The sequence below is a fragment of the Leucobacter luti genome (assembly GCF_004217175.1).
Taxonomy (GTDB): domain Bacteria; phylum Actinomycetota; class Actinomycetes; order Actinomycetales; family Microbacteriaceae; genus Leucobacter; species Leucobacter luti.
The window spans coordinates 114997-343007 of record NZ_SHKI01000004.1 but is presented as its reverse complement, the minus strand read 5'-3'; the positions used below and the strand labels follow the sequence as shown (position 1 = coordinate 343007).

The following is a 228011-nucleotide window of genomic DNA, read 5'->3' as shown; positions in this document are numbered from 1 at the left end:
TGAGGTCGAGTGCGGCCGCCTCCTCGGCGAGGTAGAGCGGGTTTTCGTAGCGCATGTCGATCACACCGGTGCCCACCTCGATGCGCTTGGTGCGCGCCGCCATCGCGGTGAGGAGCGGGATCGGCGAGGCCGCCTGCCGGGCGAAGTGGTGCACGCGGACGTAGGCGCCGTTGACACCGATTTCGTCGGCGCCCTCGGCGAGCTCGATCGTCTGGCGCAGCATGTCGCCGGCGGTGCGCACGCGCGAGCCGGGGACGGGGCCGTAGTGGCCGAATGACAGGAATCCGAATGCTCTCATGTGGAGTGAAACACGCGCCGCAGATTTATATTCCTGCGCATCTAGTTTGATCCCGATGCCGCCACTGACCTGGGCCGGAGTCTCGGCCAGCCGGGTTCGGCGCCGCTCGCTGGCGGGCACACGCTCCCCGGTGAGCCCGGGGTGCCGACCGCACACGGCACCGGGGGACGACCCTGATCATACCCAGGGCGGATCCGCCTCCGGCCGCGCGCTCGTAGCGTCGAAGCATGGACATTCAATCGAGCGACATGGGTCTGGTTGCGCGCGTCGCCAACCTCAGCAAGCACTACGGGCGCGGGGACCACCGGGTTACCGCCCTCGACGACATCTCGATCGGGATCCGGCGTGGCCAGTTCACGGCGATCATGGGGCCGTCCGGATCCGGGAAGTCGACCCTCATGCACGTGATGGCCGGGCTCGACACCGCCACCGAGGGCCGCGTCTGGCTCGGCGACGACGAGATCACTCACCTCGGCGACGCCGAGCTCACCCGGCTGCGCCGACGCCGGATCGGCTTCGTGTTCCAGTCGTTCAACCTCGTCCCCACGCTCGACGTGATGGGCAACCTGCGCCTGCCGTTCGAACTCGACGGGCGCGGCGTCTCCGCCGTCGACCGCGAGCGCATCGGCGCGCTCGTCCACGCGCTCGGCCTTTCAGGCCGCACGAGCCACCGTCCGCACGAGCTCTCGGGCGGACAGCAGCAGCGCGTGGCGATCGCGCGCGCACTCGCCACGCAACCCGACGTGATCTTCGCCGACGAGCCCACCGGGGCGCTCGACTCGCGCACGGGCCGCGAGGTGCTCGGGCTGCTGCGCGCGGCGGTAGTGCAGCAGGGGCAGAGCATCGCGATGGTCACGCACGACCCGGTCGCGGCGAGCCACGCGGACCGGATCCTGTTCCTCGCCGACGGCCGCATCGTCGCGGACCGGGGTCCGATGACCCCCGAGCAGATCTCCTCCGCGATGCTCGGCCTCGAAGCGGTGGCGGTATGAAGACCGGCGCCGGAATCAGGGAGCACGGGGCGACCGTCATCGTCGCCGCGCTCAGCACGCTCTTCGCCGCCACCCTGATCCTGTTCACCGGGATCATGACCGCGGCGCTCGACCCAGACCTGCTCGAGGCATCCGGCACCTTCCGGGCCGTGCTGCTCATGGTGTCTGGGGTGTTCATCGTGATCGCCCTGTACGTGGGCGCGATCGTCACCGCAAACACCTTCGCCACGATCATCGCCGGCCGCACGCGCACGATCGCACTCCTGCGGCTCGTCGGTGCGACCTCGCGGCGCGTGCGCTCGCGCGTCGCCGCCGAGGGGCTCGCGATGGGCGCCATCGGCGCGGCGATCGGGTGGCTGCTCGCGCTCGCGCTCGCGTTCGCCGCGGTGACCTGGGGCCCACAGCTCGGCTGGCTCCCCGAGGGCCGCGATTACCCGCTGTTTGACCCGCTGACGATCGGCGCAATCGGCGTCGTGGTGCTCACCACCTGGGTGGCCGCCTGGGCCGGATCCCGCCGTGTCGGATCCGTGTCGCCGATCGCGGCGACGGGCGCCGCCGTCGAGCTGCGCCCGGACGCCGCGCGCGGCCGCACCGCCCGCACCGTGTGGGCAATGATCCTCATCATCCTCGGTGCCGTACTGCTGGCCCTCGGCTTGCTGCTCGGCCTGCTCACCCCGCTCGCACTGCTCGTCGCCTTCTTCGGCGGGCTGCTCTCGTTCACCGGGATTGCGCTCGGCGCGCACGTCATCATGCCGCCGATCCTGCGCCTCACGGGGAAGGTGCTCGGGCAGGGGCCCACCGCGCGCCTCGCCGCCGCCAACGCCACACGCTTCCCCGAGCGCAGCGCCAGGGCGACGATCGGCCTCGTGATCGGGGTCACCCTCGTCACGATGTTCGCGGTCGCGCTCGACACCTACGGCAGCATGACGCTCATGGCGTTCGACAACGATCCGGCGCTCGCCGCCGCATTCGACGAGTCGCTCGCGATCACCACCGCCGTCTTCACCGGCCTCGTGGGGTTCTCCGCAATCATCGCCGCCGTTGGCATGGTGAACACGCTCTCGCTGAGCGTGCTCCAGCGCACCCGCGAGCTCGGCCTGCTGCGAGCGCTCGGCTTCACGGGCGGGCAGGTGCGCCGCATGGTGATCGCCGAGAGTGCGCAGATGACGCTCGCGGCGCTCGGTTTCGGGCTCGTGCTTGGGATCTTCTACGGCTGGGCGGCGGCGCAGTCGCTGCTCGGCTCGCAGGCAGGGCTCGCGTGGCCCACGATCCCCTGGCCCGTGATCGCCGGCATCGTGGTCTTCGGCCTCGCGCTCGCGGTCACGGCCGCGGTGGCCCCGGCGCGGCGCGCGATCCGCGTCTCCCCGGTTGTCGCGCTCGCGATCGACTGACCCGGGGGAGCGGGCTGGCGGTTAGTCGGCCCGCGCTGCCGCACTGCCGCCCGCCGTGTGTGCTGGAGCGCCGGGCCGGCGTCCGCCGCCCGGCGCCCGGCCCGGTGGGCGCAGGCGCGCCGGTCCCTTCGGCCCGGCGGGCGCAGGCGCGCCGGACCGCCGCCCCGCGCTCGAGACGCGCGGGCCCGCGCCCCAGGCGCGGTTGAGCCAGCAGGGCTAGGCTGGCTCCATGAGCGTTGTGATTGATCCCAGTTTCGATCCCGTCCCTTCTCTGACCCGCGCGGTCGACGTTCGCGTCGCCGACGCGGCCGCTGTTGCGGCCGCCCCCGCGCGCGCCTGCTTCGTGCCGGCCGAGGGAGACCTGCCAGACTGTGAGTGCCTCACGGGGGTCACCCGGGACGCGCTCGCCGCGGCCGGGTTCACCGGGGCGAAGAACCAGACCATCGTGCTGCCGGGCGCCCAGCTCTGCGTACTCGTCGGCACCGGTGCCGGCCTTGAGACGAGCGCCGGGCTGCGCGACGCGGTCGCCGCGTTCACCCGCGCCGCCCACGAATCCCCGAGCCTCGCGCTCGACCTGAGCGACGCGCTCCTCGCGGGAATCGCCGCCGACGAGGCCGCGCTCGCCGCAACCGAGGGCGCGCTCCTCGCGCGCTACCGCTTCGATGCGCTCAAGAGCGACCCGAAGACGGTCGAGCTCACCGAGCTCGTGCTCGCGGTGCCCGGCGATGCGCAGAGCGCCGCGCAGGCCGGTGTCGCACGCGGCCTCGTGCTTGCTCGCACCGCCGCGATCGCCCGTGACCTCGCGAACACGCCGCCGCGCCACCTCAGTGCGGTGAAGTTCGCCGAGGTGATCGAGCGTCTTGCCCCAGACTTCGGCCTCGAGGTCGAGGTCTTCGATCGCGCCGCCCTCATCGAGCTCGGCACGGGCGGGCTGCTCGGGGTCAACGCCGGCAGCATTGAAGAGCCGCGCATGATTAAGGTGAGCTACCGGCCGGCCGACGCCGACGGGCACCTCGCCCTGATCGGCAAGGGCATCATGTACGACTCGGGCGGGATCAGCCTGAAGCCGTCGAACGCGATGCACGCCGCCATGAAGTTCGACATGATGGGCGCCGGCTCGGTGTTCGCGAGCATGACGGCGCTGCGCGAGCTCGGCGTCTCGACCGCCGTGACTGGCTGGCTGATGTGCACCGACAACATGCCCTCGGGCAGCGCGACAAAGCTGGGCGACGTGCTCACCATGCGCGGCGGCAAGACCGTCGAGGTGAAGAACACCGACGCCGAGGGCCGGCTCGTGATGGCCGACGGCCTCGTGCTCGCCACGGAGGACGCCAGCGTCGCGGATCGCCGCCCCGACGCGATCGTCGACATCGCGACCCTCACCGGGGCCGTCATGGCGGCGCTCGGCACGCGCACCGCCGGCATGCTCGCGAACAACGACCAGGTCGCGGAGCAGCTGCAGGCCGCTGCCGACCTCACCGACGAGAACATCTGGCGCTTCCCCCTCGACCGCCGCTACCGCGAGCAGCTGAAGTCGAACGTCGCGGACCTGTCGAACATCGGCGGCCAGTACGCCGGCGTGATCCTCGCGGCGCTGTTCCTCGACGAGTTCGTCGACGGCACACCGTGGGGTCACCTCGACATCGCGGGCACCATGCAGGCCGAGAGCGACGACCTGTGGCGTTCGGTGGGGTCCACCGGCTTCGGCGCGCGCCTGCTCGTGCAGTTCGCCGACGACTTCGTCGCCCCCGCGGGAGCGTAACCGTGACCGGCCTGCTGCGCGATCTCGACGCCTACATCAGCACCTTCGCCGCCTTCGTGACGGCGGCACCCACCTCGTACCACGCTGCGCACGAGGTGTCGGCGCAGCTGACGGCGGCGGGATTCGCGTCGCACGCCGAGGACGCACCGTGGGAGCCGCTCGCGGCCGGCGGGAGCGGCTTCGTGGTGCGCGACGGCGCCGTGATCGCGTGGCGAGCCGGATCCCGCGTGTCCGCGACGAGTCCCGTGCGGGTGCTCGGCGTGCACACCGACTCACCCGGCTTCGTGCTGAAGCCGCACCCCGACTTCCGCGCAGACGGCTGGGCGCAGGCCGGCGTTGAGGTCTACGGCGGGCCGCTGCTGAACTCCTGGCTCGATCGGGATCTGGGCATCGCCGGCCGAGTCGTCACCCGCAACGGGGTCGAGTGCCTGGTGCAGACGGGAGCCGTGGCGCGGATCCCGCAGCTCGCGATCCACCTCGACCGCGAGGCAAACTCCGGGCTCACGCTCAACAAGCAGCGCCACGTGCAGCCGGTGCTGGCGGTCGGGGACAGCGCCGAGGGCGTTTCGGTCGCCGGCCTGCTGAGCGAAGCGGGCTGTGCGGGCGGATCCGGGTTCGCGCCCGACGAGATTGCGGGGGCGGACGTGCGCCTCTTCGACACGCAGCCGCCGCAGCGGATCGGCGCGACGAGGGAGTTCTTCGCCTCCCCGCGCCTCGACAACCTGAGCTCCACCTACGCGGGGCTCGTTGCCCTGCTCGAGACCGAGCCGGCGCCCGGCACCATTGCGGTGCTCGCCGCGTTCGACCACGAGGAGCTCGGCTCCGAGACGCGCTCCGGGGCGGCGGGCCCGTTCCTCGCTGATGTGCTCGGGCGGCTGCGCGCCGGGCTCGGCGCGACCCGCGACGAGGAAGCGCAGGCGCTCGCCGCGTCCTGGTGCGTGTCTGCCGATGCCGGGCACTCGGTGCACCCGAACTACCCGGAGAAGCACGACCCCAACGTGCGCCCGCTCGCCGGCCGCGGCCCGATGCTCAAGGTCAACGCGAACCAGCGCTATGCGAGCGACGCGCACGGTGCAGCGCTCTGGACACGAGCGTGCGCCGACGCCGAGGTGCCCACGCAGGAGTTCGTCTCGAACAACACCGTGCCCTGCGGGTCGACGATCGGCCCGATCACGGCGACGCGGCTCGGGATCCGCACGGTTGATGTGGGGGTTCCCCTGCTCTCGATGCACTCAGCGCGCGAGCTCGCGCACGTCGCAGACCTCCACGGCCTCGCGCGCGTGACCGGCGCGTTCTTCGCGGGGGCCTGAGCGCGGGGCTGCACTGAGCGCCCGGGGTGTGCGTCCGCGCATCCCGGGCGCTTTTGCGTGTGCGCGGCAGCGCTGCGCCCCGCTGCAGCTGCCGCAGCCCCACCGAACTATACTCCGAGCCCCTCCCTGAGGCCGACCCCGCCGAGTGTAGGCAAAAGGGCCCTTCGCGAATCGCGAAGGGCCCTTTTGCCTACACTCGAGCCTGGTGAGGTGGGCGCAGCGCGGCGGGGTGCAGTGCCGCGCGGCGGGGTGCAGCGCGGCGGGGTGCAGTGCAGACTACTGAGGGTAAGGGGAACCTCACGCCCAATCCGACGCACCCTTCCACGCAGGGGCTGCGGGTGGGCACGCAAGGGAGGAGCGGATCAGCACGGACATTGCCCGGCCCGCAGCCACGGATCCGGAGGCCCCGCGAGAATTGAAGCGTAGACACCGATCCCCACCCGAAGGATGTATGCGCCTCACACGCCCCAGCTCTCGTTCAGCCCACCTTCTCGCCAGCGCAGCGTTGCTCGTCCCACTTGCCGGATGCAGCTCCGCAGCCGCGGCAGATCTTCCCGCGGGGTTTCCGAGCACGGTTCCCGTGCCGGCCGCGGCGGAACTGATCGAGTCTGAGCACGATTTCTGGGCGCTGCGAGCTCCGGCGGAGGACGCCACGGCCCTCGCGGACGCGCTGCAGGAGTTGCGCGACGCCGGGTTCGTGGAGATCGGCAGTACCGGCGGGGGCGTAGGCCGGTCAGTCTCACTCGCGAACGGCTCTCACGCGGTCCGGCTCGGATTCGAGCGCCACGGTGACGATGCGTTCGTGACCTACGGCGTCGCCAAGCGCTAGCCGCGCTCGCCCCGTACTCCGGCGTCCCGGATCCGCACACCGCGGCTCCGGGCGCTGCTTCGCCCTGCACCGCTGCGGCTACAGCCCCGCACCGGTGGCGCACTGATCCGTGCGCGCACCCCATCATGCTCCGACCCAGAAAGCACTGAAATGTCCAAGAACTCTCTCTCACGATTCGCCTCGGGCGTCAGGATCGTTGGATCGATCGCCACGGGCGCGCTTGTCGCGGGCGGCCTCGCTGCCGTCGCCGTGCCGGCGCACGCGCAGGAGCAGGCGCTCTTTACGAGCACGTACGCCGACGCACCGAAGGCCGGCATGTCCCCGAGCGGTGCCGCTGGAACCGCCGTCTATGCCAAGACCTACTGGACCAACACGAGCGGCGAAAACTACAACGGCGCCTTCACGATTGCCGCGGAGGCGGTTCCCGGAGCGCAGTACCACGAGTCCAGCTCGGTCACCGCATCGTCGTACTTCTCAAATGTGTGGACACCGCAGACCGCGGGCGTGCAGCTCCTGAAAGACTATTGCACGGTTTCGGCGGCGGCCAGTCATATCGAGTGCACCTTCACCGCGACCAACTGGGGGCCAGGACACATCATGGAGGTCATGCTCCCAATGTTCCTCCCCGTGGGCGCGCCGCTCGACACGTTTCAGAACGCCGCGGCCACGCTCACGGTCGACGGCGCTGCGTACCCCGGGCTGATCTGGACACGCGCCACCTCCGTCACTGATATCCAGAATGCCGTGACCGCGGGTCAAGACGGATCCGACCTCGCCGGAACCGCACCGTCCGGCACTGTGGTGTCGATCGCAGACTCGCGAGGCGTGAAGGTCGGCTCGGCGCGGGCCGCTGGGAAGCTTGGCGCCTGGTCGATCCCCCACCCCGGGTATTCGGACATCCTGACCCCCACGTACACCGCGGTTGACGGTGCCGTCTCAACAGGTGAGCCATTCATGTACTGGGCCACGCAGCTGAGCTACCTCACGCCGGCCGAGGGCACCGCGATCAGTGATACCGATGCGTTCACCGGCACTGGGGAGCCAGGCTCCACTGTCGCGCTGAGCGACGATACCGGCGTCGAACTCGGCGCCGCGTACACGAACCCGGGCGGGCAGTGGACCGTAGTGCCCGACGCGGCAGCCCCCGCAGGTGCCCGCACGTTTACGGCCCGGGAGATCACCGACCGCGGCCACACCCGGTCGGCGACGCTCGACGCAACCGTGCTGGGGAACGTCTCGCCCGAGGAATCCACACTTGCAGCACACGCGGCTCAGCTGGTGGTCGACGCTGAGGGCGGATTTCAGATTATTGTCACCACCCGTGACAGTGACGGCAACGCGCTGTACCGGCCGGACACCACGATCGAGCTCGATACCAGCTTCGGCACGCTGACGGACATGACTGACCGCGGCGACGGCACCTATGCCTTTGCGCTGAGTTCTGAGCGTGTCGGCGGGTCCACGGTGTCGGTGCGAATCAACGGGGTTGAGGGGGCCGAGATGCTGCATCTCGCGTTCGTCGCTGGCGACGCCACTCTCGAAAACTCGACGCTCACGGTCGACCGCGACGCGATTCGCGCAGACGGCATTACCGCGAGTACGGTCACTGTGCAGCTGCGGGATCGCTTCGACAACCCGCGCACGAGCGGCGGCGAATCCGTCAGGATTCACTCGTCGCTCGGGACCGTGAGCGCCACGACGGATCACGGTGACGGCAGCTACTCCGCCACCGTCTCCGGGACCACGCCAGGCGCCGCAACGGTCGTCTTCACGCTTGGCGGGGCACCGGCGGCCGCGCAGGCGACCATTGAACTGCGCGAACTCGTTGTGCTCGCACCCCCGACGGGGATCCTGTCGAGCGCAACCGTTGCCACCGGCAAGGGGACCCCCGGCGCCACCATCGTGATTACCTACCAAAACCTTGACGACCAGGTCGTGGGGACCGCGGTGGTCGGCGCCGACGGCGACTGGCGGATCGAGTACGCCTCGCCGCAGCCCACCGGATTCCTGGCCACCTACGCGACCGACGGATCCGGCGATCGCTCGGACATCCAACCGTTCAGGGTGGACGCGACGCCACCGACCGCACCGATCCTGCACCCCTCGAACGGCACGAGCGTCTCGGGTTCCGGCGAGCCAGGCGCCGCGCTCTCGCTGCGCGACGCAGCCGGCACCGAGATCACGCGCATCGTGATCCCCGCCGATGGCGCCTTCACGATCGTGCTCGATCCCGCTGTCGTACACGGCACGGTGCTCCACGCCACCGTAACCGACCGCGTCGGCAATGAGGGCCCCGGGACCGCCGTGCGGGTGGACGGGGAAGCCCCGAACGCCCCCGTCGTCGCTCCATCCGCCGGCGCGGTCGTCGTGGGGACCGGCGAACCGGGCACCGCGGTCACCGTCACGAATGCCCTCGGTGAAACCGTCGCAACCGGAAGCGTGGACTCAGAGGGCCGCTTCTCGGTCGAGCTCACAGCCCCCGCGCTCGACGGCGACGAGCTCCGCGTGGTGCTCACCGACGTTGCGGGCAACGCGTCGGACGTCACCGTGGTGGTCGTTGACGCTGTCGCGCCGGATGCTCCCGACGCCGCGCCGACCAGTGGCGCCACGGTGACGGGGACGGCCGAGCCCGGGGCAACCGTTGTGATCGCGGATCCGGACGGGACCGTGCGTGCAACCGGGGTCGCGAACGAGCGCGGCGAGTTCTCCATCGAGATCGCACCGAGTGCCGAGCACGGCGCTGAGCTCGCGGTGTCGGCGCGTGACGCCGCCGGAAACACCTCCGCGCCCGTCACGATTGTGGTCGACGCCGCGGCGCCAAACGCTCCAGCTGTGGCGCCCACCCAGGGCACGATCGTGACCGGCCACGGCGAGCCCGGGGCGACCGTCGTGGTGCGTGATACGGCCGGCACACTGATCGGCACCGGGACCGTGGCCGACCAGGGAACCTTCAGCGTCACCCTCGATCCCGCCGCTCCGCACGGAACTGAGTTGCTCGTGGAGCTTCGGGACGCCGCGGGAAATACCTCCGAGGTGTCGCCACTCACCGTGGACTCCGAGAGCCCCGATACCCCAGTCGTCGACGGGCTCGTCGATGCGGTGCTTCGCGGCACCGGTGAGCCGGGCGCGACTGTTGCGGTGCGCGGCGAGGACGGCACAGTTCTCGGCGAGGTCATGGTCGGGAGCGACGGGGCGTTCGTGATCGAGTTGTCCGTGGCCCCCGCCCCGGGCGCCATCCTCACCATTACCGCGACCGACCCCAGCGGCAACGTGTCTGCGGATCTGACCCACGTGGTCCCGGAGGAGATCGTGCCTGAGGAGACCGAGGAAACTGCACCCGAGGAGACCGAGGAGACCGAGGAGACCGAGGGGACCGAGGGGACCGAGGAGACTGCTCCCGAGGGGACCGAGGAGACCGAGGCTGATGACACCGCGCCGGGCGATGCTGGGGAGACCGTGCCGGGGGACGCTGGGTCGGTAGAGGGCCCCGGGGGCGATAGTTCCGGGAATGCCGGGTCCGGCGCGGCCGCTGGTCTCGGCGGCGCACCGACCGGTGGTGGTCCCGTCGCCGGGACCGTGGCCGAGCACGGCGAGGGCCTCGCAACGACGGGGGCTGCGCGGGGCGGGCTCGCGCTCGGGGCCGCGGCCGCGCTGATGGCGCTGGGCGGGCTGGTGCTGCTGGCGCTGCGCCGCCGCGCCGCGTAGCTCGCCCCGCACCCAGCACTGCCCCGGATCCGACCTGATCCCTCACATCCGACCCGGTTCTCAGACGCACGGATCCCGCGAACCGGGTCGGAGGCGCGCTACCGGGTCGGATATGCGGGGCGTCGGCGCGGAGACCAGCGGTGCAGGGCTCGATGGGGGCGCAGAGACTTCGTATTCCGGATAGCGTTTCTCCAGCGCACCGGGCATCCTTGTCACACACCTTCAACCAGCGTCGCGGGAAAGGGACAAAGATGCGTGACGATTTCAAGGCAGCCATGCGCGAGTGGCGCACCGGCATGTGTCTGGTCACGAGCCTGGACGCGGAGGGCAGGCCGATCGGGCTGATCTGCAACTCGTTCGCCTCGCTCTCGCTCGCTCCGCCCCTGATCAGCTGGGCCGTTGACCATGGCTCATCATCGATCGCGGGCTGGCGCGCGGCCGGATCCTACGCGCTCCACGTGCTGCCGCCGATCCCCGAGCCCCTCAACCACCCGCTCGTCGCGGCGTTCGCGCGGCGCGGTGGCGACAAGTTCGCCGGCCTTCGGTTTGCGCACAACGCGAACGGTGATCCGGTGTTCCCCGAGCTCCCTACCCGCTTTGACTGCGTGCTTCACCAGCGGATCGAGATCGGCGACCACGACCTCATGGTCGGGCGGCCGACGGCGATCACCCACCCCGCACAGAAACGAGAATCATGAACCGCGACATCCTCAATGGCGAAGATTTCAAGCTCGGCCTTTTCTCCCCGAATTGCTCCGGCGGCCTCGCCGTTACCACTATCCCTGAACGCTGGAGCGCCAGTTGGGAAGACAACCTGGCGCTCGCGCAAGCCGCGGAGACCGCCGGCATCGACTTCCTGCTGCCGATTGCCCGCTTCATCGGATACAAAGGGGAGACGAATTTCCACGGCTCAGTGCTCGATCCGATCGTGTGGGCCGCGGGTCTCCTCGCGAGCACGAAACGTATCAACGTGTTTTCGACCGTGCACACGGCGTTCAATAACCCAATGGTGGTCGCCAAGCAGATCGCTACCCTCGATCAGATCGGCGGGGGCGGCCGCGCGGGCCTGAACGTGGTTGCTGGCTGGAACCTGCCTGAGTACGAGGCGCTCGGTGCGCCAATGCCCGAGGCGCACGACGATCGCTACGGTTTCGCCGCGGAGTGGCTCGACGTGATTGAACGCGCTTGGGCGGCCGAGGGGAAATTTCAGTACGACGGCAAGTTCTACCAGCTCAAGGACAGCGAGACCGAACCGAAGCCGCGCGGCGGGCGGGTGCCGATCCTGAACGCCGGGTCCTCGACGCAGGGGCGCGACTTCGCCGCACATTTCTCTGACTTCGCGTTCACGATCATCCCCGACGCTGAGACGGGCGCCGGCATCGTGCGCACTATGAAGGAGCAGGCGCGCGCAAGCTATCAGCGCGAGGTCGGCGTGCTCACCCTTGGGCACGTGGTGTGCCGGGAGACTCGCGCGGAGGCTGAGGACTACCTCGCCTACTACGCCGACGAGCACGCTGACTGGGGCGCGGTCGACTACCTGATGGGCCTGCAGGGAATGCACGCGCAGTCGTTCACCCCTGAGATGCTGCAGACCATGCGCTCGCGCTTCGCCTCCGGACACGGTTCGTTGCCGGTCGTGGGTACCCCGGAGGAAGTTGCCGAGCAGATCCGGGCGGTGAGCGACGCCGGGTTTGACGGGATGACGCTCGCGTTCGTCGACTACACGCGCGAGGTCACGCAGTTTGGACGCGAGGTGATGCCGATCCTCGAACGGATGGGTGTGCGCCTCCCGCGAGAGTAATGCCGCTCCCGCTGCTGACCGACTACCCGCTGGCGCGCGCTGCAAGCCCGGGGCGGCTGCGCGACGCCGTTGGCTCGCTCACCGGGTACGGGCACGCGGTGCACGGAGAGGAGCCGGGGCGGCCGCACGGCGTGGTGAACGGGTTGCGGGCGGCGGAGCTGTCTCTGGTCTACGTCGCGTACGCGACGCGAGTGTGCGTGGTTGCGCCGCCAACGGGGCACCACGTGGTGTTGGTTGTGCCGCTTGGCCCGATGCGCGTCGAGACCACCGGCACCGCTGCGGAGCTCACGGCGCCGTTTGCCCTCTCGGCCTCGGCAGAGACGAGGATGGTGCCGGATCCAGACGCCGGCGCCCTCGTCGGCGCGGTGGCGCTCGAAGATCTGACCGCGGCGTTGCGCGTGGGGTACGGGGACGAGCGCGACATCACGATTGACCTCGCACAGCCCCGGCCGCTCCCGGTGCAGGGCGGGCCAGCGCTGCGGCGCGCGTGGGCGGACTACGCGCGCGGCCCAGCCGGCGATCCGGCATTGCTTGTAGATCGGGTGATGATCGGCCTCGCGCCCTACACGAGCTCCGGGACCTCCGCGGGATCGAGCTCGCCTCCCGCATACCTCGCTCACGCGGTCCGGCACCTGCGCCGGCATCTCGCTGAGCCGGTCTCCCTCGCGGAGCTGGGTACCGCGGTGGGGATCGGGGCCAGGCAATTGCAGCTCGCATTCCAGGCTCACCTCGGCTGCACCGCGCAGGAGTATCTGCGCCAGGCCCGGCTTGACCGGGCGTGGGCGCTGTTGCGCGACGGGCGGGGACGCTTGGCGCCAAGCATCGCTGCGGTCGCGGCGGAGGTGGGGATCCCGCACTGCGGAAGGTTCTCACACTACTTCGCGGCTCGTTTCGGTGTGCGGCCCTCCGAGCTGCGCGAGTAGCGCTCGCGCCCGCGCTTCTGCCCGCCCGCGCTCGCGTGCGCGTCCCGCCCGGTCCCGCGCTCGCTGAGTGTCGCCAAACGCCCCTTTCGGATCCCCTGACAGGGAGTTTTGCCTCCACTCGGCCCCAGCCGCGCCACGTCGCGCCACGCCCCACCATCCAGTCCGACCCCGCGCACCCGCTGCTCATCTGAGCGCCCGCGAGATCAGCTCTTGCTCATGTGAGCGGCGGGGTGCTCAAAAGTTGCTCGGCTCAGATCGCGCCCCATACGCTTCCTCAGGGACATCAGTTACTGATCAAGGAGGCTCAGATGAAACTACGGAAAACAGGGCTGCTCATCGCGGGGATTGCGGCGGCTTCACTCATGCTGACGGGCTGCTCGGTGTCGACGACGCCCGGAGGCGGGAGCGGCTCGGACGGCGGCGCAGGATCCGGCGAGATCTCGATCGGCTTCAGCCAGGCGACTCAGCAGTCGCCCTTCTACGTTGAGCTCGGCGAGGGCGTCAAGAACGCCGCGGAAGAGTCGGGCGCCTCGCTCGAGTACGTTGACGCCAACGGCGACGTCACCAAGCAGAACAACGACATCGAGGATCTCATCACGCGCGGCGTCGACGTGCTGCTGGTGAACCCGGTTGATCCGCAGGGCATCGCGCCGAGCATTGCCTCCGCGAAGGCGGCGGGCATTCCGGTCGTTACAGTGGACCGCTCGGCGGAGGGCACGATCGCCCATGTCGGTCGCGACAACGTCGCTATGGGGAAGCTCGTCGGCGAAGCTGTGCGCGAGACGCTCGGCGACGCGGGCGGCAAGATCATCGAGATTCAGGGTGACGCGGGCGGCACCGTGGCGATGGACCGCTCGGAGGGCTTCCACCAGGCGTTTGAGGGCGACGACTCGGTGAACATAGTGATGGGCCCGTACGCGGAGTACATCCGCGCGAACGCGGTCACTGCAATGCAGGATCTGTTGCAGTCGAACCCCGACGTCAAGGTGGTCTACGCACACAACGACGACATGGCGCTCGGCGCGCTGCAGGTGTTGCGCGAGAGCGGTCGAGACGACGTGCTCGTCGCGGGAGTCGATGGTCTCATGGAAGCGGTCGACGCGATCGCTTCAGGGAAGCAGTACATCGCCACTTCGCTGAACGACCCGATCTCCCTCGGCAGCACAGCGGCGGGGGTCGCTCTCGCGGCCGCGGCCGGCGAAGACGTTGATGCCGAGACCGACGCCGGCACCGAGCTTGTGACCGCTGACAACGCCGCGGACTACGTCGGCGACACCCTGTTCGCCGAATCGAAGTAACCGCGTGAGCGCGGCGGTCGCGGCGGGCAGGCCGCGACCGCCGCATGAACCCCAACTCGCTGCCCTGAAGGAAAAGAACATGACGCGATTGATGACCGCTGCCGTGATGCACGAGCCCGGCGATATCCGAGTGGAGCAGGTGCCCGTCCCCGAGATCACTGCCGGCGATGTGCTGGTGCGGGTCGAGGCGTGCGGCGTGTGCGGATCGGACATTCCCCGCATGAACTTCGCCGGCGCTTACTACACGCCGATCATCTGCGGCCACGAGTTCTCCGGCACGATCCTTGAGCTCGGGGCCGAGGTCACCGGGCTTGAGATCGGGCAGCTCGTCACGGTGCCCCCGCTGATCCCGTGCTACGAGTGCGACAGCTGCAAGGACGGACAGTTCAGCCTGTGCGAGGACTACGGCTACTTCGGGAGCCGGCAGGAGGGTGCGTACGCACAGTTCGTCGCGGTGAACGCGAAGAACGCGTTCCCGATGCCCGAGGGCGTCGACCCGCGCGCGGCAGCAATGATGGATCCGTCTGCGATCGCGCTGCACGCGATCTACCGCACGAAGCTGGGGCCCGGAAGCCGGGTCGCGGTCACCGGCGCCGGCCCGATCGGGCTCTTTGCAATCCAGTGGGCTCGGCTGCTCGGGGCCACCGAGGTGCTCGCGGTTGACCTGAGCCCGGAGAAGGCGGCAATGGCCCGTGAGGCCGGCGCAACGATGACCGCGAACAACTCCGAGGAGGCGCTGGCGCAGGCGGGCCGCGGCTTCGACGTGATCATCGAGTCCGCAGGCGCAGCCCAGACCGTGGCGCTCGCCACTCAGCTGACCGCCCGCCACGGTGAGGCGGTGTTTATCGGGATCCCGCACACACCGGTCGAGCTCGAAAAGGGCACGTTCAGCCACTTCCTTCGCCGCGAGGCCTCGCTGCACGGCAGCTGGAACTCGTTCTCCGCGCCGTTCCCCGGCCGGGAATGGGTGGAGTCTGCCCGCGCATTCGCTGACGGCTCGCTGAAGTGGGAATTCATGATCACGCACGAGCTCGGGCTCGACGCGCTGCCGGAGACCATGCGGCAGCTGGGAGAGCGCTCGATCTTCAGCTCGAAGGTGCTCTTCATGCCGAATCAAGACTGACACCGCGAAGGAAGAATGGGAGCATGTTCTCACTCGCAATCGATATCGGCACCGAGGGGGCCCGGGCTGGCGTGTTCGACGCCTCCGGGGCACGGCTTGCCGACGCCTCAGCCACCTACCTGACCAGCTACCCGGCGCCCGGCTGGGCCGAGCAGCATCCCACCGACTGGTGGCGCGCCGCGGTGCAAGCCTCACGGACCGCGCTGAGCGAGGCGGGCGTTGACCGCGTCGCGGCCGTCAGCGTCGCGACGACGGCGTCGTCCGTCGTGGTGGTCGACGCTGCCGGGGAACCGCTTCGCCCGGCGCTGCTCTGGATGGACGGGCGGGCCGCGCAGGAGGCGGCGGAGACCGCTCGACTCGACCACCCGGCGCTCCGGTTTTCAGGTGGTTCGGACAGCGCCGAGTGGCTGGTGCCGAAGGCGATGTGGCTCGCGCGCAACGAGCCGGAGACCTACGCGGCGGCGCACCGCATCGCCGAGTCGGTCGATTACCTCACGTTCAAGCTGAGCGGCGCGTGGGTGGGATCGCGGATGAACGCGACGTGCAAGTGGAACTACGACTACCGCAAAGGCGGGCTGCCGGAGGAGCTCTACCGCGAGCTCGGCGTGCCGGGACTGTCGGAGAAGCTGCCACAGGAGATTCTGCCGGTGGGCGCGATCGCGGGCGAGCTGACTGCCGCCGCGGCTGCACAGCTGGGTGTCGCGCCCGGCGCCGCCGTGGTCACCGGCGGGATCGACGCGCACCTCACGCTCGTGGCGCTCTGGGGGCAGAGCGCCAACCCCGTCGCGATCGTCGCGGGGACCTCGAACGCATTTATCGCGGAGCTCACGGATCCGGTGTTCGCCCCGACGATCTGGGGTCCGTACCCCGGAGCGCTCCGCGAGGACCGCTGGCTGATCGAGGGCGGCCAAATCTCGGCCGGTGCCGCGCTGTCTTGGCTCTCAGAGCGCGTGCTCGGCGTCACGCGCAACCGCATCGGTGACCTGGTCGAGCGTGCGCTTGAGGTGCCGGCCGCCGGGCACGGCCTGATTGTGCTCGATCACTTCATGGGCAACCGGACGCCGCTGCGCGACCCGAAGCTGCGCGGCGCTGTGCTGGGCCTCACGCTCGGCACCACGCCGGAGCACCTGTACCGCGCGACCGTCGAGTCGGTGGCGTACGGAACGCGGCAGGTGCTCGAGTCCTTCGAAGCAGTGGGGGTTGACACCACCGACACGTTCGTCTCAGGGGGGATCCGTCACAACCCGCTCTGGCTGCAGACGACCGCCGACGTGCTCGGCCGGCCGGTGCAGCTTGTTGCGGGGGAGAACCTCACTACGCGCGCGCTCGCTGCGCTCGGCGTGGCCGCGACCAGCGGGGAGCCGCTGGCGGAGGTCGCCGCGCGCTTCACACCCGAGTGTCGGGTGGTCGAGCCGGATCCGGTCGCCGCTGCGGCGCTCGACGCTGGCTACGAGACGTACCGCGAGACGACTGCGGTGCTCACGGACACACACCATCGTCTGGCCGCGGCCACCGCGGCCACCGAGCGTCGAGCGGCGGTCCCGGCATGAAGCAGGACGACGATACGCTCTCGGTACGTGCCGCGGAGCTGTACTACCAGGATGACAAGAACCAGGCGGAAATCGCCTCGATTCTCGGGATCAACCGATGGAAGGTGGGACGGCTCCTCAGCTACGCGAAGGATCGCGGCTACGTGCAGATCGAGGTGATTCACCCGCGCGCCAGGCGGCTGCCGCTTGAGCGTGAACTGCGCAACGTGTTCGGGCTGCGCGACGCAATCGTTGTGCCACAGGCCGCGAGCGAGCGCGAGTCATTTCAGCGCACCACGGTCGCCGCGGCGGAGTATCTCGCGACGCTGCGCCCGGTACCGCGCAGCCTCGGCATTAGCTGGGGACGTACCCTGCAGCAGATCGCCGCCGACCTGCCCGATGGCTGGACCAGCGGGATCGAAGTGATTCAGATCAACGGCGGTGTGACCGTGAACCGTCGTGCGGGCATGGCCTCGTCCACCGCGACCGCAATCGCGCAGAAGGGCGGCGGCACGGTAACGCTGCTGCCGAGCCCGGCGATCCTTGAGCAAGCCAGCACCCGCGAAGCGATCGAGGGCGATCGCGCGGTCGCATCGATTCTCGAGGCCGCGCGCGAGGCCTCGGCCTACGTGTTCAGTGCCGGCGCGGTCGGCGGAGACTCCGTGCTCGTGAGTAGCGGGTACCTCGACCCCGCCGACATCACCCGACTGTCCGAGCTCGGCGCCGTTGGCGACGTGCTGGGCCGGTACATCGACGCGGACGGCAACATCGTCGACCCGTCACTCAACGAGCGCACCCTTGGCCTCACCATCGCCGATTTGCGGGCCGCCGACACGGCGATCGCGGTGATCTCCGGCCGCGCAAAGTGGCCCGTCTGTCGCGCCGTGGTGCGCAGCGGCACCTGCTCGGTGCTCGTCACCGACGAGGACTGCGCGAAGAATCTGTTGAAGGAGCACACCCCGTGACCAACTCACTCACGACCGACGCCGTCGCAGGAGACGACGCGGTCCCGCTGTTGCGCATGCGCGGCATCCGCAAGGGGTTCCCCGGAACCATTGCGCTCAAGTCGGTCGACCTCGACGTGCACGGCGGGGAGGTCCACTGTCTCCTTGGCGAGAATGGCGCGGGGAAGTCGACACTGATGAAGATCCTCGCCGGCTCCTACGTGCCCGATGAGGGAACGATCGAGATCGCTGGCGAGCCGGTGGTGCTGCAGCGACCCCTCGACGGAATCGCTGCTGGTATCTCGGTGATCTACCAGGAGCTCGACCTATTCCCCGACCTCACGGTCGCGCAGAACCTCTTCCTCGGGCACACCCCCGCGCGGGGCGGGATCGTCAAGCGCGGCGAGCGGCGCCGACTCGCGCAGGACGCGCTCGACCGAGTTGGGGCGATGTTCTCGCCGGACGCCCGCGTCGGCGACCTCGCAATCGCCGATCAGCAGCTGACCGCGATCGCGCGTGCGCTCACGACCGACGCGCGCATCATCGTGATGGACGAGCCGACGGCGACGCTCGGTGAGGCCGACGTTGAGAACGTGTTCGGCGTGATCCGGCGCCTTACGAGCGAGGGGCGGGCGGTGATCTACATCTCGCACCGACTCGACGAGATCCGTGCGATCGGGACGCGGATCACGGTGCTGCGCGACGGTGTTGGTGCGGCGCGCTACCCCGTTGCGAGCACTGACGCCGACCGGTGGATCTCCGACATGATCGGCGACAAGAAGGCCGAACTGACCGAGCACCGCGCCCGGCGCGAGTTCTCCGACGAGGTGGCGCTCTGCATCGACGAGGTGTCGATTCCCGGCCTGATCGACATTCGAGACCTTTCGGTGCGCGCCGGGGAGATTGTCGGCCTCGCGGGGCTGGGCGGCGCCGGGCGCACCACGCTGCTCTCCGCACTGTTTGGGGCCCGTCCAGCGACGCGTCGCGTGCGCGTGTTCGGCGAGGCTGCGTCGATCCGCTCCGTGAAGGACGCGATCCGCTACCACTTCGGGCTGGTGCCGGAGAGTCGCAAGACCGAGGGACTCCTGCTCGGACTCTCCGTCGCGCGCAACGCCGGTCTCGCAGCGCTGCGCGGCTCCAGCTGGCTGCGACCGCGCGAGCGCTCTACCGCGCTGACCGCACCGATCCTGCGCGATCTCGCCGTGAAATACTCCGACGGCGCGCAGGCGGTCGGGCTGCTGTCCGGCGGCAACCAGCAAAAGGTGGTGCTCGCGAAGTGGCTGGCGCGTGACACCAGGGTGTTGCTGCTCGACGAGCCAACGCGCGGCCTCGATATCGGGGCGAAGGCGGATCTCTACCGGCAAGTGCGTGCTCTCGCCGACCGGGGCGCCGCGGTGCTCGTGGCGTCGAGCGAGCTGGGCGAGCTCATGGCGAACGCGGACCGCATCGCCGTGCTGCACGAGGGCCGCAACATCGGGGAATTTGACCCGCTCGTCGACAGCGAAGAAACGATTAGTCACGCGATTATCAGCGGAAAGGCATCATGAACGCATTGCAGACCGCACCGAAGCCGGTGCAGACGGACGCTGAGGCCCGTCGGACCTGGAAGCAGCGGAGCTCCGGGTGGCTGATCAAGGGGAACCTGCTCATCGTCTTCGTGGTGATCTGCGCGATTGCCGCGCTGCTCAGCCCCGACTTCTTGACGGTGCGGAACATCTCGAATCTGCTGCAGCAGTCGAGCCTCACCGGCATCATTGCTATCGGGATGACGCTCGTGATCCTCACCAGCGGGATCGACCTCGCGGTCGGCTCGACGGCGGCGCTCAGCGGCATGCTCGTCGCGATCTTGCTCGACGGAAAGCTCCCGATCGCGCTCGCGATCTTCATTTCGCTTGCCGCGGGAATCGGTATCGGCCTGCTGATGGGGGCGGTCTCGGCGTGGATCCGCCTGCCGGCGTTCATAGTCACGCTCGCCGGCCTTACCGCGGTGCGGGGGTGGGCGTATACGCTCACCGACGGCCGTCCGGCCGGGTCCGGGCTCCCCGACGCCTTCACCATCATCGGCGGTGGTTACCTGGGGGTGCTTCCGCTCACGGGGCTCGTCTTCATCGCGGTGACGATCGGCACGGCGCTGATCCTGCGCTATACGACCTTCGGTGAGTACATCTACGCGGTCGGTAGTAACGAGGAGGCCGCGCGCCTGTCAGGTGTCCCCGTGAACTGGGTGAAGACAGCCGTGTTCGGGTTCTCGGGCCTCACGGCTGCGCTCGCCGGTGTACTCCTCACGAGCCGCCTCACCATCGGCCAGCCCACGGCATTCCAGGGGGCGGAGCTCGACGCGATCGCGGCCGTGGTGCTCGGCGGCACGAGTCTGTTCGGGGGCCGCGGCAGTGTTGGCGGCACCTTCGTCGCCGTACTACTGCTCTCAGTGCTGAAGAACCTCTTCAACCTCATGGGGATCGGATCGTTCGTGCAGATGATCGCGACCGGCCTGATCCTGGTGCTCGCACTGATTTTGAACAAGGTCTTGGACGCGCGCGCCCAGGCCGCCGCTCGCTGACCCACCACCACAAGGAGAAGAACCGATGACTGTTGAACTCACCGATCTTGCTCGCGCGATCGACCACACATTCCTGAAGCCCGAGGGGCGGCGCGCTGACATCGAGCAGACGGTCGCCGAGGCGGCCGCGCTCGGCACCTACAGCGTGTGCGTGTCGCCGTCGGCGCTGCCGCTTGCGCTGCCCGAGGGGAGCACGCTCAAGGTGACCGTCGTGTGCGGGTTCCCGAGCGGCAAGCACCACTCAGATGTCAAAGCTGCCGAGGCAGCGCTCGCGGTGTCGCAGGGCGCAGACGAGATCGACATGGTGATCGATATCGGTGCGGCGCTCGACGGCCGCTTCGACGCGGTCGAGGCCGACATCAGTGCGGTGCGTGCAGCTGTGCCGGCGCCGACCGTGCTGAAGGTGATTATCGAATCGGCGGCGCTCGATGACGACACGATCACCGCGGTGTGCCGCGCCGCTGAGTCGGCCGGCGCGGACTTCGTGAAGACGTCGACCGGGTTCCACCCGGCCGGAGGCGCGAGTGTGCACGCCGTCGAGGTAATGAAGCGCGCAGTCGGCGACCGCGTGGCGATCAAGGCCTCGGGCGGGATCCGTGACCGCGCCGGTGCCGAGGCGATGCTGCGCGCCGGCGCGAGCCGGCTTGGAATCTCGTCGAGCCGCACGGTGCTGAGCGGCGGGACCTCGCAGGACACCTACTGAGGCTGAGGGGCTCGCGTGCTCGGCACTCGCGCCGCGTGGCTCGCGCTGCGCCGCCGCGCTGCATAGCCCGCGCTGCGTAGCCCGCGCCTGGCTGCCCCGAGTGTCGCTAAAAGCGCCCTTCGCGAATCGCGAAGGGCGCTTTTGGCTCCACTCGGGACCGTGTTCGTCCGGGGCACGAGCGCGCGGGCAACCCCGGGCGCGGGCAGACCCGGGCGCGCGTGCCCCGCGCGAGCGCGCGAGGCACGCGCGCCCGCGCCCTCACCTGCACACCGCTAGGCGACGGTGAGCTGCATCGAGCGGAGCTCGCGCCCGAGCGCCGCCCCGTCCTCGTCGGCGAGCGCCGCCTTGCTGAGGCGGGCGAGCGCCTTCGCCGCGTCCTCCCGCGGCGCGAGCTCGGGAACCGCCGCCATGAGCCGCGTAAAGCTCTCGGAGCCGTGCGCGTGCGTCTGCCCGTAGCCCTTGAGCACGCGCGCACTCTTCGCGATCTCGCAGGCGAGGTCGTAGTCGGTGGCCGCGGTCTCGACGATGAGGTCGAGCCACGCATCGATCGCGATCTGCTCCCTGCCGTAGCGCAGCGAGCGCGGGCGCATGGGGCGCAGAGAGACGAGGAATCGAAGCATGCTCGACCCCACCACCGACGTGGTGTTGACGATCATGCCGTCCCTGGTGATCTTGCCGACCACCTTCTCGAACAGCTTCGAGCGCGACAGCGCCCGGCCGAGCCCCGTGGGGAGCGTGTCGGTGATCTCGTCGACCTGCGGGTGCAGAAACTCGCGGATCTGGGTGAGCTGCCCGCTCTCGGCCTTCGCCTCGACACGCACCCCCTCCATGCGACGCTTGCGTAGCTTCTGCATCGCCACGTGGATCGTGTCTTGATAGGCCATCCAGAGCGCTGTGTGGCGCGCCACCTCGAGGCTGAGCACAGCCGGGTCGTCGGCCCCGCGCTCCGCGTCGAACGGGATCACCCGTGCTGTCCGGTTGAGAAACAGGTCGGTGTAGTCGGCACTCTGGTAGAGCGCCGTGCGTACACAGCCGTGCACCACCATCGACCGCGCTGGCTCGGCGAAATCGGCGACCCGATCCATGCGGTCGGCGATCCTCGGCCCCACGAGCGCGCGCGGGTCGCTCGTGGCAAGCTCGGCGTGCCGCCGCTCGGCGGCCTCGGATGCCTCCTCCTCCGGGTCACGCGGCCGGCGCCGGCCGATCGTGACGCGCACCGGCCCCAGACCGGTGGGCTGCGGCGTCGGGGCTGCAGCAGCCTCTGCGGCAGCGAGGGCCTCCGCCGCAGCCTGCTCGGCCGCCTCGAAACCGAGGCCGAACGCCTTGAGTGAGCGCTCGACCGCCTTGCCCGAGCGTTTGAGTGACTCCTCGAAGCGTTCACGGGGGATCGGCAGCGCGCCGGAGCCGGCGAGCGCACCGAACAGGGAGGAGGAGATCACGCTGCCGGCCTGCGCAGCGAGCGCGCTGAAGTCCGTGGCGATGAGCCGCTTCGAGCCGAGCCGGGCCGACTCGATGAGGCTCTCGTCGTCGACGCGGCCATCGCCGAGCGCGATCTTCTCGGTAATGGCGAAGACGCGGTTCGTAGACGCGATGAGCGTGGTGCGGTCCGGCGTGCAGAAACCGCGCTGCAGTGCACGGCCGGCCTCCATGAGCTCGGACGCGATCACCACGTCGACCTCCCCGGGGGTGGGGAAGAGGCTGAGCACCGGTTCGGTGCGTGCGCTGCCGGTCTTGGCGGCGTCGCTGCGCGGGAAGAGCTCAACGTAGTAGACCGTTGCGCCCGTGCGCTGCGCGACGCCCGCGACCGAGGTGCTCTGCGTGATGAAGCCGGAGTCTTCTCCCAGCGACACGATCCAGTCGGCGAGCACGCCGCCGCCCTCGCCGCCCATTGCGAGAATCGCGATGGTGATGGGACGGCGGCCGGTGGTCCATGTGTTCACGCGGCCACCTCGTACTGGCTGGCGCGGCGCTCGACGGGGTTCGACAGCAGTGAGATCCACGCGGAGCGAACCCGGCCGAGGGCGCGGTCGCGCCAGCTGGGGTTGATCACCACGTCGGTGCGGTAGAACGACGGGCACAGGGCTGCCGCGTGCGCGTTCGCGCCGCAGACGCCGCAGCCGACGCACGTGTCGGTGACGGTGGCGACCGGGTCGGTGCGCATAGGGTCGGGGTTCTCCTTCAGCGTGAGCGAGGGGCAGCCCGAGATGCGGATGCACGCGTGGTCGCCAGTGCAGGTCTCGGCGTCGACACCGAAGCGCTGCCGCACCACGCGCTTGCCGGCCGCGATGTCCTGTTGCGCCTGCGGCTTGACCCGGCGCTGCCGGTTGAGCTGGCACTCGCTCTGGGCCACGATCACCTTGGGGCCTTCGGTCTTCGTGGTGAACGCCTCGACGAAGATCTTCTTGAGCTTGGCCACGTCGTAGGTGTGGGTCATGGTCTTTGCCCACTTCACCCCGACGCCCCGCACGGCACGCTCGATCGGGTTGCGCGAGGAGCGCGACCCGGTCTCGGCCTGCCCGTACGACGAGAGCAGGTCCTGGCCGCCCGTCGCCGCGGCGTACGAGTTGTCGACTACGACCACGACCTGGTCGTTCTTATTGAAGACGGCGTTGCCGATGCCGCTCGTGAGGCCGTTGTGCCAGAACCCGCCGTCGCCCATCACGCCGATCGTGGACCGGTCGGCATCGCGCGAGTTGAGGGCGGCGGCGCCGGCGGATCCGAGGCCGTACCCCATGGTGGTGCCGCCGAGGTTGAACGGCTCGTTGATGCCGAACAGGTGGCAGCCGATATCCATGCTGATGTGGTGCTCCTGGCCGGTCTCTTTCTCGGCGAGTTTCATCGCCGAGAAGATGGGGCGCTCGGGGCAGCCGGTGCACAGCCCGGGTGGGCGGGCCTGCACCTGCTTCGCATCGACGCGCGGCGCAAACGGGCTCGCCGGGTTGTCCGGCGGCAGCAGCAGCGCTGGCCGAGTCTCCAGGAGCTCAGGTGCGTGCTGCTCAAGGAACTTCGTGAGGCCCTGCGTGACCACCTGAGTGGTGTACTCGCCGCCCATGGGGAGCAAGTCTTTGCCGTGCAGCTTCGTCTCGACGCCCGCCTTGCGCAGGATCGAGTGCAGGTTCTGCTCGATGTAGTCGGGCTGCCCTTCCTCGAACAGCAGTACCGCGTCCTTGTCCCGGCAGAACTCGAGCACTTCCTCGTCGATGACGGGGTAGGTGACGTTCATCACGTACATGGGAATGCGGGTGTTGCCAAAGACGTCCGAGTTGCCGAGCAGCTCGAGTGCGCGGTTGACCGTGTTGTAGAGGCCGCCCTGCACGATGATGCCGATGTTCTCGGTGTCGCCGTCGAAGAACTCGTTGAGGCCGTGCTCGCGGATGTACTCGACGGCTGCCGGCCAGCGCGCGTGCACTTTCTCGTGCTCGTGCAAAAAGCTCGCCGGGGGCAGCACGATGCGGCTGAGGTCTCGCTGCGGGTGTTCGACGGCGTCGGTGATCGTCATCGGCGGACGCACGTTGTCCTCCGCCACGAACGAGCCCTGGAGGTGGCAGGAGCGCAGCCGCAGGTCGAGCATCACGGGGGTGTTGCTCGCTTCGGAGAGGGCGAAGCCGTGCTTGACGGTGTTGACGATCGCGGTGATGTTTGGGCGCGGATCGAGGAGCCACATCTGCGACTTCATCGCAAACGCGTGCGAGCGCTCCTGCATGATGCTGGATCCCTCGCCGTAGTCCTCACCGAGGATTACGAGCGCGCCGCCCTGCACGCCGCCGCTGGCAAGGTTTGCGAGCGCGTCGGAGGCCACGTTGAGGCCGACCGTTGATTTGAACGTCACCGCCCCGCGCAGTGGGTAGTGCACCGACGCGGCCAGCATCGCGGCCGCGGTTGCCTCGGACGCGGAGTTTTCGAAGTAGACGTCGAGCTCTTCCAGGATGTCGTGCGCGTCTCCGAGCACGTCCATGAGGTGGGAGATCGGGGCGCCCTGATAGCCGCCGACGTAGGCGACCCCTGATTCGAGAAGTGCCTTCGTGACCGCCAGAATCCCCTCGACGTGCAGCTCACTGCCAGCACCCGAGCGGAGAAGTTTCACCTCGTTGACGAACGACCGTTCAGCCATGATTTCTGCCCTTTCGTGTCACCATTGACGCACGGCTCCCCATTGACCGTTCCGATAAATATATCAAACAAAATGCGATCGTCACACAAATGAAATGAACTATTTGCAGTGTGGAGCGGCCCGAGAGGGACACTACTCGCTCATCGCCGGCGGCGCGATCCTCGGCCGGAACGGCCACATCGCCTCGCGCCCGCCGGTGATTCCCGCGGGCCTGAAAATCAGGATGATGACCATGATTGCCCCGAGCGTGATGAGCCGGCTTCCCGACGGGAGCGACACGATCACTCCGCCGAGCTGCACGCCCTGCTCAAGCAGGCCAAGCACGTGGCTGAGTGCCGAGATCGCGAGCGTGCCAACCACGGCGCCCCACAGCGAGCGCATCCCGCCGATCACGAGCATCGCGATGGTGGTGAACGTGAAATCGAGCGAGAACTGGGAGGCCTGCGCCACGCCGTTCAGCTGCACCCAGACTGCCCCACCGACCGCGGCGAGTGCGCCGGAGACGGTGAACGAGATGAGGCGGTGCAGGGTGACCCGGACTCCGGAAGCGGGGGCGGCCTGCACGCTGTCGCGCGAGGCCCGCAGCATTCTGGCGCTGCGGCTCTGGCCGTAGAGCCACGCGAGTGCGATCACCGCGAGCGCGATCACGAGCACCGTTTGTAGATCGAAGCTCCGCGGGAGCCCCGTCATCGACTGCCCGGCCTTCGGCCCGATCTGCTGCCAGTACGTGAGGATCTGCACCACGAGCATGAGGAGCGCGAACGTCGCGATACCGGCCTCGAGTCCGTTGAGTCGCATGAACGCGAGTCCGCTGAGCAGCGCGAGCACGCCGCCCACCAGCGCAGCGGCGAGCAGCGCGACGAACGGGCCCGCCTGCGCGTCGCGGAGGAACGGGAACAGCTCGGGCATGATCGACGACTTGATCGCCGGGGGAATCGTGAGCAGCGACAGCGTCCAGGCTCCCACCGCGACGAACGCGATGTGTCCGAACGAGAGTACGCCGCTGTTGCCGATAAACGTCCACATTGCGACCACGATGATGAGGTTCGCGAGCGCGTACCCGAGATCGATCGCGGCGGTTTGCGACAGCGCACTCGCCCCGAACGAAAACAGCCACACGACCACGAGCGGCACGGCGAGTGTCCAGACCTTCGCGAGGGGCTCGGGGATCGCGATCCCGGGGAAGCGCCGCGGTACGGCGTTCGGCGCGGTGTTCGACGAGGTCATGTGCGCTCCTTCGAGGTGCGGCTGGCGAAGATGCCGTTGGGGGCGATCACGAGCACGATCGCCACGAGCAAGTAGACGAACGCGATACGGAAGTCGTTGATCCAGGCGGGCAGGAACGTGGTGAAGAGCGAGACCGCGAATCCGACGAGGAACCCGCCGGCGACGCTGCCGCCGAGCCTGCCGAGGCCCCCGATGGTAGACCCGATCAGGGCGAACAGGGTGACCTGCACCCCGAAGGTGGGACCGACCGACCCGGACTGCGCGGTGAGCACGAACGCGATCGCCGCGGCGAGGATCCCGCTGATGGCGAACGTGAGTGCGATCACGCTCCCCGCGCGGATCCCGAGCACCCGCGCGGCGCGGAAGTCCTCGGACGCGGCCTGGACCTGCAGCCCCATGCGCGTGCGTGTGAGGAAGACGCGCACCGCCACCAGGAGCACCCCCGCGAGCACGATCGAGACGATCGTGATGAGGTTGATGCGAAGCTCGCCGATCCGAATCGAGGTGGCGAGACCCGGGGCGACCGCCGCGGAGAGCACGTTCGTGCCGAAGACGCCATCGTAGACGCGCTGCAGCAGGATACTCACCCCGAAGCTCGCGATGAGGAGCGTGGCGGGCGGCTGCGAGCGGATCCAGCGGAAGACCGCCGCGTCCATTGCGAGGGCGAGCGCGACGGCGACCGCGATGGACGCGACGATCGCGAGCGGCCACGAGACTGGCCAGAGGATGATGAGCGCGTAGCCCGCGGCGGTGATGAGCTCGCCGTTCGCGAAGTTCGCGAGCCGCATGACCCCGAACACGAGGCCGATGCCGAGCGCCGCGAGCGCGTACACGGCGCCGGTCGATACCGCGTCGAAGAGTGCCTGAATGATGTTCACGAGCCGAGATACGCTTTCATGAGGAGGGCTGAGTCGTTCGCGTGTTCCGGGCCGAGGGTCATGGTGATGCGGCCCTCGCTGAGTACGTGCGTGCGGTCCGCGGCTGCGACCGCCTGCTGCGCGCGCTGCTCGACCAGCAGCACGGCGGTGCCGCGCTCCCGGATCGCCGCGATCGACGCGAACACGGTGTCGACCGCGGTGGGGGAGAGGCCGAGTGATGGCTCGTCGAGAGCGAGCAGCCGCGGCGCGGCGAGCAGCGCCCGACCGATCGCGAGCTGCTGCTGCTGCCCACCGGAGAGCAGGCCTGCCTGGCGGTCGGCGAACTCGTCGAGGATCGGAAACAGCGAGAGGACCCAGCGCAGATCTTCGGCCAGGCCGTCCGAGCTGGCGCGAGCGGTTGACCCGAGGCGCAGGTTCTCTCGGACGGTGAGCCGACCGAAGACGTTGTGCCCCTCCTGGACGAGCGCGATGCCGCGACGGGCGATCCGCTCGGTCGGCTGTCCGGCGAGCCCGCGCCCAGCGAACTCGAGTGTGGTCGCGCTCGCGCGGACCGCGCCGACGATTGCGTGCATCGTCGAGGACTTGCCGGCGCCGTTCGGCCCGATGATGCCGACGAGCTCGCCGGCGTCGACGTGGAAGTCGACGTCGGTCACCGCGGCGATGCCGCGGTAGGAGACGCGGAGGCCGGCGACGGTGAGGAGGCGCTCCGGCGCGGACGGCGCCCTCATGCGAGCGCCCCGTCCGCGATCTGCTGCGCTGCGCTGCCCAGGTAGCTGCTGGCCAGGCGCTCGTCGTGGCGCACCGCGTCTGGGGTGCCGTCGAGTACGTTCTTGCCCGCGCCGAGGACGTAAATGTAGTCGCAGCTCGAGAACACGAGCGGCATGTTGTGGTCGATGAGCAGCACGCCGACGTCGCGGGCTGCGACCGCCCGCATCGTGCCGCGCAGGTGCGCTGCCTCGCCGTCGTTGAGTCCGGCCGCGGGCTCGTCGAGCAGCACATAGTTGGGTTGAGTGGCGAGCGCTCGGGCGACGCCGAGGCGCCGCTCGACCCCGTGCGGCAGCCGGTCAGCGTCGTGCAGCATCCACTCGCCAAGCTGCAGCTCGCCGAGGAGCTCGCGGGCGAGTGTCCGGGCCGCGCGGCGCCCAGCGCCGCAGGCGAGGGCGGTGACCTCGACGTTTTCGAGCACCGTGCACCGGCTGAACAGGTGACCGTGCTGGAACGTGCGCGCGACGCCGCGGCGCGCGCGACGCTCAGCGCGGACGCCGGTGAGGTCGTCGCCGTCTGCGGTTACCCGGCCGGTGTCCGGGCGGTCGTAGCCGGTGAGGATGTTCACGAGGGTCGATTTGCCCGCGCCGTTCGCGCCGATGAGGCCGGTGACCCGGCCGCGCGGGATGTCGAGTGTGACGTCACTGAGTGCTTGCACACCGGCGTAGGCGCGTGAGAGGGATTCCCCCCGCAGGCCTGCGGTGCCTGCGGGGGGAGCTGCGGTGCTGTGCATCATTGCTGGATCCGACTAGCGGATGACCTTCTCGGGCGCGCGCGTCTCAAGGTGCGTGAGCGCACCGTCGGCGACCTGGAGCACCCGCTGGGGGCGGTCCACGTTGACGTGCAGCTCCTCCGAGAACGAGGTGGGCCCCACGAGCAGCGGCACGTCGGTAAACCCGGTGAACGCCGCCGCGAGCTTGTCACCGTCCCAGGAGCCTGCCTCGTCAAACGCGATTTGCACGGCCTCGATCGCCGCGTTGCCGGTCGTCATGCTGCCGTTTTCGGGGCGTGCGCCGTAGACCTCTTCGTAGGTTGCAGACGCCTCATTGACCTTCGGATCGCTGTCGTCGCCCCACACGGACGGGTAGGTGACGATGTAGTAATCGGTCAGCCCGGGGATTGCGCCCAGCCAGAACGTGCCGTCCATGCCGAACCCCGAGACGATGGGGGTGTCAATGCCGCCGTCGCGGAGTTCCTTCGCGGCCTTGCCGCCACCCTCACCGTAGCTGCAGTTAAAGACCACGTCTGGCGCCTCGCCGCCGGAGATCTTCGACACCGTCTCCTTGATCGAGTCGCCCTGCTTGAAGGTGTAGGTCGCGATCTCGGTGCCGCCGAGCTCGGTGAAGCGCTTCGCCGCGGTCTCACACTGGTTCTGCGTGTACTTGATCGAGTCATCCTTGACGAACACGGCGCTCTTCCAGCCCTGGTCGGCGGCAAACTCGGCCATCACGCTTGCCTCGCCGGGGACGGCGTTGCCGAGCGAGAAGCCGATCTCGAGTCCACCCTCGGGGCCATAGATCGTGTCGCCCACGCAGGGTGCGATGTTGAGAATGTTGTTCTGCTCGGCGACCTGGGACGCGGGCACCGCGGTGTCGTAGTCGCAGGTGACCATCAGCACCTTCGCGCCGTCGTCGATGAGGCTCTGCGCCGCTGGCGCGTACTTTTCGAAGTCTGAGCCAGTATCGATCACGGAGAGTTCGACGGGGGAGCCGTCGATGCCGCCGGCATCGTTCAGCTCGTCAACGGCGATTTTCATGGCGTTGAGCGCCGGGGTGTCGAACGGCGACATGAAGCCGGTCTCGGCCATCACCGCGCCGATGAGAATGGTGTCGCCGCTCGCGGCGGTCTCGCCCCCGGAGTTTGAGCCGGGATCGGGGGCTGCTGCCACGCATCCGGAGAGTGCGAGCGCGCCCACGGCGGCAACCGTGAGTGAGATGAGGGCGGGTTTCCGCATGGTCTCGGGCCTTCCTGTGACGACGGGGCGGCTCGACTCTGAGGCGCCTCGTCTGGGTGTGGTCGGACTCGTCGGCGCCGGTGCTGGGCGAGAACGACGTGGCGTTTCGGATGTCTTCCGAAACGCCGGACCCCCAGGTGTCGACAGCGACAGCACAATATCTATCCCAGATACGTAACGTTCGTCAATAGAATGTTTGAAATGTAATGCTGCCGTGAACGCGCGGTTACGGGCGCCCGGGAACGCCGGCGCCCGCGGGGTGCCGGCGCGAGGTGCGGCAGCCCGGGGGCGCTGAGGGCTGGTGTGAAGCGGTTATCCGGCGATCGTATCCGTCACGAACGCGAACGCCGCGTCGTCGAGGCGCGTCACGATCTCCTCGATCAGGCGCGTTGCCGGGTCCCCCGCCCAGTCGCTGCGTAGGAGCTCTCGGGGGAGGCCTGGATCCCGCATGGGGAGGATGCGCCAGTCGTCGAGCGCGCGCAGGTAGTGGACGAAGAAATCGCGCGGGGCGAGCTCTTCGGGTGCGCGGCGCAGGAGCGCCTGGAGTCCGGGCTGGTGGCGCGCGATGAACTCGCGGTAGCCGGCGTCGATGCCGTCGAGGTCCCAGCTCTCGCGGGCCATGCGCGTGAGATCCTGACCCCCGCCGTGTCGACCGACGAAGAGGTTGGTGTTGTTGGTGAGTTCGAGGTGATCAATGAGTTCGAGGGCGTCGGCCGCCATGCGCGCCGGCGCGATCCAGACCCCCTGCCCCACGTTGCCGAAGCCGAGCGAGGCGAGCCGTGAGCGCAGCAGGTGGCGCTTCGCGCGATGCTGCTCCGGGATTGAAAACGTGGCGATGCACCAGCCGTCGGAGAGTGTCGCGGGCTGGCGCGAGTGCCAGATGTACTCGTCGCCGGATGCGAGCATGCCCTGAGCGAGGGCGGTGAGGTGGTAACCACTGCGACCGTCCCGCTTTTCTGGGACGAGCCAGCCGCGCTTCTTGAGGCGGGAGACTCCGGTGCGGGTGCTCGACTCGTCGATCCCGAGCTCCTCCAGGAGTGCAACGATCCCCTTAATGGGCATCCAGTTGCCGGTGCGGCGGGCGAACGCGCCCAGGAGGGTGACCAGCAGTGTGCGGGAGGTGTGTGAACTCATGTGTTGGGACCTGTCTGCTCTGCGAGGGTGAGGTCCTCGACATTTCTGTTGCGATCATCACAGAATCGTGACAGTTTTGTGAGGAGCCCGACGGAGTGTGCTCAGATTGAAGGAGCGTTCATGAACATCAGTCCCACGTTCTCCCACGTCGGTATTACGGTACCGAATCTTGGCGATGCCGTCGATTGGTACCGCGAGGTGCTCGGGTATTATCTTCTGGCCGGGCCGATCGCGGTCCACGAGGATGACAGCCCGCTCGGGGTGGCCGCCACCGGCATCTACGGGGTGGGGTTCACCCGGTTTCAGTTCGCGCACATGGCATCGCCGGACGGGGCGGGGTTCGAGGTGTTTCAGTTCGACGCCCCGGCGTACGAGCGGCCGGCGGACGCGTTCGAGTTCTGGCGCAGCGGCGTGAACCACTTCGCGGTGACGGCGCGCGATGTGGCGGCGCTCGCCGAGCAGGTGGTCGCCGCGGGCGGAGTGCAGCGCTCGGAGGTGGTGGCCATCGACCCGGACCGCGGCTTCGAGATCGTGTACTGCGAAGACCCGTGGGGCAACGTGTTCGAGGCGTGCTCGCACCCGTACACGTACATGTGGAGCGGGTAGCGGCTGGGAATGCAACACGGGGCCACGCGCGATCGCGCGTGGCCCAGTGTTGCTGCCGTGACTCGGCTATGCGTCCCGGAGCACCGTGGTGACGCGGGCGGTTGACACGCGGCGCCCCTCGTCGTCGTCGATCTCGATGGCGTAGACCGCGACGGACTTGCCGAGGCGAATAGCCGTGCAGTTCGCCGTGACGCGTCCGGCGGCCGCGCGCCCGGTGTGTGTCGCGCTGATGTCGAGACTTACGGCGGTGCGGCCGTCCCCCGCGTGCTCGCAGGCGGCGAGCGCGGCGAGCGTCTCTGCGAGTGTGCAGTACGCGCCACCGTGCAGTGAACCGGTAATCTGGCGGTTGCCTGCGACGGGCATGGTCGCGACGGCGCGCTCTGCGCTGACGTGGACGAATTCGATTCCGAGGCGCTCGTCGAGCTCCCCGAGGATGGTCTGGACTGGGCCTGTGGCGGGGGTCATTGTGCTGCTCCTTTGCATCACTGGTGCGCTACTGGTGCATCGCTGCGGGGTGTTACTGGGGGTCGTCGCCGATGTAGGCCACGCCCTGAATCTCGATGAGCGCCTCTGGCTGCCACAGCTGCGTGACGCCGAGGCCGGCCATCGCCGGGTACTCGGTACCGGCCATTTCGCGCCAGATCTTGCCGATCTCTCGGCCGTTGCGCTGGTAATCGTCGACGTCGGTGAGGTAGATCGTGACGTCGATCAGGTCGGACGGCTTGCCGCCGGCGTGCTCGAGCGTCGCGAGGACATTGCTGAATGCCTGTGTGAACTGTTCGATGATGCCGCCGGGCACGATCTTGTAGTCGCTGTCGAGTGCGGTCTGCCCGCCGAGGTAGACGAACGGCCCGGCCTTCACGCCGTGGGCGAAGCCCTTCGGGGTGACGAGCTGCGGGGGGTTAATGATTTCTGCTGACATCGTCGTCTCTTTCTGGGCCCGTGGCCCATCGGTGGGGGAGGTCACGAGTGCGCGATGTATCTCGTACTTGTGACGTTCGTGAATATTCTGACATACTTATGAAGCGTTCGGTGAACGGACTTCGAACGGCAGCGGGGCGCACCGCCCCAACCTACCTACGGGAGCAACGATGCACTTGGGGACGATTCGCACTGGTGTCGGAGCGACGCGCGCCGCCGTGCGCGAGGACGACGACTGGCTGCTGCTCGACGCGGCAGACGTCGGGGCACTCATCGCGGAGTCCGGCTGGCGCGAGCGCGTCGCCGCGGCACGCTCTGCGGGCGAACGGGTTCCGAGCGCCGCCGCGGAACTCGCTGCCCCGATCCTGCGCCCGGCGAAGATCGTGTGCTGCGGCCTGAACTATCACGATCACATCGTCGAGACCGGGCGCGAGATCCCCGAGTACCCCACCCTGTTCGCGAAGTTCGCTGACACGCTCACCGACCCGACCGCCGATATTGTGATCGCGGGTTCCGACCGCGTCGACTGGGAAGCCGAGCTCGCCGTGGTCATCGGGTCGCGCCTCCGGTACGGGGACCGCGCCGCTGCGGAAGAGGCGATCCTCGGGTACACGGTGGCGAACGACGTCTCCTGCCGTGACTGGCAGTCGCGCACCCTGCAGTGGTTTCAGGGGAAAGCCTGGGATCGCACCACCCCGCTCGGCCCCGTGGTCGTCACCGCGGACGCAGTCTCCCCGCGTGACGGCCTCGACATTCGCTGCGACATCGATGGCCAGACCGTGCAACGCAGCAGCACGAGCGAGCTTGTCTTCGACGCCGCCGATCTCGTCGCGTACGTCTCGCAGTTCACTGAGCTTGGCCCGGGCGACATCATTCTCACCGGGACACCCGGCGGCGTCGGCCTCGGCGCTTCGCCGCCGCGCTGGCTCCGGGACGGCGAGACACTGACCACCACGATCGCGGGGATTGGCAGCCTGAGCAACACCATGCGGCTCTCCGCGCACGCACCACAGCAGACACGGGAGGACACAGCATGACGACCGCGCAACCCGCACAGAACTCGGCGGATACCCGGCGCTTTCTCGCAGCGATTGAGCTCACCGAGCGCGACGCCGAAGTGTTTGACCGCGCATTCGAGGTGGTGCCGCAGTACGTGCCGTGGCCGAAAGCATACGGGGGTGACTCCGTAGCGCAGGCCGCGGCCGCCGCGCTCGCCACCGTCGGCGACGATCGTGAGCTGCACGCGCTCCACAGCTCATTCCTTCGGCCGGTATCGATCGGTGAGCCGGTGCGCTACGAGGTTGAACTGCTGCGCGACGGCCGCGGATACTCAACCAGGCACGTTCGCGGCTACCAGGGCGGCAAGCCGGTCTTTCTCACCACCGCCTCGTTCCAGGTTCCCGAAACCGGAGAGACGCGCGCCCCAGCCATGCCAGAGGTGCCGCAGCCCGAGACCCTCCCGAGCGCCGCCGAGTACCTCGCGGCGCGTGACGGGGGACACTCCGCGGCGACTGACTACTGGTCGCACGGGCGCGGGTTCGACATGCGGCACATCGCCGGCCCGCTCTACCTCGAGGTTGACGGGGTTCCCGGCCAGCACCAGGGCGTGTGGCTGCGTGCGTTCGACGAGCTTCCCGCCGACCAGCGCACGCAGCAGCTCGCACTCGCATACGCCTGCGACTACACGATCCTTGAGCCGACTTTGCGCGAGCTCGGGCTGCACTGGTCGTCGCCCGGCCTCGTCACCGCGAGCCTCGACCACAGCATGTGGTTCCACACCCCGGCCCGCGCCGACGACTGGATCCTCTACGCCCAGGAGAGCGCCGGTGTGCAGAGTGGTCGCGGCCTGAACATCGGCCGCTTCTTTACCCGCACGGGCACGCTCATCGCCACCGTTGCGCAAGAGGGAATGATTCGCCGCGGTTCATAGCGGCGGGGACACGACCCCACCAGACCCCACACCTCACACCCGGCCTCCCAACGGTGGGCGGCCGGCCCTGACGCACACTGAGAAAGGACCCGCGCATGGGTAAAAGAATTGCAGTCATCGGAGGCGGCCCGGCCGGGCTCTACTTCTCCGTATTGACGAAGCGGCTCGATCCGAGCCACGAGATCACCATCTGGGAGCGCAACGCCCGCGACGACACGTTCGGGTTCGGCGTGGTGTTCAGCGATGAGACGCTCAGCGGGATCGAGAACTCGGACTCCGAGGTGTTCGCTGCGATGCAGGAGCACTCGGCGCGGTGGAGTGACATCGACGTGCATTTCAAGGGCGAGCGGATCACCGTTGGCGGGCAGGGGTTCGCGGCGACCAGCCGCAAGCAGCTGCTGTTGCTGCTCCAGGAGCGCGCGCTCGCACTCGGGGTGACCATCAACTTCCGCACCGAGGCCCCCGACGTCGACGAACTCTCGCGTGACTACGACCTGGTGATCGCGTGCGACGGGATCAACTCGCGCATCCGCCCGCACTACGCCGAGTCGTTCAAGCCGACGCTCGATCCCCGGCAGTCAAAGTTCATTTGGCTGGGCCTCGACCGAGCGATCGAAGCGTTCACCTTCCACGTGAAGCACACGCCCTGGGGCATCATCCAGGTGCACGCATACCCGTACTCGGCCTCCGAGAGTACGTTCCTGGTTGAGATGCACGAGGACGTGTGGCGCGCAGCCGGCTTCGACGCGAGCGAGAGCCAGAGCTTCCCGCCCGGCGTGAGCGACACCGACTCAGTGACGAAGCTCGCAGAGATCTTCGCCGATGAGCTTGCCGGTGGCACACTGCTCACCAACAACTCAAAGTGGATCACCTTCAACACGGTGCGCAATGAGCGGTGGAGCCACGGCAACGTCGTGCTGCTCGGGGACGCGGCACACACCGCGCACTTCTCGATCGGATCCGGGACGAAACTCGCTCTTGAGGACGCGCTCGCGCTCGCCGCCAACCTGCACGAGCACCCCGACGACCTCGCGGCCGCGCTCGCCGCCTACGAGGATGAGCGCCGGCCGGTCGTGCTGTCGCTGCAGCGTGCGGCCCAGGCCTCGCTCGAGTGGTTCGAGAACATTGGCCAGTACGCCGACCAGGAACCGCTGCAGTTCGCGTTCAACCTGCTCACGCGCTCGCGGCGCATTACCTTCGAGAACCTGGGGCTGCGCGACGCCGAGTTCGCCGAGATGATGCAGCGCGATTTTGCCGACCGCGTCGCGGGCGAGGACGTCCCCGCGATGTTCCAGCCGGCGAAGCTCGGCACTCTCGAATTGAAGAACCGGATCATGGTCTCGGCGATGAACCAGTATTCGGCGGAGGACGGCGTTGTCAGCGACTACCATCTTGTGCACCTCGGCAGCCGCGCGATCGGCGGGGCCGGGCTCGTGATGAGCGAAATGATTGCGCCCTCGGAGGACGGCAGGATCTCGCCCGCCGACCCGGGGCTGTACACCGACGAGCAACGGGACGCCTGGGCCAGGATCGTCGAGTTTGTGCACGCGAACACGACCGCGAAGATTGGCGCCCAGATCGGGCACTCCGGGCGGAAAGGCTCGACCAAGCGGATGTGGGAGGGCGTCGACGACCCGGTGGAAACCGGCGGGTGGGAGGTTCTCGGCCCGTCGGCGATCCCCTACGGTCCCGGCAGCAACGTGCCGCGTGCCGCCACCCGCGCCGACCTCGACCGCATCCGCGATGACTACGTGAGCGCGGCCAAGCGCGCTGACGAGGCAGGCTTTGACCTGCTTGAGATGCACGCGGCGCACGGGTACCTGCTGTCGTCGTTCATCTCGCCGATCTCGAACCAGCGCGACGACGAGTACGGCGGCTCGTTCGAAAACCGGCTCCGCTACCCGCTCGAGGTGTTCGACGCGATGCGCGCGGTGTGGCCGGCCGATAAGCCCTTCCTCGTGCGCATCTCGGCGCACGACTGGGTGCCGGGGGGCAACACCGACGACGACGCCGTGGCGATCGCCGAGGCGTTTATCGAGCACGGTGCCGACGCGATCGATGTGTCGTCGGGTCAGGTGGCCAAGGCCGAGCAGCCGCGCTTCGGCAGGAGCTACCAAACGCCGTTTGCCGACAAGATTCGCAACCGCGTGGCGGAGAAGGCCGGGGTCCCCGTGATCGCGGTCGGTGCGATCTCCTCGTACGACGACGTCAACTCACTGCTTCTCGCTGGCCGCTGCGACATTGTGGCGATCGGCCGCAGCCACCTCTACGATCCGCACTGGACGCTGCACGCCGCCGCGGATCAGGAGTACCGCGGCGACGCCGCGGCGTGGATCGACCCGTATCGCGCCGGGCGGCGCAAGCCACCCACCGCACGCACCGATGCGGTTCGACCGCGGCTCGAACTGCTGCACGAGGGCGCCGACACCGACGACACCCACACGAGGTGGATTGGAGGGCGCACGGTCGCAGCTGTCTAGACCCGGTATACCCCAGCACTAGGATCACATCTCGGGACCAGACCGGGGGAGCGCACCGTCGATGTGCTCCCGGCCGCCCAGGTCATCACATCTCAACGAGGAGAACCGCATCATGACCACCACCGATATCACCACGGCGCTCGCGAGCGGCGCCCTCCGCATCGTCGACCTCACCAACACGCTGTCGGCGCAGACCCCCACGCTGCAGCTGCCAGATCCGTTCGCGAACCTCATCGACTTCAGCCTCGAAGAGGTGAGCCGGTACAACGAGCCCGGCCCGTTCTGGATGCACCAGAACATCCACACCGGTGAGCACATCGGCACGCACCTTGACGCGCCGGTGCACTGGATCAGCGGCCGCGACGGCTACGACGTCGCGAGCATTCCGCCTGAGCGTCTCATCGGCCCGGCAGTGGTGCTCGATTTCACTGCCCAGGTGGCCGAGAATCCAGATCACCTCGTCACCGTCGCCGACATTCAGGCGTGGGAGGCCGAGCACGGCGCACTGCCCGACAACGCGTGGGTCCTCTTCCGCACCGGCTGGGACCAGTTCTCAGACGATCAGGTTGCGTTCCTGAATGCCGACGACACCGGCTCGCACACACCGGGAATGACGGCCGAGGCCGCGAAGTGGCTGGCCGAGGAGACAAATATCTCGGGCGTCGGCGTGGAGACCGTGGGCATCGACGCCGGTCGCGGCGCCGAGCTCGACCCGCCGTTCCCCGCGCACTTTCACCTGCTCGGTAACGATAAATACGGGATCACCTCGCTGCAGAACCTCGCGCAGCTGCCGCCGACCGGCGCCGTGATCGTCGTCGCCCCGCTCCCGATCGTGGGCGGCGGCGGCAGCCCTTCCCGGATCTACGCGCTGATCAACGGCTGAGCCAGATGAGTCAGACACGCACGCTACTCAGCCCGCCCGAGTTGCACCCGTCGCCCGGCTTCAGCCACGTCGCGATCGCGCCGCCCGGCACGACGGTGCACCTCGCGGGCCAGCTCGCGCTCGGCCCAGACTTCGGGCTGATCGGCGGGGACGATCTCGGCGCGCAAACCCGCGCCGCGATGCAGAACGTCGGCATGGCGCTCGCCGCGGCAGGCGCGAGCTGGGAGCACGTAGTGCGGCGCACGATCTACACGGTGCACCCCACCGAGTTCGCCGTCATCACCGCGATGATCGAGGAGGTGCAGGGGAGCGACCAGCACCCCGCGCAGACGATCGTCGGCATTTCTGGGCTCGCGATCCCCGGCACCCTCATCGAGATCGAGGTCACCGCGGTCATCCCCGACTAGCCCGGAACACGACAGGGGCCCGCGAGCGTGTGCTCGCGGGCCCCTGTCGTGTGGCCTCCCTGGTGTGGCCTACCTGGTGCGGCCGGTGATCAGCCGCTGGGCCACGATGTGGCCGGAGCCGGCGCCCAGCCCGGGGCCGGGGTGCGTTGCCGCGCCGATGTGCCAGACCCCGGCGACGGGCGTGCGGTGCTCCGCCCCGCCGGGGAACGGGCGCCAGCGCAGGTTCTGGTCGAGCTCAGCCGAGCCCGCGTACGGATCGCCCGCGATCGCGTTCGGGTTCGCGGCGAGCAGATCGGTCGGGGCGATCAGGTGGGTGCCCAGCACCGAAGCGGTGGTGCCCGGCGCAAACTCCTCCAGGCGGTCGAGTACGCGCTGCACGTAGCCCTCGCGGAGACCGGCGTCGTCCCAGCCCCCGCGCACGTCGAGGCGCTCGGCCGCGTCGCCAACGGGGGCAAATGGCACCTCCTGCAGCTGCAACCACAGCGTGGCCTTGCCCTCGGGTGCGCGGCTCGGATCGACAACGCTCTGCTGGCCCACCACGACGGTCGGCAGCGACGGGAGCAACCCGGCCTCGGCCTGCGCGCACGCGATCCCGGTGCTGCCTGAACCATCGCTCAGATGCACGAGCGGGACCTCGCGGAGCGCCGGATCCTCCCACTGCACAGGCCTGTCGAGCGCCAGGTGCAGCTGCATGGCCGCGCGCCCCGGGCGGTAGCTCGCCGCGCTCTCGCGCTGGGCGGCCACCCCGGGGACGTCGCGGAGCAGCGTGCCGTAGAGCGCGCCCGGCGAGACGCTGGCGAGCACCGTGTCCGCCGCGATCGTGCCGGACGAGGTGCGAACACCCGTCACTTTGCCGCCCGAGACGATGATCTCCTCGGCCTCCTCACCTGTGCGGATCTCGACGCCGGCGTCGCGCAGCAGCTGTTCGAACGCGGCAAGAAATGAACCGACTCCGCCCGTGACGATGGGGAGTCCAAACTGGTGCATTGCCGCCGCGAAGACCGGGATCATCATGCCGCCGGTTGCGTGATCCGGTCCGAGGCCGGAGTGCAGCCCCCACGGGGTCCAGAGCGCGTCGACCTCCCACCCGGTGAACTTGCGGCGCAGGTAGCTCCGCGCGCTCGTGAGCGCGTCGCGGGCGAGCTCCTCGACCCCCGCGACCTTGAGCGCGCGCACCGCGCGCCAGCCGAGCCCACCGAGCACCCGAGTCGAGCCGAGCTCCGCGCCGAGCGCCCCGAAGATGGTCGGCGCGCGCGTGCCAAACTCGGCCAGCATACCGAGATACGCGTCCCGATCTGACGCGGCCGCGAACCCCGCCGCCGTGCGCTCGGGATCGCGGTAGGCGATCGACGTGCGGCGCTCGCCGGCGACCGTCGCGGTGCTCGCCGTCACGGCAGACTCGCTGTTGCTGTAGGCCAGGCCCCGCGCAGCGAGCTCGTCGCCGAGCTCGGCGTACGCGGCGCCCGAGACGAACAGTGGGTGCCAGGATGAGTACGTATCGTGTGTGAACCCCGGGACTGTGAGCTCGTCTTCCGCCGCGATGAACCCGCCGATCTGATCTGCGCGCTCGATCAGTACCGTCTGCACCCCCGAGCGTGCGAGCTCGGCCGCGGCAACCATTCCGTTGATACCGCTCCCGATGACGACTGTGGTCATGAACCCTCCGTGCTTCGTTGCGTGGTGGTGCCATGATAGCTGCCGCCGTGGAACACGAGCGGGTCCGCCGCGGCGTGCGTGTACTCCCGAATCTGCCCGATATAGATGACGTGGTCGCCGGCCTCGTGGCGCGCGACGGTCTCGCACTCGAACGTCGCGAGCGTCCCCTCGAGCACCGGGATGCCGGAGACACCAGAGCGCAGCGGGACACCCTCGAACTTGTCCGATGCGCCGGTGGCGAATTGACGGGACAGGTGCTGTTGCGTGCTCGCGAGCACATTGATTGCAAAGTGGCTCGCGGTCTCGAACGCCGGCAGGCTGCGCAGGTGCCGGCCCGGGCACCACAGTACGAGCGGCGGGTCCATCGACAGCGATGTGAACGAGTTTGCAGTGACCCCGATCCGCTCGCCGTCGGGGGTGATGGTCGTGACAACCGTCACCCCGGTGGCGAACTGGCTGAACGCGCTGCGCAGGTCGCGCGGATCGAAGTGCTCGGAGTCGACAACGGTGTTCATGGGTTCCCCCTCTGCGGCTGAGGACGCGAGTGTCTGCGTGGTGAGTGGCACGGTGTGCTCCTTACTCGATGTCTGGGTGGGCGGCTAGGCGCCTGCGCGCGTCGCGACCTCGGCGAGGTAGCGCTCGGCGCCGTCGGGCGTGAGGAAGTACTCGCCGAAATCCACCGGGTCGGTGAAGCCATTGGCGAAGCGGTGGGCCACCTCCGGGTACTGCGCGCCGGACGCGAGCAGCTGCAGGACGTGCGGGGGCGGGGGCATGAGCAGCGCGTTGGTCCAGTCCGCGACCGGCTTGATGCGCGCCCAGAACCGCTCGAAGGCGTTCTGCTTGAACGCTCGGTCGTACGGCAGATTCTCGTGGTCGAGGATCGCGTCGAGGTAGCTCTGCGCGCACTTCGAGGCGTTGTTCGAGCCCTGTCCGGTGATCGGGTCGTTCAGCACCACCACGTCGGCCATGCCGAGCACCGTGCGGCCCGATGGCAGCTGCATGACCGGGTGCCGCACGGTGGGCGCGAACCGGCCCTGCAGCACTCCGAGATCATCGGTGAGAGCGACGTCGGTAGCGCGCTCGGCCTCCCACGGGAGGTACTCGCGCAGGAAATCGAGCGACGCGTCGAGGTGCTGCTCCGGCGTGAGCCCCTGCCAGCGGTCGAGCGGGCCACCCGGAATCCCCTCGAACACGAAGATGTGGCAGTCGCCGCCGATCGTTGCCGCGGGGAACACGAAGAACTCGCCGACGCCGGGCACCAGGTTGAAGCTCACCCGCGAGAAGTCCGGGGACGGCTCAAAGCCGGTGACGTACGTGAGCGCGAGCGCGCGCTGCGGCTCCGCGAAGGTGCTGCGCTCGGCGTCACGCTCGAACGCGCGGGCAATCTCGCCCTTTCCTGCCGCAACGATCACGAGCTCAGATTCGAGCGTGTAGCGCTCGAGCGCCGCGATGTCCGCTTCCTCGTAGACCACCTCGCCGCCGTTCTGCACGAACAGCTCGATGAGCGCCGGAAACTTGATGCGCTGGTCGATCGCGTACGCGGGGGAGTCGAGTCGGCCCGCCCAGCTGAAGAGCTGCTCGCCGGGCTGTTCCGGGTGCGGCACGGTGAAGCCGATGCCCTCGACCGGCGGCGCGTCCGGCCACAGGTCGACGCCGACCGCACGCTCGTACTCGAGCGCCTTGGAGAACATGCACTGGCTCGACGCGACGCGGCCGGCGCGGATCTCCTCCGGTGTGCGGTCCGAAATGAGACGAACGTGGTAGCCGTGCATGAGCAGGCCGAGGCCGAGCTGGATTCCGGACTGGCCGGCGCCGACGATGGTGATGTGTCGCTGGGACATGTGAAGCCTTTCGGAGTGCCGCGGCGGTGCGGCGTGCTGAGTGCTGGAGGTTGGGTGCTGATTGCTGATTGCTGATTGCTGATTGCTGATTGCTGATTGCTGGGCGGCGCTGGGCGGCGCTGGGTGGCGCCGCGGCGGGTGGCGCGGGGGCCGGGGCCGAGCTGCTCGCGGCTACGGTGCGAGCAGCGGGATCGCCGGGTCACGCTGCTCGGGGCCAAGCCCCGCGTAGCCGCCGTCGACCGCGTAGTCGGCGCCGGTCACGAAGCTCGCGTCGTCGGACGCCAAGAACGACACCACGCGGCCCACCTCCTCGGGGCGGCCGAGCCTGCCGAGCATGTGAAAGCTCGCCGCGACGCGATCGGCGCGCTCAATGTCACCGCCAGACACCTCCTCGATGATGTTCGACCAGGTCCAGCCCGGGCTCACCGAGTTCACGCGGATCCCGTCCGCCGCGTAGTCGAGGGCCTGTAGTCGCGTGAGCTGCACGATTGCTGCCTTGCTCACCGGGTAGACCCAGCGCCCGGTCTGCGCCACCGACGAAGAGATAGACGAGAAGTTGACCACCGCGCCAGCGCCGCTGCGCGCGAGCTGCGGTCGCGCAATCTCCGTGAGCCGCGCGCAGCTCACGAGGTTCACGTTGAGGCCGGCCAGCCAGTCGGCACGGCTCGTCTCCGCACCATTGTCAAGGTAGCTCGCGGCGAGGTTCACGAGGACGTCGAGGCGCCCGTGCCGCTCGATCACCCCGGCAACGAGGGCGTCGAGCTGCGCGTCGTCGGTGATGTCGCACTCGCGTGCGTCGACCCCGGCGTCGAGCTGCGCGAGCCCCGCGCGGTCGATGTCGGCGGCGACGACGGTCGCGCCGTCCTGGCGCAACACGTCGATCACGCCGCGGCCGATCTTCGTCGCTCCTCCCGTGACGAGTGCGACCTTCCCGGTGAGTGAGGGCATTGCGTTCCTCCGTGTTCTCCGTTGAACTGCGGCGCGCGGTGTTGCTGCGCCGCGTGGGTGAGTATGCTTACCCTCAATCAAACGGTGGGGGCCGCGCCGGGGGCTATCCACATCGCGCTGGTCTTATCCGTTTGACGTCGAGCAGTGGGGCTGACGGGAGGCACACATGGGTGCACGCGCATGGGCCGCGCTCCCGCGCGCCGGCGAGCTGCTGACCACGCGCACCGCCGCGCGCGCAGCCTCCATCGACGAAGCCCACGAGACGGTTTCGGGCGTGTTCTGCGATCACACGCTTGCTCCACTCGAGCGGCGCGAGGTGCGCATGAGCCTGCGCTCGGTGCACGACTCCGGCGTGGGGATCGATGTGCTCGACTACGGCGAGGCGGTGCGGATCGGTGTCCCCGGTGGGCTCGAAGATTTCCACCTCGTCCAGATCCCGCTGCGGGGCCGAGCGACGATGGAGGTCGGCAACGCAGTGGTGCACTCGTCGCCGAGTGTCGCGACGGTGCCGCCACTCGACCGGGGCTTTGTGATGCGCTGGGACGCCGGGGTGCCCACGCTGATCTGCTACGCGGCGCGCACGCGCGTGCGCGCCGTGGCGCAGGCGGTGTACGGCGTGGACGACGAACGCCTCCAACTCGGGCTGCACCTGCAGCTCGACTCGACGGAGGGCAGCGACTTCCTGCGCGCCCTGCTCGAGCACCACGACGTGCTTGAGCGGGCGACCGCCGACGGGGCGTACGCGCGCAAGCTCTCGTCTGATTTGCTGCTCACCCGGCTCCTGAACGCGGTTGACAACTCGGTGAGTCGCTCACTCGGCTCCTGGACGAGCGCGGAACCGGTGCGGGTGACGCCGGGCGACGCGCTCGTGCGCCGCTTCGAGGCGTGCGTCGAAGACGGAGCGGCGCGCGGCCTCGGTGTCCTTGAGCTCGCCGGGCTCCTCGGGGTGCCGCTGCGCACGCTCCAGAGCCACGTGCGCGCGGTGCGCGGCACCACACCGACGGCGCTGCTGCGGGAGGCGCAGCTCCGGCACGCGCGCACGCTGCTTGAAGCGGCCGATCCGCAGCGCGAGACGGTGACCGGGATCGCTCAGCGCGCCGGCTTCACCCACCTCGGTCGCTTCTCGATCGAGTATCGGCGGCGCTTCGCCGAGTCGCCAGCTGAGACGCTCCGGAGGTAGGCTCGCGGCATCATGGCAGACACCCTGCACTCCGTCACGAAGGCGCTCGAGGTGCTGCACCTGCTGCGCGCCCGCGGCCCGCTGCGGCTCTCGGACATCGCGGCCGAGCTCGGCGTGGGGGCCTCGACCGCGCACCGGCTCGTCGCGACGCTGCGCGAGCAGCGCTTCGTGCGGCAGGAGGCCGACGGGAAACGCTATGAACTCGGCTCGGCGATGCTCTTCACCTCCGCGGTGTCTGCGCTTGAGCACTGCGTGGCCGTGAGTGAGCCCGTGATGCGCGACCTGCAGCGAAGCTCTGAGGAGACGGTGCACCTCACGGTGCTCAAGGGGCCAATCTGCCTGTTCGCGGCGTCGGTCGAGTCGCAGCGCCCGGTGCGGGTCACGAGCCGGGTGGGGCAGGGCCCGCTCGCTCACACCGCGGCGGGCGGAAAGGTGCTGCTCGCGGCGCTCGCCCCCGACCGGCTGGGGGAGCTGTACCGGCGCGCACCGCTCGGCGGGCCCACGCCGGAGGCAATCACGGATCCGGATGAGCTGGTGGCCGAGCTCGCTGCCGTCGCGGAGCAGGGCTACGCCAGAAACCTCGGCGAGTCAGAACCGGATATGTACGCGCTCGCCGTGCCGGTGCGGCGCCCAAACGCGGAGGTGATCAGCAGCCTCACCGTCGCCGCACCGCTGTCGCGGATGGGCGCGGGCGCCCGGGGCGGCGCGTTGAGCGCGCGTGAGCGCCAGCTGCTGGGGCTGCTGCGGAGCTCGGCGGCCAACATTGAGGCGATGCTCGCGTACTAGCTGGCGGCCCGCGGGTGCCGTGACTCGCGTGATCCGGGCGGCTCGGGCGGTCGCCCGGTCTGCGCGGCGCGCTCGGCACACCGATCCGAATTTCCGTCATGCGGAATTTCTCGCCAGAGATTCCGGCCTGGGCTACATTCGGTGGCACCTCCCCCGCAGGCGTGCGAGTGTCTGCCGCACGCGGCGGGCCGACCCGAAAGGACGCACCACCATGAGCGAAACACTCGATCCACTCGGCCGCCCGTTCAAGCGCATCAGTGTGCAGCGCAAGGACGAACTGCCGCTCGCCCCCGGCCAGACCGCCAAGGCTCAGCGCTACTCCGGGGTCTCCGTCGAGACCACCGACGTGGTGGGCCTGTGGTTTGGGCGCGTGCACACCGCGGTGGGCGAGCACTCTGACCCGCACCACCACGGCGAGGCAGAAACCGGCGGCTTCGTGATGCAGGGCCGCGGCTACATCCGGTTCGGCGAACGCTACGACGAGGTCATGTACTTCGAACAGGGCGATTTCGTATACGTGCCGCCGTTCGTGCCGCACATCGAGGGCAACGCGAGCCGCTCCGAGGAGCTGATCTGGCTCACCACGCGCAACCCCGACAACATCGTCGTCAACCTCACCGATCAAGACATCTCAGACCTCGAACTGGAGTACACGGACTAGCCTGCCTGGTCGGGCTCCAGATTCGGGACGAGCAAACTCTGCCCGGTTCCCGGTTCAGTTCGCTAGGATCAAGGTATGAGTGAGATGCAGCATGTGGGATCCGGCGGTGTCGCCCTCTCGAAGGACGTGCTCGCGCCAAGTGTGCAGCGCATCGGAAGCCGGAACATCGAGATCACCTTTCTCGGCCCGAACGCTCAGGGACAGCCCACCTGGATCATGTGGAGCGCCGAGGAGCCGTACCTCATCGGCATGCTCTCCCAGGGCAAGATGGGCTACCGCTTCGAGCAGCGCACCAGCTCGGGCGCGCTGCTGCACGAGAACATCTCACTGAGCCGCGTGCAGCGCGCGCTCGGCGGCTAGCGCCCCGCAGATCTGACACAGCGGCCCACCCCTCGGGGTGGGCCGCTGTGCTGTGTGCGCCGAATCTACGTGTTTTTCCCGGATCCATTCCGCGGCGCTCCGGCATACCGTGAGCCACATCCGCGCGAGCGTGGAATGCACCCGGTGAAGTGGACCGGGAGGTCTGGCTCGGGGGATCGGGGATAGGACAACGGTGTGCTGCCCCGGAACGTTCCGGACAAAGGCGGCACGGCCATGACGAACCAGCGATTCACCCAGACCATCTCGAGCGCGCTTCGGTCGCGGCGCTGGCGGCGAGCCGGCGGCGGGACACTGCGCAGCGGCGCCGTCATCGCGGTCGCGGCGGCGCTGATGCTCCCGAGCCTGGCCGCACCGGCCTACGCCGCCGAGGGGGACGCGGCGCCCGTGGCGGTTGAGGCCGCGAGCGCGGCCCCGGAGGCGGCCGCTCCCGAGGCCGCACCGCCCGAACCCGCACCGGTCCCCGAACCGGCCGTGCCGGAGCCAGCGCCGGCACCCCAGCCCGTGGCACCCGAGCCCGTGGCCGAGCCGGTTCCCGAGCCAGCACCGGCACCCGAGTCGGCCCCGGAGCCCGCGGCCGAGCCGGCCCCCGCGGCGGCGGCCGAGCCGGCCCCGGACGCAGCGCCAGCGGCCGATCCTGCTGCAGCCGAGGACCCGGCCGCAGCGGCGGCAGAGCCCGCCGCAGAAGCGAGTGCGGCGGCGCGGACCGCGACCACCGAGACAGACAAGGGCAAGGACCCGAAGGTGACGCTCTGTCACGCCACCGCCTCGACGAAGAACCCGTGGGTGCAGATCACGATCGCGCCGGACGGCTCGGCGAACGGGCACGCCGGGGCAGGCCACCAGAGCGGCCGCGACATCATCCCGCCGTTCAGCTACACCGTCGGTAAGCAGGTCAAGCAGTTCCCCGGGCAGAACTGGAACGCGACCGGCCAGGCGATCCACGCAAACGGCTGTGAGCAGCCCCCGCAGGTGGATCCGGCGCCGACCGTGAGTCTCACCACGGGGGAGTGCGTGGCCGACGCCACCTACCCGCCCGTATCGGCGACGTTCGGCAACCTGGTCGCCGGGCAGCCCTACCGCTACAGCGTCAACGGGGGCACCGCGGTGAACTTCACCGCCGGTTCCGCGACCGAGACCAAGGCGCTCGGTGCCGCACCGGGCACCTCGGTGACCGTGCAGATCTGGGGCACCGGCACACGGGCCGCGAGCGGCAAGGTGTCCGGAGCCGCCACCGTGCAGAAGTGCGTGACACCGCTCCCGGACGTCACCCTCTGCCACGCGACCTCGTCCCAGACGAACCCGTGGAACCAGATCACGGTGTCGCCCGCCGGGGCGCTGAGCGGGCACGCGGGCGCGAGCCACCAGAGCGGCCGCGACATCATCCCGCCGTTCGAGTACCGCCAGGGCGGGGCAACGCAGCAGTTCCCCGGCCAGAACTGGGACGAGGCCGGACAAGCGATCCACGAGAACGGCTGTGAGGAGCCGCCGCCAGTGATCGATCCGGCACCCACCGTGGCGCTCACGGTCGGCGAGTGCGTGGCCGACGCGCAGCTCCCGGAGACCACGGCGACGTTCAGCGAGCTGGTCGCGGGGCAGTCGTACAGCTACCGCGTCAACGGCGGAACCGCGGTGACCTTCACCGCGGGGTCGGGGACGGAGACACGGGCACTCGACGTGGCGGCGGCGGGCACGATCACCGTGGACGTCTGGGGCACCGGAACACGGGCGGCGCCCGGCACGGTCACCCGGTCGATCGAGGTGCAGCAGTGCGAGGAACCCCCGGCAGATGTGACGCTGTGTCACGCCACCTCCTCGGACACCAATCCGTGGAACGAGCTGGCGCTGCCGCCGGCCGGGGTGCTCAGCGGGCACGTCGGATCCGACCACCAGGGCGGCCGCGACATCATCCCGCCGTTCACCTACCAGGCGGGTGGGGCAACGCTCCAGTTCGCCGGGCAGAACTGGGACGAGGCAGGGCAGGCGATCTTCGAGAACGGCTGCGAGGAGCCGCCGCCGGTGATCGATCCGACCCCCACCGTCTCGGTCACCGTCGGTGACTGCCCCGTCATGGGCGGCTTCGCGCCGCTCACCGTGACCCTCGGCGACCTGGTCGTGGGGCAGCCCTACCGCGTCGAACTCGCGGGGATCGCCGTGGCGCAGTCGTCGCCGATCACGTTCACCGCCGACGCACCGAGCCGCACGATCGAGGTCGAGCCGAGCGAGGCCGGCACGCTCAGCGTCACCGTGCAGGGCACGGGTGACCACGCGGGAGAGTCCGCCGAGACAACGGTCGAAACGAGCCTGTGCCCGGCGCCCGAGGTGCCCGAGCTCACCCTGAGCGTGGACCAGTGCCTCGCGTACGGGGCGCCGCTGCCGTCGGAGCTCACGGCCACGCTTGAGGGCCTGCTCGACGGCGTCGACTACACCGTGACGATCGGCACGAGCGGGGGTGGCACGCCGTACTCCACGCGCACCGTCCATGGCGGCGAGAGCTCGACCGAGGCGATCCAGCTCGACATCGCGGGGGCCGGCACCTACACCGTCACCGTGGGCGTCGGGAAGGGGTCGCTGACCCGCGAGGTCACGGTCACCCCGTGCCCGCGCGGCGCGTACGACCTGTCGCTCGTCAAGACCGCGAGTGCGGGGGAGGCCGGAGTCGCCGAGGTTGGCGACACGATTCGCTACACCCTCGCGGTGACGAACGCCGGGCCCGACGCCGCACAGGATCCGGTCGTCACCGACTCCCTGCCGGCCGAACTCACACCGGTCCCGGGATCCGAATCGACGAGCGCCGGGTGGAGCGTGGCGTTCGCCGGAAACACCGTGACCGCGAGCTACAGCGGCGCGTTTACCGGGGAGGCGACAATCTCGTTCGACGCGACCGTCACCGCAGCCCCGCCGAGTGGCGAGGTGACCAACACCGCGTGCGTCGCGGCCTCCGGGCCAGCGCTGCCGCAGCCGAGCGTCGACCGGGTTGCGACCCCCGCCGGGAGCCCCGACGAGGGCGCCGCGGCCGGACTCGAGTCGCAGCTCGTCGCGATCCTTGCCGGCGACGTCGCCGACGAGGGTGACGGCGGGGACACCGCCGCCGGGAACGACTGCGGCGAAGCGACCACCGTGGTGCGGGCCGTCGCGGTCGCGGGCAGCGCCGTCTGCGTCAACGACACCCCCTGGTTCACGTACGACATCACCCCGAGCGGGATCGGCGACACCGCCGATCTGCCGATCGTGATGATCTGGTGGACCGTGGAGGCGTACGCGAACCGCGACCCGTCGATCCCGGCGGGCGACATCGCGGCGATCCTCGCCGACGGCGCCTCGCAGGTCGATCCGATCGCCTACCCGGCCGGGTGGACGAGCGGGCAGCAGCTCACCGGGCAGATGCTCTGGCCGGGGGCCTCGGTCGACGCCGCGGGGAATCCGACCGGGTGGCCCGGCTGGACGCTCACGAGCGACGGCACGTGGGTGCTCGACCCGGCGGCCCCGCACTACGACCTCCGCGCCGAGGCCGTCGTCGAGATCCGGATCAACCCGACCGCGAGCGAGACGACGGTGTACCCGCCGGCCACCCCGGACTGCGCGGCGCAGCCGCCGCTCACGCCGGAGCCGCCCGTCACGCCGGAGCCGCCCACCACGCCGGGCGCAGTGGTGCCGGGCGTCGCCCCGGGGCCCGTGCCCGCGGCAGTTGCCCCGGCCGCGTCTCCCACGGCAGCTGCCCCGACGCAGCTCGCGGCCACCGGTTCGCAGGGGAACGCGCTCGGCGGCATCGGGCTCGGGCTGCTGCTGCTCGGATCCCTCGCCTGGGGTGTCGCCCGGCACCGTCGCGAGACGGTGCGGTGAGGGCCCCGGGCGGGCTGCGTGAGACTCACTCCGCCTCGACCGACCCCACCCCGCGCGTGCGTGTCACGCGCGGGGTTGGGTCGATCTGCGGGCCTGGTCCGCCCGCGCGTGTTGCCCTCGGGCCCCCGAATCGCCGCCATTTCCGGGACAAACGCAGGAACGACACGCCAGGGATACAGGGAATGTGGGGGCGATTTGCGCGGGAGGTGAAAGTCAGCATAGTATTTCATCTCGGTAGCAAGCGAGAAAAACGCTTCGGCCCCATCGTTTAGCGGCCTAGGACACCGCCCTTTCACGGCGGCAGCACGGGTTCGAATCCCGTTGGGGTCACTAAATACTGAATACACAACTAAATACGAAACACATATGGCCCTGTGGCGCAGTTGGTTAGCGCGCCGCCCTGTCACGGCGGAGGTCGCGGGTTCAAGTCCCGTCAGGGTCGCCAAGGTGAAGAAACCCTTCCTCGGAAGGGTTTCTTCGTCTCTGGTGATCGCCATAAGGTGAATACCAGGCTCTGTAGCTCAGTTGGTAGAGCGTTCGACTGAAAATCGAAAGGTCACCGGATCGATGCCGGTCGGAGCCACGTAGCGGAGATTACACCGCTGCTGAACCCTCGCAGGGCTTCTACCTGCGGGGGTTCTTTTTCGTCTCCGGGGCCACCGCGGCTCGCCTCTCGTGCTTCGCGTCGCGCGGCGCCGCAAATCCGACCCAGTATGCGAGTTCCGACCCGCTACCTCGCGTGTGACCACCGGGATACCGGGTCGGATATGACGAAACGGGTCGGTGCTGGCTCTCGCGGCCCGGACCAGGCGCTGATCCCGAACACGCAGCGCGCGCGGACCGGCCACAATGCTGTCGTCGAGCAAGCGTCCGTGTCACCCTCACCGCGGCCGGTGGGGATCCCGGCCTCGGTCCGCGGTGCGGCCCCGACGCCGGGGCCGTCTACCAGGCGATGCCGAGCATGTCCGCGGTGACCTCCCAGTGCCTGCGCACGAACTCTGGGTCGTAGGCCTGCCGGTTCGTGCGGCCAATATGCCTGGGGGAGGAGTAGTAGGAGCCCGACTCCCAGTCCTTCCCCGGCTGGCCCTCGATGAAGCCGCGCAGCCGGGCTCCGCCGCGCTCGGGGGATCCGAGGAACTCGCGGAGGATCCCGTGGTAGATCCCCTGGAACGCGCCGGCGGAACCCGCCGCGAAGTTGGTGGCGATGACTCCCGGGTGAAACGCAACGGACGACAGGCCGGCGTCGGCGAACCTGGTGTGGAGCCCTCTGGTGAACAGGATGTTCCCCAGTTTCGCGTCGCCGTAGGCCTTGTTCAGCGTGAAGCCGTTCCAGTCGTTGAGGTCAGCGAGGTCGATGTTGCCGAAGAGCCTGGCGCCAACGCTCGACGTGGCGACCACCGCGGCTTGGCTATCGATCAGCCGGTCGCGGAGCAGATAGGTGAGCAGCGTGGGCGCGAGATGGTTGACCTGAAATGTCTTCTCGAACCCGTCCGGTGTTTCCTCCGGCCCGGCGAACATCCCGCCCGCGTTGTTTGCGAGCACGTCGATGCGGTCGCAGCTTCGCTCAAGGCGAGCCGCGAGTTCGCGCACCTCATCGAGTCGAGTGAAGTCGGCGGTCATGAACTCCGCCCCCGTCTCGGCGGCGATCGCGCGCGTCTTCTCCGGCGAGCGCCCCACGAGCACCAGGCGGGCGCTGCTGCCGGCGAGTTGCCGGGCGGCCGCGGCACCGATCCCGTCGCTCGCGCCGGTCATGACCACGGTCCGAGCCTGTGCTGTCGTCATCGATCGACCTCCCGGGCATCCGCGGATGTATCGGATCCGCCTGGCACACGTGCGTACGTCTACTTTCTTACCCGACGAGTTTTCGATTCGCAATGGTTGCGTTCGAGGGCGGGGCGCTGGCGCGGGCGCGGTTCGGTTCTCGCTCGTGGGCCAGATCCGACCCGATACGCCAGATCCGACCCGATTCCTGGGGAGTGTGCGCCGGGGAAGCGGGTCGGATCTGGGATTGGGGGCCGGATCTGCGGGGTAGGGCCGGATCTGCGGTGGCCGGGTCGGATTTGCGGGGCAGGGCGGGGCGGAGCGGGGTGCAGGGGCGGGGCGGGAGCGGACGGTCAGGGCGGCCGCGGGAGCGGGGCGTACACTCGAAGCCATGAGGTATCGAGAGCTGTACGCGCAGCGTCAGGAGGTCGTCGGCGAGGCACTCGCCGACGGTGAGTAGCTTCCCCGCCCTGCCGCTCGCGGAACACCCGCGGTGCGGCGATCTTGACGACCGCAATTTCAACTCTGAACGGGCGCACCGCGGCAGCTTCGGTGCATGCGGCATCGCTGCACGCGACATCACCGCGTCACCGCACCGCGGCACCGCGCGCGACCGCGCGACCAGCGCCCTCGAAAGGCACCCTCATGCACTCACTGACCGAACCATACATTCGCGACTCGTTTGTCAACGCGTCCCGCCGGGAGATTAAGGAGCTCTCACTTCCCGCCGGCTTTGACGAGCTCGCCGAGTCCGACTGGGCCAAGCTGGACTTCCTCGGCTGGCGCGATCAAAAGTTCGCCCGCCGCGCGTACGCCGTGCTGCCGCGACTCGACGGGGACCCGGTCGGCGTCGCGTTCCTCCAGGCCGAAGCCTCGCCGCGCTCGCGAGCCATGTGCAATTGGTGCCAGGACGTGCGGCTCCCGAACGACGTGGTGTTCTGGGGCGCGCGGCGCGTGGGTGAGGCCGGGCGCCGCGGCAACACCGTCGGCGTGCTGATCTGCCGCGAGTTTCAGTGCTCCCGGAACGTGCGCAACGACCCGCCGCCCGCCTACGAGGGCTACGACGTCGCGGGTGCCCGAGCCCGACGGGTTGACGGGCTGCGGCTCAAGGTCGCGGGGTTCGCCGACATGCTCATCACCGGCCGGTAGTGGTGTGGGCCCGTGCCCCCGCACGGGCCCACACCACCGCCTCCGGGGAGGGCGGGGATCCCGCCTCGACGCCCAGCAGGCCCGGGCGGGCATGGCAGGCCTGGCAGACCCGGGCGAGCAGGGCAGACCCGGGCCGGCCCGGCAGGCCCGGCCGCCAAGCAGGCCTGAGCAGCCCCGCTGCTACTCGGCGAAGTCGACGATCGCGAGGTTCAGCGGCAGCTCGGACTCCCGCGCCTCGCTCGGCGTGAGCCGGCCGCCAAGGAACTTCCCGGTCAGGTTGTCGTCGGCGTCGGCGATCAGTTCGGGGGCCACCTGCCCGCCGTAGTCGAAGCCGGTGAGCTCGTAGGGGAGCGAGTCTGCCTCAAGCAGGCTGGGCCCGTCCATGAGCTGGAAATGCAGGTGCGAGGCGTTCGCATTGCCGGTATTGCCGAGCTTGCCGAGCACCTGTCCCGCCGTGACCGTGTCGCCCGGCTTCACGGTCAGGGACCCGGCGATCATGTGCGCGTACATGGCGTAGACGCCGTCGCCGAGGTCGAGCACCACGTGGTTGCCATCGACATTCTCGACCGTGAGCTTGCTCGCGAGCTCCGGGTCCTGGGCCGGCAGCGTGCCGGGCACATTCGCCTGCAGCCCATCGAGCACCGAGCTGACGGTGCCGTCGGCGACCGCGAGGATCTCCGCGCCGTAGTCGACGTAGCTCTCGTTGCGGGTCTTGTCGCCCGAGTAGAACTCGCCCGCGGCGTTGACGCGCTTCCAGTCGATTGCGAAGCGCTGGCTGTTGTTGAGCTTGCCATTGACCGACATGACTGAGCTGCGGTGCGGGAACCCCGGCTCGCAGCAGCCGTTGAGCGCGATCCAATTGTCCCCGCGCACGGGCGGCGCGATCACGGGGACGTCGCGCGTGGACACGGCGAGCGGCGTGGTGAGATACCCGATGTCGGTGGCCGTGCCGAACGCGGGTGAGTCCGCCCCCGTGCCGGTGAGGCGGTGGAGCAGCACGGGCGGCACGTCGCCGGGGGCGTCGAGGGTGAAGTCGACAAAGATCACGCGGGACTCCTGCGGCGGGATCTCGGCCGAGTCCACGTAGCCGGCCGGGAGGTCGCGCAGCCGATTGCAGTCGCCGTAGGCGCAGCTGGTGTCCACGAGCGCGTCGCCCGAGAAGCTCGCGAGCACGCGGGTGGGATCAGCGCCGTCGACCACTTCGAACCGTGTGAGCGTCGCGGGTTGACTCGTCGCGTTCGTGAGCTGCAGGTCGTAGGCGAGGTGGGTCTTCCCGTCCGTGCCGCGGAACGGGAGCGGATCCTCGCCGACCGGGGCCACGGTGATCGCGGTGAACGCGTCTGGCACGGTGACCTCCGCTGCTCCGGTTCCCGCGGGTGCCTGTGCGGGAGTCTCGGCCGTCGGAGCTGACGCACACCCGGCGAGGAGGAGCGTGGCAGCGGCGAGGGGAGCGAGCAGCGCCGCTCGTGAGGGCTTCAGCGATGGTGTCACGGCGTTGGGTCCCGTCGGTGGAGGGCAGGGGTGCCCACCGAGCCTACGGAGCCTCCGGCCGTGACACAGGGGGCCTAGGTCGCTAGTTTCCGGTGCGGAGCAGTTCGCGGTTCCGGCCGGCATTGGGGGACCGTCCGGCAGGGGGGTCGCCCTGCGTCCTCGAGTGGAGTGTCCAACTCAAACACCCCCGTGCAGGTACTCACACGACCGATCCGGAGAACCGTGGGACCTGGGGCGCAGGTACCAGAAATCTACCTTGTTGGAAGCAGGATCCACGGCTACCGCGAGGAACGTGGTGTCTCGCTTCAGGTCGATTCGGCCACTGGCCCGCGCGCTCGAACGGTGCGCGAAGGAGAGAGAAGAGAAACAGGAATGGCGACTGACAAGAAGATGAAGACCGGCCGCAAGCGCGCGATCATTGCGGGTGGGGCACTCCTGGGAATTGCGGCGCTTTCGACCGCTGCGGTCTTCACTGACTTTGCGAACCTGAACCTGGGCAACGGCACGGGCGGTGGGATCGGCGGCGCGGACAACACGTTCAACATCCAGGTCGTCGGCACGGACACGCAGGGCGTGCCGGTTCCGGGCACCTGGCAGGAAGCAAACGTTGCTGAGGGCGTCGACATCGCGCTCCTCGGAGCTGAGACGATCACCCCGGGCGACACCATCACGGTCGATATCCCGGTCAAGAACGCCAGCCCGAAGCTCGGTGCAGACGTCAACCTCACGCTTGGCGACGTCCCGGGCAAGACGTCCGACGCGGATTACGCTGCGCAGCTCCGCTACGACATCGAGGTGGACGGCGTTGCAGTTGCTACCGCCGCCACCCAGGCCGCGGTGGCCGACATCGATCTGGCGGATCTTGCCGCTGGAGCCGAGGCTACCGTCACCGTGAACGTGACCCTGCTCGACCAGGGAAGCCCCGCGGGCAACAACGCGCTCCAGGGCAAGACTGCCCACGTACAGGCGCAGTTCAACGCGGCCTCGACGAACTAGTCGCATTGCGGGGTGAGGCGCGCCGCGCCTCACCCCGACAACTGTGGCACTCGGACGAGGAAGAAAGGGCAACGATGGTTGGGCGACGACGAGCGGCACTTGCGTGCGGCTCACTGCTCGGCGTGGTGGCACTCACCACCGCCGCGTACTTCACAGACTTTGCCGATATTACGACTCACATTGACGGGTCGGGCAACAGCTTCGACATCGTGGTCGCCGGCAGCATCGATCCGAAATGGGCCCCCGCTCCGACCGAGTGGGCGCAGGCGACCGAGGAGCCGTTTCTGGTGGATCTCGGTACCGACGGCTCGCTCGCCCCCGGGACGAGCCGCACGGTGCGCGTGGCGGTGAAGAACGCTAGTCCCAAGCTCGGAGCCGACATTCAGCTTGTGCTTCGGGACCCCGATCCGCAGGGCACCGCAACGGATCCGGTCACTGGCGGCTTCGTTGAGCTCTTCGACCAGCTCGAGTTCGAGGTGTTTGAGAATGACGAGCTCTTGCTGCACAGCGACGGGGCGCAGGACGAAGCCGGTCGAACAGTGGTCTGGAGTCGGGCCCTCCCGAGCACGGACGTGCGTGTGCTCGACGTGAAGGTCACTCTGCCGCGAGACGTCGATGATCGGTGGCAGCGTGCCGGTACGCAACTGCAGTTCGGATTTGAGGCGGTAGGGAAATGACCCGAGAAAACGAGACGAAGGGTGCCCGACGCGCCCGCGTGGCTCGGCTGGTGCAGGTCGCACTTGCGAGCGGTGCGGTGCTCGGTGTCGGGGCCTCGGTGACCGTCGCTGCCTATCTTGACCAGGCTGCGATCTCGTACTCCGCGCTTGGCGGGACGTACGACATCGCGTATGCAGATCCGGACGGAAACACGCAGCAAGGGGATGTCACGCCGTACGAACTCGACGTGTCGCAGATCCCGTATATCGATGAGATCGGTTCGGCCCCCAGCCATCGCCTCGACCTGGTGCTGCGGAACGCCGGTACCAGCGACTCAGGCACGGTCACCCTGTCGTTGCAGTCGATGCTCCCCGCGCAGCCGGCTGATGGCGACGGTGTCGTGCGAGACCCGTTCGATGTGCTCGTGGTGTCTGCGTGGGACGCGGACGGCAACCTGCTGGTGGATCAGGCCGACGCAGCCACCTTCGGCCTTGCACTCGACTCGTGGGCCGCCGGCGAAGACACGGTGGTGTCTCTTGAGCTGGCGTACCGCACCAACCTCGGTACGCCCTACTACTTCGGCAAGGACGTCCGGGTCGGATTCACTGCGATTGGAGCGGCATGATGCGCGCAGGACACATGAGACTCGCGGGAGCGCTCGCTCTCGGCGTGGCGCTTGGGGTCGGTACTCTGACTCCCGCATCGGCGGTGTCGGATGAGCTGTTCGTGATCGACGAACGCGCAGTGACAATTGACGCCCCCGCCCCGGGAGAGACGGCGACCTGGTCGTTTGAACTCGCGTCATCGCAGCAGGGGCTGCGCGAGGTGTTCGTGCGCGTGTCTGGCGTCGAGGGGCCACTCTTCGAGGGCGATACCCCCGCGAAGCTTCGCGTAGGTGCCGCCTCCCTGGAGCCGGCGCTCGAGGGAAGCCCCGTGGAGCTACTCACGCTTGACCCCACGCTGCTCGGAGAGTTCTCAAGTGCCGAACCACTCACGCTGCAGGCAGAACTCGAGTTGCCCCGCACCGCGGGAAATGAGTATCAGGGCGCTTCTGGAAGCCTCACGCTGCAGGTTGCGTCACCGCAGCGGGACACCACCCCCGTGCCGCAGGACGGCCCAGGCGCGCGAGACGGTCTCGCGGTGACGGGCGGTGCGTCCTGGTACGCGATCGCGGCTGCGGGGATCGGCGCGGCACTCCTCGGAGCGTTCACGCTCCTCCGCAAGCGTCGCAATCAGGGATTGGAAGTTGAACTGTGAACGGGTTGATGCGAAACATCACGAGGGCGCTGGGTGTCGCCGTGCTCGCCGGGGGAACCGCTGTTGCGGTCACGAGTGTCGCGCTGACCGGAACGACTGCCGCCGGGTATACCGACACCGCGGTCGCCGTGGAGTCGACGATCACCATGCCCGCCGAGTACCTTGCCGTGTCCACACAGTTTGAGCAGACCTCCGTGGCGCTCTCCGGTGGGTACGTCTGGGTGTGGGGCGTGAAAGATAACGGGATGAGCGGTCTCGGCGTGAAGGATCCCGGTGACGCCAGTCCCAAGCCAGTGCACACGCTGCCCAACGTGACGAAGGTCGTTGGCGCCTCCGACCTCGGGGAGGCCACGGGGACATTCGGGGCGCTGACCGAAGCCGGGGAGGTCTACACCTGGGGGCTGAACAAGCTTGGTCGACTCGGCATCGGCACGACGACCGGCAACAGCGACTACCGCGATACCCCGCAGAAGGTCGTGTTCCCTGACAACGAGCGCGTGATCGACCTCGGATCGATGCGCGCGACCATGGCTGCGTTGACCGAGAGCGGCAAGGTCTACACCTGGGGCTCCGGGCAGTACGGTCAGGCGGGCAACGGGAGCACTCGCGAGACAGACGGCCCAATCGCGCCGTTCCTGGTGATTGAAAACGCGCACTCAATGCACGTGGGACAGCGCATGACCTGGGTCATCACCCGAGATAACCACGTGTACTGGTGGGGACGCAGCATCGACGGTGAAAACGGCGCAGCGACCGTGGCGAACAACCCGAGCCCGGAACTCATCACCCAGATGGATCCGTTTGCAATTGGCTCTGAGGCGCCCGCCGTCGCCCAGGGCGACCCGTCGGACGCCTGCAATATTCAAACGCTCACCTCAAGCAGGCAGGCCTCGGCGATGGTCACCGCCGACGGTCAGGTATATACCTTCGGAAACTCCGCGAACGGCCAGACGGGCCGCCCCGGAAACACCGCCGTGTCACGGCAGATTGTGGCGCTTGGCCTGCCCGAGCCCGTCGAGAGCGTCAGCGCAGGAAACTACCACTTCACGGCGTTGACGATTTCGGGGGAGGTCTGGGGCTGGGGTGACAACGCGAGCTGGGCCGCCTCCGGGAACATTCGCCCGGACGGCTCAACTGGACAGGGAACCACGGACGCTGCGACCCCGATCAAACTGCCGCTCGCGGACATCATCGCTCTGGGCGGCTCCCGCGACACGAGCTACGCCACGCGCGCAGACTCCGTGCTCATCGGCTGGGGCGCCACAGACGGAGGGGCAATTCTTGGTGCCTCCGGTGCGCGGGCCACCTTTACCTCGCTGGCACTGCCGGGAATCCGCCCCGGCTCATAGCCCGCACGCGGTCGGCCGTACGACGTGAGGCAGCCGACCGCATCGAACCCTCCACCTGAAAGGACAACACAATGGAGCAGACCATGAAAAAGAAGAAGATGAGCGGCAAGGCTCGCGCCGCGCTCGCTGTCGGAAGCCTCCTCGGTGTGGCCGCACTCGCGACCACCGCGGCGTTCACCGACTTCGCGAACATCAACCTGGGCAGCGGCGGCGAGGGAATCGGATCGTCGTCGAAGTTCGACATCGCGGTGGTCGATACCGATGACACGGTGCTCCAGGCCGACACGGAGGCGGGCGTTGACTGGGTGATTCCCGGCGCCGACAGCTTTGTTCCCGGCCGCACGCTTACGACGACGATCCCGGTGTTCAATAACTCGAAGACGATCACGGGCGACCTGTCCGTCGTGGTCGAGGCGATCGGTGACGGTTCGATCGGAACGTCGCCGAACATCATGAAGTTCCTGAAGTTCTCCGCAACGGACACCTCCACTGGCACGGTGCTCTTCGGCGACCCGGCTGACCCGACCGCGGGCGTCGACCTTGCGTCGGCGGAGGCCGAGATCGCAGACGTTGCGGCGCGTGGCGCCGATTCGCTTGCCGAGGGTGACGCCTACGTCTCCGGTGCGAACGGTTCCGAGCACACCATCGAGCTGCAGGTGCATTTCACCGACGAGCCCGAGACCGCCGATTACAACGGCGGCCAGGCCGCGCTGCGCGTCCACATCGACGCGCAGTCGAAGTAACGAGTCTCGTCAGCGCGGTTGGGGTCGGGTGCGGCCCCAACCACGCTGGCGTCTTACAGAGGGGGGAACCGTGGAAAGGTTTCGATCAGTACTGCTGACAATCTTCGCGATTATCGGCACATTTTGCATTCTTGTGTTTGGGGTCTCGCTGGTGTTCGGACTGAAACCAGAGATCGTGGTGTCCGGCTCAATGGAACCGACGATCCCCACGGGCTCCCTGTTGCTGGTTCAGGAGACCTCGGCCGCCGAGGCTGAAGTGGGGGACATCGTGACGCTCGAACGTCCACGCAACGGTGGGCTTGTGACTCACCGCATCACGTCGATCGAACAGGAATATACAGACTGGAAGATCACGATGCGCGGTGATGCGAACGCCGCGGACGACCCGCAACCCTACGTGACGCGGACCGTCGGTGCCGTAGTCGCGACGATTCCCGGTGCGGGATATGTCGCGGGAATGTTCAGAACCCCGTTCGGGATCGCCGGAATCGCGGTCGTAGCGCTCGCTCTGGTCGTGGCTTTTGCCTGGCAGCCGCGGTCACGGAAGGCCGTGCCCGGTGAGGTGCAGGTGGCGGAAGCTTCCCGCTAGCGTGCCGCACGCGACGTGGAGTACACGCAGCAGAACACCGTGAATGTGCAGAGCCGGCAGCGTCACTTGCGCTGCGCGGAGGCAGGGGAGTTGAATGGATTCCGAACGGGCCACTGAGCCGGTTTTGTGGGGGAGGCGCTCGAGAATGCTGCGACAGATCGCGTACAAGCCGCGCACTGAAACGACGGACCTGGTCAAACGATACTTGCACTTGCGCTTCGACGTGAACGTCGTGTCTCCGCGCGGCAACGGGGGCACCGAATTCCTGCGCGAACTGCGAGACGAGCTGATCGAGGACAACATCCGAGTGCTGTTCTTGCCAGAGACCGCTGAGCGCTCAGCGCTGCCGCACGCGTTCATGAGTATGCTGCGCGATCCGGCGCGTCCGGGCAACATGCCCAGTTCACCGGCGGCGCTGGCCGCGCAGCTGAGCCGTGCGCTCGACGGCCGCCCGCTCGTGGTCATCGCTGACGGGGTGTCGGGGCTCACCCCCACGGTGATCTCGGCGCTGACACTCTACCGGCAGCAGGCCGGCGTGCAGACGCTCGTCCTCACCAACGCTCCGCTGCTGCGTGAGGTGTTGCCCGGGCCCGGACTCGTCGTGGATCTTCCAGTGTTGACCCTCGAAGACGTACACGGGGTGCTCTTTCACCGGCTCGGCTCTCGACTCGAAACCACCTCGATCAACCGGGTCTACTCGAAGTCGGCCGGCCTCATCAAACTGGCAATCGCCATCTGCGAGGTCGCACGGGTGGAGGGGAGCCTCCGGCTCATTGACGGCCAGTGGGTGGCGGTGCGCGACCTCTGGAGCGATGCCCTCACCGCTTTCACCTGGGCGTATACCTACGCTGTCACACCGGAGCAGCGCGGTGCGCTGGAGATGATCGCGCTCGTGGGGCTGGTCGACGTGCCGGAAGCCGAGCAGATGATCGGCCATGACATGCTTCAGTCGCTTGAGCAGTCCGGCGCGGTTACGGTCGATCCGAACGGGCGAAACCACTGGGTCACGGCGAACCCGCCGCTGCTGAGTGAGATGTTCCGGCACACGATGTTGCCTGCTCGGCGCGCGCACCTTCGAGCACAGATCGAACAGATTTCGTCGCTGAGATACCTCGAGGCTGAGCCGCACGAGCTTGAGATGACGACCCTGGTGATCGAGCCCTCATTTCTGCGGCTCGTCACTGAGAAACGGAACGAGGATCTGGTCGGCGCCGAGACCGCCTGGCACGAGTCGCGGAGCCCGGCAGCAGCGCTGAACTACACCGTGGCACTCGTGAACTCGAACGCGGATCCGCACGCGATCCTCAATCTGATCGAGGAGGCGACGCGCGAGGAGATGCCGGCCGAGTTCCGCTCCAGGCTTGCCGTGTGGGAGGCCTGGCTGCACGGGTACTGCTTGGGCGATGTCGCGCGCGCCGACCAGCTTCTGCAACGACGGGAACACGCTGGGGAGTACTGGGGGTTCCTCGTTGCGGCCAGAATCCGCATGCTCGCCGACCTCGCAACGGTGCCGCACGATGCTGTCGCGCTCTTGAGCGAGACAGCAAAACTGCCGCTTACCGTCCAGAACGAGATGCACCGAACGCTCGCCTTTATCTACGTGAGTCAGGGCCTCCCTGAGGAAGCTGCTGAGGCGCTCGGACGGGTGTCGAGCTGGTCGGACGACTACTTCCCGTACCTGCAGAATTCCACCGAGGCCCTGATTGAACTCGTACGCGGTCGATTCGATCGCGCCCGAGAAATCGCGCTCCAGGGCGCACGGATTGCGCAAGACGAGCTTGATGAACGCTCGCTGCGCGCTCACGGCCACATGCTGAGCTTGCTCCTCCTCGTGCGTGGGCAGCACGAGGGCATTCTGCAGATCGAGGACTACGTTGAAGCGTTGGGCGGGGTGCCGCTCTTCCCGCGCATGTCCTACTTGGGAGTTAAGGTGTGCGCTGCCATTGCCGCGCACGAATCGCCGAGCGGCCTCCGCGAAATTGTGTCGGCGCTCGACGAGATCGATCTTCCCGACGGCCCGCTCCTCGGAACATCGAGGTCGTGGGCCCGGGCGCGCTTGGCTGCCCTTGAGGGGTCGCCCGCGCAGGCTGCCGAGGAATGCTGGGAAGGTGCAACGGCTCTCTACGCGCGCGGGAGCACCCTCGCAGCTGCGCTGGGAGCACTCAGATCCCTTGACTACCTCTTCGATGAGGCCCGGCTTGCGACCCTGCAGCAGTGGATCGAGCCGATGCAGAGCGAGCATCTCCTTGCGTACCGTGACTACATCGTGGCACGCCATACCTCGGACAGCGACGCAATGCTGGCGGTGATTCCGCGGTTGATCGCATCCGGGCGGTTGGGGCTTGCCGTGCAGGGCTACGACCACGCCGCGGCTATCGCGCGCTCGCACGGAGACATTGCGTACGCCGAGGAGATCGAGGCGCATGAGGCAGAGTTCCTCGACTCGCTCGAGCCCGGAACCTACGATGCCGCCCAACAGGAGCCCACGGGAGCCAAATTGACCGCGCGTGAGCGCGAGGTGGCTGAGCTCATGGCACAGGGCATGACCAACAGGCAGATCAAGGATCATCTCGTTCTGAGTATCCGCACTGTTGAAAACCACGTGCATCGAATGATGCGCAAGCTTGATGTCTCCACGCGCCGCGAGGCGGTCGAGTGGATCCGTGCCTGGCTTGGTTCCGGCGAGATCTAGTCGAGCGCGTCACCAGTATCACCGCGGCTCGGGTACCGCGTGCGGCGTGCGGCCTGAGCCGCGCCGCGGCCCGCGCGAGACGCGGCGCCGCGGCGCCGCGCTAGACGCGGGTGCGGCGCCGCGCGAGCAGCAGTGCGAGACCGGAGCCCCCCGCGAGCAGTCCGAGTGCCGCGAGCCGCGCGGCGTCCGCGTCGCCGGTGCGGGCGAGCGTGGCCCCGGCGGGTGCGCCCGGTGCAGCGCCGGGTGCCGGAGCCGGGGTGGGGACACCGGGAGCCGGGTCCGGCTCAGGCTCAGGCTCAGGATCCGGGTTGGGCTCAGGATCCGGCGGGATGACCGACGCGGGGGTGACCGTCAGTGCCACCCCGGCCGAGGTTGCCGCGGCATTGAGCGCGTCGCCCGAGTACCGGGCGCTGATCTCCTGCGTTCCGGCAGCGATCGCGTCGGTGGTAAGGCGTGCCGCGCGGGTGTCCGCGGCGCGAGCCGTGCCGGATGCCGCCGCACTGTCGAGCGCGATCGTGCCGAGTGAGGCACTGCCGGCGAAGAACTCGACCGTCCCCGTGGGGTCCACGCCGGTCACGGTTGCCGCGAGCGTGATCTCGTCGCCCACGGTGACGGGACCGGCCGGAACGTCCACGGCGACAGCGGTCTCCGCCTTCGCGACACGCACCTCGACTCCCGTGGAGATCGCGGATCGGTTGCCCGCGCTTCCCGCGTAGCTCGCAGTGATCTGGTGTGCGCCGAGCGGGAGCTCGAGGGGGAGTAGTGTGGCGGTTCCTCCGACCACCGACGCTGCGCCGAGGCTCGTGGCGCCCGCGAAGAACTCAACGTCGCCGGTGAACTCGGCGCGTGGCGCGGAGCTCGTGAGCCGGGCACTGAGCGTGACGGGCTCCCCGGGCAGCACCGTGAGCGCGGAGGGGAGCACCGTCAGCGTGGTCGCTGCGAGCTCGTAGGAGATGACAACCTCGCCGTCGCCCGAGCGGACGCCGGTCTCAAACACCGCGCCTGCCGGGCCGTACCCGGATCCGCCGCCGCCCCCGACTACGGTGGTCGGGTCCGGGCTCCCCTCGGTTCCCGCGGCTTTGACGGGTTTGCCTCCGCCGCCCCCGTAGTAGCCGCCGCCGCCCCCACCACCGCTGGAGAGATAGTCGTTCCCAGTGGTGGCCTCAAACGGGACGCCGGCGCCGCCTACCCCGAGGAGCCCGCTGCCGCCGCCGGTCTGGTCGCCGCCAGTGCCCCCCAGGGGCACTGGATCAGTGCCGGCGGGGGAGCCTTCGCTTGGGGCGGGCACTGCCACTGGGCCGCCGGTGCCGCCGGTCAGCCCGCCGCCGGCACCACCTGAGGCGGGGCTGCTGCGAAACACGACGTTGGCGGCACCGCCACCACCGCCAGCGACGAGCACGCGATCGCTGAGCGCGGTACCGCCGACGCGCACGTCGCTCGCGCCACCACCACCCGCACCAACGCAGCCGCCCGAGGACACAGTTGCCGAGCCGCCGCCGTTGAATCCGCCGAACGCGGCGGGGGTGCTGCAGTCGCGAACCGTCATACCGGCTCCGCCCGAGACGACCGTGAGGCTCTCGCCCGGGGATACCGGGAGCTGTGCCGTGGTTCGGCCACCGAGCCCACCGTAGGTGAAGTAGGAAATTGAACCGCCCTGTGCACCCGAGGCCATCGCCGTGACCTCTGTCACGTCCGTGGGCACTACCCAGCTGACGGCTTCAGCGGTGTACGGGAACACGCACGTCACGGTGCCGTTTGCCTCCGTGCATGGATCGTCCGCGGCGGCAGCGGTGGCAGTGGCGGGGGTGGCGGCGAAGCCGGTGGCTGCAAGAGCGAGAAGCACCGTTGCGGTCACGCTCAAGATTTGGCGCATGAAGTGCATACTATCCCGTGGAACGCGTGATCAGCGACCGAATACGAAGACTGCCCGGGTGAATATTCGGGAGAGACAAAGCGACCCCGGCCGAGCGCTAGTAACACTCGACCGGGGTCTGACCAGACCGCCTAGGCGAGTAGGTGATCGTGGCTGCGGCAAGTCTACCGCCGTGCGCGGCCTCCCCTCGCTTCGGCGGCCGCGCTGGGCGCGCCGCCGCGAGGGACGCGCGGAAGCCAGCAGCGCACCCGCTCGCGATATGCGGCGAACGCCGCGCCAAACCTCGCCTCAAGATCCGCCTCCTCCTGCGGCCGAATGAGAAAGTTCCAGACGAGTCCGCCCGCGATGGCGTACGCGACGATGAGCCAGGAGCCGAGCATGAGGCCCACTGCGGCGCCCTGGGCGAGCGAGGAGACCGCCATGGGGTTGCGCACGATTCGGTACGGGCCCGCGATCACGAGCTCGGCGGGCATCGCCGCGGGGAGCGGGGTGCCGCGGCCGCGCGTGGACATCGTCGCGGCCGCCCAAATTCCGGCGACACCGGCCCCCGCGAAGAGGAGCAGGCCCGCCCCTCGCAACCAGACCGGGCTGTCGAGAGCGAGCCCCCAGCGGTGCTCAATGAGTGAGATGGCCGCGGGGATGAGTGCGAGGAACACGAGCCAGAACACGGCCACCTGCTGCGCGGTGCGCCGCCGATGCGCCCGCGGGCTCGCGGGGGCCGCGATCCGGAACCTGAATGGGCCACGGATCACAAGCTCGGCGGGGATCCTGCCGGTGATCAGCAGGATTGCGGCGCCGGTGCTTCCGACCGCGGCGGCGATCATGAGGAGCGCCCCCCATCCCGCCAGCCCGGTCACCGTGGCGTAGCCGGCCATCCCGAGCGCCACGAGAGCGGCCCACGGCGCGGCAATCCAGGCCCCGGCGCGGAAGCCGAGCGCGGCCGCCGCGGAGGCGAAGACGAAGAGGGGCAGGTCGAGCCAGAAGATGGGGATCGGGTTCAGCGCACCGAGCGTGGCGCTGCGCACTGCTGGGACGGTGGCGACCCCGACCCACCACAGGGTACCCACCGCTGCTTGGAGCGCGAAGTAGGCTCGGGCAACTCGCCGATCCGAGAGGAACGCGGGCCCGGGTGCGGGCGCTGCTGCGCCGCTGGTCGCTCCGTGAGTCCGCACACCCCCACTGTAGGGGAACGGGTTAGAGCTGCGTGTCTTCCCCGGTGAGCTGCGAGCGCAGCGCGGAGGCGCGGATGATGTCGCCCTCGAGGAACCCGATCTCCTCGGCTGAGAGCGAACCGGAGTTCTTTGCCTCGCCGATCAGCTCGAACGCGGTGTGGATCTCGGTCTCCAGGCCTGACGTGACGATGTCTTGGACCTCGAGGGGGAGGCGCTGGAAACTTTCTGACGGCATGCATGAAACCTTACCGAGGTTTGGGCGGTTGGGGCGAACCGGCGGGCGCCCGCGTGTGGCCCGGCGCCCACTCGGGCGGGCGGTTTCGCGAAGATGAGGCCCGCGGAGCGGTCGAATCACAGCCCCCGCTCACCCCCGCGGTGGTAGCTTGTGATCGAATTCGAGAGGGCGGTGGATCGATGCGCGCGGGCGGTCAGCGTGGTTGGGCGTGGCCCCAGCGACTCCTGTTGTCTGCCGCGGGGATCATCACCTGCGTGCTGCTCGGAATCGTCGGCGTGCACCTGCACGGCGCGGTCCCCGTCTCGCACCTTGGCGCCGTCTCGGCCGCCGCATCGTCAGAGGTGGCAGCGGCCGCCGCGCCGCTCACGGACGCCAGCGCCGCCGCCGGCGTGGCCCCCGAGCGCGGGGTGCAGGCAAGCGCGGTTGAGCGGCCGGTTGCCGTACTCGACTCCGGGCAGCTCGGGCTCGCAGCCGCCTGTGTGATGGCGCTCCTGATCACGATCGCACTCCTGGCGGCTGCTCGACGCGGCGCGCGATCGTGGCTGCCGCGCACTGCCCGGCCCCGCGCGTGGTCCCCGGCGCCCGCTCCCGCTCTCGGCCAGCACCGCTTGCACCTGCGGCTCTCAATCATTCGGGTGTGACCCGCCGGCGCTGCCGGTCGTGGGCGCGCTCGCGCCACACCCAGGCGTGCCGCACGCGCCGCCACGCGCCCCCGGGGATTTCCGCCGCGGAAGCGGCGGTCGCCCCGGCCGCCGCCGCGCTCACCGCGGCGCGCGCCCGGCCCCACTGAACCCGGCCCACTGAACCCTGGCCCACTGCGCTGCGCTGCGCTGTGCCGCCCCCCCCGCATTTACCCGTGCCGCGTGCACCGCGCTCAGGCGCGCCCGCGGCGCCCACCCGAGAGGACCCCTCACCCGTGACACCCACACTCCCCGCGGCCCCGGCCCGCCCGAGCGCATCGGCGGCACGGTGATCGCCCCGCCCCGCCCGGGGCAGGCCACACACGAGCTCAGCGAGCTGTTCACGTTCGTGCCGGCGCACGCGTCGCCGCTCGCCTGGATCGCGCTCATCTGCCTCGTCGCGTACCTCGCCGGTGCCGTGTCGCTGTGGCGGCGGCGCGAGCGCTGGAGCATTCCGGCGACGATCTCGTTCGTCGTCGGCAGCGCCGCGTGGTTCGCCGCCACCGGTCTCAACATGAACGCCTTCGCCGAGGACCTCGTCTCGGTGCTGCTGTTCCAGCAGATCACGCTCATGGTCGCGGCGCCGCCGCTCCTCCTCATGGGATCGCCGGGGCGGCTCGTGCTGCGGGCGATGCCGCGCCGCGGACTCGGGCGCGCGCTCCGCCGGCTCGCGCTCGGCGGGTACCGCTCGCGCACTGCCCACGTGCTCCTGCACCCGGCCGTCGCGATCCTCGTCGCGGGCCTGGCGTTCCCCGGGCTCTACCTCAGCGACGCCGTGAGCTGGGGGCTCGCACTCCCCGGCGGACACACGATCATGCTCGCCCTGTTCCTCGTGTTCGGCGTGATCGCGGCGGCCCCGCTGTGGGCTGCGGATCCGCTGCCGCGCTCTCCGTCCTACGTGGTGCGGCTCATCGGGGTGCTGATCGAGATCCAGATCCACGCGCTCTTCGGGCTCGTGCTGCTGCGCACGCCCGACGCGCTCTTCAGCTGGTACGCGCAGGATCCGCCAGGGTGGGGGATTACCAGCGCCTTTGATCAGGCGGTCGGTGGCGGCCTCGTCTGGACCTACGGCGAGCTCCCGCTGCTGATCGTGCTGATCGTCACGCTCTCGAAGTGGCGGCGCAGCGACACCCGCGCCGCGCGGCGGCGGCAGCCACAGGAGGACGCCGACCTCGACGAATACAACGCCTACCTGGCAGCAATGGCGGAGCGCGGTTCGCCCGCCGCCGATCCCGTGGTGCGCGCTCCGCGCTCCCCAGACCCCTCGGGGCGCGGCTCGCGCTCCGCAGAGAAAGCAGAGTGACCATGACCTCCCACCCTGAACGCGGGCGCGGTGCGCGCCTGAGCACCTCCACCAAGGCGGCGCTGATTGCGATCCCCACGGTCCTGCTGGTGTTCCTCGCGCTGATCCTCGGGTCGATGCTGAGCCAGAACGCCGCGCAGCCCGCCGCCGCCGGGCCGGAACTCGCCGGGGTCGGCGCCGTCGCCGAGAACTCGCATGTGCTCGATGATGCCGGTGAGAACGCCCCGACGCTCGTCGAGTTCCTTGACTTCGAGTGCGAGGCGTGCGGCGCGCTGTACCCGGTCATCGAGGACATTCGCGCCCAGTACGACGGGAAAATCAACGTGGTGGTGCGCTACTTCCCGCTCTCCGGCCACCTGAACTCGATGAACGCCGCGGTGGCGGTCGAGGCCGCCGCCCAGCAGGGCAAGTTTGAAGAGATGTCCGCGATGATGTTCGAGACCCAGCTTGAGTGGGGGGAGAAGCAGGAGTCTGAGGCGGCGCGATTCCGGGGGTACGCGGACGCGCTCGGGCTCGACCTTGCCGCGTTCGACGCCGCGGTGGCGGATCCGGCAACGCAGGCCCGCGTTGAGGAGGATCTGGCTGCCGGCCAGGCGCTCGGGGTGCAGGGTACCCCGACCTTCTTCCTCGACGGCGCGCTGCTGCAGCCGACGCAGATCTCGGACATCACCGACGCGCTCGACCGCGCGCTCGCGCTGCTCGGGTAACCGGGGTCGCGGGCGCGGGTCCCCAGGGCTGGCGGGCGCGGGTACCCAGGGCCGGCGGAAAGCCCGGGCGGGCTGGCGCCGATCCGCCTAGGCTGGAGCGATGACGACTCTCGTGTGGTTTCGCGACGACCTCCGGCTCGAGGACCACCCGGCGCTCGCCGCAGGGGCCGACGATCCGGCCGGGATCGTGGCGCTCTATGTGCTCGACGAGGAATCCGCGGGGGTGCGCCCGCTCGGCGGCGCCGCGCGGTGGTGGCTGCACGGCTCGCTCGACCGGCTCGCCGCCGACCTCGCCGAGCGGGGCGTTCCGCTGGTGCTCCGGCGCGGCGCGGCCGCCGAGGTGGTGCCCGCGGTGGTCGCGGAGAGCGGCGCAGACCGGGTGCTGTGGAACCGGCGCTACGGGGCGGAGCGCGCGCACGACGCGGCGCTGAAGGAGCAGCTGCGCGCCGGTGGGGTTGCCGCGCACTCGTTCGTGGGCAACGTGCTGTTCGAACCCGGCAGCATCGTCTCGGGCCAGGGCACGGCGTACCGGGTGTACTCCGCGTTCTGGCGCGCGTGTCTGGCCGCCCCGCAGCCTCCGGCCCCGCTGCCGGTGCCCGCGGGGCTACGCGCGGCACCGGCGCGGCCCCGCAGCGACGCGCTCGGCGACTGGGCGCTGCGCCCCAGCGACCCGGACTGGGCTGTCGAGCTCGCGCAGCGGTGGACACCCGGCGAGGCTGCCGCCGGTGAGCGGCTTGAGCGGTTCCTCGCGCGGAGCGTCCGAGCGGCGTGCGGCGAGGCGCTCCCGGCGGAGGCCGCAGCCGCCGACTACGCACACGCGCGTGACTTCCCCGCGATCGACGCGACCTCGTCGCTGTCGCCGCACCTGCGCTGGGGCGAGGTGAGTCCCCGCACCGTGTGGCATCGGGCGGTGGCCGCGGGGTCAGGCGTGGGCGCGTTCCTGTCGGAGGTGGGCTGGCGCGAATTCGCCTGGCACACCGCGTTCGGCGCCCCGGATCTGCACCTGCGCGGGTTGAACCCGCAGTTCGACGCGTTCCCGTGGCGCACCGAGCCGGGGCCCGAGCTGGGCGCATGGCAGCGCGGCGAGACCGGCTTCCCGATCGTCGACGCTGGCATGCGAGAGCTGTGGCGCACCGGCTTCATGCACAACCGCGTCCGCATGGTGGTCGCCTCGTTTCTCACAAAGAACCTGCTCATCGACTGGCGGGTCGGGGAGGCCTGGTTCTGGGACACCCTGGTCGACGCGGACGCGGCGAGCAACCCGTTCAACTGGCAGTGGGTGGCGGGGTGCGGAGCCGACGCCGCACCGTACTTCCGCGTGTTCAATCCGCTCACGCAGCAGAAGAAGTTTGACCCCGCCGGGGAGTACGTGGAGCGCTGGGCCCCTGACAGCCTGCTCACGCCCGAGCTGGTGGATCTGCGCGCGAGCCGTGTTCGCGCGCTCGCCGCGTACGACCAGGCCCGCGCGGCCGGTTTCGCGGGCTAAGCCTTGGCGAGGGACCTGAGCCCGCGGGTGACGATGCGGGCCGTCGCCGGGCCGGGGCTCTCGGTGCGCCACCTCGCGCAGAGCGTCACGGCCCAGTCCGGCCGTGACTTCGCCGCGTCGTTGATCCAGTTTGCTACGGAGTCCTGCACGTAGCGCTCCGGGTCAGCGCGCAGCGGTTCGAGGATCGGCTCGCCCAGCTCTGGGGAGGCCTTGAGTGGGGCAATGTGCGCGGCCCAGACCCCGCGGGGCCGGAGCGCCTCGCTCGCGAAGCGGCGCAGCCGGGGCGAGGGATCCGTGGTCCACGAGGCGAGCGCCGTGATCGCCTCGGGAAGCTCCGCGACGAGGGTGGGCCGCACCGCCATCCAGGCCCACTCGCGCACGGTGAAGCTCGGGTCGTCGGCGAGCGGCCGAATGCGGTCGAGCACGGCGCGGACAGCGGGGCCGCCGGCGGCCCCGCGTGCTCCGGCCGCCCCCGCGGCGCCCACCGCGAAGCAGGCCCAGCCGCGCACCGTGTCGGACGGGTGCGCCGCGAGCGCGCCGAGCCGCTCGGGCGGCAGCTGGGCCGAGAGCGCGGTGCCAATTGCGGTCATGCGGGCAAGGACGCCCAGGCGCTGCGCGGCGGCGGCGGCCGTGGCGAGCTCGGGCGGGGCATCCGGGACCGCCGCGCTGAGCAGGGTCGGGTGGTCGATCGCGAGCGCTTCCGTGAGCGTGCGCGCCTCGGCCCGGCCCGCGTTCAGCGCGATGAGGTGCGCCGGATCGATGTCTCGCATGCGGCTCGCGCCCGCGCTAGCCACGTGCCGACTCCGGGTCGAGCGCGCGCTGGATCTCGCCGAGTGCCGTGAGGGCAGGGCCCACGCTCGCCGGGTCGAGCGTGGCGGTGAGCTGGGTCAGCCAGCCGCCGTAGACGGGGCGCAGGGCGTCGAGCACCGCTCGGCCCGCCGGGGTCACTGCGACCGTGAACGAGCGGCGGTCTTCGGGGACCGCCGCTCGTATGGCGAAGCCCTGCCCTACGAGCCCGTCGACGAGTCCGGTGACGGCCGCGCGCGTGATATCGAGCCGCTCGGCGAGCGCCGCCGGCGTAGCCGGATCGTGGGCTGCCGCGGCAAGGAGCACCGCGAAGCGCGCTTCGGACACGTCGAACTGGGCGAGGCGCGCCCCGCACTCTCGGTCGAGCAGCGCGGCGGTGCGCAGCACCGCCATCACGAGCCGCGCACCCTCGGAGCGCTGCTCGGCGTGGTCGAGGAGAAGCTCGTGCTTGGTGGCGATGAGATGATCCATAGCACCTAGACTATCAACCCCTTAATGAGTTTCGAGCGAGCCCGCTGGGTACCCGCGTGATCCCCGCCAGGCAGCCGCGGCCACCCGCCGGGCGCGAGGCCGCCGACGCGGTGCTAGCCGTAGCGCTCGGCGTAGCGCTGCTGCGCCGCGGGGTGCAGGGCGATCGGGGCGGTCCCGATGAGCGTGGGCGGTGAGAGGAAGTGGACGCCGTAGGAGGGCGAGGTGATGAGCTCCTCCGCGTCGTCGATGAGCGTGTCGACGAGGGCCCGCGCGTGTGGATCCTGGAAGTCGGGGCGCACGAGCAGCAGGTTCGCCACGCCGATCGCTGGCAGCGGCGCGGCCGAGCCGTAGGCGGCCGAAGGGACATCCGCCGCCTGATAGATCGCCCCGTAGTCGCGCGTGAGCTGGGGGAGCGCCAGTTGGAGATCGAGCAGGGTGACGGCGCCCGCGGCGGTGAGCGGTTCGAGCTCGGGTACCGGGATCCCGCCCGACCAGATGACCGCGTCCACGCTGCCATCGGCGAGCCGCGCGACGGCGTCCGCCAGGCGTAGCTCAAGGAGCTCGAGCGGCGCCTCAGCGGTGGCGAGGCCGAGCGCCGCGAGGGCGCGTCGGGCGGAGAACGCCGTGCCGGATCCGGGCGCACCGATGGAGACGCGCCCGCCCACGAGGTCGGTCAGGCTCGTGAACCCGCGGTCGGCGCGCACGATGCACTGGAGGTAGTTCTGGTAGACGCGGCCGAGCGCGACCAGGCTCCCGTGGTGCTCGGCCGCGGTGTCGCTCAGCGACATGCCGAGATCCGCGTCTCCGCGCTGCAGCCTGGCGATGTTGCTGGCGCTGCCGTCGGTGGTCTGCACGAGGATTCGGCCGCCCCCTCGGCGAGCGAGCGCGTCGCCGAGGCGTGTGCCAAACCGCACGTAGGTACCTCCTGGCTCGCCGCAGGCCATACGCAGGGGGCTGGGGGGCTCGCGCGGCGCGCAGCCGGCGAACCCGAGCGCCCCAGCTGCCGCCCCGAGGAGGAGGCTGCGACGGGCGATACGGGGCGATGGCGCGGCCCTCGGGGTCAGAGTCATGCGGTCTCCGCACCCGACCTGAGCCGGATCCGCAGTTCGAGCCCGCCCGCTGCCGCGTGCGCGAGGGCGAGAGTGCCCCCGTTTGCGCGAGCCAGCCCGGTGAGGATCGCGAGTCCGAGCCCCGTGCCCGACTGCGGTGCGGCGGTGCGGTCACTCCCGTTGCCGCGCCAGAACCGCGACTGCGCGTGCGCGAGATCCGCGTCGTTGAGCCCTGGGCCGTCGTCGCTGATGGTGAGGTCTACCCACTCACCGGCGGCCTGTAGTGCGACGCGGACGTGCGCGCCCTCTCCGGCGTACTTTCGAGCGTTGTCGAGGCCCAGCTCGACCATCTCTTCGAGGTCTGACAGCGCGCACTCGACTGTGACGGGGCCGCCGCTCGCGGTGAGCGTCTGCCCGCACGCGGTATGCAACGGCACATGCGGCATCACGAGGCCCTCGGCTGACGGGATCACCCGCACCTTCGGAACGGCGGTCTCGGTGCCGGTCGCCGCGCTGATCACGCGGTGCTCCACGCCAGCGAGCGTGAGCATCCGGTCGACGATGTGCTCGAGCCGCTCCGTGTCCTCGTCGATGCGGTGCAGGTCGTCGTCGGTGTGCGTGCCGAGGCTGAGCGCGTCCAGGCGCAAGCGGATTGCGGCGAGGGGGTTGCGGAGCTGGTGCGACGCGTCGGCGACGAAGCTGCGCTGCTGCGCCAGCGCGCGCTCAACCCCGGCGGCCATCTGATCGAACGAGTCCGCGAGCGAGCGGAGTTCGGGTGGACCGCTGTGCGCGAAACGCGCCACGTCGTGCCGCGGCGGGAACGCACGGGACGCCTCGTCAAGAGCGCGGACCGGGCGGAGCACCGAGTTGGTCCACCGCAGCGCGATGAGCGCGAGGCCGGTGAGCAGCGCGGCTGCGGCGGCGCTGCTCACGCCCCAGGCCACCGCCACGTCCCGCTGCGCGCGGTCGAGCCGTGCCTCAAGGACCACGGTGCCGACGCTCTGGTCGATCCCGCCCAGCACTGGCTCTGCGACGAGCGCGTGCGCGGGCCCCCAGGGGGTGATCGTCGTGATGTTCCAGCGCGGCAGTGTATCGGCGGAGGCACCCACGACCGCGAGGACGTCGGCGCGATCCGGTTGCAGGACGCCGGTGGTCGCGATCGTGGTGCCGTCGGCGTCGACCACGAGCGACGGCTCGCCGTAGACCTCTGCGTGCCGATCGAGCTGCTGCTGCAGAAACTCGAACGAACCGTCCTCGATCGCCGCGCGCGCGGCGCGCGCCAGGTGCTCGGTGGCGCCCTGGCGAGCGAGTACGAGGCCCCGCGTGCGCGACTCGGCGAAGGCGTTTGCGGTGGGGATGAGCACCGCGAGCACGGCGACGAGGCTGAACAGGAGGAGGGGAAGGAGCACAGATTTGCGCACTCAGGCCTCCAACCGGTAGCCGTAGCCGCGCATCGTGGTGATCGTCGCGAGTCCCGCGAGCTTCTGGCGCAGCGCGACCAGGTGCACGTCGAACGCGCGAGATTTGGTGGCGAACGCGTCGCCCCAAATGGTGTCGAGGATCTGCTCCCGACTCACCGCCGCGCCGAGGTGCTGCGCGAGGAACGCGAGCAGATCGAATTCGGTCTTCGTGAGTGCTATTTCAGAGTCGCCGGAGAGCACGCGCCGCGCCGCGAGTTCGATCCGGAGCGACCCGGCGAGCACCCGTTCACTCCGCTCGTTCGCCGCGAGCGTGCGGCGCGCCACCACGTCGATGCGCGCGATCAGCTCACGCAGCCGCACGGGCTTGATCAGGTAGTCGTCGGCCCCGAGCCGCAGGCTCAGCACCGTCGAGCGCTCGTCACCGCGGGCGGTTACCACGATGATGGGAGTGTCGCCGAGCTGCCGCATCCGCCGGATCACTTCGAAGCCGTCGCCGTCTTCGAGGCCCAGGTCGAGTAGCACCGCGTCGGCCTCCGCGTGCCGCAGCAGCGCGTCTGAACCCCTGGTGACGTGCGTCACAGTGTGGCCGTTGCGCGTCAGCTGGGTGGTGAGCACCTCGGCGAGCGAGCGGTCATCCTCAACGATGAGCAAGTCCATTCACTCAGCGTAGGGACAAGTTCGCTCGCGCGGGGGTGGGGTCGCGAACTTGAGTGCGCGTGATCGTTAAGGGAGTGTAAGGATTCGATCCGGGCGGGTCGCGGGCGCTGCGAAGCGGGTTAGCGTGCCCGGTATGAACTCCAATGATGTAGTGAATTCAGGCGACGGCCGCGCATCTGACGGACACAGTGGTCCGGAGGACGCGACCGGCGCGCCCCCCGCAACAGCGACGGCGCTCCGGGACACGCCACCGACCACGAACGTGGCACTCCCGGAAGACCTCATCAACGAGTACGACGAGGAGATGCCGTCGCGGTCGCTCCCGCAAAAGTTCGAACGTGTGGTGGTCGCGTACACGTTCCTCGTCGCCGCCTTCGTGCTCTACCAGGTCTTCTTCCCGCTGCGGCAGGGGAACCAGTTCTCGCTCATCGCGTTTCTCTCGGCGACGCTGCCGCTCACATTCCTGCTCTACCGCGGGCGGGCCAGACGACACGTTGACCCGACGAAGCCAGATGTGCCCAACTGGTTCGACATCACGCTCACGGTCATCGCCGCCCTCGTGAGTACGTATCCGATCCTGCCGCTTGTGATCGGCGACGGCGGCGGTGGCTTCGACGCGTTCCTCAACCGCCAGGGCACACTCGCCACCGCAGACATCATCGCGGGCTCGCTGCTCACGATCCTCGTACTCGAGGCGACGCGGCGCACCACGGGTGTGGTGCTCCCGATCTTCTGCGTCGTGTTCTTCCTCTTCGCCTACTACGGAGGCTACCTGCCGATCAGTTGGGCGATCAGCCACGGCGGGGTGAACTTCAACCAGATCATCAACGGCTTCTACAACGACCAGTCGGGCTTCTTCGGCACCCCGCTCAACGTTGCGGCGACCTACATCGTGCTCTTCATCTTCTACGGGCAGGTGCTCGCGGCGACGGGCGCCGGCCGGTTCTTCGTGAGCTTCTCGTTTTCCCTGTTCTCGAAGTCGCGCTCAGCGGCCGGCCGCACGGTCGTGACGAGCGGCTTCCTGCTCGGCACGGTCTCCGGATCCGGTACCGCCACCGCCGTGACGCTCGGCTCCCTCGCGTGGCCGATCCTGAAGAAAGCGGGGTATCCGCGCGAAAACGCCGGCGGGATGCTCGCCGCCGCGGGCATCGGAGCGATCCTGTCGCCGCCGACGCTCGGCGCCGCGGCGTTCATCATCGCCGAGTACCTGGGGGTTGCATACCTCGAGGTCATGGTGTGGGCGATCGTGCCCACGATCCTCTACTACGCGGGGATCTTCGTGGCGGTCGAGATCGACGCCCGCCGCTTCTCCACCCGCCCGATCGAACCGTCGAAGGTGCGGGCGTGGGATCTGTTCAAGCGCTTCGGGTATCACTTCCTCTCGCTCGCGATCATCGTGGTGTTCCTCGCGATCGGCCTGCCGCCGTTCCGCTCGATCGTGTACGCGACCGCCGTCGCTGCACTATTCGGGCTCATCGAGCGAATGGTCTCGCGACGCGATCCGCTCGACGAGGAGGCCGAGAAGCAGCCGTTCGGGACCGCCATGCTTGAGTACGCAAAGGCGCTCTACGGGGCGCTCGCGAACGGGATCCGCTCATCGATCCCGGTGGTCGCCGTGTGCGCCGCGGCGGGGATCATCACGAGCGTCATTGTGAAGACCGGGGTGGGGCTCACCTTCGCCCAGATGCTCGTGGCCGCGGCCGAGTCAATCAGCGACAACCCGCAGGTGATCCTCATCGTCACCGCCCTGCTCGCCGCGATCGCAATCACGATGCTCGGCCTGGCGGTCCCCGTCACCGCGTCGTTCATCATCTCCTGGGTGATCATCGGCCCCGCGCTCATCTCGCTCGGCGTCGAGCGCCCCGAAGTGGCGATGTTCATCTTCTACTACGCGGTGCTCTCCGAGGTCTCGCCGCCCACCGCGCTCGCGGCGGTCGCGGCGGCGGCGCTCACCGGCGGCGCCACCATGAAGACCATGTGGCAGGCGATGAAGTACGCGCTCCCGGCCTTCCTCGCTCCGCTCGCGTTCGTGCTCACCCCGGCCGGCGGCAGCCTGCTGCTGAACGGCGAGTGGGTCACCTCGATCTGGGCCACCCTGGTCTCGCTCTTCGCAGTGGCGGCGCTCGCCGCAGCCACGGGCGGCTGGGCGTTCGGGCGTGCGCGCTGGCCAGAGCGGCTGCTCTTCATTGTTGGCGCCGTGTTCTGCCTCTATCTGGAGCCCGTGTCGATCGGATTCGGGATCACGATCGTCGCGGTCGCCGCGGTCGTCAACTACATCCGAGTGAAGCGGAACCCCGAGGACGCGCTCGGCAGCCCCGCCCCGGCAGCTGCGCGCTAGCGCCCGGCGGCCGGGCAAAGACCGCTGCGCCTCGGCCCGGAACCGCCTCGGCCCGCCGACCGGTGCGCACCAGACCACCCCGACGATTCGCAGGAACACTACCAAAGGAGCAGCACTATGCACACCACCACACTCACTCCGCGCCGACGCCGCGCGGCGCTCGCCGTCGCGTCGCTCGCAATCGCCGCACTCGCGCTTACCGCGTGCGGCGGGCAAGTACAGCGCGGCGGCGACACCGACAGTGCCGCCGGGACACCCGCGGCCGGCAGCTGCGAGGCACCCGAGCAGAAGCTCGCCGTGGCGACCGGCAACTCGACGGGCGTGTACTACGTGCTCGGGGGAGCCATCACCAACCTGCTGAGCGCGGAGACGCCGCTGCGCGCTACGGCGGCGGAGACGGGCGCGTCGGTCCAGAACGTGGAGCAACTCGTCAACGGCGACTACGACGTCGCGTTCTCGCTCGCCGACACCGCCGCCGACGCGGTGGCGGGGCGCGGCGTGTTCGACGGGGAGCAGCCGATCGAGGCGCTCGGGGTGATCCACTCGAACTACACGCAGGTGATCGTGCGCAAGGGCGCGAACATCTCTTCGCTCGAGGACATGCGCGGCAAGACCGTGTCGACCGGGTCCCCGAAATCTGGGACCGAGGTGATCGCGCTGCGGCTGCTCGAATCCGCCGGGCTCGACTCGAAGACCGACGTAAGCGCGCAGCGCCTCGATCTCTCGACGAGCGTCGACGGGCTCGTCAACGGTACGCTCGACGCGATCTTCTGGTCGGGCGGGCTGCCCACCCCGAACATTACCGAGCTCTTCACTACCAACGCCGACACCGTCGAGTTCATCGACATCACCCCCGTGCTCGACACGATGCAGAAGATGAACCCCGTGTACACCCGGGGCGAGATCCCTGCGGACACCTACGGCCTCGACGACGACGTGCCGACGATTGTGGTCGCCAACATGTTGCTCGTGCGCGACGACTTCAACGACGAGACGGCCTGCGCGATCGTGCGCACGGTGTGGAGCAACGAGGAAGCGCTCGCCGAGGTCCATTCCGCGGCAGAGGAGCTCGATCCTGAAACTGCGCTCGAGACCGATCCGGTGCCCCTGAACGCCGGCGCGAAGCGCGCGCTGGAAGAACTCGTGGCAGGCTAGGAGCCGGCCCGCGGCGGGTGTCCCGCCGCGGGCCAAGTCTGCGCCGCCGAGCGGCGCGCCTCGGCGGCGTCCGCGGCAAGGAGCTGTTCAAGTTCGGCGGTCAGCTCAGCGAAGCGCGCGTTGCTCGCTGACACCTCTGTGTGGAGCGCGGCGTGGCCGGCCGCCGTGGGGTGCTCCTCCTGCTCAAGGGCGGCGTCGCGAATCCGGTCGAGGGCCAGGGCGATCCCCGCGACGTGGCGGAGAGCGGTTTCGTTGTCGCCGCTCGAAGAGAGGAACTCGACCCACCGGCTGAGCGACTCAGTGAGCCTACTGCGCTCAGTGACGACGAGCTCGCGCAGTTCGCGCAGCTCCGCGGGTGTGGCCTCGGGCCCCGGGACTGGGAGCGCGCGGGCGATGACTCTGCCGCGCGCGATCTCGCTGCGGTCCTCGTCGGCGAGCCCGTGCAAAAACTCAGTGAGCGCGAGCCGCGTGACGGGCGCCCAGCGCCGCTCGGTCGCCCGCGCGACCGCCCGGTCCACCACGAGCACCGTGAGTAAGAACGTGACCAGGCCGGCGGCGAGCCCCGAGAGGATCACGACCTGCTGCCAGATCCCAGTGGCGATGTCGATCCAGATGATCACCGCGATGACCACGAACGCGCCGATGATTCCCGCGGTTCGCAGGATTCGCTGTCGACGCTCGGTGTGACGACTCACGCTGCCGCTCCTTCGCTCGCGGGGCGTTGCACGCTGCGGCCCCGTTCTCGCAACTGTATCCCGGTCCGGGGCAGGCTCGGCCCGGCGCTGCGCACCCTGGACGACGGGGCTTTGCCCGAGGTAGTGTGTCGCGAACAGGAGAAATGCAACGTATGTCGCTGAGCGGGAATACCCCTGGGGGGTATAGGGTTATGGGTGTGGAAGCTCCGCGTGTGTGGGGCGGAGAGGATGTTCCGATGGATCGCTCACAGGCGCACGACGCGCACGCGGGGCACGACGCGCACTTGGCGCACGCTGATCGCGACGCGCACGCTGATCACACCGCGCTCGCGGACCCCGCCGGATACGCGGGGCACGATGCCCACCAGGATCACGACGATCACGGTGATCATGCGGGCCACGACGCCCACCAGGGGCACGGCGGCCACGACGGGCACGGCGATCACGCCGGCGGACACGAGGGGCACGTCGCGCAGTACCGGCGACTGTTCTGGATCATGCTGGTGCTCGCCATCCCCACCGCGGCGCTGTCGGGAATGTTCGCGATGATCCTGGGCTACACGCTGCCCGACATCCCCGGCCTGCCCTGGGTTTCCCTGGTGCTCGGCACGGTCATGTACGTGTGGGGCGGTCGCCCATTCCTGGTCGGCGCGGTGCAGGAGATCCGGGCGCGCAAGCCCGGCATGATGCTGCTCATTGGGCTCGCGATCACCGTCGCGTTCCTTGCCTCGTGGGGGTCGAGCCTCGGGATTCTCGATCATCAGCTCGACTTCTGGTGGGAGCTGGCGCTCCTGATCGTGATTATGCTGCTCGGCCACTGGGTCGAGATGCGCTCACTCGCGCAGACCACCTCCGCGCTCGACTCGCTCGCCGCGCTGCTCCCCGACACCGCGGAGCGGGTTGAGGGCGACCAGATCGTCACGGTCGCCCCGGCTGAGCTGCGCGTCGGCGACGTGGTCGTGGTGCGTCCGGGCGGCAGCGTGCCCGCGGACGGCACGGTCGTCGACGGCCGCGTTGCGATGGATGAGTCGATGGTCACGGGCGAGTCGCGCACCGTGACGCGCGAGATCGGCGATCGCGTCACCGCGGGCACCGTCGCAACCGACTCCGGGTTGCGCATCGAGGTGACCGCGACCGGTGACAACACGGCGCTCGCCGGCATCCAGCGGCTCGTGACCGATGCCCAAAACTCGTCCTCCCGCGCCCAGCGGCTTGCCGACACGGCGGCCGGGTGGCTGTTCTGGTTCGCGCTTGGTGCCGCGATCATCACCGCAATCGCCTGGAGCATCGCCGGTCTTCCGGACGACGCCGTGGTGCGCACCATCACCGTGCTCGTGATCGCGTGCCCCCACGCGCTGGGTCTTGCGATCCCGCTCGTCGTATCAATCGCCACCGAGCGCGCGGCGCGCGGCGGCGTGCTCGTGAAGGATCGGCTGGCGCTCGAGAGCATGCGCAGTGTCGACGCGGTGCTGTTCGACAAGACCGGCACGCTCACGAAGGGCGAGCCGACCGTGTCTGACTTCGTGACCGTCGGGGACTGGACTGAGGCGGACGTGCTGGCGCTCGCCGCGGCCGCCGAGCACGCGAGTGAGCACCCGCTCGCGAAGGCGATCGTGCGCGCCGCGTCCGACCGTGACCTCGCGCTGCGGCCCGCGAGCGACTTTGCTTCGTCGCCCGCGGTCGGCGTGACCGCGACGGTCGACGGCGCGGTGATTCGTGTGGGTGGCCCCTACCTGCTTGAGGAGGAGGGTGCCACCGAGCTGCCGGCCGCCGACGCGTGGCGGGAGCGCGGTGCGATCATCCTGCACGTACTCCGCGACGGCGCCGTGATTGGCGCGCTCGCGCTGAGCGACGAGATCCGGCCCGAGTCTCGCGACGCCGTTGCCGCGCTGCACAAGCTCGGGGTCGAGGTGGTCATGATCACCGGCGACGCGCCCGCGGTTGCGCACTCCGTGGCCGCCGAACTCGGCATCGACCGTGTCTTCGCCGGCGTGCGACCGGAGGACAAGGCCGCGAAGGTGCAGGAGCTGCAACGCGAGGGGCACCGCGTCGCGATGGTCGGCGACGGGGTGAACGACGCGCCCGCGCTCGCCCAGGCCGATGTGGGGCTCGCGATCGGGGCCGGCACGGACGTGGCCATCGCCTCGGCCGGGGTGATTCTCGCGAGCGACGACCCGCGCTCGGTGATCTCGGTGATCCAGCTCTCGCACGCGGCATACCGCAAGATGCGGCAGAACCTGTGGTGGGCGGCCGGGTACAACCTGATCTCCGTGCCGCTCGCGGCCGGCGTGCTCGCCCCGATCGGCTTCGTGCTGCCGATGTCGGTGGGGGCGGTGCTGATGTCGCTGTCGACCGTGGTGGTGGCGCTCAACGCGCAGCTGCTGCGGCGGCTCGACCTCCGGCCCGACGTGGTTACCCGGGAGATCCTCGGCGCACCGAGGGCGTAGCGATGAGGCGGGGCGGGGCCTGGCGCAGCTTGCCCACAGGCGGCACTGGCACGATACCGGGTATGGGTATCTCTCGTGCGCGCCTGCGCCCCGCCATCCTCGCCCCCGCACTCGCCGCAGTGCTCATCCTTGCCGGGTGTGCCACGGCCTCCCCGGTCGCGGAGGAGGCTCCGCGCGCTGCCGGGAGCGTCACTGAGACGCACGAGATCCTCGCTGGACTCGGGCTCGATGCGAGCGACCCGGTCGCGCTCGCCGAGGGGCTCGACGCCCTCCCCGTGGCGGAGCGCCCGGCGGAGCTCACCGCCTCAATCATGCCGAGCGAGGTGCGGGTGCAGCCGGACCAGCCGGGTGAGCTTGTCGTGCCGATCGCGGCGGATCAGTTCTACCTCTCTGTCGCCCCGTACCGCACCGAGACGCACCCGTGCACGTTCCACGTGCCAACCTCCTGCCTCGGGGAGCTGCGCGACGTTGCCGCGCAGCTGCTCGTGACCGACGCCGCCACGGGTGACGTGGTGGTGGATCGCGCGGTCCACACCGCCGACAACGGCTTCGTTGGGGTCTGGCTGCCCCGCGGTGGCGAGTTTACGGTCACCATGACCGTCGACGGCGACGCTGGCACGCAGACCGTGCGCACTGGAGCCGACGACCCGACCTGCCTCACGACGCTGCAGTTGCGCGCGGCCGCGGCCTAGCGTGGCGCGGGGAGTGGCCCCTTCGCCGCACGGTCCTTCGTCGCACGCGCCGGGGTTAGTTTGGGGCAGAGGTCGGGTGGGGATCAATGCTGCATAGTGAGCGAAAGGTCATGAAACTCGCAGAAATCAACGGATTCCGTTGTGCTAAGCTTCAACCACTGTCGTAATCGCGTGCTTCGAGGCGGGTTCACACGAGCTCCTCCGCGACCGGCAGTCAGTTGTTGGAGTGATACCCGTGACCACCATTGGCCACACCCTTCCCGCCACCCCAGAGCTCCGGTTCTTCCAGGCTCGCCCCGTGCTTCGCCGCGTGACGTTTGTCGCGGGCTACGAGGGGCTCAGCGTGCTCTTCACGGTGTTCGTGCTGAGCGCGCTCCTCGGCCACAGCGGCGGCGAATCGACGCTCACCGCGATCCTGGTGTCCACCACCGCGACCGCGTGGAACTACGTCTGGAACACCATCTTCGAGGCACTTGAGCGCCGCAGTGGTGCCACCGGCCGCGGAGCGCGTGCGCGCGCGCTCCACGCGATCGGGTACGAGGGCGGCGTGCTGCTGTTCACGATCCCGCTCGTCGCGCTCATGCTGCACGTGAGCCTGCTCGAAGCGCTGGTCATCGAGTCGGGCCTGCTGGTCTTCTTCCTCGTGTTCACGCTCGGCTACACCTGGGCGTTTGACCGCGTCTTCGGGCTCCCGGCCTCCGCGCGCGCGGCGGCGCACTAACACCAACGCGCGTGCCCGGGGCGGCGGCCTCAGTGGCCCCGCCCCGGGCACGCGCGTGTGGTGACCGCGCGAGCTATGCGCCCATGAGTTCCGCGAAGGTCTCACGGATTCCGGTCTCGTTCCACGACCAGACGTCTTCGCCGCGGAGCACTGCGTCGGCGCCGCCGTCGCAGTAGATGGTCTGGCCGCAGCAGTGCGTGTTCTGCTCCGAGGTGAGCCAGATCAGCAGGTTCGCGATGCTCTCCGGGCCCTGGTGCGAGTTCAGCGGCATCGGCACTGCGGTATCGACGAGCTTGCGGCCCTCCTCGCTGGCGAGCAGATCCTTCGTCATCGGGGTCACGACGGTGCCCGGTCCCACGGCGTTCACGGGAATGCCGGCGCCAGCCCAGCGCGCGCTCGGGGCCTCACGGCGTACCCAGCGCGAGATCGCCTGCTTCGACGACGAGTAGATGAGGTTCGCGGTCTGCGGATCGGCCGCGAGCTGCTCGGCGAGTGCCGTCGCGGCGGCCTCGTCGTCACTGAGCAGTGCGTCGACGAGCGGCGGCGCGGTCGGCTGCAGCGACGCGACCGAGGAGATCAGTGCGACGCGGGGGGCCGCGGCGCGAGCCAGCGCCGGCTGCATCGCGTCGAGGAACTCGGTCATGCCGAAGTAGTTCACCGAGGCGGTGATCGGCTTGGGGATCGAGAGCCCGGCGCAGGCGATGACCGCGTCGACGGTGCCGCCGGCGAGCTCGGTTGCTGCGGCTGCGGCCGCGAGACGGCCCTCGCGTGACGAGAGGTCTCCTGAGACCTCGACGCCCTTCAGGTCGACGCCGATGACCGTGTTGCCGGCATCGCGGAGGATCTGCGTGGTGGTCTTGCCGATGCCGGAAGCGGCGCCGGTGACGACGTAGGTGCGTGACATTGTGGGTGGTCCTTTCACTGGGGAGGGGTACTGATGAGGCTGGTAATGAGGCGGGGGAGCAGCTGGTTGAGTGCGCGCCGGTCGGCCGGATCCCACGCCGCGGTCGCGGTGTCGATCATGCTGATCCCGGCCCCAAAGAGTTCGGCGAAGCGGCTCTCGCCGAGGGGGGTGAGCGACACGCTCACTGAGCGGCGATCGCGGGTGCTGGGCGCCCGCTGCATGAGTCCCGCGTCTGAGAGCCGGCCGAGAATCTTCGAGGTTGAGGGGCGGCTGAGGCGGAGTTCCGCGGCGACCTGGCTCGGCGTGGCGGTACCGCCCTCGCGCCCGAGCACGTAGAGCGCGCGCACCGCGGATGGGTCGAGTCGCACGTGGCTCGCGGCCGCGATGCTCTGCTGATAGTCAATCGTTGACCAGAGTGAGACGAGGCGAGTGAGTGCGATGAGGGTCGCCGCGGTGTCGTGGCCGTCGTCCCGGGTGCCGGATTCGACCCCCGCTGGTACCCCGTCTGCATCGTCCATACCTGCACCATACGCCTCATTGGTTGCCCGAGGCAACTACTTGGGTGCTCTTTCTCTCAGACTTGAACCGGCATATGGTGGAGAACATGGCACGCATCATTCTCTTTGGCGGCCACGGCCGCGTCGCACTCCTCACCGAACCGCTCCTCACCGCGCGTGGTGACCAGGTCACCGCAGTGATCCGCAACCCGGACCACGCGGCCGAGGTGGCCGAGACCGGGGCCGCCCCGCACGTCGCCGACGTGGAGCAGCTCGACGCGCACGAGCTCGCCGAGCTCATCGTGGGGCACGACGCGGTGGTGTGGTCGGCCGGCGCCGGCGGAGGCGACCCGGCACGCACCACGGCGGTGGACCAGGACGCCGCGATCCGCACCATGACCGCCGCGGCACTCGCCGGGGTGCCCCGCTTCGTGATGGTGTCCTACTTCGGGGCCGGGCCGGATCACGGCGTTGATCCGGCGAACTCGTTCTTCACCTACGCGGAGGCGAAGGCCGCCGCCGACGAGCACCTGCGCGGCACCGGACTCGACTGGACGGTGCTCGGGCCGGGCGCCCTCACCGCCGAGCCCGGGACGGGCAAGATCGACACGGCCGCGGCGGAGTCCGCCGAGGTGTCGCGCGCAAACGTCGCCGCAGTGATCGCGGCCACGCTCGCCGACCCGGGAACCGTGCACCGCACGATCCGCTTCATCGACGGGGATACCCCGATCGAGGCGGCGCTCTCCGAGGCGGGGGCGTGACCCAGCTCGACGACGCCGAGGACCCGCACCCGCGCAGCGCGATCGTCACCGGCGCCGCGCGCGGGCTCGGCCGGGCGATCGCCCGCGAGCTCGCGGGGCGCGGCGAGCGGGTGGCGCTCTGCGACGTCGACGCGGACGGGGCGCTCGAGACCGAGGAGCTGATCCGCAACGCCGGGGGCGAGGCGGCGGTCTTCGGGTGCGATGTGAGTGATGAGGCCAGCGTGCAGGCGGTCGTCGCCGGGGTGGCCGAGCGGCTCGGGCCGCCACTGATCCTCGTCAACAACGCCGGAGTGCTCCGCGACGATCTGCTCTTCAAGATGTCGGTGGAGAGCTGGGACACCATCATGAGTGTGCACCTGCGCGGGGCATTCCTCATGAGTCGCGCAGTGCAGTCGTTCATGGTGGCCGAGCGGTGGGGGCGGATCGTGAACCTCTCGAGCACGTCGGCCCTCGGCAACGCCGGCCAGGCGAACTACTCCACCGCGAAGGCCGGCGTGCAGGGCTTTACGAAGACGCTCGCACTCGAACTCGGCAGGTTCGGCGTCACCGCCAACGCGGTCGCCCCGGGGTTCACCGTGACCGACATGACCCGCTCGGTGGCGGATCGGCTCGGGATTGGCTTTGACGAGCTCGTCGAGCGCGAGGCGGCGGCGACCGCCGTGCGCCGCGTGGGGAGCCCGGAGGACATCGCCAACGCGGTCGCGTTCTTCGCGAGCCCGCGCAGTGGATTCGTCTCCGGCCAGGTGCTCTACGTGGCCGGCGGCCCGCGCGGCTAGTTCGCGGGCGCGCGGGCGCGCGGGTGCTTGTGCGCGTGCGCCTGCGTGTGCTCCCGTGCGCCCGCGCCCGTGCCCGCGCGCACCCGTGCCCGCGCGCACCCGTGCCCGCGCCCGTGCCCGCGCCCGTGCCAATCCTGCCCCGAGTGGAGCGAAAAGCCCCCTTCGCTACTCGTGAAGGGGGCTTTTGGCTCCACTCGGGGGCGGGGCGGGCCGGGGCGGGGGGCGGGGCGGGGCGGGGCCGTGGCAGGGGCCGGGGCCGCGCGAGGCAGCGCGGGAGCACGGGGCGCCGCGCGGCCCCGGCGTCCTACGCCGCGCCCTCGGGCCAGGCGACCTCGCCCGCGAAGTCCGGGTGCCGACGCAGCCAGGCGGCGACGAACGGGCAGTGCGGGACAATCGTGAGCCCGGCCCGCTGCGTGCCGGCGAGCGCCGCCGAGACCAGCGTGCCGCCCAGTCCGCGGCCGCCGAACGCCGGGTCGATCTCGGTGTGCGTGAAGTCGCGGACGCTGCCGCCCGAGCGCGAGCGGTACTCGGCGAAACCGGCGAGCGCGCCGTCGACGGTGACCACGTAGCGCGATCGTTCGGGCTCGTGGGCGACGAGGATCTGTTCGGTCATGGGGCTCCTTACTGCCTGGATCACGGAACTGCTGGGGTTGTTGCCGGGCTCCGGGGCCACGGGTGACCGGGCTGGGGCACAGGCGTCGGGGTCACTGGGTGCGCGGCACGAGGCGCGCGATCGGTGCGGCGGGCGCCGGCAGCGGCGGAGCCGGCTCGTGCTCCGGAAGGCGGAAGCGATCCGGATCGGCGGTGACCGGTGGCGCCGCGGGGGCGGGGGCGGCGGCCTCGTCGCCCGAGGGGTCGCCAACGCCGGCAAACGCGACGCGCGCCTGCCAATCGGCGCGGGCCTGCACGATCTCTTCGTGGCTGCGGCCCACAAAGTTCCACCACATGATCAGCTGCTCGCCGAGGGGCTCGCCGCCGAGCAGCATGAGCCGCGCACCGCCGGGGCCGGCCGTGAGCCGCAGAGCGGCGGCGCCGGTCGGGGCGAAGCCGAGCTGATCCGGGGCGAGCGCGAGCGGCGCCGGGTCCGCCTCCGTGCCCGCCGGCACGTCCGCCGGCACGCCCGCCGCCGGAACCGCGAGGGTCACGTCCCCGTGGTCCACGAGCACGCCGTGCTCGAACGACGGGTCCACGTCGAGGTCGAGCACCGCGCCGGGACTGAGCTGCAGTTCGGCGCCGAGCAGCGGCGAGTGCGTCTCGACTGGCGACTGCGCCCCGAGCAGGGCGCCGAGAAACACCTGACCCACCCAGCCCGGCCCGTGCAGCAGCGGCGGCTCGTAGTGCGCAAACGTCGGCGCGGTATCCGCGGCGTGCCTGGGCAGCGCGATCCAGAGCTGCACGCCGTGGAGCACCCGCGTGCCCGGGGTGGAGCGCTCGGAGTGGCTGATCCCGCGCCCGGCGGTCATGAGGTTGAGTTCGCCCGGTCGTACCATGGCGTGGAACCCGGCGCTGTCGCGGTGCTCGATCTCGCCGGCGAAGAGCCAGCTCGCGGTCTGCAGCCCGATGTGCGGGTGCGCTGGCACGTCCATGCCGCCCGTCACCGACACGTCGTCCGGGCCGTAGTGGTCGACGAAGCACCAGCCGCCGATGAACGAGCGCGCCCGCTGGGGCAGCGTGCGGCGCACGGTCATGGCGCGGAGGCCGCCCAGCGGGACCTCGCGCGGCTCAATCAGCTGCAGCTCGGTGCCGCCGTCGGGCGAGGCCGCGCAGACGGTTGCTTCCGGGTGCTGATCCGGATTACTCATGGCCCATCCTCCCCGGCGCGGACGGATCGCCCGCCCCCGATCCAAGTGTGCCACGGCGCGCGCACTCACGCAGGAGAAACGAGCTCAGGCGGACGGAAACCGAGGGTTCCGTCCGCCTGAGCGAGGATTTCCTGCGCGAACTCGAGCGCGGACCGCGGGCACGAACCCGACCGCGGGCCACGAACCCGAGCGCGGGCGCTACGCCGGGCGGTTCACGGGGGAGTCGGGCGCCCCGGTCTGGGCCAGCGTCACCGCGTTCTGGGCCTGGATCCGCACGTACTCAATCTCGGTGCGCGCCGAGAAATAGGCGATGTGCGGGGTGAGCACCACGTCGTCGCGGCCGAGCATCGGGTGGTCGGCGGTCGGCGGCTCGGTCTCGAGCACGTCGAGCGCCGCGCCGGAGAGCTGGCCGGCGTCGAGCGCGGCGGCGAGGGCGACGTGGTCGATGAGCGCGCCGCGCGACACGTTGACCAGCACGGCCCCGGCGGGCATCTCGGCGATGAACGCCGCGTCGATCATGTGCTCGGTCTCGGGGGTGAGCGGCAGGTGCAGCGACAGCACGTTCGCGCTGCGGCGCACGTCCTCGAGCGAGGTGCGCCGCACGCCGAGCGCGTCGAGGTCGGCGCGGATCTCGGGGGTGTCCGGCAGCATCGGATCGTAGCCGACGACCTCACCGAACAGCGGGCGGGCAAGGCGCACGAGCTCGCGGCCGATCTTGCCGAGGCCGATGATGCCGAGCGTGGTCTCGCTGAGGCGCGGCGGCGGCGTGGTGGCGCGGTCGTTCCACGTGCCCGGGCGGGCCGATGCCTGGTAGAAGCCGAGCTGGCGGGTGGCAGCGAGCAGGATCGCGAGCGCGTGGGTGGCAACCTCCTCGGTCGCGGCGCCCGGCACGTTGGTGACCCACACGCCGTGCTCGGTCGCGGCGTCGAGATCGACGTAGTCGAAGCCCATTGACATGAGCGCCACGATGCGCAGCTGCGGCATCGCCTCGATCATCTCGCGGGTCACCGAGGCGTAGCCCGGCAGCAGCACGGTCGCGTCGGCGGCGCCCGCAACGATCTCGGCGGGGTCGCGGGTGCCGAGCACGCGCACCTCGAAGCCGGCGGCCTCGAGCAGGTCGATCCCGATTGCCGGATCGGTGTCTTCGACGTCGGTGTAGACGGCGACGGGACGGGCGGTGCCGCTCGTGTCGATGGTTCCGGTGGTGTCAGCGGTGTGCGTCACGGTTATGCCCCCTGCGCGACGGCGAACGTCGCCTGGTCGATGTGGATGAGCTGCAGGCCGCCGTTCGCGGCTGCCGCGGCGACGGCCGCCTCGAGCTCGGCCGCGTCGGCGACGCGACGCCCGGTGCCGCCGAACGCGTCGGCGACGGCCGCCCAGTTCGGCTGCACGAGGTCGACGCCGACGGGCGCGATCCCCGCGTCGAGCTCGTTCTGCTTGATCTCGGCGTAGCCGCCGTTGTCGACGACGATCACGGTCACGTCCTCGCGCTGCTCAACGACGGTGATGAACTCGTTCATCGAGAACATCAGCGCGCCGTCGCCCACCACGGCGAACGCGGGGCGCTCGGGCGCCGCGATGCGAGCGCCGAGGGCGGCGGGGAGACCGTAGCCGAGGGTCGCGTAGGTGGCCATGTACGGCGTGGAGTTGGGCTCGGCCACGCGGAGGGTATTGAGGAGTCCCCAGTACGCGATCTGCGACGAGTCGGTCGCGACGATCGCGTTCGCGGGCAGCGCGGCGGCGATGGTCTCGGCGAGGGCGGTGTTCGGCTCGGAGAGCTCGAACGACTCGGCGCGCACGGCGGCGCGGGCCTGGCTCACGGCGCCGATCGCGCCCGCGAGGTCGCGGGGCTCCCCGGCGCCCAGCTCGGCGGTGAGAGCGGCGAGGGTCGCCGCGGCGTCGCCCACGAGGCCCACGTCGGCCCGGTGGTTCTTGGTGATCTGCGACTCGAGCAGGTCGATCCGGATCACGCTGCCGGTCGCGGCGAGCTCGGGGACCCAGAGCTCCGCTTCGCCGAGCTTTGAGCCGACGATCAGGAGCACGTCCGCGTCCTGCGCCACCCGGCGGCCGGCGTCGAGGCGCAGGCTCGACCCGACGGCGAGCGGGTGCGCCTCGTCGAGGACGCCCTTCGCGTTGAGGGTGGTGACCACGGGGGCGCCGATCCGCTCGGCGAGCGCGCGCAGCTCGGCGCTCGCGGCGCGTGAGCCGCCGCCGGCGAGGATCGCGGGGCGCTGTGCGGCCGCGAGCAGGGTGGCCGCCTGCGCGAGCGCCGCGGCGTCCGCCGCTGCGATGGGTGCGGCGCTGCGCGGTGCGGTGAGCTCGGCTGAGATGGTGGTCTCGTGCTCAAGCACGTCGAGGGGCACCTCGATGTAGACGGGGCGCGGGCGGGTGGTGGCGAACAGCGCGAACGCGTCGTGGATCGCCTCGACGGCCTCCTCGGCGGTCTGCACTCGGCGGCCCCACTCCACGATCGCGGACGCGGCGCTGAGCTGATCCTTCGTCTCGTGCAGGGTGCCCACGTCGGCGAACTCCGAGCCGATGGCCGGGCCGGGGGAGAGCAGGATCATGGGGCGCGACTCGCAGTACGCGGTGCCCGCGGCCGAGAGCGCGTTGAGTAGCCCGGGGCCGCTCGTGGTGATGACCACGCCGGGCAGGCCGGTCTGCAGCGACCAGCCGTCGGCGCCGTAGCCGGCGCCCTGCTCGTGGCGCGTGGTGACGGGGCGGACGCCGAGCGCGTCGAGCGGGCGGTAGAACTCGAGGTTGTGGGTGCCGGGGATCCCGAAGACCGTGTCGATGCCGTAGCCGCGGAGTGTCTCAATGACGACCCAGCCGGTCGTGCGCTTTGGTGTGGTCTGCATGATGCTCCTCAAGTTCTGTGTGGTGCGTGTGGGATGAAAAAACCGGCCCCACCTGGTGCGGCGGGGCCGGTTCTCAGGGGTGTTACTCGGTGGTGCCGATCGCGGTGGTGTCGGTCCGTGCGCGGAACGACCCGGTCACGGGTGCCGTGTCTGAGTGCTGCGGTGCGAAGCGCACGCCGATCCACGCGGCGAGCGTGAGCAGGCCGAAGAACGCGACGACGGACCAGAAGTTGCCGCCGGTGACGACGAGCAGCAGCGACGCGATCGCGGGGGACAGGCCGCCCCAGACCGCGGCACCGAGGCCGTACGAGAGCGACATGGAGGTGTAGCGCGACTGCGGGCGGAACATCTGCGCCATCAGCGTGGACAGCGGGGCCCACGCGCCGCTCAGCGTGACGCGGATCAGGATCACGAACAGCCAGATCATCGCGACGTTCTTCGACTGGATCGAGAGCACGAGTGGCAGGATCACGATGAACGAGCCGATGATACCGATGTACATGACGGTCTTCGCGCCGATCTTGTCACCGAGGGCGGCGATCGGCAGGGTCACGAGTGCTTCAACGAGCGAGGCGATGGTCAGCGCGCCGAGCATCACCGACGCGTTGAGCCCGATCTCGGGGGTCGCCGCGTAGTTCTGCACGAACGTGGTGGCGATCACGTAGCCACCGGAGGACATTGCGATGATCAGGAAGCCGAGCAGGATCGGGCTCCAGTTGTTCTTGAGCGCGAACAGCAGCGGCGTCGACTGCTCCTGGCCCTCGACCTTTGCCTCGAAGACCGGGGTCTCCTCAACGCGGTAGCGCACCCAGAAGCCGACACCGATCAGCACGATGCTGAAGATGAACGGCAGGCGCCAGCCCCAGCTCATGAGCGCGTCCTCGCCGAGCGAGGAGAGTGCCCAGAATGCACCGGTCGCCATGAGCGCGCCGAGCGGGTTGCCCACCTGCGTGAAGCCGCCGTAGAAGTTCTTCCACTTCGCCGGGGCGCTCTCGACCGCCATGAGGCTCGCGCCGCCCCACTCGCCGCCGACCGCAAGGCCCTGGAGCATGCGGAAGAGGATGAGCAGGATGGGGCCCCAGACGCCGATCTGCGCGTAGCCGGGGAGCAGGCCCACGAGCGTCGTCGCGACGCCCATGAGTACGAGCGTGATGGTGAGAGCGGGCTTGCGGCCGAGCTTGTCGCCGATGTGGCCGAAGATGATGCCACCGAGCGGGCGCATGAAGAACGCGACCGCGTAGGTGCCGAACGACGCGAGCGTTGCGAGCGCCGGGTCAAGGTCCTCGGGGAAGAAGACGTGCGGGAAGATGATCGCCGCTGCGGTTGCGTAGACGTAGAAGTCGTACCACTCGATGGTGGTGCCGACGAGGGCGGCCATACCGCCCTTCAACGCACGCTTGTGCGTATTTGGTTCGATCTGGGCTGATGCGGTTGACATGTGAGCTCCTTCGCTGGATGCCGTGGGGCGCTGGTGCGTGCTGAGGTCGTGCGGACTGAGGGGAGCGTGGCCGCCGGGGAGGCGGCGGCCACGCGTGGCCGTGGCGGGTGGCGTCCTCGGCCGCCCGCCCGTGCCGGGGTTAGAAGACGCGCTCGCCGCCCACCCAGGTGGACGCGACGGTCACGGCCGCGAGCTCCGGGATCGGGGTGTTGAACGGGTCGCGATCGAGCACGGCGAAGTCGGCGCGCTTGCCCACCTCGATGCTGCCGAGCTCGTCCTCGCGGCCGAGCGCGCGGGCCGCGGAGATCGTGTGGCCGCGCAGCGCGGTGTCGAGCGAGACCGCGAGGTCGTCGGATCCGAGCTGGGTGCCGCGGCGCGTGATGCGCGAGACGGCGGCCTGGATGGCCTCCATGGGGCGGGGATCCGCGACGGGGGCGTCCGAGGAGATCGTGACGGGGACCCCCGCACGCTCGAAGTCGCCGAGCGGGTTGAAGCGCTCGCCGGGGGTGCCGATCGCCTGCTCTACGCCCTCGCCCCAGTTGTAGTGGTGCTGCGGCTGGTTCACGGGCATGATCCCGGCCTTCGCCATGCGGTCGATCTGCTCAAGCGTGGGCAGGCCGCAGTGCTCGATGCGGTGGCGCGCGTCGGCGTCGGGGCGCTCGGCCTGGGCGGCCTCGATCGCGCTGATGACCATCTCGAGCGCCGTGGGCGACTGCGAGTGCGTCGCGGTCTGCAGGCCGACGCGGTGCGCCTTGGCGATCAGCTCGGTGTAGTCGCGCGGGTCGTGGTAGAGCTGTCCGGTGCGGCAGGGGTCGCCAACGTAGCCGTCGGGGAAGTAGGCGGTCCAGCCGCCGAGCGTGCCGTCCGAGTAGAACTTGATGCCCGCGAAGCTCAGGTGCTCGTTGCCGAACTGGCCGTGGAGGCCCATCTCGATCGCCTCGTCGAGGAGGTGCGAGAGCAGGTACATGCTGACGCGCACCTTCAGGTCGCCCGACTCTGCGAGGCGCAGGTACATGTCGAACTCCCGGCGGCTGACCTGGGCGTCGCCGATGGTGGTGACGCCGCCCGCCAGGAAGTTCTCCTGTGCGGCCGCGAGCTGCAGCTTGTGCTCGGCGGGCTCGTCGGCGAGGTGGAAGTTGGGGCCGTGGTGGCCGATCTTCACGCCCTCAAGTCCCGTGAGCACGTTGCACGCGGCGTCGGAGAGCTCGCCGGTCAGCTCACCGTCGGCGTCGCGGAAGAACTCGCCGCCCTTGGGGTTCGGGGTGTCCTTCGTGACGCCGTGCAGCTCGAACGTGTACGAGTTGACCACGCCGCCGTGGCCGGAGGCGTTCATGAGGTAGACCTCGCGGTCGGTGGCGACCTCGTCGAGCTCAAAGCGGGTGGGGTGGCGGCGCTCGGCGAGGTTGCGCTGCTCGTAGCCGTAGCCGCGGATTGGGCGACCGGCGGGCAGCGTCTTCGCCGCCTCGCTCAGCAGCGCGACGATCTCGGGGATCGAGCCGGCCTTCTCGGGGCCGCAGTCGACCCAGCTCATCATCTGGCCGAGCATCAGCGGGTGCGCGTGCGCGTCGATGAAACCGGGGACGATCGTGGTGTCGCCCAGGTCGACGAGCTCGGGCTCGATCGCGGAGACGGCCGCGGCCGCGGTGCGGCACTCAGCGATTGAGCTGACGGCGCGGATCCGGTCGCCGATGACGAGGAACGCCTCGGGGGCTGAACTCTCGTCGTCGAGGGTGTGGATCTTGGCTGCGGTGACGATGGTGGGCGCCGTAAAGGCCGGGGCCTGGGTGAACGCGAGCTTACGCACGTGGGAACTCCTTCGTTGTGAATCGTTACGAGCGTACGCGCGATCTCGCGAACCCGGGACCGAATCACGCGAACGGCGCGCCTACAGCGCTTTTTTGTCGACCAGGTTCGGCAAAAGTCCCGCGTACACGCTGCTCTGACTCGATACACGGATTTTTTGTCACTCAGGACGCCCGGGATTCTGGCAGAATCGGATCGTGGACGAATTCGACGAAGACCTCATTCGCGCGCTGCAGCTCGACGGGCGCGCGCAGTTCTCGGTGCTCGCCGCAGAGCTCGGCGTGCACCGCACCGTCGTCGCGGGGCGGGTGCACGAGCTCATCGAGACGGGGGAGATCCGGATCCACGCCGCGGTGCACCCCCGCGCAGTGGGGCTCCCGGTGCAGGTCAACCTCCAATTCAGGATCAGTGGGCCGAGCTCCCCGGTGTTCGAGCGGTTGCTCGAGTTCACGAACGTGGTCTTCCTCTCCGAGATCAGCGGGCAGTCCCAGGGCGTGGTCGAGGTGTGGGCCGCCGACCTCGACGATGTGGGCCGTACGGTGCGCGCGATCCAGGCGATCCCCGGCGTTGGGGAGGTGCAGTTTTCGCTCTACGACCGGGTGCTGCGGCGGCTGCGCCTCGGCGAGGACCCGGACCCGAAGGAACTCGCCTTCGACGACTTCGACATCGACCTCATGGCCCAGCTGCAGCTCGATGGTCGGCTCACCTTCGGGGAGCTCGCTCGCCGCACCGGCCGCTCGGCCTCCGCGTGCCGCGCGCGCGTGCTGCGGCTGCTCGACTCGGGCGTGATGCGGATCGGTGCGGTGCGCAGCCGACTCAACGCCACGAGCTCGGTGCTGTCCGGCGTAGGAATCATGCTCTCGGGCGACGCCGAGGGCATCGCCTCGGCCGAGGACCTGTTGCTCGACGTGCCCACGATCGAGTTCGCCGCGCGCACGCTGGGGCGCTACGGGCTGATCGCCACGATCGCCGCCCGCTCGATCGGGGACTACACGGACATCGTGCGCATGATCCGCGCGCACCCCGCGGTCTCGCGGGTCGAGACCTGGGTGCACGCCTCGGTGTGGCTTGAGCGGTACGAGTGGAGCCTAGATCGGCTTGAGCGGCTGCGCCGGGACTAGGCCCGGAGGCCGGTCACGGGCCGGGCTCGAGCTCCCGAGCGCGGCTGGCGAGAGCGGCCATCAAGTGTGGCCGATTGCCCGAGTATTCCGGGTGAAGCTCCGAACCCCCTTGCAAACCCGGGGGAGTGCCCCGGTAGGGTTGGATGCACATCGGGCGCCACTCGCCCGTCCTCTTGGGGGTGCGCCGTGATCGAATTCGAACACGTGACGAAGACCTACGCCGGCGGCGCGGAGGCAGTGCGAGATTTCTCCTGCGTGGTGCCCTCGCGCCGCACGGTCGCGTTCGTCGGTTCCTCCGGGTCCGGTAAAACCACGCTGCTGCGCATGGTCAACCGCATGGTAGATCCGAGCTCGGGCCGAGTGCTCATCGACGGCGAAGACGTGCGCGAGCGCAACCCGGTCGAGCTGCGCCGATCCATCGGCTACGTGCTGCAGCACGGCGGGCTCCTGCCGCACCGCACCGTCACCGACAACGTGGCGACGGTGCCCGTGCTCACCGGTACGACCCGCCGCGCTGCGCGCGCGGCGGCGGCCGGACTGCTCGAACGGGTGGGCCTCGACCCGGCGCTCGGCGACCGCTACCCGGCGCAGCTCTCCGGCGGTCAGCAGCAGCGCGTCGGCGTTGCCCGCGCGCTCGCCTCAGACCCCAACATCCTGCTCATGGACGAGCCGTTTGGCGCTGTCGACCCGATCGTGCGGCGCGAGCTGCAGAACGAGCTGGTGCGGCTCCAGTCCGAGCTGGGCAAGACCATCGTGTTTGTGACGCACGACATCGACGAGGCGTTCCTCCTCGGCGACGAAGTGGTGGTGCTCGCCACTGGTGGCCGTATCGCGCAGTGCGGCACGCCGGCGGAGATCCTGAGCGCCCCCGCCGACGACTTCGTGCGCGATTTTGTGGGTTCTGAGCGCCCGGAGCGGCGGCTCCACGCCGTGGACATCGACGGCCGCAGCGTGGCGGTCGACGGAAACGGCCGGCCGGTCGGGGTGCTGGGCGCGTGAACTGGCCGCTCGCCAACTGGCAACTGATCCTCCAGGCCGGGGTGGACCACCTGCTGCTCAGCCTGCCGGCGATCCTGCTCAGCGTGCTCATCGCGATCCCGATCGGGCGCCTCGCGTTCCGCGCCCCCAGGTTCGGGCGGCCGCTGCTCGCGGTGGCCACGCTCGCGTACGCGATCCCCGCGCTGCCGCTCCTCATTCTCATCCCCGCGCTGCTCGGCACGCCGCTGCGCTCGTGGCAGACCATGGTGGTCGCGCTCACGGTCTACGGGGTCGCGCTGCTCGTGCGCACCGCGTGCGACGCGTTCACCGCCGTCGACCCGCAGCTGCGCGACGCGGCGGTGGCCGTCGGCTTCTCCCCGCGCAGCCTGTTCTGGCGGGTCGACCTCCCGCTCGCGGTGCCGGTCCTGATCTCCGGGATCCGCGTCGTGACCGTCTCCACGATCAGCCTCGTCACGATCGGGGCGCTCATCGGCGTGCCGAGCCTCGGCACGCTGCTGACGGACGGGTTCCAGCGCGGGATCGCCGCTGAGATCTGGAGCGGCGTGATCGTCACCGTGCTGCTCGCGCTGCTGCTCGATGCAATCGTGCTCGGGATCGGGCGCCTCCTCACCCCGTGGACCCGGCGGGCGGCGGGCGGCGTCGAGCCCGGCCCCGGTGCGGCCGGAGCGGCCGCGGCGGGATCTGACCCGGCGGGATCTGACCCGGCGGCGGAGAGCGGTGCCGCCCCCGAATCTGGCGCAGCCCCCGAGTCCGCGGCGGTGACGCCGTGACGATTTTTGTCGATGCCCTCGCGTGGCTCGCCGATCCCGCCCACTGGACGGGCCCGGGCGGGATCCCCACCCGCACGCTCCAGCACCTCGGCATCACGCTGCTCGCGCTGCTCATCGCCGGCGTGATCGCGTTGCCCGCCGGAGTGCTGATCGGCCACACCCGCCGTGGCGCCGGCATCGTCGGGGGACTCAGCGGCGCGGCCCGCGCGCTGCCGACGCTCGGTGTGCTCACGCTCTGCGGGCTGTGGCTTGGGATCGGGCTCGCCGCCCCGCTCCTCGCGCTCACCGTGCTCGCCATCCCGTCGCTGCTGGCGGGCGCCTACGCGGGGATGCAGGCGGTCGACGCGGGGGTTCCGGCCGCCGCGCGCGCCGTGGGGTTCAGCCCCGCCCAGGTGGTCACGCGCGTCGAGCTGCCGCTCGCCCTGCCCGTGATGATCGGCGGGGTGCGCGCTGCCACGCTTCAGGTCGTCTCCACCGCGACACTCGCGGCCTACACCGCCGACCTCGGCCTGGGACGCTACCTGTTCGCGGGCCTCAAGTCCAGGGACTACCCCCAGATGCTCGCGGGTGCTGTGCTGGTCGTGCTCATCACCCTGCTCCTCGAACTCGCGCTCGCGGCGTGCCAGCGCGCGGCCCAGTCCCGCATCACCCACTGACCCTCACCCCACCGACCGAGAGGACCCACCCATGCTCCGTCGCTCCACCACACTGTCAGTCGCGCTGCTCGCCGGCGCGCTCGCCCTGACCGGCTGCTCGAGCGGCGACCCGCTCGCCGAGCCGAGCGCTTCGGCACCCGACGCCTCGGGCGAGGCAATCGTCATCGGCTCGCAAGACTATTACTCAAACGAGATCATCGCCGAGATCTACGCTCAGGCGCTCGAGGCCGAAGACATCGCGGTCGATCGCCAGTACCGAATCGGTCAGCGCGAGGTCTACCTGCCGGAGATCGAGGCCGGCAGCATCGACCTGTTCCCGGAGTACACGGGCAACCTGCTCCAGTACTGGGAGCCCGACACCGAAGCGCGACTCTCAGACGACGTGTACGCGGCACTGCAGGAAGCGACCCCGGACGGGCTTCGCGTGCTCGACCAGTCCCCGGCGACCGACCAGGACTCGTACACGGTGACGAGCGAGTTTGCCGACGAGTGGCAGCTCGAGAACATCGAGGACCTCGCGGGGGTGGACACGAAGCTCACCCTCGGCGGCAACTCAGAGTCGGAGACGCGGGCGTACGGGCCGGCCGGGCTCGCGGAAACGTACGGCATCGAGGGCGTGGCGTTCACCCCCATCGAGGACGGCGGCGGCCCGCTCACCGTGAAGGCGCTGCAGGACGGCTCGATCCAGCTCGCGATCATCTACACCGCCGACCCGAGCGTCGCCGAGAACGACCTCGTCGCGCTCAACGATACGAAGGGCATCTTCCTCGCGTCGCACGTGGTGCCCCTCGCGAGCGACCGGGTCGACGACGAGGCCGCCGCGATCATCGACCGTGTGAGCGCCGCAATGAGCCCCGCCGACCTGGTCGAGCTCAACGCGCGCAGCGTCACCGAGGAACTCCCGGCCGCGCAGATCGCGACGGACTGGCTCGCCGAGCAGGATCTCGGATCGCAGACGTCGTGACCACTCGCAGCGAGACGGTCGAGTTCCTCACCGACCAGCTCAGCGCGCTCCCGCACATCACCACGCGCCGCATGTTTGGGGAGTACGCGCTCTATCGTGACGGAAAGGTCGTCGCGTTCGTGTGCGACGACACCCTGTTCGTGAAACCCACCGAGGCGGGGCGCGCGTACCTGGGTACGCCGGACGAGGCGCCGGCGTACCCGGGGTCGAAGCTGTACTTTCGCATCGACGGCGACCGCTGGGAGGACCGCGAGTGGCTTGCCGAGCTGATCGAGGTGACCGCCGCAGAGCTCCCCGCCCCGAAGCCGAAGCGCGCGAAGGCGCCGCGCGGGTCGACGCCGGCCCGCTAGCCGGGTCGGCGTCGGTCTGCGAGCCGGGCTGCCGCCGGCCCGCTGGCCGGGTTAGCGCTCGGGCGCGGCGAGCAGCGCGGGGAACACGAAGTCGGTGTTGAGCGGGGCCATGTCCACGCGCGCCTGCGTCGGGTCGATCCACTCAAGGTGCTCAATCTCGGCGCGGGGCTCGGCCGCCTCGGCGCCCGCGACGAGCGGGTGCTCGTAGACGGTCGCCTCGACCACGTGGCCGGGCTCGTTCGCCGCGACCGCGCGGAACACGCCGAGCGGGTGCAGCCGGTCGCGGTCGAGGGCGAGGCCCAACTCCTCGGACACCTCACGCACCGCCGTGTCGCGCGGGTCCTCGCCCGCCTCGTGCTTGCCGCCCGGCAGCATGAGCGCGGCCGTGCCGCGCTTGCGCACGTTGAGCACGCGGCCGTCGGCCCGGCGCAGCACCACAGCGCTGACCCGGATCGTGCGATCCCCGGCTTCGGGCTGGGCGGACGCTGGGCGTGCGGGGTCTCGATCGTGGCTCACCCGTCGAGCTTAACTCGCGTGCTGGGCCGCGCTCGCGCAGGAGATCCGAGCTCACGCAGGAGATCCGAACTCAGGCGGGCGGAAACCGCTGAATTCGTCCGCCTGAGTTCGGATCTCCTGCGTGAGTTTGCGCGCGGCGGCGCGGGGTTACTGCGCGTAGCCGGGCGCCGGCGGCAGCTCGAAGAACTCCTCGAGCGTGGTGATCCGGCGGTCGCGCATTTCCGCGGCCAGTTCTGCGCCGACGTATCTGAAGTGCCACGGCTCGGGCATGAACCCGGTCACGTCCTCTTTGCCAGCCGGGTAGCGCACGATGAAGCCGTACTCGAAGGCGTGCAGCGCGAGCCAGGAGCCGGCCGGCGTCTCCCCGAAGCACGCGGCGAGGTAGCAGTCGCCGTGGTCGTCGAGATCGATGACCAGGCCGGTCTGGTGCTCCGAGTGGCCGGGGCGTGCCGAGTACGTGTCGGCCGCGTCCTGGCCGTCGCGCGCCACGTAGCCGTCGTAGAGCGACACCTGCGTGTCGTAGTCGCGGTAGGCGCTGATGATTCTCACCTGCTGGCCCGCGACGGCCGCCGCGCCGACGAACTGCTCCGCCGCGCGCGCGGCAGCCTCACGCAGGGGCTGTGAGAACTCGTTCTCCACGCCCTCCGGCATGACGAGGTCCTCGGGGGCGAAATCGACCGGGGTGAGCGGGCGCAGCTTGTTGCTCACCACCCAGATCGAGGTGGGATCGTCGATCGAGTGGGCCGAGGGGTCGAACTCCGGCACCAGCGGCGTCGGCTCGGGCGTGGGGGTGGCCGTGGGCGCCGCGGTGTCCGCGGGGCTCGGCGTCGGAACAGTGGCTTCCGGGGCGCAGGCGACGAGGCCGGCGCTCAGCGCGAGCGCGAGGCCGCCCGCGAGCGCGGCGGCGCGGCGGCCATGACTACTCAGCATTGCCCCAGCCTAGATGACCGGCCAGCGTGAGCGTCCCGGCCGAGCGTGCACCCCGCGGTCGGAACGACGGGCGAGCAGGCGGGGCGGGCTAGGCTGAATCGCATGACGGACGGTACCGGGGCGCGACGCGGAGTGACGCGTCGCATGAAACTGACCATCGCGATCGTTGCGGCGGCGCTGGTGCTCGCCGGCGGCGGCGCGGCAGCGGCGCTCTGGGTGCTGCCGCGGTCGACCGAGGCGGCAGCGCCCACCGCGACGCAGACGCCCCGGCCCACAGCGACCCCCACCCCGTCTGCGACGCCGACGCCGGAGGTAGACCAGCCGGTGCGCGTGATCGCGATGGGCGACATGCTGCCGCACGATTCGGTGAACGCGAACGCGACCGCTGCGGACGGCACGATCGACTATGCCCAGTTCTTCACCGGGATCAGCACACAGCTCGACGCCGCGGACGTGACCTTCTGCAATCAGGAGGTGCCCAGCGCCGGCGTCGACTTCGGCATCAGCGGGTACCCCACGTTCAATGCCCCCACCGAGTTCGCGCGCGACCTGCGTGAGGGTGCCGGGTGCGATCTCGTCAACACTGCAACCAACCACACCGCCGACAAGGGCACCGCGGGGATCGCTGCCACGCGCGAGGTGTGGGACGGGCTCGCACCCGCGATCGTCTCGGGCGCAAACCGCAGCGCGGCGGAGCAGCGGACAGTTCCCGTGTTCGAGCAGGACGGGATCACGATCGCGCTGGTCTCGTTCGCGGAGTACTCGAACGCCCCGATCGACGAGGTCTCGCTCAACATGATGGGCGACACCGCGCTCGTCACAGAGCTCATGGCGCAGGCGCGAGACGCCGCGGACGTGGTGATCGTCTCTGCGCACTGGGGCACGGAAGACTCACACGAGGTGAACGATCAGCAGCGCGCGTTCGCGCAGCAGGTCGCCGACCTCGGGGCCGACGTGGTGGTCGGCACCGGCCCGCACGTGCTCCAGCCCACCGCGTGGCTCGACCGCGCCGACGGCGGGCGTGCCCTCGTCTGGTACTCGATCGGCAACATGCTCAGCACCCAGCTCACGCTCGACCAGCGCACCGGGGTGATCGCCGGGTTCGAGCTCGCCCGCGACGAGGCCGGCGCGGTGCAGGTGACCAAGCCGACCGGGATCCTCACCTACATGCACTACGACTGGACCGCCGAGCAAGAGGCCGCCAACGACCTGATGGCGCGCACGAACCTGTCGCTCACCCCGCTCGCCGGGGCCGACGAACTCCTGCAGCGCACCCGGTTCGGGGTGAGCGCCGCGGATCAGGTGGCTGCGGCGAGCGCGATCCTCGGCCCGGACGTGACCGTGCTCGCGGAGTAACCGCTCGGCGGCGCCGCGGGTGGCACCGGGCCTTCGCTCCGGTGCGCGATCGCTGCGGCGGCGCTCAGCTCTCCGCGCCCGGCAACGCCGAGAGCGCGCGGTATGCCTCGTCGGCGAGCCGATCCGCGATCACGGGGAACTCACGCCGCACCGCCGCGACGAGGGCCGGATCCGCTTCGACGAAGCGCACCTCCTCGGCGTCGCCGCACTCAGCGAGCACGCGCCCGGCCGGATCCACCAGACGGCTGTGGCCGCCGAGCTCCACGTCGCCCTGGGTGCCGCAGGCGTTCACCGCGACCACCCACACCTGGTGCTCCACCGCGCGCGCCTGCGTGAGAAGCCGCCAGTGTTCCCGCCGCGCCGCGGGCCAGGCCGCCGGCACGATGACCGCCTCGGCCCCGCGCGCGCTCAGCTCCTGCCACAGCCCGGGGAAGCGCAGGTCGTAGCACGTGGTGCTCGCGGTCGCCCCGAGGGGGCCGGGCACAACACTCAACGTGGTGCCCGGTGTGAGGAGCTCTGCCTCGAGCGACTGATATCCGAACACGTGGATCTTGCGGTACGTCTGCACCACCCGGCCGTCGGCGCCCACGAGTACGGCGGTGTTGTGCAGCGCCCCGGTTGCGTCGCGCTCCACGATGCTGCCGAGGTGGACCGCAGCGCCGAGCTCGCGGGCGACGCGCCGCCCCATGCTGACGGTGGGGCCGTCGAGCGTCTCGGCGAGCTCACCGTAGCGCGCAAACGCGAAGTAGCCGGCGCTCCACAGCTCGGGCAGCACATAGAGATCGGCTCCCGGGTGCGCGAGCAGCAGGCGTTCAACGCGCGTGATCCGCTCCGCCTGCGACTCACCGTCCGGGCTGGCGAGCTGGACGAGCGCGATGCGCCGGGTGGGTGACTGCTGCGATGCTGGCGACATGCCCCCACCATACCCGGCGCCCGTGGGCGGATTCAGGGCTTTGTGCGGCACAATGGCACCATGAGCATCGACACGGCAGAACTGCCCGATCCCGAGGGCCCCGAGGATCGACCGGCGCCCGCGGGAAACCCCGGCTGGCTCAGCGAAGACGAGCTCGACTTTGTGCGCGGGCGGCTGCCGATTCTCTACGTGGAGGCGGTTCCCGTGCGGCTCGACGGGCTTGGCCAGGTCACCGAGGTCGGCCTGCTGCTGCGCAGCACCCCCGACGGGGTGATGACGCGCGCGTTCGTCTCCGGGCGCGTGCGCTTTGGCGAGCCGCTGCGCGAGGCGCTGTTCCGGCACCTCGAGGATGATCTTGGGCCGATGGCCTTCCCGCAGATGCCCACGGCGCTGCAGCCCGTGCAGGTCGCCGAGTACTTCCCGCTGCCGGGGATCTCCCCGTACGTCGACGAGCGGCAGCACGCCGTCTCGCTCGTGTACGTGGTCCCCGTGACGGGCACCTGCAACCCGCGGCAGGACGCGCTCGAGGTCACCTGGATGGCGCCGGAGGAGGCCCTGTCGCCTGACACGCTCGCCGAGCTCAGCGGCGGCCGCGGCAGTCTGTTGCGGCAGGCGCTCGCCGCAGTTGGCTGCTGAGGCGCGGCACTCGCCACCCAAGCGGTGAGTCTCCGACCCGATAGCGCACTTCCGACCCTGTTCCCCACGCGTGCACACCGGCGTTCCGGGTCGGAAACGCGGTCAGGGGTCGGATCCGTGTTGCGCCTAGGCCGCTACGCGCGCCGCTGCCAGGCGATCACGTGGCGCCGCGAGAAGCCGCGCGCGCACTTGCCGCACGACGTGACCCGCGTCGGCGCGCGAAACCGGTAGTGCTCGTGCCCGGCCGGGCAGGCGCCCACCCACGGGGCGCGCTCGTGCGCGATCTCGCCGTCGTGCGTGCGCCCGCCGACGTAGCCGATCTGCGCAGCGACGCGCTTCCACGCAGCGCCGTGCGCCGCTTCGGGTCCGGCCATCGCGTGCGCCACCTCGTGGAGCAGCACCTGGTGGATCTCGTCGTCGGAGAACTTCTCCGCGAGGTACCTCGATACCGTGATGCGGTGATCGGTGTAGTTGCAGAGGCCCGCGCGCCGCTTCGCGTTGTCGAAGCCGAAGTGCCACAGCTCGGGGTCGAGGTGCATGCGGATGAGGGCGTCGGCCCAGACGCGGACCCGGGCGAGTTCAGCCACGCTCGAAGAGCTCCCGGGCCGGCGCCGGAGACGGGACCGCCGTCGCGTCGGTGACCGGGCGCGCGCCCCGCGTGAGCTCGGCGAACTCGCGCCCCACGAGCATCCGCGCGGGGTGCGGGCCCCCGGCGAGGAGCCTGGGGAGCCAATCGAGCGTCTCGAGGTCGTCGTCGGTCGCGACGAACACGACGTTGCCGAAGCGGCGCCCTTTGATCACCTGCGGCTCGGCGATTGCGGCGACCGAGCCAAAGAGGTGGTCGAGGGTCGCGGCCTGCCCGCGCACGAACGGCAGGCCGGCCCCGTCGGCCGCGTTCACGACCACGATCCCGCCGGGCGCGAGCAGCGGCCTGATCAGCTCGTAGAACTCGACGCTCGACACGTGGGCCGGGGTCTGGGCTCCGGCGAAGATGTCGACCACGACGAGGTCGATGCCCCCGCGCATCCCATCGGGGAGTTTGCCGAGCACCTCCCGGGCGTCGCCGCGCCGCACGCGGATGCTCGCCCGCTTGGGGAGCGGTGCCGCGGCGCGCACGAGGTCGACCAGGTCGCCCTCCAACTCGATCACCTGCTGGCGGCTCCCCGGTCGGGTCGCCTCAACGTAGCGGGGGAGCGTGAACGCGCCGCCGCCGAGGTGCAGCGCCGAGATGGGCTGCCCGGGCGTGCGAAACAGGTCGATCACGTGCCCGATGCGGCGAATGTACTCGAAGAAGAGCTCGCTCGGATCGGGGAGGTTCACGTGCGACTGCGGCGTCCCGTCGACGACGAGCTGCACCGCTCCGGGCACCCAGCGGTCCGCCTCGATCTCAGCGGTGAGACCGGAGCTGAGGACGATCGGATCGGGAAGGTTCATGCCGACGGCTCGCGGTGCGACTGCGCGCTATGCACGGGCGAGCCCGAGCTCGTCAATCTTTCGCTGCAGGTCCGCGTTCGACGGCTCGACCTGGTGGCTGCTATCGGGGAACAGGATCACGGGGATGTTCGTGCGGCCACTGATGTCCTTCGCGATGTCGGCCGCCGCCGGATCCTGCACGAGATCGACGTAGCGGTAGTCAACTCCGGCGCGATCGAGCACGATCTTTGCGCGGCGGCAGTCGCCGCACCAATCGGCGCCAAACATGACGGTCTCGCCCGCCGCGGTGGTCTCGGCTGCTGGTGCATCAACGTTCTCGCTCATGCCGCCATGATACGCCGCGGCGGCGGTGAGGCGGCGGTGAGGCGGCGGTGAGACGGCAGCGGGGGAGCGAAGCGGGGGCGCAACGGCGAAGCGGCGGCTCAGCGCCGGCGCGGCCGCGGCGCACGGGTGCGCGGCGCTGCGGCGGCGCGGTCGCGGAACCAGAACCGACGTGAGAGCACCGCGATGCTCGCCCCGAGCAGGGCACCGGCCACCACGTCGGTGAACCAGTGCACGTGGAGCGCGGTGCGGCTCCACATCATCAGGAGAATCCAGGCGATCCCGAGCACCGTGGCCCAGGTCACCGCGGTGCGCGGCATCCGGTTCGCCGCAGCGACCACGAGGATCACGGACACGGCGAGCGCGGCGGCGCCGAGCGAGTGTCCCGACGGGAACGAGCTGCCGCTCGACACGTACAGCTGGTCCCAGGGACGCGGCCGGAGCACGAGCGCCTTGAGCGCCTCGGAGGCGGCGACCCCGAGCAGCATCGCGGTGGCGACCGCTGCGGCGTCTCGGGGGCGCCGGAGCACGATCAGGAGGGCGACCGCGATGGCCGCGGTCGCCGCAGCGCCGACGCCGCCGCCAATCTCGGCGCAGAACACCGCGATCGCGTACGGGAGCGAGCCGCGGGTGACACTCGCGATGCCGTGCCACCACTCATCGGGCCCGATCGGCCCCATCGGGCCGCCGACGACGAAGCGCAGGGCGAGCCCGGCCGCGACAACGACCGCGACGCCGACGATGGCCCACGGGGTCGCGGCGCGCACGCCTGCGGCGACGCGGGTGGCCGGGAGGACTGCGCTGGATCGGGTCATCCCGCCACGATAGTCGGCGCGACGCACGGTTCCCGGACAATTGCTGTGCGCGCGGCGACCCCGCACCCGGTGTGAGCGGCCCGTCACACCCCGGCGGGTGGGGCCGGTGGGGCCGGCGTGGGCGGTGGTGGCGATCCGGGTGGCGGTCCGGCGGCAGGCGGTGTCTGCGGGACCGAGTGCGATGGTGGGGCGGGCGGCGTGACGAACGGATCCGCGAGTCGCGCGGGCGGCGTGCCGCCGATGCGTGCCGCGGCGTAGCCGTTCAGTGTGATCCCGAGCCAGTCGGTGCGCAGACGCGCGTCGACGTAGAGGAGCCCAACTGCGTTGGCGGCGGTCAGCGTGGCACCGACGGCGAGGAAGTTCGTCGGGAGAGTGAAGATGAGCGTCATTGCGAACGCTGACGCGCTCGCGCTCGGGTCGGTAAAGGCCAGGAGGGTGAACAGCAGGACCATGAAGAACACCCAGGTCGCGGCGGCAAAGCTTAGCGACACGAGGGCCTGTGCGCCGAGGACCCGCCAGAACCTCCCGGTCACCAGCTGCCAGGACCGTCGCAGGGCGGCTCGCACCGTGGCCCCCTCGAAGACCACGGCGCTCGCGGCGAGGCTGATCTGCGTCACGAGCCAAGAGAGCGGCACCAGCGACCCGATGACCAGCAGGATCGCGATGGGAACGATGATGTAGAGGCCGGCCGAGCCGATCGAGACCGTGCTGAGCAGCAGAGTGGCAAGCCCGGTGAGACCGCCCACCACGACCACGTATGCGGCACCGATCCCCAGCGAGATGAGTCCGAGCCCGAACAGGCGAGCCCACGCTCCGCCCAGCAGGCGCCACAGCGTTGCACTGCGCGCGCGCTCGCCGAGCAGCGCGGCCCGCAGGTTGAAGAGTGCGAAGCCCTGCGTGATCACCTGGGCGAGGAGCGCGATGACGAACGTAGCGAGCGTGGTCACGAGGACGAGCCCGAGCCCGCTCACGGTCGTGTTCTGATGCCGGTTGAGGATAAGGAGGAATGGATCCGGGGCGCCACTGAACGGAACCGCCTCGGCCAACAGACTCACGGAGATGAGAAGAACCAGTGAGATTGGCGCTGCGACCGCGAGGAGCGGGACGGGGTTCTGCGTGAGGAGCACGAAGGAGCGGCCAAGAAGCTGGCCGAAGTTGATGGGCCCGAACATCTGGGCGCCGTGTGACGCTGACCCGGGGTGATCGGGCGGCCCCGATCCGGGTGGCGGTGCGGTCTGGTCTGCGGGTGCATCGTGATCAGTCACGGGGAGTGCCTCCTGGGTGTGGTGTGAGTTCCCCCGGTGGCCCCCGCCGCGCAAGCGTGTGCAGCGATCCCGCTCGTCTATTCTGCCAGGCGCCACGGCGGATAATATTGCGCTGGACAGCTCAGGCGGATCCTGTTATCGTTGAGAGTTGCACTACGGACACCAGTGTGCCCGCATATGGCGGTGGGCCCCGAGAGCTGGCGCGAAAGCGCAGATGAGCCTCGACGCGTGTTTCGCTAGCTACGCAACTCTCGCAAGACCAGGTCAACCGGCCCGACGGGGCCCACGGAGGTAGTTTCCTTGGCTGCTGCGCGCAACGCATCGTCATCCACCCAACCGAAGAACGGTCGCGATCATCAGCGACTCTCGTTCGCTAAGATTTCCGACACACTGTCGGTGCCAAACCTACTGGCACTGCAGCTTGAGAGCTTTGATTGGCTCGTCGGCAACGATGTCTGGAAGGAGCGCGTCGTCGAGGCTCAGGCCGAAGGACGCGACGACATCGCCCTGAAGAGCGGGCTGGAGGAGATCTTCGACGAGATCTCCCCGATCGAGGACAACGCTGGCACCATGCAGCTGTCCTTCGAGAACCCGATCCTCGATGAGCAGAAGTTCACCATCGAAGAGTGCAAGGAGCGCGGTAAGACGTACGCGGCTCCGCTGTACGTCGAGGCGGCCTTCTACAACACCGAGACTCAGGTGCTGAAGAGCCAGACGGTCTACATGGGCGATTTCCCCATCATGACCGACAAGGGCACGTTCATCATCAACGGCACCGAGCGCGTCATCGTCTCGCAGCTCGTTCGTAGCCCCGGCGTGTACTTCGACCGCACGCAGGAGAAGACCTCCGACAAGGACGTCTTCACCGCGCGCGTGATCCCGAGCCGCGGTGCGTGGCTCGAGTTCGAGGTCGACAAGCGCGATCAGGTCGGCGTTCGCATCGACCGCAAGCGCAAGCAGTCGGTCACCGTGTTCCTCAAGGCGCTCGGCATGACGAGCGAGGAGATCCTCGAGGAGTTCGCCGGCTACGAGTCGATCGCGCTGACGCTCGAGAAGGACGGCATCCTCACGCAGGAGGAGGCCCTCAAGGACATCTACCGCAAGCAGCGTCCGGGCGAGCAGGTAGCGATCGAGGCCGCGCGTGCGCTCCTCGACAACAGCTACTTCAACCCGAAGCGCTACGACCTCGCGAAGGTCGGTCGCTACAAGATCAACCGCAAGCTCGGGATCGATGCCCCGATCACGGAGTCGGTGCTCTCGCTCGAGGACATCGTTTCGACGATCAAGTACCTCGTGGGCCTGCACGCCGGCACCGAGACGCTTCCGGGCGTCCGCGACGGCGAGGTTATCGACGTCCGCCTGGACACCGACGACATCGACCACTTCGGCAACCGTCGTATCCGCGCCGTTGGCGAGCTGATCCAGAACCAGGTCCGCACGGGCCTGTCCCGCATGGAGCGCGTCGTCCGCGAGCGCATGACCACGCAGGACATCGAAGCGATCACGCCGAACACCCTGATCAACACGCGTCCCGTGCTGGCCGCGATCAAGGAGTTCTTCGGCACCTCGCAGCTGTCGCAGTTCATGGATCAGAACAACCCGCTCGCGGGCCTGACCAACAAGCGTCGCCTCTCGGCGCTCGGCCCCGGCGGCCTGTCGCGTGACCGCGCCGGCGTTGAGGTCCGAGACGTTCACCCGTCGCACTACGGCCGCATGTGCCCCATTGAGACCCCGGAAGGCCCGAACATTGGCCTGATCGGCGCACTCGCGACGTTCGCGCGCATCAACGCGTTCGGCTTCATCGAGACGCCGTACCGCCGCGTCATCGACGGCAAGGTCACGGACCAGGTTAACTACCTGACCGCGCACGAGGAGGACGAGTACCTCATCGCGCAGGCCGGCGCCCCGCTGACGAAGGACGGCAAGTTCTCCGAGAAGCAGGTGCTCGCGCGCCCCCGTGGCTCCGAGGTGGTCCTCGTTGACGCTGCGCGCGTTGACTACATGGACGTCTCGCCGCGCCAGATGGTGTCGGTCGCCACCTCGCTGATCCCGTTCCTTGAGCACGACGATGCAAACCGCGCGCTCATGGGCGCCAACATGCAGCGCCAGGCCGTGCCGCTCGTCCGCTCCGAGTCGCCCGTTGTGGGCACCGGTATGGAGGGGTACGCAGCGATCGACGCCGGTGACGTGGTCACCGCGGCGAAGGCCGGTGTGATCACCGACGTGTCGGCAGACGTCGTCACCATCCAGGAGGATGAGGGCGGCTCGAAGAGCTACTTCATGCGCAAGTTCGACCGCTCCAACCAGGGCACGAACTACAACCACCGCGTCATCGTGAAGTCGGGGGAGCGCATCGAGGCCGGCGAGGTTATCGCCGACGGCCCCGCGACGGAGAATGGCGAGCTCGCGCTCGGCAAGAACCTCCTCGTGGCGTTCATGTCCTGGGAGGGTCACAACTTCGAGGACGCGATCATCCTGAGCCAGAACCTGGTGAAGGACGACACGCTCTCGTCGATCCACATCGAGGAGTACGACGTCGACGCCCGCGACACCAAGCTCGGCAAGGAGGAGATCACCCGTGACCTCCCCAACGCCAGCATGGAGGCGCTGAAGGATCTCGACGAGCGCGGCATCATCCGCATCGGCGCAGAGGTCACCCCCGGTGACATCCTCGTCGGAAAGGTCACGCCGAAGGGCGAGACCGAGCTCTCGGCCGAGGAGCGCCTGCTCCGCGCGATCTTCAACGAGAAGAGCCGCGAGGTGCGCGACACGTCGCTGAAGGTGCCGCACGGCGTCTCCGGCACGGTCACGTCCGTCAAGGTCTTCGACGCGGAGAACGACAACGACGACGAGCTCGGCTCGGGCGTCAACCAGCGCGTGGTTGTCTACATCGCTCAGAAGCGTAAGATCACCGAGGGCGACAAGCTTGCAGGCCGTCACGGCAACAAGGGCGTCATCTCGAAGATCCTTCCCGTCGAGGACATGCCGTTCCTCGCAGACGGCACCCCGGTCGACGTGATCCTGAACCCGCTGGGTATCCCGGGTCGAATGAACTTCGGCCAGGTGCTCGAGATTCACCTCGGCTGGATCGCCAAGCAGGGCTGGAAGGTCGACGGATCGCCCGAGTGGGCCGCGAAGCTCTCGCAGCAGGCCCTCGAGGCCGCCCCGAACACCAAGGTCGCGACCCCGGTGTTCGACGGCGCGTCGGAGGCGGAGATCGCAGGTCTCCTCGACTCGACGCTCGAGACCCGCGACGGTGAGCGTCTGATCGGTTCGAGCGGCAAGACCCGTCTGTTCGACGGTCGCTCCGGTGAGCCGTACCCGTACCCGATCTCGGTCGGCTACATGTACATCCTGAAGCTGCACCACCTGGTCGACGACAAGATCCACGCGCGCTCGACGGGTCCGTACTCGATGATCACGCAGCAGCCGCTCGGTGGTAAGGCCCAGTTCGGTGGCCAGCGCTTCGGTGAGATGGAAGTGTGGGCGCTTGAGGCCTACGGCGCCGCATACGCGCTGCAGGAGCTCCTCACGGTGAAGTCCGACGATATCCTCGGCCGCGTCAAGGTGTACGAGGCGATTGTCCGCGGCGAGAACATTCCGGAGCCGGGCGTGCCCGAGTCTTTCCGCGTTCTCCTCAAGGAAATGCAGTCGCTCTGCCTGAACGTTGAGGTGCTCGGCGCTGACGGCCAGGCCGTCAGCCTGCGCGACAACGACGATGAGGCCCACCGCACCGCGGAAGAGCTGGGTATTAACCTCTCCAGCCGCTTCGAGACCTCGTCCATCGACGAGATCTAAGCCGCACCAGACGTTTAGTTACCAAGGAGAACATTTTGCTCGAGGGTACGAGTTTCAATGAGCTGCAGATCCGTCTGGCGACCGCTGACGACATCCGCAGCTGGTCATTCGGCGAGGTCAAGAAGCCGGAGACCATCAACTACCGCACGCTGAAGCCGGAGAAGGACGGTCTGTTCGGCGAGCAGATCTTCGGACCGAGCCGCGACTGGGAGTGCGCGTGCGGCAAGTACAAGCGCGTCCGCTACAAGGGCATCGTCTGTGAGCGGTGTGGTGTCGAGGTCACGAAGTCCTCGGTGCGCCGTGAGCGCATGGGCCACATCGAGCTGGCGGCACCCGTCACGCACATCTGGTACTTCAAGGGTGTGCCGTCGCGTCTGGGCTACCTGCTCGACATGGCGCCGAAGGACCTCGAAAAGGTCATCTACTTCGCTGCGTACATGATCATCGACATCGATGAGGACGGCCGTCACGAGGACATGGGCGAGCTTGAGGCCGAGCTGCGGCTCGAGCTCAAGTCGCTCGAGGATCAGCGCGACATCCAGATCGCGCAGCGCCAGCAGCAGGCCGAGTCTGACCTCGCCGCGCTCGAGGCCGAAGGGGCGAAGGCAGATCAGCGCCGCCGCGCCGAGGCTTCAGCCGAGAAGGAAATGACCGCGATCCGCAAGGGCTTCGACGACGACATCGCTCGTCTGCAGCGCGTGTGGGAGGACTTCCGCAACCTCAAGGTGGGCGACCTCAAGCCCGAGGACGCGGTGTTCGCCGACCTCATGGACCGCTACGGCGATTACTTCGAGGCCTACATGGGCGCCGAGGCAATCAAGAAGCGCCTGGAGGCGTTCGACCTTGCCGCCGAGAGCGAGACGCTGCACCTGCAGATCTCCGAGGGCAAGGGCCAGAAGAAGATCCGCGCGATCAAGCGCCTGAAGGTCGTCAGCTCCTTCCTGCAGACGGGCGCGAGCCCGGCCGCAATGGTACTCGACGTCGTTCCGGTGATCCCGCCGGAGCTGCGCCCCATGGTGCAGCTCGACGGTGGCCGCTTCGCGACCTCGGATCTCAACGATCTGTACCGCCGCGTGATCAACCGCAACAACCGCCTCCGTCGTCTGCTTGATCTCGGGGCTCCCGAGATCATCGTGAACAACGAGAAGCGCATGCTGCAGGAGGCCGTCGACGCACTGTTCGACAACGGCCGCCGCGGCCGCCCCGTCACGGGCACCGGCAACCGCGCCCTGAAGTCCCTGAGCGACATGCTCAAGGGCAAGCAGGGTCGCTTCCGTCAGAACCTGCTCGGCAAGCGCGTCGACTACTCGGGCCGTTCGGTCATCGTGGTCGGCCCGCAGCTCAAGCTGCACCAGTGCGGCCTGCCGAAGCAGATGGCGCTCGAGCTGTTCAAGCCGTTCGTCATCAAGCGCCTGATGGATCTGTCGCACGCGCAGAACGTGAAGGCCGCAAAGCGCATGGTCGAGCGCGCACGCTCCGAGGTCTGGGACGTGCTCGAGGAGATCATCCGCGAGCGTCCGGTGCTGCTCAACCGCGCACCGACCCTGCACCGCCTCGGCATCCAGGCGTTCGAGCCGCAGCTCGTGGAGGGCAAGGCGATCCAGCTGCACCCCCTCGTGTGTGCCGCGTTCAACGCCGACTTCGATGGCGACCAGATGGCAGTCCACCTGCCGCTGTCGGTTGAGGCTCAGGCCGAGGCGCGCGTGCTCATGCTCGCCTCGAACAACATCCTCAAGCCGTCGGATGGCCGACCGGTGACCCTGCCCTCGCAGGATATGATCATCGGCCTGCACCACCTCACCACGATCAAGCCCGACTCCGTCGGCACCGGTCGCGCGTTTGGCTCGGTTGCAGAGGCGATCCTCGCAATGGACGAGGGCACGCTCGATCTTGGCGCCAAGGCGAAGATCCGACTCATCGGCTACACCGACGAGTCGGGTGTCACCTACGACAAGCCCGTGCTTGTTGAGACCTCTCTCGGACGCGCGATCTTCAACGAGGCCCTGCCCGCTGATTACGTGTACTTCGAGGAGGTCGCAGACAAGACCAGCCTGTCCGCGCTCGTCAACGATCTCGCGGAGCGGTACCCGAAGGTGGAGGTCGCTGCAACGCTCGACCGCATCAAGGACGCCGGCTTCCACTGGGCCTCGCGCTCGGGTGTGACCGTTGCCCTCTCGGACATCGTGACCCCGTCGAACAAGGCGGAGATCATCGCGGAGCACGAGAAGCGCGCCGCGAAGGTTCAGCGTGACTACGACCGCGGCATGATCCAGGACAGCGAGCGGCACAAGGCGCTGACCGAGATCTGGACGGAGGCGACCGACGAGGTTGCCGCCGCCATGCGCGAGGCGTTCCCCGCAGACAACACCATCTTCCGGATGGTGTCGTCGGGTGCTCGTGGTAACTGGCTGCAGATCCGCAACATTGCGGGTATGCGTGGCCTGGTGTCGAACCCGAAGGGCGAGATCATCCCCCGCCCGATCATCAACTCGTACCGCGAGGGCCTGTCGGTGGCGGAGTACTTCATCGCGACCCACGGTGCGCGTAAGGGTCTGGCCGATACCGCACTGCGTACCGCTGACTCCGGGTACCTCACCCGTCGTCTGGTCGATGTCTCGCAGGATGTCATCATCCGCGAGGAAGACTGCGGCACCAAGCGTGGCCTCGACCTCCCGATCGCTGCCCCGGACGCCAACGGCGTGCTGGTTGGCGACGAGAACGTCGAGAACTCGGTCTACGCTCGCACGCTCGCGACCGAGGCAGTTGCTGCCGACGGCACCGTCGTCGCGACTGCTGGCGAGGACGTGGGCGACGTGCTCATCGACAAGCTGGTCAGCGCTGGCGTCACTGAGATCAAGGTGCGCTCCGTGCTCACCTGTGAGTCGGCAGTCGGCGTGTGCGCCACCTGCTACGGCCGCTCGCTCGCGACCGGTCAGCGCGTCGACATCGGTGAGGCCGTTGGCATCATCGCGGCGCAGTCGATTGGTGAGCCCGGCACGCAGCTGACGATGCGTACCTTCCACACCGGTGGTTCGGCCTCGGCCGACGACATCACGCAGGGTCTGCCCCGCGTGCAGGAGCTCTTCGAGGCGCGTACCCCCAAGGGTGCGTCCCCGATCGCCGAGGCCGCAGGCCGCGTCACGATCGAGGACACCGAGAAGAGCCGCCGCATCCTCCTCACGCCGGACGACGGCACAGAGGAGAAGGCGTACCCGGTGCTGAAGCGTGCAACGCTCATCGTCCAGGACGGCGATCACGTCGAGCTCGGCCAGCCGTTCCTTGCCGGTACCCTCGATCCGAAGGACATCCTGCAGGTCGGGTCTACCGAGAACGGGAAGCACATCCCGGGTGAGCGCGCCGTGCAGAAGTACCTCGTCGAGGGCGTCCAGGGCGTGTACCGCTCGCAGGGCGTGCCGATCCACGATAAGCACATCGAGGTCATCGTGCGCCAGATGCTGCGTAAGGTCACCGTCGTCGACCACGGCGAGACCGAGCTGCTCCCGGGCGAGCTCGTCGACCGGGCGCGCTACCAGCGCATCAACCGTGAGGCGATCCTCGAGACCAAGCGTGCGGCAACCGCCCGCCCCGAGGTCATGGGTATCACCAAGGCGTCGCTCGCGACCGAGTCGTGGCTGTCGGCGGCCTCCTTCCAGGAGACCACCCGCGTGCTCACGCAGGCCGCGATGGAGGGATCGCGCGATCCGCTCATCGGCCTCAAGGAGAACGTCATCATCGGTAAGCTCATCCCGGCTGGTACGGGCCTGAGCACCTACCGCGATGTCAACGTCGAGGCGACCGAGGAGGCGAAGGCGGAGCGGTACCCGAACCGCCTGTTCGCAACCGAGGGCACCTTCGACGAGAACGACCTCTCGTTCGTTGACTTCGACAGCTTCACGGCTGACGAGTTCAACCCGGGCAACTACAGCTAGGGATCCGTCCCCAGCTCCGCTCGGAGCCTGACGCGGGCGCTCGCACTTCGGTGCGGGCGCCCGCGTTGCGTTTGTCGGGGGCGTTGTTGGCAGTGGGCGGGGTGCACGGTGTGCGCTGTTCGGGGTGTGCGGGGTGTGCGGGGTGTGCGTTGTTGGGCGGTGCGCGCTGTTGGGTGGTGGTTTGACGCTGTGCCTTGCCCCCTCCGCGAGTGTGCGGCTTCGTTGCGAGTGTGCGGCTTGCCGTCTGTGGTGAAGCCGCACGCTCGTGCGCGGATCCTCCACTCGTGCGCGGATCCTCCACTCGCAGCAGAGCCGCACACTCGCGCGGAGGAGTGCGCGATGCCCGGGCGCCGGTAGCCGCGCGAGGGTAGCGGGAGCGTGTGCAGCCCCTCGGCCGGCGCGCGCTCGCGCCCCACTTCTCTCCGCGAGTGTGCGGCTTCGTTGTGAGTGTGCGGCTTGCCGTCTGTGGTGAAGCCGCACGCTCGTGCGCGGATCCTCCGCTCGTGCGCTGAGCGCGCGGCGCCCGGACACCGGTAGCTCGCGAGGATAGCGGGAGCGCGTGCAGTCGCTCGGTCCGGGGCCCGGTGTTCCGCCCGGTCTGCGAGCGTGCGGCTTCGTTGCGAGTGTGCGGCTTGCCGTCTGTGGTGAAGTCGCACGCTCGTGCGCGGATCCTCCACTCGTGCGCGGATCCTCCACTCGTGCGCGGATCTTCCACTCGCGCGCTGATCCTCCACTCGTGCCTGGAGTCGCATACCCGCACACTCGCAGCGGAGCCGCACACTCGCGTGCAGGGGCCGCGCCGCCCGCGCACCGCACCAACCGGCCACCGCACCGACCGGCCACCGCGCCGATCGGCGGCCGCACGACCCGCGCCGCGGGTTGCGTTTCGGCATCGAATTTGCTCGCTCCCGGGCGCGTACTCGGGGGAATGGCACAGCGAGCTTGTACTGTGGCGGCACAGAGGTTGTTTTGGGGAACCCGAGCCCGAACATCGACGAGAGGTGCAGCGATGAGCGAAGACCGCGAGACGCCCCCATCGCGGGCTGCGGAGACGACCGAGCCCGGGGAGACCCCCGGTGCGCCGGTCGAGGAGACGCTTGCCAGCGAGACCGAGGTGCTGCGCGCCGTGAAGCGCTCGCGCGACGCGTCAGACGCCGCCGATGCGAGCGCAGCTGCCGGGGCACCGTCGGAAGCGGCAGACGCCACCGATGGCTCCGCCACCGCGGGCGCTGCCGGTGCCACCGCAGGCGCGGCCGGAGCCGACACCAGCAGCGCGCACGACGCGGACGCCGCGGCCGCAGAGCGGGCGCACCGTCAGGCGGTGTCCGAGCTCGACACCCAGCTCGATATGAGCCCCGCGCCGGATGCGCGCACCGGGCCGGACGCCGCACCCGCGCCCGCCTACGACGAGCTTCCGAGCGCCGCGCCCGGCGTTGCCCCCACCGCGACGCTGCCGCCGGTGCGCGACGGCGAGATCCGTATCAGCACGGACCATCCGATGGCCGCGCTCTACACGCAGACGCCGATGCCGCCGGACATCCGCGGCAATCGCGGCGCCGGTGTGCTGATCTCCCTGCTCGCGACTGTGGTGTTCGCGGCACTCTACCTCGGCGCGATCGCGCTGTGGATCGCACCGAGTTTCCCGCCGTCACAGTACGTGGACGCCGGCATCATGCCCTGGCTCACGTCGTGGCTGTTCATCATCCCGTCCGTCGTGTTCTTCGTTGGGCTGGTGCTACTCGTCCTCGTGGTGGGCCGCGCCGGCTGGTGGGCCTACGTGCTCGGCGGGTTCCTGGTGGCTGTGCTGGTCTGGTTCGCCAGCATGGTGACGCTGAGCCTCGCGGGGACTCCGTACGCGACTCCGCAGGAGATGCTCCCCGGCTTCAGCTTCGGCATGGAGTCCGTGCCCGGAATGGTCAACCGCTTTGGGCTGACGGTGCCGGCGATCGCCGCGGCGGTCGTCGCGCGCGAGGTCACGGTGTGGTTCGGTGCCTGGATTGGGGCGCGCGGGCGGCGGATGAAGGCCCGCAACGCCGAGGCGCTCGCCGAGTACGAATCCGCGCTGTCCGAGGCGCAGGCGACGCAGCCATGAACTCGGGCCCCCGTCGCGGGGTCACCCGCGGTTACGTGGGGGCCCTGATCACGGCTGCGGTGATCGTTGCTACCGCGCTGCTGGTCGCGGCGTGGGGTGGGCTCGCGCTGCTGCTGGATACGGATCCGGTTGAGACGGCCTCGGTGCCGCGGTGGGCGGCGCCGGTGATTCTGCTCGCGGGGCTCGGCGTGCTCGCCTGGTCGCTGTGGCGGCAGGCGATCACGCTCCTCCGGGGGCGGCGAGCGCCGTCGTGGGGATCGATGTGTACCGTGGCGATCGGCGTGTACCTGTTGTGGGGCCTCGCGGGGATTCTCGCGGGGATGTCAATCGATGAAACGTGGTTCAGTCCGTTTGCCGTCTCGCTGCCGGTGATCTGGGCGGTGGTGTCGGTGCTGTTTTGGGCGGTGCTCGCCCGCCGGGTCTACACCGACCGCCCCCCGCCCCGCTGGCCGTGGGAGCGGGCTGAGGAGGACGAGTGATCGTGGTGGGCGCGATCGAAGAACGCGTGGGTGTCGCCGTGGACGCCTGGCTGCGCTGGGTGCCGAGCTGGAGCCCGGGCACGCACCGCGGACGGGCGCGGCTGTGCCAGCGCTGCACGGGGTCGCCGATGCTGGCCGCGAGCGGCCTGACGGGGGACGTGCCGCACCAGGTGATGCACGCGCTCGTGTCGCGGATGCACCGCATTATCGATCGCCAAGTGGACGACTTCACGGAGGCGGAGTTGCCGGTGCTGCACGCCGAGCTGTCCGACGCCGAAATGTGGCGGGCCGGCGGGTACGATCCGCGGGCAAACCTGGATCCGGAGTACGAGGGGCTCGATCCGGACCCGGAACCGGGGGACACCGAGCAGCCGTTCCTATTCACGCTCACGGGGCTCGCGGAGGAGACGAAGCCCGCGCCCCCGCTCCCGCGCCCGCCGCTGAGTGCCGCCGAGAAGCAGCAGCTTCGCGCAGACATCGCCCGAGTCGACGAGTACGCGGCGGAGTGCGGCCGAGAGGTCTGCTTCGCACTGATGACGCATCGCGACCGCATCTCCGCGGCGGTGCACCGGTTCGTTGAGCCGCAGATCCAGGCGATGCTCACCGAGCTCAGCGAGGGGCTTGAACCGCCGAAGTGACCGTCGCTGAAATCGCGGCGGGCTTGCGAGGCACCAGCGCGACGGCGATCGCCGCGATGATCGCCACCGAGGCGAAGGTGATGAAGTTCCACTCGACGCCGATCCCGAGCGCCGCAATCCAGCCACCGAGCACCGGCCCGATGATCGCTCCGATGCGCGCGAAGCTGAGCGCCCAGCCGGTCGCGGTGGCGCGCACGGCCGGCGGGTAGTAATCGGTGATGTACGCGGTGAGGACGAGCGACGCGGAGATCGAACCCACCCCGGAGATCCCCACGAGCACCAGGTTGAACACCATGGCGTTGGGGAACATCATGAGGAGCGAGGCGAGTCCGCCGAGGGTGTAGAACACGATGAGCACCGACTTTGCGCCGAAACGGTCGGCGAGCCAGCCCAGGACGAGGCCCCCCGCGGCCGAGGAGAGGCTGAACACCAGGAGGAACGCGAGCGCCGGGCCGAGGTCGTAGCCGGACTCGCGCATGATCGACGGCAGCCAGGAGTTGAGGCCGTACACGAGGAGCATGCCGGCGAAGAGCGAGATCCAGAGGAACACGGTGGAGCGCAGCGCCGCGCGGGAGAACAGCTGGCGGATGATCTGGCGCCACGGCGTCTGCGGTGTTGCGTCGTCGCTGCTCGGTTCGCGCGGCACGTACGGCGCGATACCGAGGCGAGCAGCGAGCGCGCGGGCCGCGTCGGTGCGCCCGGTGTTTTCGAGCGACTCGAGCGACTCAGGCAGGTACCGGGCGACGAGTGGGAGCATCAGGAACGGAACGGCGCCGACGGCGATCACCCAGCGCCATCCGACGAGCGGGAGCAGGATCATTGCGACCAGGGCGGAGACGACGATCCCGAGCGAGTAGCCCGAGTACATGATGCCGTAGTTGAGTGCGCGCCGGCGCGGCGGCGAGTATTCGATCGTGAGCGCCGCCGCGACCGGGATGATCCCGCCCATCCCGAGGCCGCCCAGGAACCTGAAGAACCCGAAGAACTCCGGGGTCGGGGAGAGCGCCGCCCCGAGCTGCATTGACGTGAATGTCGCCAGCGAGATCAGGAGCATGCGCTTGCGCCCGAGCCGGTCGCTCAGCGTGCCAACAAACAGTGCCCCAACGAGCATGCCCACGAGCGCCCAGGCGGCGAGCCCACCGAGGGCTACTGGATCGAGGTTCCAGGCGCGATCGTCTGCGATCGCGGGGAGCACTGCCCCGATCACCCCGACGTCGTAACCCTCCGCGAGGATCGCCGCCCAGCACCAGACCACCACGGTGCGGGTGACTCGGGCCGGGACGTGCCAATCGGTGCTGGTAGTGGATGACATCTGTGACTCCCTCGTGACAGTTGTGCGATTCGGGTGGGTGCGGCCCCGCGCTCGTGCGGGTGGCGGTGCCGCGCGCTGGCTCAGGGCGCGAGTGCTTGCTGCCTGAGCACGAAGTGCTGCAGCTTGCCGCTCGGATTCTTGGGAAGCGAGTCAACGATCTCGACGTGCCGCGGGCACTTGTACAGGGCGAGGCGCTGCTTGGTGTGCGCGATGATTGACCGGATGAGCGCTTCTGGATCGCCGCTCGGGTCCCGCGGCACCACGAAGGCGCCGACGATGTCTCCCTTCGCGGCGTCGGGGATTCCGATGACCGCGCACTCGAGGACGTCCGGGTGAAGGTTGATGATCTCCTCGACCTCGGGCGCCCCCACGTTGTACCCGGCGGTGACGATCATTGAGTCAGACCTGGCCACAAACGTGAAGTACCCGTCCTCGTCCATCACGTAGGTGTCCCCGGTCACGTTCCAGCCGTTGAGCACGTAGTTGCTCTGACGCGGGTCGTTGAGGTAGCGGCACCCGGTCGGCCCGATCACCCCGAGTCTGCCGACGACGCCGGGCCCCACGGGGTGGCCCTCGTCGTCCAGCACCGCGGCGCGGAACCCGGGGATTGGTTTCCCGGTGGCGCCCGGGCGGATCTCGTCGCCCGCCGCCGAGATGAAAATGTGCAGCATCTCGGTGGCGCCGATACCGTTGACGAGCCGGATCCCGCTCGCCGCCTCGACAGCCTCGAACGTCTCACGGGGGAGGTGCTCGCCGGCCGAGATGCCCACGCGCAGCTTGGCGAGCGTCTCGGCGCGGCCCTCCTTCACGAGGGTGCGATACCCCGTGGGGGCCGTATAGAGCACGGTGACCCCGAGCTCGTCGATGAACCGCGCGAGTTCGAGCGGGCCGGCGCGTTCGGCGAGCACTGCCGCACCGCCGGTGCGAAGCGGGAACACAACGAGGCCCCCCAGCCCGAACGTGAACGCGAGCGGCGCCGAGCTCGCGCTGATATCGGTGGGCCCGAGCTCGATCACGTGCGTTGCGAACGTGTCGGCGTTCGCCAGAATGTCGCGGTGAAAGTGCATGGTGATCTTTGGGGCGCCCGTGGTGCCGGAGGTGGCGCCGAGCAGGGCGACGTCGTCTGCCGCGGTCGCGACGGCGGTGAACCCAGTGGGCTGCGCGTCGCACGCGGCGCGGAGTTCGTCGTCGGCACCGCCCGCCACGATGACTGTTCCCCCTCGGCACGGTGCCGGGTGACGACCGGGGCGACGTCGGCGAGCGCGTCGTGGTCGATCACCATGAGGGTGGGTCGTACGCGTTCGGCCACGTTGCCAAACTCGTGGGCTTTCCACGCGGTCATGGTGGTGACCACCACCGCCCCGGCCTTCAGGATCCCGAGCCAGCAGGCCACGGTCCACGGACTGTTCAGCATCCGGAGCACCACGCGGTTCCCGGGCACGATCCCGTGCGCATCAGTGAGCACGCGGGCGAACTGATCCGCGCGGCGTTGGAGCTCGCCGTAGCTCCAGGGTTCCCCGTCAGGGACGAGGAGCGCGGGGCGGTCCGGCCCGAAGCGCTCGACGGCCGCGTCGATGAGTGCCTCGGCGGCGTTGAGGCGATCCGGGTAGTTGAGTTCGGGCAGCGTGAACTCAAACGTGGGCCAGGTGTCGAACGGCGGGAGCGCATCGCGAGCGAAGGTGTCGACGTGCGCGCTGGGAGAGAGCTTCATTGCTGGATCCCTTCGAGTGAGGTGGGTGCCTCAGTGCCTCTAGTGTGCGTAATTCGTGACGAACGTTAAATAGCTGTGATGAAGATTGAGGGGAGTTTCTTGCCCTTGGGGCGCGAAGGGTTGTCCGTGTGTGTGCAAACCGGTCGGCTATGAGTGCATAATCGGCGCTGCGCACGGCTTTCGGGGTCCACTGAGCCCGCGCAGCGTGTCCGGAATGCGCGCGGCGCCTCGGGTGGCTTGCCGCACGCCCGGCGGTGCGGCCGAGTGCCCGGCGGGTGGCGGCGCCCGCGGCGCGGCAGGGGAGTGGCGCCGGCGCGGAGTCCGGCGCCCCATTCCCGGGCGTGTCGCGAGGGGGGAGTTCTTGCGCGACCCCGGTCAAGCGCGTAAAGTTGATCCCTGGTGTACTCCAGTGTCTTGAACTGTGCCCGCACGGGGCAATTCACGGGAGCACATCGCGGGATCAACGCCCTCCGGGGCGATACCCCCACGGCATAGCTGCACTCGGGTACCACCCTCGCGTCCGCGCGGTGATGGTGCCAGCAGCTCAGCGGCCGCGCAAGCAGCCGCACATGCTCAATCCATTTGAAGCATTCCTGTCACCGTGCAGGAGTACCTAGGAGAATCAGTGCCAACTATTCAGCAGTTGGTTCGCAAGGGTCGCACGCCGAAGGTCTCAAAGACCAAGGCGCCCGCCCTGAAGGCGAACCCGCAGCAGGCAGGGGTTTGCACCCGTGTCTACACCACCACCCCGAAGAAGCCGAACTCGGCGATGCGTAAGGTCGCTCGTGTGAAGCTTCGCAACGGGACCGAGGTCACCGCCTACATTCCCGGCGAGGGCCACAACCTGCAGGAGCACTCGCTGGTGCTCGTGCGCGGTGGCCGCGTGAAGGACCTTCCCGGTGTTCGTTACAAGATCGTGCGCGGCGCGCTTGACACGCAGGCGGTCAAGGACCGTCAGCAGGCTCGCAGCCGCTACGGTGCAAAGAAGGTGAAGTAATGCCCCGTAAAGGTCCTGCTCCGAAGCGCCCCGTTGTCGCCGATCCCGTATACGGCGCACCCATCGTGAGCCAGCTCGTCAACAAGATTCTTCTTGATGGCAAGAAGGGTCTCGCCGAGCGCATCGTTTACGGTGCACTCGAGGCTGTTGCCGAGAAGTCCGGCCAGGATGCCGTGACGGTTCTCAAGAAGGCGCTCGACAACGTGCGCCCCACCCTTGAGGTTCGTTCGCGTCGCGTCGGCGGCAGCACCTACCAGGTGCCCGTCGAGGTCAAGCCGCACCGCGCCAACACGCTCGCGCTGCGCTGGCTCACCAGCTACGCGAAGGCTCGTCGCGAGAACTCGATGACCGACCGTCTGACGAATGAGATTCTCGACGCTTCAAACGGCCTGGGTGCCGCAGTGAAGCGCCGTGAGGACACTCACAAGATGGCCGAGTCGAACCGCGCGTTCGCTCACTACCGCTGGTAACAGCCCGGTAGTACCTGAAATGGCGGATCGCTTCGCCTTCGTGCGATCCGATCCGCCATTTGCGGGGCTCAGCCCTGCAATCCGATCTTTCACCCCCACCCGGAGGAGACCCCGTGGCACAAGACGTGCTCACCGACCTGAGCAAGGTCCGCAACATCGGCATCATGGCCCACATCGATGCTGGCAAGACCACCACCACCGAGCGCATCCTGTTCTACACGGGTGTCAACCACAAGCTGGGCGAGACCCACGATGGCGCCTCGACCACTGACTGGATGGAGCAGGAGAAGGAGCGCGGCATCACGATCACGTCTGCCGCCGTGACCTGCTTCTGGAACAAGAACCAGATCAACATCATCGACACCCCGGGCCACGTCGACTTCACCGTCGAGGTGGAGCGCTCGCTCCGCGTGCTCGACGGTGCCGTCGCAGTGTTCGACGGCAAGGAGGGCGTTGAGCCCCAGTCGGAGACCGTGTGGCGTCAGGCTGACAAGTACGAGGTGCCCCGCATCTGCTTCGTCAACAAGATGGACAAGATGGGCGCCGACTTCTACTTCACGGTCGACACCATCGTCAACCGCCTCGGTGCGAAGCCGCTCGTGATGCAGCTGCCCATCGGTTCCGAGGCAGACTTCATCGGTGTCGTCGACCTGCTGTCGATGAAGGCGTTCGTCTGGGAGGGCGACTCGAAGGGTGACGTGACCCTCGGTGCTGCCTACGAGACGCAGGAGATTCCCGCTGACCTCCAGGCCAAGGCCGAAGAGTACCGCGCGAAGCTTGTTGAGACGGTCGCCGAGACCGACGATGCGCTGCTCGAGAAGTTCTTCGCGGGCGAAGAGCTCACGATCGACGAGATCAAGGGCGGCATCCGCAAGCTCGTCGTGAACAACGAGATCTACCCCGTGTACTGCGGCTCGGCCTTCAAGAACCGCGGCATCCAGCCGATGCTCGACGCGGTTGTTGATTTCCTGCCGAACCCGCTCGACGTTGGCGCCATTGAGGCCCACGATCCCCGCGACGAGTCGATTGTCATCGAGCGCAAGCCCGCTGCAGACGAGCCGTTCTCGGCACTCGCGTTCAAGATCGCCGTGCACCCCTTCTTCGGGCGCCTCACCTACGTGCGCGTGTACTCCGGTCACGCTCCGTCGGGCACCCAGCTCGTCAACACGACGAAGGGCAAGAAGGAGCGCATCGGGAAGATCTTCCAGATGCACGCCAATAAGGAGATCCCCGTTGATCAGCTCACCGCTGGCAACATCTACGCGGTGATCGGCCTCAAGGACACCACTACGGGAGACACGCTGTCCGATCCGGACAAGCAGGTCGTGCTCGAGTCGATGACCTTCCCGGAGCCCGTCATCGAGGTGGCGATCGAGCCGAAGACGAAGAGCGACCAGGAGAAGCTCGGCGTCGCGATCCAGAAGCTCGCCGAAGAGGATCCCACGTTCCGCGTGAGCCAGAACGAGGAGACCGGTCAGACGGTTATCGCCGGTATGGGCGAGCTTCACCTCGACATCCTCGTTGACCGCATGAAGCGCGAGTTCAACGTCGAGGCGAACGTGGGCAAGCCCCAGGTCGCGTACCGCGAGACCATCCGTCGCGAGGTCCCGAAGTACGACTACACCCACAAGAAGCAGACCGGTGGATCCGGTCAGTTCGCTAAGGTGCAGATCTCGCTTGCTCCGCTCGAGGTTGAGGGCGACAAGATCTACGAGTTCCAGGACAAGGTCACGGGCGGCCGCGTGCCGCGCGAGTACATCCCCTCGGTCAACGCCGGTATCCAGGACGCCATGCAGTACGGCATCCTCGCTGGCTTCCCCGTCGTGGGCGTTCGCGCGCAGCTGCTGGACGGCCAGTACCACGATGTTGACTCGTCGGAAATGGCGTTCAAGATCGCCGGCTCCATCGCGTTCAAGGAAGCCGCTCGCCTCGCGCAGCCGGTGATCCTCGAGCCGATGATGGCTGTCGAGGTGCGCACCCCCGAGGAGTACATGGGCGACGTTATCGGCGACCTGAACTCCCGTCGTGGACAGATCCAGTCGATGGAGGACGCCTCAGGCGTCAAGGTCGTTCGCGCCCTTGTTCCCCTCTCCGAGATGTTCGGGTACATCGGCGACCTGCGGTCGAAGACCAGTGGTCGTGCGGTGTTCTCGATGACCTTCGATTCCTATGCTGAGGTTCCGAAGGCTGTGGCCGATGAAATCGTTCAGAAGGCTAAGGGCGAGTAATTCTGCCCGCAGGTTGGCGGCGGTAGCTGTCTGTCGCCGCCAACCGCACCGCTCAGGTCGCGATCACCGTCCTGAGCTTGTAACATAAGTACACACCCCGTACTCGTGCCCTTCGAAATCCTCGGAGGGAAGCGGTACTCGATGTCCTGAGGAGGACTATAGTGGCGAAGGCCAAGTTCGAGCGGACCAAGCCGCACGTAAACATCGGAACGATCGGTCACGTCGACCACGGTAAGACGACTCTTACCGCGGCGATCTCGAAGACCCTCGCGGACAAGTTCCCGTCGGACGTCAACGTCCAGCGCGACTTCGACACGATCGATTCGGCTCCTGAGGAGCGCCAGCGCGGTATCACCATCAACATCTCGCACGTTGAGTACGAGACCGACAAGCGCCACTACGCTCACGTTGATGCACCCGGCCACGCCGACTACATCAAGAACATGATCACCGGTGCCGCTCAGATGGACGGCGCAATCCTCGTGGTTGCGGCGACCGACGGCATGATGGCTCAGACCAAGGAGCACATCCTGCTCGCAAAGCAGGTCGGCGTGCCGTACCTGCTCGTTGCGCTCAACAAGTGCGACCAGGTCGACGACGAGGAAATCCTCGAGCTCGTCGAGATGGAGGTCCGCGAGGAACTCTCCAAGCAGGGCTACCCGGGAGACGACGTCCCCGTGGTCCGCGTCTCGGGCTACCAGGCACTCCAGGGCGAAGAGAAGTGGGTTAACTCCGTTCTCGAGCTCATGGAAGCCGTTGACAACAACATCCCCGACCCCGTGCGCGACAAGGACAAGCCGTTCCTGATGCCCGTCGAGGATGTCTTCACGATCACCGGTCGTGGAACGGTCGTCACGGGCCGCGCCGAGCGCGGCACGCTGAAGATCAACTCCGAGGTCGAGATCGTGGGTCTGCGTCCGACGCAGAAGACCACCGTCACCGGCATCGAGATGTTCCACAAGCAGCTCGACGAGGCCTGGGCCGGCGAGAACTGTGGCCTCCTCCTTCGCGGCACCAAGCGTGAAGACGTTGAGCGTGGCCAGGTTGTCGTGCAGCCCGGTTCGATCACCCCGCACACCAACTTCGAGGGGACCGCTTACATCCTCAAGAAGGAAGAGGGCGGCCGTCACAACCCGTTCGAGACGAACTACCGTCCGCAGTTCTACTTCCGTACGACTGACGTGACCGGTGTCATCACCCTCCCCGAGGACAAGCCGATGGTTATGCCCGGCGACACCACCGACATGACGGTCGAGCTGATCCAGCCGATCGCTATGGAGGATGGCCTCGGCTTCGCTATCCGTGAGGGTGGCCGCACCGTCGGCGCCGGCACGGTGACGAAGGTTCTCTCCTAAGCTTTCGAGCTTCGAAGAGGCGGCTGAGCCGCAGAGCCCCCGGGAGTACTCCCGGGGGCTCTTCCCGTTTCTGGGTGGCGGTGCGCTGCGGTGCTTGCGCGGACCGCTATCCTCGTAGGAGGCTCCGTGCGAGCCACAGTCTGTAATCGAAACGGAGTCCGAGTGCCGCAAACCGTCAGCCAACGCATCGCTCATTTTGCGCGACAGTACGGCCTGCTCTTTGCGCTCGACGCGCTCGCGTGGGCCGTCGCGATCCTGGCCGCGCTCACCCTGCGGTTCGATTTCAACCTCACTCGAATCCACTGGGGCTGGACGCTTGTCGTGATCGGCGCGACGATCCTCCTCCAGCTGATCGGGGGGTGGGTGTTCTGGCTCTACCGCAGCAGGTACGAGGTCGGCAGCTTCGACGAGGTGCGCGCGATCGTCTTTTCCGTCACCGCGGTGATGGTCTGCGCCTGGGTGGTCGCGTTCCTGGTCGGCTTCGGCAACGGCATCCCGCGCAGCACGATGGTGATCGCAGCCCCGATCGCATTCAGCCTCATGGGGGTGGCCCGCTACCTCGTCCGCCTCTCGACCGAGCGGGAGCTGAAGCCGGGGGCCGAGGCCGAACGAACGCTGCTGTACGGTGCCGGCTACCTCGGCGTCCAGACCGCGAAGCGTATGCTCACGGACGCTGCGGGACTCGCGCTGCCAGTGGGTTTCCTGGACGACGATCCCACGAAGCGCAACCACGAGGTGCGCGGTGTGCGCGTGCTCGGCAGCTTTGACGACCTCGCCGAGGTGGCGCGGCAGACCCGGGCCACACGAATCATCGTCTGCATCGGCGACGCCGACGCCACGCTCATGCGGCGCGTGGACGAGGCCGCCGACCGGGTGGGGATGAGCGCCATGGTGCTGCCCCCGCTCGAGCAGATCCTCCGCAACGCCTCGGCGATCGAGGACGTGCGCGCGCTGTCGATCGAAGACCTGATCGGGCGGCACCCGGTGCGGCTCGAGACCGAGTCGATCGCGGAGTACCTGCAGGACAAGCGCGTGCTGGTCACCGGCGCGGGGGGATCGATCGGGTCCGAGCTCTGCCGCCAGCTCGCGCGTTTCGCGCCCCGCGAGCTGATCATGCTCGACCGCGACGAAACCGCGCTTCAGGAGAGCCAGCTGGCGATCAGCGGGCACGGCCTGCTCGACACGAATGACGTGGTGCTCGCCGACATTCGCGACGCGGAGACGATCGAGCGCCTGTTCGTCGAGCGCAAGCCGGAGGTCGTGTTTCACGCGGCCGCGCTGAAGCACCTTCCGATGCTCGAGCAGTACCCGGATGAGGCGTGGAAGACGAATGTGCTCGGCACGCTCAACGTGCTGCGCGCCGCCCAGGCGGCGAACGTGGGCACGTTCGTGAATATCTCGACGGACAAGGCTGCGAACCCCACGAGCGTGCTCGGGCACTCGAAACGCGTCGCAGAGAAGCTGACCGCGTGGATGGCCGAGCAGACCGGGCAGCGCTATCTCTCCGTGCGCTTCGGCAACGTGATCGGCAGCCGCGGCTCGATGCTTCCCACGTTCCGCGCGCTGATCGAGGCGGGCGGCCCGCTGACCGTGACCCACCCCGAGGTCACGCGCTTCTTCATGACGATTCCCGAGGCCTGCCAGCTCGTGGTGCAGGCCGGCGGGATCGGGCGACCCGGCGAGGTGCTCATCCTCGACATGGGCGAGCCCGTCAGTATTCTCGACGTCGCGCAGCGCATGGTCGCGCAGTCGGGCAAGGACATCGACATCGTGTTCACCGGCCTCCGCCACGGGGAGAAGCTCCACGAGGAACTGGTGGGCGACGGCGAGGGCAACGAGCGCCCGTTCCACCCGAAGATCTCTCACGCCCACGTCGACACGATTTCCCCCGACGTGCTCGATCACGAGGGCTGGGTCGCTCGGATGGACCTCACCGAGGCGGCCGAGGAGCGCGTCCAGTGACCCCCCTCGCCGTCTCCCTCATCGCCGGCGCGCTCACCCTGGTCCTCAGTCTCGCGCTCCCGGTGGTGGTCAAGCCGGTGCTCGTGCGCCTCGGCATCATGGACGTGCCATCGGCGCGCTCCTCGCACGACCGGCCCATTCTCCGCGGCCTGGGGCTCGCGGTACTCATCGCGATGCTGGTGGGCGGCGCCACAGCGGTGGCGCTGTTTGCGGTCCCGAGCTGGGGTGGGAGCGCCTCGTGGAGCGCCCTGCTCGTGATCGTGCTCGGGTCGCTCTGCGCCGGGTTGCTCGGGCTCACTGAGGACCTGCACGGGCTGAGTGTGCCGCTGCGAAGCGCGGCGCTGCTGCTGATCGCCGCGGGCTCCGCCCTCGGCGTGCTGCTGGTATCTGGCGGCCTCGGCGGCGGACTCGGGCTGCAGCACGGGCCCGGCCTCGCGGGGTCCTCCGGCCCGGGGGCGGTGTCCGATGCCGCGGCGCCGCACCCCGGCCTGCCAGTGTGGGCGATCATCGCGCTCGTGGCGTACGCGGTGCTGTTTATCTCGAGCTACATCAACGTTGCCAACTTTATGGACGGCCTCAACGGCATCAGTGGCTTCCACGGTGTGATCGCTGGCGGCACGTTCGCGGCAATCGGGTGGAGCATGAATATGCCCTGGTTGTTCGCGGCCGGACTGGTGCTCGCGCTCGGCTACCTGGGCTTCCTGCCCTGGAACCTGACGAAGCCCGGGGCGTTCCTCGGCGACGTGGGGAGCTACCTGCTCGGGGGAGCGACCGCCGTGACGAGCTTCGCCGCGCTCATCGCCGGGGCGCCCCTGCTCGCGACCATCGGGCCGATGGTGATCTACTTCGGCGACGTGGGGGTCACTCTCGTGAAGCGCATGCGCGCCGGACACAAGTGGGACGAGCCGCACAAGGAGCACACCTACCAGCGGATCCAGCAGCTCGGCTACTCGCACGTGCAGGCCTCCGGGCTCACCGCGGGGTGCACGCTCCTCGCCTCTCTCCTTGGGCTCGCATCGCTCTCGGTGGGGCTCTGGGGATCCCTCATCCTGCTCGCCGGCGGGCTCGCGGTGCTGCTCGTGTACCTGGCGCTGCCGCGCCTACTGCCGGCTCGGTCGTAGCCCCGGATTTCCGCCCCGCGGCGCCGGGTGGGAACCGCCGCGGCCCGACACGCTGGCCGCGACACGCCCGGGTTGCACGCACCCGGGTCGCTGTGTCAGAATAGACAGGTTCAGTACTCCGCACTTCTGTGCGGATCACTGCCAGGCAGTGCATAATCACCCGGGTTTCCGGGGTTAGGCCGCGGGTAGCGAACACTACCTGCACGCCAGCTGGCGGCCAGACGTTTGTCGGGCCGTCTTCGTGCGTGTGGGGCCACCACGTGAGAGCGCGGTGGTTTTGACAGGTGAACAGAGACCCAGCACATAGCGCCTCTTGCGAGGCGTGCTGCCAGGGCGCTGGTACGTAAGACGTCCAATGCCACGCTTCCCTCGGGGGCTGGTACGACGCAAGTAGAAAGTAGAGATGTCATGGCGGGACAGAAGATCCGCATCCGACTGAAGTCGTATGACCACGAGGTCATCGATAACTCCGCACGTAAGATCGTCGACACGGTGACCCGCGCGGGTGCAACCGTGATCGGCCCCGTGCCGCTCCCCACGGAGAAGAACGTGATCGCTGTGATCCGTTCGCCCCACAAGTACAAGGACAGCCGCGAGCACTTTGAGAAGCGCACGCACAAGCGTCTGATCGACATCGTCGATCCCACGCCGAAGGCCGTCGATTCGCTCATGCGTCTCGATCTCCCGGCCGATGTCAACATCGAGATCAAGCTCTAAGGGGGATCAGATCATGGCAGTAGAGCGCAATGTGAAGGGTCTTCTGGGCACCAAGCTCGGTATGACTCAGGTCTGGGACGAGAACGGCAAGGTCGTTCCCGTCACCGTGATCGAGGTGGCACCCAACGTGATCACCCAGATCCGCACCCCCGAGGTCGACGGCTACAACGCCGTGCAGATCGCCGCGGGCGCGATCGATCCCCGCAAGGTCAACAAGCCTGCGGCAGGTCACTTCGAGAAGGCCGGCGTTACGCCGCGTCGTCACGTGACCGAGATCCGTACCGCTGATGCAGCTGAGTACGCGCTGGGCCAGGAGCTCACCGTTGATGGCACCTTCGAGGCCGGTCAGAAGATCGACGTCGTTGGCACCTCAAAGGGTAAGGGCTTCGCGGGCACGATGAAGCGTCACAACTTCAAGGGTGTTTCCGCATCGCACGGTTCGCACCGTAACCACCGTAAGCCCGGTTCCATCGGCGGCGCAGCGACCCCCGGTCGCGTGTTCCGCGGTCACAAGATGGCCGGCCGCATGGGTGGCGATCGCGTTACCGTGCAGAACCTGATCGTGCAGGCGATTGACGCCGAGAAGGGTCTCATCCTGGTTAAGGGTGCAGTTCCCGGCGCGCGCGGTCGTCTCGTATTCGTTCGCAACGCAGTGAAGGGGGCGTAGTTCATGGCTACCGCTACCAAGCTCGAGGTGCTCGACGCGAAGGGCAAGAAGGCCGGGTCGGTTGACCTGCCCGAGGCAATCTTCGGCGCCGAGACCAACGTCCCGCTGATCCACCAGGTGGTCACCGCCCAGCTCGCAGCTGCGCGCCAGGGTACTCACAAGGTGAAGACCCGTGGTGAGGTTTCCGGTTCGGGTGTCAAGCCGTTCAAGCAGAAGGGCACCGGCCGCGCTCGTCAGGGCTCCGTCCGTATGCCTCAGCACCGCGGCGGCGGCGTCGTCCACGGGCCCGTGCCCCGCGACTACTCGCAGCGCACTCCCAAGAAGATGATCGCTGCAGCTCTCCGCGGCCTGCTCTCGGATCGCGCTCGCGCGAACCGTCTGCACGTCGTTGACGGCTTCGGTATCGCTGACAAGCCCAGCACCAAGGCCGCTCGCGAGTTCCTCGCGACGGTGGCGCCGGGCAAGCGCGTGCTCGTGGTCGTTGACCGCGCGGACGAGCTCACCCCGCTCAGCGTTCGGAACCTGCCGTTCGTTCACGTGCTGTTCCAGGATCAGCTCAACGCCTACGACGTGGTCGTCAGCGACGATCTCGTCTTCACCAAGGCTGCCTTCGACTTGTTCGTCGCCGGCCGTGCCGCTCAGGAGGACTCGAAGTGAGCCTGAACAAGTCTGCACACGACGTCATCGTCCGCCCCATCGTTTCCGAGAAGAGCTACGGTCTCATCGACGCCAACGGTCAGTACACCTTTGAGGTTGCTCCCACGGCGAACAAGACCGAGATCAAGCTCGCGATCGAAGAGGTCTTCAACGTAAAGGTCCAGAAGGTCCGCACGCTGAACCGCAAGGGCAAGACCCGCCGCACCAAGTTCGGTGCGGGCAAGCGCAAGGACACGAAGCGTGCAATCGTCACGCTGAAGTCCGGCTCCATCGACATCTTCACGGCTGCGCTGTAGAAGGGGCGAAAAGGAACATTATGGCTATTCGCAAGTACAAGCCGACGACCCCGGGTCGTCGCGGTTCGAGCGTCGCTGATTTCGCTGAGATCACGCGCTCCACGCCCGAGAAGTCGCTGCTTCGCCCGCTCCCCAAGACGGGCGGCCGCAACAACCAGGGCCGGATCACCACTCGCCACATCGGCGGTGGCCACAAGCGCCAGTACCGTGTCATCGACTTCCGTCGCAATGACAAGGACGGCGTCAACGCCAAGGTTGCGCACATCGAGTACGACCCGAACCGCACGGCGCGCATTGCGCTCCTGCACTTCGAGGACGGCGCGAAGCGCTACATCATCGCACCGAACAAGCTGAAGCAGGGCGATATCGTCGAGTCGGGTCCGGCCGCCGATATCAAGCCCGGCAACAACCTGCCGCTGCGCAACATCCCGACCGGTACCGTGATTCACGCGATCGAGCTCAAGCCCGGTGGGGGCGCCAAGATGGCGCGCTCGGCTGGCGCTTCGGTTCGCCTCGTTGCGAAGGACGGCCCGTACGCTCAGCTGCGTCTCCCCTCGGGCGAGATCCGCAACGTCGACGCGCGCTGCCGCGCGACCGTCGGCGAGGTCGGCAACGCCGAGCAGTCGAACATCAACTGGGGTAAGGCCGGCCGCATGCGCTGGAAGGGCGTCCGCCCGACCGTGCGTGGCGTCGTCATGAACCCGGTCGATCACCCGCACGGTGGTGGCGAAGGCCGCACCTCGGGTGGCCGTCACCCGGTCAGCCCCTGGGGCCAGAAGGAAGGCCGCACGCGCCGTCCGAACAAGGAAAGCGACAAGCTCATCGTGCGTCGCCGCAATGTTGGCAAGAAGCGTTAGTCGGCGGGTAGGAGAATAGAAGATGCCTCGTAGTCTCAAGAAGGGCCCCTTCGTAGATAACCACCTGCTGAGCAAGGTTGTTGTCCAGAACGAAGCTGGCACCAAGAACGTGATCAAGACCTGGTCGCGCCGTTCGATGATCATCCCCGCAATGCTGGGACACACCATCGCCGTGCACGACGGTCGGAAGCACATCCCCGTGTTCGTAACGGAGACCATGGTCGGTCACAAGCTGGGCGAGTTTGCGCCCACTCGTACCTTCCGCGGTCACGTGAAGGACGACAAGAAGGGCCGTCGCCGCTAAGCGGTGACGTGAAGGAGGAGAGAGAAATGGTGGAATCGACCGCACGCGTGCGTCAGATCCGCATCACCCCCCAGAAGGCCCGTCGCGTTGTTGACCTGGTTCGTGGGAAGAATGCTCAGGAGGCGCTCGCCATCCTGAAGTTCGCCCCCCAGGCCGCAGCCGAGCCCGTGTTCAAGCTGGTCGCCTCGGCGATCGCGAACGCTCGGGTGAAGGCAGACGCGGAGAACCTGCGTCTCAACGAGGACGAGCTGGTCATCGCTCGCGCCTACGTCGACGAGGGCACGACGCTCAAGCGTTTCCGCCCCCGCGCGCAGGGTCGTGCGTTCCGGATCAACAAGCGGACCAGCCACATCACCGTCGTTCTGCAGACGGCTGATGAGCTCCAGGTCACGAAGAAGGGAGCCAAGTAAATGGGCCAGAAGATTCATCCCTACGGCTTCCGCCTCGGGATCACCACTGACCACGTCTCGCGCTGGTTCTCGGACTCGACGAAGAAGGGTCAGCGTTACGCTGACTACGTCGCCGAGGACATCAAGATCCGTCAGCACCTGACGAAGCAGCTTGACCGCGCGGGCGTGTCCCGCGTGGAGATCGAGCGTACCCGTGACCGTGTCCGCGTGGATATCCACTCGGCACGTCCCGGCATCGTCATCGGTCGCCGCGGCGCCGAGGCCGAGCGCATTCGCGCCGACCTCGAGAAGCTCACGGGCAAGCAGATCCAGCTGAACATCCTCGAGGTGAAGAACCCCGAGGCTGACGCTCAGCTCGTTGCACAGGGCATCGCCGAGCAGCTCGCTGCTCGCGTGGCGTTCCGTCGTGCGATGCGCAAGGGTCTCCAGGGCGCGCAGCGCGCTGGTGCCAAGGGCATCCGCATCCAGGTCTCCGGCCGCCTTGGCGGCGCCGAGATGAGCCGCTCGGAGTTCTACCGTGAGGGTCGCGTGCCGCTGCACACGCTCCGCGCGAACATCGACTACGGCTTCTACGAGGCGAAGACCACCTTCGGCCGCATCGGCGTGAAGGTCTGGATCTACAAGGGCGACCTCACCAACAAGGAACTCGCTCGCGAGCAGGCGGCCCAGAAGCCGTCGCGCGACCGTGGCGACCGCCGCCGTGCGCCCCGTGGCGCTCAGGCCGAGGCTGCACCCGCTGCAGCAGGAGCGGAGAAGTAAGCATGCTGATTCCCCGTCGAGTCAAGTACCGCAAGCAGCACCACCCCAGCCGCAGCGGCCAGTCGAAGGGCGGCAACACTGTCGCGTTCGGCGAGTACGGTATCCAGGCCCTGAGCCCCGCGTATGTGACGAACCGTCAGATCGAGTCCGCTCGTATCGCGATGACCCGTCACATCAAGCGTGGTGGCAAGGTGTGGATCAACATCTACCCGGATCGTCCCCTCACCAAGAAGCCTGCGGAAACCCGCATGGGTTCCGGTAAGGGCTCGCCCGAGTGGTGGGTGGCCAACGTCAAGCCGGGCCGCGTCCTCTTTGAGGTCGCCGGCGTCGATGAGCAGCTCGCACGTGAGGCGCTGACCCGCGCCATCCACAAGCTGCCGCTCAAGGCCCGTATTATCAAGCGCGAGGAGGGCGACGCGTAATGGCGATCGGTACCAAAGAACTGGCCATCACGGAGCTCGATTCTTTCGAGAACGAGCGTCTGGCCGAGGAGCTCAAGAAGGCGAAGGCTGAGCTCTTCAACCTGCGTTTCCAGTCGGCCACCGGCCAGCTGGAAAGCCACGGCCGCGTGCGCCAGGTGAAGCGCGATATCGCGCGCATCTACACGGTGCTCCGCGAGCGTGAGCTCGGCATTCGGGTCACCCCGGCCGCAGCACCTGCTCCCGCGAAGGCGAAGAAGAGCACCAAGAAGACCGAGCAGGCGGACGCCGCCGCTGATACGAAGGAGGCCTAACTATGGCTGAGGTCGAGAAGGAACAGCGCGGATACCGTAAGGCTCGCCGTGGCTACGTCGTCAGCGACAAGATGGACAAGACCATCGTCGTTGAGGTTGAGGATCGCGTAAAGCACCCCCTCTACGGCAAGGTCCTGCGCCGCTCCTCGAAGGTGAAGGCACACGATGAGCAGAACACCGCCGGCATCGGCGATCTCGTGCTCATCCATGAGACCCGTCCGCTGAGCGCTTCGAAGCGCTGGCGTCTGGTCGAGATCCTCGAGAAGGCGAAGTAAGCCTCAGGCTTACTTTAGTGAAGGAGTAGCAAGTGATTCAGCAGGAATCCCGACTCAAGGTGGCCGATAACTCGGGCGCCAAGGAGTTGCTCACGATCCGTGTCCTCGGGGGCTCGAAGCGTCGTTACGCCGGTATCGGCGACACGATCGTTGCGACCGTCAAGGACGCGATCCCCGGCGGCAACGTGAAGAAGGGTGAGGTCATCAAGGCCGTCATCGTTCGCACGCGCAAGTCGACCCGTCGCGCTGATGGCTCGTACATCAGCTTCGACGAGAACGCTGCCGTCATTCTCAAGGCCGATGGGGAGCCCCGCGGCACCCGTATCTTCGGGCCGGTCGGTCGTGAGCTGCGCGATAAGCGGTTCATGAAGATCGTCTCGCTCGCACCGGAGGTGATCTAGTCCTATGGGCATGAAGATCAAGAAGGGTGACCTCGTTGAGGTCATCTCGGGCCCGTCGCAGGAGCGCGGCGGCTACAAGGGCAAGCAGGGCAAGGTCATCGAGGTGATTACCGAGACCGATCGCGTGATCGTCGAGGGCGTCAACTTCGTGACCAAGCACGTCCGCGTTGGCCAGTCAGACCGCGGCACGCGCGAGGGTGGCATCGAGACCGTTGAGGCCCCGATCCACATCTCGAACGTTGCAATCGTTGACCCCGAGACGAAGAAGCCGACTCGCGTTGGCTTCCGCGTCGAAGAGGTCGAGCGCGACGGCAAGAAGAAGACCGTCCGCGTGCGTTACGCGAAGACGTCTGGGAAGGACCTCTAATGAGCGAGACTGCCGTTGCAGCTGGCAAAATCCAGCCGCGTCTGAAGCAGAAGTACCGGAGCGAAATTGTTCCGGCGCTGCGCGAGGAGTTCAACTACGCCAACATCATGCAGGTTCCGGGCATCGTCAAGGTGGTCGTGAACACTGGTGTCGGCGAAGCTGCCCGCGACAGCAAGGTGATCGAGGGCGCAATTGCCGACCTCGTGAAGATCACCGGTCAGAAGCCCATGGTCACCAAGGCCCGCAAGTCGATCGCACAGTTCAAGCTGCGCGAGGGACAGGCGATCGGCGCTCACGTCACCCTCCGCGGTGACCGCGCCTGGGAATTCCTTGACCGTCTCGTCAGCCTGGCACTGCCGCGAATCCGCGATTTCCGCGGTCTTTCGCCCAAGCAGTTCGACGGCAATGGCAACTACACGTTCGGTCTGACCGAGCAGAGTGTGTTCCATGAGATCGATCAGGATAAGATTGACCGCGTGCGTGGTTTCGACATCACTGTCGTGACCACCGCTCAGTCTGACGACGAGGGCCGTGCGCTGCTTCGCGCAATCGGCTTCCCGTTCAAGACCGACAACTAAATAGTCCAAGCGGCGAGGGTGCCCGGGAGTTTTCCCGGGCACCCAGACCGCATGTCACCCAGGTCGCGTTCCGTGTAACGGTGCGTGATACCAGGCGAGAAAGAAGAGTCACTCATGACGATGACTGATCCGGTCGCAGATATGCTGACCCGGCTGCGCAATGCAAACTCTGCGCATCATGACGACGTTTCGCTCCCCGGCTCGAAGCTGAAGGAGCGGATCGCGGAGATCCTCAAGCGCGAAGGCTACATCAAGGACTGGAAGGTTGAGCCCGCTCGCGTTGGCACGACCATCAACATGTCCCTGAAGTACGGCCCCAACCGCGAGCGCTCGATTGAGGGCATCAAGCGCGTGTCGAAGCCCGGCCTCCGGGTATACGCACGCTCAACCGAGATCCCGAGCGTGCTCGGTGGCCTCGGCATCGCGATCCTGTCCACCTCTTCGGGGCTCCTCACGGACCGCGAGGCCGAGCAGAAGGGCGTTGGCGGGGAAGTCCTCGCTTACGTGTGGTAAGCCGTCATGTCACGTATTGGTAAGCTTCCCATCACCGTTCCCGGTGGTGTAGACGTCAAGATCGATGGCCAGAAGGTCACGGTCAAGGGTTCGAAGGGCGAGCTGTCGCTCGTCGTTGCTGAGCCCATCCGAGTTGCCCTCGAAGACGGACAGGTGCTCGTCACCCGTCCCGACGACGAGCGCGATTCACGAGCGCTGCACGGTCTGACCCGCACGCTCATCAACAACAACATCATCGGTGTGACCGAGGGCTACGCAAAGCAGCTCGAGGTCGTTGGCACCGGGTACCGCGTGCAGCAGAAGGGTGCCGGCCTTGAGCTCGCCCTTGGCTTCTCGCACCCGGTCAACGTTGACGCACCCGAGGGCATCACGCTCTCGGTTGAGGGCAACACCAAGATCACCGTGAGCGGTATCTCGAAGCAGGCGGTTGGCGAAGCCGCCGCGAACATCCGCAAGCTGAAGAAGCCGGAGCCCTACAAGGGCAAGGGCATTCGCTACGCGGGCGAGGTTGTCCGCCGCAAGGCAGGAAAGGCTGGTAAGTAACCCATGGCCGCTTCAGTATCTCGGGCTAAGGGCCGGTCGGCTGCGCGCGTGCGCCGCCACACCCGCCTTCGGAAGAAGATCGTCGGCACGGAGCTTCGTCCCCGTCTCGTCGTGAACCGCTCCGCGCGTCACGTATTCGTTCAGGTTGTTGACGATTCGAAGGGCATCACCCTCGCATCGGCATCGACCATGGAAGCCGATCTCCGCTCCTTCGAGGGCGACAAGACGGCTAAGGCTCGCAAGGTTGGCGAGCTTGTCGCCGACCGCGCAAAGGCTGCTGGTGTCGAGGCGGTCGTGTTCGACCGCGGCGGCAGCAAGTACGCCGGACGCGTCGCAGCGATCGCCGATGGCGCTCGCGAAGGGGGGCTGACCCTGTGAGCAAGGAAACGAAGGAGCAGGAAGTGACCGTAGAGACCCAGGCCACTGAGCCCACGGCTACGGCCGAGGCTCCGGCTCAGGACCACCGTAACGAGCCGCGCGAGCAGCGTCGTGGGAGCCGCGACCGCGGCACCCGCAACGAGCGTGGCGGCCGCGACCGCAACGAGAGCCAGTTCCTCGAGCGCGTCGTGACCATCAACCGCGTGTCGAAGGTCGTCAAGGGCGGCCGTCGCTTCAGCTTCACCGCGCTCGTCGTGGTGGGCGATGGCAACGGCACCGTTGGCGTCGGTTACGGCAAGGCGAAGGAAGTTCCCCTCGCAATTGCGAAGGGCGTCGAAGAGGCGAAGAAGAACTTCTTCCGCGTTCCCCGCGTCGGCAGCACCATCCCGCACCCCGTGCAGGGTGAGGCGGCCGCCGGTGTCGTTCTCCTGCGTCCCGCAGCGGCAGGTACCGGTGTTATCGCCGGTGGCCCCGTCCGCGCCGTGCTTGAGTGCGCTGGCATCCACGACGTGCTGAGCAAGTCGCTCGGTTCGTCGAACACCCTGAACATCGTGCATGCGACCGTTGAGGCCCTGCAGCTGCTCGAGGAGCCCCGCTCCGTCGCAGCTCGCCGTGGCCTCGACTTCGACCGCGTCGCCCCGGCCCGCATTGTGCGCGCTGAGGCGAAGGCCGCGGCCGACGCTGCCGCGAAGGCAAAGGCAGGTGCGTAATGGCTAAGAGCCTGAAGATTACGCAGACGAAGTCAGTTATCAGTGAGAAGCAGAACCAGCGCGATACGCTGCGTAGCCTTGGTCTCCGCAAGATCGGCCAGTCGGTCGTTCGCGAGGACACCCGGGCGAACCGCGGCTACGTGCGTGCTGTAGCTCACCTGGTGCAGGTTGAGGAGATCGACGCATGAGCGAGAAGAACGAGGAGCGCGAGCCGGTGCTGAAGGCGCACCACCTGCGTCCTGCAGCTGGCTCGAAGAAGTCCAAGACCCGTGTGGGTCGCGGTGAGGGATCCAAGGGTAAGACCGCGGGTCGCGGCACCAAGGGCACCAAGGCGCGGTACCAGGTTCGGGCCGGCTTCGAGGGTGGGCAGATGCCGCTGCACATGCGCACCCCGAAGCTGCGCGGGTTCAAGAACCCGTTCCGCACCGAGTACCAGGTGGTGAACGTTGCCAAGCTCGCAGAGCTCTACCCGAAGGGTGGCGACGTCACGATCGAGGATCTCGTTGCAAAGGGCGCGGTTCGCAAGAACCAGCCCGTCAAGGTCCTCGGTGACGGCGACCTGCAGGTCAAGCTCACCGTGTCCGTCGACAAGGTCTCCAGCTCGGCTGAGCAGAAGATCGTCGCGGCCGGCGGGGCTGTGAAGTAACGAGCCCTCGGGCTTAGTGCACTCTCGAGCGTGTCTCGAGGAGCGGGGGAGAGTGGCGCCGGCTGAATTGCCGCGCCGCTCGCCCCCGCTTTTTTGTCTTTTTGCCTCTCCCGCAGCTCTTGAGTGTTGGAGAGAGGCCCCACCCGCCGTGTAGGCTGGTGCAATTGGTTCTCGTCGTCAGGCGAAGGCCCCGTACGACGCCCCCAGGAGGCAGATTTTGTTCAGCGCTATCGGACGGATCTTTCGAACTCCCGATCTGAGACGGAAGATTGTCTTCACTCTCGCGATCGTGTCGCTGTTCCGACTCGGATCCTTTATCCCTGCACCGTTCGTTGACTTCAACAACGTCCAGGCCTGTCTTGTCGCAAATCAGGCGACGGGTACGTCTGGTCTGTACGACATGATCAACCTCTTCAGCGGTGGTGCGCTGCTCCAGCTCTCGATCTTCGCGCTGGGCATCATGCCCTACATCACCGCGTCGATCATCACGCAGCTGCTGCGTGTGGTGATTCCGCACTTTGAGACGCTGCACAAAGAGGGCCAGGCCGGACAGGCGAAGCTCACCCAGTACACGCGCTACCTCACCATCGCGCTCGCCGTGCTGCAGTCGACCACCCTGATCACGGTCGCCCGCTCCGGCCAGCTGTTCGGCGCATCCGCGAACCAGGCCTGCCAGAACCTCGTGTCGCAGGAGTGGTGGGCGATTCTCATCATGATCCTCACGATGACGGCGGGTACCGGTCTCATCATGTGGTTCGGCGAGCTCATCACCGAGCGCGGCATCGGCAACGGCATGTCCCTCCTGATCTTCACCTCGATTTCGGCGAGCTTCCCCGGCGCGATGTGGATCATCAAGGAGTCGCGCGGCTGGGAAGTCTTCTTCTTCGTTCTCGCGATCGGGCTGCTCGTCATCGCGGCCGTGGTGTACGTGGAGCAGTCGCAGCGCCGAATTCCGGTGCAGTACGCCAAGCGCGTCGTCGGACGTCGCACGTACGGCGGGTCCAGCACCTACATTCCGATCAAGGTCAACATGGCCGGCGTGATCCCCGTGATTTTCGCCTCCGCGATCCTCTACCTGCCGATGCTGATCGCTCAGTTCAACCAGCCGCAGATTGGCGAGGATCCCAAGCCCTGGGTCGTCTGGGTGCAGAACAACCTGGTGACCGGCGACCAGCCGCTCTACATGCTGGTCTTCTTCCTGCTCGTGATCGGCTTCACGTTCTTCTACGTGCAGATCACGTTCAACCCCGAGGAAGTCTCCGACAACATGAAGCAGTACGGCGGCTTCATCCCGGGGATCCGCGCGGGTCGGCCCACGGCCGAATACCTCAACTACGTGCTGATCCGAATCACGAGCGCGGGTTCGCTCTACCTCGGCATCATCGCACTGATTCCGCTGATCGCGCTGTCGTTCTTCGGAGCGAACCAGAACTTCCCGTTCGGCGGTGCCTCGATCCTGATTATCGTTGGCGTTGGCCTTGAGACGGTGAAGCAGATTGATGCACAGCTGCAGCAGCGCCACTACGAAGGGCTCCTCAAGTGACGGATACCACGACCAGACTGCTGATCATTGGCCCGCCCGGCGCGGGCAAGGGCACGCAGGCGGCGCAGATTGCGCAACGCTACGGCGTTCCCGCGATCTCCACCGGCGACATCTTCCGCGCCAACATCAAGGGTGGGACCCCGCTGGGGCAGCAGGTGCAGGCGATCATCGAGCGCGGCGAGCTGGTCCCTGACACGCTCACCAACGAGATCGTCGCCGATCGCCTGACCCAGCCGGATGCGGCACCCGGGTTCCTCCTTGACGGCTACCCGCGCAACGTGGAGCAGGTGCACGCGCTCGACAACATGATCGAGGGCGATTCGCTCGACGCGGTGGTGCTGCTTGAGGTCGACACCGACGCGGTCGTCTCCCGCCTGCTGAAGCGCGCCGAGCTCGAGGGTCGTGCAGACGACACCGAAGAGGTCATCCGCCACCGCCAGCACATCTACGCGGAGCAGACGGCCCCGCTCGTCGAACTGTTCTCCGAGCGCGGGATTCTGGTTGCGGTCGACGGCCTCGGAACGGTCGAGGAAGTCGCTGAGCGCATTGCGACCGGCCTCGACTCCCTGCTGACGTCGAAGGCGGGTCGCTAGACCGTGGCACGACGGGGGTTGCTGCGCCGTTCGATCTACAAGTCGCCGGCACAGCTGCGGTTGATGGTGGCGCCCGGCCTCGCCGGCGCCGCCGCGATCGCGGCGATGCGCGAGGCGGTGCGCCCGGGCATCACGCCGCTCGAGCTCGATGCGATCGCCGAGGAGGTGATCCGCGCGCACGGTGGAGCCCCCAACTTCATGCTCGAACCCGGATACGAGCACACGATCTGCGCGAACGTGAACGAGCACGTGGTGCACGCGATTCCCACTGACCGGCCCCTCGAACCCGGGGACGTTGTGGCTCTCGACGTGGGCGCCGTGATTGACGGCTGGCACAGCGACACCGCGTTCACGGTGGCGCTCCCGGACCACGCGGACGCCGAGCGCACCGCGGCTCGCCAGAAGCTCAGCGACGTCACCGAGCAGGCGATGTGGCGCGGGATCGCCCGGCTCGCGACTGCGTCCCACCTCAATGAGGTGGGGGAGGCCGTGTCGTCGTACGTGCGCGCCAACTCCGACTACGGCGTGCTTGAGGACTACATTGGTCACGGCATCGGCCGCAGCATGCACGAGGACCCGCCCGTCTTCAACGTGCCCGTTCGCGGGCGCGGGCCCGAGGTGAAACCCGGACTCGTGGTGGCGATTGAGCCGATCATCTCGGCCGGCACCATCGAAACGGTCGTCCAGGACGACGACTGGACCGTCACCATTGCGGACGGCTCGCCGAGCGCGCAGTGGGAGCACACGGTCGCCGTGCACGCTGGGGGCATCTGGGTCCTCACCGCGGCGGACGGCGGGGCGAGCGGCCTGGTTCCGCTCGGTGTGACACCGGTTCCAATTCCCTAGCGTCTCCGCTTTACAAACCGGGGATCGGCGAGTACGCTTGATCTTTGGTGCTTTGCGCCTGTTTTCGCGTTCGCGAAAGCGGGCGTTTCGCATTCGCAAGACCAGTAGATACCTACGCGAGCGATAGTGAGGCTATGGCGAAAAAAGACGGCGTCATCGAGATCGAGGGACAGGTTGTCGAGGCTCTGCCCAACGCGATGTTCCGCGTTGAGCTGACCAATGGACACAAGGTTCTCGCGCACATCTCGGGCAAGATGCGCCAGCACTACATCCGCATTCTCCCCGGAGACCGCGTGATCGTGGAGCTGACGCCCTACGATCTGACGCGCGGCCGCATCGTCTACCGCTACAAGTAGGTCGCTGGAAAGTAACGGCGGTCGGCATCCCGGCCGCACGAGGACAGCGAACTCCATAAAGGAAACATCATGAAGGTAAAGCCCAGCGTCAAGCCGATCTGCGATCACTGCAAGGTCATCCGTCGTCACGGCCGCGTCATGGTGATCTGCAAGAGCAACCCGCGCCACAAGCAGCGCCAGGGCTAGTCCCTGTCGCTCAGCGGACTCGCAGAGCACAACACCGCAGTAACTGATCCAGCGCATCGAAGAACCTGCTCCACGGAGCGGGGGACACCTCGGGGTGGAGGCCCGAACCCCCGATGCGCAACATACCTCCACTACCGCAAGGAGAGCCACACATGGCACGTCTCGCCGGAGTAGACATCCCACGCGACAAGCGCGTTGAGATCGCACTCACTTACATCTACGGGGTCGGCCGCACCAGCGCGCTGAAGGCACTCGCCGACACCGAAATCGACGGAAACATCCGTGTGAAGGACCTGAGCGACGATCAGCTCGTTGCCCTTCGCGACTACATCGAAGGCAACTTCAAGGTTGAGGGTGACCTCCGCCGTGAGGTGGCCGCTGACATCCGCCGCAAGGTTGAGATCGGCAGCTACCAGGGCATCCGTCACCGCAAGGGCCTGCCTGTGCATGGTCAGCGCACCAAGACGAACGCTCGTACCCGCAAGGGCCCGAAGCGCACCGTCGCCGGCAAGAAGAAGTAATAGCCGGTCAACCCGACCAGCACACAGAGCTTTTCAGGAGAATTCGTAATGGCAGCACCAAAGACGGCGGCCCGCAAGCCGCGTCGCAAGGACAAGAAGAACGTGGTCGTGGGTCAGGCCCACATCAAGTCCACGTTCAACAACACGATCGTTTCGATCACCGACACCACGGGTGCCGTGATCAGCTGGGCCTCCTCCGGTGGCGTCGGCTTCAAGGGCTCGCGCAAGTCCACGCCGTTCGCGGCGCAGCTCGCGGCCGAGTCGGCTGCGCGCAAGGCGCAGGAGCACGGCATGAAGAAGGTTGACGTCTTCGTGAAGGGCCCCGGCTCGGGACGCGAGACCGCGATTCGCTCGCTGCAGGCCGCAGGCCTCGAGGTGGGGTCGATCAACGACGTCACCCCGCAGACCCACAACGGCTGCCGCCCGCCGAAGCGTCGTCGCGTCTAAAGAGCATTCGCTGGTTCCCGGGGCGATCGGTTCGCCGGTCGCCCCGGGAAGGCGCCGCGGCTCTTGTTAGAGCCCCGGGTGCACAGAGGCCACACCCTCATTCCCGATACCGCATGAGTCATATAGCGGACTCCAGCGAAAGGACCACACACCTTGCTCATTGCACAGCGACCCACACTCACCGAAGAATCGATCTCCGAGCACCGTTCGCGCTTCGCGATCGAACCGCTTGAGCCCGGCTTCGGCTACACGCTCGGCAACTCACTGCGCCGCACGCTGCTCTCGTCGATCCCCGGCGCGGCAGTCACCAGCGTTCGCTTCGAGGGCGTCGCTCACGAGTTCACGACCATTGCGGGCGTGACCGAGGACGTCACCGAGATCATCCTGAACATCAAGGATCTCGTTGTCTCGAGCGAGCACGACGAGCCGATCACCGCGTACCTGCGGAAGACCGGCGCTGGCGAGGTGACTGCAGCCGACATCTCCGCACCCGCGGGAGTCGAGGTGCACAACCCCGAGCTCGTCATCGCGACGCTGAGCGATTCGGCTCAGTTCGAGCTTGAGCTGACGATCGAGCGTGGCCGCGGCTACGTCTCGGCCGCGCAGAACCGCAACGAAGACGCCGAGGTCGGCCGGATCCCCGTGGATTCGATCTACTCGCCGGTGCTCAAGGTCACCTACCGCGTGGAAGCCACGCGTGCCGGTGAGCGCACCGACTTCGACCGCCTGGTCGTCGACGTCGAGTCGAAGCCCGCGATCAGCCCCCGCGACGCGATCGCGTCGGCTGGTTCGACGCTTGTCGAGCTCTTCGGGCTTGCACGCGAGCTGAACACCGCCGCCGAGGGCGTCGAGATCGGCCCCGCGCCGGTCGAGGTGGTCACGGAGGGCGAGCTTTCGATCCCGATCGAGGATCTCGACCTTTCGGTGCGTAGCTACAACTGCCTCAAGCGCGAGGGCATCAACACGGTGAGCGAGCTGGTTGCGCTCTCCGAGGCCCAGCTCATGAACATCCGCAACTTCGGTCAGAAGTCCGTCTTCGAGGTGCGCGACAAGCTCACCGAGATGGGGCTGTCGCTGAAGGATGCAGTGCCCGGCTTCGACGGTGCACAGTTCTACAGCTACGAAGACGACAACAACTAACTCACGATCCGTCGTAACCCGGCCCGATCGTATATCCACTGGAGTAAAGAATGCCGAAGCCCACGAAGGGCGCCCGCCTCGGAGGCGGCCCCGCACACGAGCGCATGATGCTCAACCAGATGGCTGCGCAGCTCTTCGAGCACAAGCGCATCCAGACCACGGAGACGAAGGCGAAGCGCCTGCAGCCCGTCGCCGAGCGTCTCGTCACGTTCGCGAAGCGCGGCGACCTCGCCGCACGTCGCCGCGCGATGCGCCAGATCACCGACAAGTCGGTCATCCACGAGCTCTTCACCGAGATCGCACCCCTCGTCGAGAACCGTGAGGGTGGCTACACCCGCATCGTCAAGACCGGGTACCGCAAGGGTGACCGTGCTCCGATGGCCGTGATTGAGCTCGTGCTCGAGCCCGTCGCACCGAAGGCAAAGCCCGCCAAGGCTGAGCCGAAGGCCGAGAAGGTCGAAGAGGCTCCCGCTGAGGAGACCGTCGAGACCGTCGAGGCTCCCGCAGAGGCCGCTGAGGCAGCTGCCGAGGAGAAGGCCGAGTAAGGCCCCTCCCGCACAGCACTGCGCCCCGCTGATCTTCGGATCGGCGGGGCGCAGTGCTGTGTGCGGGGTGGCGGACTCGCACGGACGCACTGCGCGGTGTTCCGGTGTGGGGGAGCGGCCCCACCCGACCCCACCCGGCCCGCACCCGGCCGCGGGCCGCCGCGTGGGTGCGGCCCGGGGCCACGGGCTAGCGGCGCGGCACCTCGAAGCCGAGCGCCTCTCCGGGCTCCTGCAGCGCCGCGATGGCCCGCTGCACGGACGCTGCGTAGATCTCCCCGCCGCTGGGGTTCGGGTGGATGTCGTCGCCCGCGAGCGCGTCTGGGACGTCGGCGACGGCGCCCGTCCAGTCCGCGACCACCACCCCCCGGTGCGCGTCCGCGAACCGGGTCAGTTCCTCGTTCACCCCGGGGATCCAGTCGCGATCCGCGTGCGCATTGACGAGCACAATTGGACGGTTCCCCGCCGCGGCTCGCATCTCGTCGAGCTCGGTCGGATCGATTGGCCCGTTCGTGCCGAGACCCACCACGAGCACCTGCCGCAGCGTTCCTGCTCCGGCCCACTCAGCGGCGAGCTCAATCCCCACACCCATGCCCCGCGACACTGCAGCGTCGACCGCGATGCCCGGGAAGACCTCTTCGAGCTCGGGTAGGCTGGCGAGCATCACCGAGTCACCCACGGCGCTGATCTCGGGCCCCTCCGGCAGCGGCGGTGGGGCCTTCTGAGGCGTTGCCTCGGGCGGGTCTGTCGCGCGCGGTGCGGCCGCGTCGCTCGGATCCTCGCCGCCGCTCTGACCGTCGGCCGGATCGGTCTCCGACGCCCGATCGAGCGCCGCCTGGCCACGCGCAATCGCGTCGGCGGCGGTGGTCTGCGCGGGCGCTGAGATCACAGCGTAGGTCCCGGCGGGAACTGCCACGAGGAGCAGAGCGCCGAGCGTGATCGCCACCGCGCGCTGGCGGCGCGTCTGCGTCGCGGGGCGCACGAGCAACCTGAGGGAGCGCCGAAGCCCGAGCTTTCGCACCGGCTGCTCCACGAAGCGGTATGAGGCGGCGGCCGCGGCGAGCGTCGCGATGAGTGTCACGGCGGCAACCGTGACGGGGCGGGTAGCCCCCAGTGCGGCCGAGGAAATGAGGAGCAGCGGCCAGTGCCAGAGATAGATCCCGTACGAGCGCTCGCCGATCCACCGCAGTGGCTGCACATCGAGCGCCCGTCCAATGACGGCGCCGGGCCGGGTCACCGCGCCGACCAGCAGCAGGGCCGCGACGATGGCCAGCTGGAACCCGCCCTGGAAACTCTGCGGGCTGCCCTCGGGCAGCGTGAAGGCCAGCCAGGTAAGCGTCGCGAGTCCGGCGAGCGCGAGCGCGCCGTACAGGAGCTGCTGCGCCCGGCCGGGGGGCCCAGCGGGAGCCGTGCCCGGGCGCGGGTGGAGCAGCACCGCCATCGCCGCGCCCAAGAGCAGACCGAAGGTGTGCGTGTCTGAACCGAAGTACACGCGTGTGGGATCGGCCCCCTGCAGCGACAGCTCGGCCATGAGCGCGGCTGAGGCGACGCCGAGTAGCACGAGCGGCACCGCGCGCGTGCTCCGGCCGCGGAGCTTCAGCAGGGCGAGCACGAGCAGCGGGAGCACGATGTAGAACTGCTCCTCGATCGACAGCGACCACGTGTTGCGGAATAGCTCCGGGGTATCGCGCGCGAAGTAGTCGGCGCCCTGGGCAATGAACACCCAGTTGCTTACGAAGAACGCCGTCCCGGCGATCTGCCGGCCGATCCCCACGAGCAGGTCCCCGCCGGCGAGGAGGGCAAGCGCGGTGCTCACGAGCAGCACGAGGCCCAGCGCGGGCAGGAGCCGTCGGGCGCGGCGCCGCCAGAATGCACCAAGCCGGATCCCGCCGCGCAACTCCACTTCCCGCAGCAGGAGCGAAGTGATGAGGAACCCGCTGATCGCGAAGAACACGTCGACGCCGAGGAAGCCGCCCGGAAGCGCGCGCGGGAACAGGTGATACACGAGCACGAGCCCCACGGCGATCGCGCGGAGCCCGTCGAGTCCTCCGAAGCGCGCAGGACGGGAGTGGGAGAGGGAGGTGTGTGAGGCCATTGAGAAGCTTTCGGGGCGCAGACTCCTGCGGGCCCGAGGACCAGTCTACGCGGGATCGAGGAAGCGTGCGCCGGGCCCGAATGATCTGGCAGGATCGAGGGGTGAGTACCGATCCCCACCCGGCCGCGCGCCGTCTCCGCCTCGACCTCGCCTACGACGGGACCGAGTTTTCTGGCTGGGCGGTGCAGCCGGGCCTGCGCACGGTGCAGGGCGAGCTTGAAGCCGCGCTCGGGGTGCTGCTGCGCGCGGGTGACCCGCGGCTCACGGTCGGCGGTCGCACCGATGCGGGCGTGCACGCCCGCGGCCAGGTCGCCCACCTCGACGTCACGGCCGCGCAGCTCGACAAGTGGACTGGGCGTGTGGGCGATGGGACCGCGAGTGCGTCCGGCGCGGCCCGCGGCGCAGCCGACGAGCTCGCGGCCGTTCGGGCCAGGCGGTTGAACGGCGTGCTGAAGCGCAGCGCCCCGGACATCGCGGTGCACGGGGTACGCGAGGTGCCCGCTGAGTTTGACGCGCGGTTCTCTGCGCTGCGCCGCCGCTACGAGTACCGGCTGCGCGACGGGGCGGCGCGCAGGGACCCACTCGCGGCCCGCTTCACCGCGGATGTCGCCCACCCGCTCGATCTCGGCGCGATGCAGCGCGCCGCGGACGAGCTGCTCGGGCTCAACGACTTCACCACGTTCTGCAAAGCCCGGGAGGGCGCGACGGCGGTCAGGGAGCTGCTCTGCTTCGAGTGGCGCGTGACGGAGGACGGGGCGTACGCGGCCAGGATCGAGGCCGACGCGTTCTGCCACTCGATGGTGCGCGCGATCGTCGGAGCCGTCGTGGCCGTGGGGAGCGGCCGGATCGCGCAGTCGGAGCTTGTCGCACTGCGTGACGCGCGCGCGCGCTCAAGCCGGTTCACGGTGATGCCAGCGCACGGACTCTCCCTCGAGGAGATTGCGTACCCCGCCGATGCCGACCTCGCCGCGCGCGCGGCGCAGACACGGGCTCGGCGGGGCGCGCTCGACGATTGACCCGCTCCGCTGTGCTAAAGTAGGTCTTTGGTGCGAAAGCATCCGATTTGTTGAGCCCTCCACCGCCCGAGCACCCGAAAGGGACCGGACACGGAGTGGGATTCGCGAACACCTCCAATTCGACAGAAAGCAGCACGATAGTGACTCGCACGTATTCACCGAAGGCAGCTGAGCAGAAGCACGACTGGCTCGTCATCGACGCCACCGACGTGGTTCTCGGCCGCCTCGCCTCGCACGCAGCAGCGCTGCTCCGCGGCAAGCACAAGACCACCTTCGCCCCCCACATGGACATGGGCGACTACGTCATCATCATCAACGCCGACAAGGTCGTCCTCACGGGCAATAAGGCGGAGAAGAAGAAGGCATACCGTCACTCGGGCTACCCGGGCGGCCTCCGCTCGATGAGCTACACGGAGCTGCTCGACAAGAACCCCGAGCGCGCCGTTGAGAAGGCGATCCGCGGCATGCTGCCGAAGAACTCCCTCGGTGCTGACCTGTTCCGCAAGCTGAAGGTCTACAAGGGTGCCGCGCACCCCCACGCTGCTCAGCAGCCCACCCCCTACACCTTCGGCCAGGTCGCGCAGTAACGCGCGCCAACGAGACATTCAGAGAGAGACTTCACAGTGACTGAAGAGCAGACCGTGGCCACCGAGAGCTACACCACCGAGACGCCCGCATCGCAGGCGACCGCAACCGCGCCGCGCCCCGCGCTCACCGTTCCCGGTGCAGCCGTCGGCCGTCGCAAGCAGGCAATCGCTCGCGTGCGCCTCATCCCCGGCGCTGGCACCATGACCGTCAACGGTCGTGAGCTCGCCGAGTACTTCCCCAACAAGCTGCACCAGCAGCTCATCACCGATCCGTTCACGGCGCTTGAGCTCAACGGCTCGTACGACGTGATCGCTCGCATCGTCGGCGGCGGCCCCTCGGGCCAGGCCGGCGCGCTGCGCCTCGCGATCGCCCGCGCGCTCAACGAGATCGACGCCGAGCACAACCGCCCGACGCTGAAGAAGGCCGGCTTCCTGAGCCGCGACGCTCGCATCAAGGAGCGCAAGAAGGCCGGTCTCAAGAAGGCCCGCAAGGCGCCTCAGTACTCGAAGCGCTAAGCAGAGGCCGTTTCCCTATGGGACGCCTGTTTGGCACGGACGGGGTTCGGGGTCTAGCCGGGGTCGATGTGACCGCCGAGCTGGCCCTGAACCTCGCCGACGCTGCGGCTCTCGTTCTCGGGCGTTCTGCCCGGAGCGAGAGCCGTCGTGCTATCGCGGTCATCGCCCGCGATCCCCGGGTTTCCGGAGAGTTCATCTCGGCAGCCGTCGCTGCCGGGCTCGCCTCCGCCGGCGTTGACGTACTCGACGCCGGAGTGATCCCGACCCCCGCAGCCGCGTACCTGGTTGCCGACACCGGAGCCGATTTCGGCGTGATGGTGTCCGCCTCCCACAACCCCGCCGCGGACAACGGAATCAAGTTCTTCGCCGAGGGCGGGCGCAAGCTCGCCGACGACATCGAGGACGCGATCGAGGCTGCGCTTGACCGCCCCACGATCGCGGTCACCGGCCGCGAGGTCGGGCGAATCCGCCGGTTCGCGGACGCCGAGGACCGCTACCTCGTGCACCTGCTCGGCACGCTCGAGGGGCTCCGGCTCGACGGCATCCACGTGGTGCTCGACTGCGCGCACGGCGCTGCAGCGGGGATCTCGCCCGACGTCTTCACCGACGCCGGGGCCAAGGTCACCGTGATCGGCAACGACCCGGACGGCTTCAATATCAACGACGGCGTGGGGTCCACGCACCTTGAGCCGCTGATTGCGGCTGTGCGTGAGCACGGCGCAGACCTCGGCATCGCCCACGACGGCGACGCCGATCGCTGCCTCGCGGTCGATGCGGACGGCAACGTTGTTGACGGGGACCGCATCATGGCGATCCTCGCGCTCTCGATGTCCGCGCGGGGCAAGCTCGAGCAGAACACGCTCGTGGCGACCGTCATGTCGAACCTCGGCCTCAAGCTCGCAATGGCAGACAACGGAATCGACGTGGTCGAGACCGGCGTGGGCGATCGCTACGTGCTCGAGGCGATCAACGCGCACGGGTACTCGCTCGGCGGCGAGCAGTCTGGGCACGTGATCATGAGCGATCACGCCACGACCGGCGACGGCATCCTGACCGGACTGCACATCGCCGCAGAAATGGTGCGCTCGGGAAAGACGCTCGCGGAGCTTGCCAGCTGCATGACCGTCTACCCGCAGGTGCTCGTCAACGTGCGCGGAGTCGACCGCGCCGGCGTTGCGGGCGACGCGGTGCTGCAGCAGGCGGTGCACCAGGTGGAGGTGGCCCTCGGTGGTCAGGGGCGCGTGCTCCTGCGCCCCTCGGGCACCGAGCCGGTGGTGCGCGTGATGGTCGAGGCAGAGCACGTTGAGCAGGCTCAGAAGCTGGCCGACGATCTCGCGGCGATTGTCAAAGAACGGCTCGCGGTCTAACAGACGCACGATGGATGGGGCGGTTCCGGGATCCCGGGGCCGCCCCACTTGCATGAGCGGCACTGCGCAGCGAAGCGCGGTGGCGTGCTTGGCGGGGCGCGATGAAGCGAGTAGTTTGAGGCCATGACGACGCTCACGAAGACCGCACGCAGCATCAGTGGGATCGGCCTCGGGGCGGTGGGAGCCGTGCACGCCCTGTGGGCGACGGGCTCGCACTGGCCGGCTCGGAGTCGCGGGCGCCTGGCCGAGGCGGTGGTGGGGAACGCTGATGCGCTGCCCGGGCCCCGCGCGTGCGCCGTGGTCGCGGGTGCCGCGGTACTCGCCGGCGGTGTTGCTGCGGGCATCGGCGGGGAGGCCCGCCTCGCGGTCCGCGCGCGCCGGCTCACCGGTGTGGCGCTGTTGGCGCGCGGTGCGCTCGGGGGAGACGTGGCACTCGCGGTGCTGGGGCTGCCGCCAGCGAAGCAGCGGTTTAGGGACCTCGACAACCGGTGGTACCGCCCGCTGTGCGGCGTCCTGGGGCTTGCGGCGCTGGTTGGTGCCCGATCCCGGCGCGCCGCGCGGGACTGAGCGCGCACCGCGGGGACTGAACGCGCGCCGCGCGGGACTGAGCGCGCGCCGTCCGGGCGGCGCCCAGGTGCCGCGGGTGACGGCGCGTCGCCGCGCCCCGGCTCCGCCTAGAGCTTGCGCAGGAGCACCTTCTGTACGCGGTGGTTCGCCTCCTTGCGGAGCACGAGCGTGGCGCGCGCCCGCGTGGGCCGGATGTTGTCGACCAGGTTCGGCTCGTTGATGTTGACCCAGTACTCGTCGGCGAGCGCCGAAGCGACCTCGTCATCGAGCCCGGCGAAGCGCCGGAAGTGTGAGTTCGGGTCCGCGAACGCGTGCTCGCGCAGGCGGAGGAAGCGGTTGCGGTACCACTTGTGAATGTCCGAGGTGCGCGCGTCGACGTACACCGAGAAATCGAACAGGTCGCTGACGGCGAGCGGGTGCTCCATGGAGGCCGGCTGCAGCACGTTGAGGCCCTCGACAATCAGGATGTCGGGCTGGCGCACGATCGTGTGCTCGCCCGGGACGATGTCGTAGAGCAGGTGGCTGTAGTGCGGCACGGTGACCTCGGCGACTCCGGCCTTCACCTGCGACACGAAGCGCAGCAACGCGCGCCGATCGTAGGACTCCGGGAAGCCCTTGCGGTGCGCAATACCGCGCCGCTCAAGCTCGGCGTTCGGGTACAGGAACCCGTCGGTGGTGACGAGCTCGACCTGCGGCGTCTCCGGCCAGCGTGCGAGCAGGTCGCGGAGGATGCGGGCTACCGTCGACTTGCCCACGGCGACGGAACCGGCGATCCCGATCACGAACGGGCTCTGCCGCTCCCCGTTGCGCTTGAGGAAGCCGCGCGTGCGCTGGTGCATCTCGCGCGCCGCGATCGCGTACTGGTTGATCAGGCGGCTGAGCGGCCGGTACACCTCCGACACCTCGGCGAGGTCGAGGGGTTCGCCGAGGCCCCGGAACGCCTCGACTTCGTCCTCCGTGAGCGGCATCGGCGTTTCGCCGGCGAGTCGCGCCCACTCGTCGCGGTCGATCTCGATGAACGGGGAGGTGAACTCCGGGCGAATCAGGGTGTGAGTGTCGGTGCTGACGCTGTGAACGTCTGATGAGCCACCGCCTGCGTCTGCGATGACGCGGGTTGCGCGGGGGCGGGGAGTCTTGGGTACAGGGATCTCGGCCATTGTGCATCCATGGTGCCACTAAACTGGGGTGCATGTGCGGAATCGTCGGATATGTTGGCCCGAATGATACGGTCGACGTGCTCATTAATGGACTGCGGCGGTTGGAGTACCGCGGCTACGACTCGGCGGGTATCGCCGTCGTTGACGAAGCGGGAGACCTCACGGTGCGGAAACGCTCCGGGAAGCTCGCGCGGCTCGAAGAGTTGCTCTCCGAGAGCCCGGTGGGCGAGGGCCACACCGGCATCGGCCACACGCGCTGGGCCACCCACGGTGGGCCCACTGATGCGAATGCGCACCCGCACCTCGGAGACAACGGCAAGCTCGCGCTGATCCACAACGGGATCGTCGAGAACTTCGCCGAGCTGCGCGCCGAGCTGGAGGCCGCGGGAGTCACGCTTGAGAGCGAGACCGACACCGAGGTGGTCGCCGGGATCCTTGGCCGCGAGTTCGCGCGCCTCGGCGATCTGGAGGCCGCGTTCCGCGCGGTGGTCCCGCGCCTGCACGGCACGTTCACGCTGCTCGCAACGCACCGCGACGAGCCGGGCAAGATCGTCGCGGCCCGGCACCACTCGCCGCTGGTTGTGGGGCTCGGCGACGGGGAGAACTTCCTCGGCTCCGACGTGGCCGCGTTCGTGTCGTTCACCCGGCGCGCGGTCGCCGTGAACGAGGACAACATCGCGATCATCACGCCGGACGGCGTGCGCGTCACTGACTTCGCGGGCGCGCCCGTCGAGTACCGCGAGTTCGAGGTCGAGTGGGACGCCGAGGCGGCCGACAAGGGCGGCTGGTCGTCGTTCATGGCGAAGGAGATCAACGAGCAGCCCGAGGCCGTCGCAAACACGGTGCGCGGCCGGATCGAGGGCGACCACGTGGTGATCCCCGAGCTCGAAGCGCTCGGTGACGACGTGCTGCGCGGCATCGACCGCATCATCATCATCGCCTGCGGTACAGCCTCGTACGCCGGCCAGGTGGGCGCGTACGCGATCGAGCAGTGGGCCCGGATCCCGGTCGAGGTGCAGCTGAGCCACGAGTTCCGCTACCGCGACCCGGTGCTGTCGGACCGCACCATGGTGATCTCGGTGAGCCAGTCCGGCGAGACGATGGACACGCTCATGGCTGTGAAGTACGCGATCGAGCGCGGCGTGAAGACGGTCTCGGTGTGCAACACGCAGAGCGCCACGATCCCGCGCGAGTCAGACGCCGCGGTGTACACGCACGCCGGCCCGGAGGTCGCGGTCGCATCGACCAAGGCGTTTATCGCGCAGATCACGGCGCTCTACCTCATCGGCCTGCACCTCGGCCGCGTGCGCGAGACGCTTGCTCCCGAGGACTCGGCCGCGGCGGTGGCCCAGTTCGAGACGCTTCCCGAGAAGGTGCGCGAGGCCGTGGAGACGCACGATCAGATCGCACAGCTCGCGCACTGGATGGCGGACACCCGCTCGGTACTGTTCCTCGGCCGGCACGTCGGATACCCGATCGCGCTTGAGGGCGCGCTGAAGCTCAAGGAGATCGCGTACATCCACGCGGAGGGCTTTGCCGCCGGCGAGCTGAAGCACGGCCCGATCGCGCTGATCGATCACGGTCAGCCGGTGTTCGTGCTCGTGCCCAGCCCGCGTACCGCGCCGCTGATGCACTCGAAGATCGTGTCGAACATTCAGGAGATCCGTGCGCGCGGGGCGCGCGTAATCGCGGTCGTGGAGAAGGGTGACACCTCGGTGCTGCCCTACGCCGACGACGTGATCCGTCTGCCGCTCGCCGACGCGCTGTTCGAGCCGCTGCTGCAGGTGGTCCCGCTGCAGTGGTTCGCGCTCGAGCTCTCAACCGCCAAGGGTCTCGACGTCGACCAGCCGCGCAACCTCGCGAAGTCGGTGACGGTCGAATAGTCGGCGGATCGGGCGTGGCCCCGGCTCGCGGTGCGGGCCGGGGTGAGCAGCTGACGGGGCGAGAGAGATGATCATTGGGATCGGCGTCGACACGGTCGACATCGCGCGCTTCGAGCGCCAGCTCGAGCGGGTACCCGCGCTGCGCGAGCGGCTCTTCACGCCCGCCGAGCGGGAGCTGCGGGTCGCCTCCTTGGCCGCGCGCTTCGCAGCCAAGGAAGCGCTCATCAAAGCGCTCGGCGGTTCCGACGGCGTGAGCTGGCAGGACCTCGACGTGGTGCGCGGCGTGGATCGCGCACCGAGCTTTGCGCCGACTCCCGGCCTCGCCGCCGCGCTCGCTGCCCGGGGCGCCCACGAGACGCACCTGTCGATGACGCACGACGCGGGTGTCGCGACGGCGTTCGTGATCGTGGAGCGGCGCGCGGGTGCGGAGTACGCTCGAACGGAAGCGACGGACGACGGAACGGGGCAGCAATGAGGACAGGTTCGATGCGCGTCGCGGAGATTTCGCTGCCGGCGATCCGCCACAACGTCGCGCGGGTGCGCGAGCTCACCGGGGGCGCGGTGATCGTCGTGGTGAAGGCCGGGGGGTACGGCCACGGCGCCGCGATCGTCGCCGCCGCCGCGCTTGAGGCAGGTGCCACGATCATCGGCACCGCAGACCTTGAGGAGGCGCTCGCGCTGCGGGAGTCCGGGATCGACGGTCCGATCCTGTGCTGGTTGCACGGCGTGCGGGCCGACTTCGCCGATGCGGTCGGCGCAGACATTGAGCTCGGGATCAGCGACCTCGATCAGCTGAACAAGCTCGCGGACGCCGCAGCGCAGCTCGGCAAGCGCGCCACGCTGCACCTGAAGGTCGACACCGGCCTGAGCCGCAACGGAGCGTCGCCGGGTGCGTGGGACGAGCTGTTCGCCCGCGCCGCGGAGCTCGAAGCGGCCGGAACCGTGCGCGTGCGCGGCATCTTCAGCCACCTCGCAAACGCCGGCGACGAGAACGACCGGCTCCAGGCAGCGCGCTTCGACGAGGCGATCGCCGGCCTGCGGGCCGCCGGCGTTGAGCCGGAGCTGCAGCACCTCGCCGCGAGCGCCGCCACGCTGCGCTCACCCCACCTGCACTACAACGCGGTGCGCGTGGGCGTCGCCGCGTACGGACTCAGCCCCTTCGCTGACAAGACCTCCGCGCAGCTCGGGCTGATCCCGGCCATGACGCTGCGCTCTGAGATCGTCGCCCTGCGCGGTGTCCCCGCGGGAACCGGGGTGTCGTACGGCTTCAACCACGTGTGCGAGACGCCGACCACGCTCGCCCTCGTGCCGATCGGCTACGCCGACGGGATGCCGCGCGCGCTCAACGGCGCCGGCGCCTGGGTCACCGTCGCCGGGGAGCCGCGCCCGATCGTTGGCCGGATCGGCATGGACCAGTTCATCATCGATGTCGGCCCGCTCGCCGGTCGGTTGAAACTGGGCGATCCCGTGGTGCTGTTCGGTGACCCCGAGCGCGGGTACCCGCCCGTCGAGATCTGGTCGGGGCTCATGCGCACGATCAACTACGAGATCATCGCGAGCATCGGCCCACGCGTGCTGCGCGTCCCCGTCGACGGAGACGCCGCGTGACCGCACCGAACCCGGTCGTGAGCGTGCACGAGATTGCCGACCCCGACGCGATGCACGCGCTCGGGGTGCGGCTCGGCCGTGTGCTGCGAGCGGGCGACCTCGTGATTCTCACGGGGCCGCTCGGAGCGGGAAAGACCACCCTCACCCGCGGTATCGGAGAGGGGCTGGGTGTTCGCGGGCCCGTGCAGAGCCCCACGTTCGTGCTCGCGCGCACGCACCCGTCACTCGTGGGTGGGGCACCGCTCGTGCACGTCGACGCGTACCGCCTCGCGGACGCCGGCGAACTCGACGACCTCGATCTCGACTTCGAGCGCTCAGTGGTGGTTGCGGAGTGGGGTGCAGGACTCGTTGACACCCGCGGCTCGTGGCTTGAGCTCGTGATCGAACGGCCGCTCGGCGACGCAGCGCCCGCCGGCGACACCGAAGCAGAAGACATTGACTGGTCTGAGGCCCCCGTCGAAGCGCGCCGCGTGACGATCACGGGGACCGGACCCCGCTGGGCGGAGGAGACGCTGTGACACTGACGATGGGCGACGCCCCGGAACTCGGGGCACACGTGCTGCTCGCGATCGACACCGCGATCGGGACCACGGTGGCGCTCGGCGCCGACGGGCAGACGTGGGTGGCCGCGAGCGATGACCCGCGCGGCCACGCAGAGGCGATCGGCGGGCTACTCGCCGCCGTCTTCGGCGAGAGCGGCATTGCACCCGACCGCGTCTCTGGAGTGGTCGCCGGTGTCGGCCCGGGGCCCTTTACTGGACTGCGGGTCGGCATCGCGGCCGCCCACGCCTTCGCGCTCGGCAGGGGGGTCCCGCTGCTGCCGCTCGAGGGGCACGAGGCCGTGGCGCTTGAGACGCTCGAGCAGGGCGCGACCGCCGGGGTCCGCGTGGTGCAGGACGCGCGCCGCCGCGAACTCTTCGTCACCGAGTACTCCGGGCTTGACTGGGCCGGGATCCCGATTCGCAGCTCCGGCCCGGGGCTGGTGGCCCGCGCCGACTACGAGTCTGTGCCCACCGAGGTGTGGCCGGAGCGGATCCCCAGCGCCGCGCTCGTGCGCCTCGCGGCGCGGCGCCTCGCCGCCGGGGTCCCGTTCGCCGACGACCGGGCGCGCTACCTCCGGGCCCCGGATGTTGCCCAGCCGACCGCACCGAAGCGGGTGAGCACGTGACCGGCGGCGCTCCCGCGTCGGCGGCGTCGCAGCCGTACTCGATGCGCCCCGCGCGGGCCGAAGACCTCGACGCGATCTGGGCGATTGAGTCCGCGGTGTTCGCGTCTGATGCGTGGAGCCGTGAGCTGCTTCGCGAGGAGCTCGTGGCGGACCATCGCAGCTACCTCGTGCTCGAGGCCGCTTCCGGTGCAATCGTCGGCTACGCCGGCGTGCTGCTCGTGGGGGAGGAGGCCGATATCCAGACGATCGCGGTCGCCCCCGAGGCCCGCGGCGCTGGGCAGGGGAGACGCCTCATGCGCGCGCTGCTCGACGCGGCGGTCGCCGCCGGTGCGCGCGAGGTGTTCCTCGAGGTGCGCGCCGACCACCCGGTGCCGCAGGCGCTGTACGCCTCACTCGGATTCGCTGAGATCGGGATCCGCCCCCGCTACTACCAGCCGGATGGCGTCGATGCGATCGTCATGCGGCTCGACCTGAAGGACCAGAGATGAGTGCCCCCGACCCCGACCGCACGCCCGCGCTGACCCAGCCCGCGGAGCCGCTCGTGCTCGGCATCGAGACGAGCTGCGACGAGACGGGGGTCGGGATCGTGCGCGGGCGCACCCTGCTCGCCAACGCGATCGCCTCCTCCATGGACGAGCACGCGCGGTTTGGGGGAGTGGTCCCCGAGGTCGCGGCCCGTGCCCACCTCGAAGCGATGACCCCCACGATCGAGCGCGCGCTCGCCGACGCCGGCGTGCGCCTCGAAGACCTTGACGCGATCGCCGTGACGAGCGGTCCCGGGCTGGCCGGCGCGCTCATGGTCGGGGTCGCCGCGGCAAAGGCACTCGCCGTGTCGCTCGGCACGCCACTCTACGCGGTGAATCACCTGGTGGGTCACGTCGGGGCCGACCTGCTGCAGGGGGACACCCTGCGTCCGGCCGTCGGCGAGGTCGGCGAGTTCGAGCTCCCCACGATCGCGCTGCTCGTCTCCGGCGGGCACACCTCGCTGCTGCTCGTGCGCGACCTGGTGGGCGACGTGGAGCTGCTCGGTGAGACGATCGACGATGCGGCGGGCGAGGCCTTCGACAAGGTGGCGCGGCTGCTGGGCCTCCCGTATCCCGGCGGGCCGCACATCGACCGAGTCGCCGCGGATGGCGATCCGAACGCGATCCGCTTCCCGCGCGGGCTCTCGCTGCCGAAGGACATGGAACGGCACCGCTACGACTTCTCCTTCTCCGGGCTCAAGACCTCGGTCGCCCGCTGGGTCGAGAAGCACGCGGCCACGGGCGAGCCGGTTCCGGTCGCAGATGTCGCGGCGAGCTTCCGGGAGGCGGTGGCCGACGTGCTGCTCACCAAAGCGCTCGCGGCGTGCCGGGACCTCGGGGTGCCGCGGCTGCTGCTGGGCGGCGGGGTCGTGGCGAACGCGCGGATCCGCGAGCTCGCCGTCGCGCGCGCAGCTGCCGCCGGGGTCGAGCTGCGCGTCCCCCCGCTCTCACTCTGCACCGATAACGGCGCGATGATCGCCTCGCTCGGTGCGCAGCTCGTGGCGGCCGGGCACGCGCCGTCGGGCCTCGACTTTGGTGCAGACTCAACGCTCCCGGTGCAGCAAATCCAGGTCAGCTAGGCGGGCGCCGCGCGGGATACGCGGGGGAAAATGCAGAAACTGCGCAATTTGTTCGCACTTCATACGAAGCTGACCGTAGGCTGAGAGTAGATCTGCGGCATTCTCTGAGCCGCTGCAGTGAAACGAAGGAGCGTCATGTCCGAGAATCTGCCCGGCAACGAACCCACACCGAACCCGGTGCCCCCGGTCGAGCCCACCCCGCCGGTGGCGCCGCCCGTGTCGCCGCAGGCGCAGCCCGCTGCTCCCGCGGCCCCAGCCGCGCCGCCCGTCCAGCCGCAGGCGCCCGCCGCCGGGTACGGCCAGGCGCCGCAGGGCTACGCCCCGGTCGCCTCACAGCCCAAGGGCCTCGCGCTCTCGGGAATGATCCTCGGCATCGTGGGTCTGCTCTTCTCCGTGGTGCTGTTCTTCCTGCCCGGCTTCGGCCCGCTGCTCGGCGTGGTCGGTCTCGTGCTCAGCATTATCGCGCTCGTGAAGAAGCAGTCGAAGGGCCTCGCGCTCACCGGCATCATCACCGGTGCGCTCGCGATCATCGTCGGCATCATCGTCTGGATCGGCATCATCGTGGCAGCAGGTCAGCTCGCGAACGACCCAGACTTCCAGCAGCAGCTCGAACAGCTTGAGCAGCAGATCGACGAGCAGTCGACGAACTAGTTCGCCAGTTGCAGCGCCGAAGGGGCGGGGCGGGGGACACCCTCGCCCCGCCCCTTCGGCGGTTCTCGCGGGGACGCTCTGCCGGGGTCGGAGCCCGGCTCGGCTCAGCGGAGCCCGGCTCGGCTCAGCAGCGCTCGGCGAGCAGCGCGACGTGGGCCCCGGCCACCCGAGTGAGCACGAGGGTGGCGCGACCCCGGCCCCGGAGCTTCAGCCGCGTCCGCAGCGCCGCGGGGTCCACGTCGGCGCCCCGCTTCTTGATCTCGAGCGTGCCGATCTCGCGCTCGGCGAGCGCGCGCCGCAGCTCCTTCTCCTTGACGGGCAGCTCAGCGACGATCCTGAACGCCTGCGCGAACGGGGTGGGGACGCGCCGGTCCGCCGTGAGGTAGGCGATTCCGTCGCTCATCATCCCGGCACCGAGCTGGCCGGCGAGCTTGCCGATGAGCCTGGCCCGGATCACCGCGCCGTCCGGTTCGTAGAGGTACTCGCCCAGCGGGCGCTGCGCCGCGTCGTCGGCGTCGCGATCCGCGCTGAGCTCCGCCGCATCGCCGCCGCGCAGCACGAGCGCCGCGCGCTTCACGCCCGGGCGCGCGAGCGCACCGAACCAGAGCCCGGTCTCCACTACCTGCCCGTCAACGGACACCCACTGCGCCTCGGCATCGTCCGGGATGAGGTCGCGGTCGAGCCCGGGGCCGAGCTTGATCCCCGTTGGGACCGTCTCCGCGAGCCCGAACGCGAACGTGAGCGATGGCGAATAATCGTCGGGGGAGGCCACTCGTCGGGTGTCCGTGTGGCCGGCCGTGCGCCGCGCGGGGTCAAGGAACACGCCGTCCGCGTCGCCGGGTCCGATCCGCTCCGCGTCGCCGATCCTGACGGTGGGCAGCGGGCGGCGGTGGTGCGCGGCGGTGACCCCGAGGTTGTGCTCCGCAACGCGGGCCGTGAACGGGTCCAGCTCCACCGCCCGCGGGGAGATGCCCGCGCCGATGAGCGCGATCGACTCAGCGCCGATTCCGCAGCCGAGATCGGCGACCGTGGTGCACCCTGCCGCGCGGAAGCGCTCGGCGTGCCGCGCGGCGACCCCGGCGCGCGTCGCCTGTTCAAGCCCGGCGGGGGTGAACAGCAGCGACATTGCGAGGTCGCCAAACTTTGCTCGCGCCTTGATCCGAAGCGTCGCCTGCGTGAGGACCGCCGCTGTCTGTTCCGCTGTCAGCCCGCCACGTCGAAGCTCGGTGTTGAGCCGTGCAGCGTCGGCGCCGCCCGCGAGCTCGCCCGCGGTGCGGCTGAGCGCGTCCAGGCCGGGCGTCTCAAACAGGAACTCCCAGCCCGGCGGGGCCGGCCGACTCCCGGGCGCGGCGGATCGCGCGCCTTGCTCTCGAGCGTTCACCGGCTACGTGCTCAGGAACTTGCCGCGGCGACGACGCCGACCCAGACAATGAAACAGATGAGCAGCCCCCACAGCGCCACCTGAATGTAGCCGAGCACGAGTGCTGCGATCGCGAGCCCCCGACCGCCCTCACCGGTGCGGCGGATCTGGTTCAGGCTGATGTGCCCGAGCACGACGGGCACCACGAACGGGGCGAGGAACGCGGCAATGAGCGCCAGGATCGACAGCGTGTTCGTAGCGGGCGCCTGCGCCGGCACCGGGTAGGGCACGTAGTAGGTCTGCGAGACCACCGGGGGTGCGCTGGCGGGCCACGCGCCCGGCTGCGGGGCGTCGTAGCTCGGTGCCGCATACTGTGGGGCACCCTGCGGTGGCGTGCCACCCAGCGGCGGCGCGTACTGCGGCGGCTGCTGGTCGGCGTCGCCGTGCGGCTGGTCCTGGCTCACGCGTGCTCCGGTTCTAGTACATGTAGCTCGACGCGGAGTCCGCGGCGAAGCCGACGATCATCAGGATGAACCCGACGTAGAGCACGATGAACACCGCGAGGAATGCGAACCACGCGTAGCTGATGATGAGGCCGGTGAGCGCGATGCCGCGGCCCGAGTCACCCGTGCGCTTGATCTGGCTCAGCCCCATGTGGCCAAACACGATGCCCGCGATCGGCGCAATGAAGGCCAGGATGATCGAGAGGAACGCGAAGGTGTTGGTCTTGTCCAGGGTGGTGCCAACCGGGGCCGGGGCCGGTGACTGGGCACCGCGGTACGGCTGCTGCTGGGCGTAGGCGGGAGCGCCCTGCGCGGGCGTCTGGTATGCGGGAGCTGGCTGCTGGGGTGCCTGCGGCATGGGCGGAAGCTGCACCGTCGGCTGAGCGGAGCCCGGAGCCGGGGTACCGGCGGGAGCGTAAGCGGGGGGCTGCTGTCCGGGGGTACCGGACTCGGGGTGCTGTGGCGTCGACATGTGGATCTCCTTGGGGCCGCTTCAGGACATGGGAATCCGCCCCTGCGGTCCCATCTCCGTGTGTGCTCCCCAGTGTATCCGGCGTTCCCGGGCGCGACATGGGCTTGGCCCGTGAATCTTGCGGGGCCCTCGGGCGGCGCGGATTCTTAGCGTTCGCTTGGAGCGATCCCAACGATTGGCACTCCCCTTGCACGAGTGCCAATGGGAGTCCTAGACTCTGAGGTAGACGCGTTCGCATTGGGCGAGCGCGAGAACGTTCGCACACTGGAAAGAGGTCAACTGTGTCGGTTGCCATCAAGCCGCTCGAGGATCGCATCGTTATCAAGCAGGTCGAGGCCGAGCAGACCACTGCGTCCGGGCTCGTGATTCCCGATAGCGCCAAGGAGAAGCCCCAGGAGGGTGAAGTTGTTGCAGTCGGCCCCGGCCGCGTGTCAGACAGCGGCACCCGCATTCCCCTCGACGTGAGCGTCGGCGACATCGTCATCTACTCGAAGTTCGGCGGCACCGAGGTCAAGGTCGGCGGAGACGACTACCTCGTGCTCTCGGCCCGCGACATCCTCGCGGTCGTGACGCGCTAACCTCGCGCGGATACAGCGGGCTCCCCGGTCTTCGGACTGGGGAGCCCGCTCTCGTGTGTGGGCCGCTCCGCAGTCGATCCCGGGGCGCGGTCGAGCTGAGCCGTGGCAGAGGGTCGGAGGTGGCGCACCGGGCGCCAAGCCGGGAGTAGACTGAATCGGTGAAGCAGACTCGGGCAGGACTTGGATACGGGCTCGGCGCATACCTGCTCTGGGGCACCTTCCCGTTCTATTTCGGCCTCATTGCCATGGTGAACCCCCTCGAGGTGGTGCCCTGGCGCGTGGGTGCAACCCTCGTGTTCTGCGCAATTCTCGCCACGCTCACGCGGCGGTGGCGGCAGGTGGCGCTGATCCTGCGCAACCCCAGACTGCTCGGCTGGTTCGCGCTCTCCGCCCTGCTGCTGTACGCCAACTGGCAGATCTTCGTCATCGGCGTCATGAGCGGGCACGTGATCGAGACCTCGCTCGGATACTTCATCAACCCGCTTTTCACGATCCTCATCGGCGTCGTCGTGCGCGGGGAACGCCTCACACGGCTCCAGTGGATCGCGGTGGGCATTGCCGCGGTCGGCGTCGTGATCGCGGCGGTCGCCTACGGCTCGTTCCCCTGGATCGCCCTCGGCCTCGCCGTCTCCTTCGGGCTCTACGGCGCGGTGCACAAGCACGCGGGCGAGTCGGTGGACGGCATCACCGGGCTGACGATCGAGACACTGACCACGGCGCCGATCGCGGCGGTGCAAATGGCGGTCGTGGCGAGCGTGACCGGCCTCGCCGCCTACACGCACGGCACCGGGATCCTGCTGCTCGTTCTCCTGAGCGGCGTGATGACCGCGATCCCGCTCATCCTGTTCGGGGAATCGGCGCGGCGGCTGCCGCTGTCGTACCTCGGCTTCCTGCAGTTCCTCACCCCGATCCTCGGGTTCCTGTACGGCTTCTTCGTGATGCACGAGGACGTGTCGCCGGGGCGCTGGGTCGGATTTGTCGCCGTCTGGATTGCGCTCGTGATCTTGATTATCGACATGGTGATCCAGCTGCGGCGTTCGCCCGGAGCGCAGCTCGCTACCGGCCCTATCCCGTTAGACTAGTCGCAAGGTACGGCGGCCTCATCCCGGGCCAAGTCGAGTACCCACCAGTCTCCAACCACAACACAGATGAGGTTTCATGGAACAGCGTGATCCGTTCGCATTCACGGGTTTGACCTACGACGATGTGTTGCTGCTGCCCGCACACACTGACGTCATTCCGAGCGAGGCAGAGACCTCGACTCAGCTGACTCGGCGGATCTCATTGCAGATCCCCCTGGTCTCCGCAGCGATGGACACGGTTACCGAGACGCGCATGGCGGTCGCGATGGCACGCAACGGCGGCCTCGGTATTCTTCACCGCAACCTGTCGATCCAGGATCAGGCCGAAATGGTCGACCGGGTGAAGCGCAGCGAAGCCGGCATGATCACCAACCCGGTGACCACCACCCTTGACGCCACTGTGGCCGAGGTCGACGCGCTGTGCGGCGAGTACCGCGTGTCGGGCCTGCCGGTTGTAGACTCCGCCGGCGTGCTGCTCGGCATCATCACCAACCGCGACATGCGGTTCATCGACGTGAAGGACCGCGCCAGCGTGCGCGTCGCCGACGCCATGACGAGGATGCCGCTCATCACCGGCCCCGTGGGCATCGCCCGCGAGGACGCCGCCGCGATCTTCCGCAAGCACAAGATCGAGAAGTTGCCCCTCGTCGACGGCGAGGGCCGGCTCACCGGGCTCATCACGGTCAAGGACTTCGACAAGGAAGAGCAGTACCCGCTCTCCACGAAGGACGAGTCCGGGCGCCTCCGCGTCGGCGCGGCCGTCGGCTTCTTCGGCGACGCGTGGAAGCGCGCTGGCCAGCTGGTTGACGCGGGCGTTGACGTGCTCGTGGTCGACACCGCAAACGGCGACAGCCGCGGCGTGCTCGACATCATCGCCAAGATCAAGGCCGACCCGGCGTTCGCCGGCGTCGACGTGATCGGCGGCAACATCGCGACGTACGCCGGCGCGAAGGCGCTCGTCGACGCGGGCGCCGACGCGATCAAGGTGGGCGTTGGTCCCGGGTCGATCTGCACCACGCGCGTGATCGCGGGCGTGGGTGTGCCGCAGGTCACCGCCGTGTACGAGGCCGCCAAGGCCGCCACTCCGGCCGGGATCCCCGTGATCGCCGACGGTGGGCTGCAGTACTCGGGCGACATCGCGAAGGCGCTCGTCGCCGGCGCGTCGTCAGTGATGATGGGCTCCCTGCTCGCCGGTACCGATGAGAGCCCCGGCGACCTCGTGTTCGTCGGCGGCAAGCAGTACAAGAACTACCGCGGCATGGGCTCGCTCGGCGCGCTCCAGACCCGTGGCGAGCGCACCTCGTACTCGAAGGACCGCTACTTCCAGGCGGACGTGCCGAGCGACGAGAAGCTGATCCCCGAGGGCATCGAGGGCCAGGTGCCCTACCGCGGCCCCGTGGGCTCCGTGGCGCACCAGATGATCGGTGGCCTGCGTCAGTCGATGTTCTACGTCGGCGCGCGCACGATCGCTGAGCTCAAGGAGCGCGGCAACTTCGTGCGCATCACCGCGGCCGGACTCAAGGAGTCCCACCCGCACGACGTGCAGATGGTCGTCGAGGCGCCCAACTACAAGCGCTAACGAAACACCGCACGCCACGCAGCGCCCCACCCCGAACCGCGTTCGGGGTGGGGCGCTGCGGTGTGTCCGGGGCGGGATGTCGCGGGTTCTCCGGGGTTGGGGCCGCTGTCCCTCCGGGGTGAGATGTCGCGGGCGACCCGGGCCTGGGCGCGACGCGTCCCGCGGGGGAGGGTGCGTTCTCGCCGCGCTTCGGGAACCGTCCAGCTGAGTCCCGGGTAGACTGGTCGGGTGAGCAACGAGATCGAGATCGGCCGCGGCAAGCGCGCACGTCGCGTGTACACCTTCGACGAGATCGGAGTCGTCCCCACCCGACGCACTCGCGATCCGGAGTTGGTCTCCACCGCGTGGTCGATTGACGCATTCCACTTCGACATTCCGGTGCTGGGCGCCCCGATGGACTCGGTGATGTCGCCGGAGTCGGCCATCGCCCTCGGCAAGCTCGGCGGGCTCGGCGTCCTCAACCTTGAGGGCCTGTGGACCCGCCACGACGACCCGGAAACCCTGCTCGCCGATCTCGCGAAGATCACGGACGAGGCCGCCGCCCTGCAGCGCATGCGCGAGCTCTATTCCGCGCCGATCAAGCCCGAACTGATCCGCGACCGCGTGGGCCAGATTCGCGATTCCGGTGTCACTGTTGCGGGCGCGCTCTCACCGCACCGCACCGCTGAGTTCACCGAGACCGTGGTGAAGGCCGGCGTCGACATGTTCGTGATCCGCGGCAACACCGTGTCGGCCGAGCACGTGTCGCGGGAGGGCCGTGAGCCGCTCAACCTCAAGCAGTTCATCTATGAGCTCGACGTCCCCGTGATCGTCGGCGGTGCCGCCACCTACCAGTCGGCGCTGCACCTGATGCGCACCGGCGCGGCCGGCGTGCTCGTTGGCTTCGGCGGCGGCGCGTCCTCGACCACCCGCGCGACGCTCGGGATCCGCGCACCAATGGCCTCGGCGATCGCCGACGTTGCCGGCGCGCGCTCCGACTACCTCGACGAGTCGGGGGGCCGCTACGTGCACGTGATCGCCGACGGCGGGCTCGGCACCTCGGGCGACATGATTAAGGCGGTCGCCTGCGGCGCCGACGCGGTGATGCTCGGCGGCGCCCTCGCGAAGGCGTCTGACGCCCCCGGGCGCGGCTGGCACTGGGGACAGGAAGCGCACCACGAGGAGTTGCCTCGTGGCCGGCGGGTGCCGGTCGACCAGGTCGCGCCGCTCACGGAGATCCTCAACGGACCCGCGAATGTCGCGGACGGCAGCGCCAACCTCGTGGGCGCGCTGCGCCGCGCGATGGCCACGACCGGCTACTCCGAGCTGAAGGAATTCCAGCGGGTGGGGCTCGTCTACGCCGAGCGCTAAACCCGCCGCCACCCCGCGGCCGTAAGCCGCGCCACCCCGATCCGAGAAACGAGCACCCAGCAGTTGTCGACATCGCCGAAGCCTGAGTACCTCGGGGAACCCACCCTTGGCCAGGTGATGCGCCGTCCGCTGTGGATCCTGGCGCTGCTGCTCGCCCTCGCCGTAGCAGGAACCTTCGCCTGGCTCGGCCAGTGGCAGATGGGCATCGCGGTCCGCGCCGGCGCGCAGGAGGTCGTCGACACCGAGACGCCGCGCGCGCTCGCCGAGGTGAGCGACCTCGCAAAGGGCGTGACCGAGGAGGCCGCGGGCGTGGTGGTTGACGTCTCGGGGCGCTTCGTTCCCGGAGACTCGCGGATCGTCTCGCCGCGCCAGAACGGCGACGAGATCGGGGTCTGGGTGGTGGGCCACTTCATCACCGATCCGCCGGAGCGCGCGCACCTCGCGGTCGCGATCGGCTGGGCGCCGGACACCGCGACCGCCGAGCGCGCGATCGAGGCCCTCGACGCCGACGCCGCAATCTCGGCCGCGCACCGACTCGAGGGGCGTTACATGCCGCCCGAGGGGCCGCAGGTTCCCGGGCCCAAAGACGACCCGCAGGCGATGACCACGATGATCCCCGCGCACTTCGCGAACGTGTGGAGCGACGTGGACGCGCCGGTCTACTCTGGATACCTCGTGCTCCACGACCAGGGGAGCGCCGCCGCACTGCTCCCCGCCGGCGAGCTCGACCCGATCGATTCGGTCGCCCCGCTGCCGCCCGAGAAGGTCAACTGGCTCAACGTGTTCTACGCGATCGAGTGGGTCGTATTCGCGGGCTTCGCCGTGTTCTTCTGGTTCCGGCTCACCCGGGACGCGTGGGAGAAAGAACACGAGCTCATGGAGCTCCAGGCCGAGGCGGCCACGCACCACAGCCCCGAATAGAAATGGAAACCATGCAACTCCAGCCCAAGCCAGCAGATTATCCGCGCATCCGCAAGGCGCTGAGCTTCTACAAGGTGACCTCGGTCATCACGGGCGTCATGCTCCTCCTGCTCGTCGCCGTGATGGTGATGAAGTACGCCTTCAATGTGCAGCTCTTCCTGTTTACGCCCAACGCGATGGCCGAGTTCGTGCCGCTCGCGCCCGAGGGCGTCGACAGCGACTTCGTGCCGCAGGGCTTCGATCTCTTCAAGGCGATCCTCATCGCGCACGGCTGGTTCTACGTGATCTACCTGGTTTCGGACTTCATGCTCTGGAGCCCGATGCGGTGGGGCTTCGGCCGCTTCCTGCTCATCGCCCTCGGCGGTGTCATCCCCTTCATGTCGTTCTTCCTGGAGGCCAGGATCGTGCGCCAGGTGAGCAGCTTCCTCGACGAGCGCGCGGCCGCGGAGCACGCGCCGGCCTAGCGCCGCGCAGCCCCGGCGCTCCAACTCGATTCTCCGGAGTAGAATCGTCAGCATCTCCCTTCAAACTCCGAAAGGCCACACCACTCGAACATGGCGACACAGGCAGAACAGACGGACACCGGGCATCGTCCCGTCCTCGTGGTGGATTTCGGTGCGCAGTACGCGCAGCTGATCGCCCGGCGAGTGCGCGAGGCCGGGGTGTACTCCGAGCTCGTCCCACACACCGTGACGGCAGCCGAGATCACGGCACGCAACCCCCTCGGCATCGTCCTCTCCGGCGGGCCCTCCTCGGTGTACGAGGACGGCGCCCCACAGTTTGACGACGCAATCTTCGAGCTCGGGATCCCCGTGCTCGGCATTTGCTACGGCTTCCAGGTGATGGCCCGCGCCCTCGGCGGCACCGTCGGCAACACCGGCGACCGCGAGTACGGCGCCACCGAGGCGACCGTTGTCGGCGACGGCGGTGCGATCCTCGGTGGCCAGCCCGGCACGCAGAACGTGTGGATGAGCCACGGCGACGCCGTGCAGAGCGCCCCACCCGGATTCGATGTGCTCGCGCACACCTCCGTGACGCCGGTCGCGGCCTTCGGCTCGCCCGCCCGCAAGCTCTACGGGGTGCAGTGGCACCCCGAGGTGAAGCACTCGGACCACGGGCAGCAGATCCTCGAGAACTTCCTGCACCACGTCGCCGGAATCCCGTCCGACTGGAACGCCGGCAACGTGATCGCTGAGCAGGTCGAGCGCATCCGCGCCCAGGTGGGCAACGCCCGTGTCATCTCCGCGCTGTCTGGCGGTGTCGACTCGGCCGTGTCCACGGCGCTCGTGCACAAGGCGATCGGCGACCAGCTCACCGCCGTGTTCGTTGACCACGGGCTGCTCCGCAAGGGGGAGCGCGAGCAGGTCGAGCGCGACTACGTCGCCTCCACCGGCGTGCGCCTCATCACGGTCGACGCCGCCGACATCTTCATCGGGCACCTCGCCGGGGTCTCCGACCCTGAGGAGAAGCGCAAGATCATCGGGCGCGAGTTCATCCGCTCGTTCGAGCGCGTGCAGCGGGAGCTCGTCGCCGAGGCAAAGGCCGAGGGCGAGTCGGTGAAGTTCCTGGTGCAGGGCACCCTGTACCCCGACGTCGTCGAGTCCGGCGGGGGCGCCGGCACCGCGAACATCAAGTCGCACCACAACGTGGGCGGACTCCCCGACGATCTCGACTTCGAGCTGATCGAGCCGCTCCGCGCCCTGTTCAAGGACGAGGTGCGCGCGATCGGCCGCGAGCTGGGGATCCCCGAGGAGATCGTCGGGCGCCAGCCGTTCCCCGGTCCCGGCCTCGGGATCCGCATCGTGGGTGAGGTCACCCGTGAGCGCCTCGACATTCTGCGCGAGGCCGACGCGATCGCCCGCGCCGAGCTTACCGCCGCCGGGCTCGACCAGGAGATCTGGCAGTGCCCCGTGGTGCTCCTCGCTGACGTGCGCTCCGTGGGCGTGCAGGGCGACGGCCGCACCTACGGCCACCCGATTGTGCTGCGCCCCGTCTCGTCCGAGGACGCGATGACGGCCGACTGGACGCGCGTGCCGTACGACGTGCTCGCCCGCATCTCCAACAAGATCACCAACCAGGTGCCCGAGGTCAACCGCGTGGTACTCGACGTCACGTCGAAGCCGCCGGGGACCATCGAGTGGGAGTAGGCGAATAGGAAACGGGTCGGCGCGTGCGCCGGCCCGTTTTCTGTTTCCGGCTTCGCCGCTCCCGCCCGCCCGCCCCCGCCCCCCGCCTCCGCCCGCCCACGCCGGCCTCCGCAGATCCGACCCTTACGCCCAGATCCGACCCGTAACTCGCCGGGTTTGGGGCGGCGGAGCGGGTCGGATGTGGGGTTTCGGGTCGGATCTGCGGGCGGGCGCCGGGTGGGCGGCCTGGGCGGGCGCGAGCCCGGGGACAGGGTGGCTGGCGTCGGGCGGGCGCGCCGGGCGGGCGCGCCGGCCGGGCCCGCGGGCGCAGGGGGACCGGGCGGCCGGCGCCGTGCGGGCGGCCCGGCCTAGGCCGCGCCGCCGCCCAACTCCGCGAGCGCGCGCACTAGCGCATCGACGTCCCGGTCGTTTGAGTACGCGTGGAACGAGAGCCGGAGGCGTTCGCCGCGCGGGGACGTACCGATTCGGTGCTCGGCAAGCCGCACGGCGAGCGCGTCGGGATCCGCGGCAACGATGGCGACCTCCGGCCCGCGGTGCGCGGCGTCGGCCGGGAAATCGAGCACGTGCCCCTGCGCGGTGAGCTCGGCTGCGAGCCGATCGCGCAGGGCCTCGATGTGGCCCCAGGCCTGCGTCAGATCGATCTTCGCGACGGTCTCAAGCCCGGCGACCCCGGCGTACGCGGACGGAATCGGGTGGGTGCCCATTTCGAAGCGGCGCGCATTCTCGGGGTAGTCAACGCCCGCGGCATCGAATGCGAACGGATTGACCCGCCCGAACCAGCCGGTGAGCGCCGCCGCGCGTTCTACGTTCACGCAGTCGCGCACGTAGAGCATCGCGATACCGGGCAGGCCGAGGAGGTACTTGAGGTTGCCGGTGACGAGGAAGTCGCAGCCGAGCTCCGTCGCCGAGAACGGCACCACGCCAGCGCCCTGGTAGGCGTCGACGAACACGAGCGCCCCCACCGAGTGCGCGTGTGCGATCACGCGCTCGATCTCTGGCCGTGTGCCGTTGATGTAGCTCACGAGCGGGATCGAGACGAGCTTGGTGCGCTCGTCAATGAGTTTGATCCAGCTGTCGGCGTGCAGGGCGGCCTCGATGCCGGGCACGTTCACGACCTCGATCGTGTCGTGCTGCGCCCGCCACACGTTGCCGACCGACGGGAACTCGAGGTCGGACGTGACGAGGCGGCGGCGCGCGCCGCTCCAGTCGAGCGAGGACACGACCTGGAACGCTGCCTCGGAGGCGCAGGAGAGCACGGCGACGTTTTCACTATCGACATCGAGCATGCGCCCCGAGAGTGTGCGGTACTCCTCAACCTTGCCCACCCATTCGCCCCAGGGGGCCTGCGCGTCGATGAGGCTTGCGGTCATGCGCTGCATGGTGTGCGCGAGGTGGTCGGAGAGCGCGCCCTGGCTGCAGCTCGCGAAGTGGGGAGCGCTGTCGAGGGCGGGGAACAGGCCACGGAACTGGGCCGGGGAAAGCGGTGCTGCGGTGGTGTGCATGGTGATGTCCTAGTGGGTGTGTGCGGAGGTGGGGGCGGGAGCTTCGGGGGTGTGTGCGGCGCTCGGCGCTTGACTCGGGTGGGCGCCCTCCGGGGCCACCTCGTCGGGATCAGCTCCGGATGCGTCCTCGGCAACAATGACCGCGCGGGACTGATCCTTTTCGAGTGCCCCGCCGACGCCCTCGTAGCGCCGGCCCCATCCGGTGATCACCGCGACGGCGATGACGCAGGTGAGTACGAGCGGGTAGAACGCGCCAGTGAATATCGACATCGGGTCGAGCGCCGGGGCCGGTCCCTGGTCGGCGGTGAGGAGGCTCGCGATAAACAGGAACGAGCTCACGACGGGGACGACGCTACCGAGCCCGAGGGCGAAGCAGTCCATGACGTTCGCGCGGCGATATGGGTGGAGGCCGACCTGCGCGCCAATGCGATCGGCGATCGGTCCGAAGACGAGCATCGACGGCCCGTTGACGCCGGCGAAGAGGGTGGTGGTGGCGAGGATACCGGCGCCAATCGCGACTTCCGCACGCCGGGGCGTGGTGACCCAGCCGCTCGACACGACGCGGGTCACCAGGCGGTCGAGCACGCCAGCGCTCTCGAGCACACCGAGCATTGCGAAGATCCCGACGTTCAGCCCGATGATCGGCAGGATGTTGGTGACCCCGCCGACGAGGAAGCCCGTGATCGCATCGTCCTCAACGCCAATGATGCCGGCCGGGGTGAGCACGCCGCTGAGCAGACCGACGACGATGCCGGAGATCAGTCCCGCGGTGACGGCCTTGAAGATATTGCGGGTCACGATCGCGGTGGCGAGCAGGATCACGACCGCCACGAGCATCCAGAGGCCCTGCGCCGAGAACTGCTCCGGCGAGACCGCTGCGACGGCGCTGCTGCCGGGAGACACCATCGTGCCGACGCCGAGGAACAGGCAGAACGCGATCGCGGCGGCGGTGAGTGAGTAGCGCAGCCGGCTGCCCACGACGCCGGGCACCTCGGCGGTGCCGGCGCGGGTGCGGTAGCGCTGCGTGGTGGAGGAGATGACCGTCGAATCCGAGATCGGTGCGAGGTTGTCACCGAAGAGCGCGCCCGAGAGGATCGCTCCCGCGAGGAGCACCGGATCCGCGCCGAGCACGAAGCCTGCCGGGTAGAAGATCGGGAACGCGGTGAACATTGTGCCGAGCGAGGAGGCGGTCGCCATCGCGATCGCGCACACCGCGGCGAAGGTAATCGCGATGAAGAGGCCGCCGTGCACGCCGAGGGAGAGCGACAGCCAGATGAACCCCTCCGAAATGCCGGTCGACTTGATGAGCGACGACGTGAGTCCGATCGAGAACAGGAGCAGGATCAGTGTGATCGACGTCGGAGATGACACGCCCCGCACCGCGGCTGCCCAGAACGAGTCGTAGCCGCGCGCGAACGGTGCGGCGACGAACAGGCCGACGAGGGCGGCGGTGGTGAGCGCGTTCATGTCGAAGGCCCGGAAGACCACGAAGAAAAGAATGGTGGATACCACGAAGATGATCGGGGCGATAAACGCGCCGATCAGGCCTATCCGAAACGTGAGGGGCGAGTGTGCCCGGTCCTGGCTCATAGGTCACCTTTGATCTGAGTGCGGCGGACGCCGGCGGATGCGGCGGGTGCGCCCACCAGCGGGCGCGAGTCCGAGTTTACTCAGATAAAAGCAAACTTCAATAGAAATAAATAAAGTGGGTGTTGTGCCCCTCGGCGAACTCGCTATCGGCGCCGTGCCGGCAGCTGCGGGTCAGTAGCTGGGCGGTGTGACCGAAATGGTGAACGAGACGGTGGCGTCGGTGTGATTCACGAAGCGGTGCGGGTGTGCTGACTCAAAGTATGCGCTGTCTCCCGCTCGCAGCTCGATCGCGTCCCCGTCGACCTCGAGGGTGAGTGTGCCCACCGACACGAGTACGCACTCCTCGCTTGGCGGGTGCGACCACAGTGCGTCGCTCGACGCCGCGCCGGGTTCGAGCTCCCCGGCGAGCACCTCGAGCTGACCGCTGCCGGGAGAGACCCGCGAGTACGAGAGCCCGCCGTGCGGTGACCTGATGATCATTCGATCTGCCTCGCGGATCACGCGCACTGGCTGCTCGGAGCGCTCGGAGAAGAGGTCAAAGAGCGGCGTAGCGAGCGCGCGGGCGATGCGGCGCAGCGCCTCCAGGCTCGGATCGCTGTTGCCCCGTTCGATCTGGCTCACCTGCGCCGGCGACAACTCCGCGGCCTTCGCCAGTTGCTGCGCGGTCAGACCGAGCTCCTGCCGTCGGTTGCGGATTCGTTCGCCTAGCACGTCGCTATTCTGGCACACTGGCCCCGGCGTCTCTGGGCGGCCCACCGGCGCGCTTACTCCGCCCCGACCAGGGCCAGTAGGCGCGGCTCGTTCTCCTCGATGTGCTCGAGCACCGCGCGCTGCGCCGCGAGCGGATCGCGCGCGAGCACGGCGTCCCGGATCCGCGCGTGGTCGAGGAGCACTTCCTCATCCGAGACGCGCGCGGCCACCTCGTCGTGCTGGATGAGGCGGATCGCGTAGGTCATTTCGACGGCGATCTGCTCGAAGAAGCTGTCCAGCCGCTCGCTCCCGATGAGGGCGATCACGGCCGCGTGGAAGCGGAGGTCCGCGAGCGCGTGCTCCACGCTGTCCTGGCCCGCCCGCGCGGAGTCCGCGAGGCGATCGTACGCCCGGCCGACTTCGCGCAGCTGCTCCGGCGAGGCCGCGACGCACGCCGCGGCGCCCTGCCCCTCGAGCGTGCGGCGCACGCGGTACAGATCGCGGATGTCCTGCTGGGTGAAGCGGCGCACGGCGGCGCCGCGGTTGCGGGCGTGGGTCACGAGGCCCTCGCGCGCGAGGAGCTGCAGCCCCTCGCGCGCGGTGCGGCGCGAGCACGTGAACTCCGCGGCAACGGCAACCTCGCGCAGCGGGGCGCCGGCCGCGAGCGTGAGCGCGAGGATCCGCTCCCGGAGCGCGGCGGCGACCGCCTCGGGTGAGCTCACGCCCCCGCCGCCTCGGCCTGCCCGTCTGTCGCGAGCGTTCCGGAGGAGGCGCCAGCGAGCAGCGCGGCGCACGTCGCCAGGGTCCCCGTCCCGCGAAGCCGCGCGTAGTCCGCGCGATCGCCGGTCGCGCGCACGTGCCAGACCGTGGCGTTGAGCGCTAGCCGCCCGACGACCAGCGCGGGGTACGCCGCGCGCTCCGCCTCGGTGAACGGCAGGACGGACTCCCACCCGGCGGCGACGGCGGCGACGGCCGCCGCGGGGTCGGTGCTGTGCCGCGCGAGGTACGCGGCGGCGATGGCGGGCTCGGCGACGCGCCAGCCGACGAGCATGTCGTCGAAGTCGATGATTGCAGCGATCTCGCCGGCCGGGGTCGCGAGCACGTTCGAGTCGTGGAGATCCTGGTGCACGAGCACCCGGGGGAGTTCGGCGGCGACGGGGGCAACCGTCTCCGCGATGATGCTGCGGGCCCGCTCAGCGATGTCGCGCACCTCCGGATCGGTGACGCGGGGGAGGTGCTCGGCGATGGTCTCGGCCATGGTGTGCGCCGCCCAGGTGTGCTGGATCGGCTTGGGTGGGCGCGGGGCGCCGACGAGCGTGGCCTGGAGCTTGGCTGCCGTGGCCCCGAGGGTGCGCCCGAACGCGACCGCGTCGAGCGCGTCGCCGAGCTCGCCGTAGGGGGCCGCCGGGATCCACTCGGTTACCGTGACGGCGACGTCGCGGCCCTGGTGGGTCGCGGTGGCGACGATCGTGCCGTCGCGTGCCGGGAGGGTCGACGGTACCGGATGGCCCTGCGCGCTGAGGCGCGAGGCGACCGCCGCGCGCCAGCGCTGCACCGCGAGCTCCTTGGGGGAGGACGCCTGCATCTTTACCGCGACCTCGCGCGCGCCGACGGTGGCCCGGAACGTGCTCGCGAGCTCGCTTCCGAGCGGCACGAGCGGTGCGGTGGCCTTGAGGCCGTGGGTGTCGGCGAGGATCCGCCCGGCCTCGCGTGGATCAAGGGTGAGCGTGTGCATGTCGCCTCCGACGGGGTGGGGCGCCGGGCGCCAACATTGGTGACCAATCACGGGACTTTTCCGTAAAACTATCCTATATTGGTGATCAAAGTTTGCCAAGGGTGATCGGTTCGAGGGAGATCGTCGATGACGCAGGACGCAGGATCGGCTGAGAAGCGCCGTTCGATCATGGTCAACGCCTACGACGGCGCGGCCGCGACCGGGCTCGGCGCGGCCGACCGCGAGCTCATCGCCCGCCGGGAGCGCGTGCTCGGGCGGCCCTACCGCCTGTTCTACCGTGAGCCGGTGCACGCGGTCCGCGCGGCCGGCGCGCACCTGTTCGACGCGAGCGGCGCCGACTTCCTCGACGCCTACAACAACGTGCCCGCGGTGGGCCACAGCAATCCGCGGGTGCAGGCCGCCGTGGCCGCGCAGCTGGGCACGCTGAACACGCACACGCGCTACCTCACCGACGGGGTGATCGACTACGCGGAGCGGCTCACCGCGCTGTTTCCGGCCCCGCTCTCGCAGGCGGTCTTCGCCTGCACGGGCAGCGAAGCCGTCGACCTGGCGCTCCGCATCGCGCGCCGGGTGACGGGCGGCGAGGGCATCATCATCACCCGCAACGCCTACCACGGCACCACGAGTGCGGCGGCGGCGATCTCCCCGAGCCTCGGCCCGGGCAACGAGATCCCCGAGACCGTGGCGCTCGTCGACGCCCCCGACTCCGTGCGCGGGCCCGGCGGCGACGCGGCCGGAGCAGCGTTTGCGCAGCAGGTCGAGGCGGCGATCGCCGATTTTGCGGCGCGCGGGATCCCGTTCGCTGGAATGATCGTCGATTCGGTGCTCTCGAGCGACGGCCTGCGGCTCGCGCCGCTCGGGTTTCTCGCCCGCGCCGCAGAGGTGGTTCGCGCCGCCGGCGGGCTCTACATCGCCGATGAGGTGCAGCCCGGGTTTGGGCGCACCGGATCGTGGTGGGGGTTCGAACGGCACGGCCTCCTGCCGGATCTGGCGGTGCTCGGCAAACCGATGGGCAACGGGATCCCCATCTCCGCCGTGATCGGATCGCCGGAGCTCTTCGACCGCTTCGGCGCCGAGGTGCGCTACTTCAACACCTTCGGCGGAAATCCGGTGAGCGTCGCCGCGGCCAACGCGGTGCTCGACGAGATCGAGGAGCGCGGCCTCCTCGCCCACGCCGAGCGCGCGGGGGAGCGGCTCGCCTCCGGGCTCCGCGAGATTGCATCCTCCGCGGGTGACGGCCGGGTGGCCGAGGTGCGCGGTGCCGGGCTGTTCCTCGGTGTCGAGTACGTCGACGCGGCGGGGGCGCCGGATCCGGCCGCGGCGCTCGCGGTCGTCACCGGCCTGCGCGAGCGGCGGATCCTGGTGAGCGCATCCGGCACGTTCGAAAACGTTCTGAAGATCCGACCCCCGCTCGTGTTTGACGACGCGGACACCGAGCGTTTCCTTGACGGGTTCGCAGCCGTCAGCGCGGACCTCGGCGGCTGACTCGCTCCGGTCGAGCCGCCCGAAGCCGGCCCTCCGTGCCCGGTCCCGCTGCCGAATCACTCCCCGCAGACGACAACACCGCGGGGGCCCGGCATGTGCCAGGCTCCCGCGGTGCGGTGTCGGTTCGCGGAACCGGAGGTTAGTCGCTGCCGCGCAGAATCGCGAGGATGCGCAGGATCTCCACGTAGAGCCAGATCAGCGTGACCATGAGGCCGAACGCCGCCGACCAGGCCCACTTCTCGGGAACGCGATTGCGCACGCCGTTCTGGATCAGCTCGAAGTCCATGACGAGCGAGTACGCGGCGAGGAACACCGCGAGCAGGCCGATGCCGAGGCCCAGCGGGATGCCGAACACCTGGACGCCGCGCATGCCCCACGGGTCGGTCGATGCGCCGGTCCACATCATGATGAGGTTGATGAGCGAGAAGACCATGTACCCGACCATGGCGATGAGCACGATCTTGGTCATCTTCGGGCTGGTGCGCACCTTGCCGCTGCGGAACAGCAGCAGCGTGACGCCGAACACCGAGAGCGTGCCGATCACGGCCTGCGACACGATGCCGGGCCACTGGCCCTCGAACACACCGGAGATGCCGCCGAGGAACACGCCCTGGAACACCGCGTAGAGCACGATGAGCGGAACGCTCGGCTCCTTCTTGAACGAGTTGACGAGGCCGAGCACGAGGCCCACGATCGCCGCGGGGAGCGCGAGCGCCGGCATCATCCAGCCGACCGCCGCGGTCGCGAGCACGATCACGAAGAGGAGGACAGTCTTCGAGATGGTGTTCTCGTAGGTCATCGGCTTGTCGGACGGCGCGATGACGGGCGGCTGCGCGCCACCGAGGCCAGCGTCAGCGGCAGGCTCATCGACGCCCGGGCGCTGCGTCTGCGCAGCGGGCTGATCGTAGATGCGGCGCAGCTCGTCAGCGCTGAGGGTCTTGCCGTTGAGTGCTGGGTTCTTGCTGAGAGCTGGGTTGCTCATGCGTCGGGATCCTTTCCTGGCGACTGAAGATATGACAAGCCTATCGAGCGCGGGTGTCTGAGTAGCTGGGACTTTGGCTCGTGTTCGTGCACGGCGTAGCGCGGGGCGGGCTCAGCGCCGGGACCGACCGGGCCGACCGGTTCGCTGCCGGCCGTGCTCTACGCTTGAGTCATGTCACAGCGCGCGGCCGGGGGTCCGCTCATCATCGGCCACCGCGGGGCCCCCGGCTATCGGCCGGAGCACAGCGCCGCGGCGTACCGCCTCGCCTTCGAACTGGGCGCCGACGCGGTTGAGCCGGACATCGTGGTGACGCGGGACGGCGTGCTCGTGGTGCGCCACGAGAACGAGATCTCCGGCACCACCAACGTTGCGGATCACCCCGAGTTTCGCTCGCGCCGCACCACGAAGACGGTCGACGGGAAAAAGCACACCGGGTGGTTCACCGAGGATTTCACCTGGGCTGAGCTGTCGACGCTGCGCTGTCGCGAGCGTCTCGCGCGCGTGCGGCCAGACAACCGCGAGTTCAACGACACCGAACCGATCTTGCGCCTCCGCGACGTGCTGCGCATCGTCGAGGAGGCCGGTGAGGCGGGGACGCAAACGCCGCGGGTCGTCATCGAAATCAAGCACGCCCACTTTCTGCTGCAGCAGGGGCACGATATCGGCGCGCTGCTCATCGCTGAGCTCGCCGCCACCGGGTGGAACGAGCGTCCCGACCAGCTCATCATCGAATCGTTTGAGCTCGGCGTGCTTGAGAGCCTCAGCCGCGCCCGCGTGCGCGCGACCCTCGTGTTCCTCACGGAGCGGTTCGGCACCCCGCCGGACGAGCCGCGCCCCGGTCGCCCCACCCGCAGCTACGGCTGGTATCGCAGCGACGACGGACTTGCGTTCCTCGCGCAGCGGGTCGACGGCATCAGCGTTGCAAAGGGAAACCTGATCCGCGTCAACGCGCTGGGCCGCGCGACGGGGCCGACCGACCTCGTGGCGCGGGCGCACGCGCGCGGGCTGCTGGTGTTCACCTGGACGCTGCGTCCCGAGAACCGCTACCTCAACGTGAGGTTTCAGTCGTCGCTCCGCGGCGCTGAGTGGGGTGACTGGCAGAGCGAGTTCGGGCTGGTTGTGGATTCCGGGGTAGACGGGATCTTTGTCGATCACCCGGACCTGGGCGTGGCGATCCGCGACGCGGGCGCGTAGGGGTCCGGGCTCGGCGCGCACCCGGGATCGGAACACACCAGAGCCCGGCATGCCCCCTGGTACGCAGAACCCAATGGCCCCCGGCTACGGGCGCGCGGCCCCAGCGCACTCCCCGACGAGGTTGCGCTCAACGAGCTGGCGCAGCTCGGCCCCGCGGAAGCCCCGGTCGAGGAGGTACCCGAGCTTCGCGATCGCTGCCTCGACCGTGAGGTCCGAGCCGTCGATGACGCCGGCGCCGGCGAGTTCCTGCCCCACGGCGTAGCGCGCCAGATCGACGCCGCCAGTGGCGCACTGCGTGATCGCGATCACGGGGAGCGCCGCGCAGATTTCACGCAGGGCGGCCGGCATCCCGAGCCGGGCCATGGGCGCGTTGCCGCTCCCGTAGCACTCGAGCACCAGGCCGTCCGGGCGGCCGCCCACTGCCGCTCGCACGGCGTCCACCGTCACGCCCGGCACGAATCTGAACGTGAGGATCCGCGCCGGTCCGGAGACGATCGCGTCTGCCGGCGGTGCCGGGAGACCGGCCGGGTCCGCCCCGAGGGGCGCTTCCGCCCGGAACGCGGTGAGCGCGCGGCTGTCGTGCTTCGTTGCGCGCACGGCCGGGAGGAGCGCGCCACCGAACGCGATCGCGACCGGTGAGCCCGGGGCCGCCTTGACCGCGGCGCGGATCGCGAGCGTGAGGTTGTCTCGTGCGTCAGTGCCGGCCGCGCCGTGGGCGAGCTGGCTGCCGGTGACTACCACGGGGACCCCGAGATCGCCGAGCTCGAACGCGAGCCGCGCCGCGGTGTACGCGAGCGTGTCGGTGCCGTGGAGGATCACGACGCCGCGGGGGCGGTGGGTGCGCACGCGGGCGCGGATCGCGCGGGCGATCTTCGGCGCCGTGTCGCTGTCGGCGTTTGCGCTGTCGATCGGTGGCAGCAGGTGGTTGATGCGCGGTGCGATGCCCAGCGGTGCACAGATTACGCCGACGAGCTGCTCAAGGATCTCGGGGAAGTCGGGATCCGGGGCGAGACCCTGCTCGGTCGCGCGCATCCCGATCGTGCCGCCGGTCGCGAAAACAAGGACGGACGGCGCAGACATAGACATGCGTCCATTCTGGCGGAACGCGGGCCCCGCTGCGAGCCGGTGCGGGTGCGGCCGTCGATCCGTGGAGCTGGCGGATCCCAGTGTCAGCGGTGCCGCCTAGACTGGACCCCACAATGAGCGACTTCGAACTTCTGGATCCCGGCGCCCCGCTCGGCGGTGCCTTTGGCGGCGTTGACCCCCTGCTCGAGGGGCTCAACCCCGCGCAGGAGCGCGCGGTGATCGCGCGCGGGCCGGCACTGCTGATCGTTGCCGGCGCCGGATCAGGAAAGACGCGGGTGCTCACGCACCGCATCGCGCACCTCATCCGCGAGCGTGAGGCCTGGCCGAGCCAGATCCTCGCGATCACGTTCACCAACAAGGCGGCCGCCGAGATGCGCGAGCGTATCGCCGGGCTGCTGGGCGACGCCGCGGAGGGGATGTGGGTCTCCACGTTCCACTCGGCGTGCGTGCGGATCCTGCGCCGGGAGGCCGAGCGCTTCGGCTACGTCGCGGGCTTCACGATCTACGATTCCGCCGACTCGCGCGCGCTCCTGAAGCGCATCATCAAGGAGCTCGACGCCGACACGTACGGGTTCACGCCGGCCAACTCGGGGTCCAAGATTTCCCGGCTCAAGAACGAGCTCACCGACGTGGACACCTACGCGGCCACCGCGGTCGAGGGGGATCCGCGCGAGCGACTGTTCATCGAGATCTTCCGCACGTACGAGCAGGAGCTGCGCCGGGCCAACGCGTTCGACTTCGACGACCTGATCGGCCAGACCGTGCACCTGTTCCGCGCGCACCCAGATGTGGCGGCCGTGTACCAGCGCCGGTTCAGGCACATCCTCGTCGACGAGTATCAGGACACGAACCACGCACAGTACTCGCTGATCCGCGAGCTCACCAAGCCCGTGGCCCCGGAGGAGGTCGAGCGGCTCGTGCCGCCGGCGCGCGAGCGCGAGCTCGACGATTCGGGCCGCATCCCCGGAGCGAGCCTCACCGTGGTGGGCGACTCGGACCAGTCGATCTACGCGTTCCGCGGGGCCGACATCCGCAACATCGTCGAGTTCGAGCGCGACTTCGTCGGCGCCGAGGTGGTCAAGCTTGAGCAGAACTACCGCTCCACGCAGAACATCCTGTCGGCCGCCAACGCGGTGATCGGCAACAACTTCGATCGCCAGGAAAAGAGCCTGTGGACCTCCGAGGGCGACGGGGCGAAGATCGTGGGCTTCACCGGCTACTCGCAGCACGACGAGGCGCGCTTCGTTGCCGAGGAGATCGAGGATCTGCACCGCGAGGGCCTCGACTACAACGACATCGCCGTCTTCTACCGCACGAACTCGCAGACGCGAGCGCTCGAGGAGCTGCTGATCCGCGCCGCGATCCCGTACCGCGTGCTCGGCGGTACGAAGTTCTACGAGCGCGCCGAGGTGAAAGACGCGATGGCGTACCTCACGAGCATCGCCAACCCGTACGATCCGATCACCTGGTCGCGGCTGCTTGGCGCCCCAAAGCGCGGCATCGGTCCCATGGCGGAGGCGCAGCTCGCCAACTTCCAGGAGGCGCAGGGCATCAACTTCCACGAGGCGATGCTGCGCTGCGGTGAGCTCTCGTTTGGCCCCAAGGTGCGCGCGTCGATCCTGGGGCTTGGCGACCTGCTCAGCCGCGCCTCGCGCATGGCGGTGGGCGGCGGGGCCACCGACGCCTCGGCCGCCCCGGGAGAGGACGCGGCAGAGAAGCAGCCGGCGCCGGTGGGCGACCTGCTCAAGCTCATCCTTGACGAGACCGAGATGATCGAGAAGCTGCGCGCGCGCCGCGACCCGCAAGACGACGCGCGCGCCGAGAACCTCGAGGAGCTGCTCGCCGTTGCCCGCGAGTTTGACGTGAAGCAACCGGGTGCCGGGCTGCTCGCGTTCCTCACCGAGGTGAGCCTCGTGGCCGCGGCCGATGATCTCGACGATTCGAGCGGCACGGTGTCGCTCATGACGATGCACACGGCAAAGGGCCTCGAGTACCGGTCGGTGTTCATCACCGGCGTCGAGGAGGGCCTGATCCCGCACCAGATGTCTGTTGACGAGGTGGGCGGGGTCAACGAGGAGCGGCGGCTCATGTACGTGGGGATCACCCGCGCGCGCGAGCGGCTCTACCTCACGCTCGCGTCGACCCGCGCCACGTTCGGCGACGTGTCCGTCGCGATGCCGTCGCGCTTCCTTCAGGAGATCCCTGAGGGGCTCATCGACTGGCGGCAGTCCCCGGGAGAGGTGACCAGCCGCGGCGGCACCGCCTCCCGCGCGCTCAACGCCCCGGCGCGCCCCGGCAGCGGGTACTCGCGCAGCAGCGGCCGCAGCACCGAGTCGGCCGTGTCGTTTGGCTCCGGGGGATCCGGATCAGCCGCGGTGTCCGAGCCCGCGAGCGGCAACATGCAGTCGGCGCTCGAGCAGTGGCGCGAGCGGAAGCGGGCGGCGAAGGCCGCGCAGGCGGCGGGCGGCGGCTTCCCGAACACGATCGGCGCGGGCACTCGCGACAACGGTGATCTCGAACTCGAGATGGGGGACCGGATCCGCCACGACGACTACGGCGAGGGCCGGGTCACGAGCGTCACGGGGGCCGGCACGAAGCGCATCGCGCACGTGGTGTTCGACTCGGTCGGTGAGCGCAAGCTGCTCGTGAAGCTCGCGCCGATCACCAAGCTCGACTAGGCGCCGCGTGGCGCGGTCTCGCCCGCGAGGCGCGGTTTCGCCCGCGAGGCGCGGCCGCGCCGGGGGCTTCGCCGCGCTCAGAGCTGCGTGCGGCACGCGGCACGCTGCACGCTGCGTGCCGAGCCGCGGCGCTACCTGCAGGACTAGCCGATGAGGGCGCGGTACTCCTGGATCGCGCGCGTGAAGTCGCTCTCGTCTGCGGTCACGTCGCCATCCTCGGTGGTCCACTCAACCATCTGCGTGGTGATGATGCCGTGCACCAGCGACACCGCGAGTGCCGCCTCGCGCTCGGGCGCTCCCAGGCGCGCGTGCTCGGGGTGGGCGTGCAGCCAGGCGGCGGCGGTCGCGGTGAGGGCGTACCCGGACTCCAGCAGTGCGGACATGGTCATGCGTCCGGCGATAGGCTGCTCGGTGACGAGCTGCACGCGCAGGCGGGCGACCTCGGTGTTGACGTAGTTGTGGCCGATCGCCGCGAAGAGAAGCCTGAAGATTCCGAGCGTGAGATCGTTGGGACTGCTGTCGAGGATGCCGAAGGCCTCGGTGCCGTCGGGCAGGTTGATGGCGCGACCCACGATCGCGTAGTCGCGCGCCGCAAAGTAGTTGAAGAACGTGCTGCGCGAGATGTCCGCTCGCTCGCAGATCGCCTCGACCGTCACGTTCTCAACACCGAGTTCAAGGGCGAGTGAGACTGCGGACGTCTCGATCGCGTTCTCCGTCGCGCGGCGTTTGCGGGCGCGGAGCCCTTCGGGCTTCGAAACTCCAGTGGTGGTCACTCGTGTCAACTCCGGCCGAAGCCGGGTCGGGGGAGTGCTCGGGTGTGAGCAAGGCTTCGGCTGAAACGAGTGTACTGACAGAGGCTGAGAAACCGCGAAATCGTCTCTTCCTCATGAAAAGTCTTGGCTTTTCCTAGGGGGAAGTGTGTACGCTACCTGTGGGGAATATGGGACGGCGTGTTTTGGCGCGCGGAAAACGGGGCGGTGCGGCATGTCGGGGGTGTTGAGCCGGCTGCGTCGACGGCAAGACGCGCACTCCTACTACCTCACGTTTGCGGCGCTCCTGCTGAGCCTCACCCTCGTCGTCGACGTGGTCTTCCACCACAACATGGACAATCGCTGGTTCGTGTGGGTCCTGCTGGTCTTCTGCCTGAGCGGGGCCGCCGCAACCTTCGCTTTCGGACGCCGGGTCCCGGTCTGGGTCGGTGTGGTCTCGGTGCTCGTGTTCCTGATCGCTCAGGCATACTTCTTGAGCCGCTCCGACGACCCGGCCTCGGTGATCGCATCGGTGCAGCAGCTTCCGGTGGTCGCGTTCTACCTCGGCTGGTTTGTGCGGCCGCGGCTGGCCCTCGCGCTGATCACGACCTGCGTGATCGTGTTCAGCTGGGTGATGGCCGAAAACCCGCTGCTCTCCGTCACCGGGGCGATCGGCACCCCGGTCGCCGTGCACGGCATTCTCGGCATGCTCTTCTGCTTCGCCGCGGGGATGTTTCTCTGGCGCCGCCAGATGCGCGTCGCCACCGTCGACCCGCTCACCGGGGCCTACAACCGACAGGGGATGCTGGATCGGCTCGAGTACCAGCTCGGCAAGCGCTCACTCAACCGTGTGCCGCTGAGCGTCGTGGTCGTCGACTTCGATCGGTTTAAAGAGCTCAATGACTCTCGCGGGCACGCGGCGGGCGACCTCGTGCTGAGCCACACCATCGGTGCCTGGCGGTCGGAGATTCGCTCCGGCGATGTCATTGCCCGGCTGGGCGGCGACGAGTTCGTGCTCGTGCTGCCGCGGGCGAACGCGCTCGAGGCGCAGGTCATCGTCGACCGCCTGCGCGAGGTATCCGAGCACCCGTGGACCTGGGGTGTCGCTGAGGCGGTGCCCGGCGAGAGCGCCGAGGCGCTGCTCGCGCGCGCGGACGCCACGCAGTTTGAGTGGAAGCGCGTGCGCCGGGAACGCCAGCACCGAGAGGGGCTTCCCTAGTGCGCGCCATCTCCCGCGGTTTCAAATACGTGCAAGACCTCTGCGTACGGTTCGTGCGCTGGCAGACGCCGTTCTCGTTCGTGAGCGCCCTGATTCCGATCCTGCTCGCGCTCGTGTTCCTCGCGGACATCCTCTTTCCGCACCCCGAGTTTCATCGCGCCTCGGTGCAGCTCTGGATCTCCGTCTACATCGTGGCCGGCATCTTCCCCCTCGTGCTGGGGCACCTGTACCCCACGTGGGCCGGGATGCTCATGGTCGCGCTCGTAGAGATCTGGTCCTCCTTCTTCCTGCTCTACGCCCGGCACCCCCACACTGAGATCAACGCCCTGCTTGAGCTCCCCGCGATCGCGCTGTACGTCGGGTGGTTCTTCCCGAGCGTGATTGCTCGCGTCTTTATGGGGTTGAGTATTCTGCGGGTCAGCTCCGCGCTCGTGTGGAACCCGAACCTCGGCGCCAACCTGGGGTCCGCGGGGATCATGGTGAGCTACGCGGTGCTCATCGCGCTGTTCTGCTTCGAGGCTGCCCGCGCGGTGCGCAGGCAAGGCGAGACGCAGTCGCTCACCGATCCGCTCACGGGCGCGCTCAACCGGCGCGGACTGATCGCGGCCGGAGAGGAGCTGCGCGAGCGGGCACGGCGCGCGCGCGAACCCGTCACCGTCGCGATCATTGATTTCGACCGCTTCAAGCAGCTCAATGAGCACGGCGGCCACTCCGCGGGCGACGAGGCCCTGCGCGATTCGGTGGCGCGCTGGTCGGCTGCCGTTGGCATGCGCGGGATCACCGGGCGCACCGGCGGAATCGTGGCACGGCTCGGCGGTGACGAGTTCGCCGTGGTGTTCCGCCAGGGCTACGTGGAGGCGCAGCAGCAGCTCGAGCGCGTGCGCGAGGAGTCGCCCTACTCCTGGTCGTGGGGGCTCGTCGCGGTGGGGGCCACGGAGGAGCTCGACGACGCAATCCAGCGCGCGGACGCCCTCCTGTACGCGGCCAAAGAGTAGCCGCCGACGCGCTCTGGGCGGGCGCCCTCTCAGTCCGCAGAGTGGTAGGCTTCTGCGTGGTCGACTTATCTCGACATCGAGACATTTTCTGCCTCGCGTCCCTAGACCCCAACCAAAGGACAGTACGTGGATCTGTACGAGTACCAGGCACGAGACCTCTTCGAAGAATATGGAGTGCCGGTGCTTGCCGGCATCGTTGCCGACACCCCCGAAGAAGCGCGCGCCGCCGCCGAGAAGATTGGCGGCGTTGTCGTTGTCAAGGCTCAGGTGAAGGTCGGCGGCCGTGGCAAGGCCGGCGGCGTGAAGGTCGCCAAGAACGCCGATGAGGCGTACGCAGCTGCAGAGGCGATCCTCGGCCTCGACATCAAGGGCCACGTCGTGAAGCGCGTCATGGTCGCCGCGGGCGCAGACATTGCACAGGAGTTCTACTTCTCCGTGCTGCTGGACCGGGCAAACCGCTCCTACCTCTCGCTGTGCAGCGTCGAGGGTGGCATGGAGATCGAGGTGCTCGCGGTTGAGAAGCCCGAGGCACTCGCCCGCATCGAGGTCGACCCGATTCAGGGCATCGACGCCGCAAAGGCCGAGGAGATCGCGCGCGCCGCGAATTTCCCGGAGGAGCTCGTGGGGAAGGTCGCCGCGGTCTTCGAGAAGCTCTACGCGGTGTACGTCGGCGAGGACGCCACGCTAGTCGAGGTCAACCCGCTCGTGCTCACGGGCGCCGGCGACATCGTTGCACTCGACGGCAAGGTCTCGCTCGACGAGAACGCCGACTTCCGGCAGCCGAAGCACGCGGAGCTCGCCGACAAGGGCGCCGAGGATCCGCTCGAGGCGAAGGCAAAGGCGCAGGATCTGAACTACGTGAAGCTCGACGGCGAGGTCGGCGTGATCGGCAACGGCGCAGGCCTCGTGATGTCGACGCTCGACGTGGTCGCCTACGCCGGCGAGAACCACGGCAACGTGAAGCCCGCGAACTTCCTCGACATCGGTGGCGGGGCCTCGGCTGAGGTCATGGCTGCGGGGCTCGACGTGATCCTCGGCGATCCGCAGGTCAAGTCGGTGTTCGTGAACGTCTTCGGCGGCATCACCGCGTGCGACGCCGTGGCGAACGGCATCGTGGGCGCGCTCGAGAAACTCGGCGACGCGGCGAACAAGCCGCTCGTGGTGCGCCTCGACGGCAACAACGTCGAGGAGGGGCGCCGCATTCTCAACGAGGCCGCGCACCCGCTCGTCACGCAGGCCGCCACCATGGACGAGGGCGCCGATAAGGCCGCCGAGCTCGCGAACGCGCGCTAGCCCACCGACGAGACTCACGGAAAGAAGCAACAGAATGTCGATCTTCCTGAACAAGGATTCAAAGGTCATCGTCCAGGGCATCACCGGCGGCGAGGGCACCAAGCACACCGCACGCATGCTCGCGGCCGGGACCCAGCTCGTTGGCGGCGTGAACGCGCGCAAGGCCGGCACCACGGTGTCGCACGTCGACGCCGCGGGCAACCCCGTCGAGCTGCCCGTCTTCGCGACGGTCGCCGAGGCAATGGCCGCGACCGGGGCCGACGTGTCGGTCGCGTTCGTGCCGCCGGCCTTCACGAAGGACGCCGCGGTCGAGGCAATCGACGCGGGTATCGGCCTGCTCGTGATCATCACCGAGGGTGTCCCCGTGAAGGACTCCGCCGAGCTCTGGGCGCACGCCAAGGCGACCGGCGGCAAGACCCGCATCATCGGGCCGAACTGCCCGGGCATCATCACGCCGGGCGAGGCGCTCGCGGGCATCACCCCCGCAACGATCACGGGCAAGGGGCCGATCGGCCTCGTCTCGAAGTCGGGCACCCTCACCTACCAGATGATGTACGAGCTGCGCGATCTCGGGTTCTCCACCGCGATCGGCATTGGCGGCGACCCCGTCATCGGCACCACGCACATCGACGCGCTCGCCGCGTTCGAGGCTGACCCCGAGACGAAGGCGATCGTGATGATCGGCGAAATCGGCGGCGACGCCGAGGAGCGCGCAGCCGAGTACATCAAGGCGAACGTGACGAAGCCGGTCGTCGGCTACGTTGCGGGCTTCACGGCGCCCGAGGGCAAGACCATGGGCCACGCAGGCGCCATTGTCTCCGGCTCGGCTGGCACCGCCCAGGCCAAGAAGGAGGCCCTCGAGGCCGCCGGCGTCAAGGTGGGCAAGACCCCCACCGAGACCGCCGAGCTGCTGCGCGCGGCGTTCGCGGCACTGTAACCGCTCACTGCACACCAGGCCCGTCCGGCACCCGCCGGGCGGGCCTGGTGCGTTTCAGCGTCTGCGCGCTCGCGCGGAGCCCCGCCCCGAACTCGCGCAGGAGATCCGAACTCAGGCGGGCGAAACGCGGCGAGCGCGTCCGCCTGAGTTCGGATCTCCTGCACGAATTCGCGCGTCACGCACCGACACACGCGCGTCCGGCCGCCCCGCGGTGGGCGATACTTGACCAGATGCCGGTTCGCGGCAGCCAGGCCACCACACCGCAGGGAGCGCACACGCTATGACTCAGCCGCAGGGAGCCCACCTCGTGGGCAGCATCAACTTCGATGACGCCGAGACCACGATGCGCACGGCCGCGGCCGAGCTCGGCGGCCACCTGAAGCGGATCCCCGACGGCGAGGTGGGGGAGCGCTTCCACTGGATCGCGTTCCAGCCGGGCCGGCTCGCGCAGAGCGAGGGGATCGAGCAGGTGGGCGACACCCCGATCCCGCTGCGCATGCTCGACCTGCGTCCCGTGCGCATCGCCGAGGGCACCGATCCGGCCTCGCTCGTGCTCGCCCCGCTCGGCTACGCGGAGGCGGCGCTCGAATCGTGGGAGACGTTCGCGGCGCTCAAGCGCGAGGGCGTGATTCCCGCGGGAACCCGGTTCCAGGTGGCGCTCCCCACGCCGCTCGGTGTGATCGGCAGCTTCGTGCGGGCCGAGGATCGCGCGGCGTTCGAGCCCGTGTACGAGGCCGCGCTCGCCGCAGAGCTCGACCAGATCCTCGCCGCGATCCCGCACGCCGAGCTCGCGATCCAGTGGGACGCGGCGCTCGAGTTCGCGATCCTCGAGCAGACCAGCTACGCCGGCACCCGCTACGAGTGGTTCGACGATGCGTGGGCGGGCACCAGCGAGCGCCTCGCCCGCCAGATCGACCGCGTGCCCGCGGCCGTCGAGGTGGGGGTGCACCTCTGCTACGGCGACGTTGCCGAGCGGCACTTCGTCGAGCCGAGCGACACGGCACACCTCACCCGCTTCGCAAACCTCGTTGCCGCGGCAGCTCAGCGCCCGCTCACCTGGCTGCACCTGCCGGTCCCGATCGAACGCGACGACGCGGCGTACTACGCCCCGCTCGCTGAGCTCGCGCTGCCCGAAGAGACCGAGCTGTACCTCGGTCTGGTGCACCGCGAGGACGGCGCGACGGGTGCAGAGCGCCGGATCGCGGCCGCGCGCGAGCACGTGACGCGGGAGTTTGGCGTGGCAACCGAGTGTGGCTTCGGCCGCGCGCCCGAGGGCACCACGGTGCCGCTGTTCGAAGCGCACCGGGCGGTCGCCGCGGCCTGGTAGCGCCGGGCGCGGCCCGGCCGCGGTGCCCCGCCAGTCCCGCGCATCGCCGCGTGTGCGGAATGAGCGGGGCTACGCGCCCACGAGCGGGAGCTCGACGCCGAGGTTGGTGGCCGCCATCCGCGCGAGCAGGAAGCCGACGATGCCGAGCAGCCACGCGGTGTTCTCGGGCCCGGTGCGCTGCAGCCACCCGCTGAAGCGCCGCAGCGGCGCCTCGACCGCTCGGGCCGCGACGACGCGCGCCCCGAGTAGCGCGAGCGCGGGCACGATCATCACGAGGCAGTACCCCGCGAGCAGCGCGATGCGCCCACCCTGTTCAATCTGGGCGCCCGCGAGCATCGTCATGCCGAGCAGGTAGGGGAGCATCCCCGCGATCTCGATCACACCCGCGGCGATCGCGACCCCCATCACGGCGCCGCCCGTGGCGCGCTCGTCGAGCAGCCGCCCGCGCCACGTGACCAGCCGCCCGCTGGTGGGGAGCGCGCCGCCCGACTCCGTGCGGCGGCGGGAATCGGCCACCCCGATCGCGATCCCGCCGATCAGCAGGGCGAGCCCGGCCACCAACAGCAGTGTCTGCCCGGCGGTGCTGTCCACGAGCCCGCGCGCGACGTCGATCACGCTGACGAGCCCCAGCGTGAAGAGCACCCCGATCGCGAAGTAGAACGCCGTGATCGTGGCGAGGTAGAGCGCGACTCGCCCCGTGCGCGGCCGCCCCGGGGCGATGATCAGAAACAACGGGATGACGAGCGTGCCGATGCTGAGCCCGTCGACGAGGGCGAGGATCGCGAGTGCCGCGGGGAGCGGCAGCGAGGTGAGCATGTCCATGGTGCAAGCCTCGGGCGAGTGCGCGGCCCGCGCATCGGGACGATGGCTGAGGCGGCATCGTTCTTTGGTCGGAGGCGGTGCGGGCAAATTCCTGTTTTGATAGGACGCATGGACGGGGACGAGGGAGGGCTGCCGCGCCGGCGTCGCATCGCGCCGTGGCAGATCGCGGCGCTGTACGCAGTGCTCGCGATTGTGCTCGCCGCGCTTGGCTTTGGCGGGCTGTGGCGCGACCTCTCGCTGCTGCCCGAGCCCCCGGCATCGCGCTGGGCCTCGCTGGTCACCGCGCTCCCCGCCGCGGCGACCGTGCTGCTGCGGCGGCGCGCACCGCGGCTCGGGCTCGGGCTCGCCGCTGGGATCTTTCTCGCCGATGCGCTCACCGTGGGGGGACTCGTCCCGCTGCTCGTGGTGCTCGAACTGCTGCACGCGGTGATCCTGCGCCTCGCACAGCGACAGCGCGCCGCCGTGCTGAGCTGGGGGATCGCGGTGCTCGTGGCCGTGGCGCTGTCAATCCAGGCGCTGCTGGGCGACGTGCAGCTCACGGTGCTGATCGCGCTGCAGCTTGGCGCGCTGTTTGGCACCACCTACTGGTACGCGAACTCGGTGGCGCAGTCCCGCGAGCTCGTCGCCCTGTACCGGCAGCGCGCGACCGACCTTGCGCGGCTCACGGAGCTCGATCGCGCCGCCGCGGTGCGAGACGAGCGCGAGCGCATGGCGAGCGAGCTGCACGACATCGTGGCCGGGCACGTCGCTGCGGTCGCGATCCGCAGCGAAGCAGCGCTGAGCCTGCACGGGCCAGCGCACCCCAGCGCGGCGGCCAGTGCCGCCGCACCCGCACCCGCGACCCGCGCCGAGGACGCACACCCCGAGCGCTCGGCACTGCGGGCCGTGCGCGACTCGAGTCTGCAGGCACATGAGGCCCTGCGCACCATGATCGCCGTGCTCCGCGACGACCCGGCCGCCCCAGCCGCGGCACCGCTCGGCCGCGCGCAGCTTCCCGGGCTGGTCGCTGAGGCGCGACGCTCCGGCCTCAGTGTTGAACTGCACGACGGCGTCAGCTCGGCGCTACCGGCCGCCGTGGATCAGCGCGTTGGCCGGATCGTGCAGGAGGGCCTGGCGAACAGCGCGAAGCACGACTCCGGGGCCACCGTCGCGGTGCACGTCGCGCTGCGCGGCGGCGGTGTCCACGTGCGCGTGGTGTCCCGTGGCGGCCGCGCCCTCGACGACGCGGGCCTGCGCGGCAACGGACTCGGCCTGCGCGGCCTCGCCGAGGGCGTCGGGGCAATTGGTGGGCGGTTTCGCGCCGGCCCGGTGGGGTCGGCCTGGGAGGTCGTCGCGTGGCTGCCGCTGCCCGAATCAGAGCCCGGCGGGTGCCGGCCGGCGGGGCGCGGAGCGGTGCTGGGTGATGAGCGTGCGTGACGGGGGCGCGGAGCGGTCCAACGCCGTCGCTGGCGCCACCCCGAACCTCCCGCCTGCCGCGGGCACAGACGCCGAGGAAGCCGCCGGTGTGGGCGTCGCAGCACCGGCGCCCACCGTGCTGATCGCTGACGACCACGCGATGATCCGGGAGGGCCTGCGCATGATTCTCGAGCGGCACGGAATCGTGGTGGTGGGGGAGGCAGCGGACGGCGCCGCCGCGGTGGGCAACGCGCGGGCCCTCACGCCCGACGTGGTGCTGATGGACCTCCGCATGCCCGGCACCGACGGGATCGCGGCCACGCGGCAGATCGTCACCGAGGGCACCGCCGACGTGCTCGTGCTGACGAGCTTCGACGAGGACGAACTCGTGTTCGCCGCGATTCGCGCGGGCGCGGCCGGGTTCCTGCTGAAGACCACGGAGGCGGCCCCGCTCGCCGACGCGGTGCGCCGGGTGGCGGCCGGCGAGGGCGCGCTCGATCCGCGAGTGACCCGCCGCGCGCTCGCGGCGCTCGCGAGTGCGAGCGCCGCCGAAGCGGAGCCCGCCGCCGCGCCAACCGGGGCGAGCGGGTTCGAATTCCTCACCGGCAGGGAGCACGACGTGCTGGCGGCGCTCGCCGCAGGGGAGTCGAACTCGCGGATCGCGGCGCGGCTCGGGATCGCGATTCCCACGGTGAAAACGCACGTGTCGAGCATCCTGGCAAAGCTCGGCGCGGAGAGCCGCACCCACGCGGCCGCGCTGCTGCGCGAGGCCGGCCCCGCGGCGGCGGCCCGACGAGGCGAGTCCGAGCACCAGGCTGCGGCGAGCCAGCGGCCCGGTCTCGCATAGAATAGCCAGGTTGCGCCGTCGCGAATGCGCGCCGGCACCCGCTTCGAAAGGACCGCCGTGACCCGTCGTATTCTCCGTTCGCTCGCTGTCACCGCCGCGGCGACCGCCGCGCTCGCGCTCGGCCTCGCCGGGTGCGCGGCACAGCCCGCCGACTCCGACGGGGAGGCCGCCGCCTCGGGCGAGGCGATCCGTATGGGCACGCAGCCGTGGCTCGGCTACGGCCAGTGGTATGTGGCCGAGGACCAGGGATTCTTCACCGACCGCGGCGTCGACGTCGCGCTGTCGAGCTTCAACGCGGATGCCGACGTGAACGCGGCGCTCGCCGCGAACCGCCTCGACATGGCAAACGTGGGCGCGCAGGCCGCGCTGCAGTTCATCGAGCAGGGGCTCGACGTATCGATCGTGCTGATGCTCGACTCTGCGACGGAGGCCGACGCGATCCTGAGCGGCCCCGGTGTGAGTGAGGTGACGGATCTCGCCGGGAAGAAGGTCGCGTTCGAGCGCGGGGCGACGAGCGAGATTCTGCTCGCCGAGGCGCTCGACGCCGCGGGCATGAGCTTCGACGACGTTGAGGTGGTTGAGGCGTCCGCCGACAAGGTCGCGCCGATGCTGCTCGCCGGGCGGGTCGACGCCGGCGTCACCTACGAGCCCTACGTGAGCGAGGCGCTGGGCGCCGACGCCGGCGTGAGTGCGCTGGTCACCGCGGGCGAGTTCCCCGGTCTCATCACCGACGTGCTCGTGGTCCGCAACGAGGTGCTCGATGAGCGCCCGGACGAGGTGCGCGAGGTGCTCGGCGCCTGGGACGATGCCGTGACGTTCACCGCGGATCACACCGCGGAGGCGCGCGAGATCATCGCGACGGGTGTGGGGTCGGACGTTGCCGACCTCGAGACCGCCTTCGACGGCGTGCACTACTACTCGCTCGCCGAGAACCGTGAGCTGCTGACCGGCACCTACCTCACCGAGACGCTCCCCGCACTGATCACGGTGTCTGAGCGGATCGGCCTGCTCGAGGCCCCGGTGGACGCGAAGACGGCCGTCCGCGCCGAGTTCCTCGGCGAATAAGCGCGAGCCTCGAACCAGTGACCTCTCCTTCACCCGTGGCGACGCGGCCCCGCAGGCGGCTGCGGATCGGCGACCGACTCTCGCGCCCCGCCTACGTCGGCACCGCCGTGGCGACCTTCGTGGTGCTCATCGCCGTGTGGTGGCTCGTGAGCGCCACCGGCCTCGTCGACCCGATGTTTCTGCCCGGGCCCGGGGCGGTGCTGGGGGCGCTCGCCGAGCAGGCCGCCAGCGGTGAGCTCTGGGCCGACATCGGCGTGAGCTCGTTCAGGATCCTCGTGGGCTTCTCGCTGGCGACCGTGATGGCGGTGCCGATCGGCACGCTCATGGGGGTCAACGCGCGGATCGAAGCGGCGCTCGAGCCGCTCATGGACTTCATCCGGTACATGCCGGTGGTGGCGTTCGTACCGCTCACGATCGTGTGGGTGGGGATCGACGAGAGCCAGAAGTTCCTGATCATCTGGATGGGCACGTTCTTCCAGCAGGTGCTCATGGTCGCGGACGCGGTGCGCCGCACCCCGCGCACGCTCGTGCGCCTCGGGGAAACCCTCGGCCTGAGCTGGGCGCAGCTGCTCACCCGGATCGTGGTGCCCGCCGCGCTGCCACGCATCTGGGACGCGCTGCGGATCACGCTCGGCTGGGCCTGGACCTGGCTCGTGGTCGCCGAGCTCGTTGCCGCGTCGAGCGGCATGGGGTTCAGAATCACCGTGGCGCAGCGGTTCTTCGAGACCGACCTCATTATCGGGTACGTGTTCGTGCTCGGCATGCTCGGCCTCATCCTTGACCAGCTCATGCGCGCGGCCGGCCGTCGCATGTTCGCCTACCAGGAGGGTCGCGCGTGACCGCCACACAGACGCCACCACGGATCCGCGTCGCGGGTCTCACGAAGCGCTTCGGCGACGTGACGGCGCTCGACGGGGTCGACCTTGAGGTCGGCGAGAACGAGTTCGTCTCAATCGTCGGTGCTTCCGGCTGCGGCAAGTCGACGCTGCTGTCACTGATCGCCGGGCTCGACGATCCGACCTCCGGCACGCTCGAGGCGGCCGGGGTGCCGATCACCGGCCCCGGGCGGGATCGCGGCGTCGTCTTCCAGCAGGCGACGCTGATGCCGTGGCTCACGGTGCAGCAGAACGTCGAGTTCGCCCTCCGCGGCGAACCGGGGCTGTCGCGCGCGGATCGGGCGGATCGCGCGCGAGAGTTCATCGGGCTCGTGGGGCTCGACGGCTTCGAATCCTCCCACCCGGCGCAGCTGTCCGGCGGCATGCAGCAGCGCGCCGCGCTCGCGCGCTCGCTGAGCTATGGCCCCGACGTGCTGCTCATGGACGAGCCGTTTGGCGCGCTTGACGCGCTGACCCGCCGCACCATGCAGGAGCTGCTGCTTGAGGTGTGGGAGCAGCACCGGCTCACGGTGCTGCTGGTGACGCACGACATCGACGAGGCCGTGGTCACGAGCGACCGGGTGGTCGTGATGAGCCCGCGGCCCGGCCGCGTGCAGCGGATCGTCGCCGTGCCAATCCCGCGCCCCCGCACGCTCGCCTCCGAGCGCACGGCGGAGTTCCGGGAACTGAGCGACGAGATCCTCGGCCTGATCCACGCGGGCGCCTGAGCCGCGCGCGAGGCCGCGCGGCGCGGTGGCTGATCGGGACCGCAGCCGCGTGGCCGGGCCCGCGCGCAGGACGCGCAGAGTAAGCTTTCGGCAATGAGATCCTTGGTGACAGCGGTGATCGCGGCGATCGAGGCGGCTGCCACCGCGGCCGTGGGCTATGCCGTGGTGGTGGTGCCCGCGCTCCTGCTCTGGACGATCACCTTCGGGCTGGGTGCTGAGCCCGCAACGGTGTTCGCGGGCGCCGCGGGGACCTGGGCGCTCGCGCACTTCACGCCGCTGACGTTCACCCTCACGCCAGAGGTCGCGCTCTCGTTCGGGCTCGCCCCCGAACAGCTCTCGTTCGTACTGAGTCTGGCTCCGCTCGGGATCACCCTGATCACGGCTGGGCTGGCCACGCGCGCCGGCTGGCGGCTCGGTGCGCGCGGCGGGGTCGGCGCCGCCGGTCTCCTCGGCGGCCTGCTCGGATTCGGCGGCGTTGCGCTCGTGCTCGCCGGCATCGCCAGCCCGTTCGTGACGCGGCCAGACGCCGGGGTCGCCGTGGTGGCCGCGCTTGTTTACACCGCGCCCGCCGCGCTCGCCTTCCTGATTCGCGCCGCGCGTGACGAGCACCCCTGGTGGGGGGCCGCGGTGCGGCAGGTGCAGCGCTGGGTTGACCGCGCGAGCATCCCCGGGGCGGCGGCGCTCCCGCTCCGCGCCGCGGAGGCGCTGCGTTTCGCGGGCGCCGCGGTCGCGGGGGTGGTGCTGCTCGCGGCGGTGGCGGTGACCGTCGCGCTGCTCGGCGGCTACGGCGAGATCGTCGCGCTCACGCAGCACCTGCAGCTCGACCCGCTCGGATCCCTGCTGCTCTTCCTCACGCAGCTTGCGCTCCTCCCCGTCGCACTGCTCTGGGCGATCGCGTGGCTCACGGGGGCCGGCTTCGCCGTCGGCGCCGGGAGCTCGGTGACGCCGTTCGAGACCCTGCTCGGCCCCGTCCCGGCGCTGCCGCTGTTCGGGGCAATCCCGCAGGGCTGGGGGAGCCTGGGCGGGCTCGCGCCGGCGCTCGTGGTGCTCGTCGGCCTTGCCCTCGCCGTTCTGCTGGGGCGCAACGCGGATCTGCGGCGCTCGTCATGGCCGGTCGCGCTGACGATCCCCGTGCTCGCGGCGGCAGCCGCCGGGGTGGCGCTCGCCGGCCTGACAGCCCTGAGTACGGGCGCGATCGGCCCGGACCGGCTCGCTCAGACGGGCCCCTCGCCGTGGCTGGTCGGCGGACTCGCGGCGGCGGAGCTCGGCGGCGGACTGCTGCTCGGCACGGTCGCGCTCCGGATCGACGCGAGTCGCCTCCGGGGCGCGCTCCCGGACGCGATGCCCGAGGCCGTGCGGCGCCTGCGTGGCACGGGAAGCTCCGCGCGGGACGGCGCGGGGACGGATCGCGCCGGGGTGTTTGCCGCCGATCCGTTTGCGGAGACCGAGCTCGATCGCGGAAACGATCCGGACGCGACGCGGGAGGTCGATCCGCTCGCGACCGAGCGGATCGATCCGCTCGACGCCGCGGCGACCGTGGACCTGACGGCGGCGCAGGTCCCACGCTCCCTGCGCGAGCCGGAGCCCGGCCTGTCGGCGGATCCGGAGTCCGAGCTGGTGGCGGATCCGGAGTCCGGGCCGGCGGCAGATCCGGGGTCCGGTCGTGACTCCGAGCCCGCGGACGATCCCGAGTGGCCCCCGGAGCCGGCCGCCGAACTCCCCGCGGACCCCGCCGCGACACCGCACGGAGACGCGGCCGGTGACCCGGACGACGACGCGGCCACGGACCCCGCGACGGACCCCGTGGCCGCAGCGGAGGACGAGGGGATTACCGAGTCCGAGGCGCTTCGTGCGTACTCCTGGGAGGACACGGGAGAGCTGGGCCAGGACGCGGAGCCGGGCGGGGAGTCGCGCCGGGGTTGGCGCTGGCCGCGCTCCGGGCGCTAGGGTAAGAGACGCAATCCACGGGAGTCCCGGCGCGCGGGGCTGAGAGGGAGCACGCGAGCTCCGACCGTTCAACCTGATCTGGTTCATACCAGCGGAGGAAGGGACTCTTCAATGACGCTTGCACACACTCGGACCGCACCCCGGTTCACCGCCAGGATGGCGCTCCCGGCGCTGGCCGCCGCGCTCGGCCTCGCGCTCGCGGGCTGCGCTCCGGCCGCGTCCAGCGGCGCGGCCGATGCCGACACGGGAGCGGTGACGCTCGCGGTGCACGACTCGTTCCCGAACGAGGAGTTCGCCGCCGCCGCGAGCGCGGCAACGGGCTACGACGTGACCGTGGTGTCGGCCGGCGACGGCGGCGAGCTCACGAACAAGCTGGTCCTCACGAAGGGGGCGCCGATCGCGGACGCATTCTTTGGCGTCGACACGATCTTCGCGTCGCGGCTGGTGGCACACGACGTGGTTGAGCCGTATCGGCCGGCCGGCCTGTCTGCGGGCTTCGACGACATCGCGATCGGTGCGGACGGCGGCACGGGAGTGGCCGACACGGCGGCGCCGTTCGCGCTCACCCCGATCGATCAGGGCGCCACGTGCGTCAACATCGACCCCGCCTGGTTCGCCGAGCACGGGGTCGCCGAGCCGAAGAGCTACGCGGACCTCGCGAAGCCGGAGTACGCCGACCTCACGGTGCTGCTCGACCCGACCGCCTCCTCAACGGGTGCCTCGTTCCTCGTCGGCACCGTTGCCGCGTTTGGCGAGGACGGCTTCGCGGCGTACTGGCAGGACCTCATCGACAATGGCGCGCGCGTGGAACAGGGCTGGAGCGACGCGTACAACGGTCAGTTCACACAGGGCGGTGGCGACGGCACCAAGCCGATCGTGGTCTCCTACGGTTCTTCACCGGCGTTCACGGTGAGCGAAGACGGCACCGAGACGACCTCGCGCGCGCTGCTCGACACCTGCTCAAATCAGGTCGAGTACGCGGGCGTGCTCGCCGGGGCCGCGAACCCCGAGGGCGCACGCGCGGTGATCGACTACCTCGCCTCGAGCGAGTTCCAGGCGACGATCCCCGACGCGATGTACATGTACCCGGTCGATCCCGATGTGGCGCTGCCCGAGGCATGGGCGAGCTTTGCGCCGCAGCCCAGCGAGGCCCAGCTGAACGACCTGCCGAGCGACGAGATCGAGCGCGGCCGGGAGGGCTGGCTCAAGACGCTGAGCGAGCAGATCGGGCTCTAGCGGGTGGCGGCGGCGCAGCGGGGCGGCGGGGCCTGGGTCGTTGCGGCCTGGACCCTTGCCGTCGCGCTCCCGCTCGCGTTCCTGCTGCTGTTCTTCGTGTGGCCGGTCGTGTCGCTGATCGCTACCGGATTCGTCACCGACGGGCGCGTGGACCTGAGCGGGGTCCCCGAGGTGTTCGGCGCTGCGCGAACGTGGCGTGTGATCGGCCAGACTCTCGCGCAGGCGAGCCTTGCGACGATCGTGTCGGTAGCCCTGGGGGTGCCCGCCGCGTACGTGCTGTACCGGCTCGACTTTCCCGGCCGAGCGCTGCTGCAGGGGCTGATGACCGTGCCGTTCGTGCTCCCCACCGTGGTGGTCGGCGTTGCGTTCTCGGCGCTGCTCGGTCCGGGTGGCCCGCTCGCGGCGCTCGAGCTTGAGCGGAGCCTCCTCGCGGTGGTCGTGGCCCTCGCGTTCTTCAACGTGACCGTGGTCGCGCGCACGGTGGGGAGCTTTTGGGCGCGCCTCGACGAGAGCGGCAACCGTGCCGCGCAGGTGCTCGGCGCGAGCCCGGTCCGGGCATGGCTCACGGTCACGCTCCCCGCGCTCGGGCCAGCCCTCGCGTCCGCGGCGGCGCTCGTGTTCCTCTTCTGCTCCACCTCGTTCGGGATCGTGCTGATTCTGGGCGGGCGTGAGTTCGCGAACGTCGAGACCGAGATCTACCGTATGACGGTGCAGTTCCTCGACCTGCGCGGCGCCGCGGTGCTCTCGCTCGCACAGTTCGCGCTCGTTGGCCTGGTGCTTGTGGTCTCCTCGCGGCTCCGCGACGCGGGCGAGCGGGCCGTGCAACTGCTTCCGGACGGGCAACGGAGTCGCCGCCCGGCGCTGCGCGACGTCCCGCTGCTCATCGTCTTCGCCGCGACGATCCTGCTGCTGCACGCGGCCCCGATCCTCACGCTCGTGCTGCGCTCGCTGCGCACCGGGGCCGGAGACTGGACGCTTGGAAACTACGCGGCACTGGTGCGCCCGCCGCCCGAGTTCCCAGTGCAGGGTTCGGTGCTGAGTGCGATCTGGTTGTCGTGCAGGATCGCGTTCGTCGCGGCGCTCATCGCGATGGTGCTCGGCGGGCTCATCGCGCTCGTGCTGTCGCGCCGCCCCGCGAGCCCGGCCGCTCGGCGCGGGCAGCGCCTCTTCGACGGCGTGGTCATGCTGCCGCTCGGGGTGTCTGCCGTGACGCTCGGCTTCGGGCTGCTGCTCACCATGCACCGCCCGCTCGGGATTGGACTCGACCTGCGCACCTCGGCCGCGCTGATCCCCATCGCGCAGGCTCTCGTGGCGCTGCCGCTGGTGGTGCGGGTGCTGCTGCCCGTGCTGCGCGGGATCGACCCGGCGCTGCGCTTCGCCGCCACGACGCTGGGCGCCGGTCCGGGCGCGGTGCTGCGCACCATTGACCTCCCGCTGCTCGGCCGTTCCGCGGGGCTTGCGCTCGGGTTCGCCTTCGCCGCGTCGCTCGGCGAGTTCGGCGCCACCTCGTTTTTGGTGCGCCCCGGCGAACAGACGCTCCCCGTGGTGGTCGCCGAGCTGATCGGGCACCAAACTCCCGGAGCGTACGGTGCGGGACTCGCGGGGGCGGTTGTGCTGGGAATGGTCACCGCCGCCGCTATGCTCGGTGCCGAACGGCTCCGGTTGGACCGTTCGGCTGGGGGGAGTCGCGCAAGCGGCAGCTGGGCTGGTTCGAGAGTGGAATTTTGATGGGTTTGCACAGGTTACACGCGGTCGTGATCGACGGCCGCTCAGGAGCCGGGAAGACCGTGCTCGCGGATCGGCTTGCCAGTCGCCTCCGCGGGGTGGGGCGCGACGCACAGATCCTGCGTGTCGAGGATCTCTACCCCGGGTGGGACGGGCTTACCGCCGGCTCCCGGTCCGTGACCGATGCGCTGGGCGCTGGCAGTTACCGCCGCTTCGACTGGAACCGCGGCGAGTTCGCCGAGCGGGTCGAGCTCGACCCCGGGAAGCCCCTCATCGTGGAGGGCTGCGGGGCGGTGACCGCCGCGAACCTTGAGGCGGTTCGAGACTGGGTTTCGACGCACGGCGCGCGTGCCGCCGCCACCGAGCCGGGGGCGGACTCGATCTGGAGCGTGTGGCTGGATCTTCCCCGCGAGGAGCGCCGCACCCGGGCGCTCGCCCGCGACGGCGCCGCGTACGCGCCCCACTGGGACCGCTGGGCGGCCCAGGAAGACGCGCACTACGCCGATCACGCACCCTGGGAGATCGTGAACGAGGTGCTGCGGGGGTGAGCCAGCCAGGTCTGGCGGGGCGCCGCCCCGGCCGCCCACCCGTGCCGTGCCCACCGCCCTCTCGCCGCGGGTAGACTGATCAGGTGCTGAAACTCGCAGTTTTGATCTCCGGCGGCGGCAGTAACCTCAAAGCGCTGCTCGACGCCACCGCCGACCCCGAGTTCCCGTCGGAGATCGTCTGTGTCGGTTCTGACACGGACGCCCCGGGGCTCGCCTACGCGACGGCGGCCGGGATCCCCACCTTCGTGATCCGCCCGAGCGACTACGACTCCCGTGAGGAGTGGGGGCAGCTGCTCGCCGCCGCGATCCAGGAGCACGGCGTGGGCACCGGCCCGAACCCGGGCCTCGTGGTCTCCGCCGGGCTCATGCGGATTCTCCCCGCGGGCTTCGTGCGCTGGTTCTCGCCCCACCTCATCAACACGCACCCGGCACTGCTGCCGGCCTTCCCGGGCGCCCACGCCGTGCGCGACGCGCTCGCCGCCGGTGCCACCGAGACCGGCGTCACCGTGCACGTGATCGACGAGGGCGTCGACACCGGGCCCGTGCTGCGGCAGGTCGCGGTCCCCGTGCGTCCCGGCGACACCGAGGACGAACTGCACGAGCGCATCAAGCGCGAGGAGCGCCCGCTTCTCGTGGCCACCGTGCGCAACATCGCGACCGGCGAGCTCGACCTCGCCGCCGTCCGCTCATAGCCACCCCCCACGAATCAAGGAGCCCGATGGCAGTCAGCAGCCACGACCCCAGCCTCTACGAGCATCGCGACCAGATCGCGGTCCGACGCGCACTCATCTCGGTGAGTGACAAGACCCGCCTGCTCGACCTGGCAGCCGCGCTCGCCGCGGCGGGCGTTGAGATCGTCTCGACCGGTTCGACGGCGGCGACGATCCGTGACGCCGGCCACGCCGTCACCGACGTGGCGGAGGTCACTGGCTTCGCCGAGGCGCTCGACGGGCGCGTCAAGACCCTGCACCCGGCCGTGCACTCAGGCCTGCTCGCGGACCTGCGCCTCGCGGATCACCGCGCCCAGCTTGAGCAGCTCGGCTTCGCGCCGTTCGAGCTCGTCGTGGTGAACCTGTACCCGTTCGAGGAGACGGTCGCGTCGGGCAAGCCGGCCGCGGACGTCATCGAAAACGTCGACATCGGCGGCCCCGCCATGGTGCGCGCCACCGCGAAGAACCACGCGAACGCCGCGATCGTCGTCTCGCCCGGCCGCTACGACGAGGTCATCGCCGCCGTCGCCGCGGGCGGCACCACGCTCGCGCTGCGCCGCTCGCTCGCCACTGAGGCGTTCGTGCACACCGCCCAGTACGACGCGGCAGTTGCGAACTGGTTCCTCGACCAGGAGGATCTCGGTTGGGAAGCGGCCGCGGCCGCGCCGGTCGAGGAGCCCGAGGGCGACGACGTCGACAGCATCTTCGAGGCGACCGACGGCTACGTTGGCTACGAGATCTTTGGGCTGCGCGAAGCGGTGCTGCGGTACGGCGAGAACAGCCACCAGCGCGCCGCGCTCTTCACGGAGAACGAGGGCGCGGGGATCGCGCAGGCGAGCCAGCTGCACGGCAAGGAAATGTCGTACAACAACTACGTTGACGCCGATGCTGCGCTGCGTGCCGCCTATGACCACGAGCGCCCCGCGGTCGCGATCATCAAGCACGCGAACCCGTGCGGCCTCGCGGTCGCCCCGGAGGGGGCCGCAGACCCGATCGCCGCGGCGCACGAGCTCGCGCACGCGTGCGATCCGGTCTCCGCGTTCGGCGGCGTGATCGCCGCGAACCGGATCGTCACGAAGGCGATGGCCGAGACCGTGGCGGGGATCTTCACCGAGGTGGTCGTGGCCCCCGGCTTCGAGCCCGAGGCGCTCGCGATCCTCAGCCAAAAGAAGAACATTCGGCTGCTCGTGCTGCCGACCGACTTCACGCCGAACCCGGTTGAACTGCGCCAGGTCTCCGGCGGGTTCCTGCTGCAGGACGCGGACCGCGCATTCGCACCCGTCGCCGAGTGGGAGCTCGCGACGGGTGCGCCCGCCGACGCCGCGACGCTCGCCGAGCTCGAGTTCGCCTGGCGCGCCTGCCGCGCGGTGAAGTCGAACGGCATCATCCTCACGAACGGTGGGGCGTCCGTGGGGGTCGGAATGGGTCAGGTCAACCGCGTGGACTCCTGCAAGCTCGCGGTGTCGCGTGCGGGGGAGCGCGCGGCTGGGGCCGTGGCGGCATCCGACGCGTTCTTCCCGTTCGCTGACGGCCTCCAGGTGCTGCTCGACGCCGGCGTGCGCGCGGTCGTGCAGCCCGGCGGTTCGGTGCGCGACGCCGAGGTCATCGCGGCGGCCGAGGCCGCAGGCGTGACGATGTACTTTACCGGTGAGCGGCACTTCTTCCACTGATCGGAGCGGGGCGCCGCAGGCACGCAGCTACAGCTTGAATGGATAGGGAATCATGGAAATCGTTAAGGGAATTCTTGTTGTCTTGCACCTCGTCGGCTTCGGCGCGGTGTTCGGCAGCACGCTCGCGCAGCTGTCGCTCGTGAAGGAGGCCCGTGCGCGCATCACGCCCGGGATCCTGCACGGCGCGAACCTGCTGTTCGTCACCGGCCTGCTGCTGGTCGGCTCGATCTACATGCTGGGCGGGACCCCCAACAACATGAAGATCGGTGTGAAGACGGTCGTGCTGATCGTGCTGATCGTCATCATCCTCATGAACCGCAAGAAGCAGAACGTCTCGGCCGGCGTGCTCGGCGCAATCGCCGGGCTGTCGCTCGTCAACGTCGCGCTCGCGGTGCTCTGGCACTAGCACGCACGCACACGAACGGGGGCGCGGGATCGAGAGATCCCGCGCCCCCGTTCGTGTCTTTCAGGGTCGCGCGCCGTCCGGTGCGCTACTCGGCCGCGGCGGAGGCGCGATCCAGCGTGCCGATCTGTTCGCCCTGCTCGTTGAGCACCGTGAGCGTGTCGCCGGAGACCGTGCCGGTGTGCGCCTGGGACAGCCAGGTGTCAACGCCCTCGCAGTACATCATCGTGGCGCGAATTGCCCCGAACTCGATGGTCTCACCCTCGACGGTGTAGTCGCCGCCGATGGTGTTGCACCCGTCGTTGCCGCCGAACTGGCCGGCGGCGCTTCCGTCCTCGGCCGGGATGAAGTTGAGGGACGGCTCTCCGCGGGTATCCGGGGTGCCCCAGCTGCCAGCGAGGTCGGCCGGAGCGCTCGCGCTCGTGGCGCAGCCCGCGAGGATGAACAGGGATGCCGCCGCGGCGAGGGCGCCGACGGCCCGGAACTGAGTCTTCATGCTCCCATTTTATTGCGGTGACCCGGGGGATCGGGCTGAGAATACGCCCCCCGGGTCACCGGCGTGGGTTAGTGCCAGCGGGTGCCCCAGGTGTGTGATTCGCCGGCGGGGGCGATCGCCTGGGGGATACCGGCCGGGTTGGTGTCTTGGAGAGCGGCGGGCAGGAATGCTTGCGGGGCGTTTTGGTAGGCGACGGGGCGCATGAATCGGGAGATTGCTGCGGTGCCGACGGAGGTGCTGGTGTCGTTGGTGGTGGCGGGCCAGGGGCCGCCGTGTTGCTGGGCGGGGGTGACGGCGACGCCGGTGGACCAGCCGTTGAACAGGACGCGGCCGACTTGCTGGCTGAGGGCTGCGACGAGGGCGCGGAGCTCGGTGGTGTTGGCGGTGGTGCCGGTGGCTTCGGCGGTGCTGAGGTGGAGGGTGCCGGTGAGGTTGCCCTCGTAGAACTCGGGCATGAGTGCGGCGAGGTCGGTGCCGGCGGGGGTCTCGACGAGGATCGAGAGGGGCCCGAATGCTTCTTCGACGAGGTCTGCGGCGCTGGTGCGGAACGCGTCCAGCGAGACGGAGACGATGGTGGGGGTGGCCCAGCCGTGTCCGGCGTCGTCGAAGCGGATGCTGCCCGGGAGTACGGCGGTGACTCCTGGGGCGTTCAGGATTGTGGTGCGGCGCTCGTCGAATGAGCGTGCGATGCGGGGGTCGAGGAGGCGGTGCTCGGGGAGGTCGCTGGTGCCTGCTGCGGTCTGGATCGCGGCGGGCAGCTCGGTGCCGGCTGGCACGAATACGAAGCCGGGTTTGGTGCAGAGCTGGCCGGCGGAGCCGGAGACGCTGGTGAGGAAGCCGGAGGCGATTTCGGTGGCGCGTTCGGTGATGGCGTCGGCGGTGATGAAGACGGGGTTGACGCTGCCGAGTTCGCCGTAGAACGGGATGGGGGCTGGTCGGCTTGCGGCGATGTCGGCGAGGAGGCGGCCGACGGCGATGGAGCCGGTGAATGCGCCGGCTTTGATGCGTGGGTCTGTGAGAACGGCGACGCCGGCTTCGCGGCCGTGGATGAGTTGGAAGGTGCCGTCGGGCATGCCGGTGGCGGTGAGGGCTGCGGTGGCGACTTCGGCGGTGGCGTCGGAGAGTTCGGGGTGGCCGGAGTGTGCTTTCACGATGAGGGGGCAGCCGGCGGCGAGGATTGCTGCGGAGTCGCCGCCCATGACGGAGAACGCGAAGGGGAAGTTTGAGGCGGAGAAGTTGATGACGGGGCCGACGGGGAGGTGGGTGCGGCGGATGTCTGGGCGTACGCCGAGTGCGAAGTCGGGGTCGGCGGGGTCGATGCGGGCGTCGAGGTAGCCGCCGTCGACGAGGGTGTCGGCGAAGAGGCGGAGTTGGACGGCGGTGCGGGTGACTTCGCCGGTGAGGCGTGCTTCGGTGAGGCCGGTTTCGCGCATGGCGATGGTGACGAGGCGCGTCTTCGCGTCTTCGAGGGCGTCGGCGATCGCGACGAGTGCGCGGGCGCGGGTTTCGGGGGTGGTTGCGGCGAACGCGGGTGCTGCGGTTGCGGCGCGCGCGACTACCGCTTCAAGCTCAGGGGTCAGGGTGTCGGTCATGTGAATCCTCCGCGGGTCGGGTCTTCGGCGGCGCCACGGTGCGCGCCAACCGCGCATCCTCGGTGCGGTGTGGCGGCGTGCGTGACGAGCAAGCCGGTGGTGAGCACCACCATCCTGCCAGGGGTGGCGCACGGGCGGCTGAGAAAATTGAACAGTCCCGCACGCCGAGGCTGTGCGGGACTGCTCGCACCTCGCGGGAGGTGCCGTGCGGCGCGCGGGCTAGCGGGCGGCGACCTTCGGCTGCTGCTGGGTGATGCAGTGAATGCCGCCACCGCGTGCGAAGAGCGGGCGCGCGTCGATGCCGATCACCTCGCGCCCCGGGTACACCTCGCGCAGGGTCGCGAGTGCGCGGTCGTCGGCCGGGTCGTCGAACGCGCACGCGAGCACCGCGCCGTTGATGACGACGTGGTTGATGTAGCTGTAGTCGACGAAGCCCTCGTCGTCGCGAAGCGCCTCGGGCGCGGGCAGGTCGATGATCTCGAAGCGACCCGAGGTGTTGCTGCGGTACTCGTCCGCGACCTCGCGGTTGGTCTTCGCGATCAGGTGGTCGGGGTGCGAGGTCGCGTCCTGGCGGTGCATCAGGAGCACCTCGGGGGTGGTGAAGGCCGCGAGGATGTCCGAGTGGCCGCGCGTGCCAAACGTGTCGTGGTCCCGGGTGAGCCCGCGGGGGAGCCAGAGCGCGCTGTCCGCACCGATGGTGCGCAGCAGCTCGGCTTCGACCTGCTCGCGGGTCCAGCCCGGGTTGCGGCCCGGGTCGAGCTGCACGGTCTTGGTGATCACGACCCGTCCGGTCCCGTCGACCTGAATGCCGCCGCCCTCGTTCGTCATGTCCGAGTTAATGAGCTCCGCGCCGGCCGCCTCGGCGACGATGCGGCCGATGTGCTGGTCGTGCTCCCAGCTTGCCCAGTCCTGGCCGCCCCAGCCGTTGAAGCGGTAGTTCACCGCACCGAGGACGCCGTCGTCCCCGATCACGAAGCTCGGGCCAATATCGCGCATCCAGGCGTCGTCCAGGGGTGCGGAGAGCTGATCGATCTGGGCGGAGAGGTAGCGTGACGCGACGGCCTCGTCGCCCGGGTTGACCACAACGGTGACCGCCTCGTGCTCGCTCGCGGCGTTCGCGACGGCCGCCCAGGTGCTGCGCGCCTCTTCGACCTCAGCTTCGGTATCGCCGAGCGTGTACCCGCTGGTGGGCCACGCGAGCCACAGCCGCTCCTGCTCGTGTCCTTCGATCGGCATGCGCCACGTGCTCATCCGGTGCTCCTTTGGTCATGGGTGTGCTGCCGAGTATCCTACTGGGCGAGTGCCCAATAGCGCCACCCCGATAGGGGATCCGATCGCGCGGTTATTCCCCACTGGGAGAAAAACCGCTACGCTGAGGGCATGCATGAAGCGGTGGAGTCAGTGGTTCAGCGGTACGTCGACGGCTGCGCGGCGGCGGATGCTGCCGCGGTGGCGGACGCGTTCGATCAGAACGCGGTGATGTGGGGCTATCTCGGCGGCGAGTACGTCACGATGACCGGTGCGGAGTTTGCGGCCCAGGTGGTGGGCGCGGCTGAGCCGGCGGGGCCGGACTACCGCGCAGAGATCCACGGCATCTCAGTGACCGGCGACGTCGCGCACGCGATTCTCGACGAGCGCGGCTTCCTCGGGGCAGATTTTCGAAATCACTTCGGGCTGATCCGGCGCGACGGAGTGTGGCGAATCACGAGCAAGGTGTTCACGACGGTCTAGCGGCGCTCCTCCGCCAGTCGGAGGAGGTCGGCCGCGAGTGCGCGTGCGGTGAGGCCAGAGCTTGCGCGCCTGGCGGCGAGCGGCGCATTGCGGATCGAGAACGCGTAGTCGCCCGCGGGGCCGGACGCCGTGATCTCGTGGTGCGTGAGGTGCGCCTCGGGGTCGGCAACGAGCTCGACGGTGATCGGGGGCCGCGGGCCAACCGCGAGCTGCACGGCGACCGCGACGTTGAGGGACGCGGGGAACTGCGCGATTGCCAGTTCCGGCGTCCCGGAGAACAGGAGCTCTGGCCGGCTGAGCGCGGACAGGTGGCCGCGCTCGGCCGCGCTCATCCACGGCTGGATGAGCGACGTGGGGAGCTTGGTGCTGCGCACTCGCGCCGCCACGAGGCCGCCCGTGCGGCCCGCCGCTGCGAGGAGGTCGAGCCCGCCGATCGCGCCGCTCGTGAGGTGCACGCGGCCGGTCCCGGCGGCGCGAAGCGCGGGGAGGAGACGCGGATCGGCGAACGCCCCGATTGAGGCGACGACGAGGTCGCGCCCAGCGCCCACGATGCGCGGCCCGTACTCCTGGACCGCCTCAATTCCGGCGGCCTCCACGATCACGTCGCACGCGGGGAGGGTGGCCTCGAGTGAGCCGGCGGCGCGGGTCACGTGGCCTGCGAACTCGAGGCGCTCAGCCCCGGGGGAGAGCTCCTCGACCAGTCGCAGGAGCTCGTGGGCGATGGCGCCGCCCCCGATGAGCGCGAAGCGCAGCGGTCCCCGGCTCGGCTGTCGGTGGCTGCGGCCGAGGGGCGGGGTGTGCCCCGGGCCGGGGGCTTGGCTGGTCACGGTCCAATGCTACCCGCGGCGGAGATTGTGGCCCGGGCGCGAGAAAACATTCACTCGATGTATGGTTAAGCCCTGCGGGTTCAGAGGGGACCCCGTGTGGATGGAGGTTGCAGTGACGCAGCATGTTCGAGTTTCAGATGTGTTCGCCCGAATTCCCGAGGCGGGGCCGCTCGAAGCCCCGCTGGGGATCTCGCAGACCGGGCCGACGGCGACCTGGCTTGAGGAGTTCACCTCCGACGCAGAGCGCGGGGTGCATACCGGGTTTTGGCGGTGTGACCCGGGGGTATCGGAGTGGAACTTTGACGGTATGGGCGAGGTGATCCACGTGCTGCGTGGGCGCATGGTCGTTACTGAGAATGGGGGAGAGCCGGTTGAGCTCGGCCCGGGCGACGTCGCCTCGTTCCCCGATGGGTGGCGCGGGACGTGGGATATCTCAGAGCCGCTCGAGAAGTTCTACGTGATGCTCTAGTGGCGTAGCGCTACAGGCGGGGTCGGGTGCGGGTTCGCACCCGACCCCGTTCGCGTGTGTGGGGTCGCATGCCCGCGCGAGAGCCGACAAACATTCGTCTATGAATGAATTTGTTTCGAATTGATGTTGGTTTCGTGAAAAACTAAGTCATTGCTTGTCTCCCAAAACATCTAGATGTACGTTGTATCTAGCTCTCGCCGGTGAGGGCTCAGGATCCAGTCGACGTACGAGGGAGTACCACGCGACCATGACACACGACAATCACGTCCTTGAGCATGACGAGGACGCCGCACACCTGGCGTCGCTCGGCTACTCATACGACACGACGTTCAAGCGCGAGATGAGTTTCTGGGGAAACGTCTCGCTCGGCTTCACCTACCTCTCGCCGATCGCCGGCGTGTACTCGATGTTCGCGATCTCGCTGGGCCAGGCCGGTCCGCCCATGGCCTGGGCCCTCGTGATCGCGCTCGTCGGCCAGTTTTTTGTGGCGCTCATCTTCGGTGAGGTCGTCTCGAACTACCCGGTCGCCGGCGGCGTCTATCCGTGGTCCCGGCGGCTCTGGGGCCGTAAGTGGGCCTGGATGAACGGCTGGATCTACGTCGTCGCCCTGGTGGGCACGATCGCCGCGGTCGCGTACGGCGCTGCCCCCTTCGTCGCGTCAGTGTTCGGCGGGGAGCTCGACGCGGGCGGCACCGTCCTCGTCGCACTCGGCACCCTCGTGATCGCCACGATTCTCAACTTCTCCGGCACGCGCGTGCTGAGCCTTGCCGCAACCATCGGGCTGATCGCGGAGATGCTCGGCGCCGTGGTGATCGGCGGCTACCTGCTGATCTTCCACCGCCAGCACGACCTGTCGATCCTGTTCGACAACCAGGGCATCGGCAACGACGCCCCGGGCGGGTACCTTGGCGCGTTCGCGGCTGCAGCCCTGATCGGCATGTTCGCGTACTACGGCTTCGAGGCGAACGGCGATGTCGCTGAGGAGATCAAGGATCCAAGCGCGCGCGTGCCGAAGGCGATGCGCATGACCCTGTACATCGGCGGCTTCGCCGCGAACCTGCTCGTATTCTCGCTCGTGCTCGCGGTTCCCGATTTCCAGGCGGTCGCGAGCGGTGAGGTGGCCGATCCGATTGGCAACCTGCTGCACCAGGCGTTTGGCCCGATCTTCCCGGTCGTCATGTTCGTGATCGTGGTCGCGTTCGTCTCGTGCATCACCAGCCTGCAGGCCGCCGCGAGCCGCCTCATCTACTCGATGGGACGCGACGGCTTCCTGCCCGGCTCGCACTTCCTCGCGAAGTTCAACGAGCGTCGCGCCGTCCCCAACAACGCGCTGCTCATGGCCGCGCTGTTCCCCGCGGCGGTTGTGGTGTTCTCGCTGCTGCTTGAGGACGCCCTGACGGCGATGGTCGGCTTCGGGACCGTGGGTATCTACGTGGGGTTCCAGATGGTGGTGCTCGCCGCGCTGCGCGCGCGAATCATGGGGTGGAAGCCGGCCGGCAAGTTTCGGCTGGGCGCGTGGGCCTACCCGGTCAACCTCATCGCGCTCGTGTGGGGAGTCGCCGCGGTAGTCAACATTCTCTGGCCGCGCCCCACGGGCGGCGGCTGGGCCGAGGACTACCTGCTCATCATGACCACCGTCGGCGTCATCGCTGTCGGCTGGATCTACATGCTCGTCTCGAAGGCGTACCAGCGCGGCGACGCGCCGGCCGCGGACGCGAGCGGGCCGATCAAGACCGTCGCGTAGCCAGCAATTGTTTCGCGCGGCCGCGCCCCCGACTCCGCGGAGCCGGGGGCGCGGCCGCGTCTCAGTGAAAGGAAGCGGAGATGCCCGCCCTCAGTGTCGACCCCGACCAGTTCGCCCCGTCCATCGCCGAGGACCCGAGTGGACCGCTGATCCCCATGGTGGTGTCCCTCACGTTCCCGGGGATGGATCGCGGCGCGCACGAGCTCCAGGAGTCGTTCACCAGGATCGCGTTTGACGCGGTGCGGTGGGCTGGCGGGCGCCCGCGCCTCGTCGACTCGGCAGCGCCGTCCGCCCCGGGGCACGCCGAGCTGCTCGCCGCGGCTCGCGGCATCGTGTTCCTGGGCGGCGGCGACGTCGCCGGTGCCTGCTACGGCTACGCTGGCCCGCCCCCCGCGAACGAGTACGGCGTGGATCAGCGCGCCGATGAGTTCTGCATCGCTGAGATCCGCGCGGCGGTGGCGCGAGACATTCCGACGCTTGCGATTTGCCGGGGCTCGCAACTGCTCGGGGTCGCGTTCGGCGGCACGCTGATCCCGGACATTGAGAACTGGCCGCTGCACCGCGGCAACGACCCGCTGTTCATCGACGAGGAAGTGCGGCTCGAGCCCGACTCTGAGATCGCCCGGATTCTCGGGCGCACGGAGGTGACGGTGCGCAACGGCCACCACCAGGCGGTCGCGACCGTGGGGCCCGAGCTGCGGGTCACCGCGCGGGCGCACGATGGGATCATCGAGGGGACCGAGCACCGCACGGCGCGCTGGGTGGTCGGGATGCAGTGGCACCCGGAGGAGCCGCGGGCACACACCGCGGATCGCTCACTGATCTTCGGCGAGCTCGTGGCCCGGGCCGGCGCAACGCAGTGACGCGCGCCCGGGCTCCGCGCGACGCGGGCCACGGATGTGGGCGCGGTGCGGGCCGAGGCGACACCCCGGCCCGCGTTCGGGCTATGCCGTGACGCTCGCCGCGTCGAGGACTCCGGGAAGCCAATCGAGCGCAACGTCGCTGCCGAGATCCCACGACGACGCGTCGTGCCGTCCGTACTCGCCCACCCGCACCGCGCCCTGCGCGGTGAAGCGCCGGTCGATGTGTTCGCTGCCCTGGCTGTAGGTCACCTCGTAGAACGTGTCGCCGAGGCCGAACATCGCGTAGCGCACCCCGGCGAGCTGCGGCGGTGCTGCATCGAACGCCTCGGCGAACGGCAGCGCGGTGTTGGGCAGATCTCCCTCGCCGTGGGTGGAGCAGACGACGATCACGAAGCGCTCGGCGGTGAGCGCCGCGGGATCGAAATCCTGGAGGTCGTGCACCTCGACGTCGTCGTTCGCTTCGCGCAGCTTCGCGCCGAGGTCGTCGGCGATGAGTTCTGAGTTGCCGGACTCGGTGCCGTAAAGAACCGTGAATTTCACCTGGGGTGTTCCTTTCAAGGGAGGGAAGGGGAGCTGGCGCCACCGCGGGCGATGGCGGCCATCTGGTCGTGGTCGGTGAGTTTTGCGCGCACGCGATCCGGTGCGGCCGTCGCGCGCTCGTGCGCGTCGAGGGCACCCCACTGCGCGTACGAGATCGCGCGAGCGCGCACCGCCGCGGGCAGCCCGGCGAATCCGGTCTTGCGCGGATCCGGGGCAAGCGCTCCCGAGGCGAGGTCGGCCGCGATCTCGTCGGCGACCGCCTTCGCGCACGCGCGGTTCTCGGGAATCGCGCCGCGCGGGCCGCGCTTCGCCCACCCGGTGCGGTACAGCCCGGCGGCAACGCGCCCGGTCTCGGGCGTCGCGTGGGAGCTCGCGAGCGCGGCGGTCTCCGCGTCGAAGCCGATCGCCGTGATGACCGCGGTCGCCGGAATCCGGATCTGCGCGCCGCCGGCCTCGCAGACGACCGCGGCAACGTGGCCGTCACCGAGGATCTCGGTGGGCGTCGCCCCGAACCGGAGCGTCACGGCGGGGCCGGGGAAGTGCGGGCGCTCGGCCGCGACCAGCTCCGCGATTGCGGCGCTGCGTGCCGCGGCCGCGCGATCGTCGTCCGGAGCGGGGTCGAGCTCGCTCCCGGGCGCCGCGTAGCTCCCGCGCGGGAGCGCCGCGAGCTCCCGGAGCATCTGCGGATCGCCCTTCGCGGCCCGCGCCGCCGAGCGGCTCAGCACCGTGATGCGTTGCGCCGGCGCGGCGAGGTAGGCGTCGAGCACTGGGTCGGCGATATCGCTGGCCGCGTACCCGCCGCGATCCTTCACTAGGAATCGGAGGATGTCGAGCGCCACGTTGCCCGCGCCGATGATTACGACGTCGGGCCCGAGCTCGGGCAGGCGCGTGGCGGCGGCGGGGTGGGCGTTGAGCGCGCGGGTGAGTGCGCCGGCGCCGATGACGCCGGGCAGCTCGCCGCCGGGGATCGGGAGTGCGCGATCGGCGCTGAGGCCTGTGGCGAGCACGACCGCGTCGTAGTGCGCCCGCAGCTCGGCGAGGGTCAGGTCGCGCCCCACGGTCACGTCCCCGGCGAAACGCACGTTGGGGGCTGCGAAGAGGCGCTCAAACTGCCGGGTGATCGCCTTGGTGTGCTGGTGATCGGCGGCGACGCCGTAGCGGACGAGGCCGAAGGGGGAGACGAGCGCGTCAAACAGCGTGATCTCGCTCTCCGGAAACGCGCGCAGGAACGACTGCGCGAGATAGCAGCCGGCCGGTCCACTGCCGACCACGGCGAGGCTGGGGGGTGTATTGGGCGTCATCACAGCTCCTTCGCGTGACTCGGTGCGGTCCCTGTCGGCGCGGCGCTGCACCCGGGGAGTGCGTCCAGTGTAACGCTAAAGATACCTCAAGTGAATGTTTTAGTTCCGATTGTTTCGTTGGTGTTGCGAGATGCAATGAGGCACTTGCGCGATAAAACATTCACCACTAACTTATTTAAAACCGGTCTCCCGCGTAGATGGTGCGGGACCACGTTCGACGAAGGAGTACGAATGCCCGGAACAGTCGGCGACACCGACCTGCCCTACCTCGACATCGCCGCACCCGAGTTCGCGATGAACTCGGAGGCGGTGCGCGACGCCCGCGCCCGCAGCTGGGTGGCGCGCACCAACTACGGCTTCGGGGTGCTGCGCTACCGCGAAGTGACGGAGCTGCTGAAGCACCCGAGCCTCAATCAGGGCAGTGCGAAGTGGCCGGATCACAACGGCGTCCACTCCGGAATCTTCCACGAGTGGTGGTCAAAGAACCTCCTCGTGCTTGAGGGCGACGAGCACCACCGGATTCGGCGCCTGCTCAACCCCGCGTTCTCGCCCACCGTCGCTCGCCGCCTCGAGCCCGAGTTCGCGGAGATCGCCACCGAGCTGATCGACGACATGGTCGCGGCGCAGCAGCGCGGCGAGGAGGTTGACTTCGTCGCGGCATTCGCCGAGCCGTTCGCCACGCGCGCGCTCTGCGCCATGATGGGCCTGTCGCACGAGCACTGGCCGTTCATCGCCGACCGCGCAAACACGGTCGGCTACGCGCTGAGCGTGTCGATCAAGGAGGACATCGAGCGCATCGACGTGGCCGTGCAAGAGCTCTACGATTTCGTGGAGCAGCTGATCGCCGAGCGCCGGGCCGAGCCCGGGGAAGACGTGGTCTCGCGCCTCGTCCAGTTCTCAGAGGCCGGGGACAAGCTCAGTGATGCCGAGCTGCGCAACGCGCTCGTGCTCATGCTGTTTGGCGGGATGGACACCACGCGCAACCAAATCGGACTGCTCCTGCAGACGTTCATGCGCAACCCCGAGCAGTGGGAGAAGCTCGCGGCGCGACCGGCGGAGCTCGCGAAGCCGGCGCTCGAGGAGGGCCTGCGCGTCAACCCGACCACGCGGTGGGTCACACGCGAGGCGAACGAGGACTTCGAGTACGAGGGGCTCTCGATCGCGCGGGGCACCACGGTGCACCTCTTCACTATGTCGAGCGGCACCGACCCCGAGGCGTTCCCCGATCCGGAGATCGACATCGACGCCGAGGGACGAAAGCCGCACCACACCTTCGGGGGCGGGGTGCACCACTGCCTCGGCCACTACATCGCGCGCGCCGACATGGGCGTCGCGCTGCCGCTGCTCGCCGAGCGCTTGACCGGGATCGAGTGCCCCGGCGGCGACGAGTGGCTGCCGGACTCGGGCAACCACGGGCCGGTGAAACTCCCGATCACCTTCGCGGTGCGCTAGCACCCCCGGGGGCGCTCCGCCAGATCCAGGCAGAGTTGCCCGATCTGCGGACTCCGCCCGATCCGGGCGCAGCCGCCCCGGCCCGGGCGCAGCCGCCCGACACAGACCTTCCAACGATGAAAGGAACCACATGTCAGACCTCAACGGGGGCGGGCGCTTCGGCGCCGCGCTCCGCGAGATCCTCGCGGACACCACGGCGTTCGCCCGGCACCAGGAGGCGAATCTGCGCCCGGAAACGGTGGCCGTGCTCGGCGAGCGGATTCGCGAGACCGGGGTGAAGTACATCTACTACATGATCCCCACGCTCGGGAGCCGCACGGTTGCCAAGGTGGTGCCCGCGGAGCACTACGAGCGCATGCTGCGCAAGGGGATCGCGTTCCACCGCACGGCCCTCACCGACCTGCAGACGAGCCGCGAGGGCGAACTGATCGGCGGCGGCGTCGACGCGCACGAGTTCTGGGGGCTCCCGGAACCCGAAACGTTCCAGGTGCTGCCCTGGGACCAGGAGGTGGGGCGCATCTTCTGCACCGCCTACGACCCGCCCCACCTCGGCGCGGGCGCCGGCCGGCTGATCCCGCTCGACACCCGGGCGCTGTTCCGTGTGGCCCACCGCGCCTTCACCGAACGCACCGGCCTTGAGCTGCGCAGCGGCCTCGAACCCGAGATGACGTGGACCGGGCCGGGCATGGAGGTCTCCTGCAAGGACGACCAGAGCCCCGCCTACCAGGTCGAGAACCTGGAGAAGATGCGCCCCGTCTTTAAGAAGGTCATCAGCTACGCGCAGGCGCTCGACTTCGCGATGATCCAGGGCGACTACGAGGACGACGGACAGCTCGAACTGAACTGGGACTTCGACCGGGCGGAACTCACCGCCGAGCGCATGACCACCTACCGCCAGATCTGCAAGCAGGTCGCGCGCGAGCTCGGGCTGCAGGCGAGCTTCATGGCCAAGCCCTACAACGGGAAGATGGGCAACGGCTGCCACCACAACCTCAGCCTGTGGCGGGCGGGATCCGGTGCAGCGGGCACCGACGACGCCGAAAACGTGATCGAGGACGGCCGCGTCGAACTGCACGTCACCGACATCGCGCGCAACGCGATCGCCGGAATGCTGCTGCACACCCCGGGCTCGATGCTGGTGATGGGGTCAACGGTCAACTCGTACAAGCGGTACTGGGACGCCGGCCAGTTCGCCCCCTCCGGCGCCGACTGGGGACTCGACACCCGCGGCGTTGCGCTGCGGATCTCGGCCAATGGGCGCATGGAGTATCGCCTGCCCGACGCGAGTGTCAACCCGTACCTGTCGCACCTGTACCTCCTCGCGGCGATCGAGCACGGGATCGAGGCGCAGCTCGACCCGGGTGAGCCGGGCGAGCCGAGCGACGTGCTCAGCGACGTCGCGGTGCCCAACACCCTGGGCTCGGCGATCGAGGCGTTCGAGGCGGACCCCTACCTCATGGGGGCGATGCCCGAGGAACTCACCCGGATCTTCCTGCAGCTCAAGCGGGACGAGTGGGCGCGCTACTGCGGCCAAATTTCACAGTGGGAATTCGATCAGTACTGGGAGGCAATTCCGTGACCACCACCACACCGCGCACGCTCCGACTCGCGTGCATCGACTCTGAGGCGCTGCCGCTCTTCTCGAAGAGCACCGACGGGAAGACCCGCGGCGGCTACGAACCGGAGGCCGCCGCGCTCATTGCGGAGCACCTCGGCGCAGACATCGAGTGGGTCATGGTCCCGTGGGACGACATGATCCCGGCCGTGCGCCGCGGCGACGCAGACGCCGTCTGGTGCGGCCAGGGGATGACCGCCGAGCGCGCCGCGCTCGTCGACTTCACCTCGCCGTACGCCGTGTTTAACGAGACACTCATCGTGCGCGCCGACGACCCCGCCCGCGCCGCCGAGGAGCTCGCGGGCTACCGGATCGGCGCGATCGCGAACTCCACGAACATGAAGCTCGCCGAAACGTTCCCCGGCGCAGAGCTCGTGAGCTTCGGCGCGAGCGACGACGTCTTCAGCGACATGATCGAGGCCACCCGCTCCGGGGAGATTGACGGCTTCGTGGACGATGATGTGGTCATGATTCCGCTCGGGCAGGAGGACCCAGACTTCGTCGAGGCGTTCACCGTACTCACCGGCAACCGGTGGGGGATCGGGGTTGCCCCCGGCAACGACGCGCTCCGAGGGGAGATCAACTCGGCGCTCTCCGCAGCGGTGGCCGATGGCTCGCTTGAGCGGGTGTGGACGCGCTGGATGCCGCTGCTCCCGTTCCCGCTGAAGCCGGGGGCGTAGCCGTGCCCGCGCCCCGCATCGGCGTCGCCGGCATGTGGTCGAATCGGGTGCACGGTCTCCGCTTCGACGGAAACGCCGTCGCGGTCGCCGTGCTCCGCTCGGTCGTGCGGGCTGGCGGTGAGCCGCTCACCCTGTTTGCGGAGGGGCCGACCCCCGCGAGCGATCGGGTGCGCGGACTCGACGGACTGCTGCTCCCCGGAGGTTTCGACATCGACCCCGCACGGTACGGGGAGCAGCCGCTCCCCACCACCGTCACCGCCGACGCCCCCGCGCAGGACCAGTTCGAGGCGGAGCTGCTCGCGGCAGCGATCGCCGAGGGGGTGCCGGTGCTCGCGATCTGCCGCGGCTTTCAGCTGCTGAACGTGGAGCACGGCGGCACGATGGTGCAGGATCTCGCGGCGGACAGCGTGCACCGCGACAGCGTGCACCCGGTCGCGGTCGAACCGGACTCCGCGCTCGCCGCGGCGCTCGGTGCCCGCGATCTCACGGTGTCGTCCTACCACCACCAGGCAGTTGCCGACGTGGGGCGCGGCCTGCGAGTGGTGGGACGCGCACCCGACGGGGTGGTCGAAGCGCTTGAACACGAGCGGGCCGAGCTGCTCGCCGTGCAGTGGCACCCGGAAGACACGGCCGCGAGCGACCCGCAGCAGCAAGCCCTGTTCGACTGGCTCGTGGCGCGCGCGGCCGCCCGCGCCGCCGCGGGGGAGTCCGCGCTCGCGGTGCCCGGCGCGGCGGCGGGTGCGCGGCCCCGAGTCTCCACCGGGGCTGCGGCGTGAGCGGCGCGCGCGTGCTCGTGGTGGAGCACCAGGGCAACGCCGGGCTCGGGCACTTCGCGGCCCGGCTGCGCGGGCGCGGGGTGATCCTCGACACCGTGGGCCCAGACGCCGGGCGCGACGTGCCGCCCACCCTCGACGGCTACGACGGGCTGATCGTGCTGGGCGGCTCGATGGGGCCGCTCGACGACGAGGCTGCCCCGTGGCTTCCGGCCACGCGCGAACTCCTCGCCGAGGGGGTGTCCCGCGAGATCCCGACCCTCGGAATCTGCCTCGGCGCCCAGCTGCTCGCCGCCGCGACAGGTGGCAGCGTGCGCACGGCCCCGGCCGGTCCCGAGGTAGGCCTCTGCGCCGTCGATTTCGCCGGGGCAGACCCCACGGATCCGCTGTTCGGCGGGATCGCGGGGAGCGAGGTGCCCGTGGTGCAGTGGCACTGGCTCGAGGCGGCCGAGCTGCCCGCTGGTGCCCGGGTGCTCGCGTCGAGCGCGGCCTGCCGCAACCAGGCATTCCGCATCGGTGTGGCCGCCTGGGGCGTGCAGTTTCACCCGGAGGCGCTCACCACGACGGCCGAGGACTGGGTCGAGGAGGAGGGCACCGGGCTCGACGATATCGGGCTCGCCGGCCCCGAGGTGATCGCGCGTGTGCGCGGCGCCGAGCCGCGGCTCAGCGAGCTGTGGGGCGAGGTCGCCGAGCGCTTCGCCGAGGTGGTGCGGGACTAGCCCGCCGGCGCGGGGCCCCGTCCCGCTTGGGCGCGCGGCCCCGCTTGGGCGCGCGGCCCCGCGCTGGTTACGCGGCCGGGACAGCGTGGAGCAACTGGATTCCGGCCGATGCCGGGCCGAGCGGTACGCGCGCGACCCCGGCGAGATCCTGCGGCACGTACTCACCCGGCAGGAACCGGGTCGAGTTGCCGAACAGCACGTTCCCGTGCCGCCCGATCACGGCCGCTTCCACGGGGGTGCGCAGCAGCACGGGCAGCAGCTCCGCCTCCAGATCGGCCACCTGGATGTCGTTGCCCACCGCGCCGATGCGCGTGCCGTCGAGCGTGGCCGGGACGGTCAGCGTGACCACGTAGGTTTCGACGCCGAGGTAGTCGATGTACGGCCCCACCAGCGCGGGCGCGCCATCGTGGAACGCGCGGATGAACCACTCGTGGTGCTCGTAGTCGTAGTAGCGGTCGCCCCCGGGGACCACGCCGAACGAGTAGCGGGCGAAGCGCGTCTCGTCCTCGCGCACCCACCACTCGAGGTGCCCGTTCTCGGTGCCGAGCGCGGAGCGGGCGAAGATCAGGCCGCAGCCGTCGAGGGTCTGGTCTTCTGCGAGCGCGCGCACCGCGATCGCCTTCAGCCGGCGTCGCGCCGACTCCGTGAGTTCGAGCCGCTGCTCCGCGTCGAACCGGAGCACGCCGATGAGCTCTTCAGCGAGCGCTTCGAGGCGGGTGAAGTGGTCGGAGAACCAGGCGTTGAGCTCGTCGATGAGCGGCGTGAGGTCGGTATCTGGGTGCCTCGCGTGCACATCCGCGCCCGCAGCGCCGGCGCTCTCGGCGCCCGCCGCGCTCACGCGCTCACCTCGGCGCGCCCCAGCGCGAACTTGCCGTCGAGGATCAGCCGGGCGTTCGCCTGGACGTGTGCCACCGCGAGGCGCTGCGCCTCCTCGGGCTGCCGCTGCTCGATCGCCATGACGATCGCGAGGTGCTCCGAAAAGGCCGTCTGTAGCGAGGCGTGGCTGATGGCGTCGCACCACAGGAACGGGGACAGCTCCGATTGCAGGCGCTGCTCCCCGGCGAGGAGGCGCTGCGAGTGGCTCAGCACGGCGACCTCGAAGTGGAAGCGGCTGTCGGCGAGCGCGCGATCCTGCGGCTCCCGCGCCTCTCGCGCCTGAAACGCGAACTCGGCGAGCCGGGTGCGCACCTCGGGTACCGCGCGCTCCGCCGCGAGGCGGGCGGCCATGCCAGAGACCGCGGCGTGCTCGTCGAAGAAGTCGCGCAGCGCCACCGTGCTGATGCGCAGCAGCGCGCGCTGCAGGGTCTCCGTCGAGGGGAACGGCGCCTGCACCACGAAGGTGCCGCCGTTGCGGCCGCGCCGAGTCTCAACCACGCCCTGCTCGCGGAGCGCGGCGAGTGCCTTGCGGAGCGTGGCGACCGCGATGCCAAACTGGCTCGCGAGTTCCGCCTCGGGCGGCAGCCGCTCACCGACGCTCAGCATGCCCAGCGAGATCGCGGTGGCGATCCGCTGGGCGATGCCGTCCCCCTGGAAGCCGGCGGCGGGGCCGGCAACGTGAGATGAGGGAGCGCCGATGAACGGGTGCTGCATGCGCGGGTTAGCCCTCGCCGTCGAACCGCAGCGCGCGGCTGATGAGTGCCTCCTGCTCCACGGCGTGTACCTTTGCCGACCCGGTCGACGGCGCCGCCGAGGCAGCGCGCGAGACCACGTCGATCCGATCGTTCGCCAGGTGCTTTGAGAGCTCCAGCGAGATGAACGGCCACGCGCCCTGGTTCTCGGGCTCGTCCTGCACCCAGACCAGCTCGGCGCCCGTGTACTGCGTGAGCACCCGGCCGACCTCCACGATCGGCATGGGGTAGAACTGCTCAACGCGCACGAGCGCGATCCGCGGATCGGGGTTCTTGTCGAGTGCGACGCGAAGATCGTAGTAGATCTTGCCCGAAACGAGCAGCACGCGCTTGACGAGGCTGGCGTCGGCGATGTTTGGGTCGTCGAGCACCGGCATGAAGTGCCCGGTGGTGAAGTCCTCGACGCTCGACGTCGCACCGCGCAGGCGCAGCATCGACTTGGGCGTGAACACCACGAGCGGCTTTCGCGGCCGCGCGTACGCCTGGCGGCGCAGCAGGTGGAAGTAGTTCGCCGGCGTCGAGGGGCGCGCCACGATCATGTTGTCTTCCGCGCACAGCTGCAGGAAGCGCTCGATGCGCGCCGACGAGTGGTCGGGTCCCTGGCCCTCGTAGCCGTGGGGGAGCAGCATCACGACGGAGGAGCGCTGGCCCCACTTCTGCTCGGCGGCGGCGATGTACTCGTCGACCACGGCCTGCGCCGTGTTGACGAAGTCACCGAACTGCGCCTCCCAGAGCACGAGTGCGTCCTCGCGCTGCAGCGAGTAGCCGTACTCGTACGCGAGCGCTGCGTACTCCGAGAGCAGCGAGTCGTAGATCCAGAACCGCGCCTGCTCCTCGGAGAGGTTCAGCAGCGGGATCCACTCCTGGCCGTTCGCGCGGTCGTGGAACACTGCGTGCCGCTGCGCGAAGGTGCCGCGGCGTGCGTCCTGACCAGCGAAGCGCACCGCGGTGCCCTCCATGAGCAGTGAGCCGAGCGCCAGCAGCTCGCCAAAGCCCCAGTCGATCCCGCCGGAGCGGCTCATCTCCTCGCGCTTGTTGAGCAGCTGCTGCAGCTTCTGGTGCACGGTGAAGCCGGCCGGCTTGTTTGCGTGCGCGTCGCCGATGCGCTCGATGACGCTGCGGTCAACTGCCGTCTCAAGCGGCGCGGGGCCGGGGCCGCCGACCTCGGCGATCTCGCCGATCCCGCTCTGGTCGATGATCGGGATCGCGCCGGTCTGTGCGGCGTGCGTCTCCTGGAACGCGAGCTCGAGGCGGTCCTGGAAGTCCTGCTTGGCCTTCTCGTACTCCTCCTCGGAGATGTCGCCGCGGCCCATCAGCGCACTCGTGTAGAGGCGACGGGTGGAGCGCTTTGCCTCGATCAGGTCCGTCATCAGCGGCTGCGTCATCGAGGGGTCGTCGCCCTCGTTGTGCCCGCGGCGGCGGTAGCAGATCAGGTCGACGATCACGTCGATGTGGAAGCGCTGGCGGAACTCGTACGCGAGCTTCGCAACGCGCACGACCGACTCGGGATCGTCACCGTTCACGTGGAAGATGGGCGACTGCACCACCTTGCCGATGTCGGAGGAGTACACTGCTGAGCGCGAATCGAGCGGCAGCGTGGTGAAGCCGACCTGGTTGTTGATGATGATGTGGATCGTGCCGCCGGTGCGGTACCCGCGCAGCTGGGACATCTGCATGGTCTCGTAGACCACGCCCTGCCCGGCCATCGCGGCGTCGCCGTGCACCAGGATCGGCAGCGTGGTGAACGAGCCAATCGGCTTGAGATCCTGCTTCGCGCGGACGATGCCCTCGAGCACGCCGTCGACGGTCTCGAGGTGCGACGGGTTCGCGGCGAGGTGGATCGGCACCTGCGTGCCGTTGGGGGCCGTGAACACGCCCGAGGTGCCGAGGTGGTACTTCACGTCGCCGGAACCGGACTTGGCGGACTGCGTGCCCTCGAACTCGCGGAAGATCTGGCCGTAGGTCTTGCCGGCGATATTCGACAGCACGTTGAGGCGGCCGCGGTGGGCCATGCCGATGTCGACGCTGTCGACCCCGTCCTCGGCCGCGTCGATGAGCATCGCGTCGAGCAGCGGGATCACTGACTCGCCGCCCTCAAGGCTGAAGCGCTTCTGGCCCACGTACTTGGTCTGCAGGAACGTCTCGAACGCCTCGGCCTCGTTGAGCTTCTCGAGGATCCGCATCTGCTCGTCCCGGCTGGGCTTCGCGTAGTTGACCTCGAGCTGCTCCCGGAGCCAGAGCCGCTGCGCCGGGTCCTGGATGTGCATGTACTCGATGCCGATCTTGCGGCAGTAGGAGTCGCGCAGCACGCCGAGGATGTCGCGCAGCTTCATGCTGCGCTTCCCGCCGATGCCGCCGGTGACGAACTCGCGATCGAGGTCCCAGAAGGTGAGCCCGTGCGACTCGATCTCGAGATCCGGGTGCGTGCGCTGCACGTACTCGAGCGGATCGGTGTCGGCCATGAGGTGGCCGCGCACGCGGAACGAGTTGATGAGCTCCTGGACGCGCGCTTCCTTGTCCACGGCGCCGGTGACGTCAACGTGGATATCGGAGGCCCACTGCACCGGCTTGTACGGGATGCGGAGCGCGGCGAAGATCTCCTCGTAGAAGTCGTGCCCGCCGATGAGGCGCTCGTGCACGATCTTCAGGAACTCGCCCGAACCCGCGCCCTGGATCACGCGGTGATCGTAGGTGCTCGTGAGCGTGATGGTCTTTGAGATGCCGAGCCGGGTCAGCACGTCCTCGGACGCGCCCTGGAACTCGGCCGGGTACTCGAGCGCACCCGCGCCGATGATGCAGCCCTGGCCGGCCATGAGGCGCGGCACCGAGTGCACCGTGCCAATGCCGCCCGGGTTGGTGAGCGAAACCGTGCCGCCCTGGAAGTCGGCGGCGCCGAGCTTGCCGGCCCGGGCGCGCTTCACGAGGTCCTCGTACGCTGCCAGGTACTCGTTGAAATCGAGCGTCTCCGCGCGCTTCACGGCCGGAACCATGAGCGAGCGCGAGCCATCGGGCTTCGGCAGGTCGATCGCGATCCCGAGGCCAACGTGGGCGGGCACGAGCACCGACGGCTTCCCGTCGACCTCCGTGTACGCGACGTTCTGGCTGGGGAAGTCCTTCAGCGTCTGGATCAGGGCCCAGCCGATGAGGTGCGTGAACGACACCTTCCCGCCGCGGCTGCGGCGGAGGTGGTTGTTGATCACAATGCGGTTGTCGATCAGCAGCTTGGCCGGGATGGTGCGCACACTGGTGGCGGTGGGGACCGTGAGGCTCTGGTCCATGTTCTTCGAGAGCGTGCGCGCCATACCCTTCAGCGGCGTGACCACGTCCTCGTGCGTCTCAGGGCCGTCCGCGGTCGACGCCGCGGGCGCGGTGCGCGGGGCGTCCGCCGGGATGGGGGCGGTGCGCGGCGCGGCGTTCGTGGTGCGCGCCGGCTGTGCCGGGGTGGTGATCGGCGTGGTCACCGGGCCCGTGGGCGTCGCCGGCGGGGATGTGACACCACCGGCCTGGGCCGCGCCCGGGGCAGCCTTGCCCGGATCGACACTGCCCGAGCCAACACCCTGGCTGGAGGGTGCGGCTGCGCCGTACCGCTCCAGTACCGGCCACCACGATCGGTCGACCGAATTCTTGTCGACCTGGAACTGTTTCCACAGTTCGTCGACCAGCCAAGCATTTGCGCCAAAATCTTCTGCGGGGCCAGCCTGATCGGCGGCCTCCGTGCGCTCTGCCAAAGCGACATCCTCTCGGTCGTGCCAGTTGTGTGGCAAGTTTCCTGGGGCGGGGTTCAGCACCGTAGCCGTACCACACCCCAGCCTACGCCTTTCAAAGCGAACTCGCGGCAACACTCAGTGTTGGTTTCACAGACCACAGTGATAAAATCGTGACCACTATGGATTCAGGCCCCCGAAGACCCAGTGACCCTCCGAGTATGAGCCGCGCTTCGGCGCGGCACTCAGTACCAAGTAGGAGGGTCAGGTGAACGACTGGATACTCCTCCTTATCGGCCTGGTGCTCACATTTGGCACCGGCATTTTTGTCGCCGCAGAGTTCTCGCTCGTCGCGCTCGACCGGCAAGACCTTGAGCGGCGGCGCGATGGTGGAGAGCGCGGGCTCGACCGCGTCATCCGCGGACTCGCGCGTACGTCGACACACCTGTCGAGCGCGCAGCTCGGCATCACGCTCACCACGCTGCTCGCGGGCTACACGCTCGAACCGGCGATCAGTAGCTTCCTCGATGCCCCGCTCGGGGCCCTGGGAGTTCCCGAGGACCTGCGGCGTACCATCAGCGCCCCCGTGGCGATCGCCCTCGCCACCGTGTTCTCAATGATCGTGGGCGAACTCGTCCCGAAGAACTTCGCCCTCGCGCGCCCGCTGCAGACCGCAAAGGTCGTCATGCCGGCTCAGGGCGCGTTCACCGCAACCTTTAAGCCGGCCGTCGTGGTGCTCAACGGCAGCGCGAACGGCATGCTCCGCAGCATCGGTATCGAACCAAAGGAGGAGCTCTCCGGGGCGCGCTCCGCTGAGGAGCTGTCGTCGCTCGTGCGGCACTCGGCGAGCGCCGGCCTCCTCGAGGCCGACACCGCGACCCTGCTGGGGCGCACGCTCAGATTCTCCGAGCTCACCGCCGCCGACGTGATGACCCCGCGCCTCAAGATCGAGAGCGTGCAGAAGCTTGAACCGGCGCAGGCGGTGCTCGAACTCTCGGGCCGCTCGGGGTACTCCCGCTTCCCCGTGATCGACGAGGACCGCGACGACATCGTCGGAGTGGTCCACGTGAAGCACGCCGTCGCCGTGCCGCGCGCCAAGCGCGGCGAGGTGCCCGTCGCCGCGATCGCGGAAGAGGTCGTGCGGATTCCCGACACGATGCGTCTCGACCAGCTGCTCGGCGAACTGCGCACGAGCGGGTTCCAGCTCGCGATCGTCGTTGACGAGTACGGCGGCACCGCCGGCATCGTCACGCTCGAAGACCTGGTCGAAGAAATTGTTGGCGAGGTCGCGGACGAGCACGACCGCGCAGCCGCCGGCGTGGTGGGCACCGCGGAAGAGATGACCTTCCCGGCCGATCTGCGCCCCGACGAGGTGCTCGAACAGACGGGCGTCGAGATCCCCGAGGACGACGACTACGACACGGTCGCGGGCTTCGTGCTCCGCGAACTGGGCCGGATCCCCGAACCCGGCGACGAGGTGACCCTCGCCGACGGGGGAGTGCTGCGTGTCGAACGCATGGAGGGCCGCCGGATCGCCCGGCTGCGCTACACCGGGACGCCGCTCCCGGTGGCAACCGACGAGGCTGAGGAGGCGACCCGATGAGCGACTGGATGGGAATTGTCTGGCTCGTGGTCCTGCTGGTCGCGAACGCCTTCTTCGTCGGCGCCGAGTTCGCCGTTATTTCCGCGCGCCGATCACAGATCGAGCCGCGCGCGGAGGCCGGATCAAAGCGCGCCAAGACCGCGCTCTACGCAATGGAACACGCGACGCTCATGCTGGCGACCAGCCAGCTCGGCATCACGGTCTGTTCGCTGCTCATCCTGAACGTGTCTGAGCCGGCGATCCACCACCTGCTCGAGGGCCCGCTCTCCTGGACCGGGCTGTCGGCGAGCGTGGTGAGCGTCACCGCGTTCGTGCTGACGCTGCTGCTCGTCACCTACCTGCACGTGGTCTTCGGCGAGATGATCCCGAAGAACGCGGCGTTCTCGATCCCCGACCAGGCGGTGCTGCTGCTGGCCCCGCCGCTGGTGGCGGTGTCGCGCGTGTTCAAGCACATCATTGCCGGGCTCAACGCCATCGCCAACGGCGTGCTGCGCATGTTCGGCGTCGAGCCGAAGTCCGAGACCAATAGCACCTACACGCTCGAAGAGGTCGCGAGTATCGTGAGCCACTCGACGCGCGAGGGCGTGCTCGAGGATCGCAGCGGTGCGCTGACCGCCGCGTTCGAGTTCACCACGAAGCGGGCGCAAGACCTCCTCGTGTCGGCCGGGCGCCTCGTGGTGCTCCCCGCGGGCTCGACGCCCGAGGACGTGGAGGCCGCGGTGGCGAAGCACGGCTTCTCGCGCTACCCGATCGCCGGCCCCGACGGCGGCCTGGCCGGCTACGTGCACATCAAGGACCTCGTGCGACTGGGCGAGGACCGGATCACCGAGCCGATCCCGCCGAAGCGGATCCGCGAGATGGTCTCGTTCCGCGCCGACACGGAGCTTGAGGACGTGCTTGCGCGGATGCAGGCGCGAGGGATCCACCTCGCCCGAATCCACGACGCGGCGGGTGCCGAGCTCGGCGTCGTCTTCCTTGAAGACGTGATTGAGGAGCTCGTGGGCGAGGTACACGACGCGACACGGCGCCAGCGGCACGTGTAGCTGCGGTGGGGGCCCGCCCGCTGAGACGGGCCCCACCGCGATCGCGCGTGATTGCGCGTGATCGCGCGTGTGAACTGACGCAGGAGCACCAGACTCCCGCGGGAGCTTTCGTGAGAAAGCACCCGCGGGAGTTCGTTTTTTCCTGTGCGACCACGGGAAGCGGGCGAGGCGCACACGCCCAGCAGCGCAGGGGGCGCGCGGTGCGCACCACGCTGCGCCGGCGGGCGCGCCCGCACAGCGGAACTGCCTCGCGCGGGCGGGCGTTCCCCGGCGCGGGCCGGCTAGCGCGCGGTCAGGACGAGGTGCGCCGAGAGCTCGTCGAGCGGGAAGCGCTTTCCTGCGAGCAGGGGGTTGTCGGGGATCGAGAAGTCGACGTCGAACTCGACCGACTCTTTCGTGAGCTCCGTGGGCGTGAGCTGCAGGGTGATGCCCGGCCGCTCGACTCCGTTGACCGTGAGCGTCCCGATCGCGTACACCGTGGTGTCGGTGCTCCCCTCGCGGCGCAGCACCGTCGGCTGGCTGAGTTCGAAGGAGCCCTCGGGGAAATCTGCAACGGCGACGTTGATCTGCCCCTCGGTGATCACGCCATCCTTGAGCACCAGGTACCCGGATGACTCGATCTGGCTCTCGATGGCGCGGGTGAGCGCCCCGCCCACGGGGGTGCGGAGTGCGGTCTCGGCGACGTCGTACACACGCTCGGCGGGGAGCTGCAGCAGATCTGAGTCGGGGGCGGCGTAGAGCTCAGCAGCGTGCACCGTCGTGTCGGTCGCTGCGGCGCAACCGGTGAGGCACAGCGGAATGCTGGCGGTAACGACGGCTGCAAACCCGAGGGTGCGCACTGAGCGCCCCGCGGCAATTCGACGTACGTGTGACACGCTCACAGATCCGTTTCTCCTCCCCGTGTGGCAACAGGATCCGAGCTTACGCGCGGAAGGTGGGAGGCTCCCGAAAGTCCGGTGTGAGCGGCTCGGGATCCGCCGCTCGTCAGTGCCGGGCTACGCATCGCGCAGGGCGTCGACGGGCTCCACCCGCGCCGCCTTGATCGCCGGGTAGCCGCCGGCGAGCAGCCCGACGAGGGCCCCCACCACCACCCCGACGGGGGCCGCCCACACGGCGAGCACCGGGGTCCAATCCTGAACCAGACACACGCCTATCAGCGCGAACAGACCAACGACCACGCCGATGAGCCCCCCGAGCACGCCGATCGTCACCGACTCGAGCATGAACTGCTGCGCAATGTCGCGAGTCCGTGCGCCGAGCGCGCGGCGCAGGCCGATCTCGCCGCGGCGCTCAGACACGGACAGGAGGGTCACGTTCGCGATCCCGATCCCGCCGCCGATGAGCGCCACAATTCCAATCGCGAGGAACAGCACGTTGACGTCGGATTCGACCTGGTTCTGCAACTCGCTTGAACTCGCCGGGGCGCCCACCTTAAACGCCTCGGGCCGGTTCGGGTCGAGGGCGATCGGTGCCTGCCGCGCCACCACCGAGCCGGCGCCAACATCGATCCGAATGTCGAGGCTCTCCGCGACAGTGAGCCCGAGCTGGGCGCGGGCGGTAGTGATCGGCACGATGACGGCGTCCAGCAGGTTGTCGCGGGTCCCCACTTTTCCGAGTATCCCGATCACCGTGTACGCGCGCCCGTCGATGAAGATCGCGGGCTGCCCGGTGATGCGATTGATGCCGAGGGTCTTCGCCGCGCCCGCCCCCAGCACCACCACGCGATCGGCGCGTTCGTCGTGCCCGGAATCGAAGAACCTGCCGGTGCGCACCGACCCCTTGACGACCTCGAGGAGTTCGGGAGACGTCGCCACCACCGGGGGAGACGCCTTGGGCGGTTCCGACGGATCCTGTACCTCGACCGCCGCGACGGTCGTTGCAGCCGGCAGCTTGCCGATCAGCGCGGAGTGCACCACGCCCGCGAGCGGTTCGACGCGGCGCACCGAGTCCCACGGCAGCTTCGACGTGGCGCGCTCCTTGCCGCCAGCGCTGTTCGCCGAGCCCGGCTCGACGGTGACCCGTGTCGCGGCGAGCGCGTCGAACTGCTGCGAGATCTGCCCCGCCGCGGTCTGCGCGAAGCCGATGGTCGCGACGAGCGAGGCGATTCCGAGCACGGTGCCGATGAGGGTGATCACGAGCCGGGACGGGCGCGAGCCGATCCCCTCAAACGCCTCGTGGACGAGCGCCCGGAGCGAAATCTGACCGCTCATGACAGCTCCGACAGTTCGCCGTCGTTGATGCGGACCCGGCGCTGCGCGGAGTCCGCGACGGCCGCGTCGTGGGTGATCATCACGATCGTGAGGCCGTCCTGGCCGAGCTCGTCGAAGAGACGCATGATTGAGGCGGAGTTCTCTCGGTCGAGGTTGCCGGTCGGTTCGTCGGCGAGGAGCAGGCGGGGCGAGGTGCAGACCGCGCGGGCGATGGCGACGCGCTGGCGCTCGCCGCCGGAGAGCGTGTTCGGGGAAAACTCCACGCGGTGGCTGAGCCCCACGCGGTCGAGCGCGGTGCGGGCGAGCGGTTCGCGCTCGTCGCGGGTGAGCCCCGCGTACGTGCCGGCGAGCATCACGTTCTCGAGCACGCTGCGAGTGGGCATCAGGTGGAACGACTGAAACACGAAGCCGACCGCTCGGCCGCGCAGGGCGGACCGCTCATCGTCGCTGAGGCTCGCGACGTCGATGCCCTCGAACTGGAAGCGGCCGGTGCTGGGGCGGTCGAGCAGGCCGAGCGTGTTCAGCATGGTCGACTTGCCAGATCCTGACGGTCCCACGATCGCGAGATAGTCTCCCCGCTCCACCGTGAGGTTCACCCCGCGGAGTGCGTTGACGGGCGGCGGGCCGGGGAAGAACCGGGTGACGTCGTCAAGCTGCACGATCGGTCCGGCGAAATCCGGGTCTCCGGCGCGCAGCAACTGTTCCGGGGCTCCGGCATCGTCACCGGCAGCGCCGCCGACTGCGCGTTCGCCCGCGCCCCGGCGCGCGAATACGCGGGAGACCCAGCCGCGCGGCCGCTCCCGCGCGGCCCGCCGGGCCTCGGCGGGAGTCTCGGCGCCCGGGGGAGCCGCGCTGGGATCCTCGGCGTCGGCGAGCCCGTTGAGTCCGTCGAGCCCCGCAAGCGCTTCAAGCCCGTCGAGCTCGCTGGCCGCTGCGGGCTCGGCGGCGGGGCGCTCAGCCCGGCTCATCGGCCGACCACAACCTCGGCCCCCGGCTCGATCCGCGGATCCTCGGAGGAGATCTCTACGTAGCCGTCTGCGGCGAGCCCCGCAAGTACCGTGACGTT

216 protein-coding genes, 3 tRNA genes, 2 pseudogenes and 1 riboswitch (2 of these 222 only partly in view) are annotated in these 228011 nt (G+C 69.3%); of the genes and pseudogenes, 149 read left to right on the top strand and 72 right to left on the bottom strand.

The window, feature by feature from the left end:
* On the bottom strand, positions 1-298 hold the beginning of the coding sequence (locus tag EV139_RS07975) for an LLM class flavin-dependent oxidoreductase (RefSeq protein ID WP_130453787.1). Its footprint begins 752 nt before the window's first position; only the first 298 of its 1050 coding nucleotides appear in the window; its start codon is at positions 296-298; the stop codon falls past the left edge of the window.
* A gap of 227 nt (positions 299-525) precedes the next feature.
* Between EV139_RS07975 and EV139_RS07970 the strand changes: the two genes are divergently transcribed.
* The 16 genes from EV139_RS07970 (at position 526) to deoC (ending at position 21168) form a co-directional block, all read left to right on the top strand.
* Complete coding sequence (locus tag EV139_RS07970; protein WP_130453786.1) at positions 526-1290, top strand: ABC transporter ATP-binding protein; 765 nt, start codon at positions 526-528, stop codon at positions 1288-1290.
* Positions 1287-2681, top strand: a complete 1395-nt coding sequence (locus EV139_RS07965) for an ABC transporter permease (RefSeq protein WP_130453785.1) — start codon at positions 1287-1289, stop codon at positions 2679-2681. Before EV139_RS07970 ends, EV139_RS07965 begins: the two co-directional genes overlap by 4 nt.
* 229 nt (positions 2682-2910) lie before the next feature.
* Positions 2911-4443, top strand: coding sequence for a leucyl aminopeptidase family protein (locus EV139_RS07960; RefSeq protein ID WP_130453784.1), 1533 nt, complete (start codon positions 2911-2913; stop codon positions 4441-4443).
* 2 nt (positions 4444-4445) lie between these two features.
* Positions 4446-5753: a M18 family aminopeptidase gene (locus tag EV139_RS07955; protein ID WP_130453783.1), complete on the top strand. Its 1308-nt coding sequence runs from the start codon at positions 4446-4448 to the stop codon at positions 5751-5753.
* A 451-nt stretch (positions 5754-6204) separates the two neighbouring features.
* The gene (locus EV139_RS07950; protein WP_130453782.1) at positions 6205-6582 is read left to right on the top strand and encodes a hypothetical protein; all 378 of its coding nucleotides are present in this window, start codon (positions 6205-6207) and stop codon (positions 6580-6582) included.
* Positions 6583-6732: 150 nt separating this feature from the next.
* On the top strand, positions 6733-10287 hold the full coding sequence (locus EV139_RS07945) for an Ig-like domain-containing protein (protein WP_130453781.1): 3555 nt from the start codon (positions 6733-6735) through the stop codon (positions 10285-10287).
* A gap of 251 nt (positions 10288-10538) precedes the next feature.
* A complete protein-coding gene (locus EV139_RS07940) occupies positions 10539-10985 on the top strand; it encodes a flavin reductase family protein (protein WP_157993018.1) in 447 nt (148 codons plus the stop codon).
* Positions 10982-12088 carry an LLM class flavin-dependent oxidoreductase gene (locus EV139_RS07935; RefSeq protein WP_130453779.1) on the top strand — a complete coding sequence of 369 codons (1107 nt, stop codon included), beginning with the start codon at positions 10982-10984 and terminating at the stop codon, positions 12086-12088. Before EV139_RS07940 ends, EV139_RS07935 begins: the two co-directional genes overlap by 4 nt.
* Entirely contained in the window at positions 12088-13011 is a 924-nt protein-coding gene (locus EV139_RS07930; RefSeq protein WP_130453778.1) for a helix-turn-helix transcriptional regulator, read from the top strand. The genes EV139_RS07935 and EV139_RS07930 overlap by 1 nt, the downstream gene beginning before the upstream one ends.
* A gap of 308 nt (positions 13012-13319) precedes the next feature.
* Positions 13320-14309: a substrate-binding domain-containing protein gene (locus tag EV139_RS07925; RefSeq protein WP_237464467.1), complete on the top strand. Its 990-nt coding sequence runs from the start codon at positions 13320-13322 to the stop codon at positions 14307-14309.
* Between the two features lie 79 nt (positions 14310-14388).
* The gene (locus EV139_RS07920; protein WP_198677493.1) at positions 14389-15432 is read left to right on the top strand and encodes a galactitol-1-phosphate 5-dehydrogenase; all 1044 of its coding nucleotides are present in this window, start codon (positions 14389-14391) and stop codon (positions 15430-15432) included.
* A gap of 23 nt (positions 15433-15455) precedes the next feature.
* A complete protein-coding gene (locus EV139_RS07915) occupies positions 15456-16982 on the top strand; it encodes an FGGY-family carbohydrate kinase (protein WP_130453777.1) in 1527 nt (508 codons plus the stop codon).
* Positions 16979-17926, top strand: a complete 948-nt coding sequence (locus EV139_RS07910; protein WP_130453776.1) for a sugar-binding transcriptional regulator — start codon at positions 16979-16981, stop codon at positions 17924-17926. Before EV139_RS07915 ends, EV139_RS07910 begins: the two co-directional genes overlap by 4 nt.
* On the top strand, positions 17923-19452 hold the full coding sequence (locus EV139_RS07905) for a sugar ABC transporter ATP-binding protein (RefSeq protein ID WP_198677492.1): 1530 nt from the start codon (positions 17923-17925) through the stop codon (positions 19450-19452). The genes EV139_RS07910 and EV139_RS07905 overlap by 4 nt, the downstream gene beginning before the upstream one ends.
* The gene (locus EV139_RS07900; RefSeq protein WP_130453775.1) at positions 19449-20465 is read left to right on the top strand and encodes an ABC transporter permease; all 1017 of its coding nucleotides are present in this window, start codon (positions 19449-19451) and stop codon (positions 20463-20465) included. The genes EV139_RS07905 and EV139_RS07900 overlap by 4 nt, the downstream gene beginning before the upstream one ends.
* A 25-nt stretch (positions 20466-20490) precedes the next feature.
* The gene (gene deoC / locus EV139_RS07895) at positions 20491-21168 is read left to right on the top strand and encodes a deoxyribose-phosphate aldolase (RefSeq protein ID WP_130453774.1); all 678 of its coding nucleotides are present in this window, start codon (positions 20491-20493) and stop codon (positions 21166-21168) included.
* Between the two features lie 272 nt (positions 21169-21440).
* Here deoC and EV139_RS07890 read toward each other — a convergent pair whose 3' ends face one another.
* From EV139_RS07890 to EV139_RS07855, 8 genes and pseudogenes are all read right to left on the bottom strand, one after another.
* Complete coding sequence (locus tag EV139_RS07890) at positions 21441-23108, bottom strand: indolepyruvate oxidoreductase subunit beta family protein (protein WP_130453773.1); 1668 nt, start codon at positions 23106-23108, stop codon at positions 21441-21443.
* Between the two features lie 419 nt (positions 23109-23527).
* Positions 23528-23962, bottom strand: a pseudogene (locus EV139_RS16300) (thiamine pyrophosphate-dependent enzyme); the annotation flags it as partial.
* 1449 nt (positions 23963-25411) lie between these two features.
* Positions 25412-26506, bottom strand: a complete 1095-nt coding sequence (locus EV139_RS07880; protein WP_130453771.1) for a branched-chain amino acid ABC transporter permease — start codon at positions 26504-26506, stop codon at positions 25412-25414.
* Positions 26503-27384: a branched-chain amino acid ABC transporter permease gene (locus EV139_RS07875; RefSeq protein WP_157993017.1), complete on the bottom strand. Its 882-nt coding sequence runs from the start codon at positions 27382-27384 to the stop codon at positions 26503-26505. The genes EV139_RS07880 and EV139_RS07875 overlap by 4 nt, the downstream gene beginning before the upstream one ends.
* Entirely contained in the window at positions 27381-28112 is a 732-nt protein-coding gene (locus EV139_RS07870; protein WP_130453770.1) for an ABC transporter ATP-binding protein, read from the bottom strand. The genes EV139_RS07875 and EV139_RS07870 overlap by 4 nt, the downstream gene beginning before the upstream one ends.
* Positions 28109-28885 (bottom strand): ABC transporter ATP-binding protein, encoded by a 777-nt coding sequence (locus EV139_RS07865; protein WP_130453769.1) that lies wholly within the window; start codon positions 28883-28885, stop codon positions 28109-28111. The genes EV139_RS07870 and EV139_RS07865 overlap by 4 nt, the downstream gene beginning before the upstream one ends.
* Before the next feature lie 12 nt (positions 28886-28897).
* Entirely contained in the window at positions 28898-30103 is a 1206-nt protein-coding gene (locus EV139_RS07860; protein ID WP_130453768.1) for an ABC transporter substrate-binding protein, read from the bottom strand.
* Positions 30104-30415: 312 nt separating this feature from the next.
* Positions 30416-31237, bottom strand: a complete 822-nt coding sequence (locus EV139_RS07855; protein ID WP_130453767.1) for a PaaX family transcriptional regulator — start codon at positions 31235-31237, stop codon at positions 30416-30418.
* Positions 31238-31357: 120 nt separating this feature from the next.
* Here EV139_RS07855 and EV139_RS07850 point away from each other — a divergent pair, with 120 nt between their 5' ends.
* Complete coding sequence (locus EV139_RS07850; protein ID WP_130453766.1) at positions 31358-31843, top strand: VOC family protein; 486 nt, start codon at positions 31358-31360, stop codon at positions 31841-31843.
* Positions 31844-31909: 66 nt separating this feature from the next.
* Here the strand turns inward: EV139_RS07850 and EV139_RS07845 are convergent, their stop codons facing one another.
* Entirely contained in the window at positions 31910-32308 is a 399-nt protein-coding gene (locus EV139_RS07845) for a PaaI family thioesterase (RefSeq protein WP_237464465.1), read from the bottom strand.
* Positions 32309-32360: 52 nt separating this feature from the next.
* A complete protein-coding gene (locus EV139_RS07840) occupies positions 32361-32765 on the bottom strand; it encodes a RidA family protein (RefSeq protein WP_130453764.1) in 405 nt (134 codons plus the stop codon).
* 169 nt (positions 32766-32934) lie between these two features.
* On the opposite strand from EV139_RS07840, the gene EV139_RS07835 reads away from it, so the two are divergent.
* The 5 genes from EV139_RS07835 (at position 32935) to EV139_RS07815 (ending at position 38464) form a co-directional block, all read left to right on the top strand.
* Positions 32935-33801: a fumarylacetoacetate hydrolase family protein gene (locus EV139_RS07835; RefSeq protein ID WP_130453763.1), complete on the top strand. Its 867-nt coding sequence runs from the start codon at positions 32935-32937 to the stop codon at positions 33799-33801.
* Positions 33798-34694 (top strand): acyl-CoA thioesterase, encoded by an 897-nt coding sequence (locus tag EV139_RS07830; RefSeq protein ID WP_130453762.1) that lies wholly within the window; start codon positions 33798-33800, stop codon positions 34692-34694. Before EV139_RS07835 ends, EV139_RS07830 begins: the two co-directional genes overlap by 4 nt.
* Before the next feature lie 95 nt (positions 34695-34789).
* A complete protein-coding gene (locus EV139_RS07825) occupies positions 34790-37174 on the top strand; it encodes a bifunctional salicylyl-CoA 5-hydroxylase/oxidoreductase (protein ID WP_130453761.1) in 2385 nt (794 codons plus the stop codon).
* A 112-nt stretch (positions 37175-37286) separates the two neighbouring features.
* Positions 37287-38057: a cyclase family protein gene (locus tag EV139_RS07820; protein ID WP_130453760.1), complete on the top strand. Its 771-nt coding sequence runs from the start codon at positions 37287-37289 to the stop codon at positions 38055-38057.
* A 5-nt stretch (positions 38058-38062) separates the two neighbouring features.
* Positions 38063-38464, top strand: coding sequence for a RidA family protein (locus EV139_RS07815; RefSeq protein ID WP_130453759.1), 402 nt, complete (start codon positions 38063-38065; stop codon positions 38462-38464).
* A 69-nt stretch (positions 38465-38533) separates the two neighbouring features.
* Here the strand turns inward: EV139_RS07815 and EV139_RS07810 are convergent, their stop codons facing one another.
* The 4 genes from EV139_RS07810 to EV139_RS07795 form a co-directional block, all read right to left on the bottom strand.
* Entirely contained in the window at positions 38534-40120 is a 1587-nt protein-coding gene (locus tag EV139_RS07810; protein ID WP_130453758.1) for a phytoene desaturase family protein, read from the bottom strand.
* Positions 40117-40686 (bottom strand): flavin reductase family protein, encoded by a 570-nt coding sequence (locus EV139_RS07805; protein WP_241988996.1) that lies wholly within the window; start codon positions 40684-40686, stop codon positions 40117-40119. Before EV139_RS07805 ends, EV139_RS07810 begins: the two co-directional genes overlap by 4 nt.
* Positions 40687-40719: 33 nt before the next feature.
* Positions 40720-41961 carry a styrene monooxygenase/indole monooxygenase family protein gene (locus EV139_RS07800; protein ID WP_130453757.1) on the bottom strand — a complete coding sequence of 414 codons (1242 nt, stop codon included), beginning with the start codon at positions 41959-41961 and terminating at the stop codon, positions 40720-40722.
* 171 nt (positions 41962-42132) lie between these two features.
* Entirely contained in the window at positions 42133-42909 is a 777-nt protein-coding gene (locus EV139_RS07795; RefSeq protein ID WP_130453756.1) for an SDR family oxidoreductase, read from the bottom strand.
* Positions 42910-43075: 166 nt separating this feature from the next.
* Here EV139_RS07795 and EV139_RS07790 point away from each other — a divergent pair, with 166 nt between their 5' ends.
* The 8 genes from EV139_RS07790 (at position 43076) to EV139_RS07755 (ending at position 50340) form a co-directional block, all read left to right on the top strand.
* On the top strand, positions 43076-44089 hold the full coding sequence (locus EV139_RS07790) for an AraC family transcriptional regulator (protein WP_130453755.1): 1014 nt from the start codon (positions 43076-43078) through the stop codon (positions 44087-44089).
* Positions 44090-44101: 12 nt separating this feature from the next.
* The gene (locus tag EV139_RS07785; RefSeq protein WP_130453754.1) at positions 44102-44875 is read left to right on the top strand and encodes an IclR family transcriptional regulator; all 774 of its coding nucleotides are present in this window, start codon (positions 44102-44104) and stop codon (positions 44873-44875) included.
* A 211-nt stretch (positions 44876-45086) separates the two neighbouring features.
* The gene (locus EV139_RS07780) at positions 45087-45536 is read left to right on the top strand and encodes a cupin domain-containing protein (protein ID WP_130453753.1); all 450 of its coding nucleotides are present in this window, start codon (positions 45087-45089) and stop codon (positions 45534-45536) included.
* 75 nt (positions 45537-45611) lie between these two features.
* Positions 45612-45896, top strand: a complete 285-nt coding sequence (locus EV139_RS07775; protein ID WP_130453752.1) for a hypothetical protein — start codon at positions 45612-45614, stop codon at positions 45894-45896.
* A gap of 234 nt (positions 45897-46130) precedes the next feature.
* Positions 46131-49757 carry a DUF11 domain-containing protein gene (locus EV139_RS07770; protein ID WP_130453751.1) on the top strand — a complete coding sequence of 1209 codons (3627 nt, stop codon included), beginning with the start codon at positions 46131-46133 and terminating at the stop codon, positions 49755-49757.
* Between the two features lie 257 nt (positions 49758-50014).
* A tRNA-Glu gene (locus tag EV139_RS07765) sits at positions 50015-50087 on the top strand.
* Positions 50088-50125: 38 nt separating this feature from the next.
* A tRNA-Asp gene (locus EV139_RS07760) sits at positions 50126-50202 on the top strand.
* Between the two features lie 65 nt (positions 50203-50267).
* Positions 50268-50340: transfer RNA gene (locus EV139_RS07755), tRNA-Phe, on the top strand.
* Positions 50341-50699: 359 nt separating this feature from the next.
* Here EV139_RS07755 and EV139_RS07750 read toward each other — a convergent pair.
* Positions 50700-51539, bottom strand: a complete 840-nt coding sequence (locus EV139_RS07750; RefSeq protein ID WP_130453750.1) for an SDR family NAD(P)-dependent oxidoreductase — start codon at positions 51537-51539, stop codon at positions 50700-50702.
* A 624-nt stretch (positions 51540-52163) separates the two neighbouring features.
* Between EV139_RS07750 and EV139_RS07745 the strand changes: the two genes are divergently transcribed.
* Positions 52164-52667 (top strand): FBP domain-containing protein, encoded by a 504-nt coding sequence (locus tag EV139_RS07745; protein WP_130453749.1) that lies wholly within the window; start codon positions 52164-52166, stop codon positions 52665-52667.
* A 180-nt stretch (positions 52668-52847) separates the two neighbouring features.
* Here EV139_RS07745 and EV139_RS07735 read toward each other — a convergent pair whose 3' ends face one another.
* Positions 52848-54158 (bottom strand): M23 family metallopeptidase, encoded by a 1311-nt coding sequence (locus tag EV139_RS07735; protein ID WP_241988995.1) that lies wholly within the window; start codon positions 54156-54158, stop codon positions 52848-52850.
* Between the two features lie 372 nt (positions 54159-54530).
* On the opposite strand from EV139_RS07735, the gene EV139_RS07730 reads away from it, so the two are divergent.
* The 8 genes from EV139_RS07730 to EV139_RS07700 all read left to right on the top strand — a co-directional run bounded on the left by EV139_RS07730 (position 54531) and on the right by EV139_RS07700 (position 62441).
* A complete protein-coding gene (locus EV139_RS07730) occupies positions 54531-55154 on the top strand; it encodes a hypothetical protein (RefSeq protein ID WP_130453747.1) in 624 nt (207 codons plus the stop codon).
* Between the two features lie 74 nt (positions 55155-55228).
* Positions 55229-55831, top strand: a complete 603-nt coding sequence (locus EV139_RS07725; protein WP_130453746.1) for a hypothetical protein — start codon at positions 55229-55231, stop codon at positions 55829-55831.
* The gene (locus EV139_RS07720; RefSeq protein ID WP_130453745.1) at positions 55828-56436 is read left to right on the top strand and encodes a hypothetical protein; all 609 of its coding nucleotides are present in this window, start codon (positions 55828-55830) and stop codon (positions 56434-56436) included. The genes EV139_RS07725 and EV139_RS07720 overlap by 4 nt, the downstream gene beginning before the upstream one ends.
* A gap of 14 nt (positions 56437-56450) precedes the next feature.
* Entirely contained in the window at positions 56451-57068 is a 618-nt protein-coding gene (locus tag EV139_RS07715) for an LPXTG cell wall anchor domain-containing protein (protein WP_157993016.1), read from the top strand.
* An 8-nt stretch (positions 57069-57076) separates the two neighbouring features.
* Positions 57077-58417 (top strand): RCC1 domain-containing protein, encoded by a 1341-nt coding sequence (locus EV139_RS07710; protein ID WP_130453743.1) that lies wholly within the window; start codon positions 57077-57079, stop codon positions 58415-58417.
* An 83-nt stretch (positions 58418-58500) separates the two neighbouring features.
* Entirely contained in the window at positions 58501-59160 is a 660-nt protein-coding gene (locus EV139_RS15870) for a hypothetical protein (RefSeq protein WP_157993015.1), read from the top strand.
* Positions 59161-59230: 70 nt separating this feature from the next.
* The gene (locus tag EV139_RS15865) at positions 59231-59749 is read left to right on the top strand and encodes a signal peptidase I (RefSeq protein WP_157993014.1); all 519 of its coding nucleotides are present in this window, start codon (positions 59231-59233) and stop codon (positions 59747-59749) included.
* A gap of 145 nt (positions 59750-59894) precedes the next feature.
* Positions 59895-62441, top strand: coding sequence for a helix-turn-helix transcriptional regulator (locus tag EV139_RS07700; RefSeq protein ID WP_157993013.1), 2547 nt, complete (start codon positions 59895-59897; stop codon positions 62439-62441).
* 100 nt (positions 62442-62541) lie between these two features.
* Here EV139_RS07700 and EV139_RS07695 read toward each other — a convergent pair whose 3' ends face one another.
* The 3 genes from EV139_RS07695 to EV139_RS07685 all read right to left on the bottom strand — a co-directional run bounded on the left by EV139_RS07695 (position 62542) and on the right by EV139_RS07685 (position 65721).
* Positions 62542-64314, bottom strand: a complete 1773-nt coding sequence (locus tag EV139_RS07695; protein ID WP_198677491.1) for an Ig-like domain-containing protein — start codon at positions 64312-64314, stop codon at positions 62542-62544.
* A 164-nt stretch (positions 64315-64478) separates the two neighbouring features.
* Positions 64479-65486, bottom strand: a complete 1008-nt coding sequence (locus tag EV139_RS07690) for a methyltransferase family protein (RefSeq protein ID WP_130453739.1) — start codon at positions 65484-65486, stop codon at positions 64479-64481.
* A gap of 22 nt (positions 65487-65508) precedes the next feature.
* Positions 65509-65721, bottom strand: coding sequence for a hypothetical protein (locus EV139_RS07685; protein WP_130453738.1), 213 nt, complete (start codon positions 65719-65721; stop codon positions 65509-65511).
* Between the two features lie 227 nt (positions 65722-65948).
* Here EV139_RS07685 and EV139_RS15860 point away from each other — a divergent pair, with 227 nt between their 5' ends.
* The 4 genes from EV139_RS15860 to EV139_RS07670 all read left to right on the top strand — a co-directional run bounded on the left by EV139_RS15860 (position 65949) and on the right by EV139_RS07670 (position 69897).
* The gene (locus EV139_RS15860) at positions 65949-66362 is read left to right on the top strand and encodes a hypothetical protein (RefSeq protein WP_157993012.1); all 414 of its coding nucleotides are present in this window, start codon (positions 65949-65951) and stop codon (positions 66360-66362) included.
* Positions 66363-66690: 328 nt separating this feature from the next.
* Complete coding sequence (locus EV139_RS07680) at positions 66691-67704, top strand: cytochrome c oxidase assembly protein (protein ID WP_241988994.1); 1014 nt, start codon at positions 66691-66693, stop codon at positions 67702-67704.
* Between the two features lie 2 nt (positions 67705-67706).
* On the top strand, positions 67707-68411 hold the full coding sequence (locus EV139_RS07675; RefSeq protein WP_198677490.1) for a DsbA family protein: 705 nt from the start codon (positions 67707-67709) through the stop codon (positions 68409-68411).
* Between the two features lie 100 nt (positions 68412-68511).
* The gene (locus EV139_RS07670; RefSeq protein WP_130453737.1) at positions 68512-69897 is read left to right on the top strand and encodes a cryptochrome/photolyase family protein; all 1386 of its coding nucleotides are present in this window, start codon (positions 68512-68514) and stop codon (positions 69895-69897) included.
* Here the strand turns inward: EV139_RS07670 and EV139_RS07665 are convergent.
* From EV139_RS07665 to EV139_RS07645, 5 genes are all read right to left on the bottom strand, one after another.
* Positions 69894-70691 (bottom strand): HEAT repeat domain-containing protein, encoded by a 798-nt coding sequence (locus EV139_RS07665; RefSeq protein WP_241988993.1) that lies wholly within the window; start codon positions 70689-70691, stop codon positions 69894-69896. The two genes, EV139_RS07670 and EV139_RS07665, sit on opposite strands and share 4 nt — an antisense overlap.
* On the bottom strand, positions 70684-71175 hold the full coding sequence (locus EV139_RS07660) for a MarR family winged helix-turn-helix transcriptional regulator (RefSeq protein WP_130453736.1): 492 nt from the start codon (positions 71173-71175) through the stop codon (positions 70684-70686). The genes EV139_RS07665 and EV139_RS07660 overlap by 8 nt, the downstream gene beginning before the upstream one ends.
* 113 nt (positions 71176-71288) lie before the next feature.
* Positions 71289-72245 (bottom strand): TAXI family TRAP transporter solute-binding subunit, encoded by a 957-nt coding sequence (locus EV139_RS07655; protein ID WP_130453735.1) that lies wholly within the window; start codon positions 72243-72245, stop codon positions 71289-71291.
* Complete coding sequence (locus EV139_RS07650) at positions 72242-73645, bottom strand: sensor histidine kinase (protein ID WP_130453734.1); 1404 nt, start codon at positions 73643-73645, stop codon at positions 72242-72244. The genes EV139_RS07655 and EV139_RS07650 overlap by 4 nt, the downstream gene beginning before the upstream one ends.
* Positions 73646-74302, bottom strand: coding sequence for a response regulator transcription factor (locus EV139_RS07645; protein ID WP_130453733.1), 657 nt, complete (start codon positions 74300-74302; stop codon positions 73646-73648). It abuts the gene before it with no gap.
* Between the two features lie 151 nt (positions 74303-74453).
* Here EV139_RS07645 and EV139_RS07640 point away from each other — a divergent pair, with 151 nt between their 5' ends.
* Both EV139_RS07640 and EV139_RS07635 read left to right on the top strand, forming a co-directional pair.
* A complete protein-coding gene (locus EV139_RS07640) occupies positions 74454-76640 on the top strand; it encodes a TRAP transporter permease (RefSeq protein ID WP_241988992.1) in 2187 nt (728 codons plus the stop codon).
* Between the two features lie 117 nt (positions 76641-76757).
* Positions 76758-77795 carry a TAXI family TRAP transporter solute-binding subunit gene (locus EV139_RS07635; RefSeq protein ID WP_130453731.1) on the top strand — a complete coding sequence of 346 codons (1038 nt, stop codon included), beginning with the start codon at positions 76758-76760 and terminating at the stop codon, positions 77793-77795.
* On the opposite strand, the gene EV139_RS07630 is transcribed toward EV139_RS07635, so the two are convergent.
* Entirely contained in the window at positions 77792-78490 is a 699-nt protein-coding gene (locus tag EV139_RS07630; RefSeq protein ID WP_130453730.1) for a hypothetical protein, read from the bottom strand. The genes EV139_RS07635 and EV139_RS07630 overlap by 4 nt on opposite strands.
* A gap of 236 nt (positions 78491-78726) precedes the next feature.
* Here EV139_RS07630 and EV139_RS07625 point away from each other — a divergent pair, with 236 nt between their 5' ends.
* From EV139_RS07625 to EV139_RS07615, 3 genes are all read left to right on the top strand, one after another.
* Positions 78727-80937, top strand: a complete 2211-nt coding sequence (locus EV139_RS07625) for a heavy metal translocating P-type ATPase (RefSeq protein ID WP_130453729.1) — start codon at positions 78727-78729, stop codon at positions 80935-80937.
* Between the two features lie 62 nt (positions 80938-80999).
* Positions 81000-81629 carry a CueP family metal-binding protein gene (locus tag EV139_RS07620; protein ID WP_130453728.1) on the top strand — a complete coding sequence of 210 codons (630 nt, stop codon included), beginning with the start codon at positions 81000-81002 and terminating at the stop codon, positions 81627-81629.
* Between the two features lie 235 nt (positions 81630-81864).
* Positions 81865-82350: a PACE efflux transporter gene (locus EV139_RS07615; protein ID WP_241988991.1), complete on the top strand. Its 486-nt coding sequence runs from the start codon at positions 81865-81867 to the stop codon at positions 82348-82350.
* A 73-nt stretch (positions 82351-82423) separates the two neighbouring features.
* On the opposite strand, the gene EV139_RS07610 is transcribed toward EV139_RS07615, so the two are convergent.
* Together EV139_RS07610 and EV139_RS07605 are read right to left on the bottom strand one after the other, a co-directional pair.
* Positions 82424-83254, bottom strand: a complete 831-nt coding sequence (locus tag EV139_RS07610; protein WP_130453727.1) for an SDR family oxidoreductase — start codon at positions 83252-83254, stop codon at positions 82424-82426.
* A gap of 14 nt (positions 83255-83268) precedes the next feature.
* Entirely contained in the window at positions 83269-83772 is a 504-nt protein-coding gene (locus EV139_RS07605) for a MarR family winged helix-turn-helix transcriptional regulator (protein WP_130453726.1), read from the bottom strand.
* Between the two features lie 86 nt (positions 83773-83858).
* Here EV139_RS07605 and EV139_RS07600 point away from each other — a divergent pair, with 86 nt between their 5' ends.
* Positions 83859-84512 (top strand): SDR family oxidoreductase, encoded by a 654-nt coding sequence (locus EV139_RS07600; RefSeq protein WP_130453725.1) that lies wholly within the window; start codon positions 83859-83861, stop codon positions 84510-84512.
* Positions 84509-85288, top strand: a complete 780-nt coding sequence (locus EV139_RS07595) for an SDR family oxidoreductase (RefSeq protein WP_130453724.1) — start codon at positions 84509-84511, stop codon at positions 85286-85288. The genes EV139_RS07600 and EV139_RS07595 overlap by 4 nt, the downstream gene beginning before the upstream one ends.
* A gap of 304 nt (positions 85289-85592) precedes the next feature.
* On the opposite strand, the gene EV139_RS07590 is transcribed toward EV139_RS07595, so the two are convergent.
* From EV139_RS07590 to EV139_RS07565, 6 genes are all read right to left on the bottom strand, one after another.
* Entirely contained in the window at positions 85593-85901 is a 309-nt protein-coding gene (locus EV139_RS07590) for a GNAT family N-acetyltransferase (RefSeq protein ID WP_130453723.1), read from the bottom strand.
* A 91-nt stretch (positions 85902-85992) separates the two neighbouring features.
* Positions 85993-87090: a pirin family protein gene (locus EV139_RS07585; protein WP_130453722.1), complete on the bottom strand. Its 1098-nt coding sequence runs from the start codon at positions 87088-87090 to the stop codon at positions 85993-85995.
* 198 nt (positions 87091-87288) lie between these two features.
* Positions 87289-88314 (bottom strand): C-terminal binding protein, encoded by a 1026-nt coding sequence (locus EV139_RS07580; protein ID WP_241988990.1) that lies wholly within the window; start codon positions 88312-88314, stop codon positions 87289-87291.
* A 2-nt stretch (positions 88315-88316) separates the two neighbouring features.
* Positions 88317-89948, bottom strand: a complete 1632-nt coding sequence (locus EV139_RS07575; RefSeq protein ID WP_130453721.1) for a thiamine pyrophosphate-dependent enzyme — start codon at positions 89946-89948, stop codon at positions 88317-88319.
* Between the two features lie 82 nt (positions 89949-90030).
* The gene (locus tag EV139_RS07570; protein ID WP_130453720.1) at positions 90031-91386 is read right to left on the bottom strand and encodes an MFS transporter; all 1356 of its coding nucleotides are present in this window, start codon (positions 91384-91386) and stop codon (positions 90031-90033) included.
* Positions 91387-91525: 139 nt separating this feature from the next.
* Complete coding sequence (locus tag EV139_RS07565; protein ID WP_130453719.1) at positions 91526-93190, bottom strand: amidohydrolase; 1665 nt, start codon at positions 93188-93190, stop codon at positions 91526-91528.
* Positions 93191-93386: 196 nt separating this feature from the next.
* Here EV139_RS07565 and EV139_RS07560 point away from each other — a divergent pair, with 196 nt between their 5' ends.
* The 6 genes from EV139_RS07560 (at position 93387) to EV139_RS07535 (ending at position 98049) form a co-directional block, all read left to right on the top strand.
* Positions 93387-94310: an Lrp/AsnC family transcriptional regulator gene (locus EV139_RS07560; protein WP_130453718.1), complete on the top strand. Its 924-nt coding sequence runs from the start codon at positions 93387-93389 to the stop codon at positions 94308-94310.
* Positions 94311-94496: 186 nt separating this feature from the next.
* Entirely contained in the window at positions 94497-95309 is an 813-nt protein-coding gene (locus EV139_RS07555) for an ABC transporter ATP-binding protein (protein ID WP_130453717.1), read from the top strand.
* The gene (locus EV139_RS07550; protein WP_130453716.1) at positions 95306-96079 is read left to right on the top strand and encodes an ABC transporter permease; all 774 of its coding nucleotides are present in this window, start codon (positions 95306-95308) and stop codon (positions 96077-96079) included. The genes EV139_RS07555 and EV139_RS07550 overlap by 4 nt, the downstream gene beginning before the upstream one ends.
* Complete coding sequence (locus EV139_RS07545) at positions 96076-96735, top strand: ABC transporter permease (RefSeq protein ID WP_130453715.1); 660 nt, start codon at positions 96076-96078, stop codon at positions 96733-96735. The genes EV139_RS07550 and EV139_RS07545 overlap by 4 nt, the downstream gene beginning before the upstream one ends.
* Positions 96736-96766: 31 nt before the next feature.
* Positions 96767-97699 carry an ABC transporter substrate-binding protein gene (locus tag EV139_RS07540; RefSeq protein WP_130453714.1) on the top strand — a complete coding sequence of 311 codons (933 nt, stop codon included), beginning with the start codon at positions 96767-96769 and terminating at the stop codon, positions 97697-97699.
* Entirely contained in the window at positions 97696-98049 is a 354-nt protein-coding gene (locus EV139_RS07535) for a TfoX/Sxy family protein (RefSeq protein WP_130453713.1), read from the top strand. Before EV139_RS07540 ends, EV139_RS07535 begins: the two co-directional genes overlap by 4 nt.
* Positions 98050-98100: 51 nt before the next feature.
* On the opposite strand, the gene EV139_RS07530 is transcribed toward EV139_RS07535, so the two are convergent.
* A complete protein-coding gene (locus tag EV139_RS07530) occupies positions 98101-98565 on the bottom strand; it encodes an NUDIX hydrolase (RefSeq protein ID WP_198677489.1) in 465 nt (154 codons plus the stop codon).
* A gap of 147 nt (positions 98566-98712) precedes the next feature.
* A complete protein-coding gene (locus EV139_RS07525) occupies positions 98713-99495 on the bottom strand; it encodes a M15 family metallopeptidase (RefSeq protein WP_130453712.1) in 783 nt (260 codons plus the stop codon).
* Between the two features lie 144 nt (positions 99496-99639).
* On the opposite strand from EV139_RS07525, the gene EV139_RS07520 reads away from it, so the two are divergent.
* Positions 99640-100851 (top strand): CapA family protein, encoded by a 1212-nt coding sequence (locus tag EV139_RS07520; RefSeq protein WP_241988989.1) that lies wholly within the window; start codon positions 99640-99642, stop codon positions 100849-100851.
* A gap of 64 nt (positions 100852-100915) precedes the next feature.
* On the opposite strand, the gene EV139_RS07515 is transcribed toward EV139_RS07520, so the two are convergent.
* Positions 100916-101764 (bottom strand): carbon-nitrogen family hydrolase, encoded by an 849-nt coding sequence (locus tag EV139_RS07515; protein ID WP_130453710.1) that lies wholly within the window; start codon positions 101762-101764, stop codon positions 100916-100918.
* 60 nt (positions 101765-101824) lie between these two features.
* On the opposite strand from EV139_RS07515, the gene EV139_RS07510 reads away from it, so the two are divergent.
* A complete protein-coding gene (locus tag EV139_RS07510; RefSeq protein ID WP_130453709.1) occupies positions 101825-102400 on the top strand; it encodes an NUDIX hydrolase family protein in 576 nt (191 codons plus the stop codon).
* Positions 102401-102534: 134 nt separating this feature from the next.
* Here the strand turns inward: EV139_RS07510 and EV139_RS07505 are convergent, their stop codons facing one another.
* The 5 genes from EV139_RS07505 to EV139_RS16235 form a co-directional block, all read right to left on the bottom strand.
* A complete protein-coding gene (locus EV139_RS07505) occupies positions 102535-102987 on the bottom strand; it encodes a SprT-like domain-containing protein (protein ID WP_130453708.1) in 453 nt (150 codons plus the stop codon).
* Positions 102980-103834, bottom strand: coding sequence for a spermidine synthase (locus tag EV139_RS07500; protein WP_130453707.1), 855 nt, complete (start codon positions 103832-103834; stop codon positions 102980-102982). The genes EV139_RS07505 and EV139_RS07500 overlap by 8 nt, the downstream gene beginning before the upstream one ends.
* A 27-nt stretch (positions 103835-103861) precedes the next feature.
* Positions 103862-104158 carry a glutaredoxin domain-containing protein gene (locus EV139_RS07495; protein ID WP_198677488.1) on the bottom strand — a complete coding sequence of 99 codons (297 nt, stop codon included), beginning with the start codon at positions 104156-104158 and terminating at the stop codon, positions 103862-103864.
* A gap of 98 nt (positions 104159-104256) precedes the next feature.
* Positions 104257-104970: a phosphatase PAP2 family protein gene (locus EV139_RS07490; RefSeq protein ID WP_130453706.1), complete on the bottom strand. Its 714-nt coding sequence runs from the start codon at positions 104968-104970 to the stop codon at positions 104257-104259.
* Between the two features lie 83 nt (positions 104971-105053).
* On the bottom strand, positions 105054-106235 hold the full coding sequence (locus EV139_RS16235) for a hypothetical protein (RefSeq protein ID WP_157993011.1): 1182 nt from the start codon (positions 106233-106235) through the stop codon (positions 105054-105056).
* 300 nt (positions 106236-106535) lie between these two features.
* Between EV139_RS16235 and rpoB the strand changes: the two genes are divergently transcribed.
* The 5 genes from rpoB (at position 106536) to EV139_RS07460 (ending at position 117171) form a co-directional block, all read left to right on the top strand.
* Positions 106536-110033: a DNA-directed RNA polymerase subunit beta gene (gene rpoB / locus EV139_RS07480; RefSeq protein WP_130453705.1), complete on the top strand. Its 3498-nt coding sequence runs from the start codon at positions 106536-106538 to the stop codon at positions 110031-110033.
* A 35-nt stretch (positions 110034-110068) separates the two neighbouring features.
* Complete coding sequence (gene rpoC / locus EV139_RS07475) at positions 110069-113962, top strand: DNA-directed RNA polymerase subunit beta' (RefSeq protein WP_130453704.1); 3894 nt, start codon at positions 110069-110071, stop codon at positions 113960-113962.
* A gap of 1009 nt (positions 113963-114971) precedes the next feature.
* A complete protein-coding gene (locus tag EV139_RS07470) occupies positions 114972-116054 on the top strand; it encodes a hypothetical protein (protein WP_130453703.1) in 1083 nt (360 codons plus the stop codon).
* Entirely contained in the window at positions 116051-116533 is a 483-nt protein-coding gene (locus EV139_RS07465) for a hypothetical protein (protein ID WP_130453702.1), read from the top strand. Before EV139_RS07470 ends, EV139_RS07465 begins: the two co-directional genes overlap by 4 nt.
* On the top strand, positions 116530-117171 hold the full coding sequence (locus tag EV139_RS07460; RefSeq protein WP_420029112.1) for a spermidine/putrescine ABC transporter substrate-binding protein: 642 nt from the start codon (positions 116530-116532) through the stop codon (positions 117169-117171). Before EV139_RS07465 ends, EV139_RS07460 begins: the two co-directional genes overlap by 4 nt.
* Here the strand turns inward: EV139_RS07460 and EV139_RS07455 are convergent.
* The 3 genes and pseudogenes from EV139_RS07455 to EV139_RS16255 form a co-directional block, all read right to left on the bottom strand.
* Positions 117143-118483 carry an MFS transporter gene (locus EV139_RS07455; RefSeq protein ID WP_130453701.1) on the bottom strand — a complete coding sequence of 447 codons (1341 nt, stop codon included), beginning with the start codon at positions 118481-118483 and terminating at the stop codon, positions 117143-117145. The two genes, EV139_RS07460 and EV139_RS07455, sit on opposite strands and share 29 nt — an antisense overlap.
* 80 nt (positions 118484-118563) lie before the next feature.
* Positions 118564-118878 carry an AMP-binding enzyme gene (locus EV139_RS16260; protein ID WP_237464875.1) on the bottom strand — a complete coding sequence of 105 codons (315 nt, stop codon included), beginning with the start codon at positions 118876-118878 and terminating at the stop codon, positions 118564-118566.
* A gap of 183 nt (positions 118879-119061) precedes the next feature.
* Positions 119062-120194, bottom strand: a pseudogene (locus EV139_RS16255) (AMP-binding protein); the annotation flags it as partial.
* 625 nt (positions 120195-120819) lie between these two features.
* Between EV139_RS16255 and rpsL the strand changes: the two are divergent.
* The 35 genes from rpsL to rplQ all read left to right on the top strand — a co-directional run bounded on the left by rpsL (position 120820) and on the right by rplQ (position 144315).
* A complete protein-coding gene (gene rpsL / locus EV139_RS07445) occupies positions 120820-121191 on the top strand; it encodes a 30S ribosomal protein S12 (RefSeq protein ID WP_017885335.1) in 372 nt (123 codons plus the stop codon).
* Entirely contained in the window at positions 121191-121661 is a 471-nt protein-coding gene (gene rpsG / locus EV139_RS07440) for a 30S ribosomal protein S7 (protein WP_130453700.1), read from the top strand. The genes rpsL and rpsG overlap by 1 nt, the downstream gene beginning before the upstream one ends.
* A 113-nt stretch (positions 121662-121774) precedes the next feature.
* Positions 121775-123889, top strand: coding sequence for an elongation factor G (gene fusA / locus EV139_RS07435; RefSeq protein ID WP_130453699.1), 2115 nt, complete (start codon positions 121775-121777; stop codon positions 123887-123889).
* A gap of 161 nt (positions 123890-124050) precedes the next feature.
* Positions 124051-125244: an elongation factor Tu gene (gene tuf, locus EV139_RS07430; protein ID WP_130453698.1), complete on the top strand. Its 1194-nt coding sequence runs from the start codon at positions 124051-124053 to the stop codon at positions 125242-125244.
* A 162-nt stretch (positions 125245-125406) separates the two neighbouring features.
* Positions 125407-127206: a polysaccharide biosynthesis protein gene (locus tag EV139_RS07425; RefSeq protein ID WP_130453697.1), complete on the top strand. Its 1800-nt coding sequence runs from the start codon at positions 125407-125409 to the stop codon at positions 127204-127206.
* The gene (locus tag EV139_RS07420) at positions 127203-128327 is read left to right on the top strand and encodes an MraY family glycosyltransferase (protein ID WP_130453696.1); all 1125 of its coding nucleotides are present in this window, start codon (positions 127203-127205) and stop codon (positions 128325-128327) included. The genes EV139_RS07425 and EV139_RS07420 overlap by 4 nt, the downstream gene beginning before the upstream one ends.
* A gap of 408 nt (positions 128328-128735) precedes the next feature.
* Entirely contained in the window at positions 128736-129044 is a 309-nt protein-coding gene (gene rpsJ / locus EV139_RS07415; RefSeq protein WP_025133701.1) for a 30S ribosomal protein S10, read from the top strand.
* Between the two features lie 13 nt (positions 129045-129057).
* Positions 129058-129711, top strand: coding sequence for a 50S ribosomal protein L3 (gene rplC, locus EV139_RS07410; RefSeq protein ID WP_130453695.1), 654 nt, complete (start codon positions 129058-129060; stop codon positions 129709-129711).
* 3 nt (positions 129712-129714) lie between these two features.
* Positions 129715-130368, top strand: coding sequence for a 50S ribosomal protein L4 (rplD, locus tag EV139_RS07405; RefSeq protein ID WP_130453694.1), 654 nt, complete (start codon positions 129715-129717; stop codon positions 130366-130368).
* Positions 130365-130664 carry a 50S ribosomal protein L23 gene (rplW, locus tag EV139_RS07400; protein WP_130453693.1) on the top strand — a complete coding sequence of 100 codons (300 nt, stop codon included), beginning with the start codon at positions 130365-130367 and terminating at the stop codon, positions 130662-130664. The genes rplD and rplW overlap by 4 nt, the downstream gene beginning before the upstream one ends.
* A 20-nt stretch (positions 130665-130684) precedes the next feature.
* The gene (rplB, locus tag EV139_RS07395; protein WP_130453692.1) at positions 130685-131521 is read left to right on the top strand and encodes a 50S ribosomal protein L2; all 837 of its coding nucleotides are present in this window, start codon (positions 130685-130687) and stop codon (positions 131519-131521) included.
* A 22-nt stretch (positions 131522-131543) separates the two neighbouring features.
* The gene (rpsS, locus tag EV139_RS07390; RefSeq protein WP_017793370.1) at positions 131544-131825 is read left to right on the top strand and encodes a 30S ribosomal protein S19; all 282 of its coding nucleotides are present in this window, start codon (positions 131544-131546) and stop codon (positions 131823-131825) included.
* A gap of 26 nt (positions 131826-131851) precedes the next feature.
* Positions 131852-132235, top strand: coding sequence for a 50S ribosomal protein L22 (gene rplV, locus EV139_RS07385; RefSeq protein ID WP_130453691.1), 384 nt, complete (start codon positions 131852-131854; stop codon positions 132233-132235).
* Positions 132236-132994: a 30S ribosomal protein S3 gene (gene rpsC, locus EV139_RS07380; RefSeq protein ID WP_130453690.1), complete on the top strand. Its 759-nt coding sequence runs from the start codon at positions 132236-132238 to the stop codon at positions 132992-132994.
* 2 nt (positions 132995-132996) lie between these two features.
* Positions 132997-133416 (top strand): 50S ribosomal protein L16, encoded by a 420-nt coding sequence (rplP, locus tag EV139_RS07375; RefSeq protein ID WP_130453689.1) that lies wholly within the window; start codon positions 132997-132999, stop codon positions 133414-133416.
* Positions 133416-133727, top strand: coding sequence for a 50S ribosomal protein L29 (rpmC, locus tag EV139_RS07370; RefSeq protein ID WP_130453688.1), 312 nt, complete (start codon positions 133416-133418; stop codon positions 133725-133727). Before rplP ends, rpmC begins: the two co-directional genes overlap by 1 nt.
* Before the next feature lie 2 nt (positions 133728-133729).
* On the top strand, positions 133730-134002 hold the full coding sequence (gene rpsQ / locus EV139_RS07365) for a 30S ribosomal protein S17 (RefSeq protein ID WP_046456195.1): 273 nt from the start codon (positions 133730-133732) through the stop codon (positions 134000-134002).
* Between the two features lie 32 nt (positions 134003-134034).
* On the top strand, positions 134035-134403 hold the full coding sequence (gene rplN / locus EV139_RS07360) for a 50S ribosomal protein L14 (protein ID WP_130453687.1): 369 nt from the start codon (positions 134035-134037) through the stop codon (positions 134401-134403).
* A gap of 4 nt (positions 134404-134407) precedes the next feature.
* Positions 134408-134770 carry a 50S ribosomal protein L24 gene (gene rplX / locus EV139_RS07355; RefSeq protein WP_130453686.1) on the top strand — a complete coding sequence of 121 codons (363 nt, stop codon included), beginning with the start codon at positions 134408-134410 and terminating at the stop codon, positions 134768-134770.
* Positions 134770-135348 carry a 50S ribosomal protein L5 gene (gene rplE, locus EV139_RS07350; RefSeq protein WP_130453685.1) on the top strand — a complete coding sequence of 193 codons (579 nt, stop codon included), beginning with the start codon at positions 134770-134772 and terminating at the stop codon, positions 135346-135348. Before rplX ends, rplE begins: the two co-directional genes overlap by 1 nt.
* 114 nt (positions 135349-135462) lie before the next feature.
* Positions 135463-135861: a 30S ribosomal protein S8 gene (gene rpsH / locus EV139_RS07345; protein ID WP_130453684.1), complete on the top strand. Its 399-nt coding sequence runs from the start codon at positions 135463-135465 to the stop codon at positions 135859-135861.
* Positions 135862-135867: 6 nt separating this feature from the next.
* Entirely contained in the window at positions 135868-136404 is a 537-nt protein-coding gene (rplF, locus tag EV139_RS07340; protein WP_130453683.1) for a 50S ribosomal protein L6, read from the top strand.
* Positions 136405-136407: 3 nt separating this feature from the next.
* Positions 136408-136782, top strand: coding sequence for a 50S ribosomal protein L18 (gene rplR, locus EV139_RS07335; RefSeq protein ID WP_130453682.1), 375 nt, complete (start codon positions 136408-136410; stop codon positions 136780-136782).
* Entirely contained in the window at positions 136779-137492 is a 714-nt protein-coding gene (gene rpsE, locus EV139_RS07330) for a 30S ribosomal protein S5 (RefSeq protein WP_130453681.1), read from the top strand. Before rplR ends, rpsE begins: the two co-directional genes overlap by 4 nt.
* On the top strand, positions 137492-137680 hold the full coding sequence (gene rpmD / locus EV139_RS07325) for a 50S ribosomal protein L30 (RefSeq protein WP_130453680.1): 189 nt from the start codon (positions 137492-137494) through the stop codon (positions 137678-137680). Before rpsE ends, rpmD begins: the two co-directional genes overlap by 1 nt.
* On the top strand, positions 137677-138138 hold the full coding sequence (rplO, locus tag EV139_RS07320) for a 50S ribosomal protein L15 (protein WP_130453679.1): 462 nt from the start codon (positions 137677-137679) through the stop codon (positions 138136-138138). Before rpmD ends, rplO begins: the two co-directional genes overlap by 4 nt.
* A gap of 217 nt (positions 138139-138355) precedes the next feature.
* Positions 138356-139681, top strand: a complete 1326-nt coding sequence (secY, locus tag EV139_RS07315) for a preprotein translocase subunit SecY (RefSeq protein ID WP_130453678.1) — start codon at positions 138356-138358, stop codon at positions 139679-139681.
* Positions 139678-140274, top strand: coding sequence for an adenylate kinase (locus EV139_RS07310; protein ID WP_198677486.1), 597 nt, complete (start codon positions 139678-139680; stop codon positions 140272-140274). The genes secY and EV139_RS07310 overlap by 4 nt, the downstream gene beginning before the upstream one ends.
* Positions 140275-140277: 3 nt before the next feature.
* Positions 140278-141120, top strand: coding sequence for a type I methionyl aminopeptidase (gene map / locus EV139_RS07305; RefSeq protein WP_130453677.1), 843 nt, complete (start codon positions 140278-140280; stop codon positions 141118-141120).
* A gap of 134 nt (positions 141121-141254) precedes the next feature.
* Positions 141255-141476, top strand: coding sequence for a translation initiation factor IF-1 (infA, locus tag EV139_RS07300; RefSeq protein WP_025133723.1), 222 nt, complete (start codon positions 141255-141257; stop codon positions 141474-141476).
* A 69-nt stretch (positions 141477-141545) separates the two neighbouring features.
* Positions 141546-141662, top strand: coding sequence for a 50S ribosomal protein L36 (gene rpmJ, locus EV139_RS07295; protein WP_017885303.1), 117 nt, complete (start codon positions 141546-141548; stop codon positions 141660-141662).
* A gap of 152 nt (positions 141663-141814) precedes the next feature.
* Positions 141815-142183 (top strand): 30S ribosomal protein S13, encoded by a 369-nt coding sequence (rpsM, locus tag EV139_RS07290; protein WP_130453676.1) that lies wholly within the window; start codon positions 141815-141817, stop codon positions 142181-142183.
* 48 nt (positions 142184-142231) lie between these two features.
* Positions 142232-142630, top strand: a complete 399-nt coding sequence (rpsK, locus tag EV139_RS07285; RefSeq protein ID WP_025133724.1) for a 30S ribosomal protein S11 — start codon at positions 142232-142234, stop codon at positions 142628-142630.
* Between the two features lie 153 nt (positions 142631-142783).
* Positions 142784-143770 carry a DNA-directed RNA polymerase subunit alpha gene (locus EV139_RS07280; protein WP_130453675.1) on the top strand — a complete coding sequence of 329 codons (987 nt, stop codon included), beginning with the start codon at positions 142784-142786 and terminating at the stop codon, positions 143768-143770.
* 50 nt (positions 143771-143820) lie between these two features.
* Positions 143821-144315, top strand: a complete 495-nt coding sequence (gene rplQ / locus EV139_RS07275) for a 50S ribosomal protein L17 (protein WP_130453674.1) — start codon at positions 143821-143823, stop codon at positions 144313-144315.
* A 187-nt stretch (positions 144316-144502) separates the two neighbouring features.
* Here rplQ and EV139_RS07270 read toward each other — a convergent pair whose 3' ends face one another.
* The gene (locus EV139_RS07270; protein ID WP_130453673.1) at positions 144503-146407 is read right to left on the bottom strand and encodes an acyltransferase family protein; all 1905 of its coding nucleotides are present in this window, start codon (positions 146405-146407) and stop codon (positions 144503-144505) included.
* Between the two features lie 101 nt (positions 146408-146508).
* Here EV139_RS07270 and truA point away from each other — a divergent pair, with 101 nt between their 5' ends.
* The 5 genes from truA to EV139_RS07245 all read left to right on the top strand — a co-directional run bounded on the left by truA (position 146509) and on the right by EV139_RS07245 (position 150460).
* The gene (gene truA / locus EV139_RS07265) at positions 146509-147423 is read left to right on the top strand and encodes a tRNA pseudouridine(38-40) synthase TruA (protein ID WP_241988987.1); all 915 of its coding nucleotides are present in this window, start codon (positions 146509-146511) and stop codon (positions 147421-147423) included.
* Between the two features lie 140 nt (positions 147424-147563).
* Positions 147564-148010, top strand: coding sequence for a 50S ribosomal protein L13 (gene rplM, locus EV139_RS07260; protein WP_130453672.1), 447 nt, complete (start codon positions 147564-147566; stop codon positions 148008-148010).
* Positions 148011-148046: 36 nt separating this feature from the next.
* A complete protein-coding gene (rpsI, locus tag EV139_RS07255; protein ID WP_130453671.1) occupies positions 148047-148526 on the top strand; it encodes a 30S ribosomal protein S9 in 480 nt (159 codons plus the stop codon).
* A gap of 17 nt (positions 148527-148543) precedes the next feature.
* Positions 148544-149893 carry a phosphoglucosamine mutase gene (gene glmM / locus EV139_RS07250; RefSeq protein ID WP_130453670.1) on the top strand — a complete coding sequence of 450 codons (1350 nt, stop codon included), beginning with the start codon at positions 148544-148546 and terminating at the stop codon, positions 149891-149893.
* A gap of 123 nt (positions 149894-150016) precedes the next feature.
* Positions 150017-150460: a DUF3995 domain-containing protein gene (locus EV139_RS07245; RefSeq protein WP_130453669.1), complete on the top strand. Its 444-nt coding sequence runs from the start codon at positions 150017-150019 to the stop codon at positions 150458-150460.
* 107 nt (positions 150461-150567) lie between these two features.
* On the opposite strand, the gene coaA is transcribed toward EV139_RS07245, so the two are convergent.
* Positions 150568-151617, bottom strand: a complete 1050-nt coding sequence (gene coaA, locus EV139_RS07240; protein ID WP_130453668.1) for a type I pantothenate kinase — start codon at positions 151615-151617, stop codon at positions 150568-150570.
* 32 nt (positions 151618-151649) lie between these two features.
* On the opposite strand from coaA, the gene glmS reads away from it, so the two are divergent.
* The 8 genes from glmS (at position 151650) to EV139_RS15850 (ending at position 158530) form a co-directional block, all read left to right on the top strand.
* Entirely contained in the window at positions 151650-153500 is a 1851-nt protein-coding gene (glmS, locus tag EV139_RS07235; RefSeq protein WP_130453667.1) for a glutamine--fructose-6-phosphate transaminase (isomerizing), read from the top strand.
* Positions 153501-153567: 67 nt separating this feature from the next.
* On the top strand, positions 153568-153975 hold the full coding sequence (locus EV139_RS07230) for a holo-ACP synthase (RefSeq protein ID WP_130453666.1): 408 nt from the start codon (positions 153568-153570) through the stop codon (positions 153973-153975).
* Positions 153976-153986: 11 nt separating this feature from the next.
* Complete coding sequence (alr, locus tag EV139_RS07225) at positions 153987-155108, top strand: alanine racemase (protein WP_130453665.1); 1122 nt, start codon at positions 153987-153989, stop codon at positions 155106-155108.
* 50 nt (positions 155109-155158) lie between these two features.
* A complete protein-coding gene (tsaE, locus tag EV139_RS07220) occupies positions 155159-155626 on the top strand; it encodes a tRNA (adenosine(37)-N6)-threonylcarbamoyltransferase complex ATPase subunit type 1 TsaE (protein ID WP_130454009.1) in 468 nt (155 codons plus the stop codon).
* The gene (gene tsaB, locus EV139_RS07215) at positions 155623-156276 is read left to right on the top strand and encodes a tRNA (adenosine(37)-N6)-threonylcarbamoyltransferase complex dimerization subunit type 1 TsaB (RefSeq protein WP_241988986.1); all 654 of its coding nucleotides are present in this window, start codon (positions 155623-155625) and stop codon (positions 156274-156276) included. The genes tsaE and tsaB overlap by 4 nt, the downstream gene beginning before the upstream one ends.
* 41 nt (positions 156277-156317) lie before the next feature.
* Complete coding sequence (gene rimI, locus EV139_RS07210; RefSeq protein WP_130454007.1) at positions 156318-156764, top strand: ribosomal protein S18-alanine N-acetyltransferase; 447 nt, start codon at positions 156318-156320, stop codon at positions 156762-156764.
* Positions 156761-157879, top strand: a complete 1119-nt coding sequence (tsaD, locus tag EV139_RS07205; RefSeq protein ID WP_130453664.1) for a tRNA (adenosine(37)-N6)-threonylcarbamoyltransferase complex transferase subunit TsaD — start codon at positions 156761-156763, stop codon at positions 157877-157879. Before rimI ends, tsaD begins: the two co-directional genes overlap by 4 nt.
* 135 nt (positions 157880-158014) lie before the next feature.
* Positions 158015-158530: a hypothetical protein gene (locus tag EV139_RS15850; RefSeq protein WP_157993010.1), complete on the top strand. Its 516-nt coding sequence runs from the start codon at positions 158015-158017 to the stop codon at positions 158528-158530.
* A gap of 124 nt (positions 158531-158654) precedes the next feature.
* Here EV139_RS15850 and EV139_RS07195 read toward each other — a convergent pair whose 3' ends face one another.
* Genes EV139_RS07195 through EV139_RS07185 form a run of 3 tightly spaced genes read right to left on the bottom strand, consistent with a single transcriptional unit; the run spans position 158655 to position 160865 of the window.
* Positions 158655-159911 (bottom strand): THUMP-like domain-containing protein, encoded by a 1257-nt coding sequence (locus EV139_RS07195; RefSeq protein ID WP_241988985.1) that lies wholly within the window; start codon positions 159909-159911, stop codon positions 158655-158657.
* A gap of 11 nt (positions 159912-159922) precedes the next feature.
* The gene (locus EV139_RS16135; protein ID WP_241988984.1) at positions 159923-160354 is read right to left on the bottom strand and encodes a DUF4190 domain-containing protein; all 432 of its coding nucleotides are present in this window, start codon (positions 160352-160354) and stop codon (positions 159923-159925) included.
* A 13-nt stretch (positions 160355-160367) separates the two neighbouring features.
* Positions 160368-160865: a DUF4190 domain-containing protein gene (locus tag EV139_RS07185; RefSeq protein WP_237464458.1), complete on the bottom strand. Its 498-nt coding sequence runs from the start codon at positions 160863-160865 to the stop codon at positions 160368-160370.
* A 281-nt stretch (positions 160866-161146) separates the two neighbouring features.
* On the opposite strand from EV139_RS07185, the gene groES reads away from it, so the two are divergent.
* The 7 genes from groES to guaA all read left to right on the top strand — a co-directional run bounded on the left by groES (position 161147) and on the right by guaA (position 168522).
* Positions 161147-161443 (top strand): co-chaperone GroES, encoded by a 297-nt coding sequence (gene groES / locus EV139_RS07180; protein WP_130453663.1) that lies wholly within the window; start codon positions 161147-161149, stop codon positions 161441-161443.
* 158 nt (positions 161444-161601) lie between these two features.
* The gene (gene rarD / locus EV139_RS07175) at positions 161602-162525 is read left to right on the top strand and encodes an EamA family transporter RarD (RefSeq protein ID WP_130453662.1); all 924 of its coding nucleotides are present in this window, start codon (positions 161602-161604) and stop codon (positions 162523-162525) included.
* A 76-nt stretch (positions 162526-162601) separates the two neighbouring features.
* On the top strand, positions 162602-164104 hold the full coding sequence (gene guaB / locus EV139_RS07170) for an IMP dehydrogenase (RefSeq protein ID WP_130453661.1): 1503 nt from the start codon (positions 162602-162604) through the stop codon (positions 164102-164104).
* Positions 164105-164332: 228 nt separating this feature from the next.
* The gene (locus EV139_RS07165; RefSeq protein ID WP_130453660.1) at positions 164333-165454 is read left to right on the top strand and encodes a GuaB3 family IMP dehydrogenase-related protein; all 1122 of its coding nucleotides are present in this window, start codon (positions 164333-164335) and stop codon (positions 165452-165454) included.
* 63 nt (positions 165455-165517) lie between these two features.
* Positions 165518-166375: an SURF1 family cytochrome oxidase biogenesis protein gene (locus tag EV139_RS07160; protein WP_237464456.1), complete on the top strand. Its 858-nt coding sequence runs from the start codon at positions 165518-165520 to the stop codon at positions 166373-166375.
* 11 nt (positions 166376-166386) lie between these two features.
* On the top strand, positions 166387-166839 hold the full coding sequence (locus tag EV139_RS07155) for a DUF3817 domain-containing protein (RefSeq protein WP_130453659.1): 453 nt from the start codon (positions 166387-166389) through the stop codon (positions 166837-166839).
* 90 nt (positions 166840-166929) lie between these two features.
* Positions 166930-168522, top strand: a complete 1593-nt coding sequence (guaA, locus tag EV139_RS07150) for a glutamine-hydrolyzing GMP synthase (RefSeq protein ID WP_130453658.1) — start codon at positions 166930-166932, stop codon at positions 168520-168522.
* Between the two features lie 347 nt (positions 168523-168869).
* Here the strand turns inward: guaA and EV139_RS07145 are convergent, their stop codons facing one another.
* The 5 genes from EV139_RS07145 to EV139_RS07125 all read right to left on the bottom strand — a co-directional run bounded on the left by EV139_RS07145 (position 168870) and on the right by EV139_RS07125 (position 174039).
* On the bottom strand, positions 168870-170024 hold the full coding sequence (locus EV139_RS07145; RefSeq protein ID WP_130453657.1) for an aminotransferase class V-fold PLP-dependent enzyme: 1155 nt from the start codon (positions 170022-170024) through the stop codon (positions 168870-168872).
* A 9-nt stretch (positions 170025-170033) separates the two neighbouring features.
* Positions 170034-171614, bottom strand: coding sequence for a Na+/H+ antiporter NhaC family protein (locus EV139_RS07140; RefSeq protein ID WP_130453656.1), 1581 nt, complete (start codon positions 171612-171614; stop codon positions 170034-170036).
* 171 nt (positions 171615-171785) lie between these two features.
* Positions 171786-172325 carry a helix-turn-helix domain-containing protein gene (locus tag EV139_RS07135; protein WP_130453655.1) on the bottom strand — a complete coding sequence of 180 codons (540 nt, stop codon included), beginning with the start codon at positions 172323-172325 and terminating at the stop codon, positions 171786-171788.
* Between the two features lie 53 nt (positions 172326-172378).
* The gene (locus EV139_RS07130; RefSeq protein WP_130453654.1) at positions 172379-173026 is read right to left on the bottom strand and encodes a GntR family transcriptional regulator; all 648 of its coding nucleotides are present in this window, start codon (positions 173024-173026) and stop codon (positions 172379-172381) included.
* Positions 173023-174039 (bottom strand): phosphotransferase enzyme family protein, encoded by a 1017-nt coding sequence (locus EV139_RS07125; protein WP_130453653.1) that lies wholly within the window; start codon positions 174037-174039, stop codon positions 173023-173025. The genes EV139_RS07130 and EV139_RS07125 overlap by 4 nt, the downstream gene beginning before the upstream one ends.
* A gap of 126 nt (positions 174040-174165) precedes the next feature.
* On the opposite strand from EV139_RS07125, the gene EV139_RS07120 reads away from it, so the two are divergent.
* A complete protein-coding gene (locus EV139_RS07120) occupies positions 174166-175524 on the top strand; it encodes an aspartate aminotransferase family protein (RefSeq protein ID WP_237464453.1) in 1359 nt (452 codons plus the stop codon).
* Positions 175525-175663: 139 nt separating this feature from the next.
* Here the strand turns inward: EV139_RS07120 and EV139_RS07115 are convergent, their stop codons facing one another.
* Entirely contained in the window at positions 175664-176506 is an 843-nt protein-coding gene (locus tag EV139_RS07115; protein ID WP_130453652.1) for a Bax inhibitor-1/YccA family protein, read from the bottom strand.
* Between the two features lie 171 nt (positions 176507-176677).
* Here EV139_RS07115 and EV139_RS07110 point away from each other — a divergent pair, with 171 nt between their 5' ends.
* Positions 176678-177700, top strand: coding sequence for a glycerophosphodiester phosphodiesterase family protein (locus tag EV139_RS07110; RefSeq protein ID WP_130453651.1), 1023 nt, complete (start codon positions 176678-176680; stop codon positions 177698-177700).
* An 84-nt stretch (positions 177701-177784) separates the two neighbouring features.
* Here the strand turns inward: EV139_RS07110 and EV139_RS07105 are convergent, their stop codons facing one another.
* Positions 177785-178786, bottom strand: coding sequence for an asparaginase domain-containing protein (locus tag EV139_RS07105; protein WP_237464452.1), 1002 nt, complete (start codon positions 178784-178786; stop codon positions 177785-177787).
* Positions 178787-178899: 113 nt separating this feature from the next.
* On the opposite strand from EV139_RS07105, the gene EV139_RS07100 reads away from it, so the two are divergent.
* Positions 178900-181464, top strand: a complete 2565-nt coding sequence (locus EV139_RS07100; protein ID WP_130453650.1) for an ATP-dependent helicase — start codon at positions 178900-178902, stop codon at positions 181462-181464.
* A 143-nt stretch (positions 181465-181607) separates the two neighbouring features.
* On the opposite strand, the gene EV139_RS07095 is transcribed toward EV139_RS07100, so the two are convergent.
* On the bottom strand, positions 181608-182237 hold the full coding sequence (locus EV139_RS07095; RefSeq protein ID WP_130453649.1) for a TetR/AcrR family transcriptional regulator: 630 nt from the start codon (positions 182235-182237) through the stop codon (positions 181608-181610).
* 211 nt (positions 182238-182448) lie between these two features.
* On the opposite strand from EV139_RS07095, the gene EV139_RS07090 reads away from it, so the two are divergent.
* From EV139_RS07090 to EV139_RS07070, 5 genes are all read left to right on the top strand, one after another.
* The gene (locus tag EV139_RS07090) at positions 182449-183432 is read left to right on the top strand and encodes a GGDEF domain-containing protein (protein ID WP_130453648.1); all 984 of its coding nucleotides are present in this window, start codon (positions 182449-182451) and stop codon (positions 183430-183432) included.
* A complete protein-coding gene (locus EV139_RS07085; RefSeq protein ID WP_130453647.1) occupies positions 183432-184427 on the top strand; it encodes a GGDEF domain-containing protein in 996 nt (331 codons plus the stop codon). Before EV139_RS07090 ends, EV139_RS07085 begins: the two co-directional genes overlap by 1 nt.
* A 126-nt stretch (positions 184428-184553) precedes the next feature.
* Positions 184554-185720 (top strand): ADP-forming succinate--CoA ligase subunit beta, encoded by a 1167-nt coding sequence (gene sucC / locus EV139_RS07080; protein ID WP_130453646.1) that lies wholly within the window; start codon positions 184554-184556, stop codon positions 185718-185720.
* A 34-nt stretch (positions 185721-185754) separates the two neighbouring features.
* A complete protein-coding gene (gene sucD / locus EV139_RS07075; protein ID WP_130453645.1) occupies positions 185755-186657 on the top strand; it encodes a succinate--CoA ligase subunit alpha in 903 nt (300 codons plus the stop codon).
* A 280-nt stretch (positions 186658-186937) separates the two neighbouring features.
* Positions 186938-187984 (top strand): hypothetical protein, encoded by a 1047-nt coding sequence (locus tag EV139_RS07070; protein WP_130453644.1) that lies wholly within the window; start codon positions 186938-186940, stop codon positions 187982-187984.
* 69 nt (positions 187985-188053) lie between these two features.
* On the opposite strand, the gene EV139_RS07065 is transcribed toward EV139_RS07070, so the two are convergent.
* Positions 188054-188806 (bottom strand): GAP family protein, encoded by a 753-nt coding sequence (locus EV139_RS07065; RefSeq protein ID WP_130453643.1) that lies wholly within the window; start codon positions 188804-188806, stop codon positions 188054-188056.
* A gap of 108 nt (positions 188807-188914) precedes the next feature.
* Between EV139_RS07065 and EV139_RS07060 the strand changes: the two genes are divergently transcribed.
* The 12 genes from EV139_RS07060 to EV139_RS07005 all read left to right on the top strand — a co-directional run bounded on the left by EV139_RS07060 (position 188915) and on the right by EV139_RS07005 (position 201958).
* A complete protein-coding gene (locus tag EV139_RS07060; RefSeq protein ID WP_130453642.1) occupies positions 188915-190222 on the top strand; it encodes a sensor histidine kinase in 1308 nt (435 codons plus the stop codon).
* Between the two features lie 139 nt (positions 190223-190361).
* Positions 190362-191048, top strand: coding sequence for a response regulator (locus tag EV139_RS07055; RefSeq protein WP_237464846.1), 687 nt, complete (start codon positions 190362-190364; stop codon positions 191046-191048).
* A gap of 57 nt (positions 191049-191105) precedes the next feature.
* A complete protein-coding gene (locus tag EV139_RS07050) occupies positions 191106-192113 on the top strand; it encodes an ABC transporter substrate-binding protein (protein WP_157993009.1) in 1008 nt (335 codons plus the stop codon).
* A 17-nt stretch (positions 192114-192130) separates the two neighbouring features.
* Positions 192131-192952, top strand: coding sequence for an ABC transporter permease (locus tag EV139_RS07045; protein ID WP_198677485.1), 822 nt, complete (start codon positions 192131-192133; stop codon positions 192950-192952).
* Entirely contained in the window at positions 192949-193716 is a 768-nt protein-coding gene (locus tag EV139_RS07040; protein WP_130453638.1) for an ABC transporter ATP-binding protein, read from the top strand. The genes EV139_RS07045 and EV139_RS07040 overlap by 4 nt, the downstream gene beginning before the upstream one ends.
* Before the next feature lie 93 nt (positions 193717-193809).
* Positions 193810-195663 carry a cell division protein PerM gene (locus tag EV139_RS07035; protein ID WP_130453637.1) on the top strand — a complete coding sequence of 618 codons (1854 nt, stop codon included), beginning with the start codon at positions 193810-193812 and terminating at the stop codon, positions 195661-195663.
* A gap of 7 nt (positions 195664-195670) precedes the next feature.
* Positions 195671-195781: riboswitch (TPP riboswitch) on the top strand.
* The gene (locus EV139_RS07030) at positions 195775-196899 is read left to right on the top strand and encodes a thiamine ABC transporter substrate-binding protein (protein WP_130453636.1); all 1125 of its coding nucleotides are present in this window, start codon (positions 195775-195777) and stop codon (positions 196897-196899) included. Its footprint overlaps the riboswitch before it by 7 nt.
* Positions 196900-196902: 3 nt before the next feature.
* Positions 196903-198627, top strand: coding sequence for an ABC transporter permease (locus EV139_RS07025; RefSeq protein ID WP_130453635.1), 1725 nt, complete (start codon positions 196903-196905; stop codon positions 198625-198627).
* Entirely contained in the window at positions 198627-199172 is a 546-nt protein-coding gene (locus EV139_RS07020; RefSeq protein ID WP_130454000.1) for a nucleoside/nucleotide kinase family protein, read from the top strand. The genes EV139_RS07025 and EV139_RS07020 overlap by 1 nt, the downstream gene beginning before the upstream one ends.
* Positions 199173-199255: 83 nt before the next feature.
* A complete protein-coding gene (purN, locus tag EV139_RS07015) occupies positions 199256-199864 on the top strand; it encodes a phosphoribosylglycinamide formyltransferase (protein ID WP_130453634.1) in 609 nt (202 codons plus the stop codon).
* A 26-nt stretch (positions 199865-199890) separates the two neighbouring features.
* The gene (gene purH, locus EV139_RS07010) at positions 199891-201552 is read left to right on the top strand and encodes a bifunctional phosphoribosylaminoimidazolecarboxamide formyltransferase/IMP cyclohydrolase (RefSeq protein WP_130453633.1); all 1662 of its coding nucleotides are present in this window, start codon (positions 199891-199893) and stop codon (positions 201550-201552) included.
* 52 nt (positions 201553-201604) lie between these two features.
* On the top strand, positions 201605-201958 hold the full coding sequence (locus EV139_RS07005) for a hypothetical protein (protein ID WP_130453632.1): 354 nt from the start codon (positions 201605-201607) through the stop codon (positions 201956-201958).
* An 85-nt stretch (positions 201959-202043) separates the two neighbouring features.
* On the opposite strand, the gene EV139_RS07000 is transcribed toward EV139_RS07005, so the two are convergent.
* The 3 genes from EV139_RS07000 to EV139_RS06990 form a co-directional block, all read right to left on the bottom strand.
* Positions 202044-202451, bottom strand: a complete 408-nt coding sequence (locus tag EV139_RS07000; RefSeq protein WP_130453631.1) for an META domain-containing protein — start codon at positions 202449-202451, stop codon at positions 202044-202046.
* Positions 202452-202519: 68 nt separating this feature from the next.
* On the bottom strand, positions 202520-204043 hold the full coding sequence (locus EV139_RS06995; protein ID WP_130453630.1) for an aldehyde dehydrogenase (NADP(+)): 1524 nt from the start codon (positions 204041-204043) through the stop codon (positions 202520-202522).
* Between the two features lie 219 nt (positions 204044-204262).
* A complete protein-coding gene (locus EV139_RS06990; RefSeq protein WP_130453629.1) occupies positions 204263-205294 on the bottom strand; it encodes an agmatine deiminase family protein in 1032 nt (343 codons plus the stop codon).
* Positions 205295-205423: 129 nt separating this feature from the next.
* Between EV139_RS06990 and EV139_RS06985 the strand changes: the two genes are divergently transcribed.
* The gene (locus EV139_RS06985) at positions 205424-205774 is read left to right on the top strand and encodes a nuclear transport factor 2 family protein (protein WP_130453628.1); all 351 of its coding nucleotides are present in this window, start codon (positions 205424-205426) and stop codon (positions 205772-205774) included.
* Here the strand turns inward: EV139_RS06985 and EV139_RS06980 are convergent.
* Entirely contained in the window at positions 205771-206601 is an 831-nt protein-coding gene (locus tag EV139_RS06980; RefSeq protein WP_130453627.1) for an aspartate dehydrogenase domain-containing protein, read from the bottom strand. The two genes, EV139_RS06985 and EV139_RS06980, sit on opposite strands and share 4 nt — an antisense overlap.
* Positions 206602-206713: 112 nt before the next feature.
* On the opposite strand from EV139_RS06980, the gene EV139_RS06975 reads away from it, so the two are divergent.
* The 3 genes from EV139_RS06975 to EV139_RS06965 all read left to right on the top strand — a co-directional run bounded on the left by EV139_RS06975 (position 206714) and on the right by EV139_RS06965 (position 209677).
* Positions 206714-207070, top strand: a complete 357-nt coding sequence (locus EV139_RS06975) for a cupin domain-containing protein (protein ID WP_198677484.1) — start codon at positions 206714-206716, stop codon at positions 207068-207070.
* Between the two features lie 247 nt (positions 207071-207317).
* Entirely contained in the window at positions 207318-208814 is a 1497-nt protein-coding gene (locus EV139_RS06970; RefSeq protein ID WP_130453626.1) for an APC family permease, read from the top strand.
* An 80-nt stretch (positions 208815-208894) separates the two neighbouring features.
* Positions 208895-209677 carry a gamma-glutamyl-gamma-aminobutyrate hydrolase family protein gene (locus EV139_RS06965; protein WP_130453625.1) on the top strand — a complete coding sequence of 261 codons (783 nt, stop codon included), beginning with the start codon at positions 208895-208897 and terminating at the stop codon, positions 209675-209677.
* Between the two features lie 81 nt (positions 209678-209758).
* Here the strand turns inward: EV139_RS06965 and EV139_RS06960 are convergent, their stop codons facing one another.
* Positions 209759-210217 (bottom strand): flavodoxin domain-containing protein, encoded by a 459-nt coding sequence (locus EV139_RS06960; RefSeq protein ID WP_130453624.1) that lies wholly within the window; start codon positions 210215-210217, stop codon positions 209759-209761.
* A 14-nt stretch (positions 210218-210231) separates the two neighbouring features.
* Positions 210232-211518, bottom strand: a complete 1287-nt coding sequence (locus tag EV139_RS06955; RefSeq protein WP_130453623.1) for an FAD-dependent oxidoreductase — start codon at positions 211516-211518, stop codon at positions 210232-210234.
* Between the two features lie 231 nt (positions 211519-211749).
* On the opposite strand from EV139_RS06955, the gene EV139_RS06950 reads away from it, so the two are divergent.
* From EV139_RS06950 to EV139_RS06930, 5 genes are all read left to right on the top strand, one after another.
* The gene (locus EV139_RS06950; RefSeq protein ID WP_130453622.1) at positions 211750-212970 is read left to right on the top strand and encodes a cytochrome P450; all 1221 of its coding nucleotides are present in this window, start codon (positions 211750-211752) and stop codon (positions 212968-212970) included.
* 130 nt (positions 212971-213100) lie between these two features.
* Positions 213101-214549, top strand: coding sequence for a glutamine synthetase family protein (locus EV139_RS06945; protein ID WP_130453621.1), 1449 nt, complete (start codon positions 213101-213103; stop codon positions 214547-214549).
* Positions 214546-215265 (top strand): substrate-binding periplasmic protein, encoded by a 720-nt coding sequence (locus EV139_RS06940; RefSeq protein ID WP_130453620.1) that lies wholly within the window; start codon positions 214546-214548, stop codon positions 215263-215265. The genes EV139_RS06945 and EV139_RS06940 overlap by 4 nt, the downstream gene beginning before the upstream one ends.
* A gap of 2 nt (positions 215266-215267) precedes the next feature.
* Positions 215268-216041: a gamma-glutamyl-gamma-aminobutyrate hydrolase family protein gene (locus EV139_RS06935; RefSeq protein ID WP_241988983.1), complete on the top strand. Its 774-nt coding sequence runs from the start codon at positions 215268-215270 to the stop codon at positions 216039-216041.
* The gene (locus EV139_RS06930; RefSeq protein WP_241988982.1) at positions 216038-216757 is read left to right on the top strand and encodes a type 1 glutamine amidotransferase; all 720 of its coding nucleotides are present in this window, start codon (positions 216038-216040) and stop codon (positions 216755-216757) included. Before EV139_RS06935 ends, EV139_RS06930 begins: the two co-directional genes overlap by 4 nt.
* Positions 216758-216824: 67 nt before the next feature.
* Here EV139_RS06930 and EV139_RS06925 read toward each other — a convergent pair whose 3' ends face one another.
* The 3 genes from EV139_RS06925 to EV139_RS06915 are packed head-to-tail and all read right to left on the bottom strand — an operon-like array spanning position 216825 to position 222113.
* Positions 216825-217595, bottom strand: coding sequence for a cache domain-containing protein (locus EV139_RS06925; protein ID WP_237464445.1), 771 nt, complete (start codon positions 217593-217595; stop codon positions 216825-216827).
* On the bottom strand, positions 217592-218347 hold the full coding sequence (locus EV139_RS06920) for a FadR/GntR family transcriptional regulator (RefSeq protein WP_130453619.1): 756 nt from the start codon (positions 218345-218347) through the stop codon (positions 217592-217594). Before EV139_RS06920 ends, EV139_RS06925 begins: the two co-directional genes overlap by 4 nt.
* A gap of 7 nt (positions 218348-218354) precedes the next feature.
* Complete coding sequence (locus EV139_RS06915; RefSeq protein WP_130453618.1) at positions 218355-222113, bottom strand: multifunctional oxoglutarate decarboxylase/oxoglutarate dehydrogenase thiamine pyrophosphate-binding subunit/dihydrolipoyllysine-residue succinyltransferase subunit; 3759 nt, start codon at positions 222111-222113, stop codon at positions 218355-218357.
* A 244-nt stretch (positions 222114-222357) separates the two neighbouring features.
* Between EV139_RS06915 and EV139_RS06910 the strand changes: the two genes are divergently transcribed.
* Entirely contained in the window at positions 222358-223692 is a 1335-nt protein-coding gene (locus EV139_RS06910) for a hemolysin family protein (RefSeq protein WP_130453617.1), read from the top strand.
* Complete coding sequence (locus tag EV139_RS06905; protein ID WP_130453616.1) at positions 223689-224735, top strand: hemolysin family protein; 1047 nt, start codon at positions 223689-223691, stop codon at positions 224733-224735. Before EV139_RS06910 ends, EV139_RS06905 begins: the two co-directional genes overlap by 4 nt.
* Positions 224736-225016: 281 nt before the next feature.
* Here the strand turns inward: EV139_RS06905 and EV139_RS06900 are convergent, their stop codons facing one another.
* The 4 genes from EV139_RS06900 to EV139_RS06885 form a co-directional block, all read right to left on the bottom strand.
* The gene (locus EV139_RS06900) at positions 225017-225616 is read right to left on the bottom strand and encodes a YceI family protein (RefSeq protein WP_130453615.1); all 600 of its coding nucleotides are present in this window, start codon (positions 225614-225616) and stop codon (positions 225017-225019) included.
* A gap of 114 nt (positions 225617-225730) precedes the next feature.
* Positions 225731-226945, bottom strand: a complete 1215-nt coding sequence (locus EV139_RS06895) for an ABC transporter permease (RefSeq protein ID WP_130453614.1) — start codon at positions 226943-226945, stop codon at positions 225731-225733.
* Positions 226942-227913, bottom strand: a complete 972-nt coding sequence (locus EV139_RS06890; RefSeq protein ID WP_420029111.1) for an ABC transporter ATP-binding protein — start codon at positions 227911-227913, stop codon at positions 226942-226944. The genes EV139_RS06895 and EV139_RS06890 overlap by 4 nt, the downstream gene beginning before the upstream one ends.
* Positions 227910-228011, bottom strand: partial view of a hypothetical protein gene (locus EV139_RS06885; protein WP_241988981.1) — the final stretch only. The gene runs 1506 nt beyond the window's last position; only the last 102 of its 1608 coding nucleotides appear in the window; its start codon lies off the right edge, out of view — the gene reads right to left on this strand; the stop codon is at positions 227910-227912. Before EV139_RS06885 ends, EV139_RS06890 begins: the two co-directional genes overlap by 4 nt.

What these genes read in the sequence shown, in the direction of transcription:
- EV139_RS07970 (WP_130453786.1), top strand. Translation starts at nt 526, where the DNA reads ATGGACATTCAATCGAGCGACATGGGTCTGGTTGCGCGCGTCGCCAAC.
- EV139_RS07965 (WP_130453785.1), top strand. Translation starts at nt 1,287, where the DNA reads ATGAAGACCGGCGCCGGAATCAGGGAGCACGGGGCGACCGTCATCGTC.
- EV139_RS07960 (WP_130453784.1), top strand. Translation starts at nt 2,911, where the DNA reads ATGAGCGTTGTGATTGATCCCAGTTTCGATCCCGTCCCTTCTCTGACC.
- EV139_RS07950 (WP_130453782.1), top strand. Translation starts at nt 6,205, where the DNA reads ATGCGCCTCACACGCCCCAGCTCTCGTTCAGCCCACCTTCTCGCCAGC.
- EV139_RS07945 (WP_130453781.1), top strand. Translation starts at nt 6,733, where the DNA reads ATGTCCAAGAACTCTCTCTCACGATTCGCCTCGGGCGTCAGGATCGTT.
- EV139_RS07940 (WP_157993018.1), top strand. Translation starts at nt 10,539, where the DNA reads ATGCGTGACGATTTCAAGGCAGCCATGCGCGAGTGGCGCACCGGCATG.
- EV139_RS07935 (WP_130453779.1), top strand. Translation starts at nt 10,982, where the DNA reads ATGAACCGCGACATCCTCAATGGCGAAGATTTCAAGCTCGGCCTTTTC.
- EV139_RS07930 (WP_130453778.1), top strand. Translation starts at nt 12,088, where the DNA reads ATGCCGCTCCCGCTGCTGACCGACTACCCGCTGGCGCGCGCTGCAAGC.
- EV139_RS07925 (WP_237464467.1), top strand. Translation starts at nt 13,320, where the DNA reads ATGAAACTACGGAAAACAGGGCTGCTCATCGCGGGGATTGCGGCGGCT.
- EV139_RS07920 (WP_198677493.1), top strand. Translation starts at nt 14,389, where the DNA reads ATGACGCGATTGATGACCGCTGCCGTGATGCACGAGCCCGGCGATATC.
- EV139_RS07915 (WP_130453777.1), top strand. Translation starts at nt 15,456, where the DNA reads ATGTTCTCACTCGCAATCGATATCGGCACCGAGGGGGCCCGGGCTGGC.
- EV139_RS07910 (WP_130453776.1), top strand. Translation starts at nt 16,979, where the DNA reads ATGAAGCAGGACGACGATACGCTCTCGGTACGTGCCGCGGAGCTGTAC.
- EV139_RS07900 (WP_130453775.1), top strand. Translation starts at nt 19,449, where the DNA reads ATGAACGCATTGCAGACCGCACCGAAGCCGGTGCAGACGGACGCTGAG.
- deoC (WP_130453774.1), top strand. Translation starts at nt 20,491, where the DNA reads ATGACTGTTGAACTCACCGATCTTGCTCGCGCGATCGACCACACATTC.
- EV139_RS07880 (WP_130453771.1), bottom strand. Translation starts at nt 26,506, where the DNA reads ATGACCTCGTCGAACACCGCGCCGAACGCCGTACCGCGGCGCTTCCCC.
- EV139_RS07870 (WP_130453770.1), bottom strand. Translation starts at nt 28,112, where the DNA reads ATGAGGGCGCCGTCCGCGCCGGAGCGCCTCCTCACCGTCGCCGGCCTC.
- EV139_RS07865 (WP_130453769.1), bottom strand. Translation starts at nt 28,885, where the DNA reads ATGATGCACAGCACCGCAGCTCCCCCCGCAGGCACCGCAGGCCTGCGG.
- EV139_RS07860 (WP_130453768.1), bottom strand. Translation starts at nt 30,103, where the DNA reads ATGCGGAAACCCGCCCTCATCTCACTCACGGTTGCCGCCGTGGGCGCG.
- EV139_RS07855 (WP_130453767.1), bottom strand. Translation starts at nt 31,237, where the DNA reads ATGAGTTCACACACCTCCCGCACACTGCTGGTCACCCTCCTGGGCGCG.
- EV139_RS07850 (WP_130453766.1), top strand. Translation starts at nt 31,358, where the DNA reads ATGAACATCAGTCCCACGTTCTCCCACGTCGGTATTACGGTACCGAAT.
- EV139_RS07845 (WP_237464465.1), bottom strand. Translation starts at nt 32,308, where the DNA reads ATGACCCCCGCCACAGGCCCAGTCCAGACCATCCTCGGGGAGCTCGAC.
- EV139_RS07840 (WP_130453764.1), bottom strand. Translation starts at nt 32,765, where the DNA reads ATGTCAGCAGAAATCATTAACCCCCCGCAGCTCGTCACCCCGAAGGGC.
- EV139_RS07835 (WP_130453763.1), top strand. Translation starts at nt 32,935, where the DNA reads ATGCACTTGGGGACGATTCGCACTGGTGTCGGAGCGACGCGCGCCGCC.
- EV139_RS07830 (WP_130453762.1), top strand. Translation starts at nt 33,798, where the DNA reads ATGACGACCGCGCAACCCGCACAGAACTCGGCGGATACCCGGCGCTTT.
- EV139_RS07825 (WP_130453761.1), top strand. Translation starts at nt 34,790, where the DNA reads ATGGGTAAAAGAATTGCAGTCATCGGAGGCGGCCCGGCCGGGCTCTAC.
- EV139_RS07820 (WP_130453760.1), top strand. Translation starts at nt 37,287, where the DNA reads ATGACCACCACCGATATCACCACGGCGCTCGCGAGCGGCGCCCTCCGC.
- EV139_RS07815 (WP_130453759.1), top strand. Translation starts at nt 38,063, where the DNA reads ATGAGTCAGACACGCACGCTACTCAGCCCGCCCGAGTTGCACCCGTCG.
- EV139_RS07810 (WP_130453758.1), bottom strand. Translation starts at nt 40,120, where the DNA reads ATGACCACAGTCGTCATCGGGAGCGGTATCAACGGAATGGTTGCCGCG.
- EV139_RS07800 (WP_130453757.1), bottom strand. Translation starts at nt 41,961, where the DNA reads ATGTCCCAGCGACACATCACCATCGTCGGCGCCGGCCAGTCCGGAATC.
- EV139_RS07795 (WP_130453756.1), bottom strand. Translation starts at nt 42,909, where the DNA reads ATGCCCTCACTCACCGGGAAGGTCGCACTCGTCACGGGAGGAGCGACG.
- EV139_RS07790 (WP_130453755.1), top strand. Translation starts at nt 43,076, where the DNA reads ATGGGTGCACGCGCATGGGCCGCGCTCCCGCGCGCCGGCGAGCTGCTG.
- EV139_RS07785 (WP_130453754.1), top strand. Translation starts at nt 44,102, where the DNA reads ATGGCAGACACCCTGCACTCCGTCACGAAGGCGCTCGAGGTGCTGCAC.
- EV139_RS07780 (WP_130453753.1), top strand. Translation starts at nt 45,087, where the DNA reads ATGAGCGAAACACTCGATCCACTCGGCCGCCCGTTCAAGCGCATCAGT.
- EV139_RS07775 (WP_130453752.1), top strand. Translation starts at nt 45,612, where the DNA reads ATGAGTGAGATGCAGCATGTGGGATCCGGCGGTGTCGCCCTCTCGAAG.
- EV139_RS07770 (WP_130453751.1), top strand. Translation starts at nt 46,131, where the DNA reads ATGACGAACCAGCGATTCACCCAGACCATCTCGAGCGCGCTTCGGTCG.
- EV139_RS07750 (WP_130453750.1), bottom strand. Translation starts at nt 51,539, where the DNA reads ATGACGACAGCACAGGCTCGGACCGTGGTCATGACCGGCGCGAGCGAC.
- EV139_RS07745 (WP_130453749.1), top strand. Translation starts at nt 52,164, where the DNA reads ATGCACTCACTGACCGAACCATACATTCGCGACTCGTTTGTCAACGCG.
- EV139_RS07730 (WP_130453747.1), top strand. Translation starts at nt 54,531, where the DNA reads ATGGCGACTGACAAGAAGATGAAGACCGGCCGCAAGCGCGCGATCATT.
- EV139_RS07725 (WP_130453746.1), top strand. Translation starts at nt 55,229, where the DNA reads ATGGTTGGGCGACGACGAGCGGCACTTGCGTGCGGCTCACTGCTCGGC.
- EV139_RS07720 (WP_130453745.1), top strand. Translation starts at nt 55,828, where the DNA reads ATGACCCGAGAAAACGAGACGAAGGGTGCCCGACGCGCCCGCGTGGCT.
- EV139_RS07715 (WP_157993016.1), top strand. Translation starts at nt 56,451, where the DNA reads ATGAGACTCGCGGGAGCGCTCGCTCTCGGCGTGGCGCTTGGGGTCGGT.
- EV139_RS07710 (WP_130453743.1), top strand. Translation starts at nt 57,077, where the DNA reads ATGCGAAACATCACGAGGGCGCTGGGTGTCGCCGTGCTCGCCGGGGGA.
- EV139_RS15870 (WP_157993015.1), top strand. Translation starts at nt 58,501, where the DNA reads ATGAAAAAGAAGAAGATGAGCGGCAAGGCTCGCGCCGCGCTCGCTGTC.
- EV139_RS07700 (WP_157993013.1), top strand. Translation starts at nt 59,895, where the DNA reads ATGCTGCGACAGATCGCGTACAAGCCGCGCACTGAAACGACGGACCTG.
- EV139_RS07695 (WP_198677491.1), bottom strand. Translation starts at nt 64,314, where the DNA reads ATGCGCCAAATCTTGAGCGTGACCGCAACGGTGCTTCTCGCTCTTGCA.
- EV139_RS07685 (WP_130453738.1), bottom strand. Translation starts at nt 65,721, where the DNA reads ATGCCGTCAGAAAGTTTCCAGCGCCTCCCCCTCGAGGTCCAAGACATC.
- EV139_RS07675 (WP_198677490.1), top strand. Translation starts at nt 67,707, where the DNA reads ATGACCTCCCACCCTGAACGCGGGCGCGGTGCGCGCCTGAGCACCTCC.
- EV139_RS07670 (WP_130453737.1), top strand. Translation starts at nt 68,512, where the DNA reads ATGACGACTCTCGTGTGGTTTCGCGACGACCTCCGGCTCGAGGACCAC.
- EV139_RS07660 (WP_130453736.1), bottom strand. Translation starts at nt 71,175, where the DNA reads ATGGATCATCTCATCGCCACCAAGCACGAGCTTCTCCTCGACCACGCC.
- EV139_RS07655 (WP_130453735.1), bottom strand. Translation starts at nt 72,245, where the DNA reads ATGACTCTGACCCCGAGGGCCGCGCCATCGCCCCGTATCGCCCGTCGC.
- EV139_RS07645 (WP_130453733.1), bottom strand. Translation starts at nt 74,302, where the DNA reads ATGGACTTGCTCATCGTTGAGGATGACCGCTCGCTCGCCGAGGTGCTC.
- EV139_RS07635 (WP_130453731.1), top strand. Translation starts at nt 76,758, where the DNA reads ATGCACACCACCACACTCACTCCGCGCCGACGCCGCGCGGCGCTCGCC.
- EV139_RS07625 (WP_130453729.1), top strand. Translation starts at nt 78,727, where the DNA reads ATGGATCGCTCACAGGCGCACGACGCGCACGCGGGGCACGACGCGCAC.
- EV139_RS07620 (WP_130453728.1), top strand. Translation starts at nt 81,000, where the DNA reads ATGGGTATCTCTCGTGCGCGCCTGCGCCCCGCCATCCTCGCCCCCGCA.
- EV139_RS07610 (WP_130453727.1), bottom strand. Translation starts at nt 83,254, where the DNA reads ATGTCACGCACCTACGTCGTCACCGGCGCCGCTTCCGGCATCGGCAAG.
- EV139_RS07605 (WP_130453726.1), bottom strand. Translation starts at nt 83,772, where the DNA reads ATGGACGATGCAGACGGGGTACCAGCGGGGGTCGAATCCGGCACCCGG.
- EV139_RS07600 (WP_130453725.1), top strand. Translation starts at nt 83,859, where the DNA reads ATGGCACGCATCATTCTCTTTGGCGGCCACGGCCGCGTCGCACTCCTC.
- EV139_RS07590 (WP_130453723.1), bottom strand. Translation starts at nt 85,901, where the DNA reads ATGACCGAACAGATCCTCGTCGCCCACGAGCCCGAACGATCGCGCTAC.
- EV139_RS07585 (WP_130453722.1), bottom strand. Translation starts at nt 87,090, where the DNA reads ATGAGTAATCCGGATCAGCACCCGGAAGCAACCGTCTGCGCGGCCTCG.
- EV139_RS07575 (WP_130453721.1), bottom strand. Translation starts at nt 89,948, where the DNA reads ATGCAGACCACACCAAAGCGCACGACCGGCTGGGTCGTCATTGAGACA.
- EV139_RS07570 (WP_130453720.1), bottom strand. Translation starts at nt 91,386, where the DNA reads ATGTCAACCGCATCAGCCCAGATCGAACCAAATACGCACAAGCGTGCG.
- EV139_RS07540 (WP_130453714.1), top strand. Translation starts at nt 96,767, where the DNA reads ATGCTCCGTCGCTCCACCACACTGTCAGTCGCGCTGCTCGCCGGCGCG.
- EV139_RS07525 (WP_130453712.1), bottom strand. Translation starts at nt 99,495, where the DNA reads ATGCTGAGTAGTCATGGCCGCCGCGCCGCCGCGCTCGCGGGCGGCCTC.
- EV139_RS07520 (WP_241988989.1), top strand. Translation starts at nt 99,640, where the DNA reads ATGAAACTGACCATCGCGATCGTTGCGGCGGCGCTGGTGCTCGCCGGC.
- EV139_RS07515 (WP_130453710.1), bottom strand. Translation starts at nt 101,764, where the DNA reads ATGTCGCCAGCATCGCAGCAGTCACCCACCCGGCGCATCGCGCTCGTC.
- EV139_RS07510 (WP_130453709.1), top strand. Translation starts at nt 101,825, where the DNA reads ATGAGCATCGACACGGCAGAACTGCCCGATCCCGAGGGCCCCGAGGAT.
- EV139_RS07500 (WP_130453707.1), bottom strand. Translation starts at nt 103,834, where the DNA reads ATGAACCTTCCCGATCCGATCGTCCTCAGCTCCGGTCTCACCGCTGAG.
- EV139_RS07495 (WP_198677488.1), bottom strand. Translation starts at nt 104,158, where the DNA reads ATGAGCGAGAACGTTGATGCACCAGCAGCCGAGACCACCGCGGCGGGC.
- EV139_RS07490 (WP_130453706.1), bottom strand. Translation starts at nt 104,970, where the DNA reads ATGACCCGATCCAGCGCAGTCCTCCCGGCCACCCGCGTCGCCGCAGGC.
- EV139_RS07470 (WP_130453703.1), top strand. Translation starts at nt 114,972, where the DNA reads ATGAGCGAAGACCGCGAGACGCCCCCATCGCGGGCTGCGGAGACGACC.
- EV139_RS07465 (WP_130453702.1), top strand. Translation starts at nt 116,051, where the DNA reads ATGAACTCGGGCCCCCGTCGCGGGGTCACCCGCGGTTACGTGGGGGCC.
- EV139_RS07455 (WP_130453701.1), bottom strand. Translation starts at nt 118,483, where the DNA reads ATGTCATCCACTACCAGCACCGATTGGCACGTCCCGGCCCGAGTCACC.
- EV139_RS16260 (WP_237464875.1), bottom strand. Translation starts at nt 118,878, where the DNA reads ATGATCGTCACCGCCGGGTACAACGTGGGGGCGCCCGAGGTCGAGGAG.
- rpsG (WP_130453700.1), top strand. Translation starts at nt 121,191, where the DNA reads ATGCCCCGTAAAGGTCCTGCTCCGAAGCGCCCCGTTGTCGCCGATCCC.
- rpsJ (WP_025133701.1), top strand. Translation starts at nt 128,736, where the DNA reads ATGGCGGGACAGAAGATCCGCATCCGACTGAAGTCGTATGACCACGAG.
- rplC (WP_130453695.1), top strand. Translation starts at nt 129,058, where the DNA reads ATGGCAGTAGAGCGCAATGTGAAGGGTCTTCTGGGCACCAAGCTCGGT.
- rplD (WP_130453694.1), top strand. Translation starts at nt 129,715, where the DNA reads ATGGCTACCGCTACCAAGCTCGAGGTGCTCGACGCGAAGGGCAAGAAG.
- rplB (WP_130453692.1), top strand. Translation starts at nt 130,685, where the DNA reads ATGGCTATTCGCAAGTACAAGCCGACGACCCCGGGTCGTCGCGGTTCG.
- rpsS (WP_017793370.1), top strand. Translation starts at nt 131,544, where the DNA reads ATGCCTCGTAGTCTCAAGAAGGGCCCCTTCGTAGATAACCACCTGCTG.
- rplV (WP_130453691.1), top strand. Translation starts at nt 131,852, where the DNA reads ATGGTGGAATCGACCGCACGCGTGCGTCAGATCCGCATCACCCCCCAG.
- rpsC (WP_130453690.1), top strand. Translation starts at nt 132,236, where the DNA reads ATGGGCCAGAAGATTCATCCCTACGGCTTCCGCCTCGGGATCACCACT.
- rplP (WP_130453689.1), top strand. Translation starts at nt 132,997, where the DNA reads ATGCTGATTCCCCGTCGAGTCAAGTACCGCAAGCAGCACCACCCCAGC.
- rpmC (WP_130453688.1), top strand. Translation starts at nt 133,416, where the DNA reads ATGGCGATCGGTACCAAAGAACTGGCCATCACGGAGCTCGATTCTTTC.
- rpsQ (WP_046456195.1), top strand. Translation starts at nt 133,730, where the DNA reads ATGGCTGAGGTCGAGAAGGAACAGCGCGGATACCGTAAGGCTCGCCGT.
- rplX (WP_130453686.1), top strand. Translation starts at nt 134,408, where the DNA reads ATGGGCATGAAGATCAAGAAGGGTGACCTCGTTGAGGTCATCTCGGGC.
- rplE (WP_130453685.1), top strand. Translation starts at nt 134,770, where the DNA reads ATGAGCGAGACTGCCGTTGCAGCTGGCAAAATCCAGCCGCGTCTGAAG.
- rpsH (WP_130453684.1), top strand. Translation starts at nt 135,463, where the DNA reads ATGACGATGACTGATCCGGTCGCAGATATGCTGACCCGGCTGCGCAAT.
- rplF (WP_130453683.1), top strand. Translation starts at nt 135,868, where the DNA reads ATGTCACGTATTGGTAAGCTTCCCATCACCGTTCCCGGTGGTGTAGAC.
- rplR (WP_130453682.1), top strand. Translation starts at nt 136,408, where the DNA reads ATGGCCGCTTCAGTATCTCGGGCTAAGGGCCGGTCGGCTGCGCGCGTG.
- rpmD (WP_130453680.1), top strand. Translation starts at nt 137,492, where the DNA reads ATGGCTAAGAGCCTGAAGATTACGCAGACGAAGTCAGTTATCAGTGAG.
- rplO (WP_130453679.1), top strand. Translation starts at nt 137,677, where the DNA reads ATGAGCGAGAAGAACGAGGAGCGCGAGCCGGTGCTGAAGGCGCACCAC.
- infA (WP_025133723.1), top strand. Translation starts at nt 141,255, where the DNA reads ATGGCGAAAAAAGACGGCGTCATCGAGATCGAGGGACAGGTTGTCGAG.
- rpmJ (WP_017885303.1), top strand. Translation starts at nt 141,546, where the DNA reads ATGAAGGTAAAGCCCAGCGTCAAGCCGATCTGCGATCACTGCAAGGTC.
- rpsM (WP_130453676.1), top strand. Translation starts at nt 141,815, where the DNA reads ATGGCACGTCTCGCCGGAGTAGACATCCCACGCGACAAGCGCGTTGAG.
- rpsK (WP_025133724.1), top strand. Translation starts at nt 142,232, where the DNA reads ATGGCAGCACCAAAGACGGCGGCCCGCAAGCCGCGTCGCAAGGACAAG.
- rplQ (WP_130453674.1), top strand. Translation starts at nt 143,821, where the DNA reads ATGCCGAAGCCCACGAAGGGCGCCCGCCTCGGAGGCGGCCCCGCACAC.
- EV139_RS07270 (WP_130453673.1), bottom strand. Translation starts at nt 146,407, where the DNA reads ATGGCCTCACACACCTCCCTCTCCCACTCCCGTCCTGCGCGCTTCGGA.
- glmM (WP_130453670.1), top strand. Translation starts at nt 148,544, where the DNA reads ATGGGACGCCTGTTTGGCACGGACGGGGTTCGGGGTCTAGCCGGGGTC.
- EV139_RS07245 (WP_130453669.1), top strand. Translation starts at nt 150,017, where the DNA reads ATGACGACGCTCACGAAGACCGCACGCAGCATCAGTGGGATCGGCCTC.
- coaA (WP_130453668.1), bottom strand. Translation starts at nt 151,617, where the DNA reads ATGGCCGAGATCCCTGTACCCAAGACTCCCCGCCCCCGCGCAACCCGC.
- glmS (WP_130453667.1), top strand. Translation starts at nt 151,650, where the DNA reads ATGTGCGGAATCGTCGGATATGTTGGCCCGAATGATACGGTCGACGTG.
- EV139_RS07230 (WP_130453666.1), top strand. Translation starts at nt 153,568, where the DNA reads ATGATCATTGGGATCGGCGTCGACACGGTCGACATCGCGCGCTTCGAG.
- alr (WP_130453665.1), top strand. Translation starts at nt 153,987, where the DNA reads ATGCGCGTCGCGGAGATTTCGCTGCCGGCGATCCGCCACAACGTCGCG.
- tsaE (WP_130454009.1), top strand. Translation starts at nt 155,159, where the DNA reads ATGCACGCGCTCGGGGTGCGGCTCGGCCGTGTGCTGCGAGCGGGCGAC.
- rimI (WP_130454007.1), top strand. Translation starts at nt 156,318, where the DNA reads ATGCGCCCCGCGCGGGCCGAAGACCTCGACGCGATCTGGGCGATTGAG.
- tsaD (WP_130453664.1), top strand. Translation starts at nt 156,761, where the DNA reads ATGAGTGCCCCCGACCCCGACCGCACGCCCGCGCTGACCCAGCCCGCG.
- EV139_RS15850 (WP_157993010.1), top strand. Translation starts at nt 158,015, where the DNA reads ATGTCCGAGAATCTGCCCGGCAACGAACCCACACCGAACCCGGTGCCC.
- EV139_RS07185 (WP_237464458.1), bottom strand. Translation starts at nt 160,865, where the DNA reads ATGTCGACGCCACAGCACCCCGAGTCCGGTACCCCCGGACAGCAGCCC.
- guaB (WP_130453661.1), top strand. Translation starts at nt 162,602, where the DNA reads ATGGAACAGCGTGATCCGTTCGCATTCACGGGTTTGACCTACGACGAT.
- EV139_RS07155 (WP_130453659.1), top strand. Translation starts at nt 166,387, where the DNA reads ATGCAACTCCAGCCCAAGCCAGCAGATTATCCGCGCATCCGCAAGGCG.
- guaA (WP_130453658.1), top strand. Translation starts at nt 166,930, where the DNA reads ATGGCGACACAGGCAGAACAGACGGACACCGGGCATCGTCCCGTCCTC.
- EV139_RS07145 (WP_130453657.1), bottom strand. Translation starts at nt 170,024, where the DNA reads ATGCACACCACCGCAGCACCGCTTTCCCCGGCCCAGTTCCGTGGCCTG.
- EV139_RS07140 (WP_130453656.1), bottom strand. Translation starts at nt 171,614, where the DNA reads ATGAGCCAGGACCGGGCACACTCGCCCCTCACGTTTCGGATAGGCCTG.
- EV139_RS07125 (WP_130453653.1), bottom strand. Translation starts at nt 174,039, where the DNA reads ATGCACACGCTCACCCTTGATCCACGCGAGGCCGGGCGGATCCTCGCC.
- EV139_RS07120 (WP_237464453.1), top strand. Translation starts at nt 174,166, where the DNA reads ATGACGCAGGACGCAGGATCGGCTGAGAAGCGCCGTTCGATCATGGTC.
- EV139_RS07115 (WP_130453652.1), bottom strand. Translation starts at nt 176,506, where the DNA reads ATGAGCAACCCAGCTCTCAGCAAGAACCCAGCACTCAACGGCAAGACC.
- EV139_RS07110 (WP_130453651.1), top strand. Translation starts at nt 176,678, where the DNA reads ATGTCACAGCGCGCGGCCGGGGGTCCGCTCATCATCGGCCACCGCGGG.
- EV139_RS07105 (WP_237464452.1), bottom strand. Translation starts at nt 178,786, where the DNA reads ATGTCTATGTCTGCGCCGTCCGTCCTTGTTTTCGCGACCGGCGGCACG.
- EV139_RS07100 (WP_130453650.1), top strand. Translation starts at nt 178,900, where the DNA reads ATGAGCGACTTCGAACTTCTGGATCCCGGCGCCCCGCTCGGCGGTGCC.
- EV139_RS07090 (WP_130453648.1), top strand. Translation starts at nt 182,449, where the DNA reads ATGTCGGGGGTGTTGAGCCGGCTGCGTCGACGGCAAGACGCGCACTCC.
- sucD (WP_130453645.1), top strand. Translation starts at nt 185,755, where the DNA reads ATGTCGATCTTCCTGAACAAGGATTCAAAGGTCATCGTCCAGGGCATC.
- EV139_RS07070 (WP_130453644.1), top strand. Translation starts at nt 186,938, where the DNA reads ATGACTCAGCCGCAGGGAGCCCACCTCGTGGGCAGCATCAACTTCGAT.
- EV139_RS07065 (WP_130453643.1), bottom strand. Translation starts at nt 188,806, where the DNA reads ATGGACATGCTCACCTCGCTGCCGCTCCCCGCGGCACTCGCGATCCTC.
- EV139_RS07060 (WP_130453642.1), top strand. Translation starts at nt 188,915, where the DNA reads ATGGACGGGGACGAGGGAGGGCTGCCGCGCCGGCGTCGCATCGCGCCG.
- EV139_RS07055 (WP_237464846.1), top strand. Translation starts at nt 190,362, where the DNA reads ATGATCCGGGAGGGCCTGCGCATGATTCTCGAGCGGCACGGAATCGTG.
- EV139_RS07035 (WP_130453637.1), top strand. Translation starts at nt 193,810, where the DNA reads ATGAGATCCTTGGTGACAGCGGTGATCGCGGCGATCGAGGCGGCTGCC.
- EV139_RS07030 (WP_130453636.1), top strand. Translation starts at nt 195,775, where the DNA reads ATGACGCTTGCACACACTCGGACCGCACCCCGGTTCACCGCCAGGATG.
- EV139_RS07020 (WP_130454000.1), top strand. Translation starts at nt 198,627, where the DNA reads ATGGGTTTGCACAGGTTACACGCGGTCGTGATCGACGGCCGCTCAGGA.
- purH (WP_130453633.1), top strand. Translation starts at nt 199,891, where the DNA reads ATGGCAGTCAGCAGCCACGACCCCAGCCTCTACGAGCATCGCGACCAG.
- EV139_RS07005 (WP_130453632.1), top strand. Translation starts at nt 201,605, where the DNA reads ATGGAAATCGTTAAGGGAATTCTTGTTGTCTTGCACCTCGTCGGCTTC.
- EV139_RS07000 (WP_130453631.1), bottom strand. Translation starts at nt 202,451, where the DNA reads ATGAAGACTCAGTTCCGGGCCGTCGGCGCCCTCGCCGCGGCGGCATCC.
- EV139_RS06995 (WP_130453630.1), bottom strand. Translation starts at nt 204,043, where the DNA reads ATGACCGACACCCTGACCCCTGAGCTTGAAGCGGTAGTCGCGCGCGCC.
- EV139_RS06990 (WP_130453629.1), bottom strand. Translation starts at nt 205,294, where the DNA reads ATGAGCACGTGGCGCATGCCGATCGAAGGACACGAGCAGGAGCGGCTG.
- EV139_RS06985 (WP_130453628.1), top strand. Translation starts at nt 205,424, where the DNA reads ATGCATGAAGCGGTGGAGTCAGTGGTTCAGCGGTACGTCGACGGCTGC.
- EV139_RS06970 (WP_130453626.1), top strand. Translation starts at nt 207,318, where the DNA reads ATGACACACGACAATCACGTCCTTGAGCATGACGAGGACGCCGCACAC.
- EV139_RS06965 (WP_130453625.1), top strand. Translation starts at nt 208,895, where the DNA reads ATGCCCGCCCTCAGTGTCGACCCCGACCAGTTCGCCCCGTCCATCGCC.
- EV139_RS06955 (WP_130453623.1), bottom strand. Translation starts at nt 211,518, where the DNA reads ATGACGCCCAATACACCCCCCAGCCTCGCCGTGGTCGGCAGTGGACCG.
- EV139_RS06950 (WP_130453622.1), top strand. Translation starts at nt 211,750, where the DNA reads ATGCCCGGAACAGTCGGCGACACCGACCTGCCCTACCTCGACATCGCC.
- EV139_RS06945 (WP_130453621.1), top strand. Translation starts at nt 213,101, where the DNA reads ATGTCAGACCTCAACGGGGGCGGGCGCTTCGGCGCCGCGCTCCGCGAG.
- EV139_RS06920 (WP_130453619.1), bottom strand. Translation starts at nt 218,347, where the DNA reads ATGCAGCACCCGTTCATCGGCGCTCCCTCATCTCACGTTGCCGGCCCC.
- EV139_RS06905 (WP_130453616.1), top strand. Translation starts at nt 223,689, where the DNA reads ATGAGCGACTGGATGGGAATTGTCTGGCTCGTGGTCCTGCTGGTCGCG.
- EV139_RS06895 (WP_130453614.1), bottom strand. Translation starts at nt 226,945, where the DNA reads ATGAGCGGTCAGATTTCGCTCCGGGCGCTCGTCCACGAGGCGTTTGAG.
- EV139_RS06890 (WP_420029111.1), bottom strand. Translation starts at nt 227,913, where the DNA reads ATGAGCCGGGCTGAGCGCCCCGCCGCCGAGCCCGCAGCGGCCAGCGAG.